A 228,837-nucleotide genomic window follows, 5' to 3' on the forward strand; every position below is an offset into this window, starting at 1 on the left:
GGCTGAGGCCACCTGACGGGCCATCAGCTCCTGTTCGCGATGCTCGAGCGATCGCACGTCGGGTGGCACCAGCTGCTCCGGCGATCCCTTTTGCCCCAGGTGAGCAGACAAGGTTCGTTCTGCGTCCATCTGGGAGGTGATCTGCTGCACCCACCACACCAGCCCCAAGGCGACCAAAAATGAGGCGGCCAGGGCCATGGGCACCAGCCGACTCTTTTGCAACCAGGGGTTGACCGGCGCCCCAGCCTTCAAGCTGTCCCAGTCGATGTCCTTGAATTGCTCCAACGTGGATGCAGTGGCATCGGCATCCTGAAAGCTGCTGCCCACGCTCGACAGGTCGTCGGCATCGGCGCCGAATCGCGTGTTGCGCCACGCGCCACTGCGTTCAGTGGCCTTGCGTGTTGCATCTGCCGTGGGCTGCGGCTTGGGCTGTGCGGCCGCCAACCCTGCGTCGTAATCGGCACGCAGCACAGGGTCGCTGAGCACTTCATAGGCCGCATTGAGCAGGGCCATGTCATGGTTCGCGCCCTCCGACTGCCCATGCCGATCGGGGTGCATTTTGGCGGCCAGGGCACGGTAGGCGGCACGGATGACCTCCAGGGGGGCATCTCGGCTGACCCGCAGGCGTTGGTAGTGGTCCACGTGGATTCAGGGCAAAACTTGACAGAGCATCGATGTTAGCGGCTTGTGCATGGTGACCGTCTCGGTGCTTGTCAGGGCTTGGCAGCCTTTTTCGGGCGAACCCAGCCCGACAGGCTGAGTTGCTTGGCACGGGCCACCGTGAGCTGGCCCGCGGGCGCATCCTTGCTCAAGGTGCTGCCGCCGCCGATGGTGGCGCCATCGCCCAGGGTGATGGGCGCGATCAGCACGCAGTTGCTGCCCACGTGCACGTCATTGCCGATCACGGTGCGGTGCTTGTTGGCGCCGTCGTAGTTGGCCGTGATGCTGCCCGCGCCGTAGTTCACGCGCTCGCCCACGGTGGCGTCTCCCAGGTAGGCCAGGTGGTTGGCCTTGGCGCCGTCGGCCAGCGTGCTGTTCTTGACCTCGACGAAGTTGCCGATGTGCACCTCACGGCCGAGCTGGGCACCCGGGCGCAGGCGGGCAAAGGGCCCGATCAGCGAGCCGGCGCCCACGGTGGCGCCGTCTTTGTCGCCATCGATGTGGGTGAAGGGGTGGATGACCGCGCCGGCGTCGATGCGGGCATTGCGGATCACGCAGTTCGCACCGATGCGCACGTCATCGCCCAGCTGCACACAGCCTACGAACACGCAGTTCACGTCGATCTCGACGTCGCGGCCCACCTCCAGGCTGCCGCGCAGGTCGAAGCGGGCCGGGTCGGCCAGGCGCACACCGGCTTCCATCAGGCGCACGGCCTGGGCCTGCTGATGGCGGCGTTCCAGGTCGGCCAGTTGCAGCGGGCTGTTCACGCCCAGCACTTCCACTTCGTCACGCGGCTGGGCGGCCACCACGGCCACGCCGTCGGCCACGGCACGGGCCACCACGTCGGTCAGGTAGTACTCGCCCTGGGCGTTGTCATTGGTCAGGCCAGCCAGGGCCTGCTTGAGCCAGCGGGTGGGCGCGGCCATCATGCCGGTGTAGACCTCGGTGATGGCGCGTTGCGCTTCGGTGGCATCTTTGTGTTCGACGATGGCCAGCACCTGGGCGCCATCGGGCGTGCGCACGATGCGGCCATAGCCGGTGGGGTCGGCCAGCGTGATGGTGAGCAGGGCCAGGCGCTCGCCTGCGCAGGCATCGACCAGGGCCTGGGCCGTGACGGCTTCGATCAGGGGCACGTCGCCATTGAGGATGAGGGTGATGCCTTCGTCAGGCAACACCGGCACGGCCTGCTGCACAGCATGGCCCGTGCCCAGTTGCGGCTCCTGGCGCACGAAGCTCAAGGGCGCCTGCGCGAACTCGCGGCGCATCTGCGCTTCGACCAGCTCGGCGCCGTGGCCGGTGATGACCACCTGCTGGGCCGCCTGCAAGGTGCCGGTGGTGGCCAGCACATGCGACAGCATGGGGCGGCCCGCCAGGGTGTGCAGCACCTTGGGGCGCGACGACTTCATGCGGGTGCCTTTGCCCGCGGCCATGATCACGATGGACAGCGACATCTGAGTTTCTTATCGGGGTTGTGAGGCTGCGGGCGACGATGCAGTCGATGCGGCAGGTGCAGCCAGTGGAACGGTGACTCGCCGCGGGCTGATGGCCACGGCGGGGAAATCAAACAGGGCGGCCTGGAACAGGGGCGCCATCAGGCTGTCAGGTGCCGAGCCCAGTCGCAATGTGGAGGCTGACGCCTCGTACAGCACGGAACTGCTGGCCTTGTCTCGCACCAGCAGGCCCACCTGCAAGGTGGTGCGGGGCGTGTCGAAGTTCAGGCCAATGCCCACGCCGCCACGGCCGCCCCACAGGCCACCGAAGCCGATGTTGCCGAAGACGTGGCCATCGTAGGGGCGGTAAAAGGGGTCATCGCGCCAGCTGTAGCCAGTTTGCCGCTGCACCGACACCTGCACCAGCACCTGGGCGTCTTCGGGCCGCGCGGCGACCACAAAGCCGCGGGCGCGCAAAGCCGGCTCGGCCGCGGCCTCGATGCGGGCCTGCTGCTCGGGCTGCACTTGCTGCGAAGGCAGGCGCTCGAACACGTAACGAGGCGCCTGCAGGCTGGCCGGCCACTGGCCGTGCGTGTTCACGTCGGCCGTGAGCTGCTGCAAGCCGGCGCACCCGGCCAACCCCATCAGGACGCTGGTGCCAATGGCCACGGCCAGCAGGCGTTGCGGGGTCATGCGGCAGGCTGCGGGTTGGCACTGCCTTCGGGCTCATCGGGCAGCTCGAAGGGATTGGAGGCGGCCTTGGGTGTCACCTTCAGCGAGGTCAGCGAAATGGCCTGCGTGCCGGCGCCCAGGCTGCCTGGTGTGCCGTCTGCTGGCGAGCCACAGCCCTCGTCTTCGTCGAAAGCGATGTCACCCCCTGGCACGGGCGCGCCCGTGGCCTTGACGGTCTGGAAGGGGTAAAGCTGGCGGTCCATCAGGTGCGAGGGCACCACGTTGGCCAGGGCCGTGAACATGTTGTCGACACGGCCGGGGAATTTGCGGTCCCAGCCCTGGATCATCTCTTTCATGGCTTGGCGCTGCAGGCCGTCTTGGCTGCCACACAGGTTGCAAGGGATGATGGGGAACTCGCGGTGGGCGGCGAAGCGCTCGATGTCCTGCTCGCGGCAGTAGGCCATGGGGCGGATCACGGTGTGCTCGCCGTTGTCGGTGACCATCTTGGCGGGCATGCCCTTCAGGCGCGAGTTGAAGAACATGTTCATCAACAGCGTTTCCAGGATGTCGTCGCGGTGGTGGCCCAAGGCGATCTTGGTGCAACCCAGTTCCTTGGCCACGCGGTACAAGATGCCGCGGCGCAGGCGCGAACACAGGCTGCAGGTGGTTTTGCCTTCTGGGATGACTTTCTTGACCACGCTGTAGGTGTCTTGCTCTTCGATGCGGAAGGGCACACCCACCTTGGTGAGGTACTCGGGCAGCACGTGCTCGGGGAACCCGGGCTGCTTCTGGTCGAGGTTGACGGCCACCAGCTCGAAGTGGATGGGCGCCCGGCGCTGCAGGTTCATCAGGATGTCGAGCATGGCGTAGCTGTCTTTGCCACCCGACATGCACACCATGACCTTGTCACCCTCTTCGATCATGTTGAAGTCGGCAATGGCCTGGCCCACCTCGCGGTGCAGGCGCTTGCTGAGCTTGTTCATCTCGAAGGCGTGGCGTTTGGCAGCGGCCGCGGCCTGGGCGTCGGCCTCGCTCAGGGAGGCACCCGGGGGAACGCCCTCAGGGGCACCCGGGGCGTTCAGGATCTGGGGGGAGACAGCGTCGTTCATCCTGCGATTTTCGCCGATTGGCGCGGCTTGCGCCACCCGTACCGCCGCCCCGCCCCCTTCAGGCAGGGGAAGACCCGATCGAGAATTTGCGCCCACCCAGAATAATCAACCCCATTAATCACCACTCATTCAGGAGCACCTCATGCACCGTGCGCGTCCTCTCGCATGGGTTTGGCCCACCTCACACTGTCTTGGCTTGGGTCTCAGCCTGGCATTGCTGTGCGGCCCCACCCTGGCCCAGAACTACACCGGCGTGTCCGTGATCGAGCGCTTTGGCACGATCCGCACGGTGGCCGGCGACATCTTGCCCAGCGGCTACCCGGTGTTCATGGCGCAGGACGGCACCGTGGTGGGGCATGCCAAAACCGGCACCACGCGCGCGTTCAACCTGGCCACGCTGTCTTACGACTACCGCTACACCTTGCAAACCTTGCGGTGGGCCGCCGGCAATGTCAAAAGCGCACCGGCAGTCAAGGTGAACACTTCGGTGTGGCCCACCGCTGGTAACGCCCAGGGCAACTGGGCAGGCTATGCGCTTGGCAGCACGCAAGTTTTTCAGGGCACGTCGCTGCCACGCCGTGGGCAGGACCTGCCAGCCGTGTGGATCAACGGCAAGATGACCAAAATCAACGGCGCCACCGGTGCTTACTTCGACCCCATCGACATGAATGCGCAGAACTGGGTGCTGGGCACACGCCCCCCCAGCCTCGCCCGGGGCGACGAGATCCAGGGCGTGATCTGGAAGAACGGGACACTCACCATTCTGGACAGCGGTGTGGCACGCAAAGCGTTCCCCGAGAAGATGAACGACCAGGGTGACGTGGTGGGCATGGTGCGCGACGAAACCTGGAGCCCAGAGGGCGCCTTGCTGTCCTACACCGAGCGCGCGGCGCTGTGGGTGAACGGCAAGCTGACCTGGTTGGGCCCTGACCCGTCGAAGGCGTTTTCGATCAACAACCAGGGGCAGTTCCTGGTCCTCAATCGCGCCGAACCGGGCTGGGGCTGGGAGCTGCGCAACACGTCAGGGGGGTTCACTCCGCTGAGCTGGCCCGATGACGTGTCGGTGGGCAACCTGATGCTCAACAACAAAGGTGAAATCGGCGGCCTCTACAGCCGTTACGACCCACAGACCTTCCAAACCTCACCCCAGCGCCCCTTCGTGATGAAGAACGGCGTGATGGTCGATGTTTACACCCAACTGGACGCCAAGGGCATTGCCTTGACGGACGGACAGCGCAACTGGGTGCAGCGCCTGGTCGACTTCAGCGACCAGGGTGGCATGTTGATCAACCACGATTCGCCCTTCAACAGCACCATGCGCATCAACGTGGCCCCTTGACCTGTTCGCCAACAAGGCCGGGCAACTCACCACTGCCCGGTTTCCATGCGGATGGCCACTTCGCAGTCGTCGAAGATTTCCAGCTTGGCGATCTTGACGCGCACACCCAGCACGCCGGGCAGGTCCATCAGGCGCTTGCACAGCTTGCCGATCAGGGTTTCGAGCAGGTTCACATGCTCGGACCGGCACTCCTCGATGATGATGCTGCGCACCTTGCGGTAGTCGAGCACATTGAGGATCTCGTCGTCGTGCGGCAGCAGGGGCTGGCTGCCCATGTTCAGCTCGGCATCGACCTGGATGGGCTGCGGTGCATTGATTTCGTGATCGAGCACGCCCAGGCTGGCGTCGAAACGCAGGCCGGTCAGGGTCAGGATCTGGTTGCCTTTGGTCAGGGACATGGCTGGGGCCTCACATCATGGAAAAGTCGCGCTCGAAGCGCTGCAGGTGCTGGCCCCCGTCGACCAGCAAGGTGGTGCCCGTGATCGAGCGATTGGCCAGGGCAAAGGCCACGGTGGCGGCCACGTCGGCCGCACTCGATGAACGCCCCAGTGGCGACAACTGATGCAGCTGCTGGAACTTCTCGCCCTGCAGCCATTCGCTGGTGAGCGTCAGGCCCGGGGCCACGCCCACCACGCGCACGGCCGGCGCCAGGGCCAGGGCCAGCAAGGTGGTGGCCGATTCCAGGGCCGCCTTCGACAGCGTGTAGCTGAAGAAATCAGGGTTGGGATTCCACAGCTTCTGATCGAGCAGGTTCACCACCGCACCTTCGGCTTGTCTGGCCTGCAGGTGCTCGGCCAGGGCCTGCGCCAGCACGATGGCCGGCGCGGTGTTGGCGCGCAGGTGCTTTTCCAGCGCGGCATAGGTGAAGCTGCCCACAGCGTCGTATTCAAAGGTCGAAGCGCTGTTGACAACGGCGTCGCACTGGCCCAGGGCAGACACCACCCCGGGCAGCAGCTGGCGGCAGGCGGCTTCGTCGGCCAGGTCGGCCTGCAGCACGGTGGCACGGCGGCCCAGCGCCCGGATCTCGTCGGCCGTCTGGTCGGCCTCGGCACGGGAGCTTCGGCAGTGCACGGCCACGTCCCAGCCTTGGGTGGCCAGGGTCAGGGCGATGTCACGGCCCAGGCGCTTGCCCGCCCCTGTCACCAGGGCCACGCGCACAGTGGGAGATGGAGGATTCATGACAGCTCACGAAGTGGGATGACAGTGTAGTCAACCCGGGCGCGGCCCGCTGGCGGCTGCCGCACAGGTTTGCGTCGACAATTCGGCCCATGAGTGCCCCGCATCGCCCCGACGCCGCCGTGGCCCAGGCCACCACCCTGCCCGACAGCCCCCTGGCCCGCCTGATCGCCGACGAAATCCGCCAGCGTGGCGGCTTCATGCGCTTCGAGCGCTACATGGAGCTGGCCCTGTACACGCCCGGGCTGGGCTACTACAGCGGCGGGCGACGCGTGCTGGGCCAGGGCCCGCAAGACGGCAGCGACTTTGTCACCGCCCCTGAAATGAGCCCGCTGTTCGGCCAGGCCGTGGCCGCGCAACTGGCGCAGGCGCTGGAGGTGACCGGCACCGACCAGCTGTGGGAGTTTGGCGCGGGCACCGGCGCCCTGGCCGAGCAGCTGCTGGGCGAGCTGGGCGACCGCATCCAGCGCTACACCATCGTCGACCTGTCGGGCACGCTGCGCGAGCGCCAGCACGAACGCCTGGTCAAGGCGCACCCGGCGCTGGCGCACAAGGTGGTGTGGGCCGACACCCTGCCCGACCGCTTCGAGGGCGTGATCGTGGGCAACGAGGTGCTCGACGCCATTCCCGTGCACCTGCTGCATTTCGACGGCCAGCAATGGCGCGAACGCGGCGTGACCCTGGCGCCCGACAGCACCGATGCGCACCCCGTGTTCGCCTGGGCCGAGCAAGAACTGCCCGAGGGCGTGCGCCCGCCCACCGAACAGCCCGACAGCGTGTTCGTGCCCGGCACCGTGGTCGAAACCCATGGCCCGGCCGAAGCCTTCGTGGCCACGCTGGCGCAGCACATGGACAAGGGCGCGGCCTTCTTCATCGACTATGGCTTTCCGGCCGACGAGTTCTACCACCCGCAACGCACGGGTGGCACCCTGATGTGCCACCAGGCCCACCGCGCCGACCCCGACCCGCTGGACCAGGTGGGCGCCAAAGACATCACCACCCACGTGAACTTCACGGGCGTGGCGCTGGCGGGCCAGGAGGGCGGCTGGACCGTGCTGGGCTACACCAGCCAGGCCCATTTCCTGATGAACTGCGGCCTGCTGAACCTGCTGCCCCCACCGGGCGACACCCTGAACGCGGCCCAGATCAAGGCCACGGCCGCCGTGCAGAAGCTGCTGGGCGAACACGAAATGGGCGAGCTGTTCAAGGTGGTGGGCTTCGTCAAGGGCGACTGGTTCGACGCCCTGGGCTTTTCACGGGGTGATCGCACCCACCTGTTGTGACAAGGCCAATGCCCTGCGCGCAGGACAGACCTTGAACGAAACGCGATAATCTGGGCCATGCTGCAACAACGCACCCTGAAATCGCTGACCCGCGCCGTGGGCGTGGGTCTGCACAGCGGCCAGCGGGTCGAGATGACCCTGCGCCCGGCGCCGGTCAACACCGGCATCGTGTTCCGCCGCGTTGACCTGCCCAACCCGGTCGACATCCCGGTCACGCCGGCCTCGGTGTGCGACTGCCGCATGGCCACCACCATTTCCCCCGGTGGTGACCCGGGCGCAGCCAAGGTCAACACCATCGAACACCTGATGTCGGCCTGTTGCGGCCTGGGGCTGGACAACCTCTACGTGGACATCACCGCCGAAGAGGTGCCCATCCTCGATGGCTCGTCGGCAGCATTCGTGTACCTGCTGCAAAGCGCCGGCATCGAACTGCAGAAGGCGCCCAAGCGCTTCTTGCGCGTCAAGCGCCCGGTGGAATACCGCGAAGGCAGCGGCGCCAGCCTGAAGTGGGCCCGCCTGGAGCCCTACCACGGCTACAAGCTCACCTTCGAGATCGACTTCGACCACCCGGCCGTGGACCAGACCGGCCAGTGCGTGGAGTTCGATTTCTCCAGTGGCCAGTACAAGCGCGACATCGCCCGCGCCCGCACCTTCGGCTTCACGAAGGACGTGGAGATGATGCGCTCGCGCGGCCTGGGCCTGGGTGCCAGCATGGACAACGCCATCGTGGTCGATGACTACCGCGTGCTCAATGGCGACGGCCTGCGCTATGACGACGAGTTCGTGAAGCACAAGATCCTGGACGCCATCGGTGACCTGTACGTGGCAGGCTTTCCGCTGCTGGCGCACTACAGCGCCTTCAAGTCGGGCCACGCGCTGAACAACCTGCTGCTGCGCGAGCTGCTCAAGCAGGAAGACGCTTACGAGATCGTCACCTTCGAAGACAAGGCCAAAGCCCCGCGCGGCATGGCCGAACTGGCTCCGGCCTGGTAAGACCCCATGGTGGCCCTGCTGCGATTTCTGGTGCTGGGCCTGGTCCTGGCCTTCGTGTTCTGCGTGATCATGGGGCGCCTGACCGGCCAGCCCGTGTGGCGCGAGCGGGGCATGAACGTGCTCAAGTGGGGCGTGGTGCTGGCCATGATTGCCTTCGGCGGGTTCATCTTGCGGCGCGCTGCCTTGTTCATGTGAGGCGATCACTTCAGCCGCTGGACCGAGACACAGTGCGCAAGCCCCAGGCAGGTGTGGCAGCCTGACACAGGGTGAACCCTGACGCGCCGACAAACCCCCGTGCCTAGCATGGTGAAAACCTCTCCCCTGGAAGGCGATCACCATGAACTACGCTGAGCTGCACCGTCGATCGATCACCGAACGCGACGCTTTCTGGCGCGAACAGGCCACCCGCATCGACTGGGCCACGCCGCCGGGCGACGGGCACGAGGCCATCTGCGACGCCAGCCAGCCCCCCTTTGCCCGCTGGTTCCCGGGCGCCACCACCAACCTGTGCCACAACGCGGTCGACCGCCACGTGGGCCCGCGTGGTGACCAGCCGGCCCTGACCTACGTTTCCACCGAGACGAACCAGGAACGCACCTGGACCTTCCGCGAGCTGCACCAGGAGGTGCAGACCATGGCCGCCATCCTGCAGCAGCTGGGCGTGGGCCGTGGCGACCGCGTGCTGCTGTACATGCCCATGGTGCCCGAGGCCATCTTCGCCATGCTGGCCACGGTGCGGCTGGGCGCCATCCATTCGGTGGTGTTCGGCGGCTTCGCCAGTGCCTCGCTGGCCACCCGCATCGACGACGCCCGCCCCAAGGTGATCGTCACGGCCGACGCGGGTTCGCGCGGCGGCAAGGTGGTGGCCTACAAGCCCCTGCTAGACGACGCCCTGCGCCTGGCCACGCACTCGGTTGATCACGTGCTGCTGGTGGACCGCGGCCTGGCCCCGGCCGAGCGGCAGGCCACGCGCGATGTCGATTACCTGCCCCTGCACGAACAACATCGCCAGGCCCACGTGGGCTGCACCTGGGTGGACAGCACCCACCCCAGCTACATCCTGTACACCAGCGGCACCACCGGCAAGCCCAAGGGCGTGCAGCGCGACACCGGCGGCTATGCCGTGGCCCTGGCCACCTCGATGGACCTGATCTACCAGGGCAAACCGGGCGAAACCTTCTTCTGCACCAGCGACATCGGCTGGGTGGTGGGCCACAGCTACATCGTCTATGGCCCGCTGGTGGCCGGCATGCGCACCGTGGTGTACGAGGGCCTGCCCACCTGCCCCGACGCCGCCGTGTGGTGGTCGCTGGTCGAAAAGTACCAAGCCACGGTGATGTTCTCGGCGCCCACGGCCATCCGGGTGCTGAAAAAGCAGGACCCCGAATGCCTGAAGCGGCACGACCTGTCGTCGCTCAAGCACCTGTTCCTGGCGGGTGAACCGCTGGACGAGCCCACCGCCCGCTGGATCAGCGACGCCATCGGCAAGCCCATCATCGACAACTACTGGCAGACCGAAACCGGCTGGCCCATCCTGAGCGTGGCCCATGGCGTGGAGCCCGGCTTCCCCACGCGCTTCGGCTCGCCTGGCGTGCCCATGCCCGGCTTTGACGTGCAGCTGCTCGACGACAGCACCGGCCAGCCCATCACCACGCCCGATACCAAGGGCGTGGTCACCATCTCGCACCCCTTGCCGCCCGGCTGCCTGCAAACGGTGTGGGGCGACGACGCCCGCTTTGCCAAGACCTACTGGAGCAGCTTCCCGCAGCGCCAGCCCATGGCCTACAACACCTTCGACTGGGGCATCCGGGATGCCGACGGCTACTATTTCATCCTGGGCCGCACCGACGACGTCATCAACGTGGCCGGGCACCGCCTGGGCACCCGCGAGATCGAAGAAGCCGTGAGCGGCCACAGCGCCGTGGCCGAGGTGGCCGTGGTGGGCGTGGCCGACAGCCTCAAGGGCCAGGTGCCGGTGGCCTTTGCCGTGCTGCGCGACGCCAGCCGCGCCGCCACGCCCGAACTGGCCCAGGCCCTGCAGGCCGAGATTTTCAAGACGGTCGACCAGCACCTGGGCGCCGTGGGTCGCCCCAGCCGCGTGGTGTTCGTGAACGTGCTGCCCAAGACCCGCTCGGGCAAGCTGCTGCGCCGCGCCATCCAGGCCGTGTGCGAAGGCCGTGACACGGGTGACCTGACCACCATCGAGGACCCGACCGCGCTGGCGCAACTGAAGGAGCGCTGGGGCGGTTGAGCCCCCCCGCGAACGCGGGCCCCATTGCGGGGGGGGGACACCAGGAAAAGCACCCCCAATGGCATCACGGTTCTTTACATTCCAACCCATTCGAAACCGAGTGGGGAGAACCTGTTCATGCCGTTGCTGTCACACGCACGGGCGCCTTGGGCCGCCCTGACCCTGTCTGCCCTGCTGAGCGCATGCGGCGGCGGAGGCTCGCCGGCCTCGGTGACGCCCAGCAGCCAGGGTGAAGCCCCGGCGGCCCCCGTGAATACCGAAGCCGCAGCAGGCACCTTGGTGCTGGTCGATGCCGGCACGTCACAAGTCAGCGTGGGCAGCTACAGCCTGACCGACAACGCCTCGCGCTTGAACCGCGCTTACTACACCACGATCGGGGTCCTGGAAATCAGCGGGGTTGAAACCAAAACCTTCGAAACCTCGGTGGCGTACATGCAGGGCAACCCCGAACGCTACGTCATCTCCTGGACCCGGAAATCGCCCGACCGTCGCCTATACGGCTGTGCAGGCAAGGGCTGGCTGACGGGCGAACTGGCGCAACTTGCCTTCGAATTCAGCGACAGCCGCATCGCCAACCTGCCGCTGTGTGACGCCACCATCGCACTGGATGCCGACAGGCGCGAGGCGCGATTCACCAGCATGACACTGGGCACACAAGCCAGCGGCGGTGAAAAGGTGCGCACCAGCGTGAACTTCAGCTGGCAGGCGCCCGTGGGCATCAGCCCGATCATGGACACTGGCAATTCGGGCTCCGGATCAGGCGGCACATCCACCGGCACATCCACCGGCACTGCCAGCACCGTACCGCCCGCCACCCTGCAACTCAAGGGCGCCGACCTGCTCAGCGGTACCGTGAACACGGTGCGTCTGTTCGGTGACCCGTATGCCACCTCTGGCTTGTTCGGGGCCGGCAGCGTCACGATGCAGGCGGCGCAACTCACCACCGATTTTTACCGTCGCGTGGCCGTGGCGGTGAACCCGCTGCAACCCAACCAGTACCTGGTGCTGGTGCGCCTGGGCAACACCGTGACCGGCTCCAACCAACGGGTCGAGCGCGACTACGTGTGCCGCAGCGCCGACTGGTCAGATGCCGAGTTCGAACAAACAGGCATGGCAGGCACGCCCTACAGCAGGCCCTGCAGCGGCACCGCCGAGTTCACACGGGTACCCGACGGCTGGGAGGTGCAGATGAACCAGCTGGTGGTGCCAGAAGCATCGGGCACCAGCACAGCCCTGACCGTGTCCATGAACACCGGGTGGGTGGACCAAAACCGCAACATATCGGAATACAGCAGTGTCATGGGCATGTTCCTCGAAGCCAATCTGCCCCTGCCTGACGGAGTGATCGTCAGCGACTCGGTCGGTAGTGCTAAAACGCCTGCACTCGACAGTGGTCAGTACCAGCTGGCCCCCCAATCGTCTGGATTCAGCCAGCCCCAGATCATCGAGAGCTCGGCCGGCGAATCCCTAGCGTGGCGCCCTGTCGACTTGCAGGGTGCCCCCCCCGTCGCGCTGGGCCTGGTTCACAGCGCATCCAACCCGAAGGACTTCGTGCTGTACCTGCGCAGCACGGCCAGCCCAACCGATTGGCTGCTTGCTTGCCGTTCAGGCGAAATCTCAGACACTCGGGCAATGGAGCTGATGCAGGCACTGGTGGACTACATCGGCGGCACGCTGTCGCGAGTGGTCGACCCGTGCCCAGAAGGCGTCAGCTTTGACCCGAACACAGAGCGCCTGCGCGTCGCAGGAGTGCGCCTGACGCACAACGCCCGGTCAAGGCCCTCAGGCCCATGGATTCAGGTGCAGTCGGCAGTGCTGGGCGCCAACGTGAACATCGGGCCGAACCGGTGAGGCTGAGCGGTCAACGCATCGTTGACCGCACCTCACAGCCAAGGCTTCACAACGCCACCTGGTGGATCACCTCCCGCACCCGCGGATAGATCTCGTTCTGCCAGCGTCGGCCGCTGAACACGCCATAGTGGCCGACGCCGGTCTGCACATGGTGGTTGCGCAGGTAGGGCCGCACGCTGGTGCACAGGTCTTGCGCGGCCACGGTCTGGCCGACCGAGCAGATGTCGTCTCGCTCGCCTTCCACCGTGAACAGCGCTGATTTGCGGATGGCCCGGGGCTCGACCCTCTCGCCGCGGAAGGTCAGCTCGCCGCGGGGCAGGTCGTAGGTCTGGAACACCTTGTTCACGGTCTGCAGGTAGAACTCGGCCGGCAGGTCGGCCACGGCGAAATACTCTTCGTAGAAGGCCTTGACCGAGGCGGCCTTGTCGTGCTGCCCATCGCGGATCTGCACGGCCAGGTCGTCAAAGGCCTTGAGATGGCGGCCCATGTTCATGCTCATGAAGGCCGTGAGCTGCACGAAGCCAGGGTACACCTGCCGCCCTGCGCCCTTCTGGGTGGCCGGCACGGTGTGGATCATGTTCTCTTCGAACCAGCCAATGTCGCGGCTGGTGGCCAGCTCGTTCACCGAGGTGGGGTTCACGCGGCAATCAATGGGGCCGGCCATCAAGGTCACGCTGCGGGGCTGGGCCGGGTGGTTGTCTTGCGCCATCACGGCGGCGGCGGCCAGCGAGGCCACGCAGGGCTGGCAGATCGCCATCAGGTGAGCCCCCGGGCCCATCTTGGCCAGGAATCGGATCAGGTGGTCGGTGTAGTCGTCCAGGCTGAACTCGCCATGTCGCAGGGGCACGTCACGGGCGTTGTGCCAGTCGGTGATGTACACGTCGTGGTCTTGCAGCAAGGTGCGCACGGTGTCGCGCAACAAGGTGGCGAAGTGGCCCGACATGGGCGCCACCAGCAGCACGGGCGGCTGGGCCAGCGCACGGTCTTTGCGGAAGTGCAGCAGCGTGCCGAAGGGCGTGCTCATCACGGCCTCTTCTGAAATGCCGCATTCCAGGCCGTTGCTCACCACCGAGGCAATGCCGTAATCGGGGCGGGTGTGGGTCAGGCGCCAGCGCGAGAACACCTCGCTGGTGGCGGCCAGGCTGCGCGTCAGCACGCCCCCAGCGAACATTTCGCGCCAGCTGGGCACGCCCTCTGCGGGTGCGGGCAACACATGGTGCAACCAGTCGGCCCCCTGGCGGGCCATCAGGCGCCAGGGCTCCATGAACATGTGCTGCGCGTCGTAGGCGGCGTAAAGCATGCGATCCCCAATCAGACATCTGACAGGGTGTTCTGCAAGATGCAGGCCAAGCCACCTGCCGGTGCACGGCGCACTGCCTTGGCACGTGGCTTGCTCACCATCAAGGTGCCGAGACGAGACACCCACGCCCACGCACCATGAGCACCACCACTGCAACGCGCAAAGCTGCGGCCACGAAGCCGGCGGCCAAGAAGTCTTCCACCCGGACGACCGCACGGCCCGCGGCCAGCGCCAACCAGGCGACGGTGCGGCCCACCGCCCGGGCGGTGCTCACCATCACCAGCAAGAACTACTCGTCGTGGTCCTTGCGCGGCTGGTTGCTGACCCGCTTCTCGGGCCTGCCGTTCGAGGAAAACGTGCTGCCGCCCGATGACCCGTCGAACCGGGCCGACCTGCTGCTGCTGTCGTCGTCGATCCGTGTGCCCGACCTCAAGGTGGGCGATGTGCATGTGTGGGACACCCTGGCCATTGCCGAATACCTCAACGAATGCTCTCCTGAAGCGCACCTGCTGCCGGCCGACCCCAAGGCACGCGCCCACTGCCGCGCCATCAGCGGTGAAATGCACTCGGGCTTTGCGTCGCTGCGTTCGGCCCTGCCCATGAACCTGCGGGCCCACTTCCCGAAGTTCAAGGTGTGGTCGCGCGCCCAGGCCGACATCGACCGCATCACCACCATCTGGCGTGAATGCCTGCAGGCCTACGGCGGCCCCTACCTGTTTGGCGCGCACCGCAGCATCGCAGACGCCATGTACGCCCCGGTGTGCACGCGTTTCAGAACCTACGACGTCAAGCTTGATGCGGTGTGTGACGCCTACTGCGACACCATCCTGGCCATGCCCGAGATGAAGGAGTGGATCAAGGCGGCACAGGCCGAACCGGCCGACATCGACGAGCTCGATGTCGAGTTCTGAGGGCTGGCGCCAGACAGGCACCACGGGCGGTGCGCGGCTGACAGGCAGATTCACGGCAAGTCCCGGCACAATGCGGGTTTGAACACACCGACTTGCGCCCGGCCCCGGGCGCGCCGCACCCCATGAGCGCTGCCCCCACCCTGACCGACGCCGAGATCCACGAGATCGACGAACTCCTGGCCCTGGTGCCGGAACCCTACGAAACGCTGGACGCCGTCATCCTCGATGGGTACCTGTGTGGCGTGCTGGTGCAGCCGGTGCAACTGCCCCCCGAGCAGTGGCTGCCGCCCATCTTCGGCACCGAAGGCATTCCCGAGGTGGGCCCCAAATGGAGCCAGAAGCAGCACGACCGCCTGGTCCAGCTGATCCAGCGCCGCTACGACGAGCTGCTGCACGGCATCCTGGAAGACGGCTGGTTCGACCCGCTGGTGCCTCTGGTGGAAGACGAAGACGGCCAGGTGCTGACCGGCAAGGACGCCTTCGAAGGCATCGGCTACTGGGTCGCCGGTTTCGAATGGGCCCTGGCCAACTTCCCGCAACTGGAAGAGGCGGCCCTGAGCGGCGTGCCTGACCTGCTCGACAGCCTGTGGCGTCACCTGCCCGATCAGGACGACACCCAGAAGGCCATGACCAAGGCCCTGGACGAAGAGCACCCGCTCAAGAACATGGACGAAGCCATCGAGGCCCTGGTGTTCGACGTGGTGGACCTGGCCGGCATCGGCATTGCCGAGCGCCACAAGGTGCAGCAGGTGGTGCGCGACCAGCCCAAGACCGGCCGCAACGACCCCTGCCCCTGCGGCAGTGGCAAGAAGTACAAGAACTGCCACGGCGCCAACTGAGCGCAGGGGTGCCCCGGGTTTGAAGATCCAGATCCTGTCGGACCTGCACCTGGAAACAGAGCAGACCGACTGCCCCCCGGCCCCCGAGGCCGAACTGCTGGTGCTGGCCGGTGACATCGACAGCCGCTGGCAGGCGCTGGGCCGTTTTGCGAACTGGCCGGTGCCCGTGGTGTTCGTGCCGGGCAACCACGAGTTCGACCGCCGAGACGTGGACGAGGCCCTGGCCCAGCTGCGCCAGCGCTGTGCAGGGTGGGGCATCACCCTGCTCGACCGCGAAGAAACCACACTGACCGACCGCCAGGGCCGCCGCATCCGGCTGCTGGGCTGCACACGGTGGTGCGATTTCGACCTGTTCGGCCTGGCCGCACGCCCCAAGGTGATGCGCGCCGCCTCGTATTTCGTCAAGGTGATGCAGTCCACCCGCGACGGCCAGCCCTTTGACCCCATCGCGGTGCGTGAAGAAGCCCTGGCACACCGCCAATGGCTGCTCGACGCCTTGCAGCACACCGCAGCGCCCGGTGAAGGCTGGGACGCCACCGTGGTGGTCACGCATTTCGGGCCCAGCCTGCTGAGCGCCGACCCACGTTACGGCCGCCAGCCCGGCACGGCCAGCTTCTGCAACGCCGACGACGACCTGCTGCCCCTGGCCGACCTGTGGATCCACGGGCACCTGCACTGTCGGCACGACTACCGGGTGACGCACCCGGGCGGACACACCCGCGTGGTCAGCAACGCACGCGGTCACTCCCACAAGGGTGAAACGCTGGGCTGGGACCCGCTGTTCACGGTCGAGGTCTGAGCGTTCGGCCAGCCCTGCGCCTGCAGGGCCTGCCACACCCGCGGCATCACAGGCGCCCACCCCTGCAGCGGCGGTGCCAGGCAGGCCAGCAAGCTGATGTGGCCGGTGCGGGGCATGGTCAGCCAGTCGCTGTGTGCCCCGGCGGCGATCAGGCGGCGGTGCAGGGCACGGCTGTTCAGGTCGGGCGACACCCAGCGGTCATGGGGCGCCGTGAGCAGCCAGCTGGGCGGTGCTTCGCGGTGTACATGGGCCACCGGCTGGCAATCTGCGCCAATGTCTGCCCCGGCAAACACCGGCTTGAGTTCGGGCACCGTGACAGGCCAGAAGTTGTACGGGCCGGCCAGCCCGATCCAGCCGGCCAACCAGGCCGGCGTGCCCCCCTGGGCTTCCAGCCAGCGGGCATCGAGGGCCAGCATGGCAGCGTTGTAAGCCCCCGCGCTGTGCCCCATCAGGTGAAAGCGGTTGGGGTCGGCGTCCCAGTGCGGCAACTGCCGGCGGGCCCACACCACCGCCAGGGCCGAATCTTCCAGAAAGCCCGGGTAAGTCACTTCCGGGTGCAGCCGGTAATCGGCCACCACCACCACCGCCCCTTGCGCGGCCAGCGACCAGCCCACGAAGGCATGTTCATGGCGCGACCCCGACTGCCAGGAGCCGCCATGGAAAAACACCACCACAGGCCAGCCGCGGGCAGGCCGGGGGCAGGTGGGGGGCGGCATGTACACGTCGGCACGGTGGCGCGCCAGGGGGCCGTAGGCTTGCTCAGACCAACAGGTGCCCAGCCGGCCCTGGGCGGCCAGCGTGTGGCGGCTGAGTTCGGCCAGAGCCGATGCGCCCCCCTGCCGCCGAGCCCGACAGCCGAGACGCAACAGGTTGAGTGCCAGACCACCCAGACCGGCAACAGGGGCATGATCGGTTCTCATGCGGTGTTGTACGCATGACCCTGGGCATCGGATGCACACCACACATTTGCGAAACATCAAACCGACGCTGTCGGGCAACCGAAGGTTCCACTCACCTCGGCCTACACTGAGGAGTCACCATTTTCGGAGGTCCCCATGAAGATCCTGCTGCCTGTTGACGGAAGCAAATTCACCAAGCAGATGCTGGCCTGGCTGGCCACGCACGACGAATGGCTCAATGGTCAGCATGAGTTCACGGTGTTGACCGTGACCCCGGCCATCCCGCCGCACGCCGCCTCGGTGTTTTCGGTGGAAGACCTGAAGGGTTACTACGACAGTTGCTCGGATGCCGTCTTCAAGCCGATCCGCAAATTCCTGGCCAAGCATGACCTGGCCACGCGGTACGAGGCCAAGGTGGGCCACGCCCCGGAAGTGATCGCCAAGCTGGCCGACAAGGGCAAGTACGACCTGGTGATCATGGGCTCGCACGGCCACGGCAACCTGATGAACCTGGTGATGGGCTCGGTGGCCACCCAGGTGCTGGCCCGCAGCAAGGTGCCGGTGCTGCTGGTGCGCTGAGTTCAGCCTGTACCCATGACAAAGGGCGCCGAGGCGCCCTTTTTTGTGCCGGTGCGGCTGGCAGGTCCATCACCGGACCAGCCAGGCATGATCAAGCGGCCTTGCTGCGACGCTGACGACGCGCAGCGAAGGCTGCAATGCCAGCCCCTGCCAACACCATGGCCACCACGTCGGCCTCAGGCACAGGCGATGTGGCCTTGCCAAAAGTGGCCGAATTGATGGCGTAGTTGGTGCCTGACCAACCGAACAAGAAGGTGCTGCCTGCGATCGACACCGAATTCTGGAAGGTCGCAACGCTGTAGGTTTGGGCGCCGCCACCGTTCACCGACAGGGTGAAAGAGCCACCCGTGCCGGGCATGTCCAGCAGCAAGCGAGACAGGGTCACGCCCTTGGTGAACGAGAACAGAATGCCTTCACCCGATCCCACCGTGGTGTCGGCGGCACTGTTCTGGGAAACACCCACCTTGCCACTCAGGCCGGTGATGTGAGAACCGCCTTGTGGGGTGATGGTCAGGGTGCCGCCCACAGAGTTGTTGACGGTCAGGCTTTGCGACAGACTGGCCACGCCAGAAAACGTCACGTTGGTGCCAGCGGGAGTGGTGGTCGCAATGGCATGGGCCATCCCTTGCGCACCCATCAGGGCGGCGACGGCAATCAGACGACGAGGGAAAGCAGTGAACATCAGGAACTCCCTGGGCTGCTCAACACAAACGTTGCAGCCTGTAACGTCACTGTAGTCGGGACAGACGCCCGAGCGGCCTCCCGAAGCAAGGGGGGCAGCCCCCTCACTCGGAGGGTGAGCTCGTCCGGGGCCTGCACGCAGCCTCGCCACTTGTCGCCTGACGAAATCAAGCCCATGCCGCTCGACAAGCACACGACAGCCAGTGGCCTCTCCACCAATCAGCGACAGACTCCCTAGAATGTTCGGCCCACCCCCACCGAACTGCCAGAAGGTGTTCCATGTCTGAAATCCGCATCCGCGGTGCCCGCCAGCACAACCTCAAGAACCTGGACCTGGACATCCGCACCGGCGAGCTCACGGTGGTGACGGGCCCTTCGGGCTCGGGCAAATCGTCGCTGGTGTTCGACACCCTGTACGCCGAAGGCCAGCGGCGCTATGTGGAAACCTTCAGCGCCTATGCGCGCCAGTTCCTCGACCGCATGGACCGACCGGCGGTTGACCGCGTGGAAGGGGTGCCGCCGGCCATCGCCATCGACCAGACCAACCCGGTGCGCACCTCGCGCTCGACGGTCGGCACGATGACCGAGCTGAACGACCACCTCAAGCTGCTGTTCGCACGGGCAGCGCGCCTGTACGACCAGGACACGGGCGCCCCCGTGCGCGAAGACAACCCCAACTCGGTGTTCGACGAACTGCTGCGCCGCTGCAGCGCCACCGAGGGCGGCCGCCGCGTGGTCGTGACCTTTGCGGCCGAACTGCCCGCCAACACCAGCGCCGATCAGATGGAAGAATGGCTGTCGGCCAGTGGTTTCTCGAAAATCCAGGCGCAGCGCACCGTGGCCAGCGAAGCGGGTGAACGCCTGGTGCTCGACGTGGTGGCCGACCGCTTCCGCATCGGGGCCGACGCCAGCGGTGTCGACCTCGACCGCTCGCGCATCCTAGAGGCGCTGGAGGTGGCCTTCAAACGCGGCAGCGGCCGCATCACCGTGTACGCCCTGCCCGAATCGGGCAGCGAGGCCGAGCCCGATCTGTGGCGCTTTTCCAGCGGCCTGCACTGCCCGGAAACCGACCGCCGCTACAGCACGCCCACCCCGGGCATGTTCAGCTTCAACTCGGCCGCAGGCGCCTGCCCGCACTGCCGGGGCTTCGGCCGCGTGATCGGGGTGGACTGGGGCCTGGTGGTGCCCGACGGCCGCAAGACCCTGCGCAACGGCGCGGTCAAGACCGTGCAGACGCCGGCCTGGGCCGAGATCCAGACCGACCTGATCAAGTACGCCGGTGAGGCCGGCATCCCGCGTGACCTGGCCTGGTCGCAGATGACGCCCGAGCAGAAACACTGGGTGATCCATGGTGACCCGGCCTACAAGGGCAACTGGAACAAGCAGTGGTATGGCCTGACCCGGTTCTTCGAGTACCTCGAGACCAAGGCCTACAAGATGCACATCCGGGTGCTGCTGTCGAAGTACCGCAGCTACACGCCCTGCCCCACCTGCGACGGTGCGCGCCTGCAACTGGAATCACTGCTGTGGCGACTGGGCGCGCAGGCCGATGCCGACGCCGTGCTGCCCCCGGCCCAGCGCTTCATGCCCAAAGGGTGCGCGGTGCCGCGCGCCGTGTTCGAAGCCCTGCCCGGCCTGAACCTGCACGACGTGATGCTGCTGCCCATCAAGCAGCTGCAGCGCTTTTTCTCGTTCGTGACATTGCCCGGTCACGGCCAGGCGCATGGCGACCACGAAGCCCTGCAACTGCTGCTCGACGAGATCCGCACGCGCCTGAAGTACCTGTGTGACGTGGGCCTGGGCTATCTCACGCTCGACCGGCAAAGCCGCACTCTCAGCGGTGGCGAGGTGCAGCGCATCAACCTGACCACGGCCCTGGGCACCTCGCTGGTGAACACGCTGTTCGTGCTCGACGAGCCCAGCATCGGCCTGCACCCGCGCGACATGGACCGCATCAACCTGGCCATGCAGCGCCTGGTCGATGCCGGCAACACGCTGGTGGTGGTCGAACACGACCCGGCCGTGATGCTGGCCGCCGACCGCGTGATCGACCTGGGCCCCGGCCCCGGCCACCAGGGCGGGCGCATCGTGTTCGACGGCACGCCCGAAGAACTCAAACGCGCCGAGACGCTCACGGGCGCCTACCTGGGCGCACGCCGCCGCATCGGCATGGGCCTGCGCCGCCCTGTGCAGGAGAACACGCCCAAGCTGCTGCTGCAGGGTGCCCGCCAGCACAACCTCAAGAACCTGAACGTCGAGATCCCGCTGCAGCGCCTGGTGGGCATCACGGGCGTGTCGGGCTCGGGCAAATCGACCCTGGTGCAAGACATCCTGCACCCTGCCCTGCTGCGCCATTTCGGCGAAGCCACCGAAAGCCCCGGCGAGCACGACGAGCTGCTGGGCGCCGACTGGCTGAGCGGCGTGAACTTCGTCGACCAGTCCCCCATCGGCAAGACGGCACGTTCGAACCCGGCCAGCTATGTGGGCGCTTTCGACGCCGTGCGTGCGCTGTTCGCGGCCACGCCGCTGGCCCGCGAACGCAAGTACACCGCCGGCACCTTCAGCTTCAACGCGGGCACGGGCCGTTGCCCCACCTGCGGAGGCTCGGGCTTCGAGCACGTCGAAATGCAGTTCCTGAGCGACGTGTACCTGCGTTGCCCCGACTGCGACGGCACGCGCTTCCGCGCCGAGGTGCGCGAGGTGCAGATCGAGCGCCTGAACAAGAAGCTCAGCATCTCTGACGTGCTGGAGCTGACCGTGGCCGAGGCCGTGCGCCTGTTCGCGCAAGACGTGGACGTGGTGCGCGCCCTGCAGCCCCTGGCCGATGTGGGCCTGGACTACGTGAAGCTGGGCCAGCCCGTGCCCACGCTGTCAGGCGGCGAGGCACAGCGCCTGAAGCTGGCCGGCCACCTGGTCGAAAGCGCCGCGCAGATGAGCAAGAGCGGTCAGCGCATGGCCAAGAAGGGCACGCTCTTCATGTTCGACGAGCCCACCACGGGCCTGCACTTCGACGACATCGCCAAGCTGATGCGCGCCTTCGGCCGCCTGCTCGACGCCGGCCATTCCATCGTGCTGATCGAGCACAACCTCGATGTGATTCGCGCCTGCGACTGGCTGATCGAGCTGGGCCCCGAGGGCGGTGACGAAGGCGGCCAGCTGGTGGCCATTGGCAGCCCCGAGGAGCTGCGCCTGGGCGCCACCCACACCGGCGTGGCCCTGCGCGAGTACGAAGCAGCCCTGGGCCTGCAGGATGAGCCTGCCGCGGCCCAGGCCGCCGAGCGCAACGCGCCTTACGGTGACGCTGCCGAGCACCATGCGAACGACGAAGGCCAGAGCCTGCAAGCACTGATCAAGGCCCGCCGCGACCAGCGCCGCGCCAAGGCGGCCACGGCCCCCGGCGCCCAGGCCATCGAAGTGGTCAACGCCCACGAGAACAACCTCAAGGGCATGACCGTGCACATCCCGCGGGGCAAGTTCAACGTCATCACCGGCGTGTCGGGCTCGGGCAAGTCCACCCTGGCCTTCGACATCCTCTTCAACGAAGGCCAGCGCCGCTACCTCGAATCGCTCAATGCCTATGCGCGCTCGCTGGTGCAGCCGGCGGGCCGCCCCGAGGTCGATGCCGTGTACGGCATCCCGCCCACGGTGGCCATCGAACAGCGCCTGTCACGCGGCGGCCGCAAGAGCACGGTGGGCACCACCACCGAGGTGCACCACTTCCTGCGCCTGCTGTACGTGAAACTGGGCGTGCAGCACTGCACCCAGTGCTGCGATGCCGACGGCCACCCCGTGCCCGTGCTGCCGCAAACGCCCGAGGCCATCGCCGCCCAATGGGTGCGCGAGTACAAGGGCCAGCACATCGGCCTGCTGGCGCCCCTGGTGGTCAACCGCAAGGGCATCTACACAGAGCTGGCGAAGTGGGCTAGCAGCCGCGGCTACACGCACCTGCGGGTCGACGGCGAGTTCCTGCCCGTGGCCGGCTGGGGCACGGCCAAGGGCCCCAAGATCGACCGTTACCGCGAGCACACCATCGAGCTGCCCGTGGGCGACCTGCTGGTCACGCCCGAGAACGAAGGCAAGCTGCGCGAGTACCTGGCCGCGGCCCTGGAGCACGGCAAGGGTGTGGTGCATTTGCTCAGCCCGCTCGACGGCCTGGCCGACGCCCTGGCCACCGGCAAGTCGACCCTGCACATGGGCCGCGTGAAGGTGTTCAGCACCGAGCGCGCCTGCCCCAGCTGCGGCACCAGCTACCCCGAGCTCGACCCGCGCCTGTTCAGCTACAACAGCAAACACGGCTGGTGCCCCGACTGCGTGGGCACGGGCCTGACGCTCAGCCGCGACCAGCGCAAGGCGCTGGACGATTCGCAACGCGGTGACGACAAGGCCCGCGACAACGGCCGCGAAAAAACCTTTGCCGAGCCCGAACTCGACGACCTGGAAGAGACGGCCTGCGGCACCTGTGGCGGCGCCCGCCTGAACCCCGTGGCACGTGCCGTGCGCCTGGTGGGCCCGGGCCGCGGCCAAAGCATTGCCGAGCTATCGGCCCTGTCGGTGAAAGACGCCCGCATCTGGGCCAGCAAGCTCAAGCTCGACGGCCGCGAAGCCACCATCGCCCGCGACATCGTCAGCGAAATCAAGAGCCGCCTGGCCTTCATGGAGCAGGTGGGCCTGGGCTACCTCAGCCTCGACCGCGCCGCGCCCACGCTGTCGGGTGGCGAGGCCCAGCGCATCCGCCTGGCCGCGCAACTGGGCAGCAACCTGCAGGGCGTGTGCTACGTGCTCGACGAGCCCACCATCGGCCTGCACCCGCGTGACAACCAGCTGCTGCTCGATGCCCTGCACACGCTGGGCAAAGAAGGCAACACCCTGGTGGTGGTCGAGCACGACGAAGACACCATCCGTCGCGCCGAGCATGTCATCGACATCGGCCCGGGCGCTGGCGTGCGCGGTGGCACCGTGGTGGCCGAAGGCACCGTGGCCGACGTGATGGCTGCCGAAGGCTCGGTCACGGGCCGCTGCCTGCGCAGCCCCATGGTGCACCCGCTGGCCGGCGCGCGCGCCGACAGCAGCACCACGCGCCGCCCCATCGACGCCAGCGTGCCGCAACTCACGGTGCACAAGGCGCGCCTGCACAACCTGCGCGACGTGACCGTGCCCGTGCCGCTCAAGCGCCTGGTGGCCGTGACCGGCGTGTCGGGCTCGGGCAAATCGACCCTGGCGCGTGACGTGCTGCTGGCCAACGTGCAAGCCGCGGTCAGCATTCCGCCCAAGCAGCGCGCCACGCAGCAACCGGCGTGGGTGGGCTGTGACGGCATCGAGGGCTGGGGCGCGGTCGACCGCGTGCTGGAGGTTGACCAGACCCCCATCGGCAAGACCCCGCGCTCCTGCCCGGCCACCTACATCGGCTTCTGGGACACCATCCGCAAGCTGTTCGCCGACACGCTGGAAGCCCGCGCACGCGGCTGGGCCGCCGGCCGCTTCAGCTTCAACACCGGCGCCGGCCGCTGCCCCGACTGTGAAGGCCAGGGCATCCGCACCATCGAGATGGCCTTCCTGCCCGATGTGAAGGTGCACTGCGACACCTGCAACGGCATGCGCTTCAACCCCGAAACCCTGGCCGCCACCTGGCGCGGCAAGCACATCGGTGACGTGCTGAAGATGGAGGTGGACGAAGCGGTGGAGTTCTTCGCGGCCATGCCCTCGATCTCGCACCCGCTCAAGCTGCTGCAGGACGTGGGCCTGGGCTACCTCACCCTGGGCCAGCCCTCGCCCACCTTGTCAGGCGGTGAGGCGCAGCGCATCAAGCTGGTGACCGAACTCAGCAAGGTGCGCGACGAAGTGGGCAAGCGCGGCCAGAAGGCCCCGCACACGCTGTACGTGCTCGACGAACCCACCGTGGGCCTGCACATGAACGACGTGGAAAAACTGATCCGCGTGCTGCACCGCCTGGTCGATGGGGGCCACAGCGTGGTCGTGATCGAACACGACCTGGATGTCATCGCCGAGGCCGACTGGGTGATCGACATGGGCCCCGAAGGCGGCACCGGCGGCGGCAAGGTGGCCGCGGCCGGCACACCCGAGCACCTGGTGGCCAAGGGCACGCACACGGGCGTGGCGCTGGGGCCGGTGCTGGGGCGCCAGCACTGACAGCCTGTGGCCTCTTGCCACCCATGGAAACAGCCCGCTGGTTGGCGGGCCGTTTTCATGGGGTAGAAATTGATCAGTTCGGCGGTGTCAAGTCTTGCGACGCGACGCTGCAGCAACACCGGCCAGGGCCAAAGCCACCAGCGCGTAGCCCGCCGGCTCAGGCACTTGCTGCGAGCTGTTGCGCCAGCGCAGATCGTCCATCACCACGAAGGACCCATACTGAGGATCGGCCTCGGTGAAACGCACCTGGTCAAAGCTGATCCCCATGCCATCGAAACTCAGGTAACCGATGCGCAGCTCTTCGGTGTTTTCGAAGATGCGACCGTTGATCGTGGCCTGCGAGTTGGCAGCCAGACCGGTGTATCCCAGCGACGACATCAGGAAAGAGGCCACCACTTGCCCGTTGTCGAGCAACTCGAACACGTCGCTGGCGTTTGGACTGGTCATGTGGAAAGCACTGAGCGAAACCGCCGAAACGTCGCGATCGAACTGGATGCTGAAATTGTCGGCCTGGGTGTTGTAGTCGCAACCCACGCCGAATGTGCTCACGGTGCTGCCGTCGAGATCGGCCAAGCCGTTCCAGGCCCCCTCCCCGCAGCCGTTGGCGCGCAACGAGCCAGTGAACAACACACCCTGAGAAATGAACTGGTTGCTGATCACCGTGTCGGGCGCGACACCGGCCAGGGCTTCAAAATCAAGGTGGATCGCGCCGGTCATGGCCTGGGTGGACCAGCCAGCGAAGGGGGCCGCCATGGCAGAGGCCGCACTCAACAGCGCTGCGCCCAGAATCGACTTGCATGGCCACTTCATGAAACACCCATCAGTTACATCTGCAAACACTCTACCCACAGACTCCCTGACGCGGCCATCCCCGGGTTGAGGTGATCCATGAGGGCAAGAGGGGCGTTTCTGCTCGGGGTGAACCGCCACGACCACGATTTCGCACAGTGTGCAAACACCGCAAACTCAGCATGCGGCTGACGGGCACCGATCAACCGGCTGCGGCACGCTCCGGCCCCAAGCCCAGGCCCAGAGCCCAAGCCGTCACACCGACGAGTGCCAGCGCCGTGCTGCCCAAAATGATCCGTGCCACCAAGGCCACATCGGCGCGCTCGCGTTCGGCCAGCATGGACACATTGCTGGCCGAAGGCAGGGCTGCGGCCATGACCAGGGCCAGCAAGCCGGCATCGGGCAAGTTCAGCCCCTGGTGCTGCAGCGCGCGCCCCGCACCCAGCACCAGCAAGGGGTGAAGCACCAGCTTGAGCAAGGTAGGCACCACCAAGGCTTTGGGCGCCACCACCCGGTGCGTTGCAACCGGCTGCATTTGCGCACGCGCCAGGATGGCCCCCAGCGTGAACAGCGCGGCCGGCGTGGCCGACTGGCCCAGCAGTTTCAAGGTGGTGTCCAGCACCGCGGGCACGGGCTGTGCGGTCTCGGCCCAGGCCATGCCCAGGGCCATCGACCACAGCAAGGGGTTGCGCAGCGCGCCCTTCAATGAAGCCTGCGCCGCATGCCAGGCGCTGTCGTTCACGCGCGCAGCCGCTTCGTCAGGGCCTGAGCCTGTCCCTGGCCGCGAGTGCGCCCAGGCCAGGCACAGCGAGCTCAGCAGCAACACGTCGATGATCAAGGTGGCGGCCACCGGCCCCGCCGCCTGCGGGCCCAGCAAGCCCGTCAACAAGGGCAGGCCCAGGAAGCCCGTGTTGGGAAAGGCGATCACCAGGGCCACCAGCCCACCGTCGCGCCGGCTCAGGCCCTGGCCCTGCGCCCACCACAGCCCTGCGGCCATGAGGCACACGCCCCCCACCCCGTACGACAACAGCAGCCAGCCCAGGCCCGGCTGGTGAAGGGCACCACTGGCCCCCAGGCGAAACAGCATGGCGGGCAGGCCGAAAAACAGCACGAACACCGTGAGCGCGCCAATGCCCTCCAGCGGCAGCAGGCGCGCGCGTGTCGCGCCCCAACCCAGCAGCACCAGCACGAAGAACGGCGTGAACTGCGTCAGCAGGTTCAGCACGACCCGGCCCCTCCGAAGGGCCCCTCAGGCCCGCCCCAGGTGCTCAACGGCCCACCTGGCTCGAAAACCGCCCGAAGCGCCAGCCCAGCAAGGCGGCCAGCCCCAGGGCGTACACCACCACTTCGGCGTAGTCGTTCTTGCCCGATTTCTTCCACAGGAAGTGCAGCAGCACGGCCACCGCCGCGGCATAGGCCAGCTTGTGCAGCAGGCGCCAGCGCGCCCCACCCAGGGCCCGCACCGCCGCATTGAACGAGGTCAGGGCCAGCGGCGTCATCAGCACCAGGGCCACGACCCCCACCAGGATGAAGTTGCGTTTGACGATGTCATGCACGATGTCATCGAGCACCCAGCCCTTGTCGAGCCAGGCGTAGGCCAGGAAATGCAGCAGCGCGTACACAAAGGCCGCCACGCCCAGGCCACGACGGTAGCGCAGCAGTTGAGGCAGCTGGAACACTTCGCGCAGCGGTGTGATGGCCAGGGCAAGCCACAGCCAGCGCAGGGCCCATTCGCCGGTTTCGTGGATCAGTTTTTCGGCGGGGTTGGCGCCCAGGCGGCCCGCCACGCCGGCCAGCACCACGCCGGCCAACGGCACCGCGTACAAGGCCCACGACAGGGGCTTGCCAGCCGGGTGCACCAGCGCTTTCTGAATCAGTTCTTTCACAGCAGGAAGGCGTCAGTAGTGTTTCTTGAGGTCCATGCCAGCATACAGCTGACCGACCTGAGCCTCGTAGCCGTTGAACATCTGAGTCGGCTTTCGCGGCGCGAAGAAGCCACCTTCGCCCAGCCGCCGCTCGGAAGCCTGGCTCCAGCGCGGGTGGTCCACTTTGGGGTTCACGTTCGAGTAGAAGCCGTACTCGCGCGGGGCCGCTGCCGTCCACGACGACACAGGCTCGCGCTCGACCAGGCGGATCTTCACGATGCTCTTGGCGCTTTTGAAGCCGTACTTCCAGGGCACCACCAGGCGCAAGGGCGCACCGTTCTGGTTGGGCAGCACCTCGCCGTACAGGCCAAAGGCCATCAGGGTCAGCGGGTGCATGGCTTCGTCCATGCGCAGGCCTTCCACATAAGGCCACAGCAACACAGGGCTGCGCACCCCGGGCATCTGCTTGGCGTCGGCCAGGGAATGGAACTCCACGAACTTCGCCTTGGAGGTGGGTTGCACCTTCTTCAAGATGGCCGACAGCGAATAGCCCACCCACGGAATCACCATCGACCAGCCCTCCACGCAGCGCAGGCGGTAGATCCGCTCTTCCATGGGGGCCAGCTTGAGCAGATCGTCCAGGCCCAGGGTGACGGGCTTGTCCACTTCTCCTTCGATGCGCAGGGTCCAGGGGCGGGTCTTGAGCGTATGGGCCAGCTCGGCCGGGTCGCTCTTGTCGGTGCCGAACTCGTAGAAGTTGTTGTAGGTGGTCACGTCCTCGTAGGGCGTGAGCTTGTCGGCGGCCAGCGCGCCGGGCACGGTGCTGCGCACGCTAGGCAAAGGCGCCAGCTTGCCAGCCCGGGGCACCGGGGCCACGCCTTGCGCGTGCGCCGCAGGCAGCCCCAGGGCACCGGCCAGACCGCCGGCACCGCCCAGGGCCAGGCCCTTGAGCCACTCGCGCCGCTGGGCGTACACCTCGGGCGGCGTGATCTCATGGGCGTGCGGGTGCTGCAGGCCGCTGTCGGGGTGCGAAGGTGAGCGCGAGGTCTTGATCCACATGGGCGAACTCCGGGAAAGCGCGAAAGGGGCGCACAGGCCAAGTCGCTCCCGACCCGGCATTCCTGACACCCGCGCACACCTTACATCGCTTGCCGCCCTGCCGCGCGCCGGGGCACGACCGCCCCTGGTCAGGGCGCGGACAAATCGGGCACTTTGCCGTCGGGCAGGCGGATCTGCAGCAGGCGCCCGGCCAGGCGGGCCTGCACGCGCTCGGGCAAGGGCGCGAAGCCGGTGCCGCGGGTGAGTTCGTCACCGTGCATGAACGCCCAGTACACGAAGCGGCTGATGGCCTGGGCCTTGGCCGCATCACGCGGGCTGGCGTCCAGCAGCACAAAGCTGGTGGCCGTGATGGGCCACGCATCGCGGCGGGGTTGGGCCAGCAGCGAGGCTTCGTCGTCGCCCTTGCGGTACATGTCGGAGGCGAGCAAGGCCGCGCGGAAAGCCGTCTCAGAAGCCGCCACGCTGGCATCGTCCTGCGTGCGCAGCTTGACGGCGGTCAGGCGGTCACGGGCCACACGGTCGAACGACACATAACTCACGGCCCCCGCCGTGGTTCGCACCATCTCTGCCACGCCGTCATTGCCCTTGGCCCGCACCGGTTCACCGGGCCAGGCCGGCTGGGTGCTGGCCGGTACCTTGCTGGCAAAGGCGGCCGACACCAGCCCCAGGTAGCGAGAGAACACCTCTGACGAGCCCGAGCCGTCACTGCGCACCACGCGGCGCACCGGCAGGCTGGGCAGCCTGACACCCGGGTTCAAGGCCGCCACACGCACATCGTTCCACTGGCTGATCTCACCCAGCATCAGCGCCGCCAGCACGGGGCCATCGAGCACCAGGGTGTTGGGCGCCACGCCGGGCAGGTTCACCACGGGCACCAGGCCGCCCACCACCAGCGGGATCTGCACCAGGCGGTGCTCGGCACGCTGGGCGGCACTCAGGGGCGCATCGGTGCCCGCCCACAGCACGGCGCGCTGTCGGGCCTTGGCCACCCCGTCCGACGAGCCGGTGGGCGCATAACGCACGCTCATGCCTGGGCGCTGGCGTTCGTATTCACGGGCCCAGCGCTCGTACACCTTCGACGGGAAAGTGGCCCCTGCGCCGTCCAGCACCATCTGGCCCCAGGCGGCCTGGCAGGCCACCGACACACCCAGCACCGCCCCCCACGACAGGATGCGGCGCCTCCACACTCGGCTCGACTCGGTCATTCAGCAATCGCTCGGTACAGCAAGGGCCGAACGATACACCCAGGGAAAGCCCTGAGCGCCTGAAAACACGGCGAGCCCCCCGTTCTGAAGGGCTCGCCGCGATCTGGGGCGAAGCTGGGTGCGGGTGCCTTGGAAAGGCCTCAGGCCGCCTTCTTGGCGGGCACCTTGCGCGCGCTCTTCTTGGCCGCAGGCGCCTTGGCCGCGCGCGGTTCGAACTCGAAGCCCACCTTGCCGGCCTTGGCGTCCCAGCTCAGGAAGGCCTTGAACTTGCGGCGTGTCTTGTTCGACACGAAGTTCTCCAGCAGGTCGGTCTTGCCGCTTTCCAGCAGCTTGCCCATCTGCTCGGGCGCAATCGGCTGCTGCAGGATCACCTTGCCGCTCTTGAAGTCGCACTTGGCCTTGCCGCCGCCCAAGGTGTTTTCGCACACGTAGTTGGCGCCATGCTCGTACACACTGCCGCCGCACTTGGGGCAAGCGCCCAGGGTGGTGGCGTTGCTGAAATCGACCGGCTCGCCCGATTCTTCTTCCTTCTTGGCGTCTTCGCCGAAGTCGAACTCCATCTTCCAGTTGTTGACCTCGGCGTCCTTCACCAGCTTGAGCTCGGCCGTGAAGGGCCAGCCCGCCTTCGAGCGGAAGCCCTCCAGCGGGCCCAGCTTGTGCGCGGTCATCAGCTGCTCGACCTCGTGCAGCTCGAAGCTGCGGCCGGCCGGGATCTTGGTCATGCTGAAGCCGCAGCCTTCGCCGTGGCCGTCGGCGCCGGTGCAGGTGAAGCGGCGGTAGTTTTCCTTGACCACGCCACCGCAGTTGGGGCACGGCGCGCTCAGGGTGGCGTAGTCACCCGGGATGGTGTCGCGGTCGTATTCCTTGGCCTTTTGCACCACGCGCTGGGTCATGGCCGCGATCTCGCCCATGAAGGCTTCGCGGCTCAGGCGGCCCTTTTCCATTTCCGACAGCTGGTGCTCCCAGTTGCCGGTCAGCTCGGGCTTGGTCAGCTCGACCACACCCAGGCCGCGCAACAGGGTCATCAGCTGGAAGGCCTTGGCCGTGGGGATCAGCTCGCGGCCTTCGCGCAGCATGTACTTCTCGGTCAGCAGGCCTTCGATGATGGCGGCGCGGGTGGCTGGCGTGCCCAGGCCCTTTTCCTGCATCGCGGCTTTCAGCTCTTCGTCGTCGATCAGCTTGCCCGCGCCTTCCATGGCGCTCAGCAGCGTGGCTTCGGTGTAGCGGGCCGGCGGCTTGGTCTTGAGCGCGCTCACCAGCACGTCGTCGTTCTTGGCCGATTCGCCCGGCTGCACGGCGCACAGCGTGGTGTCGTCGCCCTCTTCCTGGGCTTCCTTGCCGTACACGGCCAGCCAGCCCGGCTTGACCAGCACCTTGCCGTTGGTCTGAAAGCTGTACGACTTGCCCGCGGCCTTCACCTCGGTGATGCGGGTGGTGACCTGGAACTCGGCCGACGGGAAGAACACGGCAATGAAGCGCTTGGCCACCATGTCGTACAGCTTGGCCTCGGCCTCGGTCAGGCCCTTGGGCGTCTGCAGCGTGGGGATGATGGCAAAGTGATCCGACACCTTGGCGTTGTCGAACACGCGCTTGTTGGGCTTCACATAGCCGTCGTTCAGGGCTTTGCGGGCATGGCCGGCCAGCTCTTTCAGCGGGCCGGGCAGGTCTTCCTCGGCGATGGCGTTCAGGGTCTGCTTGACCACGCCCACATAGTCTTCAGGCAGCGCACGCGAATCGGTCCGGGGGTAGGTCAGGCACTTGTGCTTTTCGTACAGGGCCTGGGCCAGGCCCAGCGTGGTCTTGGCAGAAAAGCCGAAGCGCGAGTTGGCCTCGCGCTGCAGCGTGGTCAGGTCGTACAGCAACGGGCTGGCCTGCGTGCTGGGCTTCGATTCTTCCGTCACGGTGCCGGTCTGGCCGCGCACGGCGTCGGCAATGGCCTGGGCCTCGGCCGCGCTCCACACACGGTCCGCCTTGAACTCGGCCTCGGCCGAACCCTCCAGCGCGTTCTTGTCCTTCTTGAAGTTCGGGTCGAACCACTTGCCTTCGTAGTTGCCGGCGGCCACATCGAAGCTGGCCCGCACTTCCCAGTAATCCCGGAAGATGTGCTTGCGGATCTTTTCTTCGCGCTCGACCACGATGGACAGCGTGGGCGTCTGCACACGGCCCACGGTGGTCAGGAAGAAGCCACCATCGCGCGAGTTGAAGGCCGTCATGGCGCGGGTGCCATTGATGCCCACCAGCCAGTCGGCCTCGGAGCGGCAACGTGCAGCATCGGCCAGCGGCATCATCTGCTCGTCACTGCGCAGCTTGTCGAAGCCCTCGCGGATGGCCTGCGGCGTCATGCTCTGCAGCCACAGGCGCTGCACGTCCTTGCCCAGGCCCTTGGCGCGGGTCGTGGCGGTGCTGTCGGCGGCGTACTGCACGATCAGGCGGAAGATCAGTTCACCCTCGCGGCCCGCGTCACAGGCGTTGATGAGGGTGGTGACATCTTTGCGCTTGATGAGCTTGACCAGGGCGTTGAGCCGGCCCTTGCTCTTGTCGATCGGGTTCAGATCGAAGTGTGGCGGGATCACGGGCAGGTTGGTGAAGCTCCACTTGCCGCGTTTGACGTCGAATTCATCGGGCGCCTTGATTTCGACCAGGTGACCGACGGCCGAGCTGACCACGTAGTGCTCGGACTCGAAATATTCGTCGTGCTTCTCGAACTTCCCATCGACAGGCGTGAGCGCCCGCACGATGTCTTGTGCGACGGAGGGCTTCTCGGCGATGACCAGGGCTTTGCTGACGGACGTGTTCATGGGCGTGTTTATAGCGTCAAGCGACCACTTGAAAAGCAAAAGATGACGGGGTTGTTCATACAATGGGCCCTACGCGCGCACGCACACGCAGGTGCGCACAGGCACACGAGCGTGCGCACGCGCACGCGCGCCCACACTTTCAATGTACCCAGAACGGCCCATGTCGCAAGCCAAGCCCCAAAAGCCCGTGCCCGCCGCCCGCACCGCGCCGGTGGTGCACCCCGCGCCCGCCACGGGCAAGCGCACCCAGGTGCGCGACTCGGGCGTGCATGGCAAGGGCGTGTACGCCGTGCGCCCCCTGAGCGCTGGCGACAAGGTTCTGGAATACAAGGGCGAGATCATCACCTGGCAGGAGGCGCTCGACCGCCACCCGCACGACCCCAGCCAGCCCAACCACACTTTCTACTTCCACCTCGATGACGGCCACGTGATCGACGGCAAGCACCTGGGCAACTCGGCCAAGTGGATCAACCACAGCTGCGAGCCCAACCTGGAAGCCGAACAGGATGGCAACCGCGTGTTCCTGTATGCCCTGCGCGACATCGAGCCCGGCGAAGAGCTGTTCTTTGATTACGGCCTGGTGATCGACGAGCGCATCACGCCCACACTCAAGAAGGAATACGCCTGCTGGTGCGGCACGCCCAGCTGCCGCGGCACCATGCTGGCGCTCAAGCGCCGCAAGAAGGCCTGAGCCTTCCGTGCAGGCGCCAGACCGCACCGGTGCCCTCATGACAGCGTTGACACACGGACCCGCCACCGAAGCCGAAGGCCTGGCCGACCTGAACCAGGCCGCCGAAGCGCTGTGGCTGGCGGTGCAACAGGCCGACCTGCCCGAGGCCTGGCGCCAGGGTTTCAGCGTCGAGGTGCTGGCCGAGGTGGGCTCCACCAACACCTGCGCCATGACCCTGGGCCGCAACGCAGAATCTGGTGCCGCTGCCCCCGCCGTGGTGGTGGCCTGGCAACAGACCGCCGGTCGAGGCCGTGCGGGGCGCAGCTGGCAGGCACAGCCCGGCCACACCCTGACCTGCAGCCTGGGCCTGCCCCTGAACCTCGACGCCGTGCCCGGCGGCGGCAGTGCGCTGTCTCTGGCCGCCGGCCTGGCCGTGGCCGAGGCCCTGCGCACCTTGCCAGGCCACCCCCCGGTGCAGCTGAAATGGCCCAATGACCTGCAGGTGGCCGGCCGCAAGCTGGGCGGCCTGCTCATCGAAGCCCAGGCCCCCGCCCACCTGCCCGCTGGCGAGCGCTGGGTGGTCATCGGGCTGGGCCTGAACCTGGGCCCCACGCCGCACGAGCAGCAAGGCCAGCGCGTGGCCCTGGCCGACCTGGGCTGCACGCTCACCCCGGGCGTGGCCCTGGCCCTGCTGATGCCCGCACTGCTGCAGGCGGTGCACTGGTTCAGCCAGCACGGCTTTGCGCCGCTGCAAGCCCGCTGGCAGGCCCTGCATGCGTTGCAAGGCCGCGAGGTGGCCCTGTGGGCCCGCCTGCCCGACGGCGTGAGCCCTGACGCGCCCCACGCCCCAGCGCCCGACCAGAGCGGCCACCTGGAAGGCGTGAACTCCGACGGCAGCCTGCGCGTGAGGCTGCCCGACGGCACAGTGGCGCAGTGGCAAGTGGGGGATGTGAGCGTCAGACCGCAACCACACTGAGGCTTTGCATGGGGCCCACCTCGGGCGCCCATGCTTCGGCGACGTCGGAGTGCGCCGTATGATCGCCACACCTGCTGTTTCCATGCGCCACACGCCGCTGGCGCCCTGCCCCACACCATGCTTCGCCTGACCACCCTGGTGCTGATCCTGGCCAATGCCGGCTTCTTTGCCTGGCATGCCGGCTGGCTGGGCACAGCCACCGCTGGCCCGGGCGAGACCCAGCGCAACCCCGAGCGCCTGAAGCAGCAGGTGAACCCCGAGCAACTGATCGTGCTGAAGCACAGCGCCCCGTCCGACGCGACAGCATCGGCCAACGCTGCCGCGCCGACCGCCGGCGCATCCACAGCATCTGCCACCTCGACCGCCTCTTCAGCGGCCACGGCGGAACGCAACGGCGCGGCCAGTGCCCCATCCCTCGACGTGGCATCGCCGGGCGACACCAATGGTCAGTGTGTGGAAGCCGGCCCCTTCACCCAGGACGAGCAACGCCAGGCCAACGCCATGCTGAGCCGCATCCTCAAGCCGGGCCAGTGGGGCGTTCAGAGCGTGGCCGTGCCGGGCCTGTGGCTGGTGTACATGGGCCCTTACCCCGACGACGAATCGCTGGAGCGCAAAGAGGCCGAGCTGCGCCGCATCCGCAACCTGCCGTTTGAAGAAGTGCGCTCGCCCGCCACGCTGGCCCGTGGCCTGTCGCTGGGCAAGTTCACCGAAGAACGCCAGGCCAATGCCGCACTCGAAACGCTGCGTCTTCGTGGCATCCGCACAGCGCGGGTCGTCAATGCGCGCCCGGCCATGGAACTGCAGGTGCTGCGGGCTTCAGCGGTTGACCTGACTCAAAAGGCCCAGCTGCAGAAATTGCCCCTGCCGGCAGGCAAAGGCTTCATCGACTGCAACGGCTGAGCCGGGGGGCTGCTCAAACCAGAGCTCTGCGCACACTCGAACGCGCACGCAGGAGTCGCGGCCATGCCTGCCTCACGGCGGCCATCAGAGCCAGCGCCAACACCCAAAGCCCGCCAAAAGCACCGCCACCACCACCACCTGCTGATGCCGTTGCCCCCGTCGTGGCAGGTGTCTGCTGGTTGTTGGCAACCCGGTCCTTGCTGGACATGGCCAAGGCCTGCCTGATGCGCGTTTCCACAAGAGGGTCAGCCTCCAACACTTGAGCAGTGGCCGGGTTGGTGTAGGCACCTTCCTGGCCATCCCGCACCAATCGCGCCCAACGCAAGGCCTCATAGGCATCCAGCATGCCAGCACCACAGGTGCTGGTGGTGCACATGCAGCGACCCGGGTTGTCATTGCTGCACTGGCCGATCAGGGTACTGGTGACATGAGGGCGTGCCGATGCACGCAGACCTCTGAACACGTCGTCAACAGACAGGCTGGGAGCCACGTCCAGCATCATGCCGATGACTCCGGCGACCATGGGTGCCGAGAAACTGGTGCCAGCATAGATTGCGTAGCTGTTGCTGGAAGTACCCAACGACGGGGCACTGTTGGTGTTGTGACTTGTGGTGAAGATGCCATCGTCACCCAGCGCGCTCCCCCATACACCCGCATCCGTGTAGCCCGCACCTGGCCCAGGATCCCCCCCCACAGTGGAAATGGTCACAGCGGCACCGAAATTGGAGTAGGTCGACTTAAGGCCCAGGCGGTTAAGGGCCGCAACCGCCACCACGTTCTGGCAACTGGCAGGTCGGGACACGGCGCCGTGCTCGTTGCCGGCTGAAGCCACGACCACCACCCCGTTGTTCTTCAGGTCATTGACCGCGGTCTGGTAACCCAAACCACAGCTTTCTGAACCACCAAAACTGATGTTCACCACGCGTGCACGCGGATTGGGATTGGACGGAAGGGAAGCATCCAGCGACTGGCTGGGATTGACCTTGGCCACCCAATACATGGCCGAGAGGATGTCATCCAGGTCGGCACCGCACTTGCCCGCCACCCTCACAGCCACAATGCGTGGATTCGCGTGAATGCCCGCCATGCCTGAGCTGTTGTTGGTCCGCGCCCCAAGGATGCCCTCGATGGCCAAACCATGCCAAGAGCTGTCCTGCACGCCACAACCCAGCTGCCTGAAAGCCGCCTGGCTGGCCTCGCTCGGCGAGACGAAATCACCGGGGTCAGATTCGTCAGAGTCTCGACCTCCGCTGTCACCCGCAAACTGCGCATCGGCCACGAAGTCATGCCCAGGCAAAGCGTGAGAAGTGGCTTGGTTGGTGTCTCGGGGGTACAGGTCATCGTGAGCCACCCGCCCGGTGTCCAGCACCGCCACAGGAGTGACTGAAGCCAAAGCCGTGCTGGCGCCGTTGTACTCTGTGGTCCAGGCTCTTGTGAGATTCGGCACCCCGGCGTTCTGGCGCGTCCCACTCCCTGAACTTGCACTGGTCGAAGCACTGGCCCACCACTGACTGTTGTTCAGATATTGCGCGTCGTTGGGGGCGGCCGACACCACCTGGTGCGCCCACATCTTCACGTTGGGCTCCACCCATTCCACCTGACCAGAAGCCATCCAGCGGGCCATGAGGCGCGCCTGCTGCTCAGGCGTCACGTCGGAGGGCAAACGCACCGACACCATGCGGTTGCTGAGGTGGCGCCAGGGCATGTTGCTGGTGTACCCCGCCTGGCGCGCCAAGCTGGCCAACCGGGCGTGCCGGCGGGAGGCCTGGCCCCGGGTGGTCAGCGCCCCTTCCGCCACATCGGTCTTGAGGTGCAGGATGAAGCCGCGCACCGGTTCGGTGCTTGTCTGTGCAGGTGCCGCTTGTGTGGCAGGCACCAGAGTGGCCGCCAAGGCGGCGATGACGGTCAGGCGAACGAACACGTGAACGCTCCACGTTGCGATCGCCTGATTATGGTGCGACGGCGGATGTGTGGCCTCCCCCCAAAGGGCAACAGGCGTCTTGAAGTCACACTTTCCTTCAGTGGTAACAAAAACGGCACCCGAAGGTGCCGTTTTCATGCTACGAAATCAGCCAATCACCTGGCGATCACTTGGCAATGACGCGGGCCATTTCCAGGCACTTGTTCGAGTAACCCCACTCGTTGTCGTACCAGGACACAACCTTCACGAAGGTGCTGTCCAGGGCCAGGCCGGCTTCGGCGTCGAACACCGAGGTGCACACTTCACCGCGGAAGTCGGTGGCCACCACCTTGTCTTCGGTGTAGCCCAGCACGCCCTTCATGGCGCCTTCGGAAGCGGCCTTCATGGCCTTGCAGATGTCGTCGTACGACGCTTCGGTGTTCAGCTCGACGGTCAGGTCCACCACCGACACGTCGGAGGTGGGCACGCGGAAGGCCATGCCGGTCAGCTTCTTGTTCAGCTCAGGGATCACCACGCCCACGGCCTTGGCAGCGCCCGTGCTGGAGGGGATGATGTTTTCCAGGATGCCGCGGCCGCCGCGCCAATCCTTGTTCGACGGGCCGTCCACGGTCTTTTGCGTGGCGGTGGCCGCGTGCACGGTGGTCATCAGGCCGCGCTTGATGCCGAAGGTGTCGTTCAGCACCTTGGCCACAGGGGCCAGGCAGTTGGTGGTGCACGAAGCGTTCGAGATGATGGTCTGACCGGCGTAGGTCTTGTCGTTCACGCCGTACACGAACATCGGGGTGTCGTCCTTCGACGGGGCCGACATGATGACTTTCTTGGCGCCGGCCTTGATGTGGGCTTCGGCGGTTTCCTTGGTCAGGAACAGACCGGTCGATTCGATCACGACGTCGGCGCCGACTTCGTCCCACTTCAGTTCAGCGGGGTTCTTCACGGCGGTCAGGCGGATCTTCTTGCCGTTGACGATCAGGTTGTTGCCGTCGACGGCCACATCACCCTTGAAGCGACCGTGCACGCTGTCGTACTTCAGCATGTAGGCCAGGTAGTCGGGCTCGAGCAGGTCGTTGATGCCGACGATTTCGACGTCGTTGGCAAAGTTCTGAACTGCGGCACGGAACACCATGCGGCCGATGCGGCCGAAGCCGTTGATACCAATCTTGATGGTCATGAGAGAACTCCGAAGAGACTTGGATGGTCGTGAAAAAGAAAATCAGGGGCGACAGCCAAGCTGGCCCTTCTTGACATTGACGAAGTAGCTCAGCTCACCCGGGCACTCCAGGGCTGCGGCCGGTGCCGCCGTGCCCGCCTTGGCCGTGCAGGTGAACGCGCCGGTCTTGGGCTGGACACCAGGCTTGGCCAGCGACCAGCCTGCGGGACAGGGCGAAACCGGCGCGGCAGACTTGCCTGAGGCACCTTGAACGGCAGGCTTGGAGGCCTGAACGTCGAGGTCGGCAGTCTGGTTCTCGCCAGTGCAGCGGGTCAACCCCTTACCCTCGGCCTTCAGGGTGTAACGCCCCGGCTTGTTGTACGTGTGCGTCAGCACCAACGGTGCGTCCTTGGCCTGGTTCACATGGAACTTCTGAACAGCGCCGTCACCGAAGTGCACCTGCAGGGTGCAGTTGTGCACATCGTTGCTGACCTCGAAATGGGTGGTCACCTTCACTTCTTGCCCGGCCTGTGCGGGCGAAGGCGAGGCCTCGACTCGCTGAATCTTCTGGGCCATGGCCACCTGGGCCAGCAACAGCGACACAGCCAACACCGTGGCGCGCGAAACAGTCAATCGCATGAAAACTCCCTCAGACATGCCAGACAGGGGCGGGGCAACGGCCGTTGGATGAGGCCGCCGCCCAACGGGTTTCAACGCTTGGTGCGCAGCACCTTCTTGACCGTGGCGGCCACGTTTTCAGGGGTGAAGCCAAAGTGCTTGAACAGCACGCCGGCGGGGGCCGACTCACCATAGGTGTCGATGCCAACCACGGCGTCCACGCCGTACTTCCACCAGAAGTCGGTCACGCCAGCTTCCACCGCAATGCGGGGCAGCTTGGCGGGCAACACGGCCTTCTTGTATTCCACGGGCTGGCGGTCGAACACGGTGCTGGACGGCATGGACACCACGCGCACCGGAATGCCTTCAGCAGCCAACTGCTGCTGGGCGTTCAGTGCCAGCTGCACTTCCGAGCCAGTGGCCACGATCACGGCCACGGCCTTCTTGCGCAGACCCACTTCAGACGGCTCGGCCAGCACGTAAGCACCCTGGGTGATCACGTCGGCATCGGTCTTGGGGGCGTAGGGCAGGTTCTGGCGCGACAGCAGCAGGGCCGAGGGGCGGTTCTTGTTGGCCAGGGCGATCGACCAGGCCACCGCGGTTTCGGTGGTGTCGGCCGGGCGCCAGACGTCCAGGCCAGGGATCAGGCGCAGACTGGCGGCATGCTCGACCGACTGGTGGGTCGGGCCGTCTTCACCCAGGCCGATGGAGTCGTGCGTGAACACGTGGATCACGCGCTGCTTCATCAGCGCGGCCATGCGGATGGCGTTGCGGCTGTAGTCGCTGAACGTGAGGAAGGTGCCGGCGTAAGGAATGAAACCACCGTGCAGGGTGATGCCGTTCATGATGGCGGCCATGCCGAATTCGCGCACACCGTAGTTGATGTGGCGGCCGGGCTTGCCTTCGGTCAGCACCACGTGGCCGTCGGCGTCCATGCGCAGGGCGGGGGTGCTCTTGGTGTTGGTCAGGTTCGAGCCGGTCAGGTCGGCACTGCCGCCCAGCATTTCGGGCACGGCGGCGGTGAAGAACTCCAGGGCGATCTGGCTGGCCTTGCGGCTGGCCACGGTCTCGGCCTTTTCGTGGGCGGCGGCCACGGCGGCCACGGCGGTTTCCGCGAAGTTGGCGGGCAGCTCACCGGCCATGCGGCGCGTGAACTCGGCGGCCTTCTCGGGGAAGGCGGCCTGGTAGGCGGCAAAGCGCTGGTTCCAGTCGTCGACCAGGCGCTGGCCTTCGGCCTTGGCGTCCCAGTCGGCGTACACCTCGGCAGGGATCACGAAGGGGTCGTGGGCCCAGCCGATGGCGTCACGGGTCAGCTGGATCTCCTCGCCACCCAGGGGCTCGCCATGGGCCTTGGCGGTGTTGGCGCGGTTGGGCGAGCCCTTGCCGATCGAGGTCTTGCACACGATCAGGGTGGGCTTGTCCTTGCTCAGCTTGGCGCGCTCGATGGCACCGTCGACGTCATCGACGTCATGGCCATCGACCAGGTCGATCACGTTCCAGCCGCAGGCTTCGAAGCGCTTGGGCGTGTCGTCGATGAACCAGGGCGCGACCTGACCGTCGATCGAGATGCCGTTGTCGTCGTACAGGGCGATCAGCTTGTTCAGCTTCCAGGCGCCGGCCAGGGCCACAGCCTCGTGGCTGATGCCTTCCATCAGGCAACCGTCGCCCAGGAAGGCGTAGGTGTGGTGGTTGACGATGGTGTGGCCGTCGACGTTGAACTCGGCGGCCAGCAGCTTCTCGGCCAGGGCCATGCCCACGGCGTTGGTGATGCCCTGCCCCAGCGGGCCGGTGGTGGTTTCGACGCCGGGGGTGATGCCCACTTCAGGGTGGCCCGGGGTCTTGCTGTGCATCTGGCGGAAGGCCTTGAGGTCGTCGATCGACAGTTCGTAGCCCGACAGGTGCAGCAGCGCGTAGATCAGCATCGAGGCGTGACCGTTGGACAGCACGAAGCGGTCGCGGTCGGCCCACAGCGGCTGGGCGGGGTGGTGGCGCAGGTGGCGGCCCCACAGTGCGACGGCCATGTCTGCCATGCCCATGGGGGCACCGGGGTGGCCGGAGTTGGCTTGCTGGACAGCGTCCATGGCCAGGGCACGGATCGCGTTGGCCATGGCGGTGACGTTCTTGGTGGTGTCGGACATGGTGGTGTCAGGGGCTGGTTGGCACAAACCCTGCATTTTACCTGCACACCCGGATGGCCGAATGAACCCGGGTGGCGACGGTTTTGCCGCATCATGCAAACCATGACAGAAGCCATCGACTACTTCTCGAAAGGGCACCCGCTCACGCGCCTGCGTTCGCACCACGCCTGGAAGGCGCGCCAGGCCATGCTGGACAAGTTCCTGGACGTGTTCCAGCCCACCGCCCGGACGCGTGTCTTGGACCTGGGCGTGACACCCGACACCACGCTGCCGGAATCGAACCATTTCGAACAAGCCTACCCCTGGCCACAGAGCCTGACGGCCGCCAGCATCGAGGATGTCGCCGGATTGCGCGACCGATTCCCGTCGGTCAACTTCGTGCAGATTCCACCCGGCCCCCTGCCCTTCGCCGACCGATCGTTCGACCTGGTGTTCTGTTCGGCCGTGGTCGAACACGTGGGTTCGCGCACCCAGCAACAAGAGTTCGTGCGTGAATTGTTGAGGGTGGCCAACGGCTATTTCATCACCACGCCCAACCGCTGGTTCCCGCTGGAGTTTCACACCCTGCTGCCACTCATTCACTGGCTGCCGCAAGCCCAGCATCAGCGTCTGCTGCGTGGCCTGGGCAAGACCTTCTGGGCCCAGACCGACAACCTGAACCTGCTGGACGCACACACCCTGGGGTCGCTGGCCGACGGCGCTCCTGGCACCTGGCATCACCATCTGGAGGTCGTGCGTCTGATGGGATGGCCATCGAACCTGATGGCGTGGGGACAACGCCGCTGACGCCCATGACGCGCCTGTTCCGCTTTGCCGTGTCGGGCATCCTGGCCGCCGCATGGTTCGGGCTCGTGCTGCATGTGCTGCTGACCGAGACCCCATGGTCACGGGCCTTGTGTGGCGCCTTGGCTTACGCCTCGGCCATGCCGGTGGGCTACCTGCTGCACCGGCGCTTCACCTTTCGCTCCAACGCGCCCATGGTCGGTGAGATGGGTCGTTTCCTTGGGTCATCTGCAGCAGGCATGGCCCTGGCTTCAGGCATCACGCAGGCGCTGACCGCCTGGCACCTGCCGCCCACATGGACCACGCTGATGGCCTCGGTGTGCACACCCGCACTCACCTACGTGTTGTCGGTGCTTTGGGTGTTCCGTCAGCGCCGAAAGACTTCAGCCACAGCCTCTCGGTAGGTGGCCGTCTGCTGCCACTGTGCGAATGCGCGGCGCGCCAAGCCCAGGTCGAGCCCTTGCGTGCATCGGTCAGGTAACTCAACCTCACCATGACGTCCGAAGGCGCGCACCTTGCCTGACGCCGGCAACAGCACAACCTTCAGGTCGGTCACAAACTGCACGCGGAAAAACCGCTCGGGCTCGTGCAAGGTGACAGCTGGCACGCCCACCTCCAGTTGCGGGCACTGCCGCATCACCTGGGCGAGCACCTGATCCGAGGCTGCCAAAGCCTGCCTGAACACCCGCTGATCGTCTGCAGCCTGCCCCACCAGAGGCTGAACCGGACAGGCCAGCACCTCACCACCACTGCGCGCCTCCTGATGAGCCTCCTGACGCACGACGTGTGGCTGAGACGGGTTGAGCTCGACAGGGGCTTGTACCGGCGGATGCAAGGGCAAACGCTGGCAAGCGGCCTGCCGCGGGACGGTCAACCCGAACGAGCGCAACCGCTCACGCTGGGCTGCAATGACTCGCTCACGGGTCTCCTCCCACCGCGCATCCGTCTGGCTGGGCATCTGACTGAGGGCCATCCAATGACCTTCATGACGATCCAACAGCGCCTGAACACGCGGCCATCCCGGACCACCTTCCCACAAGGGCACCTGCCCCATCAGGTTCACAAAACCGCTGTCCGGGTGCACTTGCCACGACAGGAAAGCGTAGCTCTGGTTTTGCAGCGACAGGAACAGGTATGGCCGGTCGCGCCACTGTGCTGGCACGGCCACTTTGGCGAACGCATCGGTCCAGGGGTGTGGCCCCCAACGCTCGACACCGCCGCCCAGGTGACTGAGGCACTGCACACAGATGAACAGGCCCAACCCGTACACACTCCAACGCTTGCCGCGCCACAAGGTGACCCAGGCCGCCGCCAGCGCGGGCCCCAGCATCAGCCACAAGGGCATGGCATAACGGCCGTTGGCCCCGGTCAAGGCCCAGACCCACCACATCACGAAGCACCAGACCACCACCATGACCGGCGGACGTCGCCATGCGTTGTGCCACCAGTGGCCCGAACGCTGGGCCACGGCCACCCCCACGCCCAGCACCACCGACACCAGGAACATCAGCGGGCGCACATCGGCAGCGAAGGCCTCCGAGTAGGTGTGGGTGTCGGGCAAAGCCATGCGCCAAGCCAGCAACACGGCGTCCCAGGCCGAAGCCGGGGTGAACCGATCGTGTCGGTAGCTCACCTCCACCGCGTCAGGCGAATGGAACCACTGGTTGAACAGGGGGAAGAAAGGGTTGCCATGGTGCTGCCACAAACGCCAGGCCCACAACCCTGCAATGCAGCCCCAACTCGTCAGCGCCGCAGCACCCATGGCCATGGCAGCCCACACCGCGCGGGACCCGGCTCGCACCCAGGCATACAAGGCCCATAACGGCACCCACATCAATGCGGTCAGCTTCAAACCCACAGCCAGGCCGATCCAGCCGCCCAAGATGGCTGCCTCTCGAACTGGCGAGCGATCGGCACGGCCGTCTGCTGCGGCCTGCAACCACCTGAGCATGCCTGCGAGCAAGGGCAATGACACCAAGGCGTCAGCAAAGCTGGTGCCCACTTCGGCCCAGAAGATCGCAGACATGCCTCCCAAGGCCGCGGCCAAGGCCACGATCCAGCCTCGACGCGCCACCCGCACGGGCAGGGCCAGATCCGCAATGCGGTGCAGCAACATCAGGTTGACGCTGTGCAAGGTGGCCAGCACCAGACTGACCGTCAGCGCCGAGGCTTCCATGCGCACCATGGCATACAGCGGCAGGTACATCAGCCCCTGCAGATAGCCCTGCAAGGAAGCCCCCAGGAAATCCTGATCGAGCGACCGGCGAAACTGCAGGTCTGGCGCGTAGAGGTGGTAGTTGATCAGGTCCCAGTTGAGGTCGGCACCCATCCACCAGGCCACCGCCCAGCACCCAAGCACGCTGGCCGCATCGAGTGCCAGGCGCTCACGCCGCCCGAGGCTTTGCATGACCAAACTGCAGGAATGTCAGAAAAAAAGCGCCCACCATGATCTCGACCCCGAGCAGCGCCAAGGTAACCGCTGGGATGGCCCGGCGCATGACCACCGCGGGATCCAGCTGCGCAAAGCCTGCGCCTTGCCAGATCCACCACGAAGACAGCACCATGAAGGCTGAGCCCAGCAGACTGGCCAAAGCCACCAGCAAGGCCAACTCCAGCCGGAACGAGGACAGCGCCCACCGGGTGAACCGACTGGGCGGCAACAAGCCGGTCTGTGTGCCGGCCACCCGGGCCAAGGCCCCAACCATGGCCAGCTGCGAGCCCATGATGACTGCAGCAGCACAGTACAGCAGGGTGTGAATGTCCAGCATGACGTGGACCAGCGGCAAACGCCCCGGAAGGATGAGGGCCATGCCCAGCGAGCCCAGCAGGATCAACGCAAGCCCGGGGTACAGGAACAACCACCGCGGCGAAAACAGCAAGAGGAAACGCAGGTGCCGCCAGCCATCGCGCCAGCTGCGCAAATGCGGTGGGCGGTCCCGCCCATCGGGCTGCAAGGTGGTGGGCACTTCGCTGATGCGCAGGCCACCCAGCGCCGCCTTGACCACCATTTCACTGGCGAACTCCATGCCCGAAGTGCTCAACCCCAGAGCCTTCACGGCATGCCGGTCGAAGCCCCGCAAACCGCAGTGGAAGTCACGCACGGGCACCTTGAAAAAGGTGCGCCCGACCCAGCTGAGCACCGGATTGCCGAGGTAACGGTGCAGCGCGGGCATGGCGCCCGGCGCAATGCCGCCCGCGAAACGATTGCCCATGACCAGCTGTGCGCCGCCCCGAAGGGCCTGCAGGAACGGGTCAAGCCTGGAAAAATCGTAGCTGGCGTCAGAGTCGCCCATGATGACAAAGCGCCCGTGTGCGGCCTCGATGCCGCCGCGCAGGGCCGCCCCGTAGCCCTTTTCGGGCACCGGCACCACCCGAGCGCCCAGCGATTGGGCCAGGGCCTGCGAGCCATCGGTCGAGCCGTTGTCGGCCACGAGCACCTCACCCCGCACACCCGCACGCGCCAGAAAGCTCTGGGCCGCCTGCACGCAGGTGGGCAAGGTCCGAGCCTCGTTGAGGCACGGCATCAGAATTGTCAACTCCACTGACATTGTTTGAGTCTTTCAAGCACGCCGAACAGGCCCCACAGTGTGGCGCAAGCCAAGGTTCGCTCTCCCATGAAAAAGGCCGCCCACAAGGGCGGCCTTTTCAGCTCAGGCAATCAAGGTGATCAGACGCCCGGGCATTCCTTGGGCGAGTACTTGGCGCTGACGGTGGTGGCACAGGTCCAGGCGCCAGGGGTGGCAAGGTCTTGAGAGCGGGACAGGGTGATGGTCTTGCCATTCACCAGCCCGTTGCCCTTGATGGTGCACACGATGGTACCCGCGGCGCCGGCCGTGACCAGGCCCCCGTGGGAGATGTCACAGCGAGAGGTGGAGGTCTGCAAGCCCAGATCGCTGAACGCCACAATGCCGTTGCCTTGGCCAAACATGTCTTCCACGTTGGTCTTGCCGGGCGAGATTTCGCCGTAGGCAGCCGCCACTTGCGACTTGGCAATGTAACCCTGGTAAGCGGGCAGTGCGATCGAAGCCAGAACGCCGATGATGGCGACGACGATCATCAGTTCGATCAGGGTGAAGCCCTTTTGGGCCTGCTTGCGGATGCGGCGGATGTTCATGAGGTACTCCTGATGGGCTGGAAGCCCTGCTGGTGAATGAGTTGGCCGGGGCGGTCATCCCGATGGGGACACTGACCGTCACGCCTCATTCATTGCGAACGGCGTGCCAACCCCCTCGGGTGCGGGATGGATGCCAATTTCTGCACGTTTCCCCTGAAAGCGGGCGTCAACAGGATACAAATGGAGAGGTTTCCGTCACTTCGTGGTCGACAAAACTTGTCACCCCCAGGTGAATCTGACAAATTTTGTCAGCGCGCAGCACCCGGAAGGGCCTCACCAAAGCGCTGCCCCTCCCGCAAGGGCTCGATGCGATGGCGCGAATCGAGCGCCCTGATCTGAGACAGCACCGCGGGCACCTCACCCGGCTTGGGGTGGGTGATGTAGACACTGACAGAGCCGTCGAGCTGCAACAGCTCGCGTGCCAGGCTTTGCGGTGACAGGTGACCACTGATGTCAGCCAGATGGGCCTCGTCGTTGCCGAAGGCGGTTTCGATGACGAGCTCGGCGATCGGCTGGCCTTGCAGGGCCTGCCAGAGCGCCGGGTTGGGGCCGGTGTCGCCTGTGTAAACCCACAGGCCCTGGGGCGTGTGCACGCCAAAGCCCACACCGGGCACGGTGTGCGCGGCTGGCAGCACCGTGACCTGGCGGTCAGGGCACCCACCCCGCGCCTTGAAGTTCAACACGTCGCCCACGTGGATCTCGCGCAGCGTGAGGATCGGGTGGGCCGCGGTGGGCAAACGGGTGAAGTCAGGCCAGATCACCCCGTTGAAGATGTGCTGCTGCAACGCCTTGAGTGTCTCTGGCAGGGCATGGATGCAGATGGGGCGCAGATCGGCCAGGCCCTTGCCGCCCATGCGCAAGCGGATCACGCTGTCGGCCAGCAGCGGCACGCTCAGGATGTGGTCGAGGTGGCTGTGGCTGAGCAGGATGTGGTCGATGCGGGCCAGCTCGTCGAGTCTCAGCTCGCCCACGCCGCTGCCCGCGTCGATCAGGATGTCGTCGTCCAGCAGGAACGAGGTGGTGTGGCAGCGTGCCGCAATCGACCCGTGACACCCCAGGACGCGGATCATGCGTGGACCGCCTGCTTCAGACCTGAACGAACTGCATCTGCGTACCAGCCAGCTCGATCACGTCACCGTTTTTGAGGTGCACGGGCTCAGCCGCGACGGGCTGACCATTGACCGAAGGGCGGGCGCCACCTTCCACATGAGCGAACACGTAGCCGCCAGGCCGTTTGGTGATGGAGGCCACCTGCACACCGGGCTTGCCCACAGTGGTGACCACCTTGGTGAGCTGCACTTCGCGGCCCGCCGCAGCGCCGTTGAGCACCTTGATGGAGGCCGTCAGGCTGGGCGAGAGGCCACCCAGGCCCGTGGCACCGAAACCAGTGGAAGCGGGCTGTCCAGCAGGCGCCATGCTGGGGGCGTGGGCTGGCATGGGTGCTCGCGCAGGCATGGCCGGAATGCCGCCTGCCATCGCCGCCTGCGGCCCCGAGGCTGTGGTGGCCGAGGCCATGCCCGGCGCCACCGCCGGCATGGGGCGTGCAGCCGACGTGGCCGCATTGGCACCCGGCCGGATCACCATGGTCTTTTCGAAATCGGGCGCCTCTTCCAGCAGGTACTTGATCTTGTACTTGCCGATCTCGACCGTGTCGTTGTGCTGCAGCAGTTGTTTCTTGACGGCACGCCCGTTGATGTAGGTGCCGTTGGTGCTGTTGAGGTCTTCAATGAAGACATCGGCGCCAACCATCTGCAGCACGGCGTGTTCACCGCTGACCGCCAGGTTGTCGATCACGATGTCGTTGTAGGGACGCCGACCCAGCGAGGTCTTGTCCTTGGTGATCTGGACCTCCTTGATCACCACTCCGTCCAGCGAGACGACCAGCTTTCCCATGCCTGACCTCTTGGGGTATCGAACTTGTTGTTGACTCAGGTGCCGCTGCCCAGGCGGCGGAAAGGCCACCAGCTTCGGGAAGAGGGCTCGGCCGCGCCTTGTGCACGAACGAGAACCACCGCGATATTATCCCGCCCGCCTGCGCCATTGGCGGCCGAAATGAGGGCCTGTCCCAGGTCAGACAAGCTGCCTCCGAGCCGGAGAATGTCTTCGATCTGCCGGTCATTGAGCATGTCGGACAGGCCGTCAGAGCACATCAGCACCAGGTCATCGGCTTGCAACTCGTGTGCCCGGGTTTCGAGCAGCACGAAATCTTCGACCCCCACGGCACGGGTGACCAGGTTCTTGTTGGCCGATACCGCCGCCTGTTCGGGGGTGAGGATGCCAGCGTCGATCTGCTCCTGCAGCAGCGAGTGATCTTTGGTGATCTGGCTGAGCATCCCGTCACGGAAACGGTAAGCGCGCGAATCACCGATGTGCCCGATCAGGGCCCGGCCCGATCGGAAGACCGACACCACCAGGGTGGTGCCCATGCCGGCAAAGGTGGGGTTCGAGTTGGCCGCCGTGAAGATGGCGCGGTTGGCGTTGTCCACGCAGATGTCCATGGCGCGCTTGACGTCGGCATCGGAGGCCGATCGGGCCGCCTCATTCAGCCAGCGCACCAGTTCGCCCAGGATGAAGTCGCAGGCCATCTGGCTGGCAACCTCCCCGGCGTTGTAGCCACCCATGCCGTCAGCCAGCACGGCCACCCCCGATGCCGGGTCGGTGGCAGTGCAATCCTCGTTGTTGTTGCGGACACGGCCAGTGTCCGTCAGGGCGAAGAACTCGAAGTCCATGACGCGATTGTGACCGAAACGATCAACCCAGGCTCACGTCGACAGGCGAAGACAGCATCGCCAGCACGGCGCGCAGGTCTTCGGCCATCTGGTGACCGTCGGCGTATCGGGTGTTGGGGTGCTTCTGCAAGGCCAGGGCCACCACATCGGCCAGTGCTGGCGGCAACTCAGGGCGGAGGCTGCACACGCTGGGCGGCTCTTCCTGGGCGATGGCGCGCATCAGCATGGCCATGCTGTCGTTGCGGTAGGGCAACTGCCCGGTCAGCAGCTGGAACAGCGCCACGCCGAGCGAGTACAGGTCGGATCGGCCGTCGATGGTCTGGCCTGACAGCTGTTCAGGCGACATGAAGGTGGGGGTGCCCAGCACCACGCCGGTGCGGGTGCGGGCCGCGTCGACCACCCGGGCCACGCCAAAGTCCATGAGCTTGACGGCGCCTTGCTCCAGGTCAACCATGATGTTGGCCGGCTTGATGTCGCGGTGGGTCACGCCGCGGGAATGGGCGTAGGCCAGGGCATCGGCCACGCGGGCCCCGATGGCCAGCACGGTGTCCAGGGGCAAGAGGTTGTCGGGGGTGGTGTACTGAGACAGCTCGGTGCCCGACACCAGCTCCATGGCGATGAAGGCCAGACCCTCGATCTCACCGGCGTCGAGCGTGCAGACGATGTCGGGGTGCTGCAGGCGACCCGCCATCTCGGCCTCGCGCAAGAATCGGGTGCGGGCATCGATCAGGTCGTTGCCGCTGAACTCCTGGGCCAGGGACATGGTCTTGAGCGCCACATGTCGGTTCACGGCCGGGTCGTAACCCAGGTAGACCGCACCCATGGCGCCTCGGCCGATCTCGCGATCGACGATGTACTTGCCCAATTGTTTTTGCGTCACGGTGGGCAGGGGCTGGGCGGGCACCGTGCCCCAGGTGTTCACGGTGGCGTTCTGGGCCAGGCCGCGTGCGCGCATCAGGCGCAGCTTCACGTCACGCCAGTCGGGGTCGAGGTCGGCCATGTGCTCGAACACATCGCGGGCCACGTCGAAGCGCTGGTCGCGCTCGAACACGCTGGCGATACGCTCCAGGGTGTCGAGGCAGGCCGGCAGCTGCTCAGGTTCAGGGATGAAACCCTTCATGCGCTCCCAGGCCTTGTCGGCCGGACCGTCGGCCAGGTCGCGCAAGGCTTTGTCGATGCGGCGCTGGTTGGCCAGCACGGGGTCATCCGGCGGCAGCGACGAAGGCCCGAAATCGCTGTGAAACCCGGAGGGGTAGTCCGAGCGGGCCGGTTCGCTGTGCTGAAAGTGCAGGTAGGACAGCACGGTCTCGGGGCCGTGGTCATCGACCACGCGACGGCGAGCCCGCTTGCGGGCCAGGGCCTCGTCGTCTCGGCTCAAGGTGGAGGGGCCGGCGCCAGCCGAGCGCCCGGGGGCATCTCGCTGGCCCGTGCGCGCATCAGGGCGCGTCAACTGCCACAGCCATCCGGCCACCAGCGCCAGGGCCAGAACTGCCAGCCCCCCGAGAAACCACCAGACCATGCGCCCTCCCCTTGTGTGTTGTCGACCCGATGGTCAGGCCGCCGGTGCCGCCTTGCGGGCCAGTGTCTTGCCCACCGCCAGCACCAGCAGGGCGCCCGCGATGCCGCACACCGTCGACAGGCCATTGACCTGCGGCAGGTGCCCGGTCAGCGCCGGATCGGACACCGCCAGGGTGCCCGCGATCCAGCCCAGCAGCATGCCGCCTGCGGTGATGATCAGCGGGAAGCGGTCCATGAGCTTGAGCACCAGGGTGCTGCCCCACACGATGATGGGAATGGACACCAGCAGGCCGAAGATCACCAGGGGCATTTCGTGGCCTGCATGGCCCGAACCCTGTGCGGCTCCGGCAATGCCGATGACGTTGTCCACGCTCATCACAAAGTCGGCCACGATGATGGTCTTGATGGCGCCGAGCAGGCGGTCACTGCCCTGCACGTTGTGCTCTTCTTCTTCGGGCACCAGCAGCTTGATGCCGATCCAGATGAGCAAAACGGCGCCCACCAGCTTCAGGAAGGGCAGCTTGAGCAGCGACATCGCAAAAAAGATCAGGACCACGCGCAGGCCGATGGCGCCGGCGGTGCCCCACAGGATGCCGCGTCGACGCAGCTCGGGCGGCAGGTTGCGACAGGCCAGGGCGATCACGACAGCATTGTCGCCCCCCAGCAGGATGTCGATCATCACGATCTGGCCGACTGCCAGCCAGAACTCGGGTGTCAGGAAAGATTCCATGGTCAGAACAAAAAAGGCAGCCCCTCAGTGTAGGGGCTGCCGGGTGAATGAAACGCCCTGCGTTCACAGGGCGCTGCACCGTTTCAGGGGGCGATCAGAGCAGGCCTTTGAGCAGACGGCCCATTTCCGAAGGGTTGCGGGTGATGGTGAAACCGCACTCTTCCATGATCGCGAGCTTGGCGTCGGCCGTGTCGGCACCACCGGAGATCAGGGCGCCGGCGTGGCCCATGCGCTTGCCCGGAGGGGCCGTGACACCCGCGATGAAGCCGACGATGGGCTTCTTCATGTGGGCCTTGCACCATTGGGCGGCTTCGGCTTCGTCGGGGCCACCGATTTCACCGATCATGATCACGGCGTCGGTGTCCGGGTCGTCGTTGAAGGCCTTCATCACGTCGATGTGCTTGAGGCCATTGATGGGGTCGCCACCAATGCCCACGGCGCTGGACTGGCCCAGGCCGAGCTCGGTCAGCTGTGCCACGGCTTCATAGGTCAGGGTGCCCGAGCGGGACACCACGCCGATGCGGCCCTTGCGGTGGATGTGGCCGGGCATGATGCCGATCTTGATCTCGTCCGGGGTGATCAGACCGGGGCAGTTGGGGCCCAGCAGCAGGGTCTTCTTGCCACCTGCGGCTTCCTTGGCCTTCATCTTGTTGCGCACCATCAGCATGTCGCGCACGGGGATGCCTTCGGTGATGGCGATGACCAGGTCCAGATCGGCCTCGACGGCTTCCCAGATGGCGTCAGCGGCACCCGCGGGCGGCACGTAGATCACCGACACGGTGGCGCCGGTTTGCGTGGCGGCTTCCTTGACCGAGGCGTAGATGGGAATGTCCGAAAACTTCTCGCCCGCCTTCTTGGGGTTCACGCCGGCCACGAAGGCGTTCTTGCCATTGGCGTAGGCCTGACAGCCCAGGGTGTGGAACTGACCGGTCTTGCCCGTGATGCCTTGGGTGATGACCTTGGTGTCCTTGTTGATGAGAATGCTCATGATGTCTTTTTCCTGGGCTGTTACTTGACGGCGGCGACGATCTTGGTGGCCGCTTCGGCCATCGTGTCGACGCTGATGATGGGCAGACCGGAGTCCGCCAGCATCTTCTTGCCCAGGTCCTCGTTGGTGCCCTTCATGCGCACCACCAGAGGGACATTGAGGTTCACCGCCTTGCAGGCCGTGATGACGCCATCAGCGATGGTGTCGCACTTCATGATGCCGCCGAAAATGTTGACCAGGATGCCCTTGACCTTGGGGCTCTTGAGCATGATCTTGAAGGCTTCGGTGACCTTCTCGGCCGTGGCGCCACCGCCGACGTCCAGGAAGTTGGCCGGCTCACCACCGAACAGCTTGATGGTGTCCATGGTGGCCATGGCCAGACCGGCGCCGTTGACCAGGCAGCCGATGTTGCCGTCGAGCTGGATGTAGGCCAGGTCGAACTTCGAGGCTTCGATTTCAGCTGGGTCTTCTTCGTCCAGGTCGCGCAGGGCCACGATGTCGGGGTGGCGGAACAGGGCGTTGCTGTCGAAGTTGAACTTGGCGTCCAGGGCAATCACGTTGCCCTTGGAATCGCGGTTCAGGGGGTTGATCTCGACCAGGGAGGCGTCGGTCTCCATGTAGCACTGGTAGAGCTTCTGGAGGATGTCGACGGTTTGCGCGGTGGAGTCGGCGGGCATGCCGATGCCGTCAGCGACTTCCTTGGCTTGCGCATCGGTCAGGCCGGCGATCGGGTCAACGAAGACCTTGATGATCTTCTCGGGCGTGCTGTGCGCCACTTCCTCGATGTCCATGCCGCCTTCGCTCGACGCGATGATGGCCACTTTCTGGGTGCCGCGGTCGGTCACCACGGACACGTAGTATTCCTTCTGGATGTCGGCGCCGTCTTCAATGTACAGACGGTTGACCTTCTGGCCTTCGGGGCCGGTCTGGTGGGTCTTGAGCTGCATGCCCAGGATCTGGGAGGCCAGCGTCTTGACGTCGGCCAGGCTCTTGGCGACCTTGACGCCACCACCCTTGCCACGGCCACCGGCGTGGATCTGGGCCTTCACCACCCAGACCGGACCGCCCAGCTTTTCAGCGGCAGCAACAGCTTCTTCAACGGTGAACGCCGGGATACCTCTTGGGACCGGCACACCAAATCGGCTCAGGATCTCTTTGCCTTGGTACTCATGAATCTTCATGGAATGACTCGCGGGGTAATGTTGAGTTCTTGTCGAACAGGACAAAGCCTCCCAGCCGATCGGGCTTGGGAGGCGTGCCTCACGGGAACGGTGATTCCTGCGGTGCAGCAATCAGCATAGCACCGGGGCATTGGTTTGGGGGATGACCGGAGCGTGACAGAGGGGCATGTCCGCGCACATTGCGGGGTTTTCCCTGGGTTTGTCGGGGCTTGTCGGGGCTTGAGCGCCATTTGACGCGCTTGCGGCACCACGAGTGGACAGGGTATGCCCTTTCAGGCTCCTGAGGCCTCATCGTCGGCCAGCTCCTGCGCGCGGCGAAACACCTGGCGGATGGTGTCCCCGGAAAAGCCACGGCCAGCCAGGTGGCGTATTTGGCGCGCCTTTTCCTCAGGCGTGTCGGGCAGCTGGCCGTAGCGGCGTTGCCAGAGTGCCAGCGCCCGATCGACCTCGGTGGCCTGCAACTGCGCGGTGAGGTCACGCGTGAGCTGCTCGGGCAGGCGGTGCTGGGCCAGCTCGACCTTGACGCGTGCCAGGCCATAGCGACTGGCCTTGCGGTGCACCACCGATTCGGCAAAGCGCTGCTCTGACAGAAAGCCGCGCTGCTCGAGCTCGTCGAGCACCTGCGCCACCTGCTCGGGTGATTCAGCGTGGGGGGCCAGCTTGCGCGTGAGTTCGATGCGCGAATGCTCGCGCATCGACAGGTACTTCAAGGCCCGGCCTTTGAGCGACAGGCCCGGACGCATCACTCGGCGGCTTCGTCGGGCGAGATGGTGGGCAGCAGCGCGATGTCGAGCGATTCGCGGATCTTGTTTTCGATCTCGCGGGCCAGCTCGGGGTTCTCGCGCAGGAACTCGCGGCAGTTGTCCTTGCCCTGGCCGATCTTCTCGCCGTTGTAGGCGTACCAGGCGCCCGACTTGTCGACCACCTTGGCCGTGACGCCCAGGTCGATGATTTCGCCTTCGCGCGAAATGCCCTCGCCGTACAGGATGTCGAACTCGGCGGTCTTGAAGGGGGGCGAGACCTTGTTCTTGACCACCTTGACCTTGGTCTCGTTGCCGATGATGTCTTCGCCCTTCTTGATCGAGCCCACGCGGCGGATGTCCAGACGCACCGAGGCGTAGAACTTCAGTGCGTTGCCACCGGTGGTGGTTTCGGGGCTGCCAAACATCACGCCGATCTTCATGCGGATCTGGTTGATGAAGATGACCATGCAGTTGGTCTTCTTGATCGTGGCCGTGAGCTTGCGCAGGGCCTGGCTCATCAGGCGGGCTTGCAGGCCCGGCAGGGCGTCGCCCATTTCGCCTTCGAGTTCGGCCTTGGGTGTGAGCGCGGCCACCGAGTCGATGATGATGAGGTCCACCGAGCCCGAACGCACCAGGGCATCGACGATTTCCAGGGCCTGCTCGCCGGTGTCGGGCTGCGAGATCAGCAGGTCGTGCAGGTTCACGCCCAGCTTCTGGGCGTATTGCGTGTCGAGGGCGTGTTCGGCGTCGATGAAGGCGCACACACCGCCCTGCTTCTGCATTTCGGCCACCACCTGCAGCGTGAGCGTGGTCTTGCCCGACGATTCAGGGCCGTAGATTTCGACCACACGGCCGCGGGGCAGACCGCCCACGCCCAGGGCGATGTCCAGGCCCAGCGAGCCGGTGGAGACCACCTGGATGTCTTCGGCGACCTCACCCTCGCCCAGGCGCATGATGGAGCCTTTGCCGAACTGCTTTTCGATCTGGGCCAGGGCGGCCTGCAGGGCTTTGGCCTTTTCGGTGCTGAGGGCGGACTTGGCGGCGGTCGATTCCATGAAGGGGCTCCGGGAAAGGGTGGCACGGCGTGCCGATGAATTGGCGCCATTATGGCAAAGACTGGATCTTTGTACAGTGGTTCGCTCAAAAAACACAGGGCCCTCTGAAGCGGGTTGCCAGGCAGCGGGCAACAGACACCGCAGGTAAGGCACGCGGGCATGGCGCACAAATTGCTGCACTGCAGCAATTTCACCTACACTGAGCCATGCCCCGACAAGCCACCACCGCCTCCAGCCCCGCTCACCTCCAGGCCGACACGGCCGGCCCCCGCCCCCGGGTGAACCTGGCGCTGCAAGGCGGCGGCTCGCACGGGGCTTTCACCTGGGGCGTGCTGGACCGGCTGCTCGATGACGATGGCGTGGACATCGGCGCCCTGTCGGGCACCAGTGCTGGTGCGCTCAATGGCGCGGTGCTGCTGAGCGGGCATGCGCTGAGCCTGCGCAAGGCCCCGGGCGACATGGCCAAGGCCCGGCGCAATGCGCAGCGCGCCCTGGCCAGTTTCTGGAAGGACGTGAGCCGCCACGGGCCATTGTTCTCGCCCATGACGCTGGACCTGAGCGATGGCCGCCTGAAACCGCAGTTCAACTTCGACCAGCTGCCCGTGTACCAGTGGATGACGCTGTTCACGCGGGCCTTCAGCCCCTACGAGTTCAACCCGCTGAACTTGAACCCCTTGCGCGACGTGGTGCGCCGCCACGTGGTGGTCGATGCCCTGCACGAGGTGTGCTGCCGCGATGGCATCCAGCTGTTCGTGACGGCCACCTCGGCCCGCACCGGCCAGCCCCGCGTGTTCACCGGCGCCGAGCTGTCGATCGACGCCCTGATGGCTTCGGCCTGCCTGCCCTTCATCTTCCAGGCCGTGAACATCGATGGCGAAGACTACTGGGACGGCGGCTACACCGGCAACCCGGCCCTGTTCCCGCTGATCTACGACACCGACGACGAAGACATCGTGCTGGTCAAGATCAACCCGCTCAGCCGCAGCGAGACGCCCACGCGCAGCATGGAGATCATCGAGCGCCTGAGCGAGATCACCTTCAACACCAGCCTGATCGGCGAGATGCGGGCCATCGCCTTCGTCAAGCGCCTGCTGAAGGAAGACCGCCTGCCTTCGGGCCGCTACAAGGACCTGCGCCTGCACATGGTGGCCGACGACGACGGGCTGGCGCCCTTCAATGCGTCGAGCAAGACCAACACCGACGCCAACTTCCTGAAAGCGCTGCACAAGCTGGGCCATGCCGCCGCCTCACGCTGGCTGGCAGCCCACCGTGCCGACCTGGGGCAGCGCAGCACACTCGACATCGAAGGCACCTTCCTGAACCCGCCGAAAGACGTGGCGGCCTGAGACGCTCAGGTGGCCGTGAGCAAGGCGCGGTAACCGGCGTCGCCCTGGGCCAGGCTGTAGCGGGCCACCACGTCGGCCCGGGCCTGGGCGCGCAGGGGCTGCAGGGCCTTCGAGGTTTCGAGCGCCTCGACCACGCGGTCGGCCATGGCCCCCACGTCGAAGAAATCGACCAGCAGGCCGTTCTCGCCATGGCGGATCACTTCCTGCACCGGCGCCGTGCGCGAGCCGATCACCAGGCAGCCACTGGACATGGCCTCCAGCATGGACCACGAGAGCACGAAGGGGTAGGTCAGGTACACATGCGCGCTGGAGACCTGCAGCACACGGCGATACGCGTCATAAGGCAACTTGCCCAGGAAGTGCGTGCGGGCCGGGTCGACCTGAACCTCCTTGAGCAGGTGCTCGCGCCAGTTCGCCGAGCCCTTGGGCTTGCTGCCATAGCTGACGTCGTCGCCGCCCACGATGAGGGTGTGGCAGTGGGGATGCTGCTTCTGGATGCGCGGCAGGGCCCGCATGAAGCTGTGAAAGCCCCGGTAAGGCTCGAGGTTGCGCGCCACGTAGGTGATGACCGGATCGCCCGCCTTGAGCACGGTGCCATCGGGCAGGGTGAAGCGGGCCTGGGCATCAGGCTGCAGCAGGTCGGTGTCGACGCCCTCGTGGATGAGGTGGATGCGCGACTGGTAGGCCTGCGGGTGCCGGCTTTTCTGCCACACGGTGGGGCTGACGCCGGCGTCGGCGTGTTCGAGGTTGAGCAGGTGCAGGGCGTTCCAGGTGCGCAGGCGGGCCAGGCCGTCGAATTCGGTCGGGAACTCGGGGTCGAAGTTGATGTCGCTGGCGTCGGTCCCGTCGCCTTTTCCGTAGTACCACTCGCAGAAATGCAGGATGCGCGCCCTGGGGAAGATGTCTCGCGCATACAGCGTCTCGCCCCAGCCCGGGTGCGCGAAGATCACATCGGGCACCCAGCCCTGGTTCTTGAGTTGCTGCATGCCCCGCGCAGCGGCCTGGCCATGCAGCACGGCGTGCTCCATCTGCTTGAGGTAGTGGTGCTGCTGGGCGCCCACGTCACGGTGCAGCTTGTACTTGAACCAGCGCACACCTGGCATGCCGGGCGCCGTGTCGCGCCCCAGGCCGATCACGTCCCAGCCGGGCACCTGGGCCCATAAGGGGGCCACGCGGCGGAACTGCCCGGGGAAGTTCTGATGGATGAGCAGGATCTTCACGTCAACGCTCTTTCAGGCTGCCCTGCACATGCTGCTGCACCGGGCTGAGCAGGTAGTCGATCACCTTGCGGCTGCCCGTCTTGATCTCGGCGGTCAGGTTCATGCCGGGGGTCAGGGCGATCTGCTTGCCATCCACCGTCAGGGTACGTTGCGACAGGGTCAGCGTGGCGGGGAAGGCTGCTCCGGCTGCAGCAGGCTGCTGGGCGGCACCCGCCTCTTGCGCATGGGGGTCACGCACGCTTTGCATCACGGCGTCAGACGACACCGACTTCACCGTGGCGGCCAGGGTGCCGTAGCGGGTGTAGGGGAAGGTTTCCAGCTTCACCTCGGCGGCCATGCCGGGCTCGACAAAGCCGATGTCCTTGTTCTCGATGACCACATCGGCCGTGACCTGGGCCTGGTCGGGCACCACCACCATCAACACCTGCGCGGGCGTGACCACCCCGCCGGCGGTGTGCACGGCGCGTTGCTGCACGGTGCCCGACACGGGCGCCTTGAGCTGCGTGAGCTGTTCGCGCAGGTCGGCCTTGGCGGTTTCCTGCAGCAGCTGGCGTTGCTGGGTGTCGGCCTTGGCGAAGCGCTCGTTCAGGGTGCGCAGCTGCTCGGCGCGCCAGGCCTTGCGGGCCTGCTCGGCCTGGGCAATGCCCACCTTGATCTGCTCACGCCGGGCGCGGTAGGTGGCCAGGTCCTGCTCCATTTCCACACGGGCGCGGTTGCGGTCTTGCCCCGCATGCTGGCTGACAAAGCCCTGCTGTGCCAAGGCATCGAAATCGGCCGCCCGCTGGCTGACCATGGGCAAGGTGGCCTTGAGCTTGGCCACCTGTTCGCGCACCGTGGCCAGCTCGGCCTGTTGCGCGTCGATGTCGGCCAGCAGCTTGCGATCGTGGGCCTGCAGGTCGGCCCATTCGGCCTCGAGCTGCTGCACCACCGTGACCTGCCGTGCGTCGTCTTCCAGGCGTTGCTCGGGTTTGAGCGCCGGCGCCTTGCCGTGGCCAAAGGCCTGGATCAACGCTGCCGTGCGCCAGGCCTCCGACAAGGCGGCCATGCGCTCTTCCGACACGCGGCCCTGGTCGGCCCGCGCGGCGGTGGGGTCGAGCTCGATCAGCACCTGACCGGCCTTGACCTTGTCACCGTCGGCCACATGGATGGCGCGCACCACGCTGGTCTCCAGCGGCTGAACCTGCTTGGTGCCGTTGCTGACGACGATGCGCCCCTGGGCCACCGCCACCACGTCGAGCGAGCCCACGCAGGCCCACAACAGGGCGATGCCGGCCAGCGCCACGATGGCGAACATGGCCCGGCGCGGCGCGGGGTGTGGCGGTGTGGCCTGCAGGCTGAGCGCAGCGGGCAGGAAGGCGGCCTCATCGGCCAGGCGAGCCGGGCCGTCCAGCTCATGGCGGTGCGCCCACACGGTGGCGCCGATCTGGCGGTAGCGCGCCAGCAGCTCGACCACTGGGTGGCGCGGCGTGGGTGCGGGGTTCACGGCGCTCATGCGGCACCTCCGGGCGTGGGTTGGCCACCGTCCATCTGACCGCCTTGCTGCATGCGCCACAGGTAGGCGTACAGGCCGCGCGGGTTTTTCAGCAGCTCGTCGTGGCTGCCAGCCTCGACGATGCGACCGCGGTCCATGGCGATGATGCGGTGGGCATGGCGCACGGCACTCAGGCGGTGGGCGATGATCAGCACGGTGCGGCCTTTGCAGATGGCGGCCATGTTGCGCTGGATGATGGCTTCGGATTCGTAGTCGAGCGCACTGGTGGCCTCGTCAAAAATGAGGATGCGCGGGTTGCTGAACAGGGCCCGCGCAATCGCGATGCGCTGGCGCTGACCTCCGCTGAGCGAGGCGCCCTGCTCGCCCACGACGGTGTCGTAGCCCTCGGGCAGCTCGCTGATGAACTCGTGGGCACCGGCCATCTGCGCCGCACGCATGATGGCTTCGAGCGGCGCGGCCGGGTCGGCAATGGCGATGTTCTCGCGCACGCTGCGGTTGAACAGGAAGTTGTCCTGCAGCACCACGCCCACCTGGCGGCGCAGCTGGGCCGCATCGACCAGGCCGATGTCGATGCCGTCGACCAGCACGCGGCCTTGCTCGGGCACGTACAGGCGCTGCACCAGCTTGGTCAGGGTGCTCTTGCCCGACCCGCTGCGGCCGACGATGCCCAGCACCTCACCGGGGCGGATGTCGAGGCTGACGCCCTGCAACACCGGCGCGGCTTCGGGGCGGTAGCGGAAGGTGACTTGGTCGAGTGTGATGCGGCCTTTCAGGGGCGGCAGTTGCGCAGCCTGGCTGGGTGGCACCTCGGTGCGGGTGTTGAGGATGTCACCCAGGCGGGCCATGGAAATGCCCGTTTGCTGGAAATCGGTCCAGAGCTGGGCCATGCGCATGATGGGCTGGGCCACCCGCCCGGCGAACATGTTGAAGGCCACGAACTGGCCCACCGTCAGCTCATGGTCCATCACCAGCTTGGCGCCGTACCAGAGCGTGGCGGCGTTCACCAGCTTGCCGATCAGGTTGATGCCCTCATGGGCCCAGGTGGCCAGGTTCTGCGTTTTGAAGCTGGCCGACACATAGGCGGCCAGCTGGTTGTCCCAGCGGCGGGCCATGGCCGGCTCCAGGGCATTGGCCTTCACGGTCTGGATGCCGGTGACGGTTTCCACCAGCAGGGACTGGTTCTCGGCGCCGCGGGCGAACTTTTCGTTCAGGCGCCCCCGCAGCACGGGCACCACGGCCAGTGTGAGCAAGGCATACAGCGGCAGGCTCAGCAGCACGATGCCGGTGAGCGGTGCGCTGTAGGCGAACATGACCGCCACGAACAGCACCGAAAACACCACATCGAGCACCAGCGTGAGCGCCTGCCCCGTGAGGAAGCTGCGGATGCTTTCGAGCTCGCGCACACGCGCCACCGAATCACCCACTCGGCGGGCCTGGAAGTAGGCCAGCGGCAGCTTGAGCAGGTGCTGGAACAGGCGAGAGCCCAGCTCGACATCGATGCGGCTGGTGGTGTGGCTGAACACGTAGGAACGCAAGCCGGTCAGCAGGCTTTCGAACACCACCACCACGACCAGGCCGATCACCAGCACATCGAGCGTGTTCAGGCCGCGGTGCACCAGCACCTTGTCCATCACCACCTGGAAAAACAGCGGGCTGACCAGGGCGAACAGCTGCAGCACCATCGACACCAGCAGCACTTCGCCGAGCAGCTTGCGGTAGCGCACGATGCTGGGGATGAACCAGCTGAAATCGAACTGGGCCAGCTCACCGGCCAGCGAGGCCCGGCTGGTGGCCAGCAGCAGCTCGCCATGGCCGTTCTCACCGACCCATTGGGCCGCGAAGGCTTCCAATGGCTCGATGGTGGGGCGACCGCCCCCTGCAGCCTGCACGTCTTGGAACAGCACGCGCTGGCCGTCGCACTGGGCCAGCAGCACCCAGCGGGCACTGCCGTCGGGTTGGCGCAAGCGTGCCATGGCCGGCAAGGCGGCCAGGCTGAGGCGGTCGGCCGTGGTGCGCGACATCTTGGCCTTCAGGCCGATGGCTTTGGCCGCGCGCAACAGGTCGGCATCGGACACGGGCTCAGCCGGGCCCAGACCCAGCTGGTGGCGCAACTGGGCCGGATCGGCCGTGAGGTGGTGCAGGCGGGCCAGCAGGGTCAGCGACAGCAGGCCATCGTCGGCGACTGGTGGACTGTGCGAAGTGGCCGCGGCAGGGTCATGGCCCTCAGGCACGTCGGGCTGGATGACGGTGGACATGTGCTTGGAATCTCCCTGCGGCAAATTGTCCGGGTTTCCAAGACCCTTCCCCCTCGTGGAAAGTGCTTCACCCTTTCAGGGGGGATGCACGGCTTTTGACCTCCCGCAAAGCCATGAAGAGGTCACCCCCGCAAGATGAAGTCAGGCTCAGTTCAACCGGTACACACAGGAGACACCCATGGTCGTTGACAACCACCCGCTCGCCCGCGACTTCCCCGAGCACAAGGACCGCATCCACACGCTCAAGACCGGCAACGCCCACTTTGCCCGCCTGCACGCCGACTACGAAGCCGTCGACAAGGCCGTGATCCGTCTGGAAACCGGTGTCGAGCACGCCTCGGACGCCGAGCTGGAAACGCGCAAGAAGCAGCGCGTGGCCTTGAAGGACGAGCTGTACGCGATGCTGCAAGCGGCCGCCTGATTGCGCACCGCCACATCGCAGAATTTCCCAGGGAGGGAAGTTTCCGCACCGCGCCCGGCTGACCGGCCGGGCCACCGGTGCCCCAAGGCCTGCCGCCACAAGCGACAGGCCTTTCGCTTGTCGGGTCTGCGCCCAGGCACACACCCCCGGTAAAATCCCGGGATGACCGCCTCCGCTCTGCCTTCGTCGCCCTCCGCCCTGCCCCCTGTGCCCCCCATGCGCCTGTCCGGCCTGGAGCCGGTGCTGATCGGCCAGGGCTCGCTGTTCGTCAACGTGGGCGAACGCACCAACGTGACGGGCTCGAAGGCTTTTGCCCGCATGATCCTGGAAGGGCGCTTCGAAGACGCCCTGTCGGTGGCCCGCCAGCAGGTGGAAAACGGCGCCCAGGTCATCGACATCAACATGGACGAGGCCATGCTGGACAGCAAGGCCGCCATGGTGCGCTTTCTGAACCTCATCGCCGGCGAGCCCGAAATCGCGCGCGTGCCGATCATGATCGACTCGTCGAAATGGGACGTGATCGAAGCGGGCCTCAAATGCATCCAGGGCAAGGGCATCGTCAACTCGATCTCGCTGAAGGAGGGTGAAGAGCCCTTCCGCCACCAGGCCCGCCTGATCAAGCGCTACGGCGCTGCGGCCGTGGTCATGGCCTTCGACGAGGTCGGCCAGGCCGACACCTACCAGCGCAAGGTCGAGATCTGCGAGCGCGCCTACCGCCTGCTGGTCGACGAGATCGGCTTCGCCCCCGAAGACATCATCTTCGACCCCAACATCTTCGCGATTGCCACCGGCATTGAAGAGCACGACAACTACGCAGTCGACTTCATCGAAGCCACCCGCTGGATCAAGCAGAACCTGCCGGGTGCCAAGGTGTCGGGTGGCGTGTCGAACGTGTCCTTCAGCTTCCGCGGCAACGAGCCCGTGCGTGAGGCCATCCACACTGTGTTCCTGTACCACGCCATCCAGGCGGGCATGGACATGGGCATCGTCAACGCCGGCATGGTGGGCGTGTACGACGACCTGCCGCCCGTGCTGCGCGAGCGCGTGGAAGACGTGGTGCTGAACCGCCAGCCGAATTACCTGGAAGGTGACGACACCAGCCTGACGCCCACCGAACGGCTGCTGGCCATTGCCGACGAGGTCAAGGGCGCGGCCAAGGACGACTCGGCCAAGCTGGCCTGGCGGGGCACACCGGAGCACCCGGTGTCGGTCGAACAGCGCCTGAGCCATGCCCTGGTGCACGGCATCACCGAGTTCATCACCCACGACACCGAAGAGTGCTACCAGAAGATCAAGGCGCAAGGCGGCCGCCCGCTGCACGTGATCGAAGGCCCGCTGATGGCCGGCATGAACACGGTGGGCGACCTGTTCGGCGCCGGCAAGATGTTCCTGCCCCAGGTGGTGAAAAGCGCCCGCGTGATGAAGCAGGCCGTGGCCCATCTGGTGCCTTACATCGAAGAAGAAAAGCGCCAGCTGGAACTCAGCGGCGGCGACGTGAAGGCCAAGGGCAAGATCGTGATCGCCACCGTGAAGGGCGACGTGCACGACATCGGCAAGAACATCGTGACCGTGGTCTTGCAGTGCAACAACTTCGAGGTGGTCAACATGGGCGTGATGGTGCCCTGCAAGGACATCCTCGACAAGGCCAAGGAAGTGGGCGCCGACATCATCGGCCTGTCGGGCCTGATCACGCCCTCGCTGGAAGAGATGCAGTACGTGGCCGCCGAAATGGAGCGCGACGAATACTTCCGCAGCCGCCAGACCCCGCTGCTGATCGGTGGTGCCACCTGCTCGCGTGTGCACACCGCCGTGAAGATCGCGCCCAACTACTCGGGCCCCGTGGTGTACGTGCCCGACGCCTCGCGCGCCGTGGGCGTGTGCTCCGACCTGCTGAGCACCGAGCGCCAGGCCACCTACATCGCCGAGCTGAACGCCGACTACGAGACCGTGCGCCAGCAGCACGCCAACAAGAAGGCCACGCCCATGGTGTCGCTGGCCGAGGCCCGCGCCAACAAGGCGCAGGTGAACTTCAGCACCCACACGCCCGAAGCACCCAAGTTCATCGGCCGCCGCGTGTTCAAGAACTACGACCTGGGCGAGCTGGCCGCCTGCATCGACTGGGGCCCCTTCTTCCAGACCTGGGACCTGGCCGGCCCCTTCCCCGCCATCCTCGACGACGAGATCGTGGGCGAAGAAGCCAAGCGTGTGTACGCCGATGCCCAGGCCATGCTCAAGAAGATCGTGGAAGGCCGCTGGCTGACCGCCCATGGCGTGATCGGCCTGTACCCGGCCAACACGGTCGACCACGACACCATCACGCTGTACACCGACGAATCGCGCACCGAAGTGCTGATGCAGTGGCAACCGCTGCGCATTCAGAGCGAGCGCCCCGTGGTCGACGGCGTGAAGCGCCCGAACCGCTCGCTGGCCGACTTCGTGGCCCCGCACCCGGTCGCAGGCGGCAAGCCTGATTACGTGGGCATGTTCGCCGTGACCGCCGGCCTGAACATCGAAAAGAAGGAAGCCGAGTTCCTGGCCCACCACGACGACTACTCGGCCATCATGCTCAAGGCCCTGGCCGACCGCCTGGCCGAGGCCTTTGCCGAACGCATGCACCAGCGCGTGCGCACCGAGTTCTGGGGCTATGCCGCCGGTGAGCAGCTGGACAACGCCCAGCTGATCAAAGAGCAGTACCGCGGCATCCGACCGGCACCAGGCTACCCGGCCTGCCCCGACCACACGGTCAAGCGCGAGATGTTCCGCGTGCTCGACGCGCACGAAGTGGACATGCACCTGACCGAAAGCCTGGCGATGATGCCGGCGGCCAGCGTGAGTGGCTTCTACCTGAGCCACCCCGAGGCCAGCTACTTCAATGTGGGCAAGATCGGCCGTGACCAGCTGGAGGCCTGGGCCCAGGCACAGAGCCTGTCGCTGGTGGAAGCCGAACGGGCGCTGGCACCCAACCTCTGAAAAATGCAGGGCTCACATCGGGTTCCTCCCACCAGCAAGTGAGGGGGGATCTGTTGCGCCTGTTTACAACCGGGCGTTTCTGGGGAGTTCGTGTCTGGGCTTGACATGGCACATTCATTGTTGCTTGGCGTCGCCCTGGAGCAGTGGTGGGACGAATCGTTCAGGCTGCGTGTCCTCGAACCCACCCCTGTCTCATGCTCATCCGGTATACACACCCCTTGCGTCTGCCTCGGCGCGTGCTGTTGGCTCTCGGCGTCTGCGCAGCGCTCGTCTTCCTGGGGGGATGTCAGGAGGAGGCCCCCGGTGCGGCGCGCCCTCAGGGCGGCGCCTTGGCGCCTGTCACCGAGGTGGAAGGCACGCGCTTTCTGACACAGGCCACCTTTGGTGGTCGCCCAGAAGATCTGGCCCGTTTGCAGGACATGGGCCTGGATGCCTGGATCACGGCTCAGATGTCGGCTCCAGTGGCTCGCACCCACCTGGCGATGGTGGACCAGAGCGCAGCGTCCCAAGGGCGCAGCCCCCAGACACAGGATGTGCAGCAAAGTTGGTGGACCGCCGCGCTGACAGACCACTCCGCGCAATTGCGGCACCGGGTGGCCTTCGCGCTGTCTCAGATCTTTGTGGTCTCGACCGTGAGTGTTTCCAACCCTCGCACCGTGGCCAGCTACATGGACACGCTCACGCAGCATGCAGACGGTCGATACCGTGATCTTCTCGAAGCTGTGGTGCTGCACCCTGCCATGGGGCAGTACCTGTCGCACCTGGGCAACCGGAAAGAAGACAGCAGCGGACGCGTGCCTGATGAAAACCTGGCCCGAGAGGTGATGCAGCTGTTCTCCATCGGGCTGGTACAGCTGGACGCCAATGGCCAAGCCGTGCTGGTGAACAAGCAACCGGTGGAGACCTACACGTCCAGTGACATCAAGGGTTTGGCGCGTGTCTTCACTGGCTTCAGCTGGGCGCGCACCCAGCAGACAGGCAACTGGACAGACTGTTTCACCCGAACCGCGGCCTGTCGGGACAACCGCCAGGATGTCCTGCCCATGGACGCCTACCCAGAGGCCCATGCCACCACCGAAAAAGCATTCCTGGGTGTGCGCGTGCCACCACAAGCCACCGCAGACCCCAAAGCCAGCCTCAAGGTGGCGCTGGATCGTCTGGCCACCCACCCCAACACAGCACCCTTCATCAGCCGCCAGCTGATCCAGCGACTGGTCAGCAGCAACCCATCCAGTCAGTATGTCGGGGATGTGAGCCGAGTGTTCGCCCAAACCGGCGGCAACCTGCGCGAAGTGGTGCGTGCGATCCTGATGCACGCCGAAGCGCGCAACCCCGCGTCGGCGGCGCCCAACCCCAGCCATGCGGGACGCGTGCGGGAGCCTCTTCTGCGCATGACCCACCTGATGCGCGCTTTGCCTCACCAGAGCCTGAGTTACACCAAGCATGGGGTGTACGGCACCACCGACACCAGTGACATGGCCAATGGACTGGCGCAAAGCCCCTTGCGTGCGCCCTCGGTGTTCAATTTCTACCGCCCGGGCTACCGGTTGCCTCAAAGTCGCAGTGGCGATGCCAGCCTGGTCGCACCAGAATTGCAGATCGCCAGCGAATCGGCTGTGCTGGGCTATGCCAACTTCGTGGCCAGCTCCCTCGAGTATGGCTGGGGAGGCTGGCACGCCAACGAACGCCAGCGTGACATGCTCTTCCAGCTTCAGGGATGGCTGCCTCTGGCGGGTAACCCCGAACAGCTGATCGACACGCTGTCGCGCCGCCTGCTGGGGGCTCCGCTTCCTGCCGAGGCTCGCAGCACCGCGCTGGCCGGGATTCAGTCGATGCCCACCGAGACTGAAACGCAAAAACTGGCCCGCATCCGTGCCGCCGCCTTGCTCATTGCTGTCTCACCTCAGTTCACGGTCGAGCAATGAAGGAGCACCTGATGGTCCACCACGATCGCCGAGATTTCCTTCGACAGCTCGCCCGCTTGAGTGCTTTCCTGCCCTTGAGCGTTCCACTGGGGCGCGTGCCCTTGGCCTCTGCTCAATCGGCGACTGGCTACAGGGCTCTGGTGTGCATCCAACTGGGCGGAGGCAATGATGCCTTCAATACGGTGCTGGCTACAGATCAGACCTCCTGGGGCCACTACCTGCAACACCGCCGTCCCAAAGATGGCTCGCCCGCACTGGCACTGATGGAGCCTGGCACGCCCGCTGTGGCCAATGCAGACCCCACACGGCCCGAACGGCTTGGCGGTGTGCGCCCCGTCGGTTCAGGGCAACGCAGCGTCCACGCCAACCGTCAGTTTGCGCTGCACCCCTGCTTGGAGACCAGCCAAAGGCTTTACACAGAAGGTCGGCTGGCGGTGCTGGCGAATGTGGGCCCCCTGACGCGCCCTTTCACCAAGGAAGACTGGACAAAGCCCAGCGTTTCCCGACCGGCCAAACTGTTTTCACACAACGACCAGACATCCACCTGGCTGACCTTCCAGCCCGAGGGCGCGGCCACAGGATGGGGCGGTCGGCTGGGCGATGCCCTGATGGGGCTCAACGGCCTCACGGGTGACTTCAACGCCGGATTGCTTCAGAGATCCATGACCTGCATGGCGCCCATGGGGTCTGCCAGCTGGCTGGCCGGGCTGGCGGTTCAGCCCCTTCAGATGAGCGCCGTGTCCGCTCCAGTGCTGGGCCAGAACAACTCTCTTTACGGGCAGTTCGGCCTTCACGATGCCGTGTCTTCGATGATGTCTCAACAACCGGCTGCAGCTCGGAACAGCCTGCTGCGAGCAGACCACCAGGCCATCGTGAAACGGGCATTGGAAGCCAGCGAATTGCTGGCGGCCACATTGCCGGATTTCGGAATTTCACCCTGGGGTACCGAAGGTGTCAGCAGCCCACAGGAAGACCCACTGCTGGCCTACACGAGCCCCACCACAGGGCAGCGCAAACTGAACCCACTGGCGCTGCAATTGCAGATGGTGGCGCGGCTGATGGCTTGCAATCAGGACGCCAATCTGGGCATGAAGCGCCAGCTGTTCATGGTGAGCCTGGGGGGCTTCGACCACCATGACAACCAGATGAGCCAGCACGCGGAAAACATGGCCATGCTGGACCACGCCCTGGGTTACTTCGATCAAGTGCTGGCCGACATGCCCAATGGCAGCCTGCGCGACCAGGTGACCGCGTTCACGGCCTCGGAGTTCGGGCGAACATTCACCAGCAATGGCGATGGCACCGACCACGGCTGGGGCGGGCACCACTTCATCATGGGCGGTGCCGTACGTGGTGGCGAGGTGTACGGCCAGTTCCCTGCCTACAGTTCGTTGGTGAACGGGAAGTTCAGCAGTCCTGACCAGATCGACAACGGTGTGCTGATTCCCAGCACCTCGGTCGATCAGATGGCCTACACCTTGGCACGGTGGATGGGGGTGTCTGAATCTGCCTTGTGGCAGACAGACGGTGCAGGCCCCATATTGCCCAATCTGCAGCAGTTTCCTCAGGCGGATCGCGATCTGGGGTTCATGCGCACCTGAGTGGCTCAGCCCCCCAGCAGCGGCCTCAGGTAACGCCCGGTGTGACTGGCCTCGCAGGCCGCGACCTGCTCGGGTGTGCCCGCCACCAGGATGGTGCCGCCCCCTGAACCGCCCTCGGGGCCGACATCGATCAGCCAGTCGGCCGTTTTGATCACGTCGAGGTTGTGCTCGATGATGACGATGGTGTTGCCCGCATCGCGCAGCTGGTGCAGCACCTTGAGCAGCAAGGCGATGTCGTGGAAATGCAGGCCCGTGGTGGGCTCGTCGAGGATGTACAGCGTGCGGCCGGTGTCGCGCTTGCTGAGCTCTTGCGCCAGCTTGACGCGCTGGGCCTCGCCGCCCGACAGCGTGGTGGCGCTTTGCCCCAGGCGGATGTAGCCCAGGCCCACGTCCATCAGGGTCTGCAGCTTGCGCGCGATGCTGGGCACGGCGCTGAAGAACTGCAGGGCGTCTTCCACGGTCAGGTTCAGCACCTCGTGGATGTTCTTGCCCTTGTACTGCACATCCAGCGTTTCGCGGTTGTAGCGCTTGCCCTGGCAGATGTCGCAAGGCACGTACACATCGGGCAGGAAATGCATTTCCACCTTGATGACGCCGTCGCCCTGGCAGGCCTCGCAGCGGCCACCGGCCACGTTGAAGGAGAAGCGCCCGGCGCCATAGCCCCGCTCGCGCGCCATGGGCACGTCGGCGAACAGCTCGCGCATGGGCGTGAACAGGCCCGTGTAGGTCGCCGGGTTGCTGCGCGGCGTGCGGCCAATGGGGCTCTGGTCGACGTTGATGACCTTGTCGAACAGCTCCAGCCCTTCGATCTCGTCGTGCGGCGCAGGCTCCAGGTGGCTCTGGTACAGCTTGCGGGCCACGGCCGCGTACAGCGTGTCGTTCACCAGCGTGGACTTGCCTGAGCCGGACACGCCCGTCACGCAGGTGAGCAGGCCTTGCGGGAACTCGGCCGTCACGCCCTTGAGGTTGTGGCCGCGCGCATTGACCACGCGCAGGCGCGGTGTGTCGGCCGTGAAGGGCAGGCGCTGGCGCGGCACGTCGATGCGCAGCACGCCGGCCAGGTAGCGGCCGGTCAGGCTTTCCGGGTCACCTTCGATGTGCTGGGGCGTGCCTTGCGACAGCACCTTGCCGCCATGCACACCCGCCCCCGGCCCCATGTCGACCACGTGGTCGGCCGCACGGATCATGTCTTCGTCGTGCTCGACCACGATCACGCTGTTGCCCAGGTTGCGCAGGTGGCGCAGGGTGCCGATCAGGCGGTCGTTGTCGCGCTGGTGCAGGCCGATGCTGGGCTCGTCGAGCACGTACATCACGCCGGTCAGGCCCGAGCCGATCTGCGAGGCCAGGCGGATGCGCTGGGCCTCGCCGCCCGACAGGGTGTCGGCACTGCGTTCGAGGCTGAGGTAGCTCAGGCCCACGTCGTTCAAGAAGCGCAGGCGCGAGCGGATCTCCTGAACCACCTTGGCCGCGATCTCGGCCTTGGCGCCTTGCAGCTGCAGGCCTTCGAAGTAGCGGTGGGCCTCGGCCAGCGTGGCGCGGCCGATCTCGTAAATGGCCTTGCCTTCGCCCGAGACGGCATCGACCATCTTCACGTGGCGGGCCTCGGTGCGCAGGCGGTGGCCATGGCAGGAGGGGCAGGCCTTGGGCTGCTGGTAGCGGCCCAGTTCTTCGCGCACGGCAGCCGAATCGGTTTCCTTGAAACGGCGCTCGAAGTTGGGGATGATGCCTTCGAAGGGGTGGCTGCGCTTGACCTTGCGCTTCTTGCTCACGCCGTTCTTGGCCGGCCCGTCGGCCTCGTAGGTGAATTCGATCTCGACCTCGCCCGAGCCGTACAGCATCACCTGCTGAAAGGCCTGCGGCAGCTCCTCGAAAGGCTGCTCCACATCGACCCCGTAGTGCTGGCCGATGCTTTCGACCAGCGACCAGGTGTAGGGGTTGCGGCGGTCCCAGCCCTTGACGGCACCGCTGCCCAGGCTGAGCGAGGGGAAGGCCACCACGCGCTCGGGGTCGAAGGCGATGACCTGGCCCAGGCCATCGCAGGTGGGGCAGGCGCCTTGCGGCGAGTTGAACGAGAACAGGCGCGGTTCCAGCTCGGCCAGCGAATAGCTGCACACCGGGCAGGCGAACTTGGCCGAGAACAGGTGCTCGACACCCGTGTCCATCTCCAGCACCAGCACGCGGCCTTCGGCCATGTTCAACGCCGCTTCCAGGCTTTCGGCCAGGCGCTGGCCCATGTCGGCGCGCACCTTGAGGCGGTCGACCACCACGTCGATGTTGTGCTTGGTTTGCGTGCCCAGGGCGGGCAGGTCGGCCACTTCGACCACCTCGCCATCGACCCGAAAGCGCACGAAGCCCTGCGACTGCATCTGCGCGAACAGCTCGGCGTGCTCGCCCTTGCGGTTGCGCAGCACGGGGGCCAGCACCATCACCTTGGTGTCTTCGGGCAAGGCCAGCACGGCGTCGACCATCTGGCTGACGGTCTGGGCCTGCAGGGGCAGGCCGTGCTCGGGGCAGAACGGGGTGCCGGCGCGGGCGTACAGCAGGCGCAGGTAGTCGTGAATCTCCGTCACCGTGCCCACAGTGGAGCGCGGGTTGTGGCTGGTGGCCTTTTGCTCGATGGCAATGGCCGGTGACAGGCCCTCGATCACGTCGACGTCGGGCTTGTCCATCAGCTGCAGGAACTGGCGCGCATAGGCGCTCAGGCTTTCCACGTAGCGGCGCTGGCCTTCGGCATACAAGGTGTCGAAGGCCAGGCTCGACTTGCCCGAACCCGACAGGCCCGTGATCACCACCAGCTGGTGCTTGGGCAGGTCCAGGTCGATGTTCTTGAGGTTGTGGGTGCGGGCGCCACGCACGTGGATCGTCGTGGCGCTCAGGGGAACATCAGGGGCAGACATTGGGATCGGGCTTCAACGCGGGCAGGCCAATCAACCATGATACGACGGCTGGCCTGCCCGGACCAGATCATGGAGACGATTCAACCCTGACGCACGCTACGTAAGCTCAATCCACCAAGATCTTGAAACTGATGGGCTCAGGTTTACTCATCACACTGGAAGCGTTATAGATGTCTTCACTGACAAACAGCAAGGCATCGTGTGCCCCTTTGGCCAGCCCACCCATCTGAGTGCTCCAAGTGCTCTTATCGCCATAGGCCGAGTTCATGCCTTTGTTCCAATTCAATCCAATGATTCGAACGTAAACCATGGGAACGGCAACGTTGGTCTTCACCTGGAACTGAAACACATCTTTGGCTTTGAATGACACCGAACCGCCAGGCTGGATCAGCTGGGCCGTTTCAAGGGGCGCGCCCACCACACGAACATCTGTAGAGACGAACGCCAACGGAAGAACCCCGTCCTTGATGGTCAAAGTGCCAGACGCTCCCTGAATGGCATAGACATTACCCAGGTGATCTTTACGCATCAACTGGTAGGCATATGCGCCTGGCGGATCCGCAAAAGCTCGGTTAAGCGTTGCACCGGTCAACATGACCTTGCCAATCGGATCGGGAAATTGAAGCCACATGTCGGCAGGGCTTTTACCTGTCGGAAACTTCAACGCAAGTGGCATGCCTTTGATCACCTCAGCGGGCATCGGGTTCGGCCCAATCAGCGCGTCGGTCGCGGCTTCCACTTTCACAGAGCCAGTCAAACTTGTACGTACTGCACCACTTTCACTTCGCGCTTCAATGACGTACTGAACTTCCGCCCCAGGCTCGGTCGCGGGCAACTTGCCCCGGTAGATCTTCAGCGGTTGCTCGTCTGTCGTTGTCAACTCCACGAACGCCCCCTGCCCCAACTTGGCAAACACGCCCTGTTTGGGCCCCTCCATCGAAACGGTGAACAGCGGCGACTCCCCCTGCAGGATGTTTTTTGACACATCCAACACCTTGAGCACTGGTGCTGGTGCTGGTGTCGATGATGTCGGCACAGCAGCGCCTGAGGCAATGACATCGAACACAACCTCATGCGCGTTGGCCAAACTCACCTGGGCGCCAACCGGCCCACTCACCACCCCCACGACGTAGCGCCCAGGTTGCTTGACGCTGTATTGCAAGATCACGCCATGCTCAGGTAACTCAGGCCCCTTCACATTGGCGCGCCATGGCTTTTTGATCTCATCGTGCAGGGCACGATCGTGGTACCAAGCGATCGCTCCGCCCAACTGTTCAACCTTCAGGTAGACATAAATGTCTTGGTGGTCGGCAGGGAGCTGACCTGAGAGACGAACACTGACGACCTCGCCCACCACCGGGGCCTTCGGGTCAACCTGTACCGTCAGTGGCATGGCAAGCACAGACAACGCATGAGTCGCACCGAAAGCCCAGCATGCCCAAGCCCGAGGATCAGTCCACATCTGACGGCTCATTTCACTGTCCATCCACTTCCAGCACGTCAGCCCACCCCGCCGCGTAGGTGGATGAACATGGCGCAGGGGCAGCAAACAAATCCCTCTTGGGAGGAACGGACGCACAATCAGCCGGAGGATTGATCACTCGCTCCACGATGTCTTTGGCGCTGTTGGCCACTGGCGGCAGCGAGGCAAATGGCCCTTCAGGCAGACCCAAACCGTCGAACCGATGAGGCGTACTTGCCACCAAGGCCAACATGCGGTTACGCCCCGCGGGTCCATGAGCCTTCACCTGCCATGCAGGTCGCGGCAGCTGCAATGGAACATTGGCCTGGATCAGGTTGTCCTGGTCATATTGGTTGGGAAACAACCTGTACACCTTGCCGCTTGATCCCACCATGAACAAGTTCAGGTAGCCGCTCATCGACGACACAACTTTCATGTTCAGGTTGTCGACACGGATGCGCAAGCGAGACGGCATCATGTCCAATTGAACTCTGTGCAGACCGTCGGCACCTTGCGCGATCGCATCGAGGAGGTTGAACGTCGAGATGGCTGCGTTCCCCGCCGGTTGTCCATTCTGTGTGACATCTGCTGTGAATGCCACGGGCATGGCACCCGCCCCTGCGCCGCCGCCTGACACCAGATTCATGGCGGTGTAGGGGAACCCACTTTGCTGTTGCATGCTGCTGGTCAGGCGTGCATTGATGGCGTTTTGTGCGCACTGCTTGGCTTCGTCCAGCGTGATCACACCATCTTTGGATGTGTCAGCCACAGCGGTCTTTGTGGCGCAGTTGAACAATGCCGTCGTGGCCCAACTGCCGTCGAACTGATCCAGGATCGCCACCTCATCGGGTCTCGATGCCGCCAGGTAGTACTGGTTGGCTGCCGACTGTGCGGCGTCTGCGTACAAGTCACGGTTCTTGCCGACCTGATTCGATACCCGCTGGCAAACCGCACCGCCGTCATTTTTTGCCCGCCAGAACTTCGCCATCGGGAGGTTGCCATGGGCGCCTCGAATGCCCCCCTTCGACGCCTGAATCACACCGCCGGAATGGCATGTATCCAGAAAAACAAAAGACTTGGCTGCACGCTCCAAGATGGGACGGATCCGCTGCTGGAATTCGTCGCGGGGCATGCTGCCCATGTCTTGCGTGACCAACGCTTGCTCACACTGACCATCAGCGCGGGCGTAACTGGTCCCGTGCCCCGAAAAATAAATGAACACTCGGTCACCATGCTTGACCTTGCGGGCAAATGCATCCAAGGCATCGCGCAGGCCGATCAGGGTCAGGTCTGCATTTTGCCGGACCGTGACATTGGCCTCGGGAACGCCCATGTTCACGGCGAATTTCTTGGCGTTCTCAATGTCAATCGCCACGGCTTCAAGGGGTGCCTGCGCGTAATTGGCCACGCCCATGACCAAAGCCAGGTTTTCGGCATGAGCCCAACCGGGGCATGCCAACAGCAGGCTCAAGCCCCATGGGTAAGCAGAAGACGATCGCTTGAAGCGCACACGCATTTTTTCTCTCCCGATGTGGTGAATTGAATCGATGGGTCACATGCCTTGCCGACGGATCAGCGGCATTTGACGCAGCACTGGTGGGGCAAACAACACGGGCGACTGCAGGATGACATTGCCTTTTCCAAACTTCCGGGACATGTCCGCGACCCTGGGTTGAAGATGCTCGAAAGCAGACAACAGCGTGATGGCGCCGTTGGTGTCGCGGGCGCTCCGCAAGGCCTCCAGGAGGTAATGCGTGAATGCCCCATGCTTCACGTTGCCCTCATCAATGTGCTCGTACGAAGACTGCCCGCCCTGTGACGCAGCAAGGAATGCGATGCGACGCGCCGCACTGCGCTTGGCCACCGAGAAGTGGTCGCTCTTGGCACCCACAGCACCAGCATGACAGGTGTCGAGCACCACCAACCGACGTCCAGGCACCTTGTCGAGCAGCGCTTGAATTTCGTCAGAAGACACCAAACTGGAAGCTGTCTCTGCACCTTGCAAGATCGCTTTGATGTCAGCCATTCTGGCGTCTTCACCCACAAACCAGTACCGCCTGCCGCTGCGGGCCTCGACACCATGTGCCGCCACGAAGAACACCACGGTGTCGAGCGGCCCGGCATCTTTCAGCTTGGCCATGGCCGCTATCAGATGACCTTTGGTGGGCGGGGTCGGACTGCCTGGAATCAGCAACTGCACCGAAGCGACCTCGCTGAAAACACCGGTGCTGCCTGCGACCAATGCCTGAGTCAATGCTTCCGCGTCAGCAGGCGCATTGGTCAAATGACGGGGCTCACCCTGACACAAGGCCCCTTGTCGACATTCAGCAAAGTCGTTCACACCCATGGCCACCACAAAAAGTCGGCCTTGGTTCTGGTGGGCCGTGAGTGATCGAGGCTGTGTGGGCAACCAATCATCGAAACCAAGCGAGGCATCGGTAGACACCTCGACACGAACGCTGTCGCCTGAGAAACCATCGGGCAAAGCCAGCTCGCGCTGCACCGCTTGCTGTTGGCCCAGGTCTGACTGCAGCACCGGCACGTCGTCCACATACACGGTTGCAGTGCTCAAGGGGCGGCCGGTTGCCTGAGCGCTCCAGCGGATGGTGGCTGCGCCTTGGCCGTCACGGCTCACGCTGACACGGACCCTGGGGGCAGACAGCGCATTGAGCCTTTGCGCCACGTTGTTCAGCGCCTTGGATTGCACCGATGAGGCGTCAAGCGCCTTCGCGATCAGGTCTGGTCGATAGAGTTCGTTGAGAAACTGTGAAGCATGCAGAAACCGCGGTGCGCTGCCAGAAAGGCCTGGCACGTGCCAGCCCAGAAACTCATCGCCATGCCTGGAAGCGGAATAGTGCCCCTCTTGCGTCCACGCGACCCACTCGCCACGCTGGGGTTCTGCATAGAGTGACAAGACGGGCTGGCCCAGCGTTTGTGCATCGTACCAACGCACCGTGCCATCACCCAGCATGGCGATCAGCCACCGTCCATTGCCCGAGACCGTGAGGTGGCGAGCAGGTGATGTCGTGTCAGCCACAGCCTGTACTTGGCCATCTGCCCCCACTTTGGCAACGCGCCAGTTGCCGCCCAGATAGTAGGCCTGGCCCTGCGGATGCTCTGCATGGGCCCGAACTTGCTCATTGCGACCCAAACCCACAGCCACGCCATTGACCAGCAGTGCTTGTGCATGTGTGCCCGAATGACGCCACTCGAAGCGCAAGCCCTGACCATGGCGCACGCCGTTGAACGAATCCTTGAATTTGAAGCTGGGATCAACCGTCAGGCCCACGGACGGGGGGGCAGACACATCAAAGCTCACCCAGCCGCCTTGTGCGTCTGGCAGGGTGACGCTGGTGCCTTCATGGTTGGTATAGAACAGTCCCTGCTTGAATTCGGTGGGCATGGCCTGGTTCTTGACGGCCAGCGCAACCGAGCCGTCGGGCCGCAGACGCAAGATGCCCGGGTCTTGCGTGGCCACGAACAGCCCACCGTCGGCCAGAGGAATTGAATTGCTGAACGAACGGGCCTGCACTTTCAGCGATTGAACCGCCTGAAAGCCATCAACGGCCTTCGAGACATAAAGCATGGCCTGTTTGCCTGGGGCATGACGGCCATAGGTGTACAGGCGCTGGCTGTCAGGCGACCAGCTGATGCAGCACAGGGAGTCGGGCGAGGATTCACCCCGCGGAACAGCAATGACCTTGGATGCTTGAAAATCGAGCACCACAGTTTGTGGGCAATCCTGGTAGCCGAATGCAAAGTAACGTCCATCGGGCGAGAAGCGTCCACCGCCCATGCTGCGCGCCTGACACCCCCCCCCGGGCTGGGTCTCGACAAAACGCTTCCACCAAGCGAGCTTGCCTTGATCGTCGTACATGCGCACCATGCCGTCGTCAGCCGTGGTGGCCAAGCGGCTGTCGGGCGCGAAATGCACGAACTTGACGGTGGCGTCATAAGCATCATCGGCGAAACGCTTGGCGCGGGTCTGAACGTCCAGCACCTGCACGCCACCACGGTGCAGACCCACAGCCAGGCGCTGACCACTGGCATCAATGTCCATTGACTCAGCCGCAGAGGGCAAGCGGATGCGTGACAGCAACTCGCCTTTTTGCAGGTCGACCTCATAGACCTCGCCCTCTGCTTGAGGATCGGGGGAGACCACTCCCCCCACAAAAGCGCGCTGTCCGTCGGGCGTCAATGCCAATGCCCGCAACACGCCTGCATGGCCTCGCCCGCTGGGCAGCACCACGCGGCGCATCAGGCGCAAGTCAGCTGCTCGCCAAACCAGCAGGAACTTGTCGTGACCGATGGACACCAGGCGCTGTCCGTCACGCGAGAGTCGGATCTGGTGAATGTCACCCGTGTGCACGTCGGCAGCGACGCGTGCCTCAAGGTCAGGCAGAACTTCTTGGCTGGCAAGCGCGGACACGGCGACAGTCATAGACAAGGACCACTTCGCAGTTGTTCGGGCGACATTGACTGCCCACGCTGTGAGGTCGATCGACATGCTCAGCGATCGTTGCAGCCGTCGACAGCATCACACGAGGCTGCGTGTAGGGCCTCCGAGTCCAGCGGCAAGAGCGGGGCCGAGCCCATCACGCCGCCTAGGCCGAGGTTGAAGGCGGGACGGGAGGCGAGCCAAGCACCATTACCAAAAAACAACTCATCAGAGTAAGCCGAACCATAAGCAACATCAACACCTCGATTAATGACCGAAGAATCATTAAAAACATCATCACCCCCACCAAAAACATTCATCACCGAAGCCGAACCAAAAACAGAGCCAACAGCAGAATATTTCAAACCACTATAACTGGAAGACTGCGCCTGATCACCCCCCAAAACCCCACCAAAAATAGTACCACCGACTGGCGGATTACCGGAAGTGTCCGTCCTTATAGCCAACCCCGATTCCGTACTGTAATGAGAAATCAATGCATCATAAAAAACACCACGCATTAACCCATCAGCACCCTTCAAATAAACTCGACCGTACAAATCATCTTTGTACTCAACAGAATACCCATAACAAGAAGTGCAAGCTGCAGCGGCCTGCGAAATAACCAACGTTTGGGACTTAAATTCTGATAAATCATCACCCCAACGACTTGTGTAGTCAACCCCAAAACCGGAGACAGACAGGCCCTTTGCTGAACCCAAAGACCTCTTAACCTCATCAAGAATTAACTGATAACTTCCCAAATCCTCATTATTAGAGTAGTAGTTACTCAAAAGACTACCCAAGACTTCAAAGCTGGATACAACGCCAGTTTCAGCGTCTACGGCAAAACCTTGGGTAGACAACTTCAACAATATGCCTTGCGAAGACAAAAGACCAACAGGCGGCCTCCCCAAACCCAAAATACTCAAACCGTGATCATCATCAAGGCCGACAGCTAACGCACCCAACCCCGAAAAAACACCAACAACGACATCATCGGAGGAGAAATAAATTTCAGGAAGCATACCCCCCAAGTAATTGAGAGGAGAGTTGGAAATTGTTATCTTCGCCACCTTAAGATCATCGGCCAACACTGCAAAATCAGACTCAGAAGACAAATTGTTGAACAACACCAAATTCTTCGCCTTGATGTCAATCCCATACACCTGCCTCTTGAAACCTCCCCCCTCCAACATCTCATCCTTCCCCCGCGAGAAAATGTTGTTGCCGAGGTAAAAATCCTCACCCGCCTTGAGCTTGATGTCGCCCCAGGTCACCCCGATGGCCAGGTTGGAGATCAAGTTGCCACTCACGTCCACATCCAGGCCCGCGCCAGCCTGTGTGCCCAGCAGGTTCAAACCATTGAGCTCGGCCCCCACCCCGCGAATGCTCATGCTGCCGATCAAAGGCAAGCCCGCAGCCGGTGCGCCTGGTACTGGACCGAACCCGGTTTCACTGCCACCCAAGGCCAGGTTCAAGATCACATTGCCTTGGGTGGATGCCAGGGCCACATGGCTGAAGCCTTCCATCGCACCCAGGCTGATGTCACCCTTCGCGGTGAACGTGGCTGTCACGCCCGAGTTGGCATCGCCGTTGGCCCATTGCCCTGGCTGGCCCGCCTTTTCGTACAGCCCGCCCGACAGGGTCACGCCCTGGCTGGCCGCTTGGCCTTCAGCGGGCGCCCAGGCCTGATCGATGCGCCCATTCAGGCTGCTCACCGTGAACTCGCCGGTGCGCACACCCACGCTGCCGTTGAGTTGGATGTCGCCTTGTGCGGCCACCAGTGACACGCCACCCGTTTGCGTGGAGCGCACACCGCCCTGCCCCACCGTCAAGCCACCTTGCGATTGCATGCTGACCAGCCCGGCGGCCTGCACCAGGCCTGCTGCGGTGCTGATCTGGCTGGCACGCACATTCACACCACCTTGGCGGGCGTCCATGAAGGCATTGTCCAGCAAGGCAAACGTGCCCAACGCGTTGATGTCAATCTGTGCACCCACCAGGGCACCCGCCAGGTTGACAGGGCCGCCCGCCTGCATGTTCAGCGCGCCCGCACTCAGCACCAGCTTGTCGGCGGCCAAATTGATCTGCCCACCGGCCTTCAGGAAGACATTGCCTGCCAGCACGTGGTTCAACACGTTCAAGTCACCCCGCGTGGCCTCCAGCGTGAGGGTGCCTGTAGGGGCTTGGTCGGTGGCCGAGCGGCCGTCGACCACGGCAGCCACCACCAGCCGATCATCGGCTTGCACCATCACATTGGTGCCACGGCGCAAGTTGCGGTTCAGAGTGACCACACTGAGTGCCGACTCGCCCGCCTCGGCCTCAGCGGCATTGTTCACGATGCGCAGCTTGGCTGGATCCAGCAACAGCTGGCCCGCGCGACCTGAAACAGCAGAAGCGTCCACATCACCGTCGTAAGCCAGCCGCTCTCGGGCAGAAACCTCCACAAAGCCACCATCACCACCCGTGGCGCCACCCTTGGCCAGCACTTGCCCATCAAACTGGGTCAAAGCATTGGCGTAAAACAGGGCCTGGCCCGCGTCACCGCTTTGTTTGGCGCTCACGTCCACAAAAGCGCCACGCGCCACCACCAGCTTTTGCAACGCCATGTCGGGGGCGTCGGCCATTCGCGCATCCATCAAGACCTGGCCACCACCCTGCTGGCCGGAGGCTAATACCTGGGCTTGCGGACCCAGGTCAATGCCCTTGGCCTGAGCATGCACCGTGCCGCCTTGCTGTCCTTGCGCTGTCACCCGGCCGTTGAAGTTGATCTGCCCTTGCCCACCAGCCTTGAGGACGATGGTGCCGCCCTGGCGCTCCACTGCATCCACCGATACGGTGCCCGTGAGATTGATGACGCTGTTCATCACGCGTTGCAGATCAGCCGTGCTCAGTTCGACATGACCGCCCTCGTTTTCGATCTGACCGCTGTGGTCCACGCGGCGGTGCAGGTCAAGGTCTTTGGCGGTGGCGGGGTCAATGGCGTAGCTGATCAGCTGGTCACCGTCAAAGTCGACCAACAGCGTCTCGGCGCCCGCAAGCGCCACCTTGCCCAGCTTGACTTTGATGAGGCCTCGCTGCTCCACCACGGGTGCAGCCAGAACGGCTGCGCCTCCATCGGCCACCCGAATCACGCCTTCGTTGACCACAGAAGCACCGCCCCGCCCTGTGGCGCTCAGTGCATGGCGCCCCGCCATGAAGTCGTCATCGCTCATGGCCAAGGTGGACAGCATCAGGCCGCCCACGTCCAGCCGCCCTTGCTTGCCAACGATCACACCGTTGGGGTTCAACAAGAAGAACCGCCCGTTGGCCTGGACATGGCCATCGATGCGGGAGGCTTCATGGCCCGTGACCCGGCTCAAGAGCGCCGAACGCGCACCCGGCTGCTGCAGCTGGAATGTCTCACCTGCCGCGAGGCCAAAGCTGGCCCAGTTGACCACGGCTTTGTCGCTGCGCTGCTGCACCAAAGTCGCACCACCTTGAACTGTGACGGTCACATCACCACGCATCAGCACGGGAGCCTGTGGGGCTGCCTGGGCCTTTGGGCCGGCATGCAGACTGAAGGCCGCCGCACAGCACTGCGCGATCAACAAGGTGAGCAGACGGGGTTGGAACCGTGCCGCGCGGGCACGACCAGAATCTGTATGGCGTGGCGTCATGATGTGTTGCGGGGTATCAGGTCAAAGCTCAAACGTCAGGCCGGCATAGACCTTGGCGTCTTGGTCATCGATGGAGGTGGTCGTGTCGGTGTTGGAGCGATGCGCCCACTCGACAAAACCTCGCACGCGTGGGGAGAAATCGAGGCGCAAGCCCAAACCGGCTGAGCCCAGGTGCTGGTGACCCTGCTGGCTGCGGACACTCCACACCCAGCCAAAATCCTTGAAGGCGTAGGCTGTGAGGGGCTTTCCGCTCACCGAGAAGCCCTGACGCAACTCGAGCTTGAGGGCGGTGCCTCGGTCTCCTGACAGCACAGACGGGTCATGCCCGCGAAGGAAAGCCTCGCCTCCGAGTGCAAAGGTTTCGGCCGAAGGCAAACGGTGTGGGGTGTACTGGCTTTGCAGTGCCAGCAAGCCAGACAGGCGGCCCAACAATGGTTGCAAATGCGCGCCGTACACGGTGTACTTGGTGAACGCAGTGCGGGCCCCCAGTCGCGTCGCCCATTCGTTGTCACGCGCGGAAGAGCCCAGCCCAAGGAAACCTTGGTGGGCATCCACGTCCAGTCGAGACACACCGCCTGCCAGGTTCACTCGCTCCCAAGTCATCCCCAGCGTGACCTTGCGAATGCGGTCACGCGAAAACCGCTCACCTTCGAACAGTGATTCGCTGTCATTGGCAGACACCTCAGCGCGCACATCCAGGTTGTGCAGACGAGAGCGCCACATCGGGTAGGACAGGCTGACCGAAGCAGACTGGCTCTCAGTGTTGACCTTGAACCCTTCCATGCTTTCAGTGCGCGAACGTGTTGCACTGGCGGTCCAAGCCAGTTGCAAGCCTTTTCCACCCAAGGGCACTTGGCCTCCGTAAGACAGGATGTCAACGTTGCCATTGAGCGAGGTGTTGGTTTGCAATCGGTGCTGGTCCAGCAGTCCCACCACACCTGTCACCCGCCCCACAGCCTCGTAACGAACGGGTCCCAAGGCATCGCTGGTGCGGTTGTGCGCGCTGAGGGCACCCGAGGCTGTGCTGCGCTCGCCCACCAACAGCAAGGTCGACGCCCCCGCCGTGGTTGTCGACGGAGCAAACACAGCGCGCACCTGCACAGCACCGCTCTCGTTCAAAAGCAGCAACTGGCGCTCCAGCAGCGCCAGGGACAGCGGACGCTGCACCAACAATGGCTCAACGAAAGGCTGTAAAGCCTCCGTGCTGCTCAAACCTTTGACATCCCAGCTGACCGCATCCACAAACCCTTCAACCACCTGAATACGCAGGCTACCGCCATCTGCCTTGAACTGCTGGGGCGGGACGATGGCCTGGGTCAGCACCATGCCGCGGGCTCGGTAAGCGCGGGTCACCATCGATGCCAACGCCCAAGCATCAGAAAGTGGTCTCGACTGACCAGTGAAGGCAGGCCAAAGGGCTTTCAGCTCTTCAGCGCTGACGGCTTGATTGCCTTCGAACTGCAACTCCTTGAAGTGAACCAGCTGATCAACAGCACCACTGGGTGCTGCGCCTGGGGGAAGCGCCGGAATGCTGATCACGGCCTGCCTGGGGGTCAGGCCCGGTTCGACCACGATGTCGCGACGCGGATCAGGCGGCAACTCGCGATGGATCTCTGCCAGGGCAGCGGTACTGCACAACGCTGACAAGACCACTGTGAGGGCTCGTTGAGACTGTAGAAACATGGAGCGTTCAGAACGAACAGCGAAGAACAACATGAAGATGGCACCAAGCTGTCGCGATGCATTCGCATCGCTTTGACCAAGAATGAATGACCGTCAGGACACTGGAAAACCCCGCGGTAACCCCGTCACATCAGCGAACCGTGAAACTTGTCTCGACCGCATCGGCCATGCTCACGGGTGAGCCCGCGGGCACCACAAGCACCCCAACCACATAGTTGCCCGGCACACGGGTGGTGTACTGGAAGATGGGATTGGTCTCAGGCAAGGTGGGGCCCGTCACGCCTGCACGCCAGGGCTTGCGTTGTGCCTGGTCGTCATGCAGGCTTCGGTCGTAGTACCAGGCAATGGCACCACCCAGCTGTTCCACCTTCAGGTAGAGGTAGATGTCCACGGGGCCCTTGGCCAACGTGCCGTCAAGATTCACCTGCACGAGCTCACCCACCACCGGGTTCGGGTTGCTCACCGAAATGGCAACTGCTGTAGACACGGGCCGCTCATCGACTGGGCTGGGCTGCACAGGGCTTGGGTTGTTGAGGACAACATCTGGCTGCTTGAAAGGCACCAATTGCTCCAATCGCTTGAGCACCTCGCCCAGCTCATAGGCGCTGGCCTTGCGAGTGGGGTAGAAGCGCCAATCGCCCAGGTGATCTTGCTGGCCATTGACAATGCCCCATTGATAAAGGCGGTTGGTGACACCCATGTAGTCCTGCTCTGAGGCTTCTGGCGTGCTGCCAAACTCGTCCACTGTGAAGCGCGCACCCTGGGCGACTTGCGGCAAGTTGGCCGCTTGGACCAGCCTTTGCACCATCAAGGCCATCTCCATGCGCGAAGCTGTCTCGTTGGGGCGGGCCAGTGTGGCGCCTTGGAAGATGCCCAAGCGTTGGGCTTCAGTCATGCTGGCGTCTTTGGACAGCCCCTTGCTCACACCGAGCGCCATGACCTGGTTGAGAACCTGTTGGCGCGTGACCTGATTGGACAGCTCCGGATCGTCCGTCTGCGGGGACATCACGAAGTTGTGCGTCGTGAGGTCCAAGGGCTCTTGAACCACTGCGGGCATCGCTGCAGGCGTCGCGTCGCCCTTGGCGTATGCCCCACCACCGCTGATGAACTTCAGTGGGTCCAACCAAACAGCGCTGAGATCTGTCGGCTTGATCACGTAGCCGCGATTGCCCTTGGGTGTGGTGTACCGCCCCACGAAAGGTACGGGGCCCCCTTTCGAGTCGAGCACTCGACTGTCCCCTTTTTGAACTTCGAGGTGCAAATGAGGTGGCACCCAGGCGGGGTTGGCCAACACTGCAATCTGCTGACCAGCCTTGACCTGCTGACCCACCGCGACTTGAGGTTGCGCTGTGTGCACATACACGCTGCGCACATTCAAGGTGGGGTGCTTGACGATGGTGTACCAACCGAGGGCCCCCGGGTTACCGGGGATGGCCGACGCCACGCGTGTGACCTCGCCGTCGGCAATCGCCCTGACCGGTGTGCCAGGGGCTCCACGGAAGTCAGTACCGGGGTGATAGCCGTTGTAATTGATGCCCTTGTAGGGCCCCAAGTAACGACCGAAATGCTGAGTCACATCAATGCTTGCCAACGGCTGCGTGACGGTGGTGCCTGGAGTGATCAGTGTTTGACCAGAACCACTGACGCTGCCATCAAAAAGCCGTGGATTGCGCAAGTGCCCCGGATGCTGATCCAGGAACGCCTGAATGTGCTGAGGGGTGATGCTGCGGAAGTCCGTGGTGTGGGCCCAGCCCAATGGCGTGGCACTGTGGTTCGTGCCTGCAATGCGGTTCATCAACGGGGCGTACTGTGCATACAGGGTCTTGACAGTGGACACCGAAGTTGACTGAGTCGAGTACCTGAACAACTGCGTTTCAAAGTCACGAGATTGCCGCATGGACGCACCGAACTGGAACGCTGTAGCGACCACCTGCGGGTAAAAACCCTTCCATTGCGTATTGCGCTTGTTGCTGTCGTAAAGGCCATAGCCCGTCGCGAAATCCAGACGTTCCTCCAAGTCGGCGCGGGATGTGGAGGTAGTTGAAATGAGTTTCTGCTCGTGCTGGAGTTTGGCCAGCAAGAACACAGGGTTCATGTCATTTTCTTTGGCAGCGTGATAAATGATTTCCGCTGGGGACAGCTTGTAGGCATTGCCATCTCGCAATTGCGGATTGTTCACTCGCTCGTCTCCGGACTGCCACTCCCTCCACTTCGCCAGAGGGTCTGGATTGAAGCCCGTCAAAGCGCTACCGTTGGGAGCGTCAACAACAGGCATCTGGCATGCTGGCTTTTGCACCAAAAGTTGAAAGCGAGCGATCTCGCCCCCCCCCTGCGCTTGGGGCCGGTCTTTCACAATCACCTGGTTGCTGTTTGGGTTGATTTCACAGGTCACCTGATTGACCGATGGTTTCGCATCGTTGCGGCAAAGCGCACCCGGCACATCAATCACCAAACTGGCTGGCAGGCTGTAACCAGACACGGTGAAAGTGACTGGTTTAGGCTGAGTGCCAGGGCAATCGAGCGGTACTTGGAGCGGGCTGACGCCCGTCACTTTGAGCGGAGTGACCTGCTGACTCAACTTATAGGTCGCCGCCACTTGTGGCGCCAAACCATTGACCAACACCTGCACGCCATCCGTGCCCACGACCTCTGCCTTGAAAAAGATCAAACTTTGGCCTCCTGGCTGTGGCAGCAGGCTGGCACATGACACCGTGCTGCTGGGGTTGGGCTGCCAGTTACCGGAGAAGCTGAAACTTTGAGTGCCAGAGACAGGACGCAACTCTGTGAAACATGCCGAAGGCCCTGAGAGAGATCTGGTGGCGTGCACCCTCAACGTGCGCAAGTTGCCAGACACATTGACGGTGCCCGTGATGGGACGATCAATGCCAGGCTCCTGCACGGTGAAACCGTGCACCTGCACAGCAGGTGAAGGCGGTGCTGGTGCTGGTGCTGGTGCTGGTGCTGGTGCTGGTGCTGGTGCTGGTGCTGGTGCCGCGAGATTTTTGCCTGCGTAAGCGACCCCTCGCCACATGGCAGGCTCAACCAGCGTTTGGTTTCTGTCACGAACTTCCAGCTTGAAATGCACGACGCCAGATGCACCATTCGGCGGCAACGCTGAGGCGCAGGCACGATTGTTCTCGCTGGTCCAGCCTACCCCATTGAAGGCAAAAGTCTTGCTGCCCGGCGTTTTACTCAAGTCCAGGTAGCAGGCAGCCACCTGATCAGCGCCAGCAGCGTGCACTCGCACCAAGCTGAGCAAGGTTCCCTTGACTTGAAAGCTGCCTTGAATCGGACCGCCTGCTTGCGCCTGCATGGCCTCAAATGCACTGACGCTGGCAGTTTGGGCCACGGCTGAACCGTGCCCTACTGCAACGACCACTGCGCCCAAAGAAACGGCCACTCCTATGGTCGGAACATTCATCTTCATTCGCATATCACACACCTGTTCATTTGTTTGGCAAAGAGCCGATACTCACCGTTGGCGATGGGCGATCGAAATCTCCTGTGAAACGATGGCTGAGCCGCCATTGGCTTCGACCGCATAAAAACTCTGCCCAGGGGTGTCTTGCCGATAGACCGGAGCGCTCGCAGCGTGTGGACTGCCACCCTGCTCTCGCACGGTCAGACGCAAACGCTCGACACCGGTGTCTCCAGAGAATTCGTACGCTGAGTGACCGAGGGGCAGCACCATCTCTGCACCTGCTACCAAAAGCACCTGATCGACGCCGGCCTTCGGGAACAACTGCTTGACTCGACCAGACGGCGCCTGATGCTGTACTTCCAAGGCACCCGAGTAGGTGGACTGGATCTTCAGCTTGATCTTCTCGCCGGCATAGAACGGCTGGCCAAGAGACCGCTCTTCAAGGACCTGTCCACGGTCATCGACGATGAGCGCGCTGACCCGAATGCCTTGATAGTTGAAGGCCCCTGAAGCCGTCTGAATCAAGGGTGTGAGCAAAGGCTGATCTGTTGTGACGATACTGTTCAAGCGGCCTTGGGCTACCTGCGCTGCCTGCTGGATTGACTGCCCTACCAACATGCAACCCGAACGCACCAACTCATCACGCACTGCTTGGGAGACGCTTGCGGGGCGGGGGACTGCGGCGTAGCAGGGTGAGCTTCGACCTGCAGCCACGTCTGAGGTGCTTGGAAAAACCCGGTTCAGCATCGCCTGAGCACCCGCCGCGACCACGTTGCTCAAAACAGCAGAGACGATGCCGGCCACCATCTTGGGGGCAGCATCAGACACACTCGCGCCATGTTCGGAGTCTGAGGCAGCACCTGCCGGGGCCTGAAGCAACGCGACACAAGCGACCGCAATCAAACATGGAGTCCATGCTCTTTGCGGAAAGGGCAAGCCAGTCTGTTTCATGAATTGATCCTTGCGTCAGTTGCGGTGCATGACCTTGACATCGAACTGGAGATTGCCAGTGCCAGAAGGTCTGACCAACAAAGTCGATTGCGGGGACTCCAGAACCACCTCTCGCATGTCCTTCGAGTAGGTGTAGGCCTTGCCTGAGACATTGGCAAAGTAATCGGATGCTCGGGTAGGCTGAGGCATGCCAGCATGAGTGGCCGGTTGACCCACGGGAGCATCGGCAGGGGATGTTGCAAGTCCGTAGAGCGACACAGGATCTGTGCCGGTGGATGTCGCAGCTGACTGCACTTGCGTGTTCACGACCTGATCGGGCGTGAAGGTCACACGCAGGGTTTCCTCGCCAGTCAAATTGGCGAACTCAAGCACATTCGTTGCCTCTGGCGGGTAATACGCTGGAACACCCGCTTGAACCGCGATCACCCGGAAAGGTGTGGCTTTTCCTGCAGGGTTGATGTTGGTCAACTGCAAGGTTCCATTGCGGGAACTCAGCAATTTGGCCTTGAAACGCTCACCTGTGTAGAAAGGGAAATGGGCCGCACGCTCCATCTGCAGCGTGCCATCTTTGTTGACCAGAACAAAACTAAGCTTCACGGCATCTTGCCCCGTGGGAGCGCCAGACAAGGTGCGCTCGACCATGTCCTTGACCTTGATGGCATTGAGCTGCTGTGCAAACGCTGTGGCACTTAGAAAAGCACATGTCAAGGCCACCATCGCAGCGCTTTTGGTTTTCATTCGAGCTCCTTGGATGTTTCAGGGTTGAGATGTGAAAACAAGGTTGAGATGTCCATCTGGAGGCACGGACAGACTGAAGGGTTTCAACGCCTCCTCAATGGCATCGCGGTGCTTCGGTTCAACTTTGGCCATGATCTGGATGCCTCCTCTCCACCGCTTTTCCATGTGCTTGACACCCAGGCTGTCAAGTGCTGCCTTGATGTCGAGGAGAGCCCGCTGCCTGGATGGATCAGACAAGCTCACTCGCTGCACTCGATCGAATCCACGCGCAACGATCTCACCATCTGCATCGGTTGACGGCGGCAGAGGTGCGAGAACGCCACCGACAATCACCATCAATGCAGCAAAAGAGGCTGTGATTGCGAACAGCGCCGCATTGGCAGCATGACCGCTCCTGAATCGCACCTGAGGCTGCGACCAAAGACCCTGTTGAGTAGCCTTCGCCTCAAAATGGATCCAGCCCTCTTCACGCTCTTGGGGTGACAACTCTTCAACCTGGTAGGCGCGCGCGGTTTGCAGCAACTGTCGCAACGCAAGAGCATCGGCCACATCAGGCCTTGATGCATCCACCGTGGCATCTCCACGCAATGCATCGACCCAAAGACTTGAAACCGAATGCGATGCGTTGCAGTCAGGCATGTTCTGATCCATGGTTCAACCTTCGCAAACACTCAGGTAGCCGAGCAATTCAGCTCGACACTTGTAGAGGTACTTGGAAAGCTGATCGATGGATTTGCCGAGATGTTTGGCCAGCTCATCCCGACTGTGGCCACAGATGTCAATGAGATCAACAGCCGCCGCCTTCATGGGGTGATCGGCTGCAAACGCTTCGATCTGACGTGTCAAGCAGCGCCGAACAATCGGGTCTTCAATGCAAGTGGCCCACTCGGAAAAGCCCATGCGGCCCTCAGCATCCTGCTCGTCCAAATCGGAAAGGACCTCCCAAGCTTCGACTTTCGCTTTCGCTCTGAAGTAATCAGCTGTGACCCAGTGAGTCGCTCTGAGCACACAACACTCGAGGGCCATGACGTCATCCAGGGTGGGCAGAAACTGGAACACCTTGAACAGCGCTTCGTTGCACAAGACGTGTTGATCGCACTTGGCCACCCGCTTTTTCCTGATCACCGACATGGCAACAGGCTGAAGGGCCTCATACAGCGCCCTGGCGACTGGCCCGTTGGACGGTGCCATGCGATAGGCTGCCACCAAGGTTTGGAGGCGCTGCCTTCTTTCCAGACTCATCTGCTCCATCTGTTTCCTCCATCTCGGGACGGCCCCGTTGGAAGGAAAGGACGGTGCTTGTTGGGCTTTTTCTCCGCAGGTCGAACAAAAAGATCGAACCCCCTTTGCAAAACCCCCTCAAACACGGGGGTGGCAAGGGGTTTCGTTGCGTGGAAACGCATCGTCCGTTCAGCCAACTCCTGGAAAGTCTTGGGTTGATTTTCCAGAGCAGACACCAGCGCATGGGTGAAGAACCCAAAGTAGCGCGGGTTCTGACGACCACCGTCCAGCCACTCGGGCCAACTGATTGGAGGGCGCAGTTTTTCTTCCAAAGCAACCTCCTCAGGCTGTGTTGCGTAGAAGTAGATTTCCTGCGAAGTCTCGGGCCCCTTCAATCTCAGGGAACCAGTTGAAAGACGTTTGGAACTCGGTCGCACCAAGTCTGATGCGCTCACTTCAAGCGAAGCTGGCGCGACAGATCGCTTGAAGGTGGGAGGAGCACCCAAGAGCGCATGAGTTTTGGCCATGTCGCCGGCACTGCATGTGTCAAAGATGGCCCAGACCGATGCGCCCTTCTGCGTCCATGCTCGAATCAGGAGTGCCAAATCGTTGTCGTACAGGCCGTTTTCCAGCGATCGAGTTCGCGGGTTCCATCGGCCAGCATCGGCAGGCAGAAAAACTTCATCGAGGCCGTCGGGCTCCGGGTGAGCTGGACTGTCCACGGTATCGGTCGTCGACCTCATCGGGACACGTGTTCCGTGGCCAGAGAAATAGAGGACCAACCAGTCGCCCGATTTCGCTCTCGCTGCGCCCTCCTCGAGAACACGAACAATGCGATCCCGGGTGGGGCTCAAGGCGGAAAGGCGAGGGTCATCACTGAGTACCGTGATCCGTTCTTCGCTGAGTCCCAACCTCACCAAAGCAGCCTGCATGAGCAGGGTGTCGTTGCCAACGCCACGTAGCTCGGCCAAGTCCGGTTGTCGGGCGTACCGAGAAACTCCGACGAGCACCGCAAAGGTCTCTGCATGCGCGGCGGACGCCAACCAATGGCCCAACAGCAACAGAACGATCCACCTGCCAAGCCCCCCAATTTGCTGGAGGGCCACGCCAGACACTTTCATCGGTATCCCCCCGGGGGATACGAAGGTTTTTTCCTAGCGTTCCCTGCTTGCTCGGTATGTTTCCGAAGATCGTAAGGCTCGCAACATATGTTTACCGTTCCTCACAAACAACGCACACTTATTTAAGGGGGGGCCGCGCACTGTCCGTCACAGGTTCTTCTTGAAGAAGGCCGTCTGTTTGCCCACCACCTGTTCGAACAGGGGGCCTGCATAGGGCGAGAAGTGGTCGGCGCCCTTGAGCTCGACGTATTCACCCTTCTTGAGCTTGGCTGCGGTGTCGCGCACGCCGCTGACCGGGATCAGGCCGTCGTTCTCGGCCGCGATCACCAGGGTGGGCGCTTCGACCTTGTCGGCCGAATGGCCTGGGAACCAGAAGGGCAGCGTGAGGAACACGCGGGCGGCCACCTGGTTGTGCCCGCCGGGCGGCACCAGCTGGGCGTAACCTTTTTCGCACTCGGGGCAGATCAGGGCGGCCATCTCGCCTTCCTTGGCGATGATGGGCACATAGACCGGCTGCTCGCTGTCCGAGCGCAGCATGTCCTTGAGGGCCAGCCAGTTGGCCAGCGGCAGTTTGGTGATCGGGAACTTCAGCGCGCTTTGCAGGCCGCTCACGAAAGGCACCTGCGAACTCACCGCCTTGACCACACCCGGGCGCTCGGCCGCGGCCACCAGCACCTGGCCGCCGCTGTACGACGAGCCCCAGATGCCCAGTCGGTTGCCATCGACCTCCGGGCGGGCCTTGATGGCGTCGATGGCCGACACCCAGTCCTTCACGTGCTCTTTGCCATTGACCACCAGGCGCGGCTGTCCGCCACTCTTGCCAAAGCCGCGGTAGTCGAATCGCACCACGGCGAAGCCGGCCTGCACGAAGCGCTGGGCGAAAGGCTTGAGGCCCCAATCCTTCAGGGCGCCAAAGCCGTGGGCCATGACGATGACCGGCGGCTTGTTCACGCCCTTGGGCAGCCACATTTCGGCGTCGCAGGTGGTGTTCTGGCAGGCGAAGCTGGCGTTGACCACGTCGTACCCGGCGGGGGTCTGAGCCCGGGCGCCGGTGACCAGCAAGGAAGACATGGCAGTGGCCCACAACAAACCGGGCCAGGCGATGCGTTTCATGAGATTCTTTCGAGTGATGGGCCACACAAGTTGGTACGCTCAAGTACCAGGTAAGCCCGCATTAGACTGGCCTGCATTGGTACTGTCAAGTACCGCTTGACGTCTGTTTCAGCCCTCACCCGCACCATGGCCCCCGACACCGACCACCGCACCCGCCTGCTCGACGCCCTGGCCAGCGTGCTGGAAACACGCAGCTTCGCCGAGGTGACAATCGCCGACATCGTGAGTGCGGCGCACATGTCACGTCGCACCTTCTACGAGCACTTCGACAGCAAGGAAGCGCTGTTCCTGGCCCTGTGCGAGCATGAAAGCCAGCAGGTGCTGCGCCTGATCGTGCTGGGCTTCAACCCGCTGGCCGACTGGGTGGGCCAGCTGGAGCAGCTCACGCGCACCTACCTGCGCCACCTGCAGCAGCGCCCGGGCCTGCTCAAGGCCCTGTACCTGTCGCTGATGAGCCTGGGCGAAAAAGGCCTGGCCGTGCGCCGGGCCATGGCCACGCAGTTCGCGCAGTTCCTGATCCTGCAGGTGGAGTTCACCCGCACGGTCGAGCCCCGCAAGCGCCCCCTGAGCCCGGTGCTGGCCTCGGCCATCGTGGGCGGCATCAATGAGCTCATCCTGCAGGCCATCGAGCAAGATGAGGCCCATGCGCTGGAGAACCTCACCCCCACGGTGAACGAGTTCATCCAGGCGGTGCTGAAGTCGCTGGAGCCTCAGGCCTCCTGAACGCAGCGCGCCTCGATGGCGCCCAGCTTCTCGATCTCGACGCGCACCACATCGCCATCGCGCAGGAACTTCGGCGGATCGAACGCCGCGCCCACACCGCTGCAGGTGCCCGTGAAGATCACGTCGCCCGGCTCCAGGGTCATGGCCTGGCTGATCAGGGCGATCTGAGCCCACACGTTGTGCATCATCAGGCGGGTGTTGCTGTGCTGGCGCAACTCGCCGTTCACCCAGCCCTTCATCTCGAGGGCGTGGGCATCACCCACCTCGTCGGCCGTGGTGATCCACGGGCCAAACGGTGCATGGGTGTCGAAGCACTTGCCCAGCGTCCACTGGCTGGTGCGCTTTTGCCAGTCACGCACCGACACGTCATTGCCCACCGCGTAGCCGAACACCACCTCATGGGCGCGCTCGGGTGCCACGTGCTTGCAGCGCTGGCCGATCACGGCCACCATCTCGGCCTCGTAGTCGGTGCGGGTGGACACCCGCGGCAGCACGATGTCGGCATACGGCGGGTTGATGGCGTTGGCCAGCTTGGGGAACCAGATCTGGTGCTCGGGCACGGTGCGGCTTTCGCCCACGATGCGCTCCTGCACGTGCTCCAGGTAGTTCAGGCCGATGGCCAATGTCTTGCCCGGCCGCGGGATGGGGGCCAGCAGCTCGCGCGGCACCAGCGGCACACGCGGGGCGGCCGATGCAGGCTGCTGCGCCAGCGCGGCCACCTGTGGGCCCAGGGTGGCCCAGTGCGTGATCAGGTCGATCATGGGCTGGTGAGCCGACAAGGCCGGGCCCAGAGCCTGGCTGAGGTTGATCAGGCCGTCGGCCATCACCAGGCCCGCCTGAGGGCGGCCGTCGAGCAGGAAAGTGCAGAGCTTCATGCGCTGATTGTGTCGTGGTTTGAGAGCCCTCAGGCCTCGCGCAAGCAATCGACGATCTTCATGCGCGAGGCCCGCCAGGCCGGAATGAAGCCGCCCACCACGCCCATGGCCAGTGCGAACAGCAGGGCCTGCGCCGCAATGCCTGGCGTGAAGTGAAAGCGGAAGGCGATCTCTGAAAAGGTCTGGAAGTTCACGGTCGAGATGCGCACCGTCTGCATGAAGGCCGCGCCCGCCAGGCCCAGCACACCGCCCACCAGCGACAGCAACAGCGATTCGGTCAGGAAGGCCATCAGCACGGCCCGGCGCCGAAAGCCCAGGGCCCGCAGCGTGCCGATCTCGCCGATGCGAGAGGCCACCGAGGCGAACATGGTGATCATGGCGCCCACCACCGCCCCGATGGAAAAGATCACCGACAGCGCCAGCCCCAGGATGCGGATGAACTGGGCCAGGGCCTCTGACTGCTCGGCATAGAACTGGGCCTCGGGCTTGGCTTCCAGGCTGAGCTGCGGGTCACCGTCGATGCGTGCCTTCAGCGCTTCGGCAGCCTGCGGGTCTTGCGGGTGCTGCAAGCGCAGTACCACCGTGGAATAGGCCTGGCGCCGGAAGGCCTGCATCATGCTGTCGGCGTCGCCCCAGATCTCCGAGTCGAAGCCGCTGCCCCCAGCGTCGAACACCCCCACCACCCGCCATTCGCTGCCCGCAAAGCGCAGGGTCTCGCCCAGCCCGGCCCCGGCAAAGCCCTGGGCCACAGACCGGCCGGTGACGATCTCGCGGGTGCCCGGCTGGAACATGCGCCCCTGCACGAGCCGCACCTGAGGGCGCAGGGCCAGCCCCGTGGCCGAGGTGCCGCGCACCGTCACGTTGCTGGGCTTGCCGCTGTCGCGCTTGGGCAAGGTGTTGAGCACCACCGGCTCGCGGCTGACCAGGGCCTGGCCCTGGGCATCGACCGCCACGCCGGGCAATGCCGCCAGCTGGGCCGCCTGCCCACGGGTGATGGCCGAATTGATCTCGGCCCCTGCCCCCTTGCGCAGCACGATCAGGTTGCCCTCGTGCCCGGTGGCCACCAGCGTGGCCCGGATGCCCTCGCTCATCATCAGCACGGTGGCAAACACGTACACCACCAGGGCCATGCCGCCGGCTGTGAGCAAGGTGGTCACGCGCCGCGCCCACAGGTTGCGGGCGATGTGGCTCAGAGGCAAAGAGTGGAACGCCATGCCATGCCTTTCAGGCCACGTGCCTCAGGCCCTGCACGATGTCGATGCGTGACATCTTCCAGGCCGGCCAGGCGGCGGCCACCAACCCCACCACCAGCGCGGCCAGGGCCTGCAGCCACAGCGTGAGCTGCGACACCTGAAACACCGGGAACAGGGTGCCCGCGGCCTGCACGAAGGCCTGCGCCAGCGGGAAGGTGATGGCCATGCCCAGGGCGCCACCCAGCCCGGCGATCAGCAGGCTTTCGCCCGCGATCAACTGCACCACGAAGCGTGGCGGAAAGCCCAGCGCCTTGAGCGTGGCGTACTCGGCCAGGCGTTCACGCGCGGTCATGGCCATGGTGTTGGCCATCACGGCCATGATGATCAGGATGATGATGAAGCTGACCGCCTGCACCGCCACCAGAATGGCTTCGCTCATGGACACAAAGCCCAGCTGGAAAGCCTTTTCGGTTTCGGTGCGGGTCTCGGCCAGCGAGTTGCGAAACAGCGCGTCGATGGCCTGCGACACCTGCGGGGCCCGGTCGGGCTGTGCAATGCGCACAAGGTACACCCCCACCTGATCGGCCTTGCTGCTGCCGCTGCGCGCGCGGATCTGCTCGGCCAGGCGCTTCCAGTGGATGAACATCTGCTGCTCGTCGGTGCGGGTGTCCTGCCCCTGGTAGATGCCACGCAGGGTGAAGCTCCAGGTGCCCGGGTAGAGGGTGCCGCGCAGCGCGATGGTGTCGCCCACCTTCCAGCCGAAGCGGGCCGCCAGCTTGCGGCCCACGACGGCACCCTGCTGGTCGCGGATGAAAGCCTGGCGCTCGGCATCGGTCAGGCGGAACTCGGGGTACAGGGCCAGGTAGCTGGCCGGCTCGATGGCGAACTGCGGGAAGAAGTTGCGCTCGGTGATGTAGACCCCACCGAACCAGTTGGCCCACGACACACCGGTCACGCCATCGACCGAGCGCAGGCGCTCGGCATGGCTGAGCGGCAGCGGAAAGCTCAGCGAGATCGCATTGCGGGTGACCAGGCGGGTGCTCGAGGTGGCGTCCACCCCGGCGTACCAGGCATCGACAATGGTGCGCAGCAGGCCGAAGGCCGAGATCGCGACCACCAGCCCCACCATGGTCAGCAAGGTGCGCAGGCGATGCCGGAAAGCGTTCTGCAGCAGCAGCTTGAACAGGAACATGCCGGGCCTTCAGGGCTGCTGCGTGGCCGGTCCCTCGGGCACCAGCACGCCTTTTTCCAGGTGCACCAGGCGCTCGGCGCGGGCCGCGGCTTTGGGGTCGTGGGTGACCATCACGATGGTCTTGCCCAGTTCGCGCTGCAGGCGTCCCAGCAGGTTCAGCACGTCTTCGCCCGTCTGGCGGTCGAGGTCGCCGGTGGGCTCGTCGGCCACGATCAGCTGTGGGTCGGTCACCAGCGCACGCGCGATGGCCACGCGCTGCTGCTGCCCGCCCGACAGCTCGTTGGGCTTGTGGTCGGCACGGTCACTGAGGTGCACCATGGCCAGGGCGGCATCGACATGCGCCTGGCGCTCGCGGCGGCTCAGTGTCGTGAGCAGCAAGGGCAACTCCACGTTCTCGAAGGCCGTGAGCACGGGCATCAGGTTGTAGAACTGGAAGATGAAGCCCACGTGGGCGGCGCGCCAGTCGGCCAGCTGGGCCTCGCTCAGTGTGGCGATGTCGACCCCGCCGATCTCGATGCGGCCACGCGTGGGCTGGTCGATGCCGGCGATGAGGTTGAGCAGGGTGCTCTTGCCGGAACCGCTGGGTCCCATGAGGGCCACGAACTCTCCGGCCTGCACGTCGAGGTCGATGTGGTCCAGCACTGTGAGGGTCTGCCCCCCGCGCTGGTAAGCCTTGCCCAGGCCGCGCACACGGATCAGAGGGGCCGCCGAACCGGCCACGGCAACGGGGGTGCTCATGGTCACGCCTTCAAGGCTGGCTCAGGCGCACGGCGGCACCATCGTGCAAGGCAGTGCCCGAAGACGGCAAGGCCAGGCGGTCGCCCGCTTTCAGCGCAGGCTGAGGCCCGCCAGCGGCCAGCCGCAACGCCACCAGCTCACCCAGTGTGCGGCCTGGTGTCACCGGCACGGCCTGCGCAGTGAACCGATCGGTGGTGCCGGGCACCGCCTGCAGGCGCCACACCCGCGCAGCCGCAGCCTGCCGGTCGATGGCCTGTGCGGGCACGGCCAGCAGCGGTTGCTGGTCGGCCGCCGTGATCGGCTGCTTCAGGAAATTCACCTTGGCACTCATCTCGGGCAGGATGCGCGCGTCGAGCTGGTCGAAGCGCACCTTGGTGGTCACCGTGGCCTTGGCACGGTCCACCGTGGGCACGATGGCCCCCACCTGCCCCAGAAAGCGCACGCCTGGCAGGGCATCGAGCAACACCTCGACCGGCTGCCCCTGACGCACCTGGGCCAGACTGCTTTCCGACACGTCGGCCTCGACCTCCAGCGTGCTCAAGTCGGCCATGGTCACCACGGCGCCCTGCGTGCCCGCCGCACTCGACAAGGGCGTGATGACATCGCCCACATTGGCGTTCTTGACCAGCACCACGCCGTCAAACGGTGCACGGATCTCGGTGAAACTTCGCGCCACCTCCTGCACCTTCACCTGGGCCTGCGCCGCCGCCACGGCGGCCTTGGCGGCCACCACCGCCGCCTGCGCCCCCTTGAGGCGAGACTGCACGGCATCGAGGGCCTGGGGCGAGATGAAGCCCTGGGCCTGCAGGCCCTTGTTGCGCACCAGCTCGGCCTGGGCCAGCAGCTGCTCGACCTCGGCCTGGCGCACCCCGGCCTCGGCCTGGCGCACCCCGGCTTCGGCTGCCACCAACGAGGCCTGCACGTCACTGGCATCGATGCGGGCCAGCAACTCGCCGGCCTTGACCCGGCTGCCCTCGCGCACATTCAGCTCGACCAGGCGGCCAGTGGCCTTGGAGGCCACGGCCGCGCGCCGCTGTGCCACCACATAGCCCGAGGCGGTCAGTGCCACATGCTGCTGAGACGCGGTGGCCGTGACCACCGACACGGTCTGCACTGTCACGGGGCGAGGGCCCATCCACCAGGCGCCCGCGCCGGCCAGGGCCAGGCCCCCCACGGCCCAGCGCACCCAGGCTCGGCGGCCAGGGCCACTGCTGCCGCGCTCGATGCGCAGGCTCTGCAAAGGGGCTGCAGAAGGGGTCGAAGGGGACGAGCTGGTTTCGGTCATGGGCACCCACGCGGGAGGCTGCACACCGGCAGCCCTTGCCCCATTGTCAGCCCTGCCGGGGAACCTGCCGTGACACCCGAGCCCGGGTGTCAGGCATGTGTTCAGCGTGCTGCCGCGTTCAGCAGCGCGCGCGTGTCGATCGCCACGCGGCGGGCGGCGCTGGCGAAGTCATCACCGCTGCTGGCGTACAGCACGGCACGCGAGCTGTTCACGATGATCGGGCCTGTGACGGCACCGCCCGCATCGCGCTTGAGGCCCGCCTTCACGGTGGCGTCGGCGTCGCCGCCCTGCGCGCCCACCCCCGGGATCAGCAGTGGCACCGTGGGCGCCAGTTCGCGCACGCGGGCAATTTCCTGCGGGAAAGTGGCGCCCACCACCAGGCCCATCTGGCCGCTGGTGTTCCAGGGGCCCTGGGCCTGCGCCGCGATGTGTTCGTACACGCGCGGCTGGCCCAGCACATCGGCCAGGCGCTGGTTCTGCAGGTCAGAGCCGCCGGGGTTGGAGGTGCGGCACAGCACGATCACGCCCTTGTCGCTGTACTTCAGGAAGGGCTCGAGCGTGTCAAAGCCCATGAAGGGCGACAGCGTGACCGCATCGGCCTGGTAGCGCACGAAGGCTTCGCGGGCGTACTGCTCGGCGGTCGAGCCGATGTCACCGCGCTTGGAATCGAGGATGACCGGCACCTGCGGCGCCACGCGCTGCATGTGGGCCATCAGCTTTTCCAGCTGGTCTTCGGCGCGGTGCGCTGCGAAGTAGGCGATCTGCGGTTTGAAGGCGCAGACCAGGTCCTTCGTGGCGTCGACGATGGCGGCGCAGAAGTCGTAAATGGCATCGCTCTGGCCCTTCCAGGCCCCCGGGAACTTGGAAGGTTCCGGGTCCAGCCCCACGCAGAGCATGGAGTCATGGAGTTGCTGGGCGTGCTGCAGCTTGGCGAGGAAGTTCATGGGCCGATTTTAACGGCCCTGTGTCATTTGCGCTGCTGCCAGCGGCGGGCTGTGGCGGCCACGACCAGTCCGACGAGGCCCAGCGCCCACGTGGTGGGTTCCGGCACGGGTGCCAAGGTGCCGTAGATGGGCGACAAGTTCTGCGCCCCGCCGGTGAGCAGGTCAAAGCGGCCGGTGGCGGCGTAATCGGTGGCCGTGGTCTTGAGGAAAAAGAAGGTCGAACCTGAGCCCGCTGCAATCGGCGTGTCAAACAGGAAATTGATGGCCCCGCTGGGCTGGGTGCTGGCACTGAACAGCCGCGCTGTCGAAGGCGACACCTGGCCCAGACCGTCCATGCGCCAGTCTGCATCCACCAGCTGGGGCATGCCGAAATCCACCAGCCGGAAAGCGCTCAGGCCCACGCCCGAGGCATCGCGGCTCACGTTCAGTCGCCAATAGAAATCGAGGGTCCCCGAGGCCGCCTCCCGCACAACGCGGCTTTGCACGGTGCCCTCCAGGCCTTGAAAGCTGAAAGGGGTGATCTGGTCGGTCAGCACCGTGCCAGCCAATTCGGGTCGCAGGGCCGCGCTGGTGCCCGGCAGCGCCGTGTCTGCGAACGAGGCGGGTGGGCTGGCGGTCGTGAGCGTCACGGCGCTGGCAGGCATGGCTGCGCCACCAGCGACCAGCCCTGCAGCCATCAGTTGCAAGGCCGTGCGCGACAAACGAATGTTCAAGAACGGGGTCATGGCATCTCCTGTTTGAAAAAAGCGATGCCACGATTGTTCCGAGCCCCAAAAAAAACGCGCTCCCTAGCGCTAGGGAGCGCGTCGCTTCGAACTAGGGGCCTGCCTGGCGTCAGATGCGCTTGGCCAGCGATTCGGCCACGCCGATGTAATTGCCCGGCGTCATGGCCATCAGGCGCTGCTTCTCGGCTTCGGGCAGCTCCAGCGTGCCGATGAAGGCCTGGATGGATTCGCGGGTGATGGCCTTGCCGCGGGTGAGTTCCTTCAGGCGCTCGTAGGGGTTGGGCAGGCCGTAACGGCGCATCACGGTCTGGATGGGCTCGGCCAGCACTTCCCACGAAGCATCGAGGTCTTCAGCCAGCATGTCGGGGTTGACTTCCAGCTTGCCCAGGCCACGGGCCAGGCTGTCGTACGAGAGCAGGGCATAGCCCAGGGCCACACCCATGTTGCGCAGCACGGTGCTGTCGGTCAGGTCACGCTGCCAGCGGCTGATGGGGAGCTTCTGGCTGAGGTGCGTCAGCACAGCATTGGCCAGGCCCAGGTTGCCTTCGGCGTTCTCGAAGTCGATCGGGTTGACCTTGTGCGGCATGGTGCTCGAGCCGATCTCACCGGCCTTGGTCTTCTGCTTGAAGTAGTGCAGGCTGATGTAGCCCCACACGTCGCGCGAGAAGTCGATCAGGATGGTGTTCAGGCGGGTCACGCCATCGAACAGCTCGGCCATGTAGTCGTGCGGCTCGATCTGGATGGTGTAGGGGTTGAAGGTCAGGCCCAGCTGGTTTTCGATGACCGACTGGCTGAAGGCCTCCCAGTTCTTTTCGGGGTAAGCCGACAGGTGGGCGTTGTAGTTGCCCACGGCGCCGTTCATCTTGGCCAGCAGCTTGACGGCGGCAATGCGTTCACGCGCATTGACCAGGCGGGCCACCACGTTGGCGATTTCCTTGCCCACGGTGGTGGGCGAAGCGGTCTGGCCGTGGGTGCGGCTCAGCATCGGCAGGCCGGCCATGTCGTGGGCCATGCCCTTGAGGGTGGCGATCACGCCGTCGATGGCGGGCAGCAGCACCTCTTCACGGGCCGCCTTGAGCATCAGGCCATGGCTGGTGTTGTTGATGTCTTCCGAGGTGCAGGCGAAGTGCACGAACTCGCTGGCGGCCTGCAGGTCGGTGTGGCCCTCGAACTTCGATTTGATCCAGTACTCCACAGCCTTGACGTCGTGGTTGGTGGTCTTTTCGATGTCCTTGATGGCCTGGGCATCAGCCTCAGCGAAACGGGCCACCAGGCCGCGCAGGTAACCGCGCGAGGCTTCCGAAAGCGGCGCAAACTCGGGCAGACCGGCGTCGGACAGGGCGATGAACCACTCGATCTCGACCTGCACGCGGCGGTGCATCAGGCCGAATTCCGACAGCAGGGGACGCAGGGCGGCCACTTTGGCGGCGTAACGACCATCGAGGGGCGACAGGGCGGTGAGTGCAGAAAGCGACATGGCGGTGGGGCAGTACGTGCGGTAAGCGGCCCGACTCAAGTCAGGCCACGCGCGGGAACAGACAGAACAACCTGCCATTGTACGAAGTGCAGCCAAGATTCCCAAATCCGGGCAGGCGCCCTGCGCCACGGGCCATCGGGAGGCATGGACCCGTCAGGCTCGCACCTTGTACAAGCCACTGACTTGCTGCAGCGACGATGCCGAAGGGATTTCATCGGGCATGACACTGACGGGCGACACCGCCACAGGCGCGGTATCGCCCTGCGTGGTGGGCCAGTGTGCCAGCATCACATCAACGTCTACCCGACTCCAGACCTGCAGCGACTGCATGCGCAGCCGCCGGACTTGCACGACGGCCCAAGGCCAGTAAAGACCAGCGGTCAGGAGCAAGCGAATCGCCAGACGGACATGCAATCGGGTGTATGCCTTGACCGGGATGTCGCTGCGGAAGCGGAAATGCCGATTGCCGGTCTTGCCCCAGACCAGATTGATCAGGCGGGCCTGGATGAAAGGCACCACCACCACCGCCCAGGCCACGGCCAACAGGCCGACCAACACGGTGAGCGCCTCCCGGGACACCCCCGGACGACCTGTGGCGCGCCCCACCAGCAAACCCAGGGCCAGCACCAGGGCCCCCAGGCCTGCAAGGGCAGCGAAGACCACGGCCGACCAAACGATCGACCGATGCCACAAAGCGGAAAAATCAGCCGCGCTGACTTTCCAGAGCATGCGAAACGGCCCCAGTCGAAGATGCGCCTGTCGGTGGCGGAGCACCGCCCAGGACACCCAGGGCACCGACAAGATCCACGCCGACCAGGCCACGGCGGCTGCCCACCAGGGGACTGGCGCGTCAGGCGCCCAAGCCAGCGCCGTGAGCGCAGCACCGGCCATGGCCAGCAGCACGCCCCCCATGCTGGCACGATACACCCCAAGCAGCCCCCCCTCCAGCCACAAGCGACGCCCCGCCCATGTGATCGACACCACCTGCTGCTGCATGCGCAGGTGGATGACGACAGGCCACACCAGCGCGGCCAAGCCCATGGCCAGCCAGCCCGTGCGGGCATCCTGCAGGGCGGCAGCGCCCACCCCCAGGGCGATCGCCAGGGTCAAGGCGAACCGCGGCCACAACGAAACTGCCTCCAGGCGGTGGTCCAACGCATGGCCCACCACCCGCGTGTTGCGCAGAAAAAACTGCTCACGCCGCTGCATCACCCATGGCCAGGCCAGGCCGCCGGTCAGCAACAGCAGCAGCACATGCATGGCCCACAGGCGCGCATAGTCGCCCCCTGCCGCATGGAAGCGAACGGGCCACTGCAGCACCACACCTTGCGGCAAGCGCGGCACGTCAGGCAAGGCCGGGGAACGCAGGGGCGGGTTGGCGCGCGGCAACACGCCCGGCGGCATTTCCTCATTGAACAAGGGCCCGGGCAGGGTGGAACCGATGGGGTGTGGGGCCCGCCACGCCGTGTCGGCCCGCCTGGAACGACCGGGCTCAGGGGTCAAGGCAGGCCCAGCCACAGCGGTCGGTCGCGAGATGGGGCTGTCCGCCGGGGTCGCAGATGACTCCGCCGGCGCAACAGATGGCGCAGCAATCGGTACAGCCTGTCGGGCAAATTCGTCTTGCCAGCGGTTGGTCACTTCGCGCATGAAAGCATGCTCAAGTGCGTCCAGCCGAACTGCCGTGCGTGGCGTGGGGTTGGAGGAATCGGTCATGACGTGTCGGTGAATGAATGTAACGGACCGATCCACACCACCGGATGAAATGACTCCCCCCTCCTTGGGTGATCGACGCACTCGCACCACGCCCCACGAGGGGCTTGGCTAAAATCGGCGTCCAACCCGTTGCACATTCCACCCAATGAAACTGATCGGTTCACTCACCAGCCCGTTCGTGCGCAAAGTCCGCGTCGTGCTGGCCGAGAAAAAACTCGACTACAAATTCGAAACGGAAGACGTCTGGTCTGCCGACACCCGCATCACCGAATCCAACCCGCTGGGCAAGGTGCCCTGCCTGGTGATGGAAGGCGGCGAAGCCGTGTTCGACTCCCGCGTGATCGTGGAATACGTCGACACCCTGTCGCCCGTGGGCAAGCTGATCCCGCTGTCGGGCCGCGAGCGTGTCGAGGTCAAGACCTGGGAAGCCCTGGCCGACGGCTTGCTCGACGCCGCCATCCTGGCACGCATGGAAGCCACCTGGCCCGGCCGCACCGCCGAGCAGCGCAGCCAGGCCTGGATCGACCGCCAGATGGACAAGGTCAACGCCAGCCTGAAGGCCATGAGCCTGGGCCTGGGCGAACGCGGCTGGTGCTGCGGCATCCACCACACGCTGGCCGACCTGTCGGTGGGCTGCGCCCTGGGTTACCTCGATTTCCGCTTCCCCGAGATCGACTGGCGCGGCGATCACCCCAACCTGGCCAAGCTGTACGACAAGCTGTCGCAGCGTCCCAGCTTCCAGGACACAGCGCCACCCAAAGCCTGAATCTGAACCAGCGGCCAACGCCACACACCAAGCCCCTCACCGAGGGGCTTTTTCATGGGTGACTGGAACGCTCAGGTGCGTGGCGTGTGCGCCTGGGCCGGCAAGGCGAAGGTGTGGGCCTGCGCCAGCATCCAGTACTGTTCGAACACCGGCTGGGGCCAGTCGCAGCCGCCCTGCTCGGCCTGCAGCAGCTGCCCGGGCTTCACGAAGGTCAGCAAGTTCGACAGCCGGTGCACCACATGCCCGGCACCGCGCCGCACGATGTGGTCGGCCGTGATGTCGTTGGGATGGTGCAGCCCGGCCGCCTGGATCAGCTCCTGCAAGGCATGCAGGGTGTTGCGGTGGAAGTTGAACACGCGGTCGGCCTTGTCGGGCACCACCAACGCGCGCTGGCGCATCGGGTCTTGCGTGGTCACACCCGTGGGGCAATGACCCGTGTGGCAGCTCTGCGCCTGGATGCAGCCCAGCGCGAACATGAAGCCCCGCGCCGAGTTGCACCAGTCGGCACCCAGGGCCATCATGCGGGCGATGTCGAAGGCGCTGACCACCTTGCCGGCACAGCCCAGCTTGATGCGGTGGCGCTCGCCAATGCCCACCAGGGTGTTGTGCACCAGCAGCAAGCCCTCCTGCAAAGGCGCGCCCACATGGTCGGTGAACTCCAGCGGCGCTGCGCCGGTGCCCCCCTCGGCCCCATCGACCACGATGAAATCAGGCCACAGGTTGGTGGCCTGCATGGCCTTGACCATGGCGAACCATTCCCAGGGGTGGCCAATGCACAGCTTGAAGCCCACCGGCTTGCCGCCGCTGAGCTGCCGCAGCTGCTCGATGAACTGCATCATCTCGATGGGCGTGCTGAACGCGCTGTGCGAGGCGGGCGACACGCAGTCCACCCCCACCGGCACACCCCGCGCCTCGGCAATCTCCGGAGTCACCTTGGGGCCTGGCAGCACCCCGCCATGGCCCGGCTTGGCGCCCTGGCTGAGCTTGAGCTCGATCATCTTGACCTGGGGCTCGCGTGCATTGACCTTGAACTTCTCGGCATCGAAGCGGCCCTCGGGCGTGCGGCAACCGAAATAGCCCGAGCCGATTTCCCAGATCAGGTCACCGCCACCCTCGCGGTGGTAACGGCTGACCGAGCCCTCGCCCGTGTCGTGCGCGAAATGCCCGCGGGCCGCCCCCTTGTTCAGGGCCAGGATGGCATTGGCGCTCAAGGCACCGAAGCTCATGGCGGAGATGTTGAACAGGCTGGCGCTGTAAGGCTGCGTGCAGCTGCTGCCGCCCGCGCCGATGGTCACGCGGAAATCGTGCGAGGCCACCTGGCTGGGCGACACCGAATGGCTCAGCCACTCGTAGCCTTCGGCCGTCACATCCTTCTGGGTGCCGAAGGGGCGCTTGTCGGGCGCCCCCTTGGCGCGCTGATACACCAGCGAGCGCTGCTGGCGTGAGAAAGGCGCCGCCTCGTTGTCACTTTCGATGAAGTACTGGCGCAGCTCGGGCCGAACGAACTCCAGCAGGTAGCGCAGGTTGCCCAGCACCGGGTAGTTGCGCAACACCGCTTTCTTGGTCTGCAGGAAGTCGCGCAGGCCCAGCAGCGTGAGTGGCAGGCCGATCACCACCAGCCAGATGCACCAGCCGGTGCTGCCGAACACACCGCACACCACACCGGCGACCAGCACCAGTGCCGAAGCCCCCCAGGTCAGGAACCGGACCGGCAAGCGGTCGCCCAACGATGCCAATGACCGAGCCATGTGTGCCTCCGTGCGGGCAAGACGCCCCTGCTGTCACTGTAGACCTGCCCGGGGGCGAGCACCTGGTGAAAAGTGCCTGAAAGCGGCCGCAATGCCAGCGCTCGGGCGCGCTGCCCAGGGTCTGTCAGGCCTCAGGCACGCAGTGGTAAACTGCCGCCATAGCGCCGATTTGTCCGGCTTGCGGGCGCTCAAGAAATTCCGCTAAAGAGGGTGCTGTGAACGGCCCCTGTTTCGATGCATTTCGCGGAATGCGCACGCGGCCGACTTGCCAACATGACAGCAGCCTCCAACAGCGTCGGGGTGGTCACCCCCCAGTCCATCCAGTTCAATGCACCTCTGCCCCTCAAAAGCGGCGCGGTGCTCAAGAACTACCACCTCATGTTCGAGACCTACGGTCGGCTCAATGCCGACCGCAGCAACGCCGTGCTGGTGTGCCATGCCCTGAATGCCTCGCACCACGTGGCCGGGCTGCACGCCGACGCCAACGGCCAGCCCCTGCCCAAAAGCGAAGGCTGGTGGGACAACCTGATCGGCCCCGGCAAACCCCTGGACACCGACAAGTTCTTCGTGGTGTGCGTGAACAACCCTGGCTCGTGCTTTGGCTCGACCGGCCCCATGCACGTGAACCCCGACACCGGCCGCATCTATGGCGCCAGCTTCCCAGTGGTGACCGTGGAAGACTGGGTGAACGCCCAGGCTCGCGTGCTCGATGTGCTGGGCATCGAGCAACTGGCCGCCGTGGTGGGAGGCAGCCTGGGCGGCATGCAGGCCCTGAGCTGGACGCTGCAGCACCCCGACCGCGTGCGCCACTGTGTGGCCGTGGCCACCGCACCCAACCTGTCGGCCCAGAACATCGCCTTCAACGAAGTGGCCCGCCGCGCCATCGTCACCGACCCCGATTTCCACAGTGGCAACTTCTACGCCCATGGCGTGGTGCCGCGCCGCGGTCTGCGCGTGGCCCGCATGATCGGCCACATCACCTACCTGTCGGACGACGTCATGGCCAGCAAGTTCGGCCGTGAACTGGTGGGCCGCGACCGGCACGACGAGCCCAACTACTCCACGCAGGACATCGAGTTCCAGGTGGAAAGCTACCTGCGCTACCAGGGCGACAAGTTCAGCGACTACTTCGACGCGAACACCTACCTGCTGATCACCCGCGCGCTCGATTACTTCGACCCGGCCCGCGCCCACCAGGGCAACCTGAGCGCCGCCATGGCCAAGGCCCTGGCGAAGTTCCTGATCGTGAGCTTCACGACCGACTGGCGCTTCTCGCCCGCCCGCTCACGCGAGATCGTCAAGGCCCTGCTCGACAACGGCCGTGACGTGTCGTATGCCGAGATCGATGCGCCCCATGGCCACGATGCCTTCCTGCTGGACGACGCGCGCTACCACGAGGTCATGCGCGCTTATTTTGATCGCATCGCCAGCGAACTGACCACAACTGCACCGAACGCCAGCCCAACCCAGCCCAGCGAGGTGGCGGCATGATCGAACACAGCAACCCTTTCACCCACCAGGCGCGGCTGGCCCGCATCGCGGAGCTGGTGCCCGAGGGCTCGCGCGTGCTCGACCTGGGCTGCGGCAACGGTGAACTGCTGGCCCTGTTGCGCGACCAGCGCCACTGCAGCGGCTACGGCATCGAGATCAATGACACCCACGTGCGCGAATGCGTGCAGCAGGGCGTGAACGTGATCCAGTGCAACCTGGAAGAAGGCCTGGGCCTGTTCGAAGACAACAGCTTCGACGTGGTGCTGCAGCTCGACACCCTGCAGAACCTGCGCAATACCGAGGCCATGCTGCGCGAAACCGCCCGCGTCGGCCGCATCGGGGTGGTCAGCTTCCCCAATTTCGCGCACTGGCCGCACCGCGTGAGCGTGCTCAAAGGCCGCATGCCGGTCAGCAAGAGCCTGCCCTACCAGTGGTACGACACGCCCAACATCCGCGTGGCCACCTTCCGCGATTTCGACCAGCTGGCCCGTCAGTGCGGCCTGAAAGTGCTGGAATCGTTCGGCCTGCACGAAGGCCAAGAGATCCGCCGCTGGCCCAACTTGCGCGCCAGCACGGCCGTGTTCAAGTTCGAGCGCGGCTGAGTTCGCGCTGAGGCTCGGCGCGACTTGCTGAAAGTTGCACGCAGAAAATAAAAAAAGCGCCCCGAAGGGCGCTTTTTGCTTCAAACCCCAAAGGATCAGAAGTTGTGCTTGATGCCGACCGCGAAGGAGTTGGCAGCCTTCACGTTGGTCACCTTCTCGTTCGAGATCACGGCGTACACGTCGGTGCGCTTGCTGATCATGTGGTCGTAGCCCAGCGAGAAGATGGTGTCCTTCGAACCACCATTCTTGGTCTTGTACTGGCCGTACGAAGCCAGCACGGTGCCAGCAGCCGTCACGGGAGCCGAAGCGCCAACTTGGAAGATGGTTTCGTCAGCGGCCACGGCGTTGTTCACGGCGGTGTACTGACCGAAGGCCTTGACCACGCCGAAGTCGTACGAAGCGCCCAGAGAGGTGACCTTCTGGTCCTTGGCAAAGGCGGTACCAGCCGCGGTGTTGGCGCTTTGCTGATCGTCGGCGTCCATGTAGGCCAGGCCAGCGCTGAAGGCGCCTGCGTTGTACGAAGCACCCACGGTCACACTGTTCTTGGCGCCAGCAGCCGAAGTTTCCTTGGGGGTCACTTGCAGGTTGGCAGCGAAACCGGCGACGGTCGGGGTTTCATAGGTGATCGAGTTCACCCAACCGGTGTCCACGCCCAGGGCTGCACCCTTGGCGTTGCCCAGCGAACCCAGGCTGTAGAAGTGACGCATGGTGGGCGAGAAGCCCATCGAGCTGCCGAAGGGGTTGTAGGTGTAGCCGTAGGTGAACAGGGCGTTGTCGTACTGACCCAGGGCGATCTTGCCGAAGCCACCGCTCAGGGCAACGTTCGAACCACGGCCCCAGTATTGGCCGGCGTTGTTGGGAACCACGCCGCCGGTGTCGGTGGCCAGGAAGGTTTCCAGCACGAACTCAGCCTTCAGGCCGCCGCCCAGGTCTTCCGAACCCGAGAAGCCCAGGAAGCTGGTCATCATCTGGCCAGAGTCGACCTTGGTCACGGCCTTCGAGCCAGCGGTGGCGGTCTTGAACGAGCCGACGGTGGCTTCCACCGAGCCGTAGACCTTCACTTGGGCCTGAGCGGCAGCAGCCAGAGCCAGCAGGGCAGCGCCGGCAACGATCTTCTTGGTGAACATGCAAATTCTCCTAACGGTGAGAGGAAGTTCAGTGACAACCCTGAGTTCGGGTTGGGCTGTCGCTGCGGTTGATTCTGGGCGGAATCGAAAGCAATCGACAGGCCACCCCCCTCGCTCACGCACCGTCAGGGGTGCAAAAACAGGAGATTCGTTGCCCCTCCGCGACACTTGCGTGTCATCCAAGCAACAAAAAAGCGCCCCGAAGGGCGCTTTGGATCATTTCAGCAACAGCTGAGGCGATCAGAAGGCGTGACGCACGCCAACGGCGAAGGTGTTGGCCGACTTCGAGCCCTTGATCTTGGTGTTGTTCACGCCCACGTAAGCACCGGTGCGCTTGCTGATGGCGTGGTCATAGGCCAGCGAGAACTCGGTGGTCTTGGCGTTGGCGACGCCGTCGTTCTTCAGTTGGCCGTACGAAGCCAGCACGGTGCCGGCAGCGGTCACGGGAGCCGAAGCGCCGATCTGGAAGAACTTCTCGGTCTCGGCCTGGCCGTCGGTTTCACCTTGGCCGTATTGAGCGAACGCCTTGGCGATGCCGAAGTCGTACGAAGCAGCCAGCTGCCAGCGTTGCGAATCGGTGTTGGCGGTCAGGGCCACGTCTTCGTAGACCAGGCCAGCAGCCAGGGGGCCAGCGGTGTAGGTGCCTTGCAGGGCCACAGCGCCGTCCACACCGTTGGTTTCGCTGGCGCCGAATTGGACGGCACCAGTGAAGCCCGACAGGTTGGGCGAGGTGTAGGTGATGCTGTTCTTGTAGTTGGTGCCGCTGTTGGCGTTGGCGTTCACAGCGCCCACTTGGCCGAACAGGTTCGAAGCCGAGAACACGGCCGAGTCAGCGAAGGGGTTGAAGGCGGTGTTGGTCAGGTAAGCCAGCGAGCGCACATTGCCCAGGGTGGCGGTACCGAAGTCACCAGCCAGGCCGATGGCGCTGGTGCGAGCCCAGAAGGTCGACGAAGCGGTGCCGGTGTCGGCAGCGATGTCGCTTTCCAGCTTGAAGAAGGCCTTCAGGCCGCCGCCCAGGTCTTCGGTGCCCTTGAAGCCGATGTACGAGGCACGCAGCGAGCCCGATTCCACCTTGGTGGTGGCCTTCTGGCCGGGTTCCTTGAACGAACCGACCGACAGGTCGACGTTGCCGTACAGGTTCACTTGCGATTGAGCTTGGGCAGCAAAAGCGGCCAGCAGAGCGGCGGCAGCCACAGCGGTCTTCTTCGAGAACATGGTTTTCCTTCCGAAAGAGGGGTCTAAACGGGTGTTTGGACTGTAGTCAAGAAAACTCGCCAAGCTGTTTGTGACACCCGAATGACGCCCCAATGTGGGGTGCCTGATGCACCATTTCGTCACATTTAAGCAACAATGTGGTGCGCTTTGTGGCACTTCGGCCACGAAAAAGCGCCCCGGAGGGCGCTTGTTGGATCGCACAGGAGCAACTTGAACGAACGTTCGTGCGTTTTCAGTACCGGTGGCGCACACCCAGCACCAAGGTCAGGCCAGGGTCCAGTTCGAGGCCCACCAGGTCCAGTCGCTCGTAGACCAGGTCGGTATAGGCCTGGGTGTCTTTGCTGAACTGTCGCTCATAGCCCAGCGTCATCCAGCGATGCCGCGTGTCCAGGGGCTTGTTGTTCAGCAAGCCCAGGCTGGCGTGAACCACATCCGAGCTGGTCAAGAGCATCTGGGCGCCCAGCATCTGGTAGTTGGCCCGGATGGTGGCACCACCGAACTCCACCTTGTTCTGACCAACTTGCATGAACAGCTTCACAGGGTCCAGGTCGATGGCCGTGGCGGCCACCCACAGGTCGTTGCGCATGCTGGGCGAACTGGCCAAGCCTGCCTTGACCGACTGGAAGGCATACGCGGTGTCCACCACCTCGCCGTCGTAGCGCAACGCCACACCGATGTTGTGGCCGTTGGCATCACCCTCGCGAGCGCCCCACTGCAGCCCCACCGACAGTGCATCGAGGTCTTCGATGGTGGGCAGGGTCAGGGTGAGGCTGTTCGACCAAGACGTGGCGGCCATGGCCTCGCGTGCACCGCCCTGCGCCGCACCGATCACGCCGCTGTTGACCAGTTGACGACCGTACAGGTCCAGAGAAGGAATGTGGTCCTGGAGCAGGCGCAATGCCGGGTTGTAAGGCGACTCGCCCAACGGGGAGAAGTCTTGATAGGTCTTGGCCAACAGCGTGATGGAGCGGCCGGCCCACAGAGCGCCCCAGTCGCTGTCCTGAATGCCAACCCTGGCCTGGCGATGCCAGAAGTTGCGGTCGCTGACAGCCCCTGTGTCACCAGCGAGTGCCGCCTCGAGTTGCACCATCACCTTGGCCGAATCACCCAGACGCTCTTGTGCACTGAACCCGACAAAACTCATGCCGCGACCGCCGGTGCCGACTGCAGTGGAGCGGCGGTTGGCAATCGTGCCCGGGTCAAACTGCGCCCCCGTGAGACTGCCTTGGTAAGAAGGTCGGTAACTGGCCAGGTTGAGGTCCAGCACACCATAGACCTGGGCTTCAGCGGCCAGGCAGGCTGACGTCGAAAATGCCAGGCAGAGGCTGACGCAGAGGCGACGTGAAAAAGACAGGCGCATGGAAAGTCACGAGACGGATTTCAAACAGCTTGCATTGTCTCGGAACTCAGGCCACCCCTGTGCTGGGAGCAACCCCTTGAAAGCTGGCTCGGCCGATCGAAAGCGTGCCAAAACACAACAGCGCCCAGACCAGCGCCGATCGGTCAAGCCGCCAGCACGCTCAGGATGTCACGGCCATAGGCCTCCAGGCGCTTGGCGCCCACGCCACTGATCTGACCCAATTCGCCCATCGACTGCGGCGCGATGCGGGCCATTTCGGCCAGCGTGGCGTCGTGGAACACAACGTAGGCGGGCAGGTTGTGCGCCTTGGCCACCGAAGAGCGCCAGGCCCGCAGCGCCGCCAGCCGCTCTTGTGACAGGGGGTCGAGCGACTGCAGCAGGGCGTCGGCCGGTTTGCGCAGGCGGCCATTGCCACTGCGCTTGGGTGCCTCGACCGACACCTTGAGCGTGAGCTGCACCTCGCCCTTGAGCACCGGACGAGCGCTGTCGGTCAGCACCAGGGTGTTGAACTCGCCTTCGGCCACCACGTGGCCCAGGGCCACCAGCTGGCGCAAGACGGCCCGCCACTGGGGCTCTGACAGGTCGGCGCCCACGCCAAAGGTGGTCAGGCTGTGGTGCCCGTATTGTTCGACCTTGTCGGTGCGTCGGCCGCGCAGCACGTCGATGAGGTGGCCAGCGCCGAAGCGCTGCCGGCCGTGCTGCCAGAATCGGTAGATGCAAGACAGCATCTTGCGGGTGGCCTCGGTGGCGTCCCAGGTGTCGGGCGGGCTCAGGCAGTTGTCGCAATTGCCGCAAGGTTGGCTGGCTTCACCGAAATAGGCCAGCAGGCGCACGCGCCGGCAGTCATGGGCTTCGGCCAGGGCCAGCAGCGCGTCGAGCTTGTGGCGCTGCACGCGCTTGAATTCGTCGTGCGCGGGGCTGTCGTCGATCATGCGGCGCTGCTGCACCACGTCGGCCAGGCCGTAGGCCAGCCAGGCCTCGGCGTCGGCACCGTCGCGGCCGGCACGGCCCGTCTCCTGGTAGTAGGCCTCGATGTTCTTGGGCAGGTCGAGGTGGGCCACGAAGCGCACATCGGGCTTGTCGATGCCCATGCCGAAGGCCACGGTGGCCACCATGATCAGGCCGTCTTCGCGCAGGAACCGGTCCTGGTTCTGCTGGCGCTGGGCCGCCTCCATGCCCGCGTGATAGGCCAGGGCCCGCAGGCCCTGCTGGCACAGCCAGGCCGCGGTTTCTTCCACCTTGCGGCGCGACTGGCAGTACACCACCCCGGCTTCGCCCTCGTGTTCGTCGCGGATGAAGCGCAGCAGCTGGGCCCGGGGGTTGTCTTTCTCGACCAGGGTGTAGCGGATGTTGGGCCGGTCGAAGCTGCTGACGAACAGCCGCGCCTCCTGCAGCTGCAGGCGCACCAGGATGTCGGCGCGGGTGTGCTCGTCGGCCGTGGCCGTGAGCGCAATGCGGGGCACGGCCGGAAAGCGCTCGTGCAGCAGGTGCAGATGGAGGTAGTCCTCGCGGAAATCATGGCCCCACTGGCTGACGCAATGGGCTTCGTCGATGGCGAACAGGCTGAGCTTGCCTTGTTCGTGCAGACGCTCGAGCAGGGCCAGAAAGCGCGGCGTGGTCAGGCGTTCGGGGGCCACGTACAGCAGCACCAGACGCCCGGCCATGAGCTCGCGCTCGGTGTGCTGCACTTCGTCGAGGCTGAGCGTGGAGTTCAGGAAGGCCGACGGCACGCCCACCTCGTGCAGGGCACCGACCTGGTCGTGCATCAGGGCGATCAGGGGCGAGACCACCACCGTGACCCCCTGCCCCGCGCGGTGCCTTGCGATGGCAGGCACCTGGTAGCACAGGCTTTTGCCGCCCCCGGTGGGCATGAGCACCAGGGCATCGCCCCCGTGGGCCACGTGCTCGACGATGGCCTCCTGCTGCCCGCGGAAAGCCGGGTAGCCGAACACCTCCTGGAGGATGGCGGTGGTGCTGGGCAGGGGCATGGGCGGGTGCATGCCCGCATTGTGCCGTCTGGCGGCACTGCGCTTGCTTCACCCCGAGGGTGGCCACCCGCCGAGGGCACCCCACTGGGGGTGTTGCCAGGTTCGCGGAGCGCGATAATGCCAACCGCTGACTGCCCCATGCAGCCCGCATCCAAGCAACGAACGCTTATTTTCAACCAACGAAATCTTGAGAATCGCCCATGGCCTCCATCAACAAAGTCATCATCATCGGCAACCTTGGCCGTGACCCCGAAGTGCGCTACACCCCCAATGGCGCTGCGGTGTGCAACGTCTCGGTGGCCACCACCCGCAACTGGAAAGACAAGAACAGCGGCGACAAGGTGGAAGAAACCGAATGGCACCGCGTGGTGTTCTATGACCGCCTGGCCGAAATCGCCGGTGAGTACCTGAAAAAGGGCCGCTCGGTGTACGTGGAAGGCCGCCTGAAGACCCGCAAGTGGCAAGACAAAGACGGCAAGGACAACTACACCACCGAAATCGTGGCCGAGCAGATGCAACTGCTGGGCGGCCGTGAAGGCGGTGGCAACGGTGGCGGTGGCGGTGGCGGCTACGGTGGTGGCAGCAGCTACGGCGGCGGCAACACCGGTGGCGACGAAGGTTTCAGCCGCGAGGCGGCCGAGCCCATGGGCCGCCCGGCAGCCCGCCCGGCGTCGCGCCCGGCCCCTGCCCCCGCGCCCGCACCGAAGTCGGCCACCGGCTTCGACGACATGGACGACGACATTCCGTTCTGACGCGGCCCCCTCGGCTCGGTCGACCAACAGCCCCTGGCGCCTGCCGCCTGGGGCTTTTTTCATGGCGCGTTTTCTTGGCGCGTGTCTTTCAGGCGAACCGCGCCCCCCCCCCTGCGACAGTCCAGCACTGTGCTCCGCAGGACTGGACAGCGCACAGCAGAGAAAGACACAATGTATCCACTTGGATACCTTCTGATTGCCATGACCATGCCACTCAACGCCACCGAACGGACCCAACAAGCCGAAGCTGCATGGCAGCAGGGGCGACAGTGCGAAGACCGAGGAGACGTCGAAGGCGCCCACGCACACTACCGCCTGGCCCACGACCTTGTGGTGGACTGCCCTCGCCTGCACCAGCGCGCTCACGAACACCTGCGCCGGGTGAACCGGCAACGGCATGCGTGGCGTGAGTGGCTGACCGACCAGGCCTTGCTGAAGCTTGCACCGCTGGCCGCGTTCGAGATCGTGGCCTTCCTGATGACGCGCCAGGTGCTCGGCGGCCGGGTGTGCGCACGTTCACGGGGCGCGTCACAGGCCTGACGCCGGGGCTCTGCAGCCCTGAACGGCCCCGCCCTTCAGAACGGGATCTTGCGAGTGAGCACCTGCCAGAACATCACCCAGTCACCCATCAGGCTGTAGAGCGGGTAGGTGAAGGTGGCCGGCTTGTTGTGCTCGAAAAAGAAGTGCCCCACCCAGGCAAAGCCGTAGCCCGCCATTGGCAAGCTGGCCCACCACCAGCCTCCCTGCACCAGTGCGGTGGCCAGCAAAGCCAGCACCACGGCCGAGCCCACCACGTGCAGGCGCCGGCAGGTGCGGTCGGCATGCTGTGACAGGTAGAAGGGGTAGAACTCGGCGAAAGAGGTGTACGGCTTGCTCATGCCGTGATCGTGGGCCAGCGCCGCGGCCTTGGCAAGCCGGAGGGCCCCGAGGTGCAGGAACCGTTCATGTCGCGCCCCGCCCGGTGTGACGCCTTGGCTACACTGGCCGTTCGCGGCGCCGCCACACACGGCCACATGCCAGCACGCAGCCGCCGCCCGCCATAAGCCCCAGTCCATTGCCCACGCCCGAGGCCCCCATGTCTGCCAAACCCACCCTGCCCGCCCCCACCGACGCTTTCGTGGCCAGCCCGCTGGGCACGCCCCTGTCGCCCAGTGCCACCAAGGTGATGCTGCTGGGCTCCGGCGAGCTGGGCAAGGAAGTGCTGATCGCACTGCAACGCCTGGGCGTGGAAACCGTGGCGGTGGACCGCTATGACAATGCCCCCGGCCAGCAGGTGGCCCACCACAGCCGCACCATCACCATGAGCGATGCGGCCCAGCTGCGCCAGCTGATCGAGGCCGAACAACCCCTGCTGGTGGTGCCCGAAATCGAGGCCATCGCCACCCCCGAGCTGGAACGACTGGAAGCCGAAGGCCGCGTGCGCGTGGTGCCCACAGCCCGCGCCGCCCGCCTGACCATGGACCGCGAAGGCATCCGCCGCCTGGCCGCCGAAACCCTGGGCCTGCCCACCAGCCCCTACCGCTTCTGTGATTCGCTGGCCGAGCTGCAAGCCGCCATCGACGGCACCGACGGCCAGCCCGGCATCGGCTACCCCTGCATCGTCAAGCCGGTGATGAGCTCGTCGGGCAAGGGCCAGAGCAAGATCGATGGCCCCGCCGATGTGGCCAAAGCATGGGATTACGCCATGGCCGGTGGCCGGGTCAGCCACGGCCGCGTCATCGTGGAAGGCTTCATCGACTTCGATTACGAGATCACGCAGCTCACGGTGCGCGCCGTGGGGGCCAGCGGCCAGATCGAGACCCACTTCTGCGAGCCCATCGGCCACATCCAGGTGTCGGGCGACTACGTGGAAAGCTGGCAGCCACACCGCATGAGCCCGCAAGCCCAGGCCCGCGCGCAGGCCATTGCCAAGGCCGTGACCGACGACCTGGGCGGCCAGGGCCTGTTCGGTGTGGAGCTGTTCGTCAAGGGTGACATGGTGTGGTTCAGCGAAGTGAGCCCCCGCCCACACGACACCGGCCTGGTCACGCTGACCACGCAGGTGCAAAGCGAGTTCGAGCTGCATGCACGCGCCATCCTGGGCCTGCCAGTGAACACCGCCCTGCGCAGCCCCGGCGCCTCGGCGGTGGTGTATGGCGGCATGGAGGCACAAGGCATTGCCTTTGAAGGTGTGCGCGAAGCCCTGCAGGTGCCCAACACCGACCTGCGGCTGTTCGGCAAACCGGAAAGCTTCACCAAACGCCGCATGGGCGTGGCACTGGCTTTCGATGCCGATGTGGAAGTGGCGCGCCAGCGTGCGAAGGAAGCCGCCAGCAAGGTTCGGCCGGTGAAGGGCTGAAACCCGAGCGGCTGACACCTGAGGGGCTGTCGCTCAAGTGCAAGCGCCGCGCCAGGCGGTCACTGGTTGGCCGCCACGCTCTGGTGGTCAGCCACCTTCACCATGCCCTGGATGCTGGCCAGCAGATTGCCATTGAGCGGCCCTGCGCGGCCCATCAGGCCCGGGATGTCGACCAGTTCGATGTCGGCGTAGCGGACCACGATGGTGCCCGCCTCGGCCAGCTGCTTGAGCGCGCGGTTGATGGTCTGGCGCGACACGCCCATCATGCGCGCCAGGTACTCCTGGGGCAGGCGCAAATGGCGCTTGAACGACATCGGGTAGTTCATGCCGAAATTGCACGAGGCCATCAGCAGGCGGCGGGCCAGCTGCTGTTCGAGCGACAGGTTGGCCTTGTCTTCCAGCAGCACCACCAGCATGCGCAGGCGCAAGGTGGCCAGACGGGCCAGATCACGCCAGTGCTGCGGGTGCTGGGTCAGCCAGGGCTCCAGCAAAGAGCGGGGGCACACCAGCACCGAGCTGGCCACGTCGGCCACCGCGTCCTGGCTGCGGGGCAGGCGGTCGAGCACGGCCACCTCACCGAACCACTGGTAGGGCTCGACATACAGGGTGAGGTTCTGGGTGTCGCTTTCGGAATTGAACGAGCCCAGGCGCAAGGCACCCGACAGCACGCAGCACAGCGCCTCGTCGGCCTCGCCGCGGGAGAACAGGCGCTCGCCCGGCTTGAGCGTGACCACCTTGGACAGCGACACCAGGGCATGCTGAAACTCGGGTGGGCAGGAGGCAAACCACACGTGCGAACGCAGGGCAGGCAGCAGGTGAGCAGGGGTGGCGTCAGAGGTGGGCGGCATGGATGTCGAAATGCTGGCTGCCGTCGTGTCAGACAGCAACCCCCACAAAGGAGGTGGTGGGCGTGCGAAAAGTCTTGAAAATCCTAATGCAATTGTATGGATGTATACAGAGTTTTAAGCGCGGTGGATCTACCATTCACCGATCATCTCTTCGCATTTCAGTAGAAACCATGACCACCCAAAAGGCTGTCCACCCCGGTGAAATCCTGCGCACCCAGTTCATGGAAAAGTACGGCCTGTCGGCCAGTGCGCTGGCGATCCGCCTGCACGTGCCGGCCCCGCGCGTGAACGACATCGTGCGCGAGCGCCGTGGCGTGAGCCCGGACTCGGCCCTGCGCCTGGCCCGTTTCTTCAAGACTTCGGCCCAATACTGGATGGACCTGCAAACGGCCTACGACCTGGCCGTGGCCGATGCCCTGGCCGGCGCACAGATCCAGAACGAGGTGCAACCCGTGGCCGACGCCAAGGTCGCCATGGCCGCCTGAGCCTGCCACCTTCCGCGTGCGGGCCATGGGCCCATGCGCTGAACGCAATAAGCCAGCCCTGTCAGGCTGGCTTTTTTCATGGGCACTCAGAACGAGATGGGCGCTGCCCATGCCCACTCACTGGAAGGCCACTTCGGCAAAGCTGCGCAGCTTGCGGCTGTGCAGCTGCTCCATGCGATTACGGCGCAGACGCTCGAGCGCGCGAAGGCCAATGCGCAGGTGCTGGTCGACCCGGTCGCGGTAGAACTGGTTGGCCATGCCCGGCAGCTTGATTTCGCCGTGCAGGGGCTTGTCGCTCACACACAGCAAGGTGCCGTAAGGCACCCGGAAACGGAAGCCATTGGCTGCGATGGTGGCGCTTTCCATGTCGAGCGCAATGGCGCGGCTCTGGCTGAAACGGCGCTCGGGCTCGCGGTGGGGCATCAGCTCCCAGTTGCGGTTGTCGGTGGTGGCCACGGTGCCCGTGCGCATGATGCCCTTGAGCTCGTAACCCGACAGCTGGGTCACGTCGGCCACGGCACCTTCGAGCGCCAGCTGGATTTCGGCCAGCGGCGGGATCGGCACCCACAGCGGCAGGTCTTCGTCGAGCACGTGGTCTTCGCGCACGTAGCCATGGGCCAGCACGTAATCACCCAGCTGCTGCGAGTTGCGCAGACCAGCGCAGTGGCCCAGCATGATCCACGCCAGCGGGCGCAGCACTGCGATGTGGTCGGTGATGGTCTTGGCGTTCGACGGCCCCACCCCGATGTTGACCATGGTCACGCCGCTGCGGTCACGGCGCACCAGGTGGTAGGCGGGCATCTGCGGCAGGCGCGGCGGCACCGCCCCCAGGGCATCGAAGGCCTCGGCCGGCACCCCGGCGCGGCGCGTGACCACATTGCCCGGCTCGATGAAGGCGATGCAGTCGTCGTCATCGTGCGGGTGGGCCGGGTCAGGGGCGCGGGCCATGATGTCGCGGCCGATCTGCACGAACTGGTCGATGTAAAACTGGTAGTTCGTGAACAGCACGAAGTTCTGGAAATGCTCGGGCGAAGTGCCGGTGTAGTGCTTGAGCCGGTGCAGCGAGTAATCGACCCGCGGTGCGGTGAACAGGGCCAGCGGGCGCGGGGCGCCAGCGCGAGCGTCGTGCGTGCCGTTGGCGATGCCGTCGTCCATGGCGGCCAGGTCGGGCAGGTCGAACACGTCGCGCATCAGCAGGCGACGCTCGGGCGTGAGGTTGCCTTCGGCGTGGTGGTTGTCGGCCAGCGAGAAGTGCAGCGGGATGGGCTCTCGGCTCAGGCCCACCTCCACGGCCACGCGGTGGTTGGCCAGCAGCAGCTCGATCTGTTCACGGTAGTAATCGGCGAACAGGTCGGGGCGGGTGATGGTGGTCTCGTAGGTGCCCGGGCCCGCCACGAACCCGTAGGGCAGGCGCGAATCGGCTCGTGCCACGGTGTCGGTGTGGATGCGCACGAAGGGGTACTTGGCGCGCACCGGCTTGTCGAAGGTTTCACCGGCCACGAAGCGGCTGAGGGCTTCGCGCAGGTAGGCGATCTGGCCGTCGTACAGGGCCTGGATGTGGTCGAAAGCGGCCTGGGCGTTGTCGAAGTGGCGGGAGACGGCCTTGGGGGCCTCAAGCGGTGTCGTGCTCATCAGGGCGCCTTGAGAAAACTCGTGGACTGCGATGGTTCATTGTGAACCTGTCGCCCCTGGCCCCTGGCGCGATGTGGTCTGTGCCCGACAGGCACTTCGGGTGATCAGCGCGCGGCCGATGCAGCGGCCGCAGTCTGCGCCCCCACGGGCTCGGTCACGAAGGCCAGCTTGCGCAACTCAGCGGCCTTGAGCAGCCCCAACACCTCGGCCACCTGGCCATAGGGCACGGCCCGGTCGGCACGCAGGTGCACTTCGGTGTCGCTGCCCTTGAGGGCCTGCAGGCGCTCGGCCAGGGCCTCTGGGGTGATCACGGTGTCGTCCAGGCGCACCGCGTTGTCGGCCGTCAGCGTGATGCGGATGGCCTTGGGGTTGGGCGGCTGCTTCTGCGTGCCCTGGGTGCTGGGCAGGTTGAGCTTCAGACCCGACGACATGAGGGGCGCGGTCAGCATGAAGATCACCAGCAACACCAGCATGACATCGATCAGCGGCGTCATGTTGATCTCGCTCATGGGGGTCTCGCCCCGCTTGCGTTCGATGCGACCGAAGGCCATGGGCAGCGGGCCTCAGTCGTCCTGGCTGGCCGGGCGGTCGGCCCCCAGCAGGGCCTCGCGCAGGTCGTGGGCAAAGCCTTCCAGGTCGGTTTCGAGCTGGTTGATGATCTTGCCGAACAGGTTGTAGGCCAGCACGGCCGGGATGGCCACGGCCAGCCCCACGGCAGTCATGATGAGGGCCTCGCCCACCGGGCCCGCCACGCGCTCGAGCGAGGCACTGCCTTCGGCGCTGATGCCAGCAATGGCGTGATAGATGCCCCACACGGTGCCGAACAGGCCGATGAAGGGCGACACAGCCCCCACCGAGGCCAGCACCACCTGGCCATACTGCAGGCGCTGCAGCACCACATGCAGGCTGTCACGCAGGCGGCGCGTGAGCTGGGCATGCGGGTGCACCTGGGCTTCCAGCGAGCCCGGCGCCGTGGTCTGACGCGCGGCCTGTACCAGCGTCTGCAGCACGCCATCACGGTCATGCGCCGCCAGGCTCTGTTCGGCCGCAGCCAGGTCGGCCGAGCGCCAGAAGGCCTGCACGCCGCCGGGCAGGTCGCGGCGCACGCGGTTGAGCAGCCAGGTCTTCCAGCCGATCAGCACCCAGCTGGCCACCGACATCAGCAGCATCAGCACAGCCACGGCCTGGATGACCGCGTCGCCTTCTGCCCAGAGTTGCTGCAGGCTGTCCATGGGGTTCAGCTCACTTCAGGCCGAGCACGTCGTCCATGCCGAACAGCCCGTGCGGCTGGTGCGACAGGAAACGCACGGCACGCAGGCTGCCCTGGGCATAGGTGGCGCGGCTGGACGACTTGTGGGTGATCTCGATGCGCTCGCCGGTGCCGGCAAACAGCACGGTGTGGTCGCCCACGATGTCGCCACCACGCACCGTGGCAAAGCCGATGGTGGACGGGTCGCGCTCGCCGGTCACGCCTTCGCGGCCGTAGATGGCGCATTCCTTGAGGTCACGGCCCAGGGTCTCGGCCACGACCTCGCCCATGCGCAGCGCGGTGCCACTGGGGGCATCGACCTTGTGGCGGTGGTGGGCTTCGATGATTTCAATGTCGAAGCCGGTGTTCAGGGCCTTGGCGGCGTGGCGCAGCAGGTTGAACACCACGTTCACGCCCACGGCCATGTTGGGGGCCATGACGATGGCGATGTCGCGGGCGGCGGCTTCGATCTCGGCCTTCTGGGCGTCAGAAAAACCCGTGGTGCCGATGACCAGCTTGATCCCGTTGTCGCGGCAGTGGCGCAGGTGCTCCATCGTGCCTTCGGGGCGGGTGAAGTCGATCAGGTACTGGGCGTTGGCCAGGCCCTTGGCCAAGTCGGATTCGATCAGCACGCCGCTGCGGTGGCCCATCCAGGCGGTGGCGTCCATGCCCACCGCGGGACTGGTGGCGATGTCGAGTGCGCCACCCAGGGTGCAGTCGTCAGTGGCCTGCACGGCTTCGATCAGCATGCGGCCCATGCGGCCGGAGGCGCCGGCAATGCCGACGCGGAGCAGTTGTTCAGTCACGGTGGGAACTCTCAGCGAATGTGTTCAGGGGCGGCCGGCTTCCAGGGGCGGGTAATCGCGGTTGGGGCCTTGCGGCACCTTGATGCGATTTTCCTGCTTGGGCGGCACGGGCAAGGCGGCGATCTGTTCGGCCGTCAGGTTGACCGGCGGTTTGCGGTCAGACGGTTTGGTGTCGATGGCGGCCACGAACTCGCGCTCGGTGGGCAGCTTGTCGGCTTCGATGCGGTCGAGCTTGTCGCCCGCAAAAAACAGGGTGACGCGGCGCTGCTGGGCCGGCACGCCCTGGCGGGCGATGGTGAACACGTAGTCCCAGCGGTCGGCGTGGAACACGTCGGTCAGCAGCGGGGTGCCCAGGATCTCGCGCACCTGCGCCTTGCCCAGGCCGGGCTGGATCTGGGCCATGACCTCTTGCGTGACCACATTGCCCTGCACGATTTCGATGCGGTAGGGCTTGATCAGGCCAAACAGGGTTTCGGCGCCCTCGCTGCTGGCGGTGCGCGTGGACGAGCACCCCGACAGGGTGGCGACCGCCAGAGCGGCCAGGCCCAGCAGGCGGGCGGAGGAAGAAGGCAGCATGCAGCCAGGTCCTTTGAAGGGAGCGTTCAGTGAAGCTTTCGATGAAGCGAACGGTGCCAGTGCATTCGGCAAGGCCTTGAACGTGTGCTGAACAAGGCTTCCCGATATCATCATGCATTCTAGCGGTGCGCCGAGTGTGGCCGCCCAGACCCAACCGCACTCCACACGCACCCATATGCCCAACATGACGCACGCCGAAGAGCTCAAGAACAGCGGCCTGAAGGCCACGCTGCCCCGCATCAAGATCCTGGAAGTGTTCCAGCAGGCCAACCAGCGCCACATGACGGCCGAAGACGTCTACAAGGTGCTGCTGGGCGAGGGCTCGGACATCGGCTTGGCCACCGTGTACCGCGTGCTGATGCAGTTCGAGCAGGCCGGCATCCTGAGCCGCAACCACTTCGAAGCCGGCAAGGCCGTGTTCGAGCTGAACGAAGGCAAGCACCACGACCACCTGGTGTGCGTGGTGTGCGGCAAGGTGGAAGAGTTTTACGACGCGGAAATCGAAGCCCGCCAGCAGGCCATCGCCAAGGAGCGGGGCTACACGCTGCAGGACCACGCGCTGTCGCTGTACGTGGTGTGCAGCAAGCCGGAATGCCAGAACAGCGCGCGGCGCTGAACCCGCACAACGCCCGAGGCTGGTCAGTCGATCGAGCCGCGCTCCATGGCGCGCTGGTGTCGCTCGATGAACTCTTTGTAGGTGTCGATGCCGCGCAGTTGCAGCACCGTGTTGCGCACGGCGGCTTCCACCAGCACGGCCAGGTTGCGACCGGCGTCCACCGCGATCACCACCTTGCGCACCTGCACGCCCATCACCTCTTCGTAGAGGGGCTCGTAAGGCAGGCGCTCGAACTCGCGCTCCATGGTCTCCTTGCGCACCAGGTGCACGATGAGCTTGAGGCGCATCTTGCGGCGCACGGCCGTCTCACCAAAGATGGCCTTGATGTCGAGCAGGCCGATGCCGCGCACTTCCAGCAGGTTCTGCAGCAGCGCCGGGCAACGCCCTTCGATGGCGGTGCGTGACACGCGGTACAGGTCGACCGCGTCGTCGGCGACCAGGCCATGGCCGCGCGAAATGAGTTCCAGACCCAGTTCGCTCTTGCCCAGACCCGATTCGCCCGTCAGCAGCACGCCCAGGCCCAGGATGTCCATGAACACGCCATGGCGGGTGATGCGCTCGGCAAAGTGCTGGGTCAGGTAGCTGCGCAGCACGTCGATCACGTGGCCGGCCGGCTCTTTCGTGACGAACAGCGGGATGCCGGCACGGCCGCACATGGCCACCAGGCGGTCAGACGGCGCCTGACCGTCGGCCACCACCACCACGGGCGGCTCCAGGGTCACGATGCGCTGGATGCGACGTTCCTGGTCTTCCGGGGTGGAGTTTTCGAAGTAAGCGTGTTCACGCACGCCCACGATCTGCACCCGGTAGGGGTGGATGTAGTTCAGGTAACCGACCAGGTCGGCCGCCGACTGGGCCGATTGCACCGCCTCTTCGTCGAAGCGACGCTCAGGGTGGGCGTGGCCGGCGATCCATTCCCACCGCAGGGCGGTGCGGTTGGCCTCGAAGAGCAGCTCGGCACTGATGACAGCAAGGTCTTTGGCGGACACTGGGCGTTCGAGGTGGGTGAGGTGGGGTCAGTTCAACGTTCAGGCCACCGACTTGAGCGGCTGCCAGCGTTCGATCAGGTCGTGCACCGTGGCGGCTTCCGGCTCGGTCTTGAGGCGCTCGCGCAGCTCGCGGTCAGACAGCAGCTCGGCGATTTCCGACAGGATCTCGAGGTGGCGCTGGGTGGCGGCCTCGGGCACCAGCAGGAAGATCAGCAGGTTGACAGGCTCGTCATCGGGCGCATCGAACGGAATGGGCTGGTCGAGACGCAGCACCGCAGCCAGGGGGTTCTTCAACCCCTTGATGCGGCCATGGGGAATGGCCACGCCATGTCCCAGACCGGTCGACCCCAGCCGCTCACGCGCGAACAGGTTGTCGGTCACCGTGGCGCGTGCGATCGCGTGGTGATTCTCGAACAACAGACCCGCGTGCTCGAACACACGCTTCTTGCTGCTCGCTTCCACACCCACCAGCACTTGGTTGGCAGGCAGGATGGATGAAAGTCTGTTGGACATGCTTCAGCAGGGACGACGGTCAGACCTTGTTCCCTGCCCCCGGGACAGATGAGGGGCGGATTATAGAAACCCGCGGCCAGCCTGGGGCGGCCCGAAGGCCCACCAGTTCAAGGGATTTTGCATGGCTTGCTGCGGCGCAGCAAGTGTGGTCGGCCACATTCATCACAAAAGCTTCACGAAACTGCCTTGCGATCATGGTGCATGCCCTGCTCCGCGAAGGTGCATGAAAAACGGCCCCGAAGGGCCGTCAACTTGGTGCCTCGCTGCGCGGGCGTCCCGCACTCAGCGCGCACAAGAAACTGCTGTGTCGTGCGGTGCTTTCCAGGTCACAGGGGCATCTCCCAGACGTTGTCGCCCTGACGTTTCAGCGGGGCGTGGTGGTGATCTTGAACCTTGGTCTTGTGACGGCAGACCTGGCGGTCGAGCTTGTCCATCAGGTTGTCGATGGCGGCGTACAAGTCTTCGTGAGCGGTCTCCACAAAAATGTCCTTGCCCTTGACGTGCAAGTTGACTTCAGCCTTCTGACGACGATCCTTTTCCTTTTGCTTTTCAACACTCAGGATGACCGTCACGTCCACCACCTGGTCAAAGTGTCGGGTGACCTTGTCGAGCTTGGTGAGCACATACTCTCGCAGCGCGGGAGTCACTTCCAGATGGTGGCCACTGATCGTCAGATTCATACCGCCTCCTTTCGAGGGCAGAGAGGTTGGAAACACCGGCTTTCTGGACTGCCTGGCGGTGTCTCATCGCCTGGGGCAATTCGTCAACCGGAAGATCAGTGTGCGCCTGTTCGGGGCACATGACAAGTCCATGACAGCAGTGTTTGCATCGATTTACGGGCCTGCGTGAAGGATCTACGATCTGAGGCTGATCAGGGTCAAACGCCCTCAAGTGGTGCAGCCTCGCGCCGACGCGACGCGCGCTGCCCCCAGGGCCCAGGCGGGCCCGCTCAGCACAGCTCCAGGGCCACGGCCGTGGCCTCTCCGCCGCCGATGCACAGTGCGGCCACCCCTTTGCGCTCTCCCCTCTGGCGCATGGCGTGGAGCAGCGTGACCAGCAGGCGCGCGCCGGTGGCCCCGATGGGGTGACCCAGCGCACAGGCACCGCCGTGCACGTTCACACGCTCGGTGTCCAGCGCCAGGGCCTGCACCGCCACCAGGGTGACCAGGGCGAAGGCTTCGTTGATCTCCCACAGCCCCACGTCATCGACCTCCCATGCCACCTCGGCCAGCAAGGCTTCGATGGCACCCACCGGCGCGGTGGTGAACTGCGCCGGCTCGCGCGCATGACTGCTGTGCGCCACCACGCGGGCCAGCGGCTTGCATCCGAGGCTGAGGGCGGTGGAATGGCGCATGAGCACGAGGGCCGCTGCACCGTCAGACAGGCTGCTGGCATTGGCCGCGGTGATGGTGCCCTGCGGCCCGAACACCGGCTTGAGCTGTGGGATGCGATCGGGCTGCACACCCCAAGGGGTTTCGTCTCGCTGCACCAGGCTCATTGCCGCCGCGCGGTCGGAGCGGGCGCGCCGCTCGCTGACCGGCACAGGCACCACCTCGGCGTCAAAGCCCCCGGCCTGCCACGCCGCCAGCGCACGCGCCGTGGACAAGGCCGCCCAGGCATCCTGCTCGCCACGGGTGAGCCCGAATTCGGTGGCCGTGAGCTCGGCCAACTGCCCCATCAGCAGGCCCTTGTGGCGGGTGTCGCAGGCTTCCTGCAAACCATCGAAATACAGGTGATCCAGCAGCTGGGCATGTCCCATGCGCACACCCTGGCGCGAAAACGGCAGCAGGTGCGGTGCCTGGCTCATCGACTCCATGCCGCCGGCCACGACCACATCGGTGGTGCCGGCCAGCAGCAGGTCATGGGCCAGCATCACGGCCTTCATGCCCGAGCCACACACTTTGCCGATGGTGGTGCATGGCACCCGCATCGGCAGACCCGCCTGCAAGGCCGCCTGCCGGGCAGGCGCCTGCCCGAGCCCGGCCGTGAGCACGCAGCCCATCAACACCTCGCCCACGTGCTGCGGGCCCAGGTCGAGCTGGGCCAGGGCCCCGCGGATGGCCGCGGCTCCCAGGGCTGGCGCCGACACGCCAGACAGCCCGCCCATGAAGGCCCCCATGGGAGTGCGGGCCGCGGCAACGATCACGATGGCGTCATGCATGGCATCGCCCCCCTTCAGGCACCGGGTTCACCGCGGGGCCATGCGCAAGGCCCCGTCGAGCCGGATGACTTCACCATTGAGGTAATCGTTGGCGAAGATGTGCAGCACCAGTGCAGCAAACTCCTGAGGCAGCCCGGTGCGCGCCGGGAACGGCACACTGGCCCCCAGGGCTGCCTGCACCTTGTCGGGCAGGCCAGCCAGCATGGGCGTCTGCATCAGGCCGGGCGCCACGGTCATGACCCGGACGCCCTGCGCCGCCAGCTCACGCGCCAGCGGCAGTGTCATGGCCACCACACCGCCTTTGGAGGCGGCATAGGCCGCCTGGCCCACCTGCCCGTCATAGGCCGCGATGGAGGCCGTGTTGACGATCACGCCGCGCTGCCCCTGCGGATCGGGTGCTTGCACCGCAAGCGCCTGAGCCATGCAAGCCAGCATCAGGAACACCCCCGTCAGGTTCACGGCCAGGGTGCGCGCAAACAACTCGGGCGGATGCAGCCCGTCGGCCCCCAGCACCTTGCGGCCCACGGCCACACCGGCGCATTGCACCAGCCCACCCAGCCCTTGCGCACAGTGCGCAGCATGGGCCTGGGCAGCCTGCACGGCCGCGGCCACGCTGCCGGCATCGGCCACATCGGTGCACTGAAAACGCACCGCAGGCCCCAGCCGATCGGCCACGGCCTCGCCCTGCACGCGGTTCACATCGGCCACCAGCACGCGGGCACCGGCAACCACCAGGGCCTCGGTCACGGCCAGCCCCAGGCCCGAGGCGCCACCGGTCACCACCACGCAGCGGTCATGCACGTCCATGTGCGCTCTCCTTGGCCCACGCATCACTCAGGGCTTTGGGGCCATCGTGCCCCGCACGGCCGCACGGCGCAAGCGCACTGCGTCACAGGTGCGCGGGTCTTGAAAGAGGCACAGGCGTTGCACGGGCCTGAGCCCGTGCCGGCACGCATGGCCGCGATCAGGCCAGCCTGAACGAAGCCACCGACTGCTGCAGGCGCGACGCCTGGTCACGCAGGCTGATGGCCGCAGCACTGGATTCTTCGACCAGCGCCGCATTCTGTTGCGTGCCCTGGTCGAGCATCGACACCGCCTCATTGACCTGGCTGATGCCCAGGCTCTGCTGTTCGCTGCCCATGGCGATCTCGCTCATGAGGCTGCTGACTTCCTTGACCTGCCCCACGAGACGGTCGATGGCTTCGGTGCTGCTGGACGCCAGTTCATAACCCTGGGCCACGGAATCGACACTTTGCTGGATCAGCGTCTTGATCTCGCGGGCGGCCTGTGTGCTGCGCTGCGCCAGGCTGCGCACCTCGGACGCCACCACCGCAAAGCCTCGGCCCTGCTCGCCCGCACGGGCCGCCTCCACTGCGGCATTCAGCGCCAGGATGTTGGTCTGGAAGGCGATGCCGTCGATCACGGCATTGATGTCGGCGATCTTGGCGCTGGCCTGGCGGATCGACTCCATGCGCTGCACCACCTGCTGGAACACTTCGCCGCTGGCCACGGCCTCCTGGGCCGCGCTGGCCGACAGGTCGCGTGAGCGGTGGGCGGTGGTGGCGGTCTGCTGCACCATGGACGACATCTGCTCCATGGACGAAGCCGTTTGCTGCAGGGACGAGGCCTGGCTTTCAGTGCGTGCACTGAGGTCCTGATTGCCCTGTGCGATCTGCGTGGCGGCCGTGGCCACCGAATCGCTGGCCACCTTGATGCTTTCGATGATGCCGCGCATGTGGGCCACCGCCTGGCCCATGGCGTTGATCATGTCGCCCACCTCGTCACGCTGCGGGCTGTGCAGGTTTCGGCTCAGGTCGCCCGCGGCCAGGGCGCAAGACACCTGCATGGCGTCTTCCACCGAATGGATCACGGAACGCGCCACCGAGTGCATCACGAACGCCCCCAGCGCGAACAGCACGGCAACGGCAGCACTCAAGGTCAGGAACTCGGCCTGCACGGCCTTGACGCGACTGGCCATGAGGGCATCGAGCACCTTCATGCCCTCATCAGACATCGCGAACTCAGAGAGGATGGCCGCGGTGAGCGTGTCGAAGTAGGCCTTGGCCTCGGGGCCTGACTCACCGCCCGAGGCTGTGATCTGGCCCACCAGCGCGATGGCCGAATCCACCTTCTCGTCGGTGGTTTTCTGGCGGGTCAGCAGTTCGGCCGGCAGTTGCCCGCCCTCAAAGTAACGGGCGGCCCGGTGCAAGGCGCTGATGGTGTCTTCCTTGAGGGCCAGCGCCCCATCGGCCAGGCTGCGCAGGGTCAGCAAGTCATCGGCCGTGGCCGTGCCTTTGCTGCGAATGGCCGTGCCCTTGGCGCGGGCCTTGCCCAGCATGTCGGTGGCCCGGGGCATGTATTGCGTCAGCGCCACGATCATGAAATAGCTGCGCGGGTCGGCATCAAGGGCCAGGCCCGACACCTCACCCACGTCCGACAGCAGGTCGATCTGCGTCTGGATCAAGGCGTTGTGCTGCTTGAAACTGTCAGGGGCCGTGAGCTGCCCACCCGCCAGTGCCTGTTCGATGGCCTGCCAGCGCTGCAGCAGTTGCTGGTGGCGCTCATTCATTTCGCGGCTGGCATGGCCTTCAATCAAGGGGCCCAAGGTGGTCAGCAATTCGTTGACCTTCTTTTGCCGCTCGGCCCGGGGCGCCTGCATGGCGGCATTGCCCGACAGCACGCCAGCACTGAGGCCCCGGTGTTCCTGTGTGTAGCGGATCACCTCCAGCAAGGGCTCAGAGGTGCGCAAACCGCTGCGTTCCGACTCCAGCAGGCGCCATTCGGCCCACGCACGCTGCAGCACCATGACGGTCGGAATGCCGACCAGAACGGCAAACAAGAGGCCGAGCAGGCCGAACTTGTGGCGGAAACGCAGGTTGGCGATCCAGTGATGCATGACAGGCTCCAGTGCCGAATGACGGGGAGCACGCCAACTGAATTCCTCCGTGCTCTGAGTGTTGTGTCAGCTATCGGCGCCTGCAGATGCAGCTTGAGCCATGACACCCACTGTGTGTCCGCCACCCGCTCTGGTGGTTGATGAATGAGGCCCGATCGTGACATCCTCACGCCCCATGCAGGGACATGAAAAAAGATCGAACCACAGGGGCATCTCGCTGCTTGACACCTTGTGTGCCATGACGATTGCCAGCGGGCTGACCGCCACGGCTGCGCCGCACCTGATGCAATGGCCTGCCGAGGCGCGCAAGGCCGTCATCACGCACACGGCAGGCGCCATGCGTTCGGCCAGCACACTGCACCACATGAAATGCGCGGTGAACCCGCAGTGCCCGCTGCAGCAAGGCAGCGCCGTGCTGACCGTGGGCGCCGTGCAGGTGCACATGCAAGACGGGCACCCGGCCGCCGGGCACGATGAAGGTCTGGCCCGTGCACTGGAGATCGATGGACTGCAGGTGGTGCAAGCGCCCCTCGAGACCCGGGTGCAGCACCCCTCCGCACCCGAGCCTGGACGGTGCGCCGCCGTGTACCGCAGCCCGCCAGCCCCAGGGCTGTCGCCCGAGGTGGTGGCCCTGACCGACGGTTGCTGAGGCGTGAGGCGCTTCGGAACGCCAGAACAGAGCGTCAGAAACCAAAAAGCCCAACAGACTGGTGTCTGCTGGGCTCAAATGGCGGAGAGGGTGGGATAGTCCGCCAAACAACAGCAACCCGTTGATTTCATTATAAATCAATGACTTGTAAACCGCTTATGTGGTAAGTGCATGTGGTAAATTCATGTGGCAAGAGTAACACTCCGCCACACAGAATCACCACGCATGGCAGCGAACATCGAACGACGCGGGAACACTTGGTTTGCCACTCTCCACGTCCCCAAGGACGTACAGCCCATCCTCGGCAAGTCCAAGTTTTTCGAGACCCTGAAGACCACGGACAAGCGGATTGCGGAGACCCGCGCCGCCCCCTTGGTGGCCCAGTGGAAGGCCCGCATTGCCGCCGCCCGGGGGCAGTCTGACCCCTACATCGACTCAGCTTTGCAATGGAAGCGAGACCACGACACCAACCCCGCCCCGGATGTGGTGCGCTCCTTCATTGAGGACGAAGCCCGGAAGGTGGCCCAAGCCAAGGGTAGCGAAGCTGGTGCAACCTTCTACGCCATAGCCACGGGGGCGCAGACCCCCATGAGCACCCTCTACACAGATTGGGCCGCACAACTCACCCTTGCCCCCAAGACCATCGACCAGATGAAGAAGGACGTAAAGGCGATGGTGGACCACTTTCGGACCATCGAGAGAGTCACCAGCGCCAGCGTTCGGGAGTGGATCAGGGACTTGATGCAGGACACCCCGACAAAGCAGGGCTACAGCGCCTCATCCATCAAGCGCATCGTTGGGTTCTGCCGGAACTTCTGGTGCTACCTCCAGGAACACGAGAAGGCCAGCCAGGACACCCAGCCGTTCATGGTGCCAGCCGCCGCCAAGAAGGCAGCAGCCAAGACCACAGGGGCCAAGGGCTGGATTCCCTTCCTTCCCGCTGAGGTGGTCAAGCTATGGCGTGAAGCAACCGCCAGGGATGACCATGAGCTTGCCGACCTGATTCACCTCGGGATGTACACGGGGGCCCGCATTGAGGAACTGTGCTCCCTGAAAGTTGAGCACTGCGACGATAGCGCCCTGCATATCGTGGACGCCAAGACCCATGCGGGCATCCGCACCGTGCCGATTCATTCCGCAATCACGGCCAAGGTCAAAGCATTGAAGGACGCGAGCAAGGATGGCTACCTGATATCGGGGCTCACCTTCAACAAGTATGACGACCGATCCAACGCCGTAGGGAAACGCTTTGGGCGCCTAAAGCAGGCCTTGGGATTCCCCGCGGGGAAGGTGTTTCACTCTATCCGTAAGACTGTGGTCACCCAGCTTGAGAACGCTGGGGTGTCTGAGAACTTGGCAGCAGACATTGTTGGTCACGAGAAGCCCCGGATCACTTACGGGCTGTACTCAGGGGGCCACGATCTGGCAACCATGCGGGAGGCCTTGGAGAAGCTGACATACCCGACCTGACCAAAATTCGGAATCTAATTAATGTATCGCCACCGAGAATCCCCCCAAGCATTCCCCACGAAAACACATTACCCCCAAGAATATCTCAGCATCATCCGCACCGAATTAATATTTACGCGCAGCGCAGACCCGCAGGGCCACCACTTATCTCAGCATCACCATCAACTGCACCACCGTGGAAGTTAACGAGGCCCGCATCTGGATCCAGCCACCCAGACGCGAGATTTACGCCTCCCGGTGCACCGCTTGCCCCTCGGTGAAAGAGAATCCCTGCAACTGCACATCGGTGCGCGAGGGCTTCGGGTGGGCTGTCATCTCCGGCCTCAAGGATTGCCGTGAGGAGGCCGAAGGGGAAGCAAAAGTTCTGGCGAAAAAATCTGCGACCTCCGTCGATCCAGATTCGCGCCCAGCTTCCCCCGTACCCCGGGGCACCGCGCCCCCCCCTTAAGACCCAACCGGTCACCAGCAGCGCCCACCCCGGCCCTCACCGGGGCGACAGAGCCAGCTAGGACTAAGGCTCACGCGCGGACACCTTGCCGTGAGGCTTGGGCACACGATCGTCCAATCCTGCGCCACATCATCTTCGGGCTTCACGTTGGCGCGGTGCTCAGGGGTGGCAGGCACCCAGCCATACACGTTGCATTGGAGGCAGTATTTTTCGGCCCGGCATTTCCACAGGGCCGAAGTTAACAGCGAGCACTCCCTCCGTTCACCGTTCCACGGCACAGCCACAGGCGTCCGGTCGGAGATGCTTCCTCAAGATGTGAGCCTCAAATATGGGGCCAGCATATTGGGTCCGCCCGAGCAAAAAGTCAGCTTTACCGCCTCCACGCTTTAAGCAGCACTTTCATCGAATTTGATTTAAGCAGAAACAGCTTAACTACGATGGACAACCAGCCCACAATTAGACAAATCGTAGGAGCCTTGGTAGTGAGGGGAGGAGTAGAGGCCCGACTCGGACGCTAGCAAGAATAACTTCACACGAAGTTGCTTACGAAGGGCTTTCTTCTCCTTATCGAGGCCACCCATATTTGCAACGATGTCACCATGCAGGTGATCATCTGGGCCTCGCGAAGTGTCGTAAATGCGCAGCCTGCAAGCAACGTCATCCACCGACAAAGCTCTGACATCCCGCGCGACCAGTCTAATCACTCCTAGATAGTGACGGTCGGGTTGCGGCTTCCGGCCATGAGCCCCTTGCCGGACTGCGTCAGCCATCGATTCACCTTTCAGGTGCACATCCACAGTTTCGCCCCCAGCATCTGCCAAGATGCGATTCACTGAGCCACCAATACTCGTGATATCAGTGAATAGCGACTCGTCGATTTGCCCGTACTCTTCGTCATTTTTTTTGACGTGTGTCGGGCAAAACACCAACCGCGCTAGCACTTCGTCGTCTTGGACTGGCCCAGGCGAGTGCTCGCCAACTTTGACATATTGACAAGATCCGTCAGGATCTTGCTGCAAAACAAAGTCAACGAAGTTTTTCGGCTCACCATCGAAGGCGCCAATCGATTCACACGCCATTTTCGTATGTTATGCGCAAGCGGCGGCGCGAAGCTCTTGCGGGAATGGATGCGATTGCACCCAAACTCCAGATCGAAGCGAGTCTTCGTTTGCAACCGTCCACGGAAAATCTCCGTCTTGATCGAAATCGATACTTGCGTAAAGCTTGTTACGACGCCAGTAAGCACCGATAGTTCCGCCGTCCAACAGCATCAACTTCGGCGCGGGTATCCCCGCCATTATCATGGCAATGAGCGCCCTTTGAGCAATGTTGGCTTGCTCTTCTGAAGGCGCCTCGGCCTCAGCCATAGACCAGTTGGCAGGAGAAGATTTGAAACGTTCAATCGCGGAAAACTGAGCGTTGAAATCCGTGGCCTTCGAATTGACGCTCAGAGGCTCCAGAATACCCAGGCTCACAAATTGCGCCAACCAGGGATCCAGAACTACTTCGCTAGAGGCTCGCTGCACATGCTTCCGCACGGAGCTCATCAGGTTATTAATTATGCCACCGCGGTAATCCTTACCTAGACTTGAATGTCTAACACTAGAGGGCACAAAGTAACTGGGACTCTCGCACGACGCGGATGCGAACTGAAGATTCACATTTCCTCCGGCACAGTTAATCCGATCTGATTGCAAACACTATCACTCAGCAAACTGTGTAGCGCTAGCTTGTTATCCAAATGAAGCCCGTCAAGGGTAGCTGAAACATCTGCGAGCTCAAAGGGCTGAGGATCTTGACCATCAATACCCACGCCCTGACTACGATGCTGGCCGTTAATCCGAACCACACTGCTGCCTACTTCGGACACAAAGTCCACGTTAAGAAGGTTGTGAACTCGCCTTCCACTTGCGGAGGCAGAAAACCAGCCTTGGTGAATGTGCCATGAACCGTTAGTTTTCCAAGCGTGGGGACTCAGCCAAGCCCCCCCTTCTCTGAACAACCTTCTCGTCGCTTCCAACGGCTCCCCTGTTTGTATACGGAAGGAGTCTTGGTACTGCAATCCAACGGCTTGAATTAGGTAACCGGCTGTCAATCCGCACTCAATCATCGGCATCAGAATATCAAGAGCCTTCGGTTTCACCTTGTCCCAGCGGTCATAGACCATGCAGTTGCACGCGATCAAGTCCGGCCGCACGCTCACCACCCAAGTTGGCTTTCCATCGTTGCCAATGTGCGCAAGTTGCAACCCTCCCTCCTCTGGCGTGCTCACAGCAGCGCCGTCATCTCCAAAGTGCAACGACACACCCCGAATCTTGTCCATGCTAGGCAAAAGGCGTTGCAAGACATCAGTGCGGCGGTAGACCTCTTCAACCTGAGCCAGCGCCTCTGGCGACATGTGACGATCCCACTCGACTGCGAGAGCCATGACCTCAATTGCGTGCTTGCCAGCAACTGGATGCACCTCGATGGTTTCAGACATGCGCGATTAATTGAGAAGGCCAACTTGTAGGTTAGGAACCATAGCACAGACAGTCTCACCAGATAGATCGGTGAAGTACTCGTGAGATGGTCATTTGCGCACCCGTACCGGAATGCGCCCCGTAAGAAAACGATGGTTTCTGACACCCAGCGCCAGCTATCCCCCAGACTGCCACAAATCTAGGGCTTGACACTTTCCAACACTCTGGAGATACTGACACCGTTTTCCAACACATCAACCGACACCATGCGAGTCTTCGGATACGGACGAGTCAGCACAGCAGACCAGACCACGGACAACCAGCGCCAGGAACTGGAGACGATGGGGCACGCCATCCAGGCACAGCGGTGGTTCTCAGACAAGATCAGCGGCAAGGTGCCCGCAAGCGAGCGCCCCGAGTTCTCCCGGATGCTTGAGCGCATGGAAGCCGGGGACATGCTGGTGGTCTCCAAGCTGGACCGCTTGGGCCGCGACATGATCGACGTGATGCAGACCCTGCGGGCCCTGACTGCCCAGGGCATCCGGGTGAAGGTGCTGGCCTTGGGTGACACCGACCTGACCAGCACAGCAGGCAAGGCCGTCGTGGGCATCCTCGCCGTGGTCGCGGAGATGGAGCGGGACATGCTGGTGGAGCGCACCCAGGCAGGGCTAGCCCGAGCTAAGGCCGAAGGCAAGCAGCTTGGCAGGCCGTCGAAGACCAGCGACACCGACCGGGACACCATCCGGGCCCGCTTGGGTGCCGGGGAGTCGGTCTCCCAGGTTGCCCGGGACTTCGGGATCAGTCGTGCCACGGTCATCAGCATCAGAGATGCAGCCACGACATGAGGAAGCCACCCTAGGCCATGCCCATGGTCACAGTTCCCGGCCTCGCTATGGGCCGTTCTGACGCCTCCCCGGGCCATGCCTGTGGGGGCGTTGTCGTTTGTGGGGGCTCGTGTCCCCGGCCATCTGTAATCGTCTGCACCGTGGCCCTCGACGATTAGGGACACCTGTTAGAGGAGGGGCGGTCCGATCCAGTAAGCAAGGCGGGCCATGCCTTGCTTACAGCCATCGGCGGAGCGAAGCCCAGGGCCGGGTTGGGTTGAGCCCGCATCGGCGCCGGGATCGACCTTCCTGGGTCATGCCGATTGACCCACCGTCTTAGAGGAAGAACCGCCCGCCGCCAGAAATTGCCCCTTCGTCTTAGAAGACCACAGCCCCGTGATCGCAAGGTCCGGGGCTTCGCCTTTTCCACGCCCACCCACCAATGAAAGAAATGAACCACACGTCACCCACCAGCCCGAACGCCTCGCATGAGGTATTGATTGAACGGGCCATCACCTTCCGCAATTCGACCTTTGGGGCCCTCAAGCACTTCATCAGGGACCACGAACGGCGCACCGGCCAGAAGCTCACGAACTCAGCCGCAGTGGATATGGCCCTGAGGTCATACCTCGCCAAGCATGTCCACCCAGACGTGATGAAGACCATGCACCAGCAGACCGCCCCGCATACCCGCGATGCCCTGCGCTACCTGCCTGAGGATGCACGGGAAGCCCCCGCCATTTACAGCCAGTACCAGAGCAGCCAACCGCCAGCAGCGCCCCGCCTGACACCCTCCCGGCCCGCGATAGGGGTCCAGGTGCGGCCCCGCGTCATCACCTCAGTGCGGCCCGTGGTCACTGGCGATACCAGCCAGGAGACCCCGAGCGATGCCCAGCAGCACGGGGCCCAAGCATGAGCACAGCACTTGAACTCAACAGCCAGATGCCCTACATGCGGTTCAACTGGTCTGAGCACGCCTCACGGGTGGACAACCTCACGTTGTCCGAACGGGGCATGTTCGATTGGATCAGGGCCACGCTGTGGAAGGTGGTGAGCTGCAAGATGCCCCGCCCGGTACTGGAGGCCCGCCTGAGGATCAAGCCAGGATCAGAGGAGGCCGCGCACCTCCAGACCCTGCTAGACCTCGGGCACCTCGCGCAGGACGCCGATGGCTGCATCTTTGATGAAGTCCAGGCCCGGGAGTTTGCGGAGGCCGTGCGCAAGGCGCAGGTCAATCGTGCGAATGGTGCCAAGGGTGGAAGACCACCAACAGCCCGGACCACACAGGCACCTACGGAGAAACAAGGGCAACAACCTGCGCCCCCTCTTGCCGACTTCTGAAACCCAGCGGTTAGCGACGGGTTACCGAACGGTTCCATTTCGCTAAGGCATTCATGATTCAAGACTCAGGATTCATGACCCACGATTCATGATGATCAATACATGAGGTGCAAGACCACCAAGGTCTGACATCCATGATCCCCCTCCCCTCGGGATCAGCAAGCGACACCGGAACGACACCAACAGAGCAACCCTAGGCCATCTCTCACGGTGACCTGTTGCCCACCTTCCGGGGCACCTCAGGTGCTGGGTCGTCATTGGGTCAGTCCATGAGCCTCATCCCCCGATGGCATCTCAAGCCACGGGCACCCATCAAGCGCCAGCGCCCAGCTTGGCACACATCCCCGGCCCTTCCACGGCCTCACCTACCAACCCCGTCTCTTTCGGTTGTCTTCCTCCTGTCCTTGCCGCATGGCTGGGTGTCATGGCCCTACGGGTGTCATGCGGGTGGAACTCGGACAGCAGGGAGACAACCCAAAGAAGAACCCATGACCAAACGAACAGGCGACAGCCTCCGCCAGACCATCAACACCGCATCCACAGCCACCATGATCACACTTGGGTTTGGCGAGAAGCAAGCAGCCCGAATCATCCGCACCCGCCAAGTGTTGCCGTTAGTCGAAGACCCCAAGGCCCCCCAGATCGACGCCCGCAAGCTATGGGAAAAGATCGGCAAGCCCCACGGACGCTTCCGCGATTGGGTCGCGCACTACATCAAACCTCTGTTGACCCGCCCAGAACCTTTTGCGGAAATTTCCGCGAAAGTCACCCAGGGCACCGGGGGCCGTCCGCGCCAGGACTACTCCCTAAGCCGTGACCTTGCCGCCCACTTGGCGATGCAAGCGAACACGCCCGAGGGTGAAGACATCCGCGCCTACTTCCTCGACATGGAGCGCCTAGCACTGCGCCTGTCTGAGCACATGGGCATCCGCGTTGACGCCATCGTTGGCACCGACAACAAGATGACGCACACGCTCATCAAGCGGGCCGCAGACCAAGCCAAAGCGGGCACCCTTCCGGGGTCATCCGTGAAGGTCGTGGCGATGGACCGTGAGCGACTGGTGAAGACCATCGTGTGCGAAGTCCTGACGGGGCACCCTCCGGCCTACTGGCGGGACACCTTCGGTAAGGGCGTGCGGGATGTCATCGACACTGACGACGCCATCCTCTACAGCCAGTGCTACGAGACAGCCCACGCCCTCATCGCTGGCGACATCGCCCAGCGGGCCACCATTGAGGCCATCCTCCGCGCCTCCTACGGGGGCAAGGTGTCGCCCGCCAAGTACGCCCACAAGGCCAGACAGCAGGCGTGACCGCCACCAGCGCCAGCAGCCCCAGCAACACCCATCCCGGCCCCGCTATGGGCCTCGGGAGGTTGTCTAGGGGGTGGCCTCAGGCCTTGCCTTGCGGCCTCTGACGGGGCCGTCCCCCAGGGGTGCTCACATCAGGTACACCCCCACGGGGCCCGAAGGGATCGCATGTGGTAACTGCATGTGGTAACTCGCCACACCCCGGAAAGCAAAAAACCCTTGCAAATCAACGACTTGCAAGGGCTTCTGCTTATTGGCGGAGAGGGTCGTTATCGATCTAGGCCCGGTTTACGCCGTTCCTCTGGTGCACAAACGTGGTTCGATAGACCGAAACTCACACGCCCAATTTCGAACCACAGAATGTCATGCTGATCGGTTACGCCAGGGTATCTACTGACGAACAAGAAACAACACTCCAGCTCGACGCACTCAAGCGTGCAGGGGTAGAGAGAGTCTTCGAAGAAAAGCGCAGCAGCGCGGCGCAACGGCCCATCCTTGGGGCATGCATCGACACCACCCGGGAGGGTGACACACTGGTCGTCTACAAGGTCGACCGCCTGGCCAGGTCGCTGCGCGAGCTGCTCACGCTGCTGGACCGGCTCAACACAAGGGGCGTGCACTTCAAGAGCTGCACCGAACCCATCGACACCAGCACCCCGGCCGGCAAGATGATGCTGCAGATCATCGGGGCCTTCGCTGAGTTCGAACGCAACATTATCCGGGAACGCACGCGGGCAGGCCTGGCAGCGGCCAGGGCGCGCGGATCGACCCTCGGCAGGGCCAGGGCACTCACACCGGCAGAAGAGGCCGCAGTGGTGCGCCAGGTGCGCAACGGCCTGGCCACGAAAGCGAGCCTGGCCAGGCAGTACGGGTGTCATGTGTCCAGCATCAAGCGAGCGCTGGCCAGGGCCGAAGCGAGCGGGTAAAAATTACCCTGCAGAAACGACAAACCCCGCCGGAGCGGGGTTTTGTCATTGGGGCATGGCGCACATGACAAACGCGGTTGTCGAGCCCACATCCTGGCCCAGCTCCAGGCGGAACCGGAAGTACCGAGAGCCGAGACACATCATTGCAGCGGGGCTCCCACCGTGCCACGGTTGCAACCACATTTCAGAGAGTGCACCAGTGGAGCGAGAGTAGGCCACCGGCATGAAATTGATGGCGCCCAGCTCCATGCCCATCTCAGCAGTCAGCCGGAGACACGAATCACCGCCAGCAGATGCCAGATGCAATGATGCGCGGGTGTACTGGTGCCAATTGGTGCCCAGGTCGACCAACACCGTCACCTGAGGACATTTCACGGGCGTGGCGGTCACCGTGCCGGTGTACCCGCTCCCGCCTTGGGTGATGGTCAGGCCGGACAATGTACCGTTTGACGCGATGGTGAAAAACCCAGCGGCCCCGGTCCCGTTGCCGGTGATTTGAGCCTTGACCCGCCCACCTGAAAATCCGTGCGCGTTGGTGCCAGCAGTCAGGGCCCACCCCGAGGCAGGCAGCGCGGCAGGCGTATCGCCCACATCAACAGAGGCACCACCACCGCCAGCTAGAACAACGTCAGCAACACGCGGCCTCAGCTCGGTGGAAATGACTCGTGGCGTCCCAGGCGGCACCTCAGCCACGACCAGAGAGTTCAAATGGATGATCGGTGCGGCCATGGTGCTCAGCGCTTGCGTTTGAAGCGGCCATTCTTGCCGCGGGGCGGGGTCTTGGCTTTACGCATGGCGCATCCCTTCGATGATGGTTTCGAGGCGGGTGATACGCGCCTCAGTGCGGAACAGCAGGGCCAGCAGGGCGCCAGTTGTCGGCACCGCCAGGCCCACCACGGACAGCAGATCCACGCTCACTGCTTGCCCTCCGGAAGCAGCACAGCGGCCAGGCCAGCGACACCGGCGATGGCCTGCGCGGCCAGGTCGACAGTGCCAGGCGGCAGACCGGCCAGCAGGGCCAGGGCCGACAGACCGGCGACGGTGGAGGGTTCACGGAGACGACGTGCGAACAGCTTGAACATGATCAGCCTTTCTTGGGGGTGAGGGAACGAATCAGGGCGCCAATGGCGGGGTTGGGTTTGACCACGGCATGCGTGACAACAGCACGCCGCGCGGCCTTGACGGATGCCGCACTGAGCATGCGGGTGGTGTTGTGGGGGATGTGAAACTTGGCCATGGGTCAGAGTCCGAAAGTGGATTTGAGGAAGGTGCCCGCGTCGCAGGCGAAAGAGGCGTCCCAGGTGCGCCCCTCTCGGAGAGCCCGCTGGCACTCGGTTTCGTTGGTGCGGGGCACACCTACGGCGGCTCCCACGGTCTGCACGGCATCGCCTGCGGCCTGGTTGGCACGCTGCAGCGCTGAGCTGGTGAAGTCGATGGCCGGGCAGTACAGCGACTGCTCCCACAGCGAGCCGCTGGCCTTGGCGGCGGCGCACTTGTCGGCATCGGTTGCGGGCATGCCGAACACAGAGCCCACGCCCACAGCCAGGCCAGCGCCCACATCACCCACCGCACCCACTGCACCCGCAGCCGCACGGGCCAGCAGGTCTTTTTTTTTGAGCAGCACCACGACCAGGACGACGGCCAGGCCAGCAGCGGCGGCGAGCTTGAGGGTGTTCGGTGCAGCGCTCATGCCATCACCCCGCCGGAGCGCTTGAACACGCTGGCCAGCGTGGCCAGGCTCTTCTCGGGCTGGGCGTAACCTGCGCCCGGCATGCTGGCCCAGATGCCCTTGACCTTGGTGATGGCCTCGGCAAAGCGGCCAGCACGCACGTCGGCCAGGGCACCGGCTTCGCGGATCAGCTCCAGCGCGGCCGCGTCCTGGCTGGCCGGGCTGAAGTCGGGCAGGCGCAGCTTCGCCTTGATGCGGTCCCAGGTGTTGACCTTGGTGGAGCCACCGCCGGGGATCGGGCTCACGGCCATGAACTGATAGGCCCCGGCCGCACTGGTCCACAGGCGACGTCCAGCGCCATCGGTGAACTGAGTGGCGATGCGCGGGTGATCGGCGAAGCCACTGAAGCGAGCACCACCGAAGCGGATGCTGTAGCCGTCAGCGGCCGAGGTGCCCTCAGCGTGACGGATGACGGCCAGGAACGCGCGTTCGTTGCCTGCGGCCGTCTTGTCGTTGGTGATTGCCTTTTGCATGTCAGAGATTCCGGTTTCGAGAGAGCCCCACGGGTCGAACCATGGGAGGTCAGGTGCGGCCGCTTCCTGCGCGGCCTGGGCGTCTTCCATGGCCTGCGCCATGAGGTAAGCGGCGACGGCCGCGACAGTGAGCGCAATGGCCAGCTGCGCGGGCTGGTTCATTCCTCAAACCATTCGAACGACACACCCAGGTCAACGGCCGCGCCCCAGTGGTGCACGGTCAGGCCATAGCCGGGCAAGATCACGATGGGCTCAGAGCTTTTCCAGTCCGCCTGCTGGCTGGCCAGGCCTGAGAAATTCCGCAGGATTTGCGGCACCGATGGCGCACGGCCCGCCCCGACGTTCTCGACGCGGGTTTGTGCAGCGGTGGACACAGCGCCGCCCGTCTTCTTGTTCTGGCCTGCGCCGATGTACGTGGACAGCTGCACCTGGCCCAGGAACGCCGAGCAGTTGAGCGGCCCCTGAGCACCGGAGGCCACAGAGCAGGCTGTGACGATCAGGTTTTTGCCAGAGCCCGCCGTGTTCCACAGCTGCGCTTGACCGAACTGGCTGGCGACAGAGCCGACGCCGCAGTAAGCAGCCAGGCCACCACCGGCCAGGCTGCGAGACTTCCCGCCGTCGATGGTCTGCACAACGCCACTCAGCTTGGCCGACGTGACGCGGCCCATGCCAATGCGCACAGAGCCCAGGCAACCAGACGAGCGAGGGACGATCTCCCAACGGCGGGCAGGCGTTGGCAGGTCCAGCTGATCGCCTGGCTCAAAGGTGCCCAGGGGAATGCCGTCGACACGCAGTTCGATGGTGGTTTCACCTGCACCATCGGATCCGGACTCATACCGGAACGAGACACCGGCGGCGTCAATTTGACGCCCCTGGCCTCGGAATGTGTACGTCTGGATCATTTGCGGCGCTTGAGGACGTAGAGCACGACCAGGCCAGCGACAGCGATGGCCACGGCGGTCTTGTTGAAGGTGTCGGCGCTGGCGGCTGCAGCGGCCTCTTGGGCCTCTACAGCGCGTTGCGCGTAGATGGAGCCCTGCGCGGTGTCGCGCAGGGCAATGTCACGGGCCACGGATGTCTGCGCCTGGGCAACAGCCCCGAGGTTGCTCACCAGCTTGTCAACGATGGCGAACGCGCCCCCATCGGTGATGTTGTTGCCCGAGCCACTGACCAGGTCACCACCGCCGGAGTCGTTGACCTGGCGGTTGTCGTTGTTCGCCGTGCTGGCCGTGCTGGACGATTTGGACGAGAAGAGCGAACCCAACAGCCCCATCAGGCCCCCTTGCGGCGCAGGGCCAGCAGAACGACAACGACAGCCAGGCCGAGCACCCAGGCGGCATCACCACCCAGGCCCAGCCCGGCCAGCAGGCCAGAGCCCGACGCGGAGCCGGAGCCAGTCGACACAGACCAGCCCGAGCCGTCGAGCTTGGCGTCACCACTGCGAGCGCTGGAGCTGGTGGAGATTTGCAGCGACGGACCGCCGCCGGCACCACCGCCACCCATGGGCACGCCCATGGCAGCCATCCCGGCTTGAACGAGAGCAGAACTCATCAGCGCCCCTTCAGCACCAGGTAGGCCACGCCACCCAGCACAATGAAGGGCAGCAGGTTGCCCAAGCGCACGGAGCCCAGCTGAGCGGCCGCACGGGTCGTTACGTCAGCTGAGTCTGCATACAGCGGCGCCTGGCGGCTCACGATCTGCGGCTGCACCTGCGCCGAGCGCTTGAGCAGCTCGACGCTGGCCAGGCCGGACAGGAACGACGTGCCAATGCCCAGCAGCGACGATTGCAGGGAGCCGGAAACCATCGGAGCCGGAGAGCCGTAAATGCCCGCCTGGGTATTCACGGCGATATCCTGCGCCGACACGTCGTCATTCAAAAAATCGTCAATCAAACTCATGTGGTTTCCTGAAAGGGGAAAATTGCCCGGGGTTTCGGAGCCCAGGCCCCCGGGCGGCCTGGTGAGTGATCGTCAGAAGTTGCGGGGTGCGTCCAGCATTTCCACGATGGCCTTGATCGTGTCCGTGGCACCCAGTGACAGGTTGAACTCCAGCGCGCGAGCGTCACGGGTATCCAACATGGCGCGCATGTTGTTGTCGTGAATGAAGTCCAGGCTGTAGAAGCGCGACTGAGGCACCTTTTTGTGCTCACGCAAAATGAAGCGGTTGTCCGCGCATTCGATGCGGTCCCACACGGCCGTGCCGTTCTTGCGGCATTCCACGCGCTGCAGATTGCCGTTCACGGACGTGGTCCAGTCGGTGCCCGTGTAGGCAAAGTGCACGCGCTGGATCTGGGCGCCTCGGAAGTCGGGCAGCCAGGTCACATTCGTTCCGCCGCTGGTCGGGATCGTGATCGCCAGCGTCTTTTTGATCAGCTGGCCATTGGGGTCAGGCTTCGACGGGTCGAACTGCAGCGAGGTGAAGCCGCCGATGGCCGACAGGCCTGGCGTGCCAGCGCCAGCGCTGTTGACCACTTCGACATAGATGTCTTCATCGCCCAGCGCGGGGATGTCGATGCCGCCGATCTCGCGCTCCAGCACGTTGGGCTGGTTCCAGTCGGTGAAATCGATCGTGAGGCGGTCGCTCTGGTCGTACACGCCGCGGTACATGTTCAAGCGGTCCAACTCGGTGCCCGAGATGGGGCCGAAGATCACGCGAGCGCCGATCTTCACGACGATTTCAGAGATCGTCGATTTGGTGATGGAGCCGCTGAATTTCAGCTGCACCCGGCCCAGGGTCAGCGCCCAGCGCTGCACCACGGTGGTGGAACGCACGCCATTGGAAATCGGGTTGAACGGCGGCAGTTGCAGGTAGATCATGTGTGCCCCCCGATTACTTGGGCAGGTAATTGCCGACCACGGGGATGGGCATGACGGACTTCTGCACGAAGGCCACAGCGGCATAAGCGGCCAGGGCCACGCCAGCGATTTTCAGATAACCTTTCAAGGTGTTTCCTTAATTGAACGGGTTGGGGGGCGAGTTATCCCGGACCAGCTTTTGCCAAGCCGGGACTTTCGAAATGACCCACGAAGCCAGCAGCGTCGCGGCCAGGATGGCCAGCGCTTCACGGCTGATTTGCGGGATCGACGGCAGGAACTTCTTGATTTCCATGCCCCGAAGTCTGAAAACTCCGGCCCGTTCAATCCATAGACGGCAGGTTCTATAGAAACCCACGCCAATCTCTATAGAAAAAGCCCCCGGCTTCTACAGAGAAACAGGGGGCCTCTTTTGGCTGGGTGTGGCTTTATATAGACGCGTTCTATAGAGCCTTATTTGCGGGTCAGTTTGACTTTCCCTTTAGACCTTTCTTTGGTGGCTTTGACATATTCGATGAACTCAAATTGCTTGAGCGCATCAATGTCATCTGCAGTGCACCCCAGGTGTGCGGCCGCTGCCTGGCGGTGTCGGGGCTCGCCCAGGTAGCCCACATGCAGATGCGTGGCGTTGCCCATGGACGCCTTGTCCACGAACGCGGGCGACTGGCTGCACCAGTAGATGGTCAGGCCCTGGTGGTGTCGGCCGCGCGTGTTGAGCTTGCGCCAGGCAGGCGGCGCAAAGCTCGGGCTGGTCACGTCGGCCAGCTCTTCCACCACGATCACGGATTCGCGGGCGGCGTAGGCGATCAGGCAGAAGGTTTCGAACTCGGCCCGCAGGTCTTTGTCCTTGCGCGAGCGCGGCACATAGCGCACGGCGAAGCGCGGGGCGGCGATGGCCTGCACCAGCTCGGCCAGCGTGGCCACGGCACGCGCCTGGCGGTCGTATTCGTCATTGGTGTCCCAGATGAGCAGGCGGGCAGGCTTGAGCGAGGAAAGGCGCTGCTTGAGCCAGACGCCCTTCCCCATCTCAGACGCTGCCAGCACCCCCCAGGACTGCCCGGAGAGGTGCGCACCCATCAGCCCACGGCCCCCGGCTGCATCACGGCACCGCCATGGCCAGAGTGATCGGCCCGGGCCTGCGCCTGGTTCTCGACCGTGCGGGCCTTGTCGTGCGCTGCACGGGCCGCACGCTGGGCCGCAAAGTGGGCCCGGCCCATCATCACGGCGGTGATGGTCGGCGGCAGTGCGGCCACAGCCAGCGCCAGCTCAGGCGACTTGACGGCATCGAGGTTCCAGCCATGCTTTTGCGCCACGGCGTCAAAGGCCACGCCGATCTGGTGGCATGCCTCCGGCGTGTAGCACTGCGGCAGGAACGGCAGGGCCGGGCTGAGCATCACCACGCCCATCTGCAGCATGGCGGCCAGTTCTTCGGCCTGGTTGGCCTGCGGTTCGGGCTCGCCTGCAGGGTCAATTTGACCCGGCACGATGTTGCCGCCTGCAATGGCAGCGTCCTGCGCCGTGGCGATGGCCTGCAGCTCGGCCAGGTCGGGGGCCAGCGTGGCTTCGGTGGTGTCGGCCGCGCTCATTGGGCACCGCCCTTCACCAGCTGAGACCACAGGCCATTGCCACCGGCCGGGACCGGCGCGGGGGCATCCTTGGCGGGCTTCTTGATGCCGTTCTTCACAACGACACCCGGCACGATGATCGGATCAGCGGCCGCCGGCGGCGTGGGCACCTCACCGGCCGCAGGCTTGCCCGCTGCGCCACCGTATTCGGGTGACGTGTAGTCGGGCTCAGGCCGCATGTTGGCCGTGATCAATCGGGCCTGCTGGCCATTGCGTGCGGTGGTCATGATTCCGCACTCGGGGCAGTGGTGGTAAGGGTGCTTGCCCTCCGACTGCTTGACGTGGGCGCTCTCAAAGCCGCAGTAAGGACAGCCTTTGCGCCCGATGATCTTGGCCATGGTGGTCAGCCCTTCACTGCAGCGGTCTGCAGATCACCGGCCAGCTTGGCCAGCTGGTTGACCAGGTCAGACACGTCGGCGAACTGCGCGGCGATGTCGTCCACCTTGTTGGCCAACAGGTCCAGGCGCACATCCACCGGATCGGGCTTGGCCTGCGCTTCGGCCTGGCTGGCCTGGTCGGCCTGGTCGATGAGCTGGCGGGCCATCACACGCAGCTCAGCCAGGAAGCGCTCACCGTCGGAGCGCACGTTGCCCGACTCGTTCAGGCGGTCCAGGCCATCGGCCAGCTGCTGGAGTTGTTCGCGGATCATTTTGACTCCCTGGCTCAGTTGGACAGCGCGTTGATGCGGGTGGTGTGGGTGGTCACCACGTCGACCACACGGTTCAGTTCCGTGGTGATGGCGGTGATGCCGGTGGCGTGCTGGTTGTGGGCACGGATCACCTCGTCCAGCTTTTTGGCCAGGTGCTGCACAGAGGCGTTCAGGGCTTCGCGCTCGGCCTGGTAGCCCTTGGCCTCTTCGACCATGGCGTCAAAGACGGGCAGGTAGATCAGCGGCACTTGCGCGCGGATCATGGGCAGGAACGACAGCAGTTTCATGGGGGGTCTCGGTTGGTTGAAGTTGACGACCAGCCCATTGAAATCGCCCCTGGCCAGGGCAGGCAAACAGGGGCGATGTTGACCCCGCCGAAAGTTGACCTGGCGGGCGGTTTTCTATAGAGCCTTCTACAGAGACGGCAGGGGCGGCGGCTCTATGGGCCCGGCCCATGCGAACCCCTTGCCAGGGTCGAACATGTCCAGCGACAGGGCAGGCGGGTATTGAACGCCGGGGTAAAAGATCCGCAAGCCACCGGGGAAGGTTGCCACCTCCACGGGCTTCACATCCCCGTCAGGCTTGCGCATCCAGTAGGCGCCGGGGGCGGTTGGTCTTTGTTCGGTCCAGCTCATGACTTCACCGCCGGGGTAAAAATCACTCGGATGCTTGCACCCCATGGCGCCCCCTCGCCCAGCTCGACCAGCACCTGCAGCGGCACAGCAGCGGGCGCGAGGGCATCACTGCGCGGCCCATGGGGCGGCACATGGAACACCGGCACCACATCGGGGCCGGGCTTGAGTCCGTCCAGCACGGCCAGGCTCACCAGGCAGGCCCCGGCGCTATGGCGCTCCCCGCCTTCGTCGGTGTAGCTGCACACGTCAAGCAGGCTATCAACACCGGCCAGCAGGCGCACCCGCTCGGCATGCTCGGGCTTGACCCCTTCGAGCTGGATGCGCACCACATGCCCGGCCAGCTCGGGCAATTGGGCGTAGGCAGTCAGGCCCGGCCCGGCGTTCACCATGGGCCATGTCAGGTGCCTGTAATCGGGCCCCGTGTTTCCCGGCCCTCTGGCGCGTTTTTTCGGGGTGGTTGGTGTGCCGGTGCTTGTTTGCATGCGTTCGCGCCTCCTGCGCGTGATTCCGGGCCTTGCTGGCCCCTTGGCTCGGTGAATGGACGCGGGCTCGGTGTCCCGCGGTCCAGAAAATCGACTTCGTGCCATCAAGACCAAAACGGCTTGTCCGGTCCTCGGTCGTGCCTCAGCGCCTGGTTGCTCGGGTGATCGACGGGCAGCACCAAGCGGCCCTCTTCATCCCTTGCCCACGTGCTGGGGTCGTCCACCCGCACCCCTGGTGGTTCGTGGGCGCGTTGGGCCGCCCACCGCTCCCGTGAGAGTCGTATTCGTTCCGCCGAGTCAGCTGCCAGCCAGGCGCGTTCATCGTCGCCAAGCTCCCGGGGGGCGTGGCCCGGCAGGGCCGATTCCTGCCCCCTTGGGGGCCTGGTGTGAGCCCCTGGGGGGCGTGCCCCGGAGGGGCGATTGCTGCCCCCTTGGGGGGCCAATTCCGAGGTATTCGAACGGCCTGCGCGTGTGGACAAGTTGTCCACATGAAGGGGTAGGGGAAGTAAGGAATTTCTCTCCTGAACCCCCTGCCCGCCCATCTGCCCTGCGCCGGGGTCCGGTTTGCGTTCCGGCCCGTGTTTATCGTAGTTCTGAGGCGTTTGGGGTCTGCCCTTACCCCTGCCCTGTTCGGCTTTGGACGCACCTAGACCTTGACGGGGCCGAACAAGAATTTTTAGCTCTCGTTTCTCCTCATTTCCGGCCTTGTCACGCAGTGCGAGCTGCATCCGGTCGAGGGTGTCCAGGGCCGTGCGGATCTGCTTGATCGTGGGCACGTCCAGGCGCTTGCCGCCTTGCGTCGGTTGATCGCAGTCGAGCAGGCTAGCCAATCGGGCGTAGGACGTATAGATGTGGCCTGTCTTGAAATCAGACATGGCCACAAGCTCAAGGTAGAGCCAGCGCACCCAGGCGGGCAGCAGACGCAAGGCGATCACCTCGTCGTCCATCAGCGCGGCGAATTGGGGGGCCTCCTGCCGTGACAGGGCGGCCGTGCGAACGTAGGTCAACGGCCGCGCCCCTTCACGGGCTTGAGCGGGTTGCGCTCGTACACAGCACAGCAGCCGCCCAGCTGCACGCGGAAGCCGCCACGCAGGCACCAATGGCGCTCAAAGGCCATCAGCGTGTCGGGCTGGTGGTAGACCGTCTCAAGGAAGCGGCACGACCGGCAGGCCGGGCGATCCTTGGGGCCGCGGTAGTCCATGACCTTGATGCGATCCAACGCGGTAGCGGTCAATTTGACCGGCTCGCCTTCGATCAGGTCAATCGTCAGGTCGTCTTCGGCCTGCTTCATTTCAAGACCCTCGCCAGGCGCTCCAAGACGCTGTAGGTGACGGACGGTGCCTTGACGATCACCACGGCCAGGCCGATCAGGGCTAACACGTTGCGGGCCTTCATTCGGTGCGCCCGTTGTTGAACCATCCGCGCGCAGATGACCAGATGAAAGGAACGAACCATGTCCCATCCTCAAGCGTGGCAACCACACGCGCCTGGTTGCAGCCCTTGTCAATGGCCATCAGCTTGCCAACTTCGAGCCACAGACTCATGGGCTCGGATTCGTCCATCTCTGGCCCTTTGACCCATTTGCCCTTGAGCTTGAACTCAAGGTGATGGCTTTTGGGGATATGCGTCGGAGAGGGCTTGTTCATACGGCCTCCCAGTAGGGGCTGTACCAGGAATAGGCGCAGCCCTGCAGCTGGGCCTCAGTGAGCGCGTCACACCATTGCTGCATGGCGTTGATTTGGGCGTACATGCTCAGGGTCATGCGCGCACCTCATGCACGGCCAGGACGGCCAGGAACAGCTCAGGGCCCAGGCCCAGGCGGCGGCGTGTGTCGGCCTTGGCCTGGGTGGTCGCGGCCTGCGCATCGGCCGCGTGGCCTTCCCACTCCGGCCACCACATCAGGCGGCACACCTCCAAGCGCACACGCCAAAGGGGCAGCGCAGGCTTGTGCGCCTGGCTTGTTTCCCTGGTGTAAATCCGTTCACAGCCGCCCCGTGGAGGGGTTCCCTTCGGCATGATGTGCATGGCTTAATCCCGCTTATGGTCTTTTCGACCTTGAAACTATAGCAGGCATTAAGGCTAAAATAACCATGCAACAGGAGAGTCCTCATGAAGACATGCGCGCAGTACATCGCAGAAGCCAAAAAGGTGCTTGGTGACCCAAAGATGTCTGATCGCGTCTTTGGCGAGATCCTGGGCGGCTACACGCAGCCAACGATCCACAAGTCGAAGACGGGGAACATGCCGGATTCCATCGCGATCAAGGTGGCGCACACCTGTGGCGTCCCAGCTGGGGAAGTCCTGATGGTTGCCCGTCTTGAGCGAGAGAAAGACCCCGAGGTCAGAGCCCATCTGGAAGCATGGGCGGGAAAAATCTTCGGCCTGCTGCCCCAGGAAGGCGCAGCACTGCCCGCGCTGGTGGCAGGCCCTGACGTTCCCATGCTGGCGGCGATCGAATCGGCAGCGGTGCGCCAAAAACCAAAAAGCCCGACAGACTTTCGTCTGCCGGGCTCAAGTGGCGGAGAGGGTGGGATTCGAACCCACGGTACGGGGATACCGTACGCCTGATTTCGAGTCAGGTACATTCGACCACTCTGCCACCTCTCCTGAAACTGGTTGCATCCGTGGTCAACGGCGTAGCCCGCTACTATAACAGCGGTTTCGCCGTTTGCGCCAACTTCGGTTGAAAAAGTTGGCGCACCCCGCGGATCAGGGGCGCAGCACTTCGGCGCCGCCCAGGTAGGGCCGCAGAGCCGCCGGGACCTTCACAGAGCCGTCGGCCTGCTGGTGGTTCTCCAGCACGGCCACCAGGGCGCGGCCCACGGCCAGGCCCGAGCCGTTCAGGGTGTGCACCCAGTCGTTCTTGCCCTGAGCGTTCTTGAAACGCGCCTGCATGCGACGGGCCTGGAAGGCTTCGCAGTTCGAGCAGGAGCTGATCTCGCGGTAGGTGTTCTGCGCGGGCAGCCACACCTCGAGGTCGTAGGTCTTGGTGGCGCCAAAGCCCATGTCGCCCGTGCACAGTGCCATCACGCGGTAGGGCAGCTCCAGCTTCTGCAAGATGGCTTCGGCATGGCCCACCATCTCTTCGAGCGCGGCGTAGCTCTGCTCGGGCGTGGTGATCTGCACCATTTCCACCTTGTCGAACTGGTGCTGGCGGATCATGCCGCGGGTGTCGCGGCCGGCGCTGCCCGCTTCCGAACGGAAGCACGGCGTGTGGCCCGTGAGCTTGATCGGCAGCTGCTCGGCCGGCACGATCGTGTCGGCCACCGTGTTGGTGAGCGTGACCTCGCTGGTGGGGATCAGGTACCACTTGCTGTCGGCGGCTTCGCCGTCACCCGAGGTGACATGGAAGAGGTCTTGCTCGAACTTGGGCAGCTGGCCCGTGCCCTGCAGGGCCGGGGCTTTGACCAGGTAAGGCGTGTAGCACTCGGTGTAGCCATGCGCCTGGGTCTGCACGTCGAGCATGAACTGCGCCAGCGCACGGTGCAGGCGCGCCAGGTGGCCCTTCATGAAGGTGAAGCGAGCGCCCGACAGCTTGGCACCGGTTTCAAAGTCGAGGCCCAGGCCTTCGCCCACGTCCACATGGTCACGCACCGCGAAGTCGAAGGTGCGCGGCGTGCCCCAGCGGCGCACTTCCACGTTGCCGGCTTCGTCGTGGCCCACCGGCACGCTGTCGTGCGGCAGGTTGGGCACGCTCAGCAGCAGCGATTGCAGCTCGGCCTGCAGCGCATCGAGGCGCTCGGCGCTGGTCTTGAGCTCGTCGCCGAGGCCGGCCACTTCGGCCATCACGACCTCGACCTGAGCGGCCGTGTCTTCACCCTTGGCGGCCTTGCCCTTGAGCATGCCGATCTGCTTGCTCAGGGTGTTGCGCTGGCTTTGCAGCTCTTCGGTGCGCGTCTGGATCTGCTTGCGCTCGCCTTCGAGGGCTCGGTAGCGGGCTTCGTCCAGGAAGGGTTGAGGGGTCTTGCGCTTGTTCAGGCCGGCCAGGACGCTGTCGAGGTCTTTGCGCAGCAGGGCGATGTCGAGCATGGGTGAATGTGGGCTGGAGTGTTCGGGGGATTGTAGGCAGGCGGGTGTCAGCTGGCACGTTCAGACGGCAAGGGCCGGTCCAGCCCGGTGCCGCCCAGGCCCTTGGGCAGCGGGAAGCGCACATGCTCTTCCACACCCTGCATGCGGCGCACGCTGACCGCGCCCATCGCCTTGAGGCGGGCGATCACCTGCTGCACCAGCACATCGGGGGCCGAGGCGCCGGCGGTCAGGCCGACGCGCGTGCGGCCTTCGAACCAGGCATCTTGCAGGTCTTCGGGGCAGTCGACCATGTAGGCCGGCGTGCCCAGGCGCTCGGCCAGCTCGCGCAAGCGGTTGCTGTTGGAGCTGGTGGGGCTGCCCACCACCACGACCACATCCACCTGCGGCGCCATGATCTTGATGGCGTCCTGCCGGTTCTGGGTGGCGTAGCAGATGTCCTGCTGCTTGGGCTCGCGGATGTTCGGGAAGCGCTGCTTGATGGCCGCCAGGATGGCCGCGGCATCGTCCACCGACAGCGTGGTCTGCGTGACCACGGCCAGCATGGCCGGGTTCTGCACCTGCACGCGGGCCACATCGGCCTCGTCTTCAACCAGGTAGATGCCGTCGGACAGCTGCCCCATGGTGCCTTCGACCTCGGGGTGGCCCTTGTGACCGATCATCAGGAACTCGTAGCCTTCGCGGCGCAGCTTGGCCACTTCCACATGCACCTTGGTGACCAGCGGGCAGGTGGCGTCGAACACGCTGAAGCCGCGGCGCTCGGCCTCCTGGCGCACTTCCTGACTCACGCCATGGGCGCTGAAGATCAGGGTGGCACCGGGCGGCACGTCGGCCAGGTCTTCGATGAAGATGGCGCCCTTGGCCTTCAGGTCATTGACCACGTAGGTGTTGTGCACGATCTCGTGGCGCACGTAGATGGGTGCGCCAAACTGGGCCAGGGCCCGCTCCACGATCTCGATGGCACGGTCGACACCGGCGCAAAAGCCGCGGGGCTCGGCCAGCAGCACGTCTTCGACAAGGGGTGGGGTCATGTCAGAGCACACCGATCAGTTGCACCTCGAAGCTGACCTTGCGGCCCGCCAGCGGGTGGTTGAAATCGAACAGGGCCCATTGGCCGGCCGGGTCCATTTCCAGGATGACACCGGCGAACGAGCCCTGGCCATCGGGCGTGGGGAACTGCACCACGTCACCCACCGACCAGGTCTCGTCCAGATCACCCAGCTCGCGCAGCAGGGCCATGCCCACGCGCTGCAGCATGTCGGGGTTGCGGGGGCCAAAGGCCTCGCCCTCGGCCAGTTCGAGCGTGACGTGGTCGCCTTCCTTCAGGCCGATCAGGCGCGCTTCCAGCTGCGGCGACAGATCACCCGAGCCCAGCGACAGCGTGGCGGGCTTGTCGTTGAAGGTGTTGACCAGCTCGTCGCCGTCGGGCCCGAACAGGCGGTAGTTCAGGGTGAGGAAGGAGCCGGGCTGGACGGTGGGGGTGGTGTCGCTCATGGGGGGGTGTCGGCCACACCCCTCGGGAGGATGGGGCCACCAAGGTGGCAAAACCACAATTTTAAGGATTCACAACGCCCTCAGGGACACACCATGCTCAAAGACCTGCCTGCGGCCATGCGCCCGCGGGAAAAGCTGCTGAGTCAGGGCCCCACCGCCCTGGCCGATGCCGAACTGCTGGCGCTGCTGCTGCGCACCGGCCTCAAAGGCCTGGGCGTGCTGCAGATGGCCGAAGGCATGCTGAACCAGCTGGGCGGCGTGCCGGGCCTGCTGCAGGCCGACGACAAGCGCCTGCGACGCATCCGGGGGCTGGGCCCGGCCAAACGCGCCGAGCTGCTGGCCGTGACCGAGCTGGCCCGGCGCGGCCTGCTGGGCCAGTTGCGCGAAGCCCCCGTGTTCAATGCGCCGCAGCGCGTGAAAGACTACCTGCAGCTGCAGATCGGCGCCCTGCCCCACGAGGTGTTCTGCGTGCTGTTCCTCGATGCGCAACACCGCCTGATCGTGTGCGAAGAGCTGTTCAGGGGCACGCTCACCCAGACCTCGGTCTACCCGCGCGAAGTGGTCAAGCAGGCGCTGCTGCACAACGCGGCCTCGGTGGTGCTGGCGCACAACCACCCGTCAGGCACGCTGGAGCCCTCGCGGGCCGACGAACTGCTCACGCAAAGCCTGAAAAGCAGCCTGCAGCTGGTCGACGTGCGCGTGCTCGACCACTTCGTGGTCAGCCACACGGGCGTGATGTCGTTTGCCGAACGCGGCCTGCTCTGAAAGGGAAAGGGGCTCGCGTGGTCAGGCTGCACATTCATTGAGTTGCATCAGGATGTTGCTCAGACTGTTGTAGGCTTGGGGGTGTGAGCGCACGCCCCAAAACCCCTTCCTCGACGACGCTGAACGACTTCGCCGACCTCAAGAAGGCGTTGCGCAAGGCTTCGCGCGAAGCGGCCGCCCGCATCGAGGCAGAAAAAGCAGCCCAGGCCGAGCGCGAGAAGGCCGAACGCCAGCGCCAGGCCGAGCAGGCCCTGTTTGCGCAAAGCGTGGGGGCCGTGCACAAGCTGCCCGACACCGGGCGGGTGCAGGCCAACGGCCGCCGCAAGCCCCCTCCGGTGCCGCAGTCTCGCCAGCAGGACGAGCAGCAGGTGCTCAAGGAATCGCTGTCGGACGAATTCGACGTCGAAACCCTGCTGGAAACCGACGACACGCTGGCCTTCCGCCGGCCCGAACTGGGCCCCGATGTGCTGCGCAAGCTGCGCCGTGGCGTGTGGGCCCTGCAAGGCCAGATCGACCTGCATGGCCTGCGCACCGAAGAGGCCCGCGAGACGCTGAGCCGCTTCCTGCGCGATGCGCAGGTGCGGGGCTGGCGCTGCGTGCGCGTGGTGCACGGCAAAGGCCTCGGCTCGCCAGGCCGCATCCCGGTCATCAAGGACAAGGTCAAGCGCTGGCTGGTGCAGAGTGACCGGGTGCTGGCCTTCGTGCAGGCCCGTGGCGACGACGGCGGTGCCGGCGCCCTGATCGTGCTGCTGCAATCGGCCCCCAGCGCCAACCAGGCCCAGGCTCAGGAGGCCTGAGCCCACCGGACGCCTGGCGTCAGATGGCGCCCTTGTTGCGCATCCAGTCGGCCGTCTGGAAAAAAGCCTGCGCCAGGCGCTGCTGCAAATCGGGGTCGACGCCGGTGTCTGCCATGGCCTGCTGCATGCAGGCCAGCCACTGGTCACGCTCCTTGATGCCGATGGGGTAAGGCATGTGGCGCGCGCGCAGGCGCGGGTGGCCAAAGCGCTCGATGTAGAGGTTGGGGCCACCCAGCCAGCCACTGAGGAACCAGTGCAGCTTGTCGCGCGCGGGCTGCAGGTCGGGCGGGTGCACGGCACGCAGGGCCTCGTACGCCGGCTCGAATTCCATCAGGTCGTAAAAGCGATCGACCAGCGCGCGCACTGGGGCATCGCCGCCGATCCAGTCGTAGGCCGTGCGCCCCTGCGGCGCGTCGTCGTCATCGTGGGGGGTGTCGCTGGTGTGATCGCTCATGGGCCGCACTGTAACGTGCGCCCGCGCAAATCAATCGGCGGGCAGCGATCAGCGTCCGGTGGTCAGCTTGGTGGCGATCTGCACCACGCCGATGGCACTGGGGCTGCCAGGGTGCAGCTCCATCACCAGGGTGCGCTTGCGCACGGCTTCGCGCACGCTGGGGTCAGACGGGATGTCGCCCAGCAGGTTCAGCTTGGGCGGCGTGCCCGCCGGGGTCTGCACAAAGCGAGCCACCACCTGCTGCAGTTGCTGGCAGATGGCTCGACCTTCGCCCGGGCGAGACACCTGGTTGACCACCAGGTGCAGGTTTTCACGGCCTTGCTGCGCCGCCAGCACCTTGATGGTGGCGTAAGCGTCGGTCATGGAGGTGGGCTCGGGCGTGGCCACCACGATGATCTCGTGGGCCAGCGACAGGGCGTACAGCACCACGTCAGAAATGCCAGCGCCGGTGTCCAGCAGCAGCACGTCGAAGCGGGGCGTGACGGTCTCCATGATCTTGAGCAGCTGCTCGCGCACCTCGGGGGTCAGGCGGGAGTATTCGACCAGACCCGAACCCGCCAGCAACACCGAGAAGCCCCCAGGGGCCGGCAAGATGGCTTCATCGAGTTCGGCCTTGCCCGTGAACACATCGTGCAGCGTGATCTTGGGGTACAGATTCAGCACCACGTCAAGGTTGGCCAGGCCCAGGTCGGCGTCCAGCACCAGCACCTTCAGGCCCTGACGGCTCAGGGCCGCGGCCAGGTTGGCACTGAAGAAGGTCTTGCCCACGCCCCCCTTGCCGCTGGTCACCGCCAGGGTGCGGGCCACCCGTTGGGGACTGCGGGTGCCGGTGGGCGACAGCTCGGGTTCGGACATCATGAGGGTCATGGGCTCGTTTTCGGCAGAACCTCGGCCATACCTGAGGCCGGTGTTCCATCTTCTTCGAGGTCGTACCCGCCCAAAGCACCGAACAACATGCCTTTTTCCTCGGGACTGACCACAGTGAGCGGCGGCAGTTCAAGGCAGGTGCGGTTGCGCCCCTCGGCCTTGGCCCGATAGAGCTGCTGGTCGGCACGGTCCATCCACAATGTGGGAGACGATCGCACCCACTGAGGCGCAAATGCACCGCCCACGCTGACGGTCACGGCCAGGGCCGCGCCACCCACCAGGGCCACGGGCTGCGAAGCCACCTTGTTGCGGATGCGCTCGGCCACGGTCTGGCCGAAGGCCGGCGGGCAGTTGGGCAGGATGATGGCGAATTCTTCGCCGCCGACCCGCGCCACCGTGTCCATCGGGCGCACGCAGTCTTGCAGGGCCGCAGCCACCGACTGGATGACCAGATCACCCGCGGCATGGCCGTGGGTGTCGTTCACCTTCTTGAAGTGGTCGATGTCGAGCACCAGCAGCAAGGCCGGCTCACCCGCACGGGCCACACGGTCGATTTCGCGCGAAATGGCCACCTCGAACTGGCGGCGGTTGGCCAGTCCGGTCAGGGCGTCACGGCTGGAGATGTCGCACAGGCCATCGATCACGGCCTGCAGGCCGTCGAAGGAATGGGGCTGAAAACCTGGAGGGGGCTGCCAGCCGGCCTGCGTGAGCAGGTTCAGGGCCAGCTCCAGACGCAGGCTGGACACGTCGACCACGACCTCAGGCCCGCGGGCGGTGCCGGCGGCGTCTTCGGTGTTCAGGTGCGAGGCGATGGGAGGCTCCAGCATCATGAAAGATGCCTCAGTCTAGCAGCGCCCTGCCGACTTAAGCGCTGAAAAGCAGGGGCCTGGCCGCGGTGTTTCCACGATGTGGCCGCAGGCCGACAACCCGACAGCCCCCATCGCGCGATCAGGCTCAACCTGCAGCCTGCGGCGCCGATATCGAAAGCAGGGCCCAGGCGGGCCGCCCTTCCTTTGTGGAGTTGCACCCAGGATGATCGCCACACCGAAAGACGCCACCATGCTGCCGCAGGACCGGGAGTTCACCTTCGGCCCGCGTGACTTCGAGCGCGTGCGCACGCTGATCTACCAGCATGCGGGCATCCACCTGCACGAAGGCAAGCAGGCCATGGTCTACAGCCGCCTGTCGCGGCGCCTGCGTGAAACCCAGCACACCTCCTTCGACAGCTACCTGAAGTGGCTGGAGGCCTCGACCGGCGACCACGGGGCCCGCGAGTGGCAGGAGTTCGTCAACAGCCTGACCACCAACCTGACCTCCTTCTTTCGGGAAGACCACCACTTCCAGATCCTGGCCGAGCAGCTCAAGAATCACGGCAGCAAACCGTTGCGCATCTGGTGCTGTGCGGCCTCGACCGGCGAAGAGCCCTACTCCATTGCCATGACCGTGGCCGAGAGCCTGGGGCTGCACGCCTCGGTCAAGATCCTGTCCAGCGACATCGACACCAATGTGCTGGCCACGGCCTCGCGCGGCGTGTACGAAGAAAACGCGCGGGGTCTGTCACCGGCGCGGTTGCGCAACTTCTTCCTCAAGGGCAAGGGCAACAACGCGGGCGCCATCCGGGTCAAGCCCGAACTGGCCCGCATGGTCGAGTTCAAGCCCTTCAACCTCATGAACGCGGCCTGGTCGCTGGGCGAGCCTTTCGACTACGTGTTCTGCCGCAACGTGATGATCTATTTCGATGCCCCCACCCAGCGCAAGGTGCTGGAGCGCATCCACGGTGTGATGAAACCCAACGGCCTGCTGTTTGTCGGCCACTCCGAGAACTTCACGGATTCACGTGATCTCTTCCGCCTGCGCGGCAAGACCGTGTACGACCGTGTCTGACCACAGCACTGGCGCACCCCATGATCCAGACCACCCCCACCCCACCGGCCCGTCCTCCACTGGGCGGCATGCCCCCTGCGGGCGTGAACGCGGCCGTGCAGGCCAAAAAAGACCGGCTGGCGCGTCTGAAGGCGCGCAGTCCCAAACCCGGCGAAGCCTCGTTCTTTTTCTACGAGGCGCACTTCCAGTCGGACGCGGTGAAGATCCTGCCCGGCGAGTACTTCGTGTTCGACGAAGACCTGCTGATCATGACCACGCTGGGCTCGTGCATTGCCGTGTGCCTGTGGGACCGCCAGGCCCATGTGGGCGGCATGAACCACTTCATGCTGCCCGACAACGGCGGCAGCGGCGCCGACTCGGGCCGCTACGGCTCGTTCGCCATGGAACTGCTGATCAACGAACTGCTGAAGCTCGGCGCCAACCGCATGACCTTGGAAGCCAAGGTGTTCGGCGGCGGTGCCGTGCTGTCGGGCATGAACAGCCTGAACGTGGGCGAACGCAACACCGAGTTCGTCATGAACTACCTCAAGACCGAACGCATCCCGGTGGTCTCGAAGGACGTGCTGGAGATCTACCCCCGCAAGGTGTGCTTCTTCCCGCACAGCGGCAAGGCCATGGTCAAGCGCCTGGCCCCCAGCAACCCGGAAGCACTGGTGGCCCAGGAAAAGGCCGCCTTGCAGAAGCCAGCTGTGGCCACGAACGTGGGCGGCTCGGTGGAACTGTTCTGACCCCGGAGAAAGACAATGGCCAAGACCCGCGTGGTGGTGGTGGACGATTCCGCCCTGGTGCGCAGCCTGCTCACCGAAATCATCAACCGTCAGCCGGACATGGAGTGCGTCGGCGCGGCCAGCGATCCCTTTGTGGCGCGCGAGATGATCCGCAACCTCAACCCCGACGTGATCACGCTGGACGTGGAAATGCCCCGCATGGACGGCATCGACTTCCTGTCCAAGCTGATGCGGCTGCGGCCCATGCCGGTGGTGATGGTGTCGACGCTGACCGAGCGCGGCGCCGAGGTCACGCTCAAGGCGCTGGAGCTGGGCGCCATCGACTTCGTGGCCAAGCCCAAGATTGGCGTGGCCGATGGCCTCAAGCAGCTGGCCCAGGAGATCACCGACAAGGTGCGCATTGCGGCCAAGGCACGCATGCACAAGCCCTCGGCGGCCACGCTGGCCGCGGCGGGTGCGCCACCCCGACCGGCCCACAAGGAGCCCACCCACAGCCCGGAGACTCCGCGCACGGTGGCGTCGACCCTGGGGCGCCTGTCCACCGAAAAGCTGATCTTCATTGGCGCCAGCACGGGGGGTACCGAAGCCACCAAGGAGGTGCTGATGGCCCTGCCCGCCGACAGCCCCGCCGTGGTGATCACCCAGCACATGCCCCCGGGCTTCACCAAGAGCTACGCCACCCGCCTGGACGGGCTGTGCAAGATCCGCGTGAAAGAAGCCAGCGACGGCGAGCGCATCCTGCCCGGACATGCGTACATCGCGCCGGGCGGCTTTCACCTGAGCGTGGACAAATCAGGCGCCAACTACGTGGCCCGCGTGACCAGCGAAGACCCGGTCAACCGGCACCGCCCCAGCGTGGAGGTGCTGTTCCGGTCGGCCGCGCACCTGGTGGGTCGCAATGCGGTGGGCATCATGCTGACCGGCATGGGCGCCGATGGCGCACGGGCCATGAAGGAAATGCGCGACGCCGGTGCCTACTGCATTGCCCAGGACGAGCAAAGCTGCGTGGTGTTCGGCATGCCGCGTGAGGCCATCGCGGCCGGGGCCGTGCACGAGGTGCTGCCCCTGAACCAGATCGCCGGCCACATGATGGACCACCTGCGCAGCACGGCTGGCCCGGCACTGACACGGGTGTGAAGGCTGCCCCGAACCCGTCAGGGCTCAGGGGCGCCCGACGAACAGCATGACCGTGGGGCGCACGCCCTGCGCACTGCCCACCGCGAAATACACCGGCCCCAGGGCGGTGTCGGCGCCCACGTACACGCTGCTGCCCGAACGCCAGGGGGCCTGCTCGTGGCGCGACCATTCGCGCCAGGCCTTGCCGGCCTCCAGGCTGGCCCCCAGGTACAGGCCCCGCGTGAGCGGGTAGGCGCCCACGCGCCAGGCATAACCCAGGCGCAGCAAGGCCACCTGCTGTCCATTGAGCTGCCCCGGCGCATAACCTGACAGTTGCTGGAACCCGCCCAGCGTGTAGCGAGGCTGGTCAGGCAAGGCCCCGCCCGAGCCTGCCAGTCGGCCACTGAACTGGAAGCTGTGCGAGCCCACGCTGGTCACGGCCTGGCCGGTCAGATCCCAGCGGTGCATCTCGCCCAACGAGGTGTCGGGCAAGCCGTCGCCGGTGCGCCAGCCGTGGTGCACACTGCCATCGACCCGCCAGCCCTGGCGCGGGAAATACGCACTGTCGAGCTGGTCGAACACGCCGCGCAGGCGCCAACCACGCTCGTGAGCACGCTGGGGCACGCGTGGCCCCAGCCAGCTGGCATCGACCAGTTCGGGGTTCAAGCGCAGCACCTCGTCGAACCATCCCGCACGCACCTCACCCAGCTCGCGCCAGGCATAGCCCAGCTCGGCTGCCGCGGTCTGCGCGCGGCGGCTGAGGTTCAGGGCCACGCCCTCGGTGGGGTCTTGGTAGAGGTTCACATTGCGACGCTCGACCATGCCCCCCAAGGCCACGAAAGGCCGCCAACCGTCGGGGCTGAGCCAGCTGACCGGCTGGTACAGCTCGGTGGCATACGAAGGCGCAGAACCCAGCCGCACAAAGTTGCGCCACTCGGCACCCTGCGCATTCAGCCAGTGGCGGTTGTGCACCAGCTTGAGGTTGAAGGCGCTGCGCCCGGCCGAGTCGGTGTTGAAGTCCAGCCCCATCTGCAGGTAATCAGGGCCCCAGGGCTTGTCCTGCAGGCGAAACACCAGGGTGTTGCCCTCGTCGCTTCGGCGCAGCTGGTAGTCGGTGGTGAGGTAATCGCCAGTGGCAGCCAGACGCCGCAGGTCGCGCTCGGCGCGGGCCACATCGAACGGGGTGCCCGCGCGAGTTTCCAGCTGGGCCTGCAGCTGCTCGGGGTGGGTGGCCCGCGTGCCTTCGAATGTGACGGCCCGGATCACATCACCCTCGCCCTGGGCCACACGCCGCCGCTGCTTCCAGCGTGCGTACTCGGCCTCGCTGACCTTGAGGTCCTGCATGCGCAGCACCAGGGCCTCAGCCTGCACTTCACCTTGCTGGATGAAATCGCGGGCGCGGTTGAAATCGGCCGCGGTCAGGCCATCGAGCACCGGTGCGATCAGCACGTCATCGGGCTGAAGCGAGGCCAGGCTGCGCTGCACGTTCTGCTCGGTCAGGATGCTGATCATCTGGGCCGTCACACCCGTGAAGGTCGACAGCACCTCTCGCTTGAACAGCGGGGTGCCGATGTTCACCACGATCAGGCGCTGGGCCCCCATGCTGCGGGCCACATCGACCGGGGTGTTGTTGACCAGGCCGCCATCCCCCAGGATGCGTCCATCGACCTCGACCGGGGCAAACACCCCCGGTACCGACATGCTCGAACGCAAGGCCAGGGCCAGGTCGCCCTTGCGCAAGATCACGGCGGCACCGGTTTCCATGTCGGTGGCCACGGCGCGGAATGGGGTGGGCAGGCGGTCGAACTCATCGACCTGCACGGTGCTCAGCGTCAGGCGGCGCAGATGCGCCTCCAGCCCGCGCGAGGACACCGGCCCCAGCGGCGCTTTCAGGCCGTCGGTGCCGATGCCCACCTCGAACAGTGGCGAGACTTCGAAATCCTGCTCTTTGCGGCGCTGCGAGATTTCGCGGCGCTCGACCCGGCTGGCGAACACGTTGTCCCAGTCGAGCTGCTGCACCTCACGCTCGACCTGGGCCGCATCCATGCCACTGGCATACAGCCCCCCCACGATGGCGCCCATGGAGGTGCCGGCGATCACGTCGACCGGGATGCGCTCACGCTCCAGCACCTTGAGCACGCCCACGTGGGTGAGGCCTCGCGCACCGCCGCCCGACAGCACCAGACCGACCTTGGGGCGCAGGGGCTCGGTGGCCGCCGCCCCCTGCGGCGTGACGGGCGTGGCGGGCGAGGGCTGGGCGCACAAAGGCACGCTGGCCGCCACCACGAGCCAGACCATCACCCGACGGCCCCAGGTCAAGGCGCCGTACCCGACGCCAGATGCAGGTGTGCTGTTCATGCCGGACATTCTGCGGGCAAAGCAGCCCCCCGTCATGCTTGCGATGCATCAACAAGTGTGCGGTCGCACCCGTGCCATGCACGTGCCATGGCACCACGCTTGATCGGCGTCAGAGCCTGTGGGGCCGCAAAGGCGTCAGATGTGGGTGTGGCCGCACCGGGCGGCAGGAGAAACACCATGCAGATGCTCCATGACTTCCTCACCACCGACTACGGCCTGCTGAGCGCGGCGTCCATTCTGGCCATGCTGATCGGCCTGGGTTACTTCGTGTGGTACGTGACCTCGCACGTGCGAGAAGACTGCGAGCGTCAGGAACGCCTGGCCCGCGAAGGCCGGCAAGGCTGAGTCAGAACTTCACCTGGGCTCCCGCACCGAACTGCAACTGGCGATCGGTGCCTTCGCGTGTGGGGCGTTCAGCCAGATCCACGCCCCCCGTGAGATCCAGCCCACCCAGGCTGTAAGCCAGCCCGACCCCGGGTTGTACGCTCATGCGGGCACGCTGCTGCACGCCGCTGATGGCATGCCGGTGCGCCCCCAGGTGGTTCAGGCCGACCCGGCCCACCCATGCCAGAGAATCGCTCAGGCTGAGCTTGACGGTGCCCGCCAGCGGCACGGTGTCGGTGGGTTGTGTTTCTGCTTCCGTGCGACCGGCGGTGCCCGGCGCAGGGTCTTGCGCCGCCTTGACCAGAGCCACCGGTGTGGGCGGTTCAGCGCTCAGCACCACCGAGGCCTGCCAACGGCCTTTGACCAGCACATCGGCGCAGGTCTGCCCGGCGAGGCACTGAGGGCTCCATTCGCTGATGCCGCGCAATGCCGCGGCATAGCCCTGGGCCTGCGCCCCGGCTGATAGCCCCATTGACACCCACAGGAATGCACCCCAAGCCTTCATGACCGCATGTGCTCCAAACAAGAGCATCAGTGTTGCAGCGGTTCATGACAAGAGCAGCAGGGGGATCCCTGTGTCCAGCCGCGCAAATGTGGCGTTCAGCACACCGATGGCATGTGTTGCAACTGGATGCGTGCGCCCATGAAAAAGCCGCCCGAAGGCGGCTTTTTCGAGGGGCTTGAAGCGCGAGGCTTCAGCCGGCAGGGATCACATGCCCATGCCGCCCATGCCACCCATGCCACCCATGTCGGGCATGCCGCCAGCGGGGGCGTCATCCTTGGGGGCTTCCGAGATCATGCACTCGGTGGTCAGCATCAGCGACGCCACGGAAGCGGCGTTCTGCAGGGCGGTGCGCGTGACCTTGGTCGGGTCCAGGATGCCCATTTCGATCATGTCGCCGTAGGTGTCGTTGGCGGCGTTGAAACCGTAGGTGCCCGAACCGTTCAGCACGGCGTTGACCACCACCGAAGGCTCGCCACCGGCGTTGGCCACGATTTCGCGCAGGGGGGCTTCGATGGCCTTCAGGACCAGCTTGATGCCGGCGTCTTGATCGGCGTTGTCACCCTTGATCTCGCCAGCGGCTTGCTTGGCGCGCAGCAGGGCCACGCCACCACCAGGCACCACGCCTTCTTCCACGGCAGCGCGGGTGGCGTGCAGGGCGTCTTCCACGCGGGCCTTCTTTTCCTTCATCTCGACTTCGGTGGCAGCACCGACCTTGATGACGGCCACACCGCCGGCCAGCTTGGCCACGCGCTCTTGCATCTTTTCACGGTCGTAGTCGCTGGTGGCTTCTTCGATCAGGATGCGGATCTGCTTGACGCGGGCTTCGATGTCGGCAGCGGCACCGGCGCCATCGATGATGGTGGTGTTTTCCTTGCCCACTTCGACGCGCTTGGCCTGACCCAGATCAGCCAGCGTGACCTTGTCCAGGGCCATGCCCACTTCTTCGGCGATGACCTTGCCACCGGTCAGGATGGCGATGTCTTCCAGCATGGCCTTGCGGCGGTCGCCGAAGCCAGGGGCCTTCACGGCGACAACCTTCAGGATGCCGCGGATGGTGTTGACCACCAGGGTGGCCAGGGCTTCACCGTCGACGTCTTCGGCAATGATCAGCAGGGGGCGGCCAGCCTTGGCAACTTGCTCCAGGGTGGGCAGCAGGTCACGGATGTTGGACACCTTCTTGTCGTACAGCAGCACGAAGGGGTTGTCCAGGATGGCGGCTTGCTTCTCGGGGCTGTTGATGAAGTAAGGCGACAGGTAGCCGCGGTCGAACTGCATGCCTTCGACCACGTCCAGCTCGTTGTTCAGGCTCTTGCCGTCTTCAACGGTGATCACGCCTTCCTTGCCGACCTTGTCCATGGCGCTGGCGATGATCTCGCCGACGTCAGCGTCCGAGTTGGCCGAAATGGTGCCAACCTGGGCGATTTCCTTGGTGGTGGTGGTGGCCTTCGATTGCTTCTTGAGCTCGACGATCAGGGCGGCAACGGCCTTGTCGATGCCGCGCTTCAGGTCCATCGGGTTCATGCCGGCGGCCACGTACTTCATGCCTTCGCGCACGATGGCCTGGGCCAGCACGGTGGCGGTGGTGGTGCCGTCACCGGCGTTGTCCGAGGTCTTGGAAGCGACTTCCTTGACCATCTGGGCGCCCATGTTCTGCAGCTTGTCCTTGAGCTCGATTTCCTTGGCGACCGACACACCGTCCTTGGTCACGGTGGGGGCGCCAAACGAGCGCTCGAGCACCACGTTGCGGCCCTTGGGGCCCAGGGTGGTCTTGACGGCATTGGCCAGGATGTTCACGCCTTCGACCATGCGAGCGCGGGCTTCGCCGCCAAAGATGACGTCTTTTGCTGCCATGTGAAATTCTCCGTAAATTCAGTAAGAGGTGGATCGACCTTCGGCGTCAGCTCACTTGGCGACGACAGCGAACAGGTCTTCTTCGCGCATGACCAGCAGCTCTTCGCCATCGACCTTGACGGACTGGCCCGAGTACTTGCCGAACAGGACGCGGTCGCCCACTTGAACGTTCAGGGCAACGAAATCGCCCTTGTCATTGCGCTTGCCAGGACCGACGGCGAGCACTTCGCCCTGGTCCGGCTTCTCGGCGGCGGCGTCAGGAAGGACGATGCCCGAAGCGGTCTTGGTTTCTTGTTCCAGGCGCTTGACGATCACGCGATCGTGCAGAGGACGCAGTTTCATGGCTTCTCCTGTCTGAAAAGACAACGGTGATGAAGTGACAAACACAGGGCCCGCGCAACACACGCCACGCAGGCGCCCACAGTGTGAAAAAACGACCGGTCAACCTGAGAGCCCTCGGGCCCGCGGCAACCGGCTGTTAGCACTCAACAAGTGCGAGTGCTAAAACCATTATAGGGATCGCCCGGAGGGTTTCAAGCCCCCACGATTTTTCGGCGTGCGCCGTCGGTACATGTCCGAAGGCGCCGACACCGAGGGCATTTGTACAATCGACCCGACCTTGGGCCTCAACTTGGCCCGTGGCATGTCTTCAGGAGAATCCGTGTCCCTCGCCCGTCGCTGTTCCCCGCGTTCCCTGTCACACCCGTCACTGAGCCTGGCAGGCGCCCTGCTCCCGGCCCTGCTGTTGTCGGCCTGTGGCGGCGGAGGCAACGAAGGCCTGCGGACCGCCACCGGAACGGTCACCGTGGCCAACACGAGCACCGTGCTGGGGCGGGGCGAGACAGCCGTGTTCACATTGCGCGGCAACAACCTCGCCGGCGTCACGCTGCGGGCCAGCAATTGCACCAACGTGCAGGAAGTTTCTCGGAGCCAACAGGCTTTGACGGCTTCCTGCCTGGTCGGGCCCAGCGGGACGGTGGTGGCCGAAGCGGTCAATGCACAGGGGCAAAGCCTGGCGTCAACCACCCGTGACGTGTTCAACGTCACCAGCATCTCGACCAACCCCACGGCAGGCAATTACCGCTACGGCGATGCCGTCACCTTCACCTTCACAGGCACGAACCTGGACAAGGCCGTGGTGATCGCCACCACAGCCTGCGTCGATTACGGCACGCCGGTCAAAACGCCGACCACCTACACCATCACATGCCGGGTGTCCAAAACACTGGGCACGGTGGGCATGGGCAAACAAGACAGCTTCCTGGTGCCCAACCCGGCCTATGGGCTGACCATCCCTGTGTCGACGCCAGCACCAGCGGTCGAATTCGAGATCGACGGCACCCCCGACACCATCAAGATTCGACTGAGCGAAGCCACCCCGGAAACCACGGTCAACTTCTTGCGCTACGTGGATGCAGGCTTTTACGACGGCACGGTGTTCCACCGCCTGCTGCCTTCGTCAGACCTGGCGACCAACGGCATCGCCATTTCGCAAGGCGGTGCTTACACCGACTTGAACACCGCCGGCGACCCCACGGCGAAAGCAGGCGTGCGCGCCGCGATTCCGCTTGAAACAACGCGCACCAGCAGCCTGAGCAACCGCGCCTTCACGATCGCCATGGCACGCAGCAGCAACCCGGATTCAGCCACGTCGCAGTTTTTCTTCAACACAGTCGACAACAGCCGCTTCCTGGACTACGCGGACGCAACCAACCCGGGCTATGCCGTGTTCGGCGAGGTGGTGAATCAGGAAGGACAGGATTTGATTCTGGCCATCGACCAGGACACCACGAACCAGTTCGATGAACCGTCCAACGTGACCACCATCACGCGGGCACGCCGGATCACTCTGCCCTGATCAAGCACCGCGTTGGGCCTTGCTGACCTCGTTGAGAGTCTGCGCAGCACCACTGGCTGGGACCAGATCCCCCTCTCGGTCAGCACACTGAGGCCAGACCTGAGCCAATCGGTCGGCAACATCCTGCCCAGCACCCAGGTGCACGCCCTGAGTCATGGCCACATGCGTGGCCGCGAAGGTGCCTGCACCCGCATTCACAATGGCGCGGTTGGGCGCCTCATCACCGCACAAAAACACCACGGCCGGCGACACCGCCTCGGGCGTGAGCAGGGCCAGCACCTCGGGCGGCATCAGGCCCTCGGTCATGCGTGTGGCCGCGGTGGGCGCCAGGCAGTTCACCCGCACGTTGTACTTCTCGCCCTCCAGCGCCAGGGTCTGCATCAGGCCCACCAGGCCCATCTTGGCGGCTGCGTAGTTGGCCTGCCCGAAGTTGCCGAACAGCCCCGACGACGAGGTCGTGAACACGATGCGGCCATGGTTCTGGGCCTTCATCAGGTCCCACACCGCCTTGGTGGTGTAGAAAGCCGCCAGCAGGTGCACGTCGATGATCTGGCGGATGTCGTCCACCAACATCTTCGAGAACGACTTGTCGCGCAGGAAGCCGGCGTTGTTGACCACGATGTCCACCCGCCCCCAGCGCGCCACCACCTCGTCGACCATGGCCTGCACAGCCTGAGGGTCGGTCACTGACGCCCGGCTGGCCATGGCCTGACCGCCCAGGGCGATGATTTCAGCGACCACGTCGTCGGCCGGTGAGGCACCGCTGACCGATCCGTCGCGCGCGGCACCCAGGTCATTGACCACCACTTTCGCCCCGCGGGCGGCCAGCGCCAGGGCATGGCAACGGCCCAGGCCGCCTCCCGCCCCGGTGACGATGGCCACACGGCCGTCCAGACGGATGGTTGGTTCTGCACTCATGAATCAAGCCCTTTCTGCCGATGAAGCGGATTGCCCTGAAATCATGCAGCCAAACAGCCCTGGGACAAACCCGGAGCTGTCGCCCGCGCTGCCCTCATGTCGCAAAGTGCCGCTTACCGCATTACCTGGTAATGAATAGACTGCACCGCAAGGTAATAAGGAGACCGCCCATGTCGCATGCCTCGCACAAGTCGCCCCAAGATCCGGACCAGATCGTCCCGCGCGAAAAACTGGATTTCCATCTCGACGAGAACACGCCGCGCCACTGGTTCGGTGGTGACGCGTTCCGCACCCGCCTGCTCGACGGCATGCAAGCCGCCTTCCCGGACGGCGAGCGCTACTTCATCACCAGCGTGCGGGCCTTCCGTCACCTGATCACCGACCCCAAACTGGCCGAGGACGTGAAGAACTTCATCCGCCAGGAAGGCCAGCACGGCATCGCACACACGCACTACAACGACCTGCTGCGCAAGCAAGGCTGTGACGTGGACCACATCGTGCGGGAAACCAAGAAGCTGTTCGACGACTACACCAAGCGCTACTCGGCCGAATACAACCTGGCCCTGACGGCCGCCTTTGAGCACTTCACGGCCATGATGGCCGAGACCCTGTTCAAGGAAAAAGACGTGATGGCCGACGCCGACCCGAACGTGCGGTCGATGTGGGCCTGGCATGCCATCGAAGAGATGGAGCACAAGGCCGTGGCCTTCGACGTGATGACGACGGTGGCCAAGGTGGGTTACCTGATGCGCAGCGCAGCCATGGTGCACGCGCTGTACAAGGTGGTGGTCGACAGCATCCGCCTGACCAACCGCCTGCTGCTGGCCGACGGCTACAGCCTGCCCAAGCGGGTGGGCATCATCGCCAAGGGCCTGTGGTGGGTGTACGGCCCCAAGGGCCTGTTCTCACGCAGCACCTTCAAGCTGCTGGACTACTTCCGCCCTGGCTTCCACCCCTGGCAGCACAAGGTGATCCACAGCTACCCGATCTGGCTGCGCACCTTCGAGCAGTCAGGCGGCGACGCCAAACTGGCGGCCGAGGCACTGTTCAACGCGGCCCACTGAGCCCGCCATGCAAGGGCACTGACCTGGGACGTCGGCCTCCACGCATGGGGCCTGCGCCGAGGAGACAGGGCTGTATCAGCCCCCCAAAGAAAAAGGCAGCCCAAGGGGCTGCCTTTTACGTGGCGCGAGACCGAAGTTCGATCAGGCGGCCTTGCGGCGAGCGGCCACAGCGATGCCACCCAGGCCCAGCAGCAACATGGCGTAGGTCGAAGGTTCCGGCACAGCGGGCACACCGGTCACGGTGATGTTGGTGATCATCGAACCCACCGGCACGCTGGAAGGCGTGGCGCCAGCAGCCGTCAGGTAGGCGGCCAGGGCGGGTGCCATGGTGAAGTTGGTGAAGGCGATGTTCGAGGTGCCAGCAGCACCCGCCGTGGTGGTGATGGTGGCGGCGTCGATCAGTTCGCCGCTGTAGTTCAAGGCACCCAGGATGCCGCCAGCACCCACGAGCGAACCCGACAGCATGCCCGACGACAGGTCTTGGCTGAAGTTGCTGAAGCTCACCGAGTTGGTGCCCAGGAACAGGCTCGAGACCGAGATCTTGAAACCGTCTGCATCGGCGTAATCAGCCAGAGCGGCCGACACCGACGAAGGGGTCAGGGTCAGGGTGCCGGTGTTGCTGGCGCCAGCGGCGAAGGTGGCGTTGCCCAGCTTCGTGGTCGTCACAGTGCCCAGCGAAGTCAGCGACGACGCATTCACGGCAACGGTGGTGGGCGTTGCAGCGTAGGCGGCAACATGGGCGGTAGCGGCTGCGGCGGCAATGACAACAGCGCGGGAAATTTGCTTCATGGTGATCATGGTTTGTCTTTCCTCAATTTCCGGTGGACGAACTGGCTACGCCAGCACTTGAGTTTCGTTGACAGTCTGCAGACGACAGTGCCGCAACTGCATGAACAGACTGTCGCGGATCCGACTGTCGCCATCCACAGGGTTTGCCCCTCGAACCCCGCGGATGCGGGGGGAACTTTCGCCACAAAAGGTGTGCATATCGCACACTTCGGGGGGTGGCCGTTGCTCAATCCCACCAGGGATAGAAGGACGGCATCTCGGACGCCTTGCTGGCGAACTGCGCCGGGCGCTTGTCGAGGAAGGCCTGCACACCCTCCTTGCCGTCACCGACCGAGGTGTAGAACATGGCCAGGGAGTCGACCTGGTGGGCGGCCAGGGGGTGGGGCTGGGCCGAGTTGCGGTACATCATCTGGCGCGTGAGGGCGATGCCCACGGCCGAACGCTCGGTGGCGATGCGCCGGGCGATCTTCAGAGCTTCTTCCAGCAGTTGTTCAGGGGCCACCACGGCCTTGACCAGCCCCCCACGTTGGGCCTCGTGGCCGTCGAACACGTCGGCCATGTAGGTCCATTCCAGCGCCTGCGAGATGCCCACGATGCGCGGCAGGAACCAGCTGGAGCAGGCTTCGGGCACGATGCCGATGCGGCCGAACACGAAGCCGATGCGGGCTTTTTCAGACGCCAGGCGGATGTCCATGGGCAAGGTCATGGTGGCGCCAATGCCCACGGCTGCGCCATTGATGGCACCGATCACGGGCTTCTTGCAGTTGAAGATGCTGAGCACCACCCGACCGCCGGTGTCGCGCACGCCGTGGAAGATGGCCGGGTCGTCCAGGCGCTCGGTCATGTCCTCCAGGGTCGGCTCCTGGCTTTCGTCCAGCCCGAACACATTGCCCGGCACGCTCAGGTCCATGCCGGCACAGAAGGCCTTGCCGGCGCCGGTGACCACCACAGCGCGCACGGTGTCGTCGTCGCTGGCGCGCGTGAAGGCATCGACCAGCTCATTGGCCATCTCGACGGTGAAGGCATTGAGCTGCTCAGGCCGGTTCAATGTGAGCAGCAGCACACCATCAGTGTCGACGTCGTAGCGCAGGGTGTTGTAAGCGGTCATGCAGCAAGCTTTCCAGGCGGAGTGGGAAGGGGATCGCCTCGGCGGTTCAGGTCGTCGAGCACCTTCAGGTAGCGGGTGGGTGGGCGGATGCCCAGTTCGCGGCGCACTTCATGCAGTGAACGCGTCAGCAGGTCTTCCAGCACCAGCCCGGGCAGCCAGGCACATTGCCGGCCCTGGCGCCAGGCCTGCCACGCGGCGGCGATGGCACCGGGGTGTCGCCAGCGCCGGGCGATGACGAGACAGCCCGTGCTGGCAATGACGGCGAAGCTGCGGGTGTGCTGGTGTGGGTAGGAAAAGGCCAGCACGCAGACCTCGCCGAGTTCGTCCCGGCCATAGCCGGACAGCACATGGAAGAGGTCGTGCATGTCGCGCAGGCGGCTGGCGATGAAGTAGCGGTCTGAGCCGTCGTCGGGCATGTGGCCCATGCCGGCTTTGGAGATTTCGACCAGCCCCTGAGCCGACAGGCCCTGCTCGGCCAGGAAGTCATGGTAAGTGCGCCCCACCGTGCCAGCCGGCAGGCTGGCCAGCCACTCGGTGCGCGTGAGGGTGTCGAGCAGGCTGCGGCGTTCGGCCAGGCGCTGTCGCCCCATGGGGTCGGCCCGGAAGCGGGCCAGCAAGACAAATGGCGACTTGCCCTTGATGGCTTCGCCCAGGCGGAACACCTGTTCAGTGTCCTGCGGGTTGCGGCGCAAGGCCAGCGCTGCGCGCAAGGCGTCGAGCCAGCGGATCGGGGTGGGAGGTTCGTGGTCGAGGGACATGAACGGACACCGTGAACACACAGGCGCACGCATGCGCCCACAGGGCCCGAGCGCAGGCCCCAACCCATCATCTTCGGGTCACAGTGTGTCAGATTGACTCAGCGTAAACCCGGCCATGCACCACGCAGGCACACTGGACAATCGTTCTGTATCAACCTTGTTCCAAAGTGGAGACGATCGGTATGTGGAAGCTTCTGTTGGCCTTCGTGGTGTTCGCCGCTGGCGCCGTCTACCTCCTGTCCATGGGCGGAGACATCGACATGAGCGGTGAAAAGCACGGCAGCGAAGCCACGCACAGCGAATCGTCGCACAGCCCTGCCGATGCCGGCTCGGCGGCCGCCAGCGCACCGGCTGCTGCCTCTGATTCGGCACCAGCTACCCCCGCAGCCTCCGACGCCGCCTCGGCCGCGTCGAACTGAGCTCAGGCGGCGCCGGCCGCCTCCTGATGCGTGGGGCCGACGTGCCCCCGCTCGGCCGCCAGCCACTGCAGCACCGGGATGGTGCCGGGCAGCACCGGCTGCACCTGCACCGGCAGGCTCTGCCAGGCCATCTGCTGGCCTTCCTTCATCTCGAACTCCCCCTGCCATGCGTGCACCTTGCAAAAGTGCAGGCGCACCTTGGCGTGTGGGTACTCCATCACTTCGACCTGCCAGGGCATGGCCTCGCCGATGGTGATGCCAATTTCTTCCTGCAGCTCGCGACGCAGGGCCTGCTCGACGGTCTCACCGGCTTCGAGTTTGCCGCCCGGGAACTCCCAGTAACCGGCGTACACCTTGCCCTCGGGGCGTGAGGTGAGCAGGAAGCGGGCCTCATGGCCCTGCGCGTCGCGCTCGACCAGCACGCCCACGGCCACTTCGACCGGCACCCGGTCGGTGGGCGCCATCACGTGGTAACTCTTGCGTTCACCACCACCTTGCTCAGACTGGCTCATGCGCCCTCCCCTGCGGCGGCCTGGCGCCCCGCGAAGTCACGCGCGAATTGCCCGGCCACACGGCCTGAACGCGAACCGCGCTCGATGGCCCACACCAAGGCTTCCGGACGCGCCAGCTCGATCGCCTCGGGCGACAGCCCCAGGTGCTGCAGCCACTGGCCCACGATGGCCAGGTATTCGTCCTGGCTGAAGGGATAGAAGCTCACCCACAGGCCGAAGCGCTCGGACAGCGAAATCTTTTCTTCGACCACTTCGCCCGGGTGCAGCTCGCCATCGGCATCGCGGCTGTAGCTGCGGTTGTCCGAGTGGTACTCGGGCAGCAGGTGGCGGCGGTTGGAAGTGGCCACGATCAGCACGTTGTCGCCGCGTGCGGCCACGGTGCCGTCGAGCACCGACTTCAGGGCCTTGTAGCCGGGCTCGCCTTCTTCGAAGCTGAGGTCATCGCAGAACACGATGAAACGCTCGGGGCGTGCCGCCACCAGCTCGACCAGGTCAGGCAGGTCGATCAGGTCGGATTTGTCGACCTCGATCAGGCGCAAGCCCTGGTGGGCATGGGCGTGCAGGCCGGCCTTGACCAGCGATGATTTGCCCGTGCCACGGGCCCCCGAGAGCAGCACGTTGTTGGCCGTGCGGCCCGCCACGAACTGGGCCAGGTTGCGGGCGAAGCGCTCTTTCTGGGTGTCGATCTCGAGCAGGTCTTCGTAGGTGATCGGGTCGAGGCGGGCGATGGGCTCGAGCGCGCGTTGGCCACTGGCGCGTCGGCGGTAGCGCCAGGCCTGGGCGGCGCGCCAGTCAGGCTCGGTCAGGGCCGGCGACAACCAGGCGTCCAGCAGGTCGAGGGTGCGTTCGGCGCGGCGCACGAAGGCCGCCAGGTCAGAAGGGGCAAGGGTGTCGGGCATGGCGGCAGTTTACGCGCGGCCAGGCACCGCCAGCACCCGCCCATCAGCCACCACCCAGGCGGTGTCGGCGGGTGCCGGCTGCACCGGGTGCCCACCCGTGAAACTGCCAAAGGCGGGCAGCACCAGGCAGGCCGGTCGCCCCTGATGTGCGGCCTGAAGCCAGAAGCACGGCAGGCGCAAGGCATCCCGGCCAGGACCCTGGAGCCGCAGGCAGGGATGCAGGTGCCCGGCCAGGTGAACGGTGGCCGGTTGCGAGATTTCGGCAGCATGGTGCGAGACAGGGGGTGCGTGCACCCCGCACCAGGGCCCCTGGCGCCAGCCCGACGTTTCAGGCACCAATTGCCAGCCGGCCAGCGGCAAGCTGTCAGGTCGCACATCGTGGTTGCCACACACCAGCACGGTGTGCGAAAGCGCCGGCACAGTGTCAGCCAGGCGCTCAACCAGATCCTTCAGGGCCGGCCCGGTGTGCACGCCATGCACCAGATCGCCCAGCACCACGAGGCGTTCGGCCCCGGTGACCAGCAAGGCGGCGCACAGACGGCTCAAGGTGTCGGTGTCGCTGCCGTCGCGCACGCGCTCGCCCACCGGCATGCCCAGGGCACGGTACTGATGGGCCTTGCCCAGGTGCACGTCGGCCACCCACAAGGTGCCCGGCTGATCGGACGACGCCGGCGAAAATACGCTGCCGTCGGGCCGCAGGTGCAGCACGGCATCACGGCCTGCGCCGGGCACCGACCACACCGCGTGGGCCATGGCCGTCAGCCCACCAGCAGTTGCAAGGTGGCGTCGAGGTGCTCGGTGGGCTTGCGCTTGAAGCCGGTGCGCACATAACGGTGCAGACGGCCCTGCAGCACACTGGTGGCGGCTGACGCGTGGGCCTGGGCGGCCACGGTGGGCTGGTCGGAGCCACGCTGCTCGGCCAGGGCCTTGCAAGGCTGGCGCAACAGCGATTCGATGCGCTCGAAACACTGGTTCATGCGCACGGACAGGCGCTCGTTTTCGAACACCAGGGCATCACCGGCCATCACACGGGCCATGCCCGGGTTCTTTTCGCCGAACTGCAGCACCATGGCCATCAGGCGGCTGAACTGGCGGGCCGGATCGGCCTCGCGCTCGATGATCTGGTTGGCCAGGGTGAACAGGCTTTGCTCGATGAACTCGATCAGGCCTTCGAACATCTGGGCCTTGCTGGCGAAGTGCCGGTAGAGGGCCGCCTCACTGAGCTCCAGCCGCGCAGCCAGTGCCGCGGTGGTGATGCGGTCACTGCCGGGCTGCTCCAGCATGCCGGCCAGGGCCTGCAGGATCTGCACGCGGCGCTCCCCGGGCTTGGGCCGCTTGCGCACCGCCGGGCTGGCGGCTGCAGGCTGCGAAACGGGCGCGTCAACGGCTGGCTCGGTCATGTCTTCCCGGTGTGGCTGAGTCAGACGCGCCAGCGGTGCAGGGCGCGCAGTTGCCTGATTCTGGCACACACCCAGGCCGGCCTCTGGTGGGGCAAGGCGCCCAGGTGCGGCCCGTGCGGGTTGCCGCTCAGGTAGCGCTGCATCCACACCGTGCCCATGCCCAGCTGGCGCACCGGGCGCAGGTTGGCGGGGGTGTCTTCGACCAGCACGCAGCGGTGGCCAGGCACTTTCAGCCGGGCCAGCACCACCTTCATCATGCGCAGGTCGGGCTTGGGCCGCAGATGACCAAAGGTGCGCATGTGCTCGATGGCCACCACCTGCTCGAAGCAGCCCGCGAGATCGAGTGCCGTCAACACCCGCTTGGCGTAGTCAGCGGGCGCGTTGGTCAGCAGGATCTTGCGCCCAGGCAGGCGCTTGAGCGCTTCGCGGTCGGCCAACGGCATGTGCAAGGTGGCTTCCAGCCCCGGCAGCACATGGGTGTGGTGCAGAAAGTGCGCCGCGCGAATGCCATGGTGGCGCTCCAGGCCCAGCAGGGTGGCGCCATAACGCCGCCAGTAGTGCACGCGCAGGGCGTCGGCCTCATCGCGCGGCAGCCCCAGATGCTGCTCGATGTACTCGGTCATCGAGCCATTGAGCCGCCAGAACACGGCCCGGCCGGCGTCGTGCAGGGTGTTGTCCAGGTCGAACAACCAGACCGGGTGCGTGTGTCGCGGCATCGGGTGTGCCGGGCTGCGTCAGTGCGAACGGATCATGGTGCCGTAGGCCTGGTCGGTCAGGATCTCCAGCAGCATGGCATGGGGCACACGGCCATCGACGATGTGCACCGCATGCACACCGCTCTTGGCGGCGTCGATGGCGCCTTCGATCTTGGGGATCATGCCGCCGCTGATGGTGCCGTCCTCGATCAGCTCGTCGATCTCACGGGCCGTCAGGTCGGTGATCAGCTGGCCTTGCTTGTCGAGCACGCCCTTGATGTTGGTCAGCAGCACCAGCTTCTCGGCCTTGAGCACCTGGGCCAGCTTGGAGGCCACCAGATCGGCGTTGATGTTGTAGCTCTCGTTGCGCGAGCCAAAACCGATCGGGCTGATCACGGGGATGAACTGGTCGTCCTGAAGGGCCTTGACCACGCTGGGGTCGATCGATTCGATCTCGCCGACCTGGCCCACATCGTGTTCCTTGGCGGGGTCGGCCAGGTCGAGCAGCTTGAGCTTGCGCGCACGGATCAGGCCACCGTCGCGGCCGGTCAGGCCCACGGCCTTGCCACCTGCGGCATTGATCAGGCCCACGATGTCCTGCTGCACCTCACCGGCCAGCACCCACTCGACCACCTCCATGGTTTCTTCGTCGGTGACGCGCATGCCCTGGATGAACTGGCCCTTCTTGCCGATCTTGTTCAGGGCGGCATCAATTTGCGGGCCACCACCATGCACCACGACCGGGTTCAGGCCCACCAGCTTGAGCAGCACCACGTCTTCGGCGAAGTCGGCCTGCAACTCGGGGTCGGTCATGGCATTGCCGCCGTACTTGATGACGATGGTCTTGCCGTGGAACCTGCGGATGTACGGCAGGGCCTGGGCCAGGATCTCGGCCTTGTCGCGGGGGGCGATGTGGGCGACAGGGTCGACGTCGGGCGTGGAGGAATTCGTCATGACATTCAATGAACCAGAGGGCCTAGCAAGGGCTCGATTCTAAAAGGTGGTCATGGTCCGCCGGAGACGCCCATCCTCGCGCGCAAATCACACAACGTTACACGAACCCCCATAAAGAGGGGTGACGCGTGCCGCATTGCAACATGCTGCTCCATAAGAATGCAATGCGGAACGGGCTAACTGGCTCGAGCAACACACAAATCACAAGGGGTGGGTCAAAGGCTCTCCGGGGACCAGTGCGCCCAAAGGCCCCTTTGCGGCTGCTCGTACAGGCAGGACGTCGGCAAGTTCCGGTTGTTCCACACACAGAGCCGCATCGCGGACTCATTTCGGGAGAAAACTATGTTGAATGTTCGCATCTCTGCGGCCATGGTGCTGGGTGTCCTGACCTTGACCAGCAGCCCCACCTTTGCCGTTTCCTTGGGCATTGATCCGTCGAGTACACCGGTCAAAGATCCGATCACAGGCAACGATTTCAATGCATGGAAGCTGGTGGGCACCTCATGTGCAAGCGCTGTTCAGATTCATGCCAACTGGATCGTGTCATCACAACACTGCATGCCAAGTGCCGATGCCACCTTCTCTGGCCCCTACGGAACCGCCACGGTCGAAAGCTGCTTCAGGGGCAACGACACAGCGAATTTGCGCCAAGGAGATGAGAATGACTTCGCGTTGTGCCGCCTAAAGCGCCCCACCCAGATCACCTACAGCGGCACATTTCCTGCCCTGGTGGCTGCTCCGACACCCGTGGTCAATCACCCGTCAGGCTTCCCAGCGACACTCAGCCCCGCCACACAGCGTCAGTTCGCGGTCTACGGCTACTTGATGGCGTATGGATTCGGGTGCTGCAACAAGATCGGCGTCACAGACTTCAATGGCTTGCTGCCAGGCAACGACATGGCACGCAGCACAGCACAGGTGGTCGTTCCGCAGCTGATCGGAGGAGACAGTGGTGGCGCAGCTTTCTGGGTGTCTCCGACTGCAGCCGCGCCAGCACTGGTGGGCGTGCTCACGACGGGATACGCATTGCCTAGGGGGGTGACCTATTTCTCCGATTCTTCTGTGAATTGGATCCGCAACAAAATCGTGGCAGCAGGCGATACGGCTCCCATCACATACACGGCCAGCCAGTTCTACACGGGCCCAACCGCACCGGTCCCGCCTCATGTGCCGGCGCCACCGAGCCTGATCCTGAGCAATGGGACGCCTGCGTTGACATGGCTGGCCCCGACTGACGCAGGCGCAGACACCATCACCGGCTACCAGATCACCGTGGCGCGAGATCGGAACATCGTGAGCACTGTGCAGGTCACGGGCGCGAACACACAGGCACCCATGCCCGTCGGCAATCACGCATTCACTGCATGCGTCCGCGCTCGCAACACATCCGGTCTGTCTGCTCCGGGCAATCTTGAGCAACTGACAGCGACCCCCTACGGTTGCAGAGATTTCGATCTCTCCACCGTTTCTGGACTGAGCCAGGCTTTTGCTCGCGACGCGGCCACCGGACTGGTCAAGGTGACACTGAACTGGCAACGCCCCAATCAAGCAAGCAACACTCGGTACCGCATTACCCGGGTGACCAAACAAGGGCTCATTCAGCGCACACAAACGCTCGAGACCACGAGCACCTCGTCCACGCAGTACGTCCAGCCCGGCACTTCGGTTTGCCAACGCGTCACTGTGTTCTCCGACCTCAACCCAGTGGGCACGAGCACCGCCAACGTCTGCAGCACCGCCAATTGACTCAGCGCTGCAATTCAGGACTGAAGTCTGCGCTCCTGAATTGCAAAGCCGCTCAATCGATGCCGCAAAGCCACTGCAGCGCACGCGAACTTTGCGAGCGTGGACCGCGCTCATTTTCACCATTGAAAATTCAATCCAAACATGGCCATCTTCAACGACACCCTCAATGTTGCCAACAACTACACCGGCACCACATCGGCTGACTCCATTTACGGTAACGGCGGCAACGACACCCTGAACGGAAACAGTGGAAACGACCTGATCGACGGCGGGGAAGGCAACGACAGCCTCCTTGGCGGTCTGGGCAACGACACACTCAAGGGCGGCCTGGGAAATGACACCCTGAATGGCGGCAGTGGAGCCGACAACATGGACGGCGGAGCCGGCAGCGACACGTACTACGTAGACGCCACCACCGACATCGTCAACGACAGCGGTCTAGTCAATGATGGCGTCGACACCATCATCACCAGCATCGCATTGAGTTCACTGGCCGCTTCCATTGAAAACCTCACACTGAGTGGCACAGTGGCATCCGCCGTCGGCAACAACGGCAACAACGTGATCACCGGCAACGCCAGCAGCAACACCATCAGGGCGGGTGCCGGCAATGACACTGTGTACGGCGGTGATGGTAACGACACCCTCAAAGGCGAGGATGGCAATGACGTGCTGGATGGTGGCAATGGCAACGACAACATGGACGGTGGCCTTGGCAGCGACACCTATTACGTCAATTCGACCACCGACATCACCAACGACACAGGCACATCCACTGACGGCACCGACACGGTCATCACCACCGTCGCACTGGCTTCACTGAACACCACCATCGAAAACCTGACTTTGGGTGGCACGGTGGCCACCGGCGTTGGCAACCTCAACAGCAACCTGATCAATGGGAACGCCAGTGCCAACACCATCAGCGCAGGTGCAGGCAACGACACCGTCAATGGCGGTAACGGCAACGACACCCTCAAGGGCGAACTCGGTAATGACGTACTGGACGGCGGCAGCGGCAACGACAACATGGATGGTGGCGTTGGCAGCGACACCTACTACGTCGATTCGACCGCCGACATCACCAACGACACAGGCACAGCCACCGATGGCACCGACACGGTCATCACCACCGTCGCGCTTGCCTCATTGCACACATCCATCGAAAACCTGACGTTGGATGGCGCAGTGACTTCAGGTGTCGGCAACAACAGCAACAACACCATCACTGGCAACAGCCTTGGAAACGCGCTCCAAGGCATGGCTGGTCAGGACACCCTGTACGGACTGAACGGCGATGACGACCTGGATGGCGGTGAGGGCAACGATTCTCTCGATGGCGGTGAAGGCTCTGACTTGTTGATTGGAGGTCTGGGCACAGACGTGCTCAAGGGTGGCGCAGGCAATGACTACCTGCTTGGCGGAACCTATTCGACTGATGGGTTTGCAACATACATCGGCGTCAGCGCTGATACCTTGATCGGCGGCCAGGGCGATGATTTCTACATCCTTGGCGGAAATGAAGCAGTTCAAGAGGATGCTGATGCAGGCACGGATACTGTGGTGATCGAAGGCGCTGTTGCGCGAACCGTCACGCTTGCAGCCAACGTCGAAAACGCATGGGGCGGAGGCAATACAGACGCCCCCAACACCACGACCTATTTCACGGCCTACAACGTCTCTGGCAACAGCCTGAACAATGCGATCTGGGGCTCTGCTGGCAACAACTTGCTGGAAGGCGCTGCGGGCAACGACACCCTGCGAGGTGGTGACGGCAATGACACCCTGATCGGTGGCGAGGGCAATGACCTGTTGATTGGCGGCGCAGGCGATGACGTCTACTACCTTGACAACCGCGACGAAGACGATGTCATCGTCGAGGAAGCGGGCGGCGGCACCGACACCGTGATCTTCTCGGATCTGACCTATGTGCTGGCTGCGCATGTCGAAAATCTGGAAATGACCTCCGAGGGCATGCACATCGGCATCGGCAACACCCTGAACAACCTGATCACAGACAGCGCAGGGATCGGCATCATCGCAGGCCAGGAAGGCAACGACACCATCTTGGGCAACGATGGCGACGATACCCTGTTCGGTGGCTTTGGTGACGACTCGCTGGTGGGTGGCAACGACAACGACAAGCTTCTGGGTGACCAGATGAACGGCGGCCCCGCAGGCAATGGCAATGACACCCTGATCGGCGGCGAAGGCAACGACACCCTGATCGGCGGCGAGGGCAATGACCTGATGGTGGGCGGCGCGGGCGATGACGTCTACCACCTCGACAACCGCGACGAAGACGATGTCATCGTCGAGGAAGCGGGCGGCGGCACCGACACCGTGATCTTCTCGGACCTGTCCCATGTGCTGGACGCACATGTCGAAAATCTGGAAATGACCTCCGAGGGCATGCACATCGGCGTCGGCAACACCCTGAACAACCTGATCACAGACAGCGCAGGGATCGGCATCATCGCAGGCCAGGAAGGCAACGACACCATCTTGGGCAACGATGGCGACGACACCCTGCTCGGTGGCTTTGGTGACGACTCGCTGGTGGGTGGCAACGACAACGACAAGCTTCTGGGTGACCAGATGAACGGCGGCCCTGCAGGCAATGGCAATGACACCCTGATCGGTGGCGAAGGCAACGACACCCTGATCGGCGGCGAGGGCAATGACCTGATGGTGGGCGGCGCCGGCGATGACATTTACCACCTCGACAACCGCGACGAAGACGATGTCATCGTCGAGGAGGCGGGCGGCGGCACCGACACCGTGATCTTCTCGGATCTGACCTATGTGCTGGCTGCGCATGTCGAAAATCTGGAAATGACCTCCGAGGGCATGCACATCGGCGTCGGCAACACCCTGAACAACCTGATCACAGACAGCGAAGGGATCGGCATCATCGCAGGCCAGGAAGGCAACGACACCATCTTGGGCAACGATGGCGACGATACCCTGTTCGGTGGCTTTGGTGACGACTCGCTGGTGGGTGGCAACGACAACGACAAGCTTCTGGGTGACCAGATGAACGGCGGCCCTGCAGGCAATGGCAATGACACCCTGATCGGTGGCGAAGGCAACGACACCCTGATCGGCGGCGAGGGCAATGACCTGATGGTGGGCGGCGCCGGCGATGACATTTACCACCTCGACAACCGCGACGAAGACGATGTCATCGTCGAGGAGGCGGGCGGCGGCACCGACACCGTGATCTTCTCGGATCTGACTCACCGACTTGCTGACAACGTTGAAAACTTGCAGATGACAGCCGTCGATCTGCACATCGGCATCGGCAACGCCAGCGATAACGTCATCACTGACAGCGACGGAGATGGTGTGATTGCAGGCGAGGGCGGTAACGATTTCATTGACGGCAATGACGGCAACGACATCCTCAGGGGGGGCACAGGCCTGGACACCGTCGTGGGCGGCTCGGGCAATGACTCATCCTTTGGTGGGGAAGGCGACGACGACCTGTACGGTGGTCTCGGCGATGATGCACTGGCGGGCGAAGACGGCAATGACATCCTGTTTGGGGATGCTGGCAACGATCGCTTGATCGGCGACTCAGGGGAGGACTTCCTCATTGGCGGGGAGGGCGCAGATCGCATGAGTGGCGGAGAGGGTGCCGACCACTACATCTTTGGCTCTGACTTCGGGCTGGATGAAGTGGCCGAGTTGGATGCTGCTGTTGCTGATCTGAACTCTGGCGAGCACTGCGATGTCCTCCACTTCGAAACCTACAGCCATCAGCAACTGTGGTTCTCCAAGGTGGACAACAACCTCGAGATTGCGGTGGTCGGAACAGGCAACAAGGTCACGGTCAAGAACTGGTATCTCAGCTCGGACAACCAAGTTGAATACATTCGCGATGAAGCACTGGGCTATCAACTCAGCGCTGACAAGGTGAACAACTTGGTCAATGCGATGGCTCAGTTCAGCCAGCAAGACATGTCACTGGCATCGACACCGTCTACGCTCACCTCAGCCCTGAGCCAGGCTTGGGTCGTTTCGCCATCAGCCTGAAGCTCTTTGGCCAGATGAACGTCGTCCCCGACCCTAGGTCGGGGACGGACGCCGGAACCTGTCTCGCTAAAGTCAACGTGTCAACGAAATGGCACGCTGACGCGTCTATGACAGTACAGTCTCAGTTCAACGACTGACAGGAGTTTTCACGTGAACCGTTTTGGTCATTGGATTCGGGCTCTGGCCCTGGTCGGAACCGTCACTGCCTCCGGCCTTAGCCACGCCCAGGCCGTGGACGGCGAAGTGCGCAAGGTGGACGCCGATGCCGGCAAGATCACCTTGAAGCACGGCGAGATCAAGAACCTGGACATGCCCGCCATGCAGATGGCCTTCCGCGTGGCCGACCCGGGCTTCCTGAAGAAGGTGAACGTGGGCGACAAGGTGACGTTCACGGCCGACAAGCTGAACGGTCAGTTCACCGTGACCAGCATCGACGTCAAGAAGTGACCTGCTGAACCGGGCCCCAGGACACCGGAACACCACCCAACAACGCAAAAGGCCCCGGGGGATGCCCGGGGCCTGTTTGCTCGCATGTGCCCTCCCTGGACATTCGGTATGCGATGACAGCGCACACGCTGCTCTGGCTGTTGTTGTGCTTGATGCAGCGTGCGATGCACAGTTTAACCTGGCATCCCATGAACATGTGAAGAACTGCGCACCGGGTGGTAACAAGATGCTGCCCGTGCCGGTGCGCACCCTTCGCCCTCAGCAACACCGCATCAGCAGTGCCGTGAGCGTGATGTAGCGCAGCGCCTTGCCCACCGCCATGTAAAAAACGCAAGGCCAGAAGGGCAGGCGCAGCCATCCGGCCACCGCGCACAAGGGGTCACCCACCACGGGCAACCACGACAGCAGACAGGCTGCAGGCCCCCAGCGCAACAGCCAGGCCTGAGCCCGAGGGTGGCGCTCGGCCAGCGAGGGTGTGGCGGGCTCCGCCTGGCGCGCACGCCAGGCGTCTCGCGCGTGCACAGCCCCGCGGCCCATCCACCACGACAGTGCCCCGCCCAGCGTGTTGCCCAGCGTGGCCACCGCCACGGCGGGCCAGAACAGGTCGGGGCGTGCGGTGACCAGGGCCAGCACCGCAGGCTCCGAGCCCATGGGCAGCAAGGTGGCTGACACAAAAGCCACCAGAAAAACAGCACTGAGGCCGACCTGAGGCACAGCCAGTTGTGCCAGCACGCCTGCCAGAAGGCCGTGCATGTCCATCACCATCAACACTCCATCCGCCGGTGCGACGCCAGCGAGCGCTCAGGGCGAGTGGATCTCGCCGCCCAAGAATCATGACACGCGGGCCGGAAAAATCATTGGCCAACCCCGCGCCGAGCCGCTATAATCTGCCTCTTTTTTAAGCAGCCCTGGCCAGCGTTGGTCGGGGCTTTGGTGTCTTTGGCCCCTGACAAGAGCAGGGGCGCGCCGCCCGTCTTCAGGAAGCCCCGTGCAGATCGGTCCCCACACCCTGCCCAACGCGCTGTTCGTGGCCCCCATGGCGGGGGTGACCGACCGGCCCTTCCGCCAGCTGTGCAAACGGCTGGGGGCCGGCTACGCCGTGAGCGAGATGGTGACCTCGCGCAAAGACCTCTGGCACAGTCTCAAAACGTCACGCCGCGCCAACCACGATGGCGAAACCGCGCCGATTGCCGTGCAGATCGCCGGCACCGACGCGGCCATGATGGCCGAGGCCGCGGCCTACAACATCGACCGCGGCGCCCAGATCATCGACATCAACATGGGTTGCCCGGCCAAGAAGGTGTGCAACAAATGGGCGGGCTCGGCCCTGATGCAGGACGAACCCCTGGCCTTGCAGATCGTGGAAGCGGTGGTGGCTGCCTGCACGCCCCATGGTGTGCCTGTGACCCTGAAAATGCGCACCGGCTGGAGCCAGCAGCACAAGAACGCGGAGCGCATCGCCCGGGCGGCCGAAAGCGCCGGCGTGGCCATGCTGACCGTGCACGGCCGCACCCGCGAGCAGGGCTACAAGGGCTTTGCCGAGTACGACACCATCGCGGCCGTGAAGGCGGCCGTGAAGGTGCCCGTGGTGGCCAATGGCGACATCACCACCCCGGAAAAGGCCCTGGCCGTGCTGCGACACACCGGCGCTGACGCGCTGATGGTGGGCCGCGCCGCCCAGGGGCGCCCCTGGATCTTCGGTGACATCGACCATTTCCTGCGCACGGGCGAACACCGGGCCCAGCCCCTGACCACCCAGGTGGCCCAGTGGCTGCTGGAACACCTGGACGACCACTACGGCCTGTATGGCGAATTCGCCGGCGTGCGCACCGCCCGCAAGCACATCGGCTGGGCCGTGCGCGCCCTGCCCGGTGGTGAAGCCTTCCGCCAGCACATGAACACGCTGGAAAGCTGCGAAGCGCAGGTGGTGGCGGTCAGCGCGTTCTTCGAGCAGCTGGCCTCCGAGCACGAGCGCCTGCCCACCAGCCACACTGCCCCCCTGATCGACGACGCCTCGGACGACACCGAGGCCGACGAAACCGCCACGGCCAGCGCCCCCACCCGGGGTGCCGACCCGCGCACCGCCTGCCACCTGAACTGAGGCAGGCATTTCAGAGAAGACATGAGCAAGAAGAACATCCAAGACTGCATCAAGGACAACCTGGAAAGCTATTTCCAGGACCTGCGCGGTGCCGAGCCCCATGGCGTGTACGACATGGTGCTGGCCGCCGTCGAAAAGCCCATGCTGGAGCTGGTGCTGGCCCGCGCAGAAGGCAACCAGTCCAAGGCCGCCGACTGGCTCGGCATCAACCGCAACACGCTGCGCCGCAAGCTGATCGAGCACAAGCTCGTGAAGTGAGGCTCGCGCCTGCACTCCGCTTTTTCAACATCCACGCTCTTTGAACTGAAGGAAACACCATGGCCTTGACCGCCTTGCTGTCCGTGTCCGACAAGACCGGCATCGTCGAATTCGCCCAAGCCCTGCATGCGCAGGGCGTGCGCCTGCTGTCCACCGGCGGCACCGCCAAGCTGCTGGCCGACAAGGGCCTGCCCGTCACCGAAGTGGCCGAGATCACCGGCTTCCCGGAAATGCTCGACGGCCGCGTCAAGACGCTGCACCCGCGCGTGCACGGCGGCATCCTGGCCCGCCGCGACCTGCCCGAGCACATGGCCGCCCTGAAGGAACACGGCATCGACACCATCGACCTGCTGGTGGTGAACCTGTACCCCTTCGCCCAAGCCACCGCCAAGGCCGACTGCACCCTGGCCAACGCCATCGAGAACATCGACATCGGCGGCCCCACCATGCTGCGCTCGGCCGCCAAGAACTGGCAGGACGTGGCCGTGATCATCGACCCGGTCGACTACGAGCAGGTGCTGTCGGAAATGAAGGCCGGCCAGATCACCCGCACGACCAAGTTCATGCTGGCCAAGAAGGTGTTCGCCCACACCGCCGCCTACGACGGCATGATCACCAACTACCTGACCAGCCTGGAAGCCGGCGCCGAGCTGGCCACTGAAACCGTGCCCGCCAAGGCCGAGTACCCAGCCGTCTACAACCTGCAGCTGCACAAGGTGCAGGGCATGCGTTACGGCGAGAACCCGCACCAGAGCGCCGCCTTCTACCGCGAAGCCCAGCCCGTGGTCAGCACCCTGGCCAACTGGACGCAGATCCAGGGCAAGGAACTGAGCTTCAACAACATCGCCGACGCCGATGCCGCCTGGGAATGCGTGAAGGCCTTTGAGACCCCGGCCTGCGTGATCATCAAGCACGCCAACCCCTGCGGCGTGGCCGTGGGCGCCGGCCCGCTCGAGGCCTACAGCAAGGCCCTCAAGACCGACCCCACCAGCGCGTTCGGCGGCATCATGGCCTTCAACCGCGTGGTCGATGCCGACGTGATCGAGGCCATCAACGCCAACAAGCAGTTCGTGGAAGTGGTGATCGCGCCGAAGTTCACCGACGCCGCACGCGCCGCCTACGCCAGCAAGCAGAACGTGCGCCTGCTGGAAGTGCCCCTGACCGACGCCACCCGCACCCTGGGCAACGCCCTGGACTTCAAGCGCGTGGGCGGCGGCATGCTGCTGCAGTCAAGCGACAGCATCGACCTGGTCGGTGACATCAAGGTGGTGAGCAAGCTGCAACCCACGGCCGAGCAGCTCAAGGACATGCTGTTTGCCTGGACCGTGGCCCGCTTCGTCAAGAGCAACGCCATCGTGTTCTGCAAGGACGGCATGACCATGGGTGTGGGCGCCGGCCAGATGAGCCGACTGGACTCGGCCCGCATCGCCAGCATCAAGGCCCAGCACGCCGGCCTGACCCTGCAAGGCAGCGCCGTGGCGTCGGACGCCTTCTTCCCGTTCCGTGACGGCCTTGACGTGGTGGTCGACGCTGGCGCCACCTGCGTGATCCACCCGGGCGGTTCCATGCGCGACGACGAAGTGATCGCCGCCGCCGACGAACGCGGCATTGCCATGGTGTTCACCGGCACCCGCCACTTCCGTCATTGAGCCTGCCCTCCTCGCGCCCGGCACCTGTCGGGCACGAAGCCGGCAACAAAAAAGGCCCTTCGGGGCCTTTTTTCATGGGGGCACGGCGTGGCTTCAGCCCGGGCGGCCCACGACCTGCACGGCATCGACCAGCTTCACGCCGGGCACCACCTTGTTGGCAAACACCACCCGCACCGAGGCCACCTTGAAGGGTGTGCGCTCGAACTTGCGGATGAACCACGTGCGGTCGCCGCGCCATTCAGGAGGATCGCCCACATCACCGGCCCACAAGGTGTGGGGTTGTCCGGTTTCGTCGATGGCATCCAGGCGGGTGATGGCACGGGGCCCCACTTGGCCGCGCAGCACCACGCGCACCTCGGTGGCGTGCACCGGCTGTGCGTAGGTGACCGTGAGCCAGTCCAGGCCTTCGGCATCATGCAGGTTGCGCCAGGTGTTGCCATTGGCCGGGCCCGTGGCGTTCATGGGCGAGCGCTCGGGGTCGGACACCACCTGGGCGGCCACGTTGTCACCCACCGAAGAGCCCGTGGTGGCCTGCACGCCCCATTGGGCGCCGGTGTCGGCCATGTAGCGCTCTTCCATGGTCTCGTATTCAAGGCGCGAAGCGTCATCCACGGCCGGCGTTTCCGGCAAGGTGGCCACCTGCAGGTCGGCAGGTGCTTCGGCCTCGCTGGCCACAGGGTCGGCGGCAGCGTTTTTGCTGCCCTCTCCGGCGGGCGCCAGGCTGAGTCGTTCGCTGCAGGCACCCAGGCCCATCGTCAGGGCAGCGCACAGAGGCATCAGGGCCCAGATCGTTTTGTTCACGGTGGCACTCCAAAGCAAGCTGCCACTGCGGCACCCGAATCGGAACCGTCCCTGTCAGGGCAGACACCCCGGATCATGCGACAAAGCAGCGGACACCGGCGAGGGTTTCCGGACACGAGGCACCCCCTCAAGCACGGGGGGAGTCAATGCTTCAGGCGTTATGCTCTTGTCCCTGATGAGAATTCTCGGCATCGATCCCGGCCTGCAGGTCACCGGATTCGGCGTGGTCGACGCCGATGGGCCTCGCCTGTCCTATGTGGCCAGCGGCACCATCAAGACCAAGGAGGCGGCACAGGGCGACCTGCCCGGGCGCCTGAAGCTGATCTTCGACGGGGTGCGCGAAGTGGTCGCCACCTACCAGCCCACCGAGGCGTCGGTCGAAATCGTGTTCGTGAACGTGAACCCGCAATCGACCCTGCTGCTGGGACAGGCGCGGGGCGCGGCCATTGCGGGCTTGATGTCGCAGGTGCAGCCACCGGCCGTGGCCGAATACACCGCCTTGCAGATGAAAAAGGCCGTGGTGGGCCATGGCCATGCCGCCAAGGCCCAGATCCGCCACATGGTGATGCGGCTGCTGAACCTGCCACGTGAGCCCCACAACGATGCAGCCGACGCCCTGGGCCTGGCCATCTGCCACGCACACGCCGGGCAGGCCATGGCCCAGATGGCGCGCGCCACCGAGCTGACCCGCCGCACCCACGCCCAGATCAAGGGCGGACGGGTGTATTGACCGCGGGCTGAGCCCCCGCGGACAGGCTCACTGCCCGTCTTTGATCATGCGGCCGGCCGCATTCTGGATCGGGCGGGCGTTCATGGGGTACATGCGTGCAAACACGTTCATCTGCTCACGCGAGAACTGCACCGGCTGCTTGAGCACCATCCACAGCACGCCTTCGCTGCAAGGGGGTGTGGTCAGCGAACCCATGTAGGTCACGTAGCGCTGATCTTCAGGCAGCAAGGCCAGCAGGTCCAGCATCACTGGCGAGCGCTGCTCCATGCCCTTTTCCAGTGGCAGGCTGTTCCACACCAGCTGCACGGCCGGATGGGCTTTGCCTTGCTCGATCAGCACGGCCACCACGGCCAGCTTGCCGTCGACATCCTTGTGCACCATGTGGGCCACCATGTCGAACTGGCGGCCGTTGAGCCGCTCTTCGCTGGGGCGGTGGAAGTGGAACTGCACCAGCTCGTAGCGGTGGCCCAGCACGCTGATGGCGTTGCCGGGCTCGACATTGACCTGCACGGTGTGTCCGTTGTCGATGACCTTGAAAGGCGTCGGCCGGTAGTCGAACTGGATGGGTTCAAGCTGCACCGGGATGCCGTCGCGGATGTCGATGGGGCTCTGGCGCTTGCCCAGCATGCAGGTCTGGAACTCGGGCCTCAGACGCCCCCAGCTCTCAGGGCCCGTGTCACCGGCATAGGCCCAATGCACATCGTGCCCTTGAGAGCCTGCCCGGTGGGCCGCCGCGGCAGCCGCTGCCTGAGGGCTGTTGCCATGGGCCTCGCTGCCGCCCGGCTTCACGCGGGCACGGGGTGCAGGCGCCGTCTTGGGGCTCACGCGCAGCACCGGTGCCGTCTCGTTCTTCGAACGCACCTCGGCGATCTTCTGGTCGATCAGGTCACGCAGCTCGGTCATGGACACACCGGCCGCCACGGGCTGGCTACCAGCCTTTTCCACCTCGGTGCGGGAGCCTTCGCGCGCGCCCTTGCCGGTGTCTTTGCCGGCCTCCTTGCTGCCCTCTTTGGCCGATTCCTTGCCAGCGTCTTTGCCCGGCTCTTTCGACGCCGCCTTGGCCGCCGGCTTGCCATGGTCGTCGCCATGGCCCTCGGCAGCCCGGGCGCTCGGGCCGAAACCCAGGCTCAGACCCAGCAGGCCACAGGCCAGCCCCAGACGGGCCCAAGGGGACAAACGAAGCATGGTGCTCTCCCGATCGATGCGTGCAATCAATGCGTGCATTTCGACCAGAGAAACCTGCAACTTGAGGGATGAAAAATGTGAAGTCAGCCGATAGGCCGGATTCTGTGCAGCCCACGCCTTGCGTTGTGGGCCGTGACCGCCATTCCTCTGGGCCGCCTGTCGCCAGTGCGGCTCGATGCCACCTACCCGCACACTCCCCGGGCCAGGTCAACGTGTGCCTATTTGGTGTTGCTGCGCGTAGAGATTGCCCGTTTCACCCTCTGGGCCCAGCCATTCTTTCGAATGGCCTTTGCCGAGGCTTTCGCCTCGTCAAGGCCCAGAGACTCGTCTCTGTTGCTCTGATCCTCACCTCGCGGTGGAGAGGTGTTACCTCCTACGCTGCCCTGCGCAGTCCGGACCTTCCTCCAGTGCGCCCTTTCGGGCCTTGCACCAGCGGCGATCTGGCTGACTTCACCGCGGCATTATCGCCGCTGGGCCACCCGCACGCCCGTTCACAGACCGGCTTTTTTCAGGGCCTGCATGAACTTGGCCGGCGCCTGGAAGCCGATCACTCGGGCGGCTTCCACCTCTTGCCCCTGGGCGTTGTAGAACACGATGCCCGGCGGGCCGAACAGGCCGAAGCGCTTGAGCAGCGCCTGGTCGTCGGCCGTGTTGGCGGTCACGTCGGCCTGCAGCATCAGGGCCGGCTGAAGGGCCGCCTGCACGCCCGGGTCGGTGAAGGTGCGCTGCTCCATCTCCAGGCAGGCCACGCACCAGTCGGCATAAAAGTCGAGCATCACGGGCTGCCCGGCCTGGCGCGCCTGGGCCAGCGCCGCGTCCAGCTCGGCCACCGTGCGCACTTTCTGGAAGGGCAAAGCGCTCTGATGGGCCACCACGGGGGTGTCCATGCCCAGCCACTGCGTTTTCACATAAGGCCAGGCGGGTCGGGCGATCCACAGGGCCATGCCCAGCATCAGCACACCGAACACGCCCTTGACGGCCGTCATCCAGGGGCCGGTGCGGGGCAGCAGTTGCCCGGCCGACAGGCCGACCAGCAGCAAGGGCACGCTCATGCCCCAGGCCATGGCGTACAGGGCCGTGCCACCCAGCACCACGTCACCGGTCTGGCTGATGTACAGCAGCGCGCCGGCCAGCGGGGCCGACACGCAGGGGCTGACCACCAGGGCCGACACGGCCCCCATGGCGAACACGCTGATGAACTGGCCGCCGGGCAGGCGGTTGGTGCCTTCGCCCAGCCAGGTCTGCACGGCCGCGGGCAGGCGCAGCTCGTACAGCCCGAACATCGACAGCGACAGCAGCACCATCAGGGCGGCAAAGCCCATCAGCACGGCCGGGTGCTGCAGGTAGGCGGCCAGCCCCTGGCCCAGCAGGCCGGCGGCCACGCCCAGCCCGGTGTAGACCAGGGCCATGCCTTGCGAGTAAGCCAGCGCCAGGGCAAAGCCCTTGCCGCGCCCCACCTGCTGGCCGTGGCCAATGATGATGGACGACAGGATGGGCACCATGGGCAGCACGCAGGGCGTGAGCGACAGCAGCACCCCGGCCAGCAGGAAGGCCCCCACGATGCGCCACAGGCTGCCCGAGGCCAGCGCCAGACCGATCGCGTCGTCGTCCGATGCGGTCGCCGGGATGGGTGCCGCGGGTGCTGCCATGCCACCGCCCTCCCCCGCAGGCCCAGAAGCCAACGCCTCACCAGCAGGCCCATCGGTGGCCGATGCATCGGCCACGGCCACCACACGGGTGCCCTGCTCCACCGTGATCTTGTAGTGTTTCTTTTGCGGCGGGTAGCACAGCCCGGCGTCGGCACAGCCCTGGTAGTTCACGGCCACCCACAGCGTGGTCGGCGCCTGCTGTGGGCGCCAGCGCGCCGTGACCGGGCCGTGGTAGATCTCCATCTCCTTGGCGAAGGTCTCGTCGTACTTGCGCTCGCCATCGGGCAGGCTCAAGGTGCCCTGCACGCTGGCAGGCCGGGGCTCGACCCCCATGCGCTCCTTGTACAGGTACACGCCCTTGGCCGGCAGGAACTCCAGCACCAGTTCGCCATCGGCGCCGGCCAGCGCCGTGAGGCGGAAGGCCTGCTCGGGTGGCAGGAAGGTCTGGGCCTGGGCCCGCTGGGGCAGGCCCAGCGTGACGAGCAGGGTCAGCCACAGGCTGGCCAGCAGCCACCAGGCAGACAAAGGGCGTTGCAAGGTCATGGCAGGAAATGGGCCCGAGGGCCGACAGCAGGTTCGCCGAAGTATGGCCCAGCGCAAGACCCCGCGCCGTGCCAGGGGTTCCCCAGCCCCCTGCGGCAAGCCCTGGACGTGCTGCACAATCAATGCCCGCCTTGCGTCCAAGGCCCGCTGTTGCCACCAGGAGCCCACCCCATGAAAGCCCAGACCATCCTCGAGACCATCGGCCACACCCCGCACGTGCGCATGCAGCGCCTGTTCGGCCCGCAAGCCGAGGTGTGGATCAAGGCCGAGCGCGCCAACCCGGGTGGCTCCATCAAGGATCGCATCGCGCTGGCCATGGTCGAAGACGCCGAGGCCAAGGGCCTGCTCCAGCCGGGCGCGACCATCGTTGAGCCCACCTCGGGCAACACCGGCGTGGGCCTGGCCATGGTGGCCGCCGTCAAGGGCTACAAGCTCGTTCTGGTCATGCCCGACAGCATGTCGATCGAACGCCGTCGCCTGATGCTGGCCTATGGCGCCACCTTCGACCTCACCCCGCGTGAAAAAGGCATGAAGGGCGCCATCGCCCGTGCCGAAGAGATCGTGGCCGCCACGCCCGGCGCCTGGATGCCCCAGCAGTTCGACAACGCGGCCAACATCGCCGTGCACGAACGCACCACCGCCCAGGAGATCCTGGCCGACTTCCCCGAGGGCCTCGACGTGCTGATCACAGGCGTGGGCACCGGCGGCCACATCACGGGCTGCGCGCGCGTGCTCAAGAAGGCCTGGCCGAACCTGAAGGTGTTTGCCGTGGAGCCCACCGCCTCGCCGGTGATCTCGGGCGGCGCCCCGTCGCCGCACCCCATCCAGGGCATTGGCGCCGGCTTCATCCCCAAGAACCTGCAGACCGACCTGCTCGACGGCGTGATCCAGGTCGATGCCGAGGCCGCCCGCGAAATGGCCCGCCGCAGCGCCCGCGAAGAGGGCATGCTGGTGGGCATCTCGTCCGGGGCCACGCTGCAGGCCATCGCCCAGAAGCTGGGCGAGTTGCCTGCTGGAACGCGCGCCCTGGGCTTCTGCTACGACACCGGCGAGCGGTATTTCTCGGTGGAAGGCTTCCTGCCAGCTTGATCTGGCGCAAACCGGCGTGCGGCCGCGCCTTCTAGCCTGAAGGCATGGACTCGTCATTCATGAGCAGCCCGCAACAGCCCCATCACCCCGCCTCACGGTCGCACCGCAAGGTGCGCCTGGGAGCACCACATTGGCTGGACATGGCCTTGGTGCAGATGCTGGCCTTCGGTGCGCTGGTGCTGGTGGCCTGCGGCGTGGGCTACTGGGTGTTCGACCCGGCCATCGAGACCCTGGAAGACGGCGTGTGGCTGGCCTTCACCACCGCCGCGACGGTGGGCTATGGCGACATCGTGCCCACCAGCACCACGGCCCGCATTTTTTCGGTGATCGTGGTGCTGCTGGGCTTTGCCATCTTGTCGATGGTGACGGCGCGCATTGCCGCCAAGATGGTGGGCACGCAAGAGCGCCGCATCGAGCAGGAGATCCTGCACGACCTGCATGCCGAGATGAAGTTGCTGCGCAACGAACTGGCCGAGGTCAAGGCACGGCTGCCTCAGGCGCCGGCCCATGGGGCACCACTGTCGCGCGAAGCACCCCGGTCTCCCGAGGTGCTTGCTTCACCGGTGCACCCAGACCTCAGTTCAGGGCACTGACCGGCACCAGCGGCAGCACGATGCTCGACGGGCGAGCCGGGTCGTTGTAGAAGGTGTTGACGCCCCCGTTGGCCTCGGCCTGCTGAGGCTGCGGCCAGATGCCCATGGCCTGGTTGCTGGCACTGATGGCCACGCGCAGCTTCTGGCCCTTCTTGACCAGGGCCGCGGCCGGGAACACCTCCACCGGCACCAGCATGGGCTGCCCAGGCACCACGGCCAGGCGCGATGCCGTGGTGAACGGGTGCCACGGCTGGATCATGGTGCCCTTCACGTAACGTGAACGCGAGGGGTCGACGGCCCGGAAAGCAGCCGACATCAAGCCGGTGCTGATGGGGGTGGCCTTGCCCCAGATGTCGACCGCATCCACCCGCACGGCCACCGCGGCTTCGCGCTTGGTGCTGCTCATCCAGATGTCGGCCTGCATGGGGCCATTGAGGTACATGTCGGCCTGCAGCGGCGCCGTCTCGAAGATCAGCGCGCCCTGGGCCCTTTCGACCGTGTTGCTGTTGGTGTAGCAGGCCTTGGGCAGCAGGCCGCCCAGGCCGAGTGACCACTGCACATAGCTGCTCGAGCAATCGCTGCCATCGTTCAGCGTGACGCTGGACTTGACCGTGGTGCCGTCGCTGCTGGCCGCATAGGTCACCACCGGGGCCTTGGGCTCGCTCACGGTGCGAGCGGCTTCACCGGCGGCAGGTGCCTGGGTGGTGAGGCCGCCATTGCCGCGCAGGTACAGGCGCTGCGGCGTCATCTGCGGGTGGGGCCAGTCGGTGCTGCGGGCGTACTTGTCGCTGCTGCCGTAGCCTTGCACGAACTGGGTCACGTTGGGCAAAGCAGCGGCACCGGTGTTCATGCCCTTGAGGTATTGATCGAACCATTGCAGCATCAGCTTGGACGCTTCAGGTGCACCGCCCGAGCTCGCACTGGCCCCGCTCAGGGCGGTCTGCACTGCACCGATGTGCGAGCCAGGCAGCACCACCAGCTTGGTGTTCACGCGCTGCTTGAGTTGCTCGTACAACAGCGGCTCGTCACGCTGGAAGATGTCGTTGCTGGAGCCAATGATGAAGGTCGGCACGTTGATGCGTGAGGCCTTCTCGATGGGCGAGCGCACCGACCAGAAGCTGCCGTCGTCGGTGGCATAGCCAGACTGGCCTTTCAGCGAGTTCTCCACCGTGGGCAGGTACCAGCTGTTGATGGCGGCCACGTGCTGTGCGGTGGCCGCGGCAATCTGGTCGGCGTACTCGGGGTACTTGTCCTGTGCCGACTTGTTGCCCAGCACGCTGAGCGACTGGGTCAGTGGCAGCCACAGGCTGATGAACTGCGCATTGAGCAGGCCCCCGATGCCTACCGTGCCGCGGTAGGCATCGCCCATGGGCACTTCACTGAACACCGCCTTCACGGCCGGGTGCTGCTGCCCCGCCGTCATCAAGCTGGTGATGCCCAGGTAGGACGTGCCCGCCAGCCCCAGGTTGCCATTGAACCAGGCCTGCTTCGTGACCCATTCGACCGCCTCGCCATAAGCGGCCTGCTCGGCCTCACCGAGCAATTGGGCTTCACCGTCGGACAGGCCAGAGCCCAGCACATCCACCGCCACCGACACATAGCCGCGGCGGATCATGAACTCGTCCTTTCCGCCCACCAGCAGGGTGTTGCCCGTCAGCACGACACCACCCAGCAACTGGCCGGTGTCGATGCGGTAAGCCGTCTGCGTGAGGATGGCCGGGAAGCGGCCCGCCACCGGCTTGTTGCTGGCGTCGGCCGGCACGGTCACCAGCACCGCCAGCTTCTGGCCAGTGCGGGTGGTGATGAACTGCAGCGGCAAAGTGACAGCGTTGGGGTACTCGGCCGCGCGGGTGTATTCCTTCCAGATGGCACCAGCGTTGCTGGTGACAGGGGTGCTGGCCTGGCTGAGCTGGCCGCGGGTGCCCAAGGTGGTGGTCTGGGCCTGGGCCGAAGCGCACAGGCCAGCGGTCAGCAACAAGGCGGCCAAACGGCTCAGACTGTGGCGGTGGGGGGCGATGGACAACATGCGAAGCTCTCCGTGCAATGGCTGACGCCTGGTGTGTGAAGTTGCACGGATCGTAGGGAGCCACGGTGCGTCAGCCAATGGCTGGACTGACCACCCGATTGCCCGCAGGCGCTGGGGCTTTCCCCCAATGCGAAGCTCAGTCTGCGTCAGCCGTGGCCATGCCGGGGATGGCGGGCACCGGGCTCAGACCCAGCTGGCGATCACGCCACCCCCCCGGTGTTTCGCCCCGCCAGCGCCGAAATGCCCGGTGGAAGCTGTGCACCGAACCGAAGCCCAGCGCGTCGGCCACCTGTTTGATCGGGCGCTCGGCATCGGCCAGCAGGCGTTCGGCCATCAGCACCTGGCAACTTTGCAGCAGCTCGGCATGCGAGGTGCCCAGCTGCTCCAGCTGCCGACGCAAGCTGCGCTCGGTCATGCGCAGCTGAGCCGCGGTTTCCTGCACGGACGGCCAGCGCGGCAGGCTGGCGAGCAACCATTCGCGCACGGTTTCAGCCAGATCGGAGCCGGCCTGCATGGCCGCCAGGGCCGACTCGGCCCGCGCACGAGCTGCCACGTTGGCCACCGGGTCGCTGGTGGGCATGTGCAGGTCCAGCAGGCGCGGGTCGAACCAGAGGGTGCAATGCGCCGCCCCCGGGTTGAGCAAGGCCCCGAACACGCCCTGATAACGGGGCATCTGTTCGGGTCGCGGGTGGTAAGGCAGGTCCACCCGCACGATGTCGTTGGGGCCCCAGCCCACCATGCGCAGCAGCATCATGCCGCTGGTGGCCACCTGGTCGCAGCGGAAGTGGCCACTGAGCCCACCGTGCACCACCGGCTGCACCCGAATGCCCGCCAGCCCGCCAGACTCCACCAGCTCCCACTCGGCCTCAGGCAACAGCAGCCGCCCAAAGCGGCGCACATCGGCCAGGATCTGACGCAAGCTGGGGGACGACATGGCCAACGGCGCGATCGGGCCGTAGCGCATCAAGGCCAGGCTTCGGCCAACCACCAGCCCGAAGGTGTCATCGCCCGAGACATGGATGGCCTCGGCCATCATGCGATCGAGTTGCTCGGCAGGCAGCCAGGGCCCGTCCTCTGCGACCTCGTCCAGGTCCCGAAACCCCACCGCCTGCAAGGCGCGCATGCCGTCGTGGCCCTCGATGTCGAGGGCCGTGGCCAGGATCTTGAAGTTGATGGGCGAAATGAGCATGAAGGGCCGAGGCCATGGAACAGGCGCAGCCCGGGAGTGTGGCCCCGAACGTGTCCGAATGTGAACAGACGGCATTGGGTGTTTTCACCAAGCCACCCCTCAGAGCAAGGCCTGACCGACTGCGCAAGGCACCTCCCGGGCGAAAAAAAACCCGGGCTCACAGGGAGCCCGGGTTGAAGGAGAGGTCCGCATGAACCTCACACTGACTAACCGTGTGATCAGAATACACGAGTTCTCAGATGAAGTCACCTTGGGTCTGTCCCTCGAATGCGCGGCGCCCACCGGGACAAGCGGTGGGCGACAAGCCTGGATGCGGCCCGGGAAATCAGGCGGAGGTCGAGCGGAACTGGCGTGAGAGCAGAAGGTCCCGCAGCGCGCGCGCGGCCGCTTGCACCTCGCGACGCGAGGCCGAATGCACGCCCACCAGGTTCACATGGCCATGGCCCAGGCCCTCGCCTTCCAGATGGCGCAATTCCACGCGTGCTTTGCGCAACACCTGGGCCAGGGCCAGGCCTTCGTCGCGCAGCATGTCGAGGGCGGCCGTGCACAGCACGGTGGGCGGCATCAGGGCCATGTCCTTGTGCCACAGGGGAGACACGCGCGGGTCGCCCTTGGCCATGGGCTCGTCACCCAGGTAGTGCTGGTAGAACCAGGCGCGGTCTTCGGTGCTCAGGAACAGCCCGTGGCCGTAGGCCTGCTGCGACGGCCGCTCGGTCATGAGGTCGGTGCCCGGGTAGAACAGCAGCTGGGCGGCAGGTGCCTCGCCTTCACGGGCCAGCTGGTGGGCGGCCACAGCGGCCAGGGTGGCACCGGCGCTGTCGCCACCAATGGCCACGGCCTGCGGCTGCACACCCCAGGCTGGCGCGTGCAGACGAGCCCAGCGCATGGCCGCCACGGCATCCAGCAGCCCGGCCGGGAAGGGGTGCTCCGGGGCCAGGCGATAAGCCACCGACAGCACCTGCACGCCGGCCTCGCGGCAGATCAGGCGGCACACATCGTCATGCGTGTCGAGGTCACCCAGCACATAGCCGCCCCCATGCAGGTACACCAGCAGCACGGGCACGGCCTTGTCGGCTTCAGGCAGGTAGTGGCGGGCCATCAGGCGGCCGTCGTCACCGTCGATCTCGATGTCTTCGACCGCGGCCACGGGCCAGCCTCGCTGCAAGGGCAGCACGGCGTCACGCATCTGCTGGCGCGCGGCCTCGGGTGTCAGCTCCCAACGCTGAGGCCCACCCTGCAGGGCCATCAGGCGGCGCAGCACCGCCAGGAAAGGGTGCAGGCGCTGCCCGGCGATCTCGGGTGTGGGCAGCATGAACCGCGGCAGGCGGTCACACAGCAGGTCGATGGCGCGCAGCACGCGCGCTCTCGCTTTCGACATCAGACCAGGCGCCAGTTCAGGGTGTCGCCGCCACGCAGGGGCTTGATGACGGTTTCGCCGAAGGGCAAGGTCTCGGGCACCACCCAGCTTTCACGGCGCAGCGTGACCGTGTCGGTGTTGCGCGGCAGGCCGTAGAAATCGGCCCCGTAGAAGCTGGCAAAGCCCTCCAGCTTGTCGAGTGCGCCCACGGCCTCGAAGGCCTCGGCGTACAGCTCCAGGGCACAAGGGGCGCTGTAGCAGCCGGCACACCCGCTGGCGTGCTCCTTCAGGTGGGCCGCATGCGGCGCGCTGTCGGTGCCCAGGAAAAACTTGGGGCTGCCGCTGGTGGCCGCCTGCATCAGGGCCACGCGGTGCTCTTCGCGCTTGAGCACCGGCAGGCAGTAGTAGTGCGGGCGAATGCCCCCCATGAAGATGGCGTTGCGGTTGTACAGCAGGTGCTGCGGCGTGATGGTGGCGCCCACGAAGGCATCGGCCTCGCTGACGTACTGCGCGGCTTCCTTGGTGGTGATGTGCTCGAACACGATCTTGAGCTCGGGGAAATCACGGCGCAGCGGGATCAGCTTGTCGTCGATGAAGGCCTTTTCACGGTCGAACACGTCGATCTCGCTGTCGGTCACTTCGCCATGCACGCACAGCACCAGGCCTTCGCGCTGCATGGCTTCGAGCACGCCGTAGGTGTGGCGCAGGTCGGTCACACCCGCGTCGCTGTTGGTGGTGGCACCGGCGGGGTAGAGCTTGAAGGCCACCGCCCCCATGGCCTTGGCACGCACAGCTTCTTCGGCCGGGGTGTTGTTGGTCAGGTAGAGCACCATCAGGGGCTCGAACTGCACCCCCGCAGGCACGGCCGCACGGATGCGGTCGCGGTAGGCGGCGGCCTGCTCGGCGGTGGTCACCGGCGGCTTGAGGTTGGGCATGACGATGGCCCGTGCGAACTGGCGGGCCGTGGCCGGCACCACGCTGGCCATGGCGGCACCGTCGCGCACGTGCAGGTGCCAGTCATCGGGTCGGATCAAGGTCAGGTCGGTCATGGCGTCACACCCACAGCAGGAAATCGCAAAACCCGTGATTGTCCACCGTTCCAGGGCGCTTGGCAGCGCGCCGAACGCACTATGCTGGGGGCTTGTCATTCCACCATGTGAGGTTCAGCCCATGCCGGTTCGCCCTGCCCCGTTGCAGTACCGTTCTCTGACCCACCTGCGCACCCTGGCACTGGCCGCCTGCGCGGCCACGCTCGGCGGTTGCGCCTACATGCCTCAGGCCCAGTCGCTGCAGAACTGGTGGCCCTGGGGTGACAAGGCTTCCAGCGCCGGGAACCCCAGCACCAGCCCTGCCGCTGCGGGCGGCAGCCGCAGCAACACCACCCAGGAAACCCTGGCCCCGGCCAAAGAGCGCAAGGAACTGCTGGTCGGTGTGACCGCTGCCAACGTGCTGGTCAGCTTCAATGCCTCAGAGCCCGGCAAGGTGCTGACGCGCCTGAACCTGCAGGGCATGAACCCGGGCGAAACCTTCCTGGGCATCGACTTCCGGGTGGCCAAAGGCCAGCTGTTCGGCCTGACCGACCAGGGCCGTCTGCTGCGCATCGACACCGAAAAAGGCACCGTGAGCGCCGTGGGCACGCCCGTCAAGCTGCCTGAGGGCGAGGCCTGGGGCGTCGACTTCAACCCCACGGTCGACCGCATCCGCGTGGTCAACGACAAAGGCCGCAACCTGCGCCTGCACCCGGACACCGGTGCCCAGGTCGATGGCGATGCCAACACCTCGGGCGTGCAGGAAGACGGCACACTGATGTACAGCGCCACCGACCTGCTGGGTGGCCAGCGCACCCGCATCGTGGCCGCGGGCTACACCTACAACAAGACCAACGAGAAGATCACCACCAACTACGCCATCGATGCCGCCACCGGCTACCTGGCCATCCAGGGATCGATCGAGGGCGCCGCCACCGTGATCTCGCCCAACACAGGCAAGCTGCAGGCCGTGGGCCCGCTGCTGATCGAGCGTTTCGACGACGCCTCGTTCGACATCGCCGACACCAACAACAGCGCCTACCTGGTCACGCACCGTCGCAACGGCGGCAGCAACCGTTTCTATGAAGTCAACCTGGGCAGCGGCCAGGCCCGCCTGATCGGTGCGGTGGGTGAAGGCCAGCCCCTCAAGGGCCTCGCCATCGTGCCCTGACGCCCTGACCTGCATCCAAGGGCTGCGGCGCAGTCCCTAACCCTGGGGCCCTAACGTTAGGGCCCCCCCTAAGTTGCCCCTCCCCAAGCCTAGGGACGAGGGGCTTTTTCATGGGCAGACAGCTCTCTAGCCTTCGGTGTCATGCAGTGCGCCATCCCGGCGTCAGCACCTCACACCACTGGAGAGACCCATGCCCCACCCCCGACCCCGGACCCACAACGCCACACTGCGATCGACCGTGATCGCCGGCCTGCTCGGCCTGGCCGCCCTGCAGACCGTGTGCCTTCCCACCGCCCATGCGCAGACGCAAGGCGGCGTGCAAGTGCAAGCCGTGTCCGTGTCGGCAGAGAGCACTGTGCTGCGCGTGTTCGTGCCCAAGCCGACCTTTGAAACGGTGGAGACCGACCAGGGCCGGTTCGTGCGGTTTTCGAGCCGACAAGGCAACAACCCGCTGATCAGCGACAGCCGCGAAGTGGGCCTGCCTGAACTGCCGATGGCGGGCTTTTCCACGGTGCTGCCTGTCGACGGCAATGACAGCACGGTCACCATCACGCCAGAAGGTGGCATCCAGCGCCTCGGTGGCATCCGCCTGTACCCGGTGCAACCCGGTGAGCGCAGCGCCGCAGGGGTCGACGACAAGCCGAAGTTCACCTTCGACCAGGCCACCTACCTCAAAGGCGTGAAGGCCCCAGGCACCGACCTGGGCACCGTGCCCGTGTTCAAGGGCGATGCCAACGTGCAGGGCCATCGCTTTGCGCCCTATGGCTATGACCCGGCCTCGGAACTGCTGACCTACTACACCAGCTACCTGGTGACCATCAAGCACCCCGGCCGCTGCTTCCTGTACGACCGCACGCTCAACAAGGAGTGGCTGAGCACGCGCCAGGACAAGGGCCTGGACGCCATCGACCAGAAAATCGAGGGCCTGCCCCTGCCCGCCTTCCAGTTCGCCGTGAACAAGGCGCTGGCCAACGAACTGCGCTGCGCCCCGCCAGTCAAGATCGACCCCACGCTGTTCGGCGCACGCTTTCTGATCGTCACCCACCCGAACTTCAAGGCCGCTGCCGACAGCCTGAAGGCCCACAAACAGGCCCTGGGCATTTCGACACAGGTGGTCACCACCGCCGAGATCACCGGGGCAGGCGCTGCAGCCACGCCCAACCAGATCCGCAACTGGATCAGCAAGTTCTACGACACCCGACTGATCCGGCCGCGTTGGGTGCTGTTCATGGGCGATGCCGAATTCATCCCCACCCACTACGACATGCCCAATGGCTGGGATGCCGCACGCAATGCAGGTGACATGTGGTACGGCCAGTTCCTGGCAGGGGCCACCAGCGTGACCGTGCCGCCCTTCGGCATCGGCCGCCTGCCGGTGGACACCCAGGCTCAGGCCCAGACCATCGTCAACAAGATCAAGGCCTACGAGCTCAACCCACCGGCAGGCACGGGCGCCAACGCCAACTACTACAAGCGATTCACTTTCGCCTCGTACTTCCAGGGCATGGTCACCGACGACCGCTGGTTCGTGGAAACCAGCGAGATCGTGCGCAACCACCTGACCGGCCTGGGCTACAACGTGGCCCGCCTGTACACCGCCCCATCGGGCGCAGACCCGAAGTTCTACAACGGCGGCGGCGCCGTGCCGGCCGACCTGCGCAAACCCACCTTCGGCTGGAACGCCACCGGCGGCGACATCGTCAATGCCGTCAACGCGGGCACCTCGGTGCTGTTCCACCGCGACCACGGTTGGTGGACAGGCTGGGGCGACCCCAGCTTCAGCACCTCCAACCTGGGCAGCATCTCGGTGACCGGCAACAAGTTCCCGCTGGTGTTCAGCGTCAACTGCGCCAGTGGCATCTTCGACAACGAAACGGTTGACCTGCCGGCCGTCAGGGTCGGCACAGGCTACGGCCCCAGCCCCAGCAGCGTGTACTGGGCCGAAGCGTTCCTGCGCAAGCCCGATGGCGCACTGGCCGTGATCGGCGACACCCGCTCCAGCAGCACGATCGACAACAACCACCTGACCCTGGGCCTGTTCGATGCCGTGTTCCCCAACCTGCTGAGCAGCCACGGCACCGGCACCAGCATCCGCCGTCTGGGTGACATCCTGAACTACGCCAAGACCTACGTGAGCGATGTGGCCGCTGGCACCACCGCCAACAGCCACCCGCTGGCCGCGGGCGGCAGCCGCCCTGCCGTCTACAACCTGCGCGACGAGCTCAACATCTACAACCTGCTGGGTGACCCCACCGTGAGCCTGCGGCTGAACGCGCCGCTGCGACTGGTGATCCGCAACGTCGAGCTGGTGGGCAAGATCGCTCGCGTGGCCGTGGCGACCGGTGACTGGAAGCCCACCGGCAGCGAGTTCATCACGGCCGTGGCCCTGAACCCGGACACCGGCGAAGAGGTGGGCCGCGGCCTGGTCGACGAACAGGGCCTGGCCGAGATCGACCTGGGCGACACGGTGCAGCTCAAGAACGTGGTGGTGCGCATTGCCGCCACCGACGGACAACCTGTGCAGGCGGCCTACAAGGAAACCGACAGCGACGGTGACGGCGTGCCCGACAGCCGCGACAACTGCTCGGCCGTGGCCAACGCCTCGCAGACCGACACCGACAACGACGGCTACGGCAATGCCTGTGATGCCGACCTGAACAACGACGGCATCGTCAACTCGCTGGACGTCAGCGCGCTGCGCACCGCTTTCGGTGCCAGCAACCCCGCCGGTGACCTCAACGGCGACGGGGCCGTCAATGCGCTGGACCTCGGCCAGTTGCGCCGCCTGTTCGGCACGCGCCCGGGCCCCTCGGCCCTCCACCTGGGCGAGCGCTGATGCGACATCACCTTCTGATTGCCCTCTTTTTTTGTTGACCCCACCGAAAGGAACTTCCCCATGAACACGATGCAACGCCCCCTCCAGGCCACCTTGCTGGCCACCGCCCTGACCCTGCTGAGCGCAGGCCATGCACAGGCCCAGCGCCTGACGATCCTGCCGGGCACCACCGACACCGAGGTCGGCCAGAGCTTTTCGTTGACCGTGGAAGGCCAGGGCTTTCCGACCGCCATCGTTGGCGGCGGCTTCAACCTGAGCTTCGACCCCACCGTGCTGCGCCTGGACGGCATGACCATCCCGAGCAGCTGGGAGTTCTTCCGCTCGACCGGCCTGCTGGACCCCGCCTCGGGCACGGTCACCGACGTGTCGTTCAACACCTTCGGCAACCCCAAGGCCGGTGACTTCCTCGCCGCCACCTTGAACTTCACGGCCGTGGGCGCGGGCACCTCGCGTGTGCAGCTGTCGCCCAGCACGCCTTATGTGTTCGCCGATGTGGACGTGAACCAGGTGAACCCCAGCTTCGGCTCGGCCACCGTGAACGTGAGTGCGGTGCCAGAGCCGGCCAGCCTGGCCCTGCTGCTGGCTGGCGTGGGCATCGTCATGGCTGCGCGCCGTACTCGCGCCTGAGGCCAAGGGCCAGCACCGGGCATCAACCCTGTGCTGGCCCACTGCATGGGTGGATAAACTTGGCGCGTTCAACGCAAACAGGAAGGAACACCATGCGCCACCACACGGTGCCGGCTTTGGCCGGCTTTTTTGTGCTCGCCACCTGGAGCATCACGACCCAGGCCGCCAACCCACCTGACCCAGGCAACCCCAGCCTTTACAGCCCACAGATCTACGTGGACAACACGGCCTCCACGGCGTGTGTGTCCACCGCACCAGGGGCCTGTGGCTCAGCGGCAAAGCCGTTCACGAGTTTGCCTGCCGCATTGGCCGTGCTCAAGCCTGGCGCGGAGCTGATCATCGCGGGCAATGGCAAGCCCTACCGTGGCACGGTCGATGGCAAGCTGCCCGCCAGCGGAACGCTGGCCCGCTCGGTGATGGCATTGGGCGCCCTGAGCGAAGGCCCCAATCAGCGACACACCCTGGTGCGCAAATGGGCCGGCACCGGCAACCCGACAATCAGGGGCAGTCTGGTGGTCGACACCAACTGGAGCCGCATGCTGACAAAGGGCTATGTGTACAAGCGCACCTGGTCTGCCGTCAGCAGCGCCTGGCCCACAGACCCTGTCAGCGGGCAGCCCCATGTGCTGGAGCCCCAGCAGGTCTTCCACGGAACCACTTCGCTGCAGCAAGTGGGGGGCAAGGTGTTCCGCACTTACAGCTTCCCGTCACCCGTGGGCAGTGACTACGCCGCGATCGAACAGGAGCTGGGGGGCAAAACCTTGTGGCCAGGGCGAATCACCCCCGTCACAACCACACCCTGGACGGCACTGGCGGTGAATCAGTTTTACCACGACGCCCCCAACAAGACGCTGTATGTGAAGCTGGCGGCGCCGATGGACAAGGGCCTGATGGAGGTCAGCGTGTACCAGCACGTGCTGATGGGTGCAGAGTACCCACGGAACATCGACAACGTCACCGTGCGCGATCTGGTCGTCGAGCGCAACAGCGCCACCTCGTTCACTCGCGGCGCGGCCGTTCAGCTGATGGGGCGCAACATCCGTCTGGAAAATCTGATCGTGCGAGAAGCCGATGCCACCTGCGTGAGCCTGGTGGGCATGGACAACGCTGTGACCCAATCCACGCTGGAGCGGTGTGGGCAGTCCGGGCTGGCCGGCCACGGGGCTCGCATCACGGTCAGCAACAACATCGTGCGCTACAACAACACCCGTGGCTTCGAAACCGACTGGGAAGCCGGCGGCATCAAGTTCATCGGCGGCAAGGAACTGCAGGCTGCGCAAGCTTCGCTGTCATTGCCCAACCCCTTGCCTGCGATCGAAGGCATGGACCAGGGTACCTTCAGCCGCAACCGCGTCTACAACAACCAGGGGCATGGCATCTGGCTGGACACCCACAACGACGACAACGTGGTGGATGGCAACGTGGTGGCCTACAACCTGATCGGCCTGTTCCTGGAAATCAACGCACGCAATCTGGTGCAGAACAACCAGGTGTTCGGCAACCGGGGCCAAGGCATGCAGGTCAAAGAATCTGACAGCCGCATCCTGAACAACTGGGTGATCGGCAACAGCGGCTTCGGCATCGTCACACCGCATGATTCACGCACGATCCTGCCGACCGACACCACCTTTGCACCGTACCGCAACACCTTCAGTGGCAATCGACTGGCCTGGAACAACACGGGCACAGGTGCCCAGGAACTGGCCATGTCACTGGTGGTCGACCCTGCGCAACCCGTGGTGAACAGCCTGACCGTTTCGGGCAACCAGTACTGTGCCCGCTTCACTCAGAACGCCCTGAAAAAGCTGGTGCCTGGAGACACCGTCCTGGCAACGTCCAAGCCTGCGTACACCCTGGCCGAATGGAACACACAACTGGCTCAGTTCGGCACAGGACCTGACCGCAGCGAAGTGGCGAACTACGCGTTTCCCACCACGCTGTCGGCCGACATGGCCGCGCGCAGCGAATCGCTGGTGCTGACCGCGTTCACTGGCAACGTGTTGAGCAGCAGTCAGCAGGCAGCCTGTCAGTTCAGCATGTGACGCGCTCGATGGCCCCATGGGTGTCAGGTGTCATCCCTCGTGCTGCTGCATGCGCCACATCTGGGCATAACGCCCGTTGGCGTTCAGCAGCTGGGCATGGGTGCCGCGCTCGATGATCTGCCCGGCGTCCATCACCAGGATCTCGTGCGCCTGCACGATGGTGGACAGCCGGTGCGCGATCACCAGCACCGTCTTGCCTTGGGCAACCGCCGCCAGCTCGGCCTGGATGGCCCGTTCGTTGGCCGAATCGAGGGCCGAGGTGGCCTCGTCGAACACCAGGATCGGCGGGTTCTTGAGCAGCGTGCGCGCGATGGCCACGCGCTGCTTTTCACCGCCTGAGAGCTTCAACCCGCGCTCGCCCACCATGGTCTCATAGCCCTTGGGCGTGGCCGCGATGAACTCATGAATGCGGGCCGACCTGGCCGCCTGCTCCACCTCTTCGCGCGAAGCGCCGGTGCGCCCGTAAGCGATGTTGTAGGCCACCGTGTCGTTGAACAGCACTGTGTCCTGGGGCACGATGCCGATGTGGCGGCGCAGGCTGTCCTGCGTGAGGTGGCGCACGTCGTGCCCGTTCACCGTGATGCGGCCCTGCTGCACGTCATAAAAGCGGTACAGCAGGCGCGCCAGGGTCGATTTGCCCGAACCCGAGGCCCCTACCACGGCCACGGTCTGCCCCGCCGGGATCTCGAAGCTCACGCCCTGCAAGATGGGCCGGCTGGGGTCGTACGCGAACACCACGTTCTCGAAACGCACCGCCGGTGGCGCCTTCACCATCAGGGGCCTGGCGTCGGGCTCGTCGGCCACCTCGCGGTCGCGCTCCATCAGGGTGAACATCTTGTCGAGGTCGGTCAGCGACTGCTTGATCTCTCGGTAGATCACCCCCAGGAAGTTCAGCGGGATGTACAGCTGGATCATGAAGGCGTTGACCATGACCAGGTCACCCACGCTCAGGCGTCCCTCGACCACGCCCTGCGTGGCGCGCCACAGCATCAGGATCAGGCCCACGGCAATGATGCATTGCTGGCCCGTGTTCAGCACCGACAGGCTCTGCTGGGTTTTCACGGCCATCTGGCGCAGGCGCTCCAGGCTCTCGTCGTAGCGGCGGGCTTCGAAGTCTTCGTTGTTGAAGTACTTCACCGTCTCGTAGTTCAGCAGCGAATCGATGGCCCGCGTGTGGGCCTTCGAATCCAGCTCGTTCTGCGCCTTGCGAAAGCGCGTGCGCCAGCTGGTCACCGTGACCGTGAAGGCCACGTAGCTGACCAGTGCGCCCAGCGTGATCCACACGAACACCATGTCGAACTTGGTGCCCAGCAGGGTCAGCACCAGGGCCACTTCGATCAGCGTGGGCACGATGCTGTAGAGCGAGTAGGAAATCAGCGAATGCACGGCCCGCGTGCCGCGCTCGATGTCGCGGGTCATGCCGCCGGTCTGGCGCTCCAGGTGAAAGCGCAGGCTCAGCGCGTGCAGGTGCGCAAACACCTGCAGCGAGATGCGCCGCGCAGCACCCTCGGTGGCCTTGGCGAACACCAGCTCGCGCAGCTCGGTGAACAGGGAGGTGCTCAGGCGCAGCAGGCCGTAGGCCAGCAGCAGGCCCACCGGCACCACCATGAGGGCCGCAGGGGCCGAAGCATTGGGGGCCAGCCGGTCCACCAGCTCTTTGAGCAGCACCGGCACGCCCACGTTGGCCACCTTGGCCGCCACCATGAAGGCCAGGGCCAGCAGCACACGCCCCCGGTAAGCCCACAGGTAGGGCCACAGGCGGGCCAGGGTGTCCCGGTCGGAGCGGGCCGCGCTGGCCGGGGCCGAGCCTGGCGTGGGGCTTTCTGTGACAGGCGACTGTGCAAAACGGCGCATGGGCGGACAATTCTGGTCTTGTGTTTGTGCCCAGATTGTCGATGCTCTGCGAAAGCCTTGCTTCGGCACCTCCCAGATGACCGCTCCCACCTCGCGCACCGCCACCCTGCTCACCCCGCCCGACCTCCACCCTGGCATGGAGCTGGTCATGCGCGTGATGCCCATGCCCAAAGACGCCAATGGCAATGGCGACATCTTTGGTGGCTGGATCATGTCGCACGTGGACCTGGCTGGCTGCGTGATCCCGGCCCGCATCGCGCGGGGCAAGATCGCCACCGTGGCCGTCAACGAATTCGTGTTCCGCTCGGCGGTGTCGGTGGGTGACCTGCTGTCGTTCTACGCCCGCGTGGACAAGGTCGGCCGCACCTCGATCACCATGCACGTGGAGGTGTGGGCCGAGCGCCGTCCCTCTGATCCGCTGCTGGTCAAGGTCACCGAGGCCCGAGTCACCTACGTGGCCATCGACCACGAAGGCCAGCCGCGCCCCATCCCGAAGGACTGAGCCCGCCCGACAGGCTGCCACCGGGCTGTCGGGCCTTTGTTGAAGGGCCTTGCGCCACCGCAGCCGCACCCCGGGCCATTTGTGCGACCATCGCCGTCATGCAGATCGTCCAGCCCACCGCCCCCCTCGATTTGCCCGACCGCCTGCGCAGCCACGGTTGGGCCCTGATGACCCCTGAACAGCTGGCCGACTGGCTGGGCGCGACCGAATCCGACTTCCAGCGCCTGCACGACAGCTGGAACCGGCTGGAGCCGGACACCCACCTGAAAGACGGCGGACGCTACCGCAAGCGCCGCCACAGCTGCTACACGCTCGACATCGACGGTGAAGCCCTCACGCAGGTGGAACACCGCGCCCACTGGCAGCCGGTGGAATACAACGCGCTGCATGGCGGCATCGAGCGCTGGTTCGAACCCATCGAACCCGCCATCGCCCGCCACCCGGTGTGGCGCGCTTTGCTGACGCAGCTGGGGGTGGTGCTGGCGCGCACGCTGCCCGCCGAGACCTGGTCCATCGAAGCGCACCAGTTCCGCGTGGACACCGAAGGCGGCATCGGCCGCCCCACGCCCGAAGGCGCGCACCGCGACGGCGTCGATTTCGTGGCCGTGTTGCTGCTCGAGCGCCACGGCATCAAGGGCGGTGAAACGCGCGTGTTCGAGGCCGACGGCCCGCACGGCGTGCGCTTCACACTGCAAAAGCCCTGGAGCCTGCTGCTGCTCGACGACGTGCGCGTGATCCACGAAAGCACGCCGATCCAGCCCCTGCAAGGCTACGGCTGGCGCGACACCCTGGTGCTGACCTTCCGCCGCAACGGCTTCCAGGGGCCGGGCTGATCCCGTCAGTGCACCAGTCGGCCGTCGCGGTCGATGGTGACCAGGTCCACGTACTGGCTGCCCTGGTGGTCACCGGGGCTGTAGCGCACCTTCACGTCGCCCACTTCCACCCCGTTGGACAGGCCTTGCTCGAAGCCCTGCACCAGGCCCTCGCGGGTCAGTGAAGGCGCGCGCTTGAGGGCCTCCACCAGCACCGCAGCCGAGAAATAGCCCTCGTAGCTGCGGTAGTTGTAAGGCTGCCTGGCCCGGTCCATGGCCGCCCGGTAGTCTTTCACCAGCGGGTTGATGCCCCGGTGCGGGTCGGGGGTGATCTGGGTGAACGGGTTGCCCGCCACCACCGGCGCGCCCAGCTTTTTGAACTGGGCATACATGTCGGAGATCGAGGTCTGGTAGATGGTCGGGCGAGGCCGCGACTGCGCCACCGCCTGCTCGCTGATCGAACGCACAAAGCTTTCGCACGAGGTGGGGTTGCACAAGGCGATCACAGCGTTGGGCTCGCTTTCCAGCACCTTGGAGGCCTCGGTCTTGAGGTCTTTCTGCGTGCGCGGGAAGCGCACCGTGCTGACCAGGCGCGTGTTGCGATAACGCTCACGCAGCGACTTGTCGATGAAGGCGAACAGCGGGTTGCCGAACTTGTCGTCCTGCACCAGCACGGCCAGGCGCGAAGGCACGAAGGAGATGTGCTCCAGCATGGCCTTGACCTCGTCACGGTAGCCGGCGCGCACCGGGAAGGTGTAGCGCGACTCACGCATGGAATCAGCCCCCGTGATGGGCCCGACCAGGGGCGTGCGCGTGGCCTCGGCCACCTTGATCACAGCCTCTGAGGGGTCGGTGCCGCGCGAACCGAACAGTGCGATCACGTTCGACTGCGACACCAGGGCCTTGGCGTTTTCTTCGGCCTTGGCCGCCTGAAAGGCATCGTCACGCGAGATCAAGGTGATCGGACGCCCTTTGACGCCGCCCTTGGCATTGACGTGGTTGAAGTACGCCAGCACGCCCAGGTTGAAGTCTTTCATCTGCTGGCCGGCCACCGACGAGAAGTCGGCGGTCTGGCCAATCAGGATCTCTTCAGCCGACTGGGCTTGCCCGACCGACACGGCCAGGGCCAGGAACAAGGCAACACGGGAGAGGTGCGACATGGACTGCGTGGTGCGTCACGACCACAGCAGCCTCCCTGCCGAGATCATCAACGCAAAAATGAGGATCTGACGCAGCGTCTTCGTGGGCAGGCGGGTCGACCAGCGGACCCCCAGCGGCGCTGCAGCGGTTCCCGCCACAATCAGGACCACCATGCCGAGGGTCGAGATCGGTCCAGCCTCGTGGGCCGATTCGGGGTGCTGAAACAGCACCAGGGAGGCCAGATACCCAAGTACGGACAAGGCCCCGACGGTCAGACCGGTGAGGTTGGCCGTGGCTATCGCATCCCGAAAACGAGAGCCTGCACCATACACGAAGTAAGCAATCGTGTAGGTGCCGCCACCCACCCCGATCAAGGTGGATACCCCCCCGATCAGGCCCCCGAAAGAAGCATCGACCACCGGGCGATGGCGCTCGGGTTGCAGGGCCCGTGCGGCATCATCAGCCATCGGCCAGAGCATCACTGCCGCCAGGCACAACTGCAGCACCGCCACCATGGCCGGCTGCACCACGTCCTTGACTTCGCTGGCCGCCAGAGCGATCACCGGCGTGATCAGCACCGCCCCCAGCATGAACCAGCGAGAGCCCCGCAGCAGGGCCCGCCGTTCATCAGGGCTGCGCATGCGGATCTGCTTGCTGGCCGCCCCGATCGAGTTGAACAACACGGCAAACCATGAGACCACAATCGCCGTGTGGAGAGCCGAAGGCCCGTACATCCAGGTCAGGGCGGGCACCACCACGATGCCCCCGGCAAGACCCACCAAACCGGCAATCACGCCGGAGACACCACCCACCAAGGCCAGCAACAGCAGATCCATTTGATCCTCCCGGTTGACGGGGAGTCCGGCTCTGGCCTGTCCGAAGCCCCCCCTTTATTTGAGGGGGATTTTTGCGAATCGCGCCGAGTTTGTAAGTGACTCGAGGTGTCAATGGCAACCAGTTGCAACCAACTGAGGCCTGAGCACGTCACATCCCGGTGAAGTCCGGCTTGCGCTTGGCCATGAATGCGTCCAGGGCTTCGCGGCAGGCCGGTGCGCGCAGCATCTGCCCGAACTGGGCGAACTCGGCGTCCATCACCTCTTGCAGGGCCGGTTGGCTGCGCTTCATCAGGGCCTTGGTGGCCATCAGCGCACTCAAAGGGCGCGTGGCCAGGCGGGCCGCCAGGGCCTGAACGCCCGCGTGCAGCGCTGGCGGTGGCACCACGCGATTGACCAGGCCCATCTCCAAGGCCTCGTCGGCATAGAAGGCCTCGCCCATCAACAGCAGTTCCGAGGCACGCTGGCGCCCCACCAGGGCCGGCAGCAGCACGCTGGCGCCGGCCTCGGGGCACAGCCCCAGGTTCACGAAGGGCAGGCTGAAGGCGGCATTGTCGGCGGCATGCACCAGGTCGCAGTGCAGGAGCAAGGTGGTGCCGATGCCCACGGCCGGGCCAGCCACGGCAGCCAGCAAAGGTTTGGGGAAGGTGCGCAGCGCTTCCAGGAAGCGGTACACCGGCGCCGGCGGCTCGCTGCCGGGCACGGGCGGGTGGTCGCGGAAGTCCTGGAGGTCATTGCCGGCAGTGAACACCTGCTCGCTGCCCTGCAGCACCACCACCTTCACGGCCTGGGCCTGGGCCGCCTCGTTCAACTGGTCGGCCAAGGTCGCGTACATGGCCGCGGTCAGCGCGTTCTTCTTGTCCGGGCGATGGAGCGTGAGGGTCAGCACACCGGCGTCTTCGTGACGCAGGATCTCGGTCGGGGCATTCATGGCGGGGCTCCTGAACAGCAGTGCCCGCATTAAACCGCAAGGGGTGAGGCGCCACACGCGTTGTGCGTGGGCCACCTCACCCCTTTGTCAGGCGCGCGTCAATCGCGCACGCCGGATTCACCTCACCGCGTGGCGGTCACAGCCCGATGAGGGCGTAGAAGGTGTTGAAGAAGCTCGAGAAGAAGCCGATGCCCTGCGAGTTCTGCACCGTGCGGTTCTGTTCGACCACGCGCATGATGGGCTTGCTGGGGTCCAGCAGGTTGTCGGTGAAGGCGCCGATGTCCTTGATGCCGGCTTCCTTGATGGCCGTGCCGCTGAAGGTGGCCGTGGTCAGGGTGTGAGACTTCAGGAAATCACGGCCATAGGGCACGTAGTAGCCGATGTTGGGCTCGGGCTGCATGGCCGTGACCCACTTCTTGACCTCGGGCTGCCACTTGGCCAGCAACAGGGCGTCGCGCTTGCTGCCGGCGGGGGCGGCGGCGATCTCCGGGTAGAACTTGGTGTACGAGAAGGACGAGTAGATGGCGTCAGCCTGGAAGGTGGCATAGCCGAAACGGTCCTGTGGGAACACGCGGGCCAGACCGGTGGTCAGGCTGCCCAGGTTCTCGATGGTGCCTGCGGTCGGGAAGGTGGCCAGCATGCGGTTGGCCAGGCCTTCTTCGCCTTCGATGCCCCACTTGTCACGGATGGTGTTGTGCAGGTGGATCGAGGGCGAGACTTCGGGCGAGTCGCTGCGGTTGACCTGGAAGATGGGGCCCGAATCGGCCAGCATGGCCGACTGCTTGGGCTGCACGGCCAGGCGGATCAGGCCGTACATGGACGTGGCACCTGCGCCACCGGCCGAGAAGCCCGTGACCAGCAGCTTGTCCTGCTTGGGCAGGTGCTTGCCCATCCAGTTGGCAATGGCCTGGCCGTTCATGAAGCCCTTGTGGCGGTAGGTGATGGCCGTCTTCGGGTCGGCGTCGCCGTACACATTGCTCTTGTTGCCCGAGTGCACGTCACCTGTGCAGTACGGGGCGTAGATGATGTTCCACGACTGGGTCTGCACCTTCTGCAGCGGGTGGTTGCGCGAGGTGAAGGGCGTCACCCAGCCGTACAGGGCCAGGCCACCACCGGTCATGTAGTTCTCTTTGATGCCGTTGTAGTTGGTGGCCCCCAGCACGCCGTCTTTCTGCTGGCAGGCGTTCTGCTCCCAGCAGGCGCCGCCGCCTTCGAACATCACGACGGTCTTGGCCTTGTCGGCCGCGGTGGTGGTGCGGTTGATGAAGATGCGGTAGGGGCTGCCGTTGCCGCACGAGGCACCCGTGGACGCCGGGAACTCGATCATTTCCCACTTGTTGAAGCTGGTGGGCGCCGGGCCCACATTGCCGGTGGTGTCCGGGGTCCAGGGCTGGGCAGCCTGGGCAGCGGTGGCGACACACGCCAGGGCGATGGCACCCAGGCTGGAACGAACGATGGTTGGCTTGGCGGGCATGGGGGTCTCCTCGGCACAGTGGTCTGTGAACTTCTTGGCACCGATTTTTCTGCATGCCTGCGCCACAGCCTGTCGGGGATACTCCGCACATGTTCCGTTCAGCGGAATGCAGCACACCCCCTGCTTCAGGGCCCCTCGCCCAACCAGCTCAGGGTTTTCCGCCACAGCGACTCATCAGGAGATGGCCGGAACACCCCGAAATGGCCCAGGCGCTTGCGCCCCCAGTTGCGCGGCTGTGCCTCCACGATGTCCACGCGGGCACCGTCGTACAGGTTGTACAGCCGGCGAATGCCCTCGGGGCTCACCAGTTCGTCGTCCGGCATCAGCAGGGCCGTGATGGGCGTGCGCACCTCGGCATACCGGGCGCGCACGGCCGGCCCCTCGATGCCCAGGTAGTCGGGGTGCAGGCACCAGCGTCGCCACTGGCGCATGGCACCGGCAGGCAGATCGCCCACCACGCCGATGCGCCGCCCGGGGAAATGCCCGAACAGCGGGGTCAGCACCGGCACCAGCAGCCACCACAGCAGCGGAGCCCGCGATCGGGTGGGTGGGGCATTCCAGCGCCAGTGGCCATTGCCGCTGGCCACCGTCAGCACGCGATCGAACACCCGCGTGCCCTGCCCCAGCCAGCCGAACAGTTGCCCACCCAGGCTGTGGCCGATGTAGCTCAGGGGCAGGCCCGGGTGGCGTTGCTGCAAAGCTTGCACCGCCGCGGGCAGGTCCAGGCTGGCCCAGTCGGTGATCGAAGCGCGAAAGCCCCGCAGGCGGCGTGGCGCCGAGTCACCCACGCCGCGGAAATCGAAGGTCAGCACGGCCAGGCCCTGCTGGGCCAGCCAGCGGGCATAGGCCTCGTAAAAGCGCTGGGGCACGCCCATGGCCCCCACCAGCAGCACGGCCCGCACCGGGTCGACGGCGGGGCGGTAATGCCGCGCAGCCAACCGGTGGTTGTCATGTGTGTCGATCGACAGGTGTTCGATCTTCACGGCGTCTCCTGAAGGTGTGGGTGTGGGCTGGCGCCCGGAAATGAAAACGGCCCGCCCCGTTGCGGGGGCGGGCCGTGTGCGGCTCAGGCCGGGTGCGCAGGCATCAGGCCATGTGCCACGTCAGGCTCACAGGCTGTCGACGCGCTCGATGATGCCGGCAGCGCCTTGGCCCGTGCCGATGCACATGGTCACCATGCCGTACTTGCCGCCGGTGCGGCGCAGGCCGTGCACCACGGTGGCGGCGCGGATGGCACCGGTGGCGCCCAGGGGGTGACCCAGGGCGATGGCACCACCCATCGGGTTGACCTTGGCGCGGTCGAGCACGTGGCCCTTGGCGTCCAGGTCCTTCAGCACGGCCAGCGACTGGGCGGCGAAAGCTTCGTTCAGCTCGATCCAGTCCAGGTCGGAAGCCTTCAGGCCAGCGTATTGCAGGGCCAGGGGGATGGCTTCGATCGGGCCGATGCCCATGATCTCAGGCGGCACGCCCTTCACGGCGAAGGCCACGAAACGGGCCAGCGGCTTGAGGCCGTACTTCTCGCAAGCTTCCTTGGAAGCCAGGATCAGCACGCCAGCGCCGTCGGAGGTTTGCGACGAGTTGCCAGCGGTGACCGAACCCTTGGCGGCGAACACCGGGCGCAGCTTGGCCAGGCCTTCCACCGAGGTCTCGGGGCGGGCGCCTTCGTCCTTGGTGATGGTCTTCTTGCTGATGGTGACTTCGCCGGTCTCGAGGTTCGGCGTGCGAACTTCGATCTCGATCGGGGTGGTCTCGGCATCGAAGAAGCCGGCCTGCTGGGCCGCAATGGCGCGACGGTGCGATTCGGTGGCGAATGCGTCCTGCTCTTCACGGGTCACTTGCCACTTCTCGGCCACCTTCTCGGCGGTCATGCCCATGCCGTAGGCGATGCCCACGTTCTCGTCGACGTTGACGATGTCGGGGTGGAACGAGGGCTTGTTGCCGCCCATCGGCACCATCGACATCGACTCGACGCCACCGGCGATCATGACTTCGGCTTCGCCGACGCGGATGCGGTCAGCGGCCATCGACACGGCGGTGATGCCCGAGGCACAGAAACGGTTGATCGTCACACCGGCGACGGTCTTGGGCAGACCGGCCAGCAGGTTGGCGATCTTGGCCACGTTCATGCCCTGTTCGCCTTCCGGCATCGCGCAGCCAATGATGGCGTCTTCGATGGCGGCGGGGTCCAGACCTTGCGCCTGCTTCAGGGCGTTCTGGATGGTGGCCACCAGCAGGGTTTCGGGGCGGGTGTTCTTGAACACGCCGCGGCCCGACTTGCCGATCGGGGTGCGGGTGGCAGCGACGATGTAAACGTCACGAAGTTGCTTCGACATGTTGTGTGCTCCGATCGATCAGTTGCGGACAGGCTTGCCGGTCGACAGCATGCCCATGATGCGCTCTTGCGTCTTGGGGTTGTCCAGCAGCGAGCAGAAGTGCTTGCGTTCCAGGGCGTGCAGGTATTCCTCGCTCACCAGGGTGCCGTAGTCGACGTCACCGCCGGTCAGCACATCGGCGATGCACGAGCTGATGTGGTAGTCGTGCTGCGAGATGAAGCCGCCGTCACGCATGTTGATCAGCGAAGACTGCAGGGTGGCCTTGGCGCTGCGGCCGGCCACGGGGAACAGCTTCTTGGCCGGGGCGCGGTAGCCCGACTCGTACATGGCCTTGACCTGGGCGATGGCCACGTGCAGCAGCTCGTCCTTGTTGGGCACGATCACGTCGCCGTCGACCAGGTAGCCGAACTTCTTGGCTTCGATGGCCGAGGTGGCGACCTTGGCCATGGCGGCGGCCTGGAAGCCTTCCTTCATGAAGCCGATCAGGTCACCGCCGGTCTGGCCGGACACACCCTTCGAGGGCTCCAGCTGCTCGGCAGCACGGCGGGCCAGGTAAGCCAGGCCACCGCCGCCGGGGATCAGGCCCACGCCGACTTCAACCAGACCCACATAGCTTTCCATGGCGGCCACGCGACGCGAAGCGTGCACGGCCAGCTCGCAACCACCACCCAGGGCCAGGCCGTGCATGGCGGCCACGCTCGGCACGTTGCTGTAGCGCAGGCTCAGCATGAAGTCTTGCAGGGCCTTCTCGAACGGGGCGATGGCCTTGCCACCGCCTTGCATGAAGGCGGGCATCATCGATTGCAGGTCAGCACCGGCCGAGAACGGGCCGTCTTGCGACCAGATCACCAGGCCCTTGTAGCCGGCTTCGGCCAGCTCCAGGCCCTTGGTCAGGCCAGCGGTCACTTCGGCCGAGATGGTGTGCATCTTGGACTTGATCGAGGCGATCACCACCTCGTCGTCCAGCGTCCACAGGCGGATGGCGGCGTCTTCGAACAGGGTCTTGCCGGCCACAGCGGCGTCGACAGCACCCGAACCGAACACGTCTTCGCGGAAGAACTGGCGCTTGTAGACCGGCAGGTCACGTTGCGGCACGTAGGTCTTCTTGGCGGGGCTCCACGAGCCTTCGGCCGTGTGCACGCCTTCGCGGCCGTCGAACACCCAGGCAGGCAGCGGGGCGCTGCAGATGGCCTTGCCGGCGTCGATGTCGGCCTTCACCCATTCAGCCACTTGCTTCCAGCCGGCTTGTTGCCACAGCTCGAAGGGGCCTTGCTTCATGCCGTAGCCCCAGCGCAGGGCCAGGTCCACATCGCGGCAGGTGTCGGCAATGCCTTCGACCGTCACGGCGGCGTAGTGGAAGGCGTTGCGCAGCATGGCCCAGATGAACTGGGCTTGGGGGTTGCTCGACTCACGCAGCAGCTTGACGCGCTCGGCGGCAGGCTTCTTGAGGATGTCGGTCACTTCCTTGTCGGCCTTGTTGCCGCCAGGGATGTAGTCGCCACTCTTGAGGTCGAACTGGAAAATGGCCTTGCCGTCTTTCTTGTAGAAACCGGCCTTGGTCTTCTGACCGAAGTTGCCCTTGTCCAGCAGGGCCTGCACGTCGGCAGGCATGGCGAACGCGGCGGCGAACGGGTCGGCAGCGCAACCGGTCTGCAGGGTCTTGATCACGTGGGCCATCGTGTCGATGCCGACCACGTCGCAGGTGCGGTAGGTGCCCGACGAGGCACGGCCCATCTTCTTGCCGGTCAGGTCGTCGACCACGTCATAGCCCAGGCCGAAGTTCTTCACTTCGATCATGGTGAACATCAGGCCCGCCACGCCCACGCGGTTGGCGATGAAGTTGGGGCTGTCTTCGCAGCGCACCACGCCCTTGCCCACGGCGGTGGTCACGAAGGCTTCGAGCTGGTCGACCACGGTGGCGTCGGTGTACTGGGTCGGGATCAGCTCGACCAGGTACATGTAGCGCGGGGGGTTGAAGAAGTGGATGCCCAGGAAGCGCGAGCGCAGCTGCTCGGGCAGCACGTTGGCCATGGCCGTGATGGACAGGCCCGAGGTGTTGGTGGCCAGGATGGCCTTGTCGTTCACGAAGGGAGCGATCTTCTTGTACAGATCTTCCTTCCAGTCGAGGCGTTCCGCAATGGCTTCGATGATCAGGTCGCAGCCGCGCAGCTCTTCCAGGTGCTCTTCGTAGTTGGCTTGCTGGATCAGGGCTGCGTCATCGGTCACGCCCAGGGGCGAGGGCTTGAGCTTCTTCAAACCTTCCACGGCCTTGGTGACGATGCTGTTCTTGGGACCTTCCTTGGCAGGCAGGTCAAACAGCACGACCGGCACCTTGCAGTTGACCAGATGGGCAGCGATCTGTGCACCCATCACGCCGGCGCCGAGCACGGCCACCTTGCGGACATTGAATCGACTCATGTTCTCTCCTAGCGGAACTCTCTCGAATGGAATGGAGATGGAGCCAGGGGGTGTGAGGGCCCCCCCCGGCGGTCAAAGCCTGTTGATCAGAACAGGGCTTCTTCCATTTCCATCAGGGGCTTCAGGCCAGCCTTGGCTGTGATCATCATGGTTTCCACCTGAGGCAGCAGCTTGGCGAAGTAGAAGCGGGTGGTGGCCAGCTTGGCGGCGTAGAACTTGTCGCCAGAGCCTTGCTTCTCCAGCGCGACCTTGGCCATGCGGGCGAAGAAGTAGGCGTAGACCATGTGGCCCACGACGCGCATGTAGTCGAAAGCAGCAGCGCCGACTTCGTCGGGGTTCTGCATGCCCTTCATGCCGATTTCCATGGTGAAGGCCTGCACCTTCTGGCCCAGTTCGGCCAGGGGCTTGGTGAACTCCTGCATGGCTTCGTTGTCGGCGTTTTCCTTGACGAAGCGGCCGATGATCTTGCCGAACTTGGTCAGCTTGGCGCCGCCGTCGCCCAGCACCTTGCGACCCAGCAGGTCGAGGGCCTGAACGGTGTTGGTGCCTTCGTAGATCATGTTGATGCGCGAGTCGCGCACGAACTGCTCCATGCCCCACTCGTGGATGAAGCCGTGGCCACCGTAGACCTGCTGGCATTCCACCGTGGCGGTCAGGGCGTTTTCAGTGATGAAGGCCTTCACGATCGGGGTCAGCAGGGCCACGATGTCGTCCGATTCCTTGCGGACGGCTTCGTCGGGGTGGTTGTGCGACTTGTCCAGCTCGACGGCGGTGTAGTACACCAGGGCGCGGGCGCCTTCGGCGTAAGCACGGGCGGTCAGCAGCATGCGGCGCACGTCGGGGTGCACGATGATGGGGTCGGCGGCCAGGTCAGGGCGCTTCGGGCCCGACAGGGCACGCATCTGCACGCGGTCCTTGGCGTAGGTCACGGCGTTTTCGTAGGCCACTTGGGTCAGGCCCAGCGACTGGTTGCCCACGCCCAGGCGGGCGCCGTTCATCATCACGAACATGGCAGGCAGGCCGCGGTGGGGTTGGCCCACCAGGGTGCCCACGGCTTCGTCCAGCACCATCTGGCAGGTGGCGTTGCCGTGGATGCCCATCTTGTGCTCGAGGCCGCCGCAGTAGATGCCATTGCGCGAACCCAGCGAACCGTCGGGGTTCACGTTGAACTTGGGCACCAGGAACAGCGAGATGCCCTTGGAGCCAGCGGGGGCGTCGGGCAGACGGGCCAGCACCAGGTGGACGATGTTCTCGGACATGTCGTGCTCACCCGCCGAGATGAAGATCTTCTGGCCGGTGATCTTGTAGGTGCCGTCGCCCTGCGGCTCGGCCTTGGTGCGCAGCAGGCCCAGGTCGGTGCCGCAGTGCGGCTCGGTCAGGCACATGGTGCCGGTCCACTCGCCCGAGGTCAGCTTGGGCAGGAACAGCTTCTTTTGCTCGTCGGAACCGTGGGCTTCCAGGGCGGCGTGTGCACCGTGGCTCAGGCCGGGGTACATGGTCCAGGCCTGGTTGGCCGAGTTGTTCATTTCATAGATGGCCTGGTTGACCAGCTGGGGCAGGCCCTGGCCGCCCCACTCCGGATCGGCCGACAGGGCCGACCAGCCGTTTTCGATGTACTGCTTGTAGGCTTCCTTGAAGCCGTCGGCAGTCTTGACCTCGTGGGTTTCCTTGTTCAGGACGCAGCCTTGCACGTCACCGACCAGGTTCAGCGGGGCCAGCACTTGCGAAGCGAACTTGCCGCCTTCTTCCAGCACGGCGTTCACGGTGTCGGCGTCCAGATCGGCGTAGGCGGGGATCTGCTTGAGTTCGTCAACAGCGCCCAGCACTTCGTGGATCACGAATTGCATGTCGCGCAGGGGCGGGTTGTAAGCGGGCATCGAAAGCTCCTCGTTGGAAAGTTCGCGTGTCCACCATAGGCTCACGCGGGGAAATTCAGGAATCTGCGAAAGGGTTCAAGAGGGTTGCAAGACCCCTGAGGTGGCCAGGGTGACCCCAGCCGATCCAGGCAGCGCTTCAAGCGGCCCCACAGCGTGGTACTGCAGGACGCGGTCAAAGCCCACACGGGCACGATCCACCGCGCCCGACGAACGCAGGAAGCGTGCGTCATGGTGCAGCGAGAGGATCAAACCATGGATTTCAAAGAGCATCTGCATCGAGTCGGTGTCAGGGCGCAGCTGGCCCATGTCGACCGACTGGCGGATGGCGCGGTCAAGCGCGCCATGCCACAGCAGCACCATGCCGGCCAGCGCGTCACGCACGGGGCCAGGGCGGTCGTCGAATTCGACGGCACCGCTGATGTAGATGCATCCGGAATCGATTTCGGTGGCCACTTTGGCCACCCACCGGTCGAACAGGGCGCGCAGACGCGGCAGGCCGCGGGGCTGGCTGATCGCCGGACGGAAGACTTCTTCTTCGAAGCGTTCGTGGTACTCGCGGATCACGGAGATCTGCAGTTCTTCGCGCGAACCGAAGTGGGCGAACACGCCCGACTTGCTCATGCCGGTGACCTCGGCCAGGGCGCCCAGCGACAGGCCCTCGATGCCCATTTGCGAGGCCAGGCTCAGCGCGGCGTCGAGGATGGTGGCGCGGGTCTGCTGGCCCTTCTGGGCGGCACCGGCGCGGGCACGCTCACGCCCGCCTTCGCTGGCGTGCTTGGGATCGTGGTGGGCGGACTGGCTCACGGCGTTGCGCAGGAAATAAAACGAACGGTCGTGCTATTTTGCAGAAAACTGTGGCGTCTGTGTGAACCCCAAACCACTTTTTTTGCACGAATTCCGCGCATCTGCGGGTGAACTCCTTCACATCTCGCACTCTGCAAGCCACACGCCCTGAACACAGCCCGGTGCAAACCCTGAGCAATGTGCCCCGCTGGCCCCTTTCTGTGTTGCGCTGCGGCACACGACTGGAGGCCGCATGGTTGAGAAAGTCACACAAGCTGGGTATCTTGTGAAGCAGGACGGTGGCCTGCACGGTGCGGGCCAGCCCCTCGACCCGCACCCGCGGGCCGCAGTGAACGTGTGCGATCGCTTCTTTCGACAAGGAGTTGTGATGGACGTGCTGCAGCTTGACGTGTCGGGCCGCCCCCAAGCCTGGCTCTCGGTCAAGGAAGCGGCGGCCCTGTATGCCAACGATGGCATCGCCTGGACGCTGGGCGAGCCTTTTGTCGTGTTGCGCGGGGGCATCCAGCGCGCCTCGGGCCTGCAGTCGCTGCTGGCACTGCACCCCATCGTGGCCGCGCGCGGGGCCATGCCCAGCCGGGCCTGGCGCAGCGAGCCGGCGCTGTCCAACCCCAAGCTGTTCCTGCGCGACCGGCAGGTGTGTGCCTACTGCGGCGACCGCTTCCACCTCGAAGACCTGACCCGCGAGCACATCGTGCCCACCTCGCGCGGCGGGCACGACACCTGGAAGAACTGCATCACGGCCTGCCGCAGCTGCAATGGCCGCAAGGGCAACCGCACGCTCGACGAGCTGGGCTGGCAGCTGCACTACCTGCCCTACACGCCCAGCGTGCACGAAGACATGATTCTGCGCGGGCGCCGCATCCTGGCCGACCAGATGGAGTTCCTGCTGGCCAGCGTGCCGGCGCACAGCCGCCTGCGGCACAGCTGAGCAGGCAGCCTCCGCCAGAGCCGCCCAGGCACGCGCCTACAGATCCCCCATGAAAAAAGCCGCCCCGAAGGGCGGCTTTCACATGAGCCGGGCCTCAGGGCATCAGCTCTTGTAGGCAATGCGCTTGCCAGACCCCGGGGGCGTGGCGGTGAAGGTCACTTCCTGACCGGCGGTGCCGGCCAGGGCCTTCAGGGCAGCCAGGGTGCGCGTAGCGCCGTCGGCCGACACGAAGTTGCCCGAGGCCGTGTCCAGGAAGTAGCCGCGACGCACACCACCCTCCACCACCGACGCGACCAGGTCACATTCGGTCGTGTTGCCACCCAGCTCCTTGGAGACGAACGGGGCCTTGGCGCGGGCCACCAGCAGGTCGATGCGGCCCGACACGGCCGAGGCGTTGCCGCTGTTCAGCGTGATCTGCTGACCGACCACCGGGGCCAGGTCGGAGTCGAAGGCGTACATGAACTCGACCACGTCCTTGCGGGTGTTGTCGCCCTCGGTGCCCGACGGGAAGCCGGCGCCCAGCTGGTTGCGGAACACGATGGCCGAGAAGAAGCGGAACAGGGTGTCGACCGCACCGTCGTGGGTGAAGCCGAAGCCGCGGATCTGGTCACCCATTTCTGCCGTGCCCGGCTGACTGAAGAACGGCATGGAAGGCGCGCCGAACATGCCCACACGGGTGTACAGGTTGCGCAGGTGCGCGACCTTCACGGTCTGGGGCACGCCCTCGAAGGTGCGCAGCCCGCTGGTGCCGAAGTAGCCCTGGGCAGGGTCCAGCGTGTGGCAGCCATTGCAGTTCTGCGAGGTCTGGAAGGTGGCGGTGTTGACCAGCTTGATGCCGTCGGAGGCGCGGGTGCCGGTGTAGAAGTTCTTGCCGCGTTGCTGGGCCGCATTCAGGCTGTTGTCCAGGCTGCGCACCGGGTTGGGCGGCAGGAAAACGTTCAGCTGGAAGTTGGCGAACACCTGCATCTCTTCCTTGCTCATCGGCTTGTCCATGCCCAGCAGGCCCTCGAACGCCGGCGCAAAGTTCAGGAAGGACACATTGCTGTCGAACACGTCGTTGCCATACAGGCCCGTGGCCCGGTCACCGCGCCAGTGCATGGCGCCCGAGTTGCGCATGCCACGCAGGGTCTGGGTGACCATGGGGCCCTTCATCGGGTGGAAGGTGTTGGGGTTGTCGTCGCCGTTGATCTTGCTCTTCACGTTGAACAGCAGCTTGGCGATCGGGAACTGGGTGGAGTCGATGAACTTGCCCGGGATGGCGGCCGAGGTGACCGGGTCGTCGGGGTTGCCCAGCTCCCACGACAGCGCATCTTCGTCACCGAAGATGTGGCACGAGGCACAGGCGGCTTCGCCGTTGGCCGAGGTGCGGTTGGCGTCGTACAGGAACGGACGACCGGCCACGATGTTCGCGGGCTCGGGGTTGTTCATCGGGGCCTTGGCCACCTCGGCGCGCGACGCCAGGTCGATCACCTTGACCGCGTTGTCGAAGCGGGTCATGACGTACATCTGGCCACGGGCTTCGTCGAGCACCACGCCCGAGGGGCCGCCACCGCTGACGTTGATGTAGCGCGAGCTGGCCGTGCGCGGGTTGAAGGTGTTGGCCTCCAGTTCGGCCGTGTCGAACACGCCGATCTTGCTGGAGCCGTAGGCCGCCACATACAGGGTCTTGCCGTCAGAGGTGATGGCCATTTCCAGCGGGGTGGCCAGGCTGTGGTTCTTGGCCGTGGCGTCGAAGCCGCTGTCGTGGATCAGCTTGCTGTAGTCGATGTGCTTGTTCAGGTGGCGGGTCTTGACCTGGCCACCGCCAATCACGGTGATCTGCGACAGCGCGATCTTGCCCTGCAGGGTCGAGCCGGCGTACTTGCCAGGGCCCTCGAAGCGGGTCATGTTGTTCGCTTCGGTGTTCGACACATACAGCGTGCCGGTGCGGGGGTTGGCCACCATGTTGAACAGGGTGGTGCCCACACCAGGGAAGAAGGTCTTCTCGGTCAGGGTGTTGGCATCGACCGCGAACACGTCCTTGTCGGGCAGGCGGAACTTGACGGCCTTGGTCCAGTCGCGGCCCAGCACGTCTTCCCACTTGCCCGAGGTCTTGTTGAACTTGACGATCAGGCCCACCTCAGGCGCAGGCTTGCCTTCGAAGTTGGTCTTGGGGCCCGGCACGCCGCCCGGGTAGGTCACGCTCCGGATGATGCAGGACCGGGTGGTGTTGAACCCGTCGCAAACCACCTCGGTGTCGACCGGCGCTGTCTGGTTGCCCGACTTGAAGGTGCCCACATACAGGGTGTTGTTGTCGGGGCTGACGGCCAGCGCACGCGGGGTGTCCGCGAAGAAGGTCATGATGCGCTGCGGCAGGCCACCCAGCGCGGTCCCCAGGTTGTCAGGGTTGAACACCCAGACGTCCGAGCGGCCCACGCTGGGCGTGGTCAGTTGCGCATCGCCGGCGCCCGGCACGCCAGCCAGCGACGGGTCGGTGCGGTGCTGGCCTCGGTGGGCCGTGGTGATGAAGGCCTTGGCAGGCGAGCCTGCGAAGACCACGTCGCGCGGCTCGTCACCCACCAGCAGGGTGCGCACCACGCGGGGCGTGCCATTGAGGCTGACGACGCTGACACTGTCGGACAGGTGGTTGACCACCCAGACCTCGGTGTTGCTGCGGGCGGCCACGGCCACCGGCTCCAGCCCGACGGGCACGCGCGTGATCAGCTGCAGGCTGCCGTTGTTGATCTGGAAGATGTCCAGGGTGTTGTTCGGGGTGTTGACCGCGAACAGCTTGGTGCCATCGGGCGACTTGGCCAGGGGGCGCACATGGCCGCTGTCGAACGCGATGAATTCGGGGGCGGCGGCCTGGGCGGCGCCTGCGGCCAGCATCAGCGGGGCGGTCACGGCCAGTGCCTGAACCATGGCCGTGAAGGCCAGGGGGGCCAGCGCGCGGCGCATGCCTCGTGTGTCAGTGTTGAACATGGGGGTCTCCTGGGATGTCCCAACGGGGTGAACTTTTGTGAGTTCACTGTAGGGAACGGTCCGCAGAAGGTCTTGGGGAGCCACCCCGAGAGGCTTGTCATCCCCGGACGCCTGACCTCCATTCACGGGGGGTCAAATGACAAGCGGAGGGGTGTGCGGGTGCAGGTTTTCCCGCGGGTCGCACCGCCTGAAGCTGAACCTGGCCTGAACACACGAGTGGTGTGCAAGCTGCCTTGGGGCGGCGCTCCCGAAGACGTCAGCGAGCCAGCAGACCGCCGAAGCAGGTGGCCATCACCCATTCCAGAATCTGCTCGGTGGGGTGCCCACCGGCCTTGAGCACGCCCAGCACCGGGTCGCAGGCTCGGGCAAACAGGGTGTAGAGAATCACCTCGGGCGGCACGGCGCGGCTGAGCACGCCGTCGGCCTGCGCCTGGGTGATCCAGGCGCCCAGGGTTTCACTGACCTCGATCAGCAGACCCATGTAGACCATGTCGCCCACCAGGGCCGTTCGCAAGGCCGAGTTTTCGGACGGCAAAGAGGGCACTTCGCCTGCCAGCTGGGCGGTCATGGTCCAGCGGGTGATCGCTTCCAGGCGCTGCAGCGGCGTGGCACCGACCAGCGACTTGATTGTCGCCAGCTCAGCCTGCACGCGCTGCAGAAACCGGGTCATGGCAGCAGCAGCCAAGGCTTCTTTGGAGGCAAAGTGCTTGTACAGGCTGGCCTTGGCGATGCCGACGTCGGCCGCCACCTCGTCGACCGTCATGGACTCGAAGCCCTTTTCAGCCAGGAAACGCGCGGCCGACTCGATGATGGCCTGCTCGCGGGCCAGCAGCACCTGCTGCTTGAAAGACACTTTTGCCATGGTAACCATTGTATGCAGCACGCCGCCGAACGCCGCCTGAGGCATGGACAGAACCGGGACATCGGGCCAGAAAACGGCCCCTGTTCAGGTGGCGGGAGGCTCGCTGGCTGGCACATTCACCGCGTGAGCCGCCAGCACACGCTGCGGCCCGGGCACACCCCGACGCACTTCGTAACGGGCCTGGGCGTGAAAGATCGAATCGGCACGCACCGGGTGAGGTGTGGCGCGAAACTCGCAAAGCACGCGCTGCGGGTCCACATCGATGAGCGCATAGCCACGCTCATCGCTGCGAGCATGCAGCATGTCGGGATTGCTGCGTTTCATCCAGGCCGTGAGCAGTTCGCTGAGGCCTTGCGAGGAGATCGACGAGGTCACGAACTCGCTGGCCACAATCGGGGAAGCCACGTCGCCCGGGCGCAACCTCAGGTTGGCCGCCACATGCCGGTGCACGTCTCCTCCCAAAACCACCACATCGGGCACGCGGGGCTCGGCAATGGCGCGCATCAGGCGTTCCCGCGCCTGGGGAAATGCATCCCAACCGTCGGCATAAGCCAAAGGGCCCCAGGGCGTGCCGAAACCGCCTGGCGACAGTTGTGTGGTCTGAACAATCAGGCGCCAGGCCGACTGACTGGTGGCCAGGGTATCGGCCAGCCAGTGCTCTTGTGCCGAGCCCAGCAGGCTTCGCGCTGCAGTTTGGGCCGCGTCACAGCGCCACAACAGGCGCCCACGGTAGGGCGCATGCACCACATCGTGGCAGGGCTGTGGCGCACGGAACTGTCGGGTGTCGAGCAGCCAGAAAGTGGCCAGCCGCCCCCATGGGCGCAAGGCATGGAAGGGCGAATGACCGGCCACTGGCGCGCGCGTGGGCGACAAGGGTGTGTGCTCGAAGTACGCCTGATAGGCGCGGGCTCGCACCTGCAGGAACTGCTCCGGTGTCCAGTCTTCGGCCGACTGCCCGTCATAGTCGTTGAACACCTCGTGGTCATCCCAGACCATGAGCCAGGGGTGTGCGGCATGACTGGCCCGCAGGTCCGGGTCGAGCTTGTAGCTCGCATGGTGCATACGGTAGGCCGGCAGCGAGAACTCCAGGGCCTCGACGTCGATGGGGTGCGCACGGCGACGCCTGCGGTGATGTGCAGGGCCTTCATAGATGTAGTCGCCCACGAACACGACCACATCGAGGTCCTGGCGAGCGATGTCGCGGTGGGCGGTGTAGGCCCCTTGTTCGTAGTGCTGACAAGACGCCAGGGCCAGGCGCAGGCGTGGCACCTCCTGCTGTGGCATGGGCGCGGTGCGCGTGCGCCCCACAGGGCTGCGCACACCGCCGGCCACGAAGCCATAGTGATAGGTGGCAGCCCCGGCCAGTCCTTTGACCTCGACATGCACGCTGTGCGCTCGGGCGGTGTCGGTGACCACTTCACCCGACTGCACCACGTCAAGACCACGCTCGTCCCGAGAGACAAACCAGGTCACAGCCACTGGATGGTCTGGCATGCCCCCTTCTGGCTGCAGGGGCTTGGGGGCCAGGCGAGTCCAGAGCACCACCGAGCCAGGACCAGGGTCACCGCTGGCCACGCCCAGAGCAAACACCTCGGGTGGGGCCTGCCAAGCCAACCACGCAGCCCGCGTCGCCTGGACGGCCCGCGCCGGCTCGCGTGCGAACACCTGCTGCCAAGCCATGCTGGCTGCCAGCCAGTTGGCTTGCCTGAGGAAGTCTCTTCTGTGCATCAAGGCTCTGATTATCAGGGCGCTGAGTGACACGCAAGGGCACAATGGTTCGAACCGTCTGCCACAGGAGAGTGCCCCATGCCAAGCCGCCCGGAAAGCCCAGACCCCTCCCGCAGCGCCATGGGCGCCGAGGGCGCCTATGCGGGCCTGAACTTCTTTCAGGACTGGATGAAGGCTGCCTCCAGCGCCCTGCCCCACCTCACCGGTGCATCTCGCACAGGCGGTAGCGCATGGACCTTGCCCACCCTCGATCCGGAAGAGTTGGACAAACGCATCCAGGACCTCAAAACGGTTCAGTTCTGGCTCGAACAGAACGCCCGCATGATCGGCATGACCATTCAGACGCTGGAAGTCCAGCGCATGACGCTCAACACACTGCGCAGCATGAACATGCCACTTGACGCCGTGCGCGACACCCTCAAAGCCAGCACCCCCGCATGGGAACGCCCCACTGCCGCGCCAGGCCCGCAGGAGGCCTGCACCCAGCCCCCTGAGGCAACAGAGGCGGCCGACACCTCGATCGCTGGCGAGCCAGGAACCGCAACCAACCCGCTGCATTGGTGGAACACACTGACCACCCAGTTCACCCACCTGGCACAGCAGGCGGTGCAGGCTGGGCAGGATGCAGTGGCCGCAGCCACGCCGCCCATGCCCGGATCAGAGGCAGCGAGCAGCGCCGGGCGAGCCTCGCGGAAGGCAGCGCCAGCGCGCAATGACCGCAAGGCCGCCGCCCCCGGGGCAACCACGAAGCCGTCGCCCGCACGCAAGCGAAGCACGTCAGGCAAGGGCAACTGAGGATCAGAGGCATCCCCCCGAGGGAGTGCCCCCGGGGGTGTGCCCCCCACGGTGTGCCCCCGTGCGTGTGCACACCCGAAGGGGATGGCGAGCCATGGGAGAGGTTTGCACACTGCGAAACCATCGCAGCGCAACGACCCACACCATGAACGCCCGCTCCCCTTACCGCACCACGCCCATCCCGTTTTCAAACAACGCCCTGGTGTTCCAGACGCCTACCCGGGCTGGCTCTGCAGCACTGATCGCCAGTGAGCCGAAACGGTCGCCCTGGAGCACGGCGATCGCCCAACTTTCCAAGCCCGCAGGGTCAGACAGTGCTGCGCCCAAAAACGCAGCCATGACGCCCGCACGCCCAGCCGAGCCATCAGCGCCACTTCGCTCCACCCGGGCGCGCTATGACGGCCCGCATGCACTGAGCATCCGCTCGGCCACCAGCGGTCGCCACTACCGGTTCGAGCATCCAGGCGCCGAGCAAGTGATTGACACCATCGACATCGCCCTGCTGCGCAAGATCGAAGGCATCACCATCCTCTGACTTCTCCCTCTACCTCGGGGGATCAGGGCATGAACAAGTCCGGTTTTCCCAAAAATTCTCCGCAACCCTCTTGTCACGCCCCCGGTGGAGTGCGGTATAAATGCGGCCAATTCGAACGACCGTTTGAATCGAACGATCGTTCGAAATGAACCGGCCCGCTGACGGCCGACCAGACCACATTCCCATCGACGGCCCGCGAGGGCTGCCCATTGCTTCCGAGGTGTCCCATGCCGCAATACAAAGCTCCCCTGCGTGACGTCAAGTTCCTGATGAACGAAGTGTTCGACTACGAAGGGCACTACAAGCAGCTGTCCAACGGTGGCGAAGCCACGCCCGACATGGTCGACGCCATCCTGGAAGGTTGCGCCACCTTCTGCGAAGAGATCCTCTCGCCCATCAACCACTCGGGCGACCTGGAAGGCTGCACCTTCAACGACGGCGTGGTCACCACCCCCAAGGGCTTCAAGGAAGCCTACGCCGAGTACGTGGCAGGCGGCTGGCAAGGCCTGTCGCACCCCACCGAGTACGGCGGCCAGGGTCTGCCCATGTCGCTGAACATGATGAAGTCGGAAATGATGGGCACGGCCAACTGGTCGTTCACCATGTACCCCGGCCTGTCGCTGGGTTGCATGAACACCATCATGCAGTACGGCGACGAGAAGCAGAAGAACACCTACCTGCCCAAGCTGGTCTCGGGCGAGTGGACCGGCACCATGTGCCTGACCGAACCCCAGTGCGGCACCGACCTGGGCCAGATCAAGACGAAGGCCGACCCCGCAGGTGACGGCACCTACAAGCTCAACGGCACCAAGATCTTCATCTCGGCCGGCGAGCACGACATGTCGGAAAACATCATCCACATCGTGCTGGCCCGCCTGCCGGACGCCCCCAAGGGCACCCGCGGCATCTCGCTGTTCATCGTGCCAAAGTTCCTGGTGAACGCCGACACCAGCGTGGGCACCCGCAACACCGTGAAGGCCGGCTCGATCGAGCACAAGATGGGCATCCGCGCCTCGGCCACCTGCGTGATGAACTTCGACGACGCCGTGGGCTACCTGATCGGCGAGCCCAACAAGGGCCTGGAAGCGATGTTCACCTTCATGAACACCGCCCGCATCGGCACCGCCGTGCAAGGCATTGCCCACGCCGAACTGTCGTACCAGGGCGCCCTGCCCTACGCCTACGAGCGCCGCTCCATGCGCGCCCTGTCGGGCAAGAAGGACGCAGAGTTCACCGCCGACGCCCTGATCCACCACGGCGACGTGCGCCGCATGCTGCTGACCCAGAAGGCCGTGGCCGAAGGCGGCCGCTCCATGATCTACCACGCTGCCAAGCTGGCCGACAACATGGTCAACGGCATCCTGGAGAACAACCAGGCCAAGTACGAAGACTATGACAACCGCCTGGGCTTCTACACCCCGATCCTCAAGGGTTTCCTGACCGAAATGGGCCTGGAAGCTGCCAACCTGGGCATGCAGGTGTTCGGTGGCCACGGCTACATCAAGGAACACGGCATGGAGCAGATCGCCCGTGACGCCCGCATCTCGACCCTGTACGAAGGCACCACCGGCATCCAGGCGCTCGACCTGCTGGGCCGCAAGACCCTGCTGCAGACCCGCGGCAAGTGCGTGTTCGAGTTCACCAGCGAAATGATCGACGAGGTCAAGGGCCACCTGCTGGACGGCGGCCCGATGGGCACCATGGCCCGCGCCCTGTTCAAGCGCGCCCTGCAGTGGAAGTGGTCGACCCTGCGCATCATGCTGCGTGCCAACAAGGACCGCGACGTGGTCTCGACCTCGTGCTACGACTTCATGATGTACGCCGGCTTCGTGATGATGGGCCACTTCTGGTTCAAGCAGGCCAAGGTCGCTTCGCAGAAGCTGGCTTCGGGTGGCAAGGAAACCAAGGAGTTCTACACCTCCAAGATCCAGACGGCCGAGTTCTACTTCGACCGCCTGCTGCCCCGTGCCGATGGCCACTACAAGGGCATGATGGCCACCAGCCAGTCGATCATGCAGATCAACAAGGATCACTTCGTCATGAACTGATCCGGCAGAATCGGGGGGCGCCCGCCCCTCGACCTGTCTGACTGCACACACAGCATGAGCCGCCCCACCCCCCCTTCTGAAACAGGCGGCTCCGCTCGGCGTTACGGCGGCGTTTCTGCCGCTGAACGCCAGGCGCAGCGCCGTGAACGACTGATCGAAGCCGGCCTGGACGTGTTCGGGCGCATGGGGTACACCGAGACCACCATGCGCATGATCTGCTCGCAGGCGCGCCTGACCGACCGCTATTTTTACGAGCAGTTCACCGACTGCGACGAGGTGTACAAGGTGGTGCACCAGCGCTTGTCGGCGGAGGTGGTCAAGCAGATCGCGATCGCAGCCGCTGGCGTGTCCTCTGACGACCCCATCGCGATGGTGAAGTCAGGATTGAAGGCGTTTTACACCTACATCCAGGAAGATCCGCGCCGTGCGCAGATCCTGCTGATCGATGCCGTCACCACCGGCCTGGCCAACCCCCTGAACGTGAACGCCTGGATCAGCCGCTACGTCGAGGTCATTCGCCATCGGTTCAAGACCCGGTACCCGCAGCTTGATTTCAACCCCGATGTGGAGCTGATTCTGGGCGGGTTTGTGGGGCAGGTCATCCACACCGGCTCGGTGTGGTACCAGCGCAAGTTCGACACCCCCGTGGACG

At 65.0% G+C, this 228,837-nt stretch carries 204 protein-coding genes, 1 tRNA gene, 1 other RNA gene, 1 pseudogene and 1 riboswitch (2 of these 208 cut by a window edge); of the genes and pseudogenes, 66 read left to right on the forward strand and 141 right to left on the reverse strand.

What is annotated here, in order from left to right; translation table 11 throughout:
- From EYS42_RS08190 to ttcA, 4 genes and pseudogenes are all read right to left on the reverse strand, one after another.
- Positions 1–642 carry the 5' portion of a J domain-containing protein gene (locus EYS42_RS08190; protein ID WP_245503564.1) on the reverse strand. Its footprint begins 162 nt before the window's first position, so 642 of the gene's 804 nt are visible here — the first part of the coding sequence; the start codon lies at positions 640–642; its stop codon lies off the left edge, out of view.
- 71 nt (positions 643–713) lie between these two features.
- Entirely contained in the window at positions 714–2,111 is a 1,398-nt protein-coding gene (gene glmU, locus EYS42_RS08195; protein WP_130967655.1) for a bifunctional UDP-N-acetylglucosamine diphosphorylase/glucosamine-1-phosphate N-acetyltransferase GlmU, read from the reverse strand.
- 9 nt (positions 2,112–2,120) lie between these two features.
- Entirely contained in the window at positions 2,121–2,783 is a 663-nt protein-coding gene (locus tag EYS42_RS08200) for a DUF4136 domain-containing protein (RefSeq protein WP_130967656.1), read from the reverse strand.
- Between the two features lie 137 nt (positions 2,784–2,920).
- Positions 2,921–3,844 (reverse strand): annotated as a pseudogene (ttcA, locus tag EYS42_RS08205) (tRNA 2-thiocytidine(32) synthetase TtcA); the annotation flags it as partial.
- Between the two features lie 223 nt (positions 3,845–4,067).
- Here ttcA and EYS42_RS08210 point away from each other — a divergent pair.
- Positions 4,068–5,210 (forward strand): hypothetical protein, encoded by a 1,143-nt coding sequence (locus EYS42_RS08210; RefSeq protein WP_130967660.1) that lies wholly within the window; start codon positions 4,068–4,070, stop codon positions 5,208–5,210.
- A gap of 26 nt (positions 5,211–5,236) precedes the next feature.
- Here the strand turns inward: EYS42_RS08210 and EYS42_RS08215 are convergent, their stop codons facing one another.
- Both EYS42_RS08215 and EYS42_RS08220 read right to left on the reverse strand, forming a co-directional pair.
- Positions 5,237–5,608, reverse strand: a complete 372-nt coding sequence (locus EYS42_RS08215) for a dihydroneopterin aldolase (protein WP_130967662.1) — start codon at positions 5,606–5,608, stop codon at positions 5,237–5,239.
- Positions 5,609–5,618: 10 nt separating this feature from the next.
- The gene (locus EYS42_RS08220) at positions 5,619–6,389 is read right to left on the reverse strand and encodes an SDR family oxidoreductase (RefSeq protein WP_130967664.1); all 771 of its coding nucleotides are present in this window, start codon (positions 6,387–6,389) and stop codon (positions 5,619–5,621) included.
- A gap of 89 nt (positions 6,390–6,478) precedes the next feature.
- Between EYS42_RS08220 and EYS42_RS08225 the strand changes: the two genes are divergently transcribed.
- The 5 genes from EYS42_RS08225 (at position 6,479) to EYS42_RS08245 (ending at position 12,764) form a co-directional block, all read left to right on the forward strand.
- The gene (locus tag EYS42_RS08225) at positions 6,479–7,669 is read left to right on the forward strand and encodes a class I SAM-dependent methyltransferase (protein ID WP_130967666.1); all 1,191 of its coding nucleotides are present in this window, start codon (positions 6,479–6,481) and stop codon (positions 7,667–7,669) included.
- Positions 7,670–7,726: 57 nt separating this feature from the next.
- The gene (gene lpxC / locus EYS42_RS08230) at positions 7,727–8,662 is read left to right on the forward strand and encodes a UDP-3-O-acyl-N-acetylglucosamine deacetylase (RefSeq protein WP_130967667.1); all 936 of its coding nucleotides are present in this window, start codon (positions 7,727–7,729) and stop codon (positions 8,660–8,662) included.
- A gap of 6 nt (positions 8,663–8,668) precedes the next feature.
- Positions 8,669–8,857 (forward strand): hypothetical protein, encoded by a 189-nt coding sequence (locus EYS42_RS08235; protein ID WP_130967669.1) that lies wholly within the window; start codon positions 8,669–8,671, stop codon positions 8,855–8,857.
- 142 nt (positions 8,858–8,999) lie between these two features.
- Positions 9,000–10,913 (forward strand): propionate--CoA ligase, encoded by a 1,914-nt coding sequence (locus EYS42_RS08240; protein WP_207301135.1) that lies wholly within the window; start codon positions 9,000–9,002, stop codon positions 10,911–10,913.
- A gap of 117 nt (positions 10,914–11,030) precedes the next feature.
- A complete protein-coding gene (locus EYS42_RS08245; RefSeq protein WP_130967673.1) occupies positions 11,031–12,764 on the forward strand; it encodes a hypothetical protein in 1,734 nt (577 codons plus the stop codon).
- A 46-nt stretch (positions 12,765–12,810) separates the two neighbouring features.
- Here EYS42_RS08245 and EYS42_RS08250 read toward each other — a convergent pair whose 3' ends face one another.
- Positions 12,811–14,064 (reverse strand): polyhydroxyalkanoate depolymerase, encoded by a 1,254-nt coding sequence (locus EYS42_RS08250; protein WP_130967674.1) that lies wholly within the window; start codon positions 14,062–14,064, stop codon positions 12,811–12,813.
- Between the two features lie 137 nt (positions 14,065–14,201).
- Here EYS42_RS08250 and EYS42_RS08255 point away from each other — a divergent pair, with 137 nt between their 5' ends.
- The 3 genes from EYS42_RS08255 to EYS42_RS08265 all read left to right on the forward strand — a co-directional run bounded on the left by EYS42_RS08255 (position 14,202) and on the right by EYS42_RS08265 (position 16,613).
- Positions 14,202–14,975 carry a glutathione S-transferase family protein gene (locus EYS42_RS08255; protein WP_130967676.1) on the forward strand — a complete coding sequence of 258 codons (774 nt, stop codon included), beginning with the start codon at positions 14,202–14,204 and terminating at the stop codon, positions 14,973–14,975.
- A 122-nt stretch (positions 14,976–15,097) separates the two neighbouring features.
- A complete protein-coding gene (locus tag EYS42_RS08260; RefSeq protein WP_130967678.1) occupies positions 15,098–15,814 on the forward strand; it encodes a UPF0149 family protein in 717 nt (238 codons plus the stop codon).
- Between the two features lie 19 nt (positions 15,815–15,833).
- A complete protein-coding gene (locus tag EYS42_RS08265) occupies positions 15,834–16,613 on the forward strand; it encodes a metallophosphoesterase (RefSeq protein ID WP_130967680.1) in 780 nt (259 codons plus the stop codon).
- On the opposite strand, the gene EYS42_RS08270 is transcribed toward EYS42_RS08265, so the two are convergent.
- Positions 16,556–17,533, reverse strand: a complete 978-nt coding sequence (locus EYS42_RS08270) for an alpha/beta hydrolase (protein ID WP_165456678.1) — start codon at positions 17,531–17,533, stop codon at positions 16,556–16,558. The genes EYS42_RS08265 and EYS42_RS08270 overlap by 58 nt on opposite strands.
- Before the next feature lie 135 nt (positions 17,534–17,668).
- Between EYS42_RS08270 and EYS42_RS08275 the strand changes: the two genes are divergently transcribed.
- Positions 17,669–18,091, forward strand: a complete 423-nt coding sequence (locus EYS42_RS08275) for a universal stress protein (RefSeq protein WP_130967683.1) — start codon at positions 17,669–17,671, stop codon at positions 18,089–18,091.
- Positions 18,092–18,182: 91 nt separating this feature from the next.
- Here the strand turns inward: EYS42_RS08275 and EYS42_RS08280 are convergent, their stop codons facing one another.
- Entirely contained in the window at positions 18,183–18,773 is a 591-nt protein-coding gene (locus EYS42_RS08280; protein WP_130967685.1) for a hypothetical protein, read from the reverse strand.
- Positions 18,774–19,051: 278 nt separating this feature from the next.
- Between EYS42_RS08280 and uvrA (EYS42_RS08285) the strand changes: the two genes are divergently transcribed.
- Complete coding sequence (uvrA, locus tag EYS42_RS08285; protein ID WP_130967687.1) at positions 19,052–24,919, forward strand: excinuclease ABC subunit UvrA; 5,868 nt, start codon at positions 19,052–19,054, stop codon at positions 24,917–24,919.
- An 87-nt stretch (positions 24,920–25,006) separates the two neighbouring features.
- Here the strand turns inward: uvrA (EYS42_RS08285) and EYS42_RS08290 are convergent, their stop codons facing one another.
- The 6 genes from EYS42_RS08290 to EYS42_RS08315 all read right to left on the reverse strand — a co-directional run bounded on the left by EYS42_RS08290 (position 25,007) and on the right by EYS42_RS08315 (position 32,635).
- A complete protein-coding gene (locus tag EYS42_RS08290) occupies positions 25,007–25,729 on the reverse strand; it encodes a PEP-CTERM sorting domain-containing protein (protein WP_130967689.1) in 723 nt (240 codons plus the stop codon).
- A gap of 181 nt (positions 25,730–25,910) precedes the next feature.
- Positions 25,911–26,933 (reverse strand): AEC family transporter, encoded by a 1,023-nt coding sequence (locus EYS42_RS08295; protein ID WP_130967691.1) that lies wholly within the window; start codon positions 26,931–26,933, stop codon positions 25,911–25,913.
- A 43-nt stretch (positions 26,934–26,976) separates the two neighbouring features.
- Positions 26,977–27,594, reverse strand: coding sequence for a protein-methionine-sulfoxide reductase heme-binding subunit MsrQ (gene msrQ / locus EYS42_RS08300; protein WP_245503565.1), 618 nt, complete (start codon positions 27,592–27,594; stop codon positions 26,977–26,979).
- Between the two features lie 12 nt (positions 27,595–27,606).
- Positions 27,607–28,632 carry a protein-methionine-sulfoxide reductase catalytic subunit MsrP gene (msrP, locus tag EYS42_RS08305; RefSeq protein WP_130967693.1) on the reverse strand — a complete coding sequence of 342 codons (1,026 nt, stop codon included), beginning with the start codon at positions 28,630–28,632 and terminating at the stop codon, positions 27,607–27,609.
- A 128-nt stretch (positions 28,633–28,760) separates the two neighbouring features.
- Positions 28,761–29,837: a phosphate ABC transporter substrate-binding protein PstS gene (gene pstS / locus EYS42_RS08310; protein ID WP_130967695.1), complete on the reverse strand. Its 1,077-nt coding sequence runs from the start codon at positions 29,835–29,837 to the stop codon at positions 28,761–28,763.
- 140 nt (positions 29,838–29,977) lie between these two features.
- Positions 29,978–32,635 (reverse strand): DNA topoisomerase III, encoded by a 2,658-nt coding sequence (locus EYS42_RS08315; protein ID WP_130967696.1) that lies wholly within the window; start codon positions 32,633–32,635, stop codon positions 29,978–29,980.
- 160 nt (positions 32,636–32,795) lie between these two features.
- Between EYS42_RS08315 and EYS42_RS08320 the strand changes: the two genes are divergently transcribed.
- The 3 genes from EYS42_RS08320 (at position 32,796) to EYS42_RS08330 (ending at position 35,181) form a co-directional block, all read left to right on the forward strand.
- Positions 32,796–33,326: an SET domain-containing protein gene (locus EYS42_RS08320; protein WP_130967697.1), complete on the forward strand. Its 531-nt coding sequence runs from the start codon at positions 32,796–32,798 to the stop codon at positions 33,324–33,326.
- Between the two features lie 37 nt (positions 33,327–33,363).
- Entirely contained in the window at positions 33,364–34,281 is a 918-nt protein-coding gene (locus EYS42_RS08325; protein WP_130967698.1) for a biotin--[acetyl-CoA-carboxylase] ligase, read from the forward strand.
- Between the two features lie 117 nt (positions 34,282–34,398).
- A complete protein-coding gene (locus EYS42_RS08330; protein WP_130967699.1) occupies positions 34,399–35,181 on the forward strand; it encodes a hypothetical protein in 783 nt (260 codons plus the stop codon).
- Between the two features lie 13 nt (positions 35,182–35,194).
- On the opposite strand, the gene EYS42_RS08335 is transcribed toward EYS42_RS08330, so the two are convergent.
- The 4 genes from EYS42_RS08335 to tkt all read right to left on the reverse strand — a co-directional run bounded on the left by EYS42_RS08335 (position 35,195) and on the right by tkt (position 41,005).
- Positions 35,195–36,733 carry a S8 family serine peptidase gene (locus tag EYS42_RS08335; RefSeq protein ID WP_165456679.1) on the reverse strand — a complete coding sequence of 513 codons (1,539 nt, stop codon included), beginning with the start codon at positions 36,731–36,733 and terminating at the stop codon, positions 35,195–35,197.
- A gap of 535 nt (positions 36,734–37,268) precedes the next feature.
- Positions 37,269–38,270, reverse strand: coding sequence for a type I glyceraldehyde-3-phosphate dehydrogenase (gene gap, locus EYS42_RS08340; protein WP_130967701.1), 1,002 nt, complete (start codon positions 38,268–38,270; stop codon positions 37,269–37,271).
- Between the two features lie 42 nt (positions 38,271–38,312).
- Positions 38,313–38,888, reverse strand: coding sequence for a PKD domain-containing protein (locus EYS42_RS08345; RefSeq protein ID WP_130967702.1), 576 nt, complete (start codon positions 38,886–38,888; stop codon positions 38,313–38,315).
- Positions 38,889–38,959: 71 nt separating this feature from the next.
- Positions 38,960–41,005 (reverse strand): transketolase, encoded by a 2,046-nt coding sequence (gene tkt, locus EYS42_RS08350; RefSeq protein WP_130967703.1) that lies wholly within the window; start codon positions 41,003–41,005, stop codon positions 38,960–38,962.
- Positions 41,006–41,098: 93 nt separating this feature from the next.
- Here tkt and EYS42_RS08355 point away from each other — a divergent pair, with 93 nt between their 5' ends.
- Both EYS42_RS08355 and EYS42_RS08360 read left to right on the forward strand, forming a co-directional pair.
- The gene (locus EYS42_RS08355) at positions 41,099–41,791 is read left to right on the forward strand and encodes a methyltransferase domain-containing protein (RefSeq protein WP_130967704.1); all 693 of its coding nucleotides are present in this window, start codon (positions 41,099–41,101) and stop codon (positions 41,789–41,791) included.
- A gap of 5 nt (positions 41,792–41,796) precedes the next feature.
- Positions 41,797–42,192: a GtrA family protein gene (locus tag EYS42_RS08360; protein WP_165456680.1), complete on the forward strand. Its 396-nt coding sequence runs from the start codon at positions 41,797–41,799 to the stop codon at positions 42,190–42,192.
- Here the strand turns inward: EYS42_RS08360 and EYS42_RS08365 are convergent.
- The 12 genes from EYS42_RS08365 to recA all read right to left on the reverse strand — a co-directional run bounded on the left by EYS42_RS08365 (position 42,156) and on the right by recA (position 54,846).
- Positions 42,156–44,195 (reverse strand): hypothetical protein, encoded by a 2,040-nt coding sequence (locus EYS42_RS08365; RefSeq protein WP_130967706.1) that lies wholly within the window; start codon positions 44,193–44,195, stop codon positions 42,156–42,158. The genes EYS42_RS08360 and EYS42_RS08365 overlap by 37 nt on opposite strands.
- Positions 44,173–45,312, reverse strand: a complete 1,140-nt coding sequence (locus EYS42_RS08370; protein WP_245503566.1) for a glycosyltransferase family 2 protein — start codon at positions 45,310–45,312, stop codon at positions 44,173–44,175. The genes EYS42_RS08365 and EYS42_RS08370 overlap by 23 nt, the downstream gene beginning before the upstream one ends.
- Positions 45,313–45,455: 143 nt before the next feature.
- Complete coding sequence (locus EYS42_RS08375) at positions 45,456–45,902, reverse strand: pilin (protein WP_130967708.1); 447 nt, start codon at positions 45,900–45,902, stop codon at positions 45,456–45,458.
- Positions 45,903–46,150: 248 nt separating this feature from the next.
- Positions 46,151–46,972: an MBL fold metallo-hydrolase gene (locus EYS42_RS08380; protein ID WP_130967709.1), complete on the reverse strand. Its 822-nt coding sequence runs from the start codon at positions 46,970–46,972 to the stop codon at positions 46,151–46,153.
- A 16-nt stretch (positions 46,973–46,988) separates the two neighbouring features.
- Positions 46,989–47,795 (reverse strand): FHA domain-containing protein, encoded by an 807-nt coding sequence (locus EYS42_RS08385; RefSeq protein WP_130967710.1) that lies wholly within the window; start codon positions 47,793–47,795, stop codon positions 46,989–46,991.
- A gap of 35 nt (positions 47,796–47,830) precedes the next feature.
- The gene (locus EYS42_RS08390) at positions 47,831–48,631 is read right to left on the reverse strand and encodes a Stp1/IreP family PP2C-type Ser/Thr phosphatase (protein ID WP_130967711.1); all 801 of its coding nucleotides are present in this window, start codon (positions 48,629–48,631) and stop codon (positions 47,831–47,833) included.
- Positions 48,632–48,653: 22 nt separating this feature from the next.
- Positions 48,654–50,150 carry a serine/threonine-protein kinase gene (locus EYS42_RS08395; protein ID WP_245503567.1) on the reverse strand — a complete coding sequence of 499 codons (1,497 nt, stop codon included), beginning with the start codon at positions 50,148–50,150 and terminating at the stop codon, positions 48,654–48,656.
- Positions 50,151–50,183: 33 nt separating this feature from the next.
- Positions 50,184–50,879: a TerC family protein gene (locus EYS42_RS08400; protein WP_130967712.1), complete on the reverse strand. Its 696-nt coding sequence runs from the start codon at positions 50,877–50,879 to the stop codon at positions 50,184–50,186.
- A 94-nt stretch (positions 50,880–50,973) separates the two neighbouring features.
- Positions 50,974–51,867 carry a succinate--CoA ligase subunit alpha gene (gene sucD, locus EYS42_RS08405; protein ID WP_130967713.1) on the reverse strand — a complete coding sequence of 298 codons (894 nt, stop codon included), beginning with the start codon at positions 51,865–51,867 and terminating at the stop codon, positions 50,974–50,976.
- Between the two features lie 20 nt (positions 51,868–51,887).
- Entirely contained in the window at positions 51,888–53,048 is a 1,161-nt protein-coding gene (sucC, locus tag EYS42_RS08410; protein WP_130967714.1) for an ADP-forming succinate--CoA ligase subunit beta, read from the reverse strand.
- A gap of 272 nt (positions 53,049–53,320) precedes the next feature.
- The gene (recX, locus tag EYS42_RS08415; protein WP_130967715.1) at positions 53,321–53,791 is read right to left on the reverse strand and encodes a recombination regulator RecX; all 471 of its coding nucleotides are present in this window, start codon (positions 53,789–53,791) and stop codon (positions 53,321–53,323) included.
- Positions 53,791–54,846, reverse strand: coding sequence for a recombinase RecA (gene recA, locus EYS42_RS08420; protein ID WP_130967716.1), 1,056 nt, complete (start codon positions 54,844–54,846; stop codon positions 53,791–53,793). Before recA ends, recX begins: the two co-directional genes overlap by 1 nt.
- Positions 54,847–55,052: 206 nt before the next feature.
- On the opposite strand from recA, the gene EYS42_RS08425 reads away from it, so the two are divergent.
- Positions 55,053–56,192 (forward strand): patatin-like phospholipase family protein, encoded by a 1,140-nt coding sequence (locus EYS42_RS08425; protein WP_130967717.1) that lies wholly within the window; start codon positions 55,053–55,055, stop codon positions 56,190–56,192.
- 5 nt (positions 56,193–56,197) lie between these two features.
- Here EYS42_RS08425 and EYS42_RS08430 read toward each other — a convergent pair whose 3' ends face one another.
- From EYS42_RS08430 to EYS42_RS08440, 3 genes are read right to left on the reverse strand one after another with little or no spacing between them, the layout of a single operon-like run.
- Positions 56,198–57,412 (reverse strand): glycosyltransferase family 4 protein, encoded by a 1,215-nt coding sequence (locus tag EYS42_RS08430; RefSeq protein WP_130967718.1) that lies wholly within the window; start codon positions 57,410–57,412, stop codon positions 56,198–56,200.
- Between the two features lies 1 nt (position 57,413).
- Positions 57,414–58,904, reverse strand: coding sequence for an HlyD family type I secretion periplasmic adaptor subunit (locus tag EYS42_RS08435; protein WP_130967719.1), 1,491 nt, complete (start codon positions 58,902–58,904; stop codon positions 57,414–57,416).
- A complete protein-coding gene (locus EYS42_RS08440) occupies positions 58,901–61,159 on the reverse strand; it encodes a type I secretion system permease/ATPase (RefSeq protein WP_130967720.1) in 2,259 nt (752 codons plus the stop codon). Before EYS42_RS08440 ends, EYS42_RS08435 begins: the two co-directional genes overlap by 4 nt.
- Before the next feature lie 178 nt (positions 61,160–61,337).
- Between EYS42_RS08440 and EYS42_RS08445 the strand changes: the two genes are divergently transcribed.
- The 4 genes from EYS42_RS08445 to EYS42_RS08460 all read left to right on the forward strand — a co-directional run bounded on the left by EYS42_RS08445 (position 61,338) and on the right by EYS42_RS08460 (position 68,076).
- Positions 61,338–61,580, forward strand: coding sequence for an HP1242/YdcH family protein (locus tag EYS42_RS08445; protein ID WP_130967721.1), 243 nt, complete (start codon positions 61,338–61,340; stop codon positions 61,578–61,580).
- A gap of 162 nt (positions 61,581–61,742) precedes the next feature.
- Positions 61,743–64,550: a methionine synthase gene (metH, locus tag EYS42_RS08450; protein WP_245503568.1), complete on the forward strand. Its 2,808-nt coding sequence runs from the start codon at positions 61,743–61,745 to the stop codon at positions 64,548–64,550.
- A gap of 194 nt (positions 64,551–64,744) precedes the next feature.
- Positions 64,745–66,475, forward strand: a complete 1,731-nt coding sequence (locus tag EYS42_RS08455) for a DUF1800 domain-containing protein (RefSeq protein ID WP_165456681.1) — start codon at positions 64,745–64,747, stop codon at positions 66,473–66,475.
- An 11-nt stretch (positions 66,476–66,486) separates the two neighbouring features.
- A complete protein-coding gene (locus EYS42_RS08460) occupies positions 66,487–68,076 on the forward strand; it encodes a DUF1501 domain-containing protein (RefSeq protein WP_165456682.1) in 1,590 nt (529 codons plus the stop codon).
- 5 nt (positions 68,077–68,081) lie between these two features.
- On the opposite strand, the gene uvrA (EYS42_RS08465) is transcribed toward EYS42_RS08460, so the two are convergent.
- The 13 genes from uvrA (EYS42_RS08465) to EYS42_RS08525 form a co-directional block, all read right to left on the reverse strand.
- Entirely contained in the window at positions 68,082–70,973 is a 2,892-nt protein-coding gene (gene uvrA, locus EYS42_RS08465) for an excinuclease ABC subunit UvrA (RefSeq protein WP_130967724.1), read from the reverse strand.
- A 106-nt stretch (positions 70,974–71,079) separates the two neighbouring features.
- Entirely contained in the window at positions 71,080–72,447 is a 1,368-nt protein-coding gene (locus EYS42_RS08470) for a hypothetical protein (RefSeq protein WP_130967725.1), read from the reverse strand.
- A 1-nt stretch (position 72,448) separates the two neighbouring features.
- Positions 72,449–73,951 carry a caspase family protein gene (locus EYS42_RS08475; RefSeq protein ID WP_130967726.1) on the reverse strand — a complete coding sequence of 501 codons (1,503 nt, stop codon included), beginning with the start codon at positions 73,949–73,951 and terminating at the stop codon, positions 72,449–72,451.
- Between the two features lie 36 nt (positions 73,952–73,987).
- Positions 73,988–76,864, reverse strand: a complete 2,877-nt coding sequence (locus EYS42_RS08480; RefSeq protein WP_165456683.1) for a caspase family protein — start codon at positions 76,862–76,864, stop codon at positions 73,988–73,990.
- Between the two features lie 80 nt (positions 76,865–76,944).
- The gene (locus EYS42_RS08485; RefSeq protein ID WP_245503588.1) at positions 76,945–80,385 is read right to left on the reverse strand and encodes a two-partner secretion domain-containing protein; all 3,441 of its coding nucleotides are present in this window, start codon (positions 80,383–80,385) and stop codon (positions 76,945–76,947) included.
- Between the two features lie 171 nt (positions 80,386–80,556).
- Positions 80,557–82,218: a ShlB/FhaC/HecB family hemolysin secretion/activation protein gene (locus EYS42_RS08490; protein WP_165456685.1), complete on the reverse strand. Its 1,662-nt coding sequence runs from the start codon at positions 82,216–82,218 to the stop codon at positions 80,557–80,559.
- A 130-nt stretch (positions 82,219–82,348) separates the two neighbouring features.
- Complete coding sequence (locus EYS42_RS08495) at positions 82,349–85,651, reverse strand: M23 family metallopeptidase (RefSeq protein WP_165456686.1); 3,303 nt, start codon at positions 85,649–85,651, stop codon at positions 82,349–82,351.
- Positions 85,652–85,690: 39 nt separating this feature from the next.
- The gene (locus EYS42_RS08500; protein ID WP_130967731.1) at positions 85,691–86,590 is read right to left on the reverse strand and encodes a DUF4384 domain-containing protein; all 900 of its coding nucleotides are present in this window, start codon (positions 86,588–86,590) and stop codon (positions 85,691–85,693) included.
- 15 nt (positions 86,591–86,605) lie between these two features.
- Positions 86,606–87,328, reverse strand: a complete 723-nt coding sequence (locus EYS42_RS08505) for a hypothetical protein (protein ID WP_130967732.1) — start codon at positions 87,326–87,328, stop codon at positions 86,606–86,608.
- Positions 87,329–87,346: 18 nt separating this feature from the next.
- Positions 87,347–87,979 carry a hypothetical protein gene (locus tag EYS42_RS08510; protein ID WP_130967733.1) on the reverse strand — a complete coding sequence of 211 codons (633 nt, stop codon included), beginning with the start codon at positions 87,977–87,979 and terminating at the stop codon, positions 87,347–87,349.
- Positions 87,980–87,982: 3 nt separating this feature from the next.
- Positions 87,983–88,579: a sigma-70 RNA polymerase sigma factor region 4 domain-containing protein gene (locus EYS42_RS08515; RefSeq protein WP_130967734.1), complete on the reverse strand. Its 597-nt coding sequence runs from the start codon at positions 88,577–88,579 to the stop codon at positions 87,983–87,985.
- Positions 88,567–89,655: a caspase family protein gene (locus EYS42_RS08520; protein WP_165456687.1), complete on the reverse strand. Its 1,089-nt coding sequence runs from the start codon at positions 89,653–89,655 to the stop codon at positions 88,567–88,569. The genes EYS42_RS08515 and EYS42_RS08520 overlap by 13 nt, the downstream gene beginning before the upstream one ends.
- A 162-nt stretch (positions 89,656–89,817) precedes the next feature.
- Positions 89,818–90,783: an alpha/beta hydrolase gene (locus tag EYS42_RS08525; RefSeq protein ID WP_130967736.1), complete on the reverse strand. Its 966-nt coding sequence runs from the start codon at positions 90,781–90,783 to the stop codon at positions 89,818–89,820.
- A gap of 126 nt (positions 90,784–90,909) precedes the next feature.
- Here EYS42_RS08525 and EYS42_RS08530 point away from each other — a divergent pair, with 126 nt between their 5' ends.
- A complete protein-coding gene (locus EYS42_RS08530; RefSeq protein ID WP_165456688.1) occupies positions 90,910–91,506 on the forward strand; it encodes a TetR/AcrR family transcriptional regulator in 597 nt (198 codons plus the stop codon).
- On the opposite strand, the gene EYS42_RS08535 is transcribed toward EYS42_RS08530, so the two are convergent.
- The 9 genes from EYS42_RS08535 to EYS42_RS08575 all read right to left on the reverse strand — a co-directional run bounded on the left by EYS42_RS08535 (position 91,494) and on the right by EYS42_RS08575 (position 101,648).
- Positions 91,494–92,381, reverse strand: coding sequence for a fumarylacetoacetate hydrolase family protein (locus tag EYS42_RS08535; protein ID WP_130967738.1), 888 nt, complete (start codon positions 92,379–92,381; stop codon positions 91,494–91,496). The two genes, EYS42_RS08530 and EYS42_RS08535, sit on opposite strands and share 13 nt — an antisense overlap.
- A gap of 29 nt (positions 92,382–92,410) precedes the next feature.
- Positions 92,411–93,595, reverse strand: a complete 1,185-nt coding sequence (locus tag EYS42_RS08540) for an ABC transporter permease (protein ID WP_130967739.1) — start codon at positions 93,593–93,595, stop codon at positions 92,411–92,413.
- A 10-nt stretch (positions 93,596–93,605) separates the two neighbouring features.
- Entirely contained in the window at positions 93,606–94,766 is a 1,161-nt protein-coding gene (locus EYS42_RS08545; protein ID WP_130967740.1) for an ABC transporter permease, read from the reverse strand.
- 9 nt (positions 94,767–94,775) lie between these two features.
- Positions 94,776–95,504 carry an ABC transporter ATP-binding protein gene (locus EYS42_RS08550; protein ID WP_130967741.1) on the reverse strand — a complete coding sequence of 243 codons (729 nt, stop codon included), beginning with the start codon at positions 95,502–95,504 and terminating at the stop codon, positions 94,776–94,778.
- A 10-nt stretch (positions 95,505–95,514) separates the two neighbouring features.
- On the reverse strand, positions 95,515–96,789 hold the full coding sequence (locus EYS42_RS08555; protein ID WP_130967742.1) for an efflux RND transporter periplasmic adaptor subunit: 1,275 nt from the start codon (positions 96,787–96,789) through the stop codon (positions 95,515–95,517).
- Positions 96,790–96,890: 101 nt separating this feature from the next.
- Entirely contained in the window at positions 96,891–97,733 is an 843-nt protein-coding gene (gene pyrF, locus EYS42_RS08560; protein ID WP_130967743.1) for an orotidine-5'-phosphate decarboxylase, read from the reverse strand.
- Positions 97,734–97,756: 23 nt separating this feature from the next.
- Positions 97,757–98,458: a PEP-CTERM sorting domain-containing protein gene (locus EYS42_RS08565; protein WP_130967744.1), complete on the reverse strand. Its 702-nt coding sequence runs from the start codon at positions 98,456–98,458 to the stop codon at positions 97,757–97,759.
- A gap of 109 nt (positions 98,459–98,567) precedes the next feature.
- Positions 98,568–99,935 (reverse strand): adenylosuccinate lyase, encoded by a 1,368-nt coding sequence (gene purB, locus EYS42_RS08570; RefSeq protein WP_130967745.1) that lies wholly within the window; start codon positions 99,933–99,935, stop codon positions 98,568–98,570.
- Positions 99,936–100,088: 153 nt separating this feature from the next.
- Positions 100,089–101,648 carry a DUF898 family protein gene (locus EYS42_RS08575; RefSeq protein ID WP_130967746.1) on the reverse strand — a complete coding sequence of 520 codons (1,560 nt, stop codon included), beginning with the start codon at positions 101,646–101,648 and terminating at the stop codon, positions 100,089–100,091.
- A 145-nt stretch (positions 101,649–101,793) separates the two neighbouring features.
- On the opposite strand from EYS42_RS08575, the gene EYS42_RS08580 reads away from it, so the two are divergent.
- Positions 101,794–102,414 carry a glutathione S-transferase N-terminal domain-containing protein gene (locus EYS42_RS08580; RefSeq protein ID WP_130967747.1) on the forward strand — a complete coding sequence of 207 codons (621 nt, stop codon included), beginning with the start codon at positions 101,794–101,796 and terminating at the stop codon, positions 102,412–102,414.
- Between the two features lie 71 nt (positions 102,415–102,485).
- Here EYS42_RS08580 and EYS42_RS08585 read toward each other — a convergent pair whose 3' ends face one another.
- The gene (locus EYS42_RS08585) at positions 102,486–104,162 is read right to left on the reverse strand and encodes an FMN-binding glutamate synthase family protein (protein ID WP_130967748.1); all 1,677 of its coding nucleotides are present in this window, start codon (positions 104,160–104,162) and stop codon (positions 102,486–102,488) included.
- 151 nt (positions 104,163–104,313) lie between these two features.
- Positions 104,314–104,388, forward strand: a riboswitch (SAM riboswitch).
- A 47-nt stretch (positions 104,389–104,435) separates the two neighbouring features.
- Between EYS42_RS08585 and metX the strand changes: the two genes are divergently transcribed.
- On the forward strand, positions 104,436–105,653 hold the full coding sequence (gene metX, locus EYS42_RS08590) for a homoserine O-succinyltransferase MetX (RefSeq protein WP_130967749.1): 1,218 nt from the start codon (positions 104,436–104,438) through the stop codon (positions 105,651–105,653).
- A complete protein-coding gene (metW, locus tag EYS42_RS08595; RefSeq protein ID WP_130967750.1) occupies positions 105,650–106,255 on the forward strand; it encodes a methionine biosynthesis protein MetW in 606 nt (201 codons plus the stop codon). Before metX ends, metW begins: the two co-directional genes overlap by 4 nt.
- A gap of 95 nt (positions 106,256–106,350) precedes the next feature.
- On the opposite strand, the gene EYS42_RS08600 is transcribed toward metW, so the two are convergent.
- The 4 genes from EYS42_RS08600 to recQ form a co-directional block, all read right to left on the reverse strand.
- A complete protein-coding gene (locus EYS42_RS08600; protein WP_130967751.1) occupies positions 106,351–107,382 on the reverse strand; it encodes a porin in 1,032 nt (343 codons plus the stop codon).
- Between the two features lie 240 nt (positions 107,383–107,622).
- Positions 107,623–108,597: a porin gene (locus EYS42_RS08605; RefSeq protein ID WP_130967752.1), complete on the reverse strand. Its 975-nt coding sequence runs from the start codon at positions 108,595–108,597 to the stop codon at positions 107,623–107,625.
- A gap of 232 nt (positions 108,598–108,829) precedes the next feature.
- Positions 108,830–109,957 (reverse strand): porin, encoded by a 1,128-nt coding sequence (locus tag EYS42_RS08610; RefSeq protein WP_130967753.1) that lies wholly within the window; start codon positions 109,955–109,957, stop codon positions 108,830–108,832.
- Between the two features lie 143 nt (positions 109,958–110,100).
- Complete coding sequence (gene recQ / locus EYS42_RS08615; RefSeq protein WP_245503569.1) at positions 110,101–111,945, reverse strand: DNA helicase RecQ; 1,845 nt, start codon at positions 111,943–111,945, stop codon at positions 110,101–110,103.
- A gap of 200 nt (positions 111,946–112,145) precedes the next feature.
- Between recQ and ssb the strand changes: the two genes are divergently transcribed.
- Both ssb and EYS42_RS08625 read left to right on the forward strand, forming a co-directional pair.
- Positions 112,146–112,697, forward strand: a complete 552-nt coding sequence (gene ssb, locus EYS42_RS08620) for a single-stranded DNA-binding protein (RefSeq protein ID WP_130967755.1) — start codon at positions 112,146–112,148, stop codon at positions 112,695–112,697.
- A 201-nt stretch (positions 112,698–112,898) separates the two neighbouring features.
- Complete coding sequence (locus EYS42_RS08625) at positions 112,899–113,237, forward strand: hypothetical protein (protein ID WP_130967756.1); 339 nt, start codon at positions 112,899–112,901, stop codon at positions 113,235–113,237.
- Positions 113,238–113,272: 35 nt separating this feature from the next.
- Here EYS42_RS08625 and EYS42_RS08630 read toward each other — a convergent pair whose 3' ends face one another.
- Entirely contained in the window at positions 113,273–113,575 is a 303-nt protein-coding gene (locus EYS42_RS08630; RefSeq protein WP_130967757.1) for an Mpo1-like protein, read from the reverse strand.
- A 197-nt stretch (positions 113,576–113,772) separates the two neighbouring features.
- Between EYS42_RS08630 and purT the strand changes: the two genes are divergently transcribed.
- Positions 113,773–115,035 carry a formate-dependent phosphoribosylglycinamide formyltransferase gene (purT, locus tag EYS42_RS08635; RefSeq protein ID WP_130967758.1) on the forward strand — a complete coding sequence of 421 codons (1,263 nt, stop codon included), beginning with the start codon at positions 113,773–113,775 and terminating at the stop codon, positions 115,033–115,035.
- 59 nt (positions 115,036–115,094) lie between these two features.
- Here purT and EYS42_RS08640 read toward each other — a convergent pair whose 3' ends face one another.
- A complete protein-coding gene (locus EYS42_RS08640) occupies positions 115,095–115,883 on the reverse strand; it encodes a Crp/Fnr family transcriptional regulator (RefSeq protein WP_130967759.1) in 789 nt (262 codons plus the stop codon).
- Positions 115,884–116,053: 170 nt separating this feature from the next.
- On the opposite strand from EYS42_RS08640, the gene EYS42_RS08645 reads away from it, so the two are divergent.
- On the forward strand, positions 116,054–116,368 hold the full coding sequence (locus tag EYS42_RS08645; protein WP_130967760.1) for a HigA family addiction module antitoxin: 315 nt from the start codon (positions 116,054–116,056) through the stop codon (positions 116,366–116,368).
- A gap of 117 nt (positions 116,369–116,485) precedes the next feature.
- On the opposite strand, the gene EYS42_RS08650 is transcribed toward EYS42_RS08645, so the two are convergent.
- The 5 genes from EYS42_RS08650 to EYS42_RS08670 all read right to left on the reverse strand — a co-directional run bounded on the left by EYS42_RS08650 (position 116,486) and on the right by EYS42_RS08670 (position 120,631).
- The gene (locus EYS42_RS08650) at positions 116,486–118,000 is read right to left on the reverse strand and encodes an AMP nucleosidase (RefSeq protein WP_130967761.1); all 1,515 of its coding nucleotides are present in this window, start codon (positions 117,998–118,000) and stop codon (positions 116,486–116,488) included.
- A 104-nt stretch (positions 118,001–118,104) separates the two neighbouring features.
- Positions 118,105–118,551, reverse strand: coding sequence for an ExbD/TolR family protein (locus tag EYS42_RS08655; RefSeq protein ID WP_130967762.1), 447 nt, complete (start codon positions 118,549–118,551; stop codon positions 118,105–118,107).
- A 12-nt stretch (positions 118,552–118,563) separates the two neighbouring features.
- Positions 118,564–119,232 (reverse strand): MotA/TolQ/ExbB proton channel family protein, encoded by a 669-nt coding sequence (locus tag EYS42_RS08660; RefSeq protein ID WP_130967763.1) that lies wholly within the window; start codon positions 119,230–119,232, stop codon positions 118,564–118,566.
- A gap of 10 nt (positions 119,233–119,242) precedes the next feature.
- Positions 119,243–120,055 (reverse strand): 4-hydroxy-tetrahydrodipicolinate reductase, encoded by an 813-nt coding sequence (dapB, locus tag EYS42_RS08665; RefSeq protein ID WP_280960178.1) that lies wholly within the window; start codon positions 120,053–120,055, stop codon positions 119,243–119,245.
- 24 nt (positions 120,056–120,079) lie between these two features.
- Positions 120,080–120,631: an outer membrane protein assembly factor BamE gene (locus EYS42_RS08670; protein WP_130967764.1), complete on the reverse strand. Its 552-nt coding sequence runs from the start codon at positions 120,629–120,631 to the stop codon at positions 120,080–120,082.
- A 184-nt stretch (positions 120,632–120,815) separates the two neighbouring features.
- Between EYS42_RS08670 and fur the strand changes: the two genes are divergently transcribed.
- The gene (gene fur, locus EYS42_RS08675) at positions 120,816–121,247 is read left to right on the forward strand and encodes a ferric iron uptake transcriptional regulator (RefSeq protein WP_130967765.1); all 432 of its coding nucleotides are present in this window, start codon (positions 120,816–120,818) and stop codon (positions 121,245–121,247) included.
- A 23-nt stretch (positions 121,248–121,270) separates the two neighbouring features.
- Here fur and hprK read toward each other — a convergent pair whose 3' ends face one another.
- From hprK to EYS42_RS08705, 6 genes are all read right to left on the reverse strand, one after another.
- Complete coding sequence (gene hprK / locus EYS42_RS08680; protein ID WP_130967766.1) at positions 121,271–122,236, reverse strand: HPr(Ser) kinase/phosphatase; 966 nt, start codon at positions 122,234–122,236, stop codon at positions 121,271–121,273.
- A gap of 39 nt (positions 122,237–122,275) precedes the next feature.
- Positions 122,276–122,749, reverse strand: a complete 474-nt coding sequence (gene ptsN, locus EYS42_RS08685; RefSeq protein ID WP_130967767.1) for a PTS IIA-like nitrogen regulatory protein PtsN — start codon at positions 122,747–122,749, stop codon at positions 122,276–122,278.
- Between the two features lie 326 nt (positions 122,750–123,075).
- Positions 123,076–123,429: a ribosome hibernation-promoting factor, HPF/YfiA family gene (hpf, locus tag EYS42_RS08690; protein ID WP_130967768.1), complete on the reverse strand. Its 354-nt coding sequence runs from the start codon at positions 123,427–123,429 to the stop codon at positions 123,076–123,078.
- Between the two features lie 269 nt (positions 123,430–123,698).
- Entirely contained in the window at positions 123,699–124,910 is a 1,212-nt protein-coding gene (locus EYS42_RS08695) for a thiolase family protein (protein WP_130967769.1), read from the reverse strand.
- Positions 124,911–124,937: 27 nt separating this feature from the next.
- Complete coding sequence (locus EYS42_RS08700) at positions 124,938–125,717, reverse strand: SDR family NAD(P)-dependent oxidoreductase (RefSeq protein ID WP_130967770.1); 780 nt, start codon at positions 125,715–125,717, stop codon at positions 124,938–124,940.
- Positions 125,718–125,874: 157 nt separating this feature from the next.
- Positions 125,875–127,806 carry a methyl-accepting chemotaxis protein gene (locus tag EYS42_RS08705; protein ID WP_130967771.1) on the reverse strand — a complete coding sequence of 644 codons (1,932 nt, stop codon included), beginning with the start codon at positions 127,804–127,806 and terminating at the stop codon, positions 125,875–125,877.
- A gap of 238 nt (positions 127,807–128,044) precedes the next feature.
- On the opposite strand from EYS42_RS08705, the gene EYS42_RS08710 reads away from it, so the two are divergent.
- On the forward strand, positions 128,045–128,455 hold the full coding sequence (locus EYS42_RS08710; protein ID WP_130967772.1) for a hypothetical protein: 411 nt from the start codon (positions 128,045–128,047) through the stop codon (positions 128,453–128,455).
- Positions 128,456–128,680: 225 nt separating this feature from the next.
- Positions 128,681–129,925 carry a DUF6538 domain-containing protein gene (locus EYS42_RS08715; protein ID WP_130967773.1) on the forward strand — a complete coding sequence of 415 codons (1,245 nt, stop codon included), beginning with the start codon at positions 128,681–128,683 and terminating at the stop codon, positions 129,923–129,925.
- Between the two features lie 1,536 nt (positions 129,926–131,461).
- Here EYS42_RS08715 and EYS42_RS08720 read toward each other — a convergent pair.
- The gene (locus EYS42_RS08720; RefSeq protein ID WP_130967774.1) at positions 131,462–131,860 is read right to left on the reverse strand and encodes a hypothetical protein; all 399 of its coding nucleotides are present in this window, start codon (positions 131,858–131,860) and stop codon (positions 131,462–131,464) included.
- A gap of 170 nt (positions 131,861–132,030) precedes the next feature.
- Positions 132,031–132,855: a TIGR04255 family protein gene (locus EYS42_RS08725; protein WP_130967775.1), complete on the reverse strand. Its 825-nt coding sequence runs from the start codon at positions 132,853–132,855 to the stop codon at positions 132,031–132,033.
- A 186-nt stretch (positions 132,856–133,041) separates the two neighbouring features.
- On the opposite strand from EYS42_RS08725, the gene EYS42_RS08730 reads away from it, so the two are divergent.
- From EYS42_RS08730 to EYS42_RS08750, 5 genes are all read left to right on the forward strand, one after another.
- A complete protein-coding gene (locus EYS42_RS08730; protein WP_342635516.1) occupies positions 133,042–133,680 on the forward strand; it encodes a recombinase family protein in 639 nt (212 codons plus the stop codon).
- 430 nt (positions 133,681–134,110) lie between these two features.
- On the forward strand, positions 134,111–134,575 hold the full coding sequence (locus EYS42_RS08735; RefSeq protein WP_130967776.1) for a hypothetical protein: 465 nt from the start codon (positions 134,111–134,113) through the stop codon (positions 134,573–134,575).
- A complete protein-coding gene (locus tag EYS42_RS08740; protein WP_130967777.1) occupies positions 134,572–135,000 on the forward strand; it encodes a hypothetical protein in 429 nt (142 codons plus the stop codon). The genes EYS42_RS08735 and EYS42_RS08740 overlap by 4 nt, the downstream gene beginning before the upstream one ends.
- Before the next feature lie 488 nt (positions 135,001–135,488).
- Complete coding sequence (locus tag EYS42_RS08745) at positions 135,489–136,313, forward strand: antA/AntB antirepressor family protein (RefSeq protein ID WP_165456689.1); 825 nt, start codon at positions 135,489–135,491, stop codon at positions 136,311–136,313.
- 362 nt (positions 136,314–136,675) lie between these two features.
- Positions 136,676–137,236: a recombinase family protein gene (locus EYS42_RS08750; protein ID WP_130967779.1), complete on the forward strand. Its 561-nt coding sequence runs from the start codon at positions 136,676–136,678 to the stop codon at positions 137,234–137,236.
- Positions 137,237–137,281: 45 nt separating this feature from the next.
- On the opposite strand, the gene EYS42_RS08755 is transcribed toward EYS42_RS08750, so the two are convergent.
- From EYS42_RS08755 to EYS42_RS08855, 26 genes are all read right to left on the reverse strand, one after another.
- A complete protein-coding gene (locus EYS42_RS08755) occupies positions 137,282–137,965 on the reverse strand; it encodes a hypothetical protein (RefSeq protein ID WP_130967780.1) in 684 nt (227 codons plus the stop codon).
- 57 nt (positions 137,966–138,022) lie between these two features.
- Complete coding sequence (locus EYS42_RS17430; RefSeq protein WP_280960179.1) at positions 138,023–138,148, reverse strand: hypothetical protein; 126 nt, start codon at positions 138,146–138,148, stop codon at positions 138,023–138,025.
- 2 nt (positions 138,149–138,150) lie between these two features.
- On the reverse strand, positions 138,151–138,318 hold the full coding sequence (locus tag EYS42_RS17050; protein ID WP_165456690.1) for a hypothetical protein: 168 nt from the start codon (positions 138,316–138,318) through the stop codon (positions 138,151–138,153).
- 2 nt (positions 138,319–138,320) lie between these two features.
- Entirely contained in the window at positions 138,321–138,473 is a 153-nt protein-coding gene (locus tag EYS42_RS17055) for a hypothetical protein (protein ID WP_165456691.1), read from the reverse strand.
- 3 nt (positions 138,474–138,476) lie between these two features.
- Positions 138,477–138,926 carry a hypothetical protein gene (locus EYS42_RS08760; RefSeq protein ID WP_130967781.1) on the reverse strand — a complete coding sequence of 150 codons (450 nt, stop codon included), beginning with the start codon at positions 138,924–138,926 and terminating at the stop codon, positions 138,477–138,479.
- Positions 138,923–139,600 carry a glycoside hydrolase family 24 protein gene (locus EYS42_RS08765; protein WP_245503570.1) on the reverse strand — a complete coding sequence of 226 codons (678 nt, stop codon included), beginning with the start codon at positions 139,598–139,600 and terminating at the stop codon, positions 138,923–138,925. The genes EYS42_RS08760 and EYS42_RS08765 overlap by 4 nt, the downstream gene beginning before the upstream one ends.
- A complete protein-coding gene (locus EYS42_RS08770) occupies positions 139,597–140,340 on the reverse strand; it encodes a hypothetical protein (RefSeq protein WP_130967782.1) in 744 nt (247 codons plus the stop codon). The genes EYS42_RS08765 and EYS42_RS08770 overlap by 4 nt, the downstream gene beginning before the upstream one ends.
- Positions 140,337–140,711, reverse strand: coding sequence for a hypothetical protein (locus EYS42_RS08775; protein ID WP_130967783.1), 375 nt, complete (start codon positions 140,709–140,711; stop codon positions 140,337–140,339). The genes EYS42_RS08770 and EYS42_RS08775 overlap by 4 nt, the downstream gene beginning before the upstream one ends.
- Positions 140,711–140,989 (reverse strand): hypothetical protein, encoded by a 279-nt coding sequence (locus EYS42_RS08780; RefSeq protein WP_130967784.1) that lies wholly within the window; start codon positions 140,987–140,989, stop codon positions 140,711–140,713. The genes EYS42_RS08775 and EYS42_RS08780 overlap by 1 nt, the downstream gene beginning before the upstream one ends.
- Positions 140,989–141,336, reverse strand: coding sequence for a hypothetical protein (locus tag EYS42_RS08785; protein WP_130967785.1), 348 nt, complete (start codon positions 141,334–141,336; stop codon positions 140,989–140,991). The genes EYS42_RS08780 and EYS42_RS08785 overlap by 1 nt, the downstream gene beginning before the upstream one ends.
- Positions 141,337–141,408: 72 nt before the next feature.
- Positions 141,409–142,254 carry a major capsid protein P2 gene (locus tag EYS42_RS08790; RefSeq protein ID WP_130967786.1) on the reverse strand — a complete coding sequence of 282 codons (846 nt, stop codon included), beginning with the start codon at positions 142,252–142,254 and terminating at the stop codon, positions 141,409–141,411.
- 136 nt (positions 142,255–142,390) lie between these two features.
- The gene (locus EYS42_RS17060; RefSeq protein WP_165456692.1) at positions 142,391–142,546 is read right to left on the reverse strand and encodes a hypothetical protein; all 156 of its coding nucleotides are present in this window, start codon (positions 142,544–142,546) and stop codon (positions 142,391–142,393) included.
- Between the two features lie 158 nt (positions 142,547–142,704).
- A complete protein-coding gene (locus tag EYS42_RS08795; protein ID WP_130967787.1) occupies positions 142,705–143,277 on the reverse strand; it encodes a hypothetical protein in 573 nt (190 codons plus the stop codon).
- A 50-nt stretch (positions 143,278–143,327) separates the two neighbouring features.
- Entirely contained in the window at positions 143,328–143,837 is a 510-nt protein-coding gene (locus EYS42_RS08800; protein WP_130967788.1) for a hypothetical protein, read from the reverse strand.
- Complete coding sequence (locus EYS42_RS08805) at positions 143,834–144,214, reverse strand: hypothetical protein (RefSeq protein ID WP_130967789.1); 381 nt, start codon at positions 144,212–144,214, stop codon at positions 143,834–143,836. Before EYS42_RS08805 ends, EYS42_RS08800 begins: the two co-directional genes overlap by 4 nt.
- A 5-nt stretch (positions 144,215–144,219) precedes the next feature.
- Positions 144,220–144,525, reverse strand: a complete 306-nt coding sequence (locus EYS42_RS08810; protein WP_130967790.1) for a hypothetical protein — start codon at positions 144,523–144,525, stop codon at positions 144,220–144,222.
- A 14-nt stretch (positions 144,526–144,539) separates the two neighbouring features.
- The gene (locus tag EYS42_RS08815) at positions 144,540–144,812 is read right to left on the reverse strand and encodes a hypothetical protein (protein WP_130967791.1); all 273 of its coding nucleotides are present in this window, start codon (positions 144,810–144,812) and stop codon (positions 144,540–144,542) included.
- Between the two features lie 344 nt (positions 144,813–145,156).
- Positions 145,157–145,549 carry a hypothetical protein gene (locus EYS42_RS08820; protein ID WP_130967792.1) on the reverse strand — a complete coding sequence of 131 codons (393 nt, stop codon included), beginning with the start codon at positions 145,547–145,549 and terminating at the stop codon, positions 145,157–145,159.
- A gap of 197 nt (positions 145,550–145,746) precedes the next feature.
- Positions 145,747–146,649 (reverse strand): hypothetical protein, encoded by a 903-nt coding sequence (locus tag EYS42_RS08825; protein WP_130967793.1) that lies wholly within the window; start codon positions 146,647–146,649, stop codon positions 145,747–145,749.
- Positions 146,646–146,933 (reverse strand): hypothetical protein, encoded by a 288-nt coding sequence (locus EYS42_RS08830; RefSeq protein ID WP_130967794.1) that lies wholly within the window; start codon positions 146,931–146,933, stop codon positions 146,646–146,648. The genes EYS42_RS08825 and EYS42_RS08830 overlap by 4 nt, the downstream gene beginning before the upstream one ends.
- Before the next feature lie 100 nt (positions 146,934–147,033).
- Positions 147,034–147,288, reverse strand: a complete 255-nt coding sequence (locus EYS42_RS08835; RefSeq protein WP_130967795.1) for a hypothetical protein — start codon at positions 147,286–147,288, stop codon at positions 147,034–147,036.
- Positions 147,289–147,400: 112 nt separating this feature from the next.
- A complete protein-coding gene (locus tag EYS42_RS17065) occupies positions 147,401–147,541 on the reverse strand; it encodes a hypothetical protein (protein WP_165456693.1) in 141 nt (46 codons plus the stop codon).
- A gap of 617 nt (positions 147,542–148,158) precedes the next feature.
- Positions 148,159–148,249 (reverse strand) — tRNA-Ser (locus EYS42_RS08840).
- A 102-nt stretch (positions 148,250–148,351) separates the two neighbouring features.
- Entirely contained in the window at positions 148,352–149,671 is a 1,320-nt protein-coding gene (gene serS / locus EYS42_RS08845) for a serine--tRNA ligase (protein ID WP_130967796.1), read from the reverse strand.
- A 47-nt stretch (positions 149,672–149,718) separates the two neighbouring features.
- A complete protein-coding gene (ispH, locus tag EYS42_RS08850; RefSeq protein WP_130967797.1) occupies positions 149,719–150,699 on the reverse strand; it encodes a 4-hydroxy-3-methylbut-2-enyl diphosphate reductase in 981 nt (326 codons plus the stop codon).
- Position 150,700: 1 nt separating this feature from the next.
- Entirely contained in the window at positions 150,701–151,162 is a 462-nt protein-coding gene (locus EYS42_RS08855; RefSeq protein ID WP_130967798.1) for an FKBP-type peptidyl-prolyl cis-trans isomerase, read from the reverse strand.
- Between the two features lie 93 nt (positions 151,163–151,255).
- On the opposite strand from EYS42_RS08855, the gene radC reads away from it, so the two are divergent.
- Both radC and EYS42_RS08865 read left to right on the forward strand, forming a co-directional pair.
- The gene (gene radC / locus EYS42_RS08860) at positions 151,256–151,927 is read left to right on the forward strand and encodes a RadC family protein (protein WP_130967799.1); all 672 of its coding nucleotides are present in this window, start codon (positions 151,256–151,258) and stop codon (positions 151,925–151,927) included.
- Between the two features lie 83 nt (positions 151,928–152,010).
- Positions 152,011–152,724: a Smr/MutS family protein gene (locus tag EYS42_RS08865; RefSeq protein WP_130967800.1), complete on the forward strand. Its 714-nt coding sequence runs from the start codon at positions 152,011–152,013 to the stop codon at positions 152,722–152,724.
- A 19-nt stretch (positions 152,725–152,743) separates the two neighbouring features.
- Here EYS42_RS08865 and EYS42_RS08870 read toward each other — a convergent pair whose 3' ends face one another.
- Genes EYS42_RS08870 through EYS42_RS08880 form a run of 3 tightly spaced genes read right to left on the reverse strand, consistent with a single transcriptional unit; the run spans position 152,744 to position 154,875 of the window.
- The gene (locus EYS42_RS08870; RefSeq protein WP_130967801.1) at positions 152,744–153,178 is read right to left on the reverse strand and encodes a group II truncated hemoglobin; all 435 of its coding nucleotides are present in this window, start codon (positions 153,176–153,178) and stop codon (positions 152,744–152,746) included.
- A gap of 48 nt (positions 153,179–153,226) precedes the next feature.
- Entirely contained in the window at positions 153,227–154,033 is an 807-nt protein-coding gene (locus tag EYS42_RS08875) for a MinD/ParA family protein (protein ID WP_130967991.1), read from the reverse strand.
- An 8-nt stretch (positions 154,034–154,041) separates the two neighbouring features.
- Positions 154,042–154,875: a GGDEF domain-containing protein gene (locus EYS42_RS08880; RefSeq protein ID WP_245503571.1), complete on the reverse strand. Its 834-nt coding sequence runs from the start codon at positions 154,873–154,875 to the stop codon at positions 154,042–154,044.
- 229 nt (positions 154,876–155,104) lie between these two features.
- Here EYS42_RS08880 and EYS42_RS08885 point away from each other — a divergent pair, with 229 nt between their 5' ends.
- The 3 genes from EYS42_RS08885 to EYS42_RS08895 all read left to right on the forward strand — a co-directional run bounded on the left by EYS42_RS08885 (position 155,105) and on the right by EYS42_RS08895 (position 157,794).
- Positions 155,105–155,929, forward strand: coding sequence for a CheR family methyltransferase (locus EYS42_RS08885; protein ID WP_245503572.1), 825 nt, complete (start codon positions 155,105–155,107; stop codon positions 155,927–155,929).
- A 68-nt stretch (positions 155,930–155,997) separates the two neighbouring features.
- Positions 155,998–156,657 carry a chemoreceptor glutamine deamidase CheD gene (gene cheD / locus EYS42_RS08890; protein WP_130967993.1) on the forward strand — a complete coding sequence of 220 codons (660 nt, stop codon included), beginning with the start codon at positions 155,998–156,000 and terminating at the stop codon, positions 156,655–156,657.
- Between the two features lie 15 nt (positions 156,658–156,672).
- Entirely contained in the window at positions 156,673–157,794 is a 1,122-nt protein-coding gene (locus tag EYS42_RS08895) for a protein-glutamate methylesterase/protein-glutamine glutaminase (protein WP_130967803.1), read from the forward strand.
- Between the two features lie 24 nt (positions 157,795–157,818).
- Here the strand turns inward: EYS42_RS08895 and EYS42_RS08900 are convergent, their stop codons facing one another.
- On the reverse strand, positions 157,819–160,131 hold the full coding sequence (locus EYS42_RS08900; RefSeq protein ID WP_165456694.1) for a patatin-like phospholipase family protein: 2,313 nt from the start codon (positions 160,129–160,131) through the stop codon (positions 157,819–157,821).
- 177 nt (positions 160,132–160,308) lie between these two features.
- On the opposite strand from EYS42_RS08900, the gene EYS42_RS08905 reads away from it, so the two are divergent.
- Positions 160,309–160,476: a DUF3149 domain-containing protein gene (locus tag EYS42_RS08905; protein ID WP_165456695.1), complete on the forward strand. Its 168-nt coding sequence runs from the start codon at positions 160,309–160,311 to the stop codon at positions 160,474–160,476.
- A gap of 1 nt (position 160,477) precedes the next feature.
- Here the strand turns inward: EYS42_RS08905 and EYS42_RS08910 are convergent, their stop codons facing one another.
- The 3 genes from EYS42_RS08910 to groES form a co-directional block, all read right to left on the reverse strand.
- Complete coding sequence (locus EYS42_RS08910; RefSeq protein WP_130967806.1) at positions 160,478–160,987, reverse strand: hypothetical protein; 510 nt, start codon at positions 160,985–160,987, stop codon at positions 160,478–160,480.
- A 237-nt stretch (positions 160,988–161,224) separates the two neighbouring features.
- Complete coding sequence (gene groL / locus EYS42_RS08915; protein WP_130967807.1) at positions 161,225–162,871, reverse strand: chaperonin GroEL; 1,647 nt, start codon at positions 162,869–162,871, stop codon at positions 161,225–161,227.
- Positions 162,872–162,922: 51 nt separating this feature from the next.
- Positions 162,923–163,213: a co-chaperone GroES gene (gene groES, locus EYS42_RS08920; RefSeq protein ID WP_130967808.1), complete on the reverse strand. Its 291-nt coding sequence runs from the start codon at positions 163,211–163,213 to the stop codon at positions 162,923–162,925.
- A gap of 319 nt (positions 163,214–163,532) precedes the next feature.
- On the opposite strand from groES, the gene EYS42_RS08925 reads away from it, so the two are divergent.
- Positions 163,533–164,729, forward strand: a complete 1,197-nt coding sequence (locus EYS42_RS08925) for a peptidylprolyl isomerase (RefSeq protein ID WP_165456696.1) — start codon at positions 163,533–163,535, stop codon at positions 164,727–164,729.
- On the opposite strand, the gene EYS42_RS08930 is transcribed toward EYS42_RS08925, so the two are convergent.
- Positions 164,730–165,647 carry an SDR family NAD(P)-dependent oxidoreductase gene (locus tag EYS42_RS08930; RefSeq protein ID WP_130967810.1) on the reverse strand — a complete coding sequence of 306 codons (918 nt, stop codon included), beginning with the start codon at positions 165,645–165,647 and terminating at the stop codon, positions 164,730–164,732. It lies immediately after the preceding gene.
- 170 nt (positions 165,648–165,817) lie between these two features.
- Here EYS42_RS08930 and EYS42_RS08935 point away from each other — a divergent pair, with 170 nt between their 5' ends.
- A complete protein-coding gene (locus EYS42_RS08935; RefSeq protein ID WP_165456697.1) occupies positions 165,818–166,711 on the forward strand; it encodes a metal-dependent hydrolase in 894 nt (297 codons plus the stop codon).
- A 141-nt stretch (positions 166,712–166,852) separates the two neighbouring features.
- Here EYS42_RS08935 and EYS42_RS08940 read toward each other — a convergent pair whose 3' ends face one another.
- The 3 genes from EYS42_RS08940 to EYS42_RS08950 all read right to left on the reverse strand — a co-directional run bounded on the left by EYS42_RS08940 (position 166,853) and on the right by EYS42_RS08950 (position 169,366).
- Positions 166,853–167,500 carry a PEP-CTERM sorting domain-containing protein gene (locus EYS42_RS08940; protein WP_165456698.1) on the reverse strand — a complete coding sequence of 216 codons (648 nt, stop codon included), beginning with the start codon at positions 167,498–167,500 and terminating at the stop codon, positions 166,853–166,855.
- A 226-nt stretch (positions 167,501–167,726) separates the two neighbouring features.
- Positions 167,727–168,608 carry a crotonase/enoyl-CoA hydratase family protein gene (locus EYS42_RS08945; RefSeq protein WP_130967813.1) on the reverse strand — a complete coding sequence of 294 codons (882 nt, stop codon included), beginning with the start codon at positions 168,606–168,608 and terminating at the stop codon, positions 167,727–167,729.
- Positions 168,605–169,366 carry a Coq4 family protein gene (locus EYS42_RS08950; protein ID WP_165456699.1) on the reverse strand — a complete coding sequence of 254 codons (762 nt, stop codon included), beginning with the start codon at positions 169,364–169,366 and terminating at the stop codon, positions 168,605–168,607. The genes EYS42_RS08945 and EYS42_RS08950 overlap by 4 nt, the downstream gene beginning before the upstream one ends.
- 182 nt (positions 169,367–169,548) lie before the next feature.
- On the opposite strand from EYS42_RS08950, the gene EYS42_RS08955 reads away from it, so the two are divergent.
- A complete protein-coding gene (locus tag EYS42_RS08955; RefSeq protein WP_130967815.1) occupies positions 169,549–169,785 on the forward strand; it encodes a hypothetical protein in 237 nt (78 codons plus the stop codon).
- 2 nt (positions 169,786–169,787) lie between these two features.
- Here EYS42_RS08955 and EYS42_RS08960 read toward each other — a convergent pair whose 3' ends face one another.
- Genes EYS42_RS08960 through argB form a run of 6 tightly spaced genes read right to left on the reverse strand, consistent with a single transcriptional unit; the run spans position 169,788 to position 174,245 of the window.
- Positions 169,788–170,249 (reverse strand): NUDIX domain-containing protein, encoded by a 462-nt coding sequence (locus EYS42_RS08960; protein ID WP_425358882.1) that lies wholly within the window; start codon positions 170,247–170,249, stop codon positions 169,788–169,790.
- A gap of 44 nt (positions 170,250–170,293) precedes the next feature.
- Positions 170,294–171,196 (reverse strand): ATP-binding protein, encoded by a 903-nt coding sequence (locus tag EYS42_RS08965; RefSeq protein ID WP_130967817.1) that lies wholly within the window; start codon positions 171,194–171,196, stop codon positions 170,294–170,296.
- 9 nt (positions 171,197–171,205) lie between these two features.
- The gene (locus tag EYS42_RS08970) at positions 171,206–171,949 is read right to left on the reverse strand and encodes a metallophosphoesterase family protein (RefSeq protein WP_130967818.1); all 744 of its coding nucleotides are present in this window, start codon (positions 171,947–171,949) and stop codon (positions 171,206–171,208) included.
- A 5-nt stretch (positions 171,950–171,954) separates the two neighbouring features.
- Positions 171,955–172,596, reverse strand: coding sequence for a nucleoid occlusion factor SlmA (gene slmA, locus EYS42_RS08975; RefSeq protein WP_130967819.1), 642 nt, complete (start codon positions 172,594–172,596; stop codon positions 171,955–171,957).
- A 20-nt stretch (positions 172,597–172,616) separates the two neighbouring features.
- Positions 172,617–173,312 carry a pyrimidine 5'-nucleotidase gene (locus EYS42_RS08980; protein ID WP_130967820.1) on the reverse strand — a complete coding sequence of 232 codons (696 nt, stop codon included), beginning with the start codon at positions 173,310–173,312 and terminating at the stop codon, positions 172,617–172,619.
- Between the two features lie 18 nt (positions 173,313–173,330).
- The gene (gene argB / locus EYS42_RS08985) at positions 173,331–174,245 is read right to left on the reverse strand and encodes an acetylglutamate kinase (RefSeq protein ID WP_130967821.1); all 915 of its coding nucleotides are present in this window, start codon (positions 174,243–174,245) and stop codon (positions 173,331–173,333) included.
- Between the two features lie 342 nt (positions 174,246–174,587).
- On the opposite strand from argB, the gene EYS42_RS08990 reads away from it, so the two are divergent.
- The 3 genes from EYS42_RS08990 to EYS42_RS09000 all read left to right on the forward strand — a co-directional run bounded on the left by EYS42_RS08990 (position 174,588) and on the right by EYS42_RS09000 (position 180,476).
- Entirely contained in the window at positions 174,588–175,991 is a 1,404-nt protein-coding gene (locus EYS42_RS08990) for a hypothetical protein (RefSeq protein WP_130967822.1), read from the forward strand.
- A gap of 141 nt (positions 175,992–176,132) precedes the next feature.
- Positions 176,133–180,029, forward strand: a complete 3,897-nt coding sequence (locus EYS42_RS08995; protein ID WP_130967823.1) for a beta strand repeat-containing protein — start codon at positions 176,133–176,135, stop codon at positions 180,027–180,029.
- 150 nt (positions 180,030–180,179) lie between these two features.
- Positions 180,180–180,476, forward strand: a complete 297-nt coding sequence (locus tag EYS42_RS09000; protein WP_245503573.1) for a copper-binding protein — start codon at positions 180,180–180,182, stop codon at positions 180,474–180,476.
- 258 nt (positions 180,477–180,734) lie between these two features.
- On the opposite strand, the gene EYS42_RS09005 is transcribed toward EYS42_RS09000, so the two are convergent.
- Positions 180,735–181,229: a YqaA family protein gene (locus tag EYS42_RS09005; RefSeq protein ID WP_245503574.1), complete on the reverse strand. Its 495-nt coding sequence runs from the start codon at positions 181,227–181,229 to the stop codon at positions 180,735–180,737.
- Between the two features lie 235 nt (positions 181,230–181,464).
- Between EYS42_RS09005 and dusB the strand changes: the two genes are divergently transcribed.
- From dusB to purH, 3 genes are read left to right on the forward strand one after another with little or no spacing between them, the layout of a single operon-like run.
- Positions 181,465–182,577: a tRNA dihydrouridine synthase DusB gene (dusB, locus tag EYS42_RS09010; RefSeq protein WP_130967824.1), complete on the forward strand. Its 1,113-nt coding sequence runs from the start codon at positions 181,465–181,467 to the stop codon at positions 182,575–182,577.
- Positions 182,578–182,598: 21 nt separating this feature from the next.
- Positions 182,599–182,835, forward strand: coding sequence for a Fis family transcriptional regulator (locus EYS42_RS09015; RefSeq protein WP_130967825.1), 237 nt, complete (start codon positions 182,599–182,601; stop codon positions 182,833–182,835).
- Positions 182,836–182,894: 59 nt separating this feature from the next.
- On the forward strand, positions 182,895–184,484 hold the full coding sequence (gene purH, locus EYS42_RS09020; protein WP_130967826.1) for a bifunctional phosphoribosylaminoimidazolecarboxamide formyltransferase/IMP cyclohydrolase: 1,590 nt from the start codon (positions 182,895–182,897) through the stop codon (positions 184,482–184,484).
- A gap of 93 nt (positions 184,485–184,577) precedes the next feature.
- Here purH and EYS42_RS09025 read toward each other — a convergent pair whose 3' ends face one another.
- A complete protein-coding gene (locus tag EYS42_RS09025; RefSeq protein ID WP_130967827.1) occupies positions 184,578–185,285 on the reverse strand; it encodes a hypothetical protein in 708 nt (235 codons plus the stop codon).
- Positions 185,286–185,460: 175 nt separating this feature from the next.
- On the opposite strand from EYS42_RS09025, the gene ruvC reads away from it, so the two are divergent.
- Complete coding sequence (gene ruvC, locus EYS42_RS09030; protein ID WP_130967996.1) at positions 185,461–186,015, forward strand: crossover junction endodeoxyribonuclease RuvC; 555 nt, start codon at positions 185,461–185,463, stop codon at positions 186,013–186,015.
- A gap of 27 nt (positions 186,016–186,042) precedes the next feature.
- Here the strand turns inward: ruvC and EYS42_RS09035 are convergent, their stop codons facing one another.
- The 3 genes from EYS42_RS09035 to dsbD form a co-directional block, all read right to left on the reverse strand.
- The gene (locus EYS42_RS09035) at positions 186,043–187,200 is read right to left on the reverse strand and encodes a carbonic anhydrase (protein ID WP_130967828.1); all 1,158 of its coding nucleotides are present in this window, start codon (positions 187,198–187,200) and stop codon (positions 186,043–186,045) included.
- 75 nt (positions 187,201–187,275) lie between these two features.
- Positions 187,276–187,652: RNase P RNA component class A (rnpB, locus tag EYS42_RS09040), an RNA gene on the reverse strand.
- Between the two features lie 39 nt (positions 187,653–187,691).
- Positions 187,692–189,392, reverse strand: a complete 1,701-nt coding sequence (dsbD, locus tag EYS42_RS09045; protein WP_130967829.1) for a protein-disulfide reductase DsbD — start codon at positions 189,390–189,392, stop codon at positions 187,692–187,694.
- Positions 189,393–189,563: 171 nt separating this feature from the next.
- On the opposite strand from dsbD, the gene cysK reads away from it, so the two are divergent.
- Complete coding sequence (cysK, locus tag EYS42_RS09050; protein ID WP_130967830.1) at positions 189,564–190,481, forward strand: cysteine synthase A; 918 nt, start codon at positions 189,564–189,566, stop codon at positions 190,479–190,481.
- Between the two features lie 59 nt (positions 190,482–190,540).
- A complete protein-coding gene (locus EYS42_RS09055; RefSeq protein ID WP_245503575.1) occupies positions 190,541–191,074 on the forward strand; it encodes a potassium channel family protein in 534 nt (177 codons plus the stop codon).
- Here the strand turns inward: EYS42_RS09055 and EYS42_RS09060 are convergent.
- The 4 genes from EYS42_RS09060 to pyrC all read right to left on the reverse strand — a co-directional run bounded on the left by EYS42_RS09060 (position 191,058) and on the right by pyrC (position 196,695).
- On the reverse strand, positions 191,058–193,100 hold the full coding sequence (locus tag EYS42_RS09060; protein ID WP_130967831.1) for a CocE/NonD family hydrolase: 2,043 nt from the start codon (positions 193,098–193,100) through the stop codon (positions 191,058–191,060). The genes EYS42_RS09055 and EYS42_RS09060 overlap by 17 nt on opposite strands.
- A gap of 136 nt (positions 193,101–193,236) precedes the next feature.
- Positions 193,237–194,289, reverse strand: coding sequence for an AraC family transcriptional regulator (locus EYS42_RS09065; protein WP_165456700.1), 1,053 nt, complete (start codon positions 194,287–194,289; stop codon positions 193,237–193,239).
- A gap of 325 nt (positions 194,290–194,614) precedes the next feature.
- Complete coding sequence (locus EYS42_RS09070) at positions 194,615–195,667, reverse strand: alpha/beta hydrolase (RefSeq protein ID WP_130967833.1); 1,053 nt, start codon at positions 195,665–195,667, stop codon at positions 194,615–194,617.
- The gene (gene pyrC / locus EYS42_RS09075; RefSeq protein ID WP_130967834.1) at positions 195,667–196,695 is read right to left on the reverse strand and encodes a dihydroorotase; all 1,029 of its coding nucleotides are present in this window, start codon (positions 196,693–196,695) and stop codon (positions 195,667–195,669) included. The genes EYS42_RS09070 and pyrC overlap by 1 nt, the downstream gene beginning before the upstream one ends.
- A gap of 121 nt (positions 196,696–196,816) precedes the next feature.
- Here pyrC and EYS42_RS09080 point away from each other — a divergent pair, with 121 nt between their 5' ends.
- From EYS42_RS09080 to EYS42_RS09095, 4 genes are all read left to right on the forward strand, one after another.
- The gene (locus EYS42_RS09080) at positions 196,817–197,845 is read left to right on the forward strand and encodes a DUF4394 domain-containing protein (protein ID WP_207301137.1); all 1,029 of its coding nucleotides are present in this window, start codon (positions 196,817–196,819) and stop codon (positions 197,843–197,845) included.
- 190 nt (positions 197,846–198,035) lie between these two features.
- Positions 198,036–200,681 (forward strand): C25 family cysteine peptidase, encoded by a 2,646-nt coding sequence (locus EYS42_RS09085; RefSeq protein ID WP_130967835.1) that lies wholly within the window; start codon positions 198,036–198,038, stop codon positions 200,679–200,681.
- Positions 200,682–200,741: 60 nt separating this feature from the next.
- Positions 200,742–201,308 carry a cohesin domain-containing protein gene (locus EYS42_RS09090; RefSeq protein WP_130967836.1) on the forward strand — a complete coding sequence of 189 codons (567 nt, stop codon included), beginning with the start codon at positions 200,742–200,744 and terminating at the stop codon, positions 201,306–201,308.
- A 92-nt stretch (positions 201,309–201,400) separates the two neighbouring features.
- Complete coding sequence (locus EYS42_RS09095; RefSeq protein WP_130967837.1) at positions 201,401–203,350, forward strand: right-handed parallel beta-helix repeat-containing protein; 1,950 nt, start codon at positions 201,401–201,403, stop codon at positions 203,348–203,350.
- A 30-nt stretch (positions 203,351–203,380) separates the two neighbouring features.
- Here the strand turns inward: EYS42_RS09095 and EYS42_RS09100 are convergent, their stop codons facing one another.
- Positions 203,381–205,204: an ABCB family ABC transporter ATP-binding protein/permease gene (locus EYS42_RS09100; RefSeq protein ID WP_130967838.1), complete on the reverse strand. Its 1,824-nt coding sequence runs from the start codon at positions 205,202–205,204 to the stop codon at positions 203,381–203,383.
- Between the two features lie 76 nt (positions 205,205–205,280).
- Here EYS42_RS09100 and EYS42_RS09105 point away from each other — a divergent pair, with 76 nt between their 5' ends.
- Complete coding sequence (locus tag EYS42_RS09105) at positions 205,281–205,706, forward strand: acyl-CoA thioesterase (RefSeq protein WP_425358879.1); 426 nt, start codon at positions 205,281–205,283, stop codon at positions 205,704–205,706.
- A gap of 98 nt (positions 205,707–205,804) precedes the next feature.
- Complete coding sequence (locus tag EYS42_RS09110) at positions 205,805–206,539, forward strand: 2OG-Fe dioxygenase family protein (RefSeq protein ID WP_130967839.1); 735 nt, start codon at positions 205,805–205,807, stop codon at positions 206,537–206,539.
- A 5-nt stretch (positions 206,540–206,544) separates the two neighbouring features.
- On the opposite strand, the gene EYS42_RS09115 is transcribed toward EYS42_RS09110, so the two are convergent.
- The 9 genes from EYS42_RS09115 to EYS42_RS09155 form a co-directional block, all read right to left on the reverse strand.
- Positions 206,545–207,678 (reverse strand): ABC transporter substrate-binding protein, encoded by a 1,134-nt coding sequence (locus tag EYS42_RS09115; protein WP_130967840.1) that lies wholly within the window; start codon positions 207,676–207,678, stop codon positions 206,545–206,547.
- A 15-nt stretch (positions 207,679–207,693) separates the two neighbouring features.
- Complete coding sequence (locus tag EYS42_RS09120) at positions 207,694–208,494, reverse strand: sulfite exporter TauE/SafE family protein (protein WP_130967841.1); 801 nt, start codon at positions 208,492–208,494, stop codon at positions 207,694–207,696.
- A 148-nt stretch (positions 208,495–208,642) separates the two neighbouring features.
- Entirely contained in the window at positions 208,643–209,422 is a 780-nt protein-coding gene (locus EYS42_RS09125) for an enoyl-CoA hydratase (RefSeq protein WP_130967842.1), read from the reverse strand.
- Between the two features lie 136 nt (positions 209,423–209,558).
- The gene (locus tag EYS42_RS09130) at positions 209,559–210,896 is read right to left on the reverse strand and encodes a pectin acetylesterase-family hydrolase (RefSeq protein WP_130967843.1); all 1,338 of its coding nucleotides are present in this window, start codon (positions 210,894–210,896) and stop codon (positions 209,559–209,561) included.
- A gap of 125 nt (positions 210,897–211,021) precedes the next feature.
- Entirely contained in the window at positions 211,022–211,879 is an 858-nt protein-coding gene (locus EYS42_RS09135) for an alpha/beta hydrolase family protein (RefSeq protein WP_207301138.1), read from the reverse strand.
- A 126-nt stretch (positions 211,880–212,005) separates the two neighbouring features.
- Positions 212,006–213,229 (reverse strand): acetyl-CoA C-acyltransferase, encoded by a 1,224-nt coding sequence (locus EYS42_RS09140; protein ID WP_130967844.1) that lies wholly within the window; start codon positions 213,227–213,229, stop codon positions 212,006–212,008.
- Positions 213,230–213,247: 18 nt separating this feature from the next.
- Positions 213,248–215,647, reverse strand: a complete 2,400-nt coding sequence (locus tag EYS42_RS09145; RefSeq protein ID WP_130967845.1) for a 3-hydroxyacyl-CoA dehydrogenase/enoyl-CoA hydratase family protein — start codon at positions 215,645–215,647, stop codon at positions 213,248–213,250.
- 86 nt (positions 215,648–215,733) lie between these two features.
- Positions 215,734–217,524 carry an acyl-CoA dehydrogenase C-terminal domain-containing protein gene (locus EYS42_RS09150; protein WP_130967846.1) on the reverse strand — a complete coding sequence of 597 codons (1,791 nt, stop codon included), beginning with the start codon at positions 217,522–217,524 and terminating at the stop codon, positions 215,734–215,736.
- Between the two features lie 75 nt (positions 217,525–217,599).
- A complete protein-coding gene (locus EYS42_RS09155) occupies positions 217,600–218,328 on the reverse strand; it encodes a TetR/AcrR family transcriptional regulator (RefSeq protein WP_245503576.1) in 729 nt (242 codons plus the stop codon).
- A 367-nt stretch (positions 218,329–218,695) separates the two neighbouring features.
- Here EYS42_RS09155 and EYS42_RS09165 point away from each other — a divergent pair, with 367 nt between their 5' ends.
- On the forward strand, positions 218,696–219,256 hold the full coding sequence (locus EYS42_RS09165) for an HNH endonuclease (RefSeq protein ID WP_130967849.1): 561 nt from the start codon (positions 218,696–218,698) through the stop codon (positions 219,254–219,256).
- A 102-nt stretch (positions 219,257–219,358) separates the two neighbouring features.
- Here the strand turns inward: EYS42_RS09165 and EYS42_RS09170 are convergent, their stop codons facing one another.
- The 3 genes from EYS42_RS09170 to EYS42_RS09180 form a co-directional block, all read right to left on the reverse strand.
- Positions 219,359–222,217, reverse strand: a complete 2,859-nt coding sequence (locus tag EYS42_RS09170) for a YncE family protein (RefSeq protein ID WP_207301139.1) — start codon at positions 222,215–222,217, stop codon at positions 219,359–219,361.
- Positions 222,218–222,473: 256 nt separating this feature from the next.
- The gene (locus EYS42_RS09175; RefSeq protein WP_130967850.1) at positions 222,474–223,079 is read right to left on the reverse strand and encodes a TetR/AcrR family transcriptional regulator; all 606 of its coding nucleotides are present in this window, start codon (positions 223,077–223,079) and stop codon (positions 222,474–222,476) included.
- 84 nt (positions 223,080–223,163) lie between these two features.
- A complete protein-coding gene (locus tag EYS42_RS09180) occupies positions 223,164–224,807 on the reverse strand; it encodes an alkaline phosphatase D family protein (RefSeq protein ID WP_130967851.1) in 1,644 nt (547 codons plus the stop codon).
- A 78-nt stretch (positions 224,808–224,885) separates the two neighbouring features.
- On the opposite strand from EYS42_RS09180, the gene EYS42_RS09185 reads away from it, so the two are divergent.
- From EYS42_RS09185 to EYS42_RS09200, 4 genes are all read left to right on the forward strand, one after another.
- On the forward strand, positions 224,886–225,602 hold the full coding sequence (locus tag EYS42_RS09185; RefSeq protein ID WP_130967852.1) for a PhaM family polyhydroxyalkanoate granule multifunctional regulatory protein: 717 nt from the start codon (positions 224,886–224,888) through the stop codon (positions 225,600–225,602).
- A gap of 145 nt (positions 225,603–225,747) precedes the next feature.
- A complete protein-coding gene (locus tag EYS42_RS09190; RefSeq protein WP_130967853.1) occupies positions 225,748–226,137 on the forward strand; it encodes a hypothetical protein in 390 nt (129 codons plus the stop codon).
- Positions 226,138–226,364: 227 nt separating this feature from the next.
- Positions 226,365–228,185 carry an acyl-CoA dehydrogenase C-terminal domain-containing protein gene (locus tag EYS42_RS09195; RefSeq protein ID WP_130967854.1) on the forward strand — a complete coding sequence of 607 codons (1,821 nt, stop codon included), beginning with the start codon at positions 226,365–226,367 and terminating at the stop codon, positions 228,183–228,185.
- A 54-nt stretch (positions 228,186–228,239) separates the two neighbouring features.
- On the forward strand, positions 228,240–228,837 hold the 5' portion of the coding sequence (locus tag EYS42_RS09200; protein WP_130967855.1) for a TetR/AcrR family transcriptional regulator. The gene runs 86 nt beyond the window's last position; only the first 598 of its 684 coding nucleotides appear in the window; its start codon is at positions 228,240–228,242; its stop codon lies beyond the right edge, outside the window.

The sequence above is a fragment of the Aquabacterium lacunae genome, from assembly GCF_004310865.1.
GTDB classification, from domain to species: Bacteria; Pseudomonadota; Gammaproteobacteria; order Burkholderiales; family Burkholderiaceae_C; genus Aquabacterium; species Aquabacterium lacunae.

Excerpts from the sequence above, each read along its gene's own strand:
- EYS42_RS08565 (WP_130967744.1), bottom strand. The coding sequence starts at position 98,458 with ATGACCCCGTTCTTGAACATTCGTTTGTCGCGCACGGCCTTGCAACTG.
- fur (WP_130967765.1), top strand. The coding sequence starts at position 120,816 with ATGACGCACGCCGAAGAGCTCAAGAACAGCGGCCTGAAGGCCACGCTG.
- EYS42_RS08550 (WP_130967741.1), bottom strand. The coding sequence starts at position 95,504 with ATGAGCACCCCCGTTGCCGTGGCCGGTTCGGCGGCCCCTCTGATCCGT.
- purT (WP_130967758.1), top strand. The coding sequence starts at position 113,773 with ATGTCTGCCAAACCCACCCTGCCCGCCCCCACCGACGCTTTCGTGGCC.
- EYS42_RS08375 (WP_130967708.1), bottom strand. The coding sequence starts at position 45,902 with ATGAACATCCGCCGCATCCGCAAGCAGGCCCAAAAGGGCTTCACCCTG.
- EYS42_RS08740 (WP_130967777.1), top strand. The coding sequence starts at position 134,572 with ATGAGCACAGCACTTGAACTCAACAGCCAGATGCCCTACATGCGGTTC.
- EYS42_RS09090 (WP_130967836.1), top strand. The coding sequence starts at position 200,742 with ATGAACACGATGCAACGCCCCCTCCAGGCCACCTTGCTGGCCACCGCC.
- uvrA (WP_130967724.1), bottom strand. The coding sequence starts at position 70,973 with ATGTCTGCCCCTGATGTTCCCCTGAGCGCCACGACGATCCACGTGCGT.
- EYS42_RS08400 (WP_130967712.1), bottom strand. The coding sequence starts at position 50,879 with ATGGAATCTTTCCTGACACCCGAGTTCTGGCTGGCAGTCGGCCAGATC.
- metW (WP_130967750.1), top strand. The coding sequence starts at position 105,650 with ATGATCGAACACAGCAACCCTTTCACCCACCAGGCGCGGCTGGCCCGC.
- EYS42_RS09185 (WP_130967852.1), top strand. The coding sequence starts at position 224,886 with ATGCCAAGCCGCCCGGAAAGCCCAGACCCCTCCCGCAGCGCCATGGGC.
- EYS42_RS08275 (WP_130967683.1), top strand. The coding sequence starts at position 17,669 with ATGAAGATCCTGCTGCCTGTTGACGGAAGCAAATTCACCAAGCAGATG.
- ispH (WP_130967797.1), bottom strand. The coding sequence starts at position 150,699 with ATGACCCCACCCCTTGTCGAAGACGTGCTGCTGGCCGAGCCCCGCGGC.
- EYS42_RS08445 (WP_130967721.1), top strand. The coding sequence starts at position 61,338 with ATGGTCGTTGACAACCACCCGCTCGCCCGCGACTTCCCCGAGCACAAG.
- EYS42_RS09095 (WP_130967837.1), top strand. The coding sequence starts at position 201,401 with ATGCGCCACCACACGGTGCCGGCTTTGGCCGGCTTTTTTGTGCTCGCC.
- metH (WP_245503568.1), top strand. The coding sequence starts at position 61,743 with ATGACCGCCTCCGCTCTGCCTTCGTCGCCCTCCGCCCTGCCCCCTGTG.
- EYS42_RS08930 (WP_130967810.1), bottom strand. The coding sequence starts at position 165,647 with ATGAGTGCAGAACCAACCATCCGTCTGGACGGCCGTGTGGCCATCGTC.
- EYS42_RS08945 (WP_130967813.1), bottom strand. The coding sequence starts at position 168,608 with ATGACCGCTTACAACACCCTGCGCTACGACGTCGACACTGATGGTGTG.
- tkt (WP_130967703.1), bottom strand. The coding sequence starts at position 41,005 with ATGTCCGACACCACCAAGAACGTCACCGCCATGGCCAACGCGATCCGT.
- recX (WP_130967715.1), bottom strand. The coding sequence starts at position 53,791 with ATGCGTCCGGGCCTGTCGCTCAAAGGCCGGGCCTTGAAGTACCTGTCG.
- EYS42_RS08200 (WP_130967656.1), bottom strand. The coding sequence starts at position 2,783 with ATGACCCCGCAACGCCTGCTGGCCGTGGCCATTGGCACCAGCGTCCTG.
- EYS42_RS08855 (WP_130967798.1), bottom strand. The coding sequence starts at position 151,162 with ATGAGCGACACCACCCCCACCGTCCAGCCCGGCTCCTTCCTCACCCTG.
- pstS (WP_130967695.1), bottom strand. The coding sequence starts at position 29,837 with ATGACCGAGTCGAGCCGAGTGTGGAGGCGCCGCATCCTGTCGTGGGGG.
- EYS42_RS08630 (WP_130967757.1), bottom strand. The coding sequence starts at position 113,575 with ATGAGCAAGCCGTACACCTCTTTCGCCGAGTTCTACCCCTTCTACCTG.
- EYS42_RS08505 (WP_130967732.1), bottom strand. The coding sequence starts at position 87,328 with ATGAAAACCAAAAGCGCTGCGATGGTGGCCTTGACATGTGCTTTTCTA.
- ruvC (WP_130967996.1), top strand. The coding sequence starts at position 185,461 with ATGAGAATTCTCGGCATCGATCCCGGCCTGCAGGTCACCGGATTCGGC.
- EYS42_RS17050 (WP_165456690.1), bottom strand. The coding sequence starts at position 138,318 with ATGTTCAAGCTGTTCGCACGTCGTCTCCGTGAACCCTCCACCGTCGCC.
- EYS42_RS08725 (WP_130967775.1), bottom strand. The coding sequence starts at position 132,855 with ATGTCTGAAACCATCGAGGTGCATCCAGTTGCTGGCAAGCACGCAATT.
- EYS42_RS08895 (WP_130967803.1), top strand. The coding sequence starts at position 156,673 with ATGGCCAAGACCCGCGTGGTGGTGGTGGACGATTCCGCCCTGGTGCGC.
- EYS42_RS08545 (WP_130967740.1), bottom strand. The coding sequence starts at position 94,766 with ATGTTCCTGTTCAAGCTGCTGCTGCAGAACGCTTTCCGGCATCGCCTG.
- EYS42_RS08645 (WP_130967760.1), top strand. The coding sequence starts at position 116,054 with ATGACCACCCAAAAGGCTGTCCACCCCGGTGAAATCCTGCGCACCCAG.
- EYS42_RS09100 (WP_130967838.1), bottom strand. The coding sequence starts at position 205,204 with ATGCGCCGTTTTGCACAGTCGCCTGTCACAGAAAGCCCCACGCCAGGC.
- EYS42_RS08245 (WP_130967673.1), top strand. The coding sequence starts at position 11,031 with ATGCCGTTGCTGTCACACGCACGGGCGCCTTGGGCCGCCCTGACCCTG.
- EYS42_RS09080 (WP_207301137.1), top strand. The coding sequence starts at position 196,817 with ATGCCGGTTCGCCCTGCCCCGTTGCAGTACCGTTCTCTGACCCACCTG.
- EYS42_RS09150 (WP_130967846.1), bottom strand. The coding sequence starts at position 217,524 with ATGCCCGCTTACAACCCGCCCCTGCGCGACATGCAATTCGTGATCCAC.
- EYS42_RS09195 (WP_130967854.1), top strand. The coding sequence starts at position 226,365 with ATGCCGCAATACAAAGCTCCCCTGCGTGACGTCAAGTTCCTGATGAAC.
- ptsN (WP_130967767.1), bottom strand. The coding sequence starts at position 122,749 with ATGTCCAACAGACTTTCATCCATCCTGCCTGCCAACCAAGTGCTGGTG.
- EYS42_RS08365 (WP_130967706.1), bottom strand. The coding sequence starts at position 44,195 with ATGCAAAGCCTCGGGCGGCGTGAGCGCCTGGCACTCGATGCGGCCAGC.
- EYS42_RS08770 (WP_130967782.1), bottom strand. The coding sequence starts at position 140,340 with ATGATCCAGACGTACACATTCCGAGGCCAGGGGCGTCAAATTGACGCC.
- slmA (WP_130967819.1), bottom strand. The coding sequence starts at position 172,596 with ATGACCGAGCCAGCCGTTGACGCGCCCGTTTCGCAGCCTGCAGCCGCC.
- EYS42_RS08970 (WP_130967818.1), bottom strand. The coding sequence starts at position 171,949 with ATGGCCCACGCGGTGTGGTCGGTGCCCGGCGCAGGCCGTGATGCCGTG.
- purH (WP_130967826.1), top strand. The coding sequence starts at position 182,895 with ATGGCCTTGACCGCCTTGCTGTCCGTGTCCGACAAGACCGGCATCGTC.
- EYS42_RS08995 (WP_130967823.1), top strand. The coding sequence starts at position 176,133 with ATGGCCATCTTCAACGACACCCTCAATGTTGCCAACAACTACACCGGC.
- EYS42_RS08830 (WP_130967794.1), bottom strand. The coding sequence starts at position 146,933 with ATGAAGCAGGCCGAAGACGACCTGACGATTGACCTGATCGAAGGCGAG.
- EYS42_RS08235 (WP_130967669.1), top strand. The coding sequence starts at position 8,669 with ATGGTGGCCCTGCTGCGATTTCTGGTGCTGGGCCTGGTCCTGGCCTTC.
- EYS42_RS08425 (WP_130967717.1), top strand. The coding sequence starts at position 55,053 with ATGCCCCGACAAGCCACCACCGCCTCCAGCCCCGCTCACCTCCAGGCC.
- EYS42_RS08455 (WP_165456681.1), top strand. The coding sequence starts at position 64,745 with ATGCTCATCCGGTATACACACCCCTTGCGTCTGCCTCGGCGCGTGCTG.
- EYS42_RS08695 (WP_130967769.1), bottom strand. The coding sequence starts at position 124,910 with ATGCATGACGCCATCGTGATCGTTGCCGCGGCCCGCACTCCCATGGGG.
- EYS42_RS08650 (WP_130967761.1), bottom strand. The coding sequence starts at position 118,000 with ATGAGCACGACACCGCTTGAGGCCCCCAAGGCCGTCTCCCGCCACTTC.
- EYS42_RS08610 (WP_130967753.1), bottom strand. The coding sequence starts at position 109,957 with ATGCGCCTGTCTTTTTCACGTCGCCTCTGCGTCAGCCTCTGCCTGGCA.
- EYS42_RS08490 (WP_165456685.1), bottom strand. The coding sequence starts at position 82,218 with ATGTTTCTACAGTCTCAACGAGCCCTCACAGTGGTCTTGTCAGCGTTG.
- EYS42_RS08280 (WP_130967685.1), bottom strand. The coding sequence starts at position 18,773 with ATGTTCACTGCTTTCCCTCGTCGTCTGATTGCCGTCGCCGCCCTGATG.
- EYS42_RS08385 (WP_130967710.1), bottom strand. The coding sequence starts at position 47,795 with ATGGGAAAGCTGGTCGTCTCGCTGGACGGAGTGGTGATCAAGGAGGTC.
- EYS42_RS08670 (WP_130967764.1), bottom strand. The coding sequence starts at position 120,631 with ATGCTGCCTTCTTCCTCCGCCCGCCTGCTGGGCCTGGCCGCTCTGGCG.
- EYS42_RS08660 (WP_130967763.1), bottom strand. The coding sequence starts at position 119,232 with ATGGACAGCCTGCAGCAACTCTGGGCAGAAGGCGACGCGGTCATCCAG.
- EYS42_RS08530 (WP_165456688.1), top strand. The coding sequence starts at position 90,910 with ATGGCCCCCGACACCGACCACCGCACCCGCCTGCTCGACGCCCTGGCC.
- EYS42_RS17055 (WP_165456691.1), bottom strand. The coding sequence starts at position 138,473 with ATGGCCAAGTTTCACATCCCCCACAACACCACCCGCATGCTCAGTGCG.
- EYS42_RS09015 (WP_130967825.1), top strand. The coding sequence starts at position 182,599 with ATGAGCAAGAAGAACATCCAAGACTGCATCAAGGACAACCTGGAAAGC.
- EYS42_RS09165 (WP_130967849.1), top strand. The coding sequence starts at position 218,696 with ATGGACGTGCTGCAGCTTGACGTGTCGGGCCGCCCCCAAGCCTGGCTC.
- serS (WP_130967796.1), bottom strand. The coding sequence starts at position 149,671 with ATGCTCGACATCGCCCTGCTGCGCAAAGACCTCGACAGCGTCCTGGCC.
- cysK (WP_130967830.1), top strand. The coding sequence starts at position 189,564 with ATGAAAGCCCAGACCATCCTCGAGACCATCGGCCACACCCCGCACGTG.
- EYS42_RS08575 (WP_130967746.1), bottom strand. The coding sequence starts at position 101,648 with ATGACCGATTCCTCCAACCCCACGCCACGCACGGCAGTTCGGCTGGAC.
- EYS42_RS08815 (WP_130967791.1), bottom strand. The coding sequence starts at position 144,812 with ATGAAACTGCTGTCGTTCCTGCCCATGATCCGCGCGCAAGTGCCGCTG.
- EYS42_RS08775 (WP_130967783.1), bottom strand. The coding sequence starts at position 140,711 with ATGGGGCTGTTGGGTTCGCTCTTCTCGTCCAAATCGTCCAGCACGGCC.
- EYS42_RS08535 (WP_130967738.1), bottom strand. The coding sequence starts at position 92,381 with ATGAAGCTCTGCACTTTCCTGCTCGACGGCCGCCCTCAGGCGGGCCTG.
- EYS42_RS09170 (WP_207301139.1), bottom strand. The coding sequence starts at position 222,217 with ATGTTCAACACTGACACACGAGGCATGCGCCGCGCGCTGGCCCCCCTG.
- sucC (WP_130967714.1), bottom strand. The coding sequence starts at position 53,048 with ATGAAGATTCATGAGTACCAAGGCAAAGAGATCCTGAGCCGATTTGGT.
- EYS42_RS09055 (WP_245503575.1), top strand. The coding sequence starts at position 190,541 with ATGAGCAGCCCGCAACAGCCCCATCACCCCGCCTCACGGTCGCACCGC.
- EYS42_RS08250 (WP_130967674.1), bottom strand. The coding sequence starts at position 14,064 with ATGCTTTACGCCGCCTACGACGCGCAGCACATGTTCATGGAGCCCTGG.
- cheD (WP_130967993.1), top strand. The coding sequence starts at position 155,998 with ATGCCCCCTGCGGGCGTGAACGCGGCCGTGCAGGCCAAAAAAGACCGG.
- EYS42_RS17060 (WP_165456692.1), bottom strand. The coding sequence starts at position 142,546 with ATGGAAATCAAGAAGTTCCTGCCGTCGATCCCGCAAATCAGCCGTGAA.
- EYS42_RS08390 (WP_130967711.1), bottom strand. The coding sequence starts at position 48,631 with ATGGACTTCGAGTTCTTCGCCCTGACGGACACTGGCCGTGTCCGCAAC.
- groL (WP_130967807.1), bottom strand. The coding sequence starts at position 162,871 with ATGGCAGCAAAAGACGTCATCTTTGGCGGCGAAGCCCGCGCTCGCATG.
- EYS42_RS08370 (WP_245503566.1), bottom strand. The coding sequence starts at position 45,312 with ATGCCGTGCCTCAACGAGGCTCGGACCTTGCCCACCTGCGTGCAGGCG.
- EYS42_RS08960 (WP_425358882.1), bottom strand. The coding sequence starts at position 170,249 with ATGGCGCCCACCGACCGGGTGCCGGTCGAAGTGGCCGTGGGCGTGCTG.
- EYS42_RS08885 (WP_245503572.1), top strand. The coding sequence starts at position 155,105 with ATGCTGCCGCAGGACCGGGAGTTCACCTTCGGCCCGCGTGACTTCGAG.
- EYS42_RS08215 (WP_130967662.1), bottom strand. The coding sequence starts at position 5,608 with ATGTCCCTGACCAAAGGCAACCAGATCCTGACCCTGACCGGCCTGCGT.
- EYS42_RS08440 (WP_130967720.1), bottom strand. The coding sequence starts at position 61,159 with ATGTCCACCGTCATCCAGCCCGACGTGCCTGAGGGCCATGACCCTGCC.
- EYS42_RS08495 (WP_165456686.1), bottom strand. The coding sequence starts at position 85,651 with ATGCGAATGAAGATGAATGTTCCGACCATAGGAGTGGCCGTTTCTTTG.
- EYS42_RS09180 (WP_130967851.1), bottom strand. The coding sequence starts at position 224,807 with ATGCACAGAAGAGACTTCCTCAGGCAAGCCAACTGGCTGGCAGCCAGC.
- EYS42_RS09060 (WP_130967831.1), bottom strand. The coding sequence starts at position 193,100 with ATGTTGTCCATCGCCCCCCACCGCCACAGTCTGAGCCGTTTGGCCGCC.
- EYS42_RS08270 (WP_165456678.1), bottom strand. The coding sequence starts at position 17,533 with ATGAGAACCGATCATGCCCCTGTTGCCGGTCTGGGTGGTCTGGCACTC.
- EYS42_RS08875 (WP_130967991.1), bottom strand. The coding sequence starts at position 154,033 with ATGTCCGAACCCGAGCTGTCGCCCACCGGCACCCGCAGTCCCCAACGG.
- dsbD (WP_130967829.1), bottom strand. The coding sequence starts at position 189,392 with ATGACCTTGCAACGCCCTTTGTCTGCCTGGTGGCTGCTGGCCAGCCTG.
- EYS42_RS09005 (WP_245503574.1), bottom strand. The coding sequence starts at position 181,229 with ATGCACGGCCTTCTGGCAGGCGTGCTGGCACAACTGGCTGTGCCTCAG.
- EYS42_RS08900 (WP_165456694.1), bottom strand. The coding sequence starts at position 160,131 with ATGAACAGCACACCTGCATCTGGCGTCGGGTACGGCGCCTTGACCTGG.
- EYS42_RS09130 (WP_130967843.1), bottom strand. The coding sequence starts at position 210,896 with ATGCCCGCCAAGCCAACCATCGTTCGTTCCAGCCTGGGTGCCATCGCC.
- EYS42_RS08755 (WP_130967780.1), bottom strand. The coding sequence starts at position 137,965 with ATGGCCGCACCGATCATCCATTTGAACTCTCTGGTCGTGGCTGAGGTG.
- EYS42_RS09070 (WP_130967833.1), bottom strand. The coding sequence starts at position 195,667 with ATGTCGAAAGCGAGAGCGCGCGTGCTGCGCGCCATCGACCTGCTGTGT.
- EYS42_RS09175 (WP_130967850.1), bottom strand. The coding sequence starts at position 223,079 with ATGGCAAAAGTGTCTTTCAAGCAGCAGGTGCTGCTGGCCCGCGAGCAG.
- EYS42_RS09145 (WP_130967845.1), bottom strand. The coding sequence starts at position 215,647 with ATGAGTCGATTCAATGTCCGCAAGGTGGCCGTGCTCGGCGCCGGCGTG.
- EYS42_RS09125 (WP_130967842.1), bottom strand. The coding sequence starts at position 209,422 with ATGAATGCCCCGACCGAGATCCTGCGTCACGAAGACGCCGGTGTGCTG.
- sucD (WP_130967713.1), bottom strand. The coding sequence starts at position 51,867 with ATGAGCATTCTCATCAACAAGGACACCAAGGTCATCACCCAAGGCATC.
- EYS42_RS08395 (WP_245503567.1), bottom strand. The coding sequence starts at position 50,150 with ATGGTCTGGTGGTTTCTCGGGGGGCTGGCAGTTCTGGCCCTGGCGCTG.
- EYS42_RS08765 (WP_245503570.1), bottom strand. The coding sequence starts at position 139,600 with ATGAACCAGCCCGCGCAGCTGGCCATTGCGCTCACTGTCGCGGCCGTC.
- EYS42_RS08600 (WP_130967751.1), bottom strand. The coding sequence starts at position 107,382 with ATGTTCACCAAGAAGATCGTTGCCGGCGCTGCCCTGCTGGCTCTGGCT.
- purB (WP_130967745.1), bottom strand. The coding sequence starts at position 99,935 with ATGTCGCTTTCTGCACTCACCGCCCTGTCGCCCCTCGATGGTCGTTAC.
- EYS42_RS09105 (WP_425358879.1), top strand. The coding sequence starts at position 205,281 with ATGACCGCTCCCACCTCGCGCACCGCCACCCTGCTCACCCCGCCCGAC.
- EYS42_RS08735 (WP_130967776.1), top strand. The coding sequence starts at position 134,111 with ATGAACCACACGTCACCCACCAGCCCGAACGCCTCGCATGAGGTATTG.
- EYS42_RS08785 (WP_130967785.1), bottom strand. The coding sequence starts at position 141,336 with ATGAGTTTGATTGACGATTTTTTGAATGACGACGTGTCGGCGCAGGAT.
- EYS42_RS08745 (WP_165456689.1), top strand. The coding sequence starts at position 135,489 with ATGACCAAACGAACAGGCGACAGCCTCCGCCAGACCATCAACACCGCA.
- EYS42_RS08360 (WP_165456680.1), top strand. The coding sequence starts at position 41,797 with ATGACGCGCCTGTTCCGCTTTGCCGTGTCGGGCATCCTGGCCGCCGCA.
- EYS42_RS08470 (WP_130967725.1), bottom strand. The coding sequence starts at position 72,447 with ATGAGCCGTCAGATGTGGACTGATCCTCGGGCTTGGGCATGCTGGGCT.
- radC (WP_130967799.1), top strand. The coding sequence starts at position 151,256 with ATGCTCAAAGACCTGCCTGCGGCCATGCGCCCGCGGGAAAAGCTGCTG.
- EYS42_RS09065 (WP_165456700.1), bottom strand. The coding sequence starts at position 194,289 with ATGCTCATTTCGCCCATCAACTTCAAGATCCTGGCCACGGCCCTCGAC.
- EYS42_RS08800 (WP_130967788.1), bottom strand. The coding sequence starts at position 143,837 with ATGAGCGCGGCCGACACCACCGAAGCCACGCTGGCCCCCGACCTGGCC.
- pyrC (WP_130967834.1), bottom strand. The coding sequence starts at position 196,695 with ATGACCGACCTGACCTTGATCCGACCCGATGACTGGCACCTGCACGTG.
- EYS42_RS08795 (WP_130967787.1), bottom strand. The coding sequence starts at position 143,277 with ATGGGGAAGGGCGTCTGGCTCAAGCAGCGCCTTTCCTCGCTCAAGCCT.
- msrP (WP_130967693.1), bottom strand. The coding sequence starts at position 28,632 with ATGTGGATCAAGACCTCGCGCTCACCTTCGCACCCCGACAGCGGCCTG.
- EYS42_RS08950 (WP_165456699.1), bottom strand. The coding sequence starts at position 169,366 with ATGTCCCTCGACCACGAACCTCCCACCCCGATCCGCTGGCTCGACGCC.
- EYS42_RS08460 (WP_165456682.1), top strand. The coding sequence starts at position 66,487 with ATGGTCCACCACGATCGCCGAGATTTCCTTCGACAGCTCGCCCGCTTG.
- EYS42_RS09035 (WP_130967828.1), bottom strand. The coding sequence starts at position 187,200 with ATGCTTCGTTTGTCCCCTTGGGCCCGTCTGGGGCTGGCCTGTGGCCTG.
- uvrA (WP_130967687.1), top strand. The coding sequence starts at position 19,052 with ATGTCTGAAATCCGCATCCGCGGTGCCCGCCAGCACAACCTCAAGAAC.
- EYS42_RS08710 (WP_130967772.1), top strand. The coding sequence starts at position 128,045 with ATGACGATTGCCAGCGGGCTGACCGCCACGGCTGCGCCGCACCTGATG.
- glmU (WP_130967655.1), bottom strand. The coding sequence starts at position 2,111 with ATGTCGCTGTCCATCGTGATCATGGCCGCGGGCAAAGGCACCCGCATG.
- EYS42_RS08940 (WP_165456698.1), bottom strand. The coding sequence starts at position 167,500 with ATGAAGCAAATTTCCCGCGCTGTTGTCATTGCCGCCGCAGCCGCTACC.
- pyrF (WP_130967743.1), bottom strand. The coding sequence starts at position 97,733 with ATGAACTTCCTCGCCAAGCTGCAGCACGCCCAGCAACTCCATGACTCC.
- EYS42_RS08510 (WP_130967733.1), bottom strand. The coding sequence starts at position 87,979 with ATGGATCAGAACATGCCTGACTGCAACGCATCGCATTCGGTTTCAAGT.
- EYS42_RS08910 (WP_130967806.1), bottom strand. The coding sequence starts at position 160,987 with ATGGGGCTATCAGCCGGGGCGCAGGCCCAGGGCTATGCCGCGGCATTG.
- EYS42_RS08990 (WP_130967822.1), top strand. The coding sequence starts at position 174,588 with ATGTTGAATGTTCGCATCTCTGCGGCCATGGTGCTGGGTGTCCTGACC.
- EYS42_RS08585 (WP_130967748.1), bottom strand. The coding sequence starts at position 104,162 with ATGGCTCGGTCATTGGCATCGTTGGGCGACCGCTTGCCGGTCCGGTTC.
- gap (WP_130967701.1), bottom strand. The coding sequence starts at position 38,270 with ATGACCATCAAGATTGGTATCAACGGCTTCGGCCGCATCGGCCGCATG.
- EYS42_RS08380 (WP_130967709.1), bottom strand. The coding sequence starts at position 46,972 with ATGATCCGCGTCCTGGGGTGTCACGGGTCGATTGCGGCACGCTGCCAC.
- lpxC (WP_130967667.1), top strand. The coding sequence starts at position 7,727 with ATGCTGCAACAACGCACCCTGAAATCGCTGACCCGCGCCGTGGGCGTG.
- EYS42_RS08255 (WP_130967676.1), top strand. The coding sequence starts at position 14,202 with ATGAGCACCACCACTGCAACGCGCAAAGCTGCGGCCACGAAGCCGGCG.
- EYS42_RS08705 (WP_130967771.1), bottom strand. The coding sequence starts at position 127,806 with ATGCATCACTGGATCGCCAACCTGCGTTTCCGCCACAAGTTCGGCCTG.
- EYS42_RS09190 (WP_130967853.1), top strand. The coding sequence starts at position 225,748 with ATGAACGCCCGCTCCCCTTACCGCACCACGCCCATCCCGTTTTCAAAC.
- EYS42_RS08290 (WP_130967689.1), bottom strand. The coding sequence starts at position 25,729 with ATGAAGTGGCCATGCAAGTCGATTCTGGGCGCAGCGCTGTTGAGTGCG.
- recA (WP_130967716.1), bottom strand. The coding sequence starts at position 54,846 with ATGGAATCGACCGCCGCCAAGTCCGCCCTCAGCACCGAAAAGGCCAAA.
- EYS42_RS08220 (WP_130967664.1), bottom strand. The coding sequence starts at position 6,389 with ATGAATCCTCCATCTCCCACTGTGCGCGTGGCCCTGGTGACAGGGGCG.
- EYS42_RS08240 (WP_207301135.1), top strand. The coding sequence starts at position 9,000 with ATGAACTACGCTGAGCTGCACCGTCGATCGATCACCGAACGCGACGCT.
- EYS42_RS08790 (WP_130967786.1), bottom strand. The coding sequence starts at position 142,254 with ATGATCTACCTGCAACTGCCGCCGTTCAACCCGATTTCCAATGGCGTG.
- EYS42_RS08655 (WP_130967762.1), bottom strand. The coding sequence starts at position 118,551 with ATGGCCTTCGGTCGCATCGAACGCAAGCGGGGCGAGACCCCCATGAGC.
- EYS42_RS08540 (WP_130967739.1), bottom strand. The coding sequence starts at position 93,595 with ATGGCGTTCCACTCTTTGCCTCTGAGCCACATCGCCCGCAACCTGTGG.
- EYS42_RS08700 (WP_130967770.1), bottom strand. The coding sequence starts at position 125,717 with ATGGACGTGCATGACCGCTGCGTGGTGGTGACCGGTGGCGCCTCGGGC.
- EYS42_RS08955 (WP_130967815.1), top strand. The coding sequence starts at position 169,549 with ATGTGGAAGCTTCTGTTGGCCTTCGTGGTGTTCGCCGCTGGCGCCGTC.
- EYS42_RS09110 (WP_130967839.1), top strand. The coding sequence starts at position 205,805 with ATGCAGATCGTCCAGCCCACCGCCCCCCTCGATTTGCCCGACCGCCTG.
- EYS42_RS08315 (WP_130967696.1), bottom strand. The coding sequence starts at position 32,635 with ATGAACACGTCCGTCAGCAAAGCCCTGGTCATCGCCGAGAAGCCCTCC.
- EYS42_RS08640 (WP_130967759.1), bottom strand. The coding sequence starts at position 115,883 with ATGCCGCCCACCTCTGACGCCACCCCTGCTCACCTGCTGCCTGCCCTG.
- EYS42_RS08330 (WP_130967699.1), top strand. The coding sequence starts at position 34,399 with ATGCTTCGCCTGACCACCCTGGTGCTGATCCTGGCCAATGCCGGCTTC.
- EYS42_RS08935 (WP_165456697.1), top strand. The coding sequence starts at position 165,818 with ATGTCGCATGCCTCGCACAAGTCGCCCCAAGATCCGGACCAGATCGTC.
- EYS42_RS08905 (WP_165456695.1), top strand. The coding sequence starts at position 160,309 with ATGCAGATGCTCCATGACTTCCTCACCACCGACTACGGCCTGCTGAGC.
- groES (WP_130967808.1), bottom strand. The coding sequence starts at position 163,213 with ATGAAACTGCGTCCTCTGCACGATCGCGTGATCGTCAAGCGCCTGGAA.
- EYS42_RS08980 (WP_130967820.1), bottom strand. The coding sequence starts at position 173,312 with ATGCCGCGACACACGCACCCGGTCTGGTTGTTCGACCTGGACAACACC.
- EYS42_RS09085 (WP_130967835.1), top strand. The coding sequence starts at position 198,036 with ATGCCCCACCCCCGACCCCGGACCCACAACGCCACACTGCGATCGACC.
- EYS42_RS08605 (WP_130967752.1), bottom strand. The coding sequence starts at position 108,597 with ATGTTCTCGAAGAAGACCGCTGTGGCTGCCGCCGCTCTGCTGGCCGCT.
- EYS42_RS08355 (WP_130967704.1), top strand. The coding sequence starts at position 41,099 with ATGCAAACCATGACAGAAGCCATCGACTACTTCTCGAAAGGGCACCCG.
- metX (WP_130967749.1), top strand. The coding sequence starts at position 104,436 with ATGACAGCAGCCTCCAACAGCGTCGGGGTGGTCACCCCCCAGTCCATC.
- EYS42_RS08780 (WP_130967784.1), bottom strand. The coding sequence starts at position 140,989 with ATGAGTTCTGCTCTCGTTCAAGCCGGGATGGCTGCCATGGGCGTGCCC.
- EYS42_RS08750 (WP_130967779.1), top strand. The coding sequence starts at position 136,676 with ATGCTGATCGGTTACGCCAGGGTATCTACTGACGAACAAGAAACAACA.
- EYS42_RS08485 (WP_245503588.1), bottom strand. The coding sequence starts at position 80,385 with ATGCGTGGTGATGTGACCGTCACAGTTCAAGGTGGTGCGACTTTGGTG.
- EYS42_RS08225 (WP_130967666.1), top strand. The coding sequence starts at position 6,479 with ATGAGTGCCCCGCATCGCCCCGACGCCGCCGTGGCCCAGGCCACCACC.
- EYS42_RS08525 (WP_130967736.1), bottom strand. The coding sequence starts at position 90,783 with ATGAAACGCATCGCCTGGCCCGGTTTGTTGTGGGCCACTGCCATGTCT.
- ssb (WP_130967755.1), top strand. The coding sequence starts at position 112,146 with ATGGCCTCCATCAACAAAGTCATCATCATCGGCAACCTTGGCCGTGAC.
- EYS42_RS08810 (WP_130967790.1), bottom strand. The coding sequence starts at position 144,525 with ATGATCCGCGAACAACTCCAGCAGCTGGCCGATGGCCTGGACCGCCTG.
- EYS42_RS08435 (WP_130967719.1), bottom strand. The coding sequence starts at position 58,904 with ATGAGCGCCGTGAACCCCGCACCCACGCCGCGCCACCCAGTGGTCGAG.
- EYS42_RS08625 (WP_130967756.1), top strand. The coding sequence starts at position 112,899 with ATGACCATGCCACTCAACGCCACCGAACGGACCCAACAAGCCGAAGCT.
- EYS42_RS09140 (WP_130967844.1), bottom strand. The coding sequence starts at position 213,229 with ATGTCGAAGCAACTTCGTGACGTTTACATCGTCGCTGCCACCCGCACC.
- EYS42_RS09120 (WP_130967841.1), bottom strand. The coding sequence starts at position 208,494 with ATGGATCTGCTGTTGCTGGCCTTGGTGGGTGGTGTCTCCGGCGTGATT.
- EYS42_RS08965 (WP_130967817.1), bottom strand. The coding sequence starts at position 171,196 with ATGCCCGACACCCTTGCCCCTTCTGACCTGGCGGCCTTCGTGCGCCGC.
- EYS42_RS08555 (WP_130967742.1), bottom strand. The coding sequence starts at position 96,789 with ATGACCGAAACCAGCTCGTCCCCTTCGACCCCTTCTGCAGCCCCTTTG.
- EYS42_RS08345 (WP_130967702.1), bottom strand. The coding sequence starts at position 38,888 with ATGCGATTGACTGTTTCGCGCGCCACGGTGTTGGCTGTGTCGCTGTTG.
- EYS42_RS08760 (WP_130967781.1), bottom strand. The coding sequence starts at position 138,926 with ATGAGCGCTGCACCGAACACCCTCAAGCTCGCCGCCGCTGCTGGCCTG.
- EYS42_RS08835 (WP_130967795.1), bottom strand. The coding sequence starts at position 147,288 with ATGAACAAGCCCTCTCCGACGCATATCCCCAAAAGCCATCACCTTGAG.
- EYS42_RS08805 (WP_130967789.1), bottom strand. The coding sequence starts at position 144,214 with ATGGCCAAGATCATCGGGCGCAAAGGCTGTCCTTACTGCGGCTTTGAG.
- EYS42_RS08325 (WP_130967698.1), top strand. The coding sequence starts at position 33,364 with ATGACAGCGTTGACACACGGACCCGCCACCGAAGCCGAAGGCCTGGCC.
- EYS42_RS08870 (WP_130967801.1), bottom strand. The coding sequence starts at position 153,178 with ATGAGCGATCACACCAGCGACACCCCCCACGATGACGACGACGCGCCG.
- EYS42_RS17065 (WP_165456693.1), bottom strand. The coding sequence starts at position 147,541 with ATGTGGTGGCCGGAGTGGGAAGGCCACGCGGCCGATGCGCAGGCCGCG.
- EYS42_RS08515 (WP_130967734.1), bottom strand. The coding sequence starts at position 88,579 with ATGGAGCAGATGAGTCTGGAAAGAAGGCAGCGCCTCCAAACCTTGGTG.
- EYS42_RS08580 (WP_130967747.1), top strand. The coding sequence starts at position 101,794 with ATGAAACTGATCGGTTCACTCACCAGCCCGTTCGTGCGCAAAGTCCGC.
- EYS42_RS08320 (WP_130967697.1), top strand. The coding sequence starts at position 32,796 with ATGTCGCAAGCCAAGCCCCAAAAGCCCGTGCCCGCCGCCCGCACCGCG.
- EYS42_RS08715 (WP_130967773.1), top strand. The coding sequence starts at position 128,681 with ATGGCAGCGAACATCGAACGACGCGGGAACACTTGGTTTGCCACTCTC.
- recQ (WP_245503569.1), bottom strand. The coding sequence starts at position 111,945 with ATGCCCCTGCCCAGCACCACCGCCATCCTCCAGGAGGTGTTCGGCTAC.
- EYS42_RS08260 (WP_130967678.1), top strand. The coding sequence starts at position 15,098 with ATGAGCGCTGCCCCCACCCTGACCGACGCCGAGATCCACGAGATCGAC.
- EYS42_RS09115 (WP_130967840.1), bottom strand. The coding sequence starts at position 207,678 with ATGTCGCACCTCTCCCGTGTTGCCTTGTTCCTGGCCCTGGCCGTGTCG.
- EYS42_RS08820 (WP_130967792.1), bottom strand. The coding sequence starts at position 145,549 with ATGGTGAACGCCGGGCCGGGCCTGACTGCCTACGCCCAATTGCCCGAG.
- EYS42_RS08500 (WP_130967731.1), bottom strand. The coding sequence starts at position 86,590 with ATGAAACAGACTGGCTTGCCCTTTCCGCAAAGAGCATGGACTCCATGT.
- hpf (WP_130967768.1), bottom strand. The coding sequence starts at position 123,429 with ATGAATCTGACGATCAGTGGCCACCATCTGGAAGTGACTCCCGCGCTG.
- EYS42_RS08880 (WP_245503571.1), bottom strand. The coding sequence starts at position 154,875 with ATGATGCTGGAGCCTCCCATCGCCTCGCACCTGAACACCGAAGACGCC.
- argB (WP_130967821.1), bottom strand. The coding sequence starts at position 174,245 with ATGACGAATTCCTCCACGCCCGACGTCGACCCTGTCGCCCACATCGCC.
- EYS42_RS08475 (WP_130967726.1), bottom strand. The coding sequence starts at position 73,951 with ATGCGTGTGCGCTTCAAGCGATCGTCTTCTGCTTACCCATGGGGCTTG.